The 230686-nt window shown below is 59.6% G+C and carries 162 protein-coding genes, 4 rRNA genes and 15 pseudogenes (2 of these 181 only partly in view); 84 read left to right on the forward strand and 97 right to left on the reverse strand.

Going from position 1 to position 230686, the window contains the following annotated elements; translation table 11 throughout:
• On the reverse strand, positions 1–486 hold the 5' portion of the coding sequence (locus QFW87_RS20030; protein WP_283188660.1) for a DUF1615 domain-containing protein. It extends 609 nt beyond the left edge of the window; 486 of the gene's 1095 nt are visible here — the first part of the coding sequence; the start codon lies at positions 484–486; its stop codon lies off the left edge, out of view.
• Positions 487–668: 182 nt separating this feature from the next.
• Here QFW87_RS20030 and QFW87_RS20035 point away from each other — a divergent pair, with 182 nt between their 5' ends.
• On the forward strand, positions 669–2204 hold the full coding sequence (locus QFW87_RS20035; RefSeq protein ID WP_283188661.1) for an FAD-dependent oxidoreductase: 1536 nt from the start codon (positions 669–671) through the stop codon (positions 2202–2204).
• 124 nt (positions 2205–2328) lie between these two features.
• Here the strand turns inward: QFW87_RS20035 and QFW87_RS20040 are convergent, their stop codons facing one another.
• From QFW87_RS20040 to QFW87_RS20055, 4 genes are all read right to left on the reverse strand, one after another.
• Entirely contained in the window at positions 2329–3258 is a 930-nt protein-coding gene (locus QFW87_RS20040; protein ID WP_283180508.1) for a transposase, read from the reverse strand.
• Between the two features lie 251 nt (positions 3259–3509).
• Positions 3510–4484, reverse strand: a complete 975-nt coding sequence (gene hemB, locus QFW87_RS20045) for a porphobilinogen synthase (protein WP_283188662.1) — start codon at positions 4482–4484, stop codon at positions 3510–3512.
• A 286-nt stretch (positions 4485–4770) separates the two neighbouring features.
• Complete coding sequence (locus QFW87_RS20050) at positions 4771–5613, reverse strand: PhzF family phenazine biosynthesis protein (RefSeq protein ID WP_283188663.1); 843 nt, start codon at positions 5611–5613, stop codon at positions 4771–4773.
• Between the two features lie 18 nt (positions 5614–5631).
• Positions 5632–6345, reverse strand: a complete 714-nt coding sequence (locus QFW87_RS20055; RefSeq protein ID WP_283188664.1) for a glutathione binding-like protein — start codon at positions 6343–6345, stop codon at positions 5632–5634.
• Between the two features lie 370 nt (positions 6346–6715).
• Between QFW87_RS20055 and QFW87_RS20060 the strand changes: the two genes are divergently transcribed.
• The gene (locus tag QFW87_RS20060) at positions 6716–7390 is read left to right on the forward strand and encodes a histidine phosphatase family protein (protein ID WP_283181016.1); all 675 of its coding nucleotides are present in this window, start codon (positions 6716–6718) and stop codon (positions 7388–7390) included.
• Positions 7391–7471: 81 nt separating this feature from the next.
• On the opposite strand, the gene mnmH is transcribed toward QFW87_RS20060, so the two are convergent.
• The gene (gene mnmH / locus QFW87_RS20065; RefSeq protein ID WP_283188665.1) at positions 7472–8575 is read right to left on the reverse strand and encodes a tRNA 2-selenouridine(34) synthase MnmH; all 1104 of its coding nucleotides are present in this window, start codon (positions 8573–8575) and stop codon (positions 7472–7474) included.
• Entirely contained in the window at positions 8575–9609 is a 1035-nt protein-coding gene (selD, locus tag QFW87_RS20070; protein ID WP_283181018.1) for a selenide, water dikinase SelD, read from the reverse strand. Before selD ends, mnmH begins: the two co-directional genes overlap by 1 nt.
• Positions 9610–9851: 242 nt before the next feature.
• Between selD and QFW87_RS20075 the strand changes: the two genes are divergently transcribed.
• From QFW87_RS20075 to QFW87_RS20090, 4 genes and pseudogenes are all read left to right on the forward strand, one after another.
• Positions 9852–10808, forward strand: coding sequence for a nucleoside-specific channel-forming protein Tsx (locus QFW87_RS20075; RefSeq protein WP_283188666.1), 957 nt, complete (start codon positions 9852–9854; stop codon positions 10806–10808).
• Between the two features lie 24 nt (positions 10809–10832).
• Positions 10833–11030 (forward strand): annotated as a pseudogene (locus tag QFW87_RS20080) (purine nucleoside permease); the annotation flags it as partial.
• A 294-nt stretch (positions 11031–11324) separates the two neighbouring features.
• A complete protein-coding gene (locus tag QFW87_RS20085; RefSeq protein ID WP_008152143.1) occupies positions 11325–11552 on the forward strand; it encodes a DUF6555 family protein in 228 nt (75 codons plus the stop codon).
• 38 nt (positions 11553–11590) lie between these two features.
• Positions 11591–11869, forward strand: a complete 279-nt coding sequence (locus QFW87_RS20090) for a hypothetical protein (protein ID WP_283188667.1) — start codon at positions 11591–11593, stop codon at positions 11867–11869.
• A 26-nt stretch (positions 11870–11895) separates the two neighbouring features.
• Here QFW87_RS20090 and QFW87_RS20095 read toward each other — a convergent pair whose 3' ends face one another.
• From QFW87_RS20095 to QFW87_RS20105, 3 genes are all read right to left on the reverse strand, one after another.
• A complete protein-coding gene (locus QFW87_RS20095; protein WP_140680239.1) occupies positions 11896–12060 on the reverse strand; it encodes a metallothionein in 165 nt (54 codons plus the stop codon).
• Between the two features lie 72 nt (positions 12061–12132).
• Positions 12133–12588: a DMT family transporter gene (locus QFW87_RS20100; RefSeq protein WP_282480914.1), complete on the reverse strand. Its 456-nt coding sequence runs from the start codon at positions 12586–12588 to the stop codon at positions 12133–12135.
• Positions 12588–13073 (reverse strand): DMT family transporter, encoded by a 486-nt coding sequence (locus tag QFW87_RS20105; protein WP_283188668.1) that lies wholly within the window; start codon positions 13071–13073, stop codon positions 12588–12590. Before QFW87_RS20105 ends, QFW87_RS20100 begins: the two co-directional genes overlap by 1 nt.
• 143 nt (positions 13074–13216) lie before the next feature.
• On the opposite strand from QFW87_RS20105, the gene QFW87_RS20110 reads away from it, so the two are divergent.
• The gene (locus tag QFW87_RS20110) at positions 13217–14152 is read left to right on the forward strand and encodes a LysR family transcriptional regulator (RefSeq protein WP_283188669.1); all 936 of its coding nucleotides are present in this window, start codon (positions 13217–13219) and stop codon (positions 14150–14152) included.
• A gap of 93 nt (positions 14153–14245) precedes the next feature.
• On the opposite strand, the gene QFW87_RS20115 is transcribed toward QFW87_RS20110, so the two are convergent.
• Positions 14246–15928, reverse strand: a complete 1683-nt coding sequence (locus QFW87_RS20115) for a methyl-accepting chemotaxis protein (RefSeq protein WP_283181023.1) — start codon at positions 15926–15928, stop codon at positions 14246–14248.
• A gap of 176 nt (positions 15929–16104) precedes the next feature.
• Complete coding sequence (locus QFW87_RS20120) at positions 16105–17421, reverse strand: Na+/H+ antiporter NhaC family protein (protein WP_283184606.1); 1317 nt, start codon at positions 17419–17421, stop codon at positions 16105–16107.
• A 370-nt stretch (positions 17422–17791) separates the two neighbouring features.
• Here QFW87_RS20120 and QFW87_RS20125 point away from each other — a divergent pair, with 370 nt between their 5' ends.
• Together QFW87_RS20125 and QFW87_RS20130 are read left to right on the forward strand one after the other, a co-directional pair.
• Entirely contained in the window at positions 17792–19939 is a 2148-nt protein-coding gene (locus tag QFW87_RS20125; RefSeq protein WP_283188670.1) for a methyl-accepting chemotaxis protein, read from the forward strand.
• Between the two features lie 257 nt (positions 19940–20196).
• Positions 20197–21315, forward strand: a complete 1119-nt coding sequence (locus QFW87_RS20130) for an IS481 family transposase (RefSeq protein WP_283182018.1) — start codon at positions 20197–20199, stop codon at positions 21313–21315.
• An 82-nt stretch (positions 21316–21397) separates the two neighbouring features.
• Here QFW87_RS20130 and QFW87_RS20135 read toward each other — a convergent pair whose 3' ends face one another.
• From QFW87_RS20135 to QFW87_RS20150, 4 genes are read right to left on the reverse strand one after another with little or no spacing between them, the layout of a single operon-like run.
• Positions 21398–22717 (reverse strand): sensor histidine kinase, encoded by a 1320-nt coding sequence (locus QFW87_RS20135; protein ID WP_283188671.1) that lies wholly within the window; start codon positions 22715–22717, stop codon positions 21398–21400.
• Entirely contained in the window at positions 22714–23382 is a 669-nt protein-coding gene (locus QFW87_RS20140) for a response regulator transcription factor (RefSeq protein ID WP_283188672.1), read from the reverse strand. Before QFW87_RS20140 ends, QFW87_RS20135 begins: the two co-directional genes overlap by 4 nt.
• Before the next feature lie 3 nt (positions 23383–23385).
• Positions 23386–23709 (reverse strand): PepSY domain-containing protein, encoded by a 324-nt coding sequence (locus tag QFW87_RS20145; RefSeq protein WP_223433639.1) that lies wholly within the window; start codon positions 23707–23709, stop codon positions 23386–23388.
• Complete coding sequence (locus QFW87_RS20150; RefSeq protein ID WP_283181027.1) at positions 23709–24017, reverse strand: PepSY domain-containing protein; 309 nt, start codon at positions 24015–24017, stop codon at positions 23709–23711. The genes QFW87_RS20145 and QFW87_RS20150 overlap by 1 nt, the downstream gene beginning before the upstream one ends.
• Positions 24018–24258: 241 nt before the next feature.
• On the opposite strand from QFW87_RS20150, the gene QFW87_RS20155 reads away from it, so the two are divergent.
• The 5 genes from QFW87_RS20155 (at position 24259) to codA (ending at position 29561) form a co-directional block, all read left to right on the forward strand.
• Positions 24259–25338 (forward strand): patatin-like phospholipase family protein, encoded by a 1080-nt coding sequence (locus tag QFW87_RS20155; RefSeq protein WP_283181029.1) that lies wholly within the window; start codon positions 24259–24261, stop codon positions 25336–25338.
• A 94-nt stretch (positions 25339–25432) separates the two neighbouring features.
• A complete protein-coding gene (queD, locus tag QFW87_RS20160; RefSeq protein ID WP_283181030.1) occupies positions 25433–25789 on the forward strand; it encodes a 6-carboxytetrahydropterin synthase QueD in 357 nt (118 codons plus the stop codon).
• 142 nt (positions 25790–25931) lie between these two features.
• Positions 25932–26762: an alpha/beta hydrolase gene (locus QFW87_RS20165; protein WP_283188673.1), complete on the forward strand. Its 831-nt coding sequence runs from the start codon at positions 25932–25934 to the stop codon at positions 26760–26762.
• 266 nt (positions 26763–27028) lie between these two features.
• Positions 27029–28300, forward strand: a complete 1272-nt coding sequence (gene codB / locus QFW87_RS20170; protein ID WP_283188674.1) for a cytosine permease — start codon at positions 27029–27031, stop codon at positions 28298–28300.
• Between the two features lie 13 nt (positions 28301–28313).
• Positions 28314–29561, forward strand: coding sequence for a cytosine deaminase (gene codA / locus QFW87_RS20175; RefSeq protein ID WP_123368400.1), 1248 nt, complete (start codon positions 28314–28316; stop codon positions 29559–29561).
• Between the two features lie 113 nt (positions 29562–29674).
• Here codA and QFW87_RS20180 read toward each other — a convergent pair whose 3' ends face one another.
• A complete protein-coding gene (locus QFW87_RS20180) occupies positions 29675–30667 on the reverse strand; it encodes a diaminopimelate epimerase (RefSeq protein WP_283188675.1) in 993 nt (330 codons plus the stop codon).
• A gap of 289 nt (positions 30668–30956) precedes the next feature.
• On the opposite strand from QFW87_RS20180, the pseudogene tssI reads away from it, so the two are divergent.
• The 5 genes and pseudogenes from tssI to QFW87_RS20205 all read left to right on the forward strand — a co-directional run bounded on the left by tssI (position 30957) and on the right by QFW87_RS20205 (position 37633).
• Positions 30957–33316: pseudogene (gene tssI, locus QFW87_RS20185) on the forward strand (type VI secretion system tip protein TssI/VgrG).
• 17 nt (positions 33317–33333) lie between these two features.
• On the forward strand, positions 33334–35523 hold the full coding sequence (locus QFW87_RS20190; protein ID WP_283188676.1) for a phospholipase D-like domain-containing protein: 2190 nt from the start codon (positions 33334–33336) through the stop codon (positions 35521–35523).
• Positions 35504–36415, forward strand: coding sequence for a sel1 repeat family protein (locus QFW87_RS20195; RefSeq protein WP_283188677.1), 912 nt, complete (start codon positions 35504–35506; stop codon positions 36413–36415). The genes QFW87_RS20190 and QFW87_RS20195 overlap by 20 nt, the downstream gene beginning before the upstream one ends.
• A 55-nt stretch (positions 36416–36470) precedes the next feature.
• Entirely contained in the window at positions 36471–37298 is an 828-nt protein-coding gene (locus tag QFW87_RS20200) for a tetratricopeptide repeat protein (protein ID WP_283188678.1), read from the forward strand.
• A gap of 119 nt (positions 37299–37417) precedes the next feature.
• Positions 37418–37633 (forward strand): hypothetical protein, encoded by a 216-nt coding sequence (locus tag QFW87_RS20205; protein WP_283188679.1) that lies wholly within the window; start codon positions 37418–37420, stop codon positions 37631–37633.
• Positions 37634–37636: 3 nt separating this feature from the next.
• Here QFW87_RS20205 and QFW87_RS20210 read toward each other — a convergent pair whose 3' ends face one another.
• Positions 37637–37762, reverse strand: a complete 126-nt coding sequence (locus QFW87_RS20210) for a helix-turn-helix domain-containing protein (protein WP_283188680.1) — start codon at positions 37760–37762, stop codon at positions 37637–37639.
• Positions 37763–37962: 200 nt separating this feature from the next.
• On the opposite strand from QFW87_RS20210, the gene QFW87_RS20215 reads away from it, so the two are divergent.
• Positions 37963–39114, forward strand: a complete 1152-nt coding sequence (locus QFW87_RS20215) for an MFS transporter (RefSeq protein ID WP_283188681.1) — start codon at positions 37963–37965, stop codon at positions 39112–39114.
• 100 nt (positions 39115–39214) lie between these two features.
• Here the strand turns inward: QFW87_RS20215 and QFW87_RS20220 are convergent, their stop codons facing one another.
• The 11 genes from QFW87_RS20220 to QFW87_RS20270 all read right to left on the reverse strand — a co-directional run bounded on the left by QFW87_RS20220 (position 39215) and on the right by QFW87_RS20270 (position 58937).
• Positions 39215–41638, reverse strand: a complete 2424-nt coding sequence (locus tag QFW87_RS20220; protein WP_283188682.1) for a TonB-dependent siderophore receptor — start codon at positions 41636–41638, stop codon at positions 39215–39217.
• Between the two features lie 97 nt (positions 41639–41735).
• The gene (locus QFW87_RS20225) at positions 41736–42719 is read right to left on the reverse strand and encodes a FecR family protein (protein WP_283188683.1); all 984 of its coding nucleotides are present in this window, start codon (positions 42717–42719) and stop codon (positions 41736–41738) included.
• A 40-nt stretch (positions 42720–42759) separates the two neighbouring features.
• Positions 42760–43260 carry a sigma-70 family RNA polymerase sigma factor gene (locus QFW87_RS20230; RefSeq protein WP_283188684.1) on the reverse strand — a complete coding sequence of 167 codons (501 nt, stop codon included), beginning with the start codon at positions 43258–43260 and terminating at the stop codon, positions 42760–42762.
• Positions 43261–43510: 250 nt separating this feature from the next.
• Entirely contained in the window at positions 43511–50044 is a 6534-nt protein-coding gene (locus QFW87_RS20235; RefSeq protein ID WP_283188685.1) for a S8 family serine peptidase, read from the reverse strand.
• A 34-nt stretch (positions 50045–50078) separates the two neighbouring features.
• Positions 50079–50585: a DUF5625 family protein gene (locus QFW87_RS20240; protein WP_283188686.1), complete on the reverse strand. Its 507-nt coding sequence runs from the start codon at positions 50583–50585 to the stop codon at positions 50079–50081.
• Between the two features lie 105 nt (positions 50586–50690).
• Positions 50691–52076 carry an IS4 family transposase gene (locus QFW87_RS20245; RefSeq protein WP_283181230.1) on the reverse strand — a complete coding sequence of 462 codons (1386 nt, stop codon included), beginning with the start codon at positions 52074–52076 and terminating at the stop codon, positions 50691–50693.
• 154 nt (positions 52077–52230) lie between these two features.
• Positions 52231–52845, reverse strand: a complete 615-nt coding sequence (locus QFW87_RS20250; protein ID WP_283188687.1) for a hypothetical protein — start codon at positions 52843–52845, stop codon at positions 52231–52233.
• A 160-nt stretch (positions 52846–53005) separates the two neighbouring features.
• The gene (locus tag QFW87_RS20255; RefSeq protein WP_283188688.1) at positions 53006–53608 is read right to left on the reverse strand and encodes a hypothetical protein; all 603 of its coding nucleotides are present in this window, start codon (positions 53606–53608) and stop codon (positions 53006–53008) included.
• 133 nt (positions 53609–53741) lie between these two features.
• Positions 53742–55157 carry an HlyD family type I secretion periplasmic adaptor subunit gene (locus tag QFW87_RS20260; RefSeq protein ID WP_283188689.1) on the reverse strand — a complete coding sequence of 472 codons (1416 nt, stop codon included), beginning with the start codon at positions 55155–55157 and terminating at the stop codon, positions 53742–53744.
• Positions 55158–55252: 95 nt separating this feature from the next.
• Positions 55253–57391: a type I secretion system permease/ATPase gene (locus tag QFW87_RS20265; RefSeq protein ID WP_283188690.1), complete on the reverse strand. Its 2139-nt coding sequence runs from the start codon at positions 57389–57391 to the stop codon at positions 55253–55255.
• A 133-nt stretch (positions 57392–57524) separates the two neighbouring features.
• On the reverse strand, positions 57525–58937 hold the full coding sequence (locus QFW87_RS20270) for a TolC family outer membrane protein (RefSeq protein WP_283188691.1): 1413 nt from the start codon (positions 58935–58937) through the stop codon (positions 57525–57527).
• A gap of 173 nt (positions 58938–59110) precedes the next feature.
• Between QFW87_RS20270 and QFW87_RS20275 the strand changes: the two are divergent.
• Positions 59111–59304, forward strand: a pseudogene (locus QFW87_RS20275) (NADP-dependent glyceraldehyde-3-phosphate dehydrogenase); the annotation flags it as partial.
• A gap of 347 nt (positions 59305–59651) precedes the next feature.
• On the opposite strand, the gene QFW87_RS20280 reads toward QFW87_RS20275, so the two are convergent.
• Positions 59652–59918: a hypothetical protein gene (locus QFW87_RS20280; RefSeq protein ID WP_283188692.1), complete on the reverse strand. Its 267-nt coding sequence runs from the start codon at positions 59916–59918 to the stop codon at positions 59652–59654.
• A 33-nt stretch (positions 59919–59951) separates the two neighbouring features.
• Complete coding sequence (locus QFW87_RS20285; RefSeq protein WP_283188693.1) at positions 59952–60338, reverse strand: DUF6124 family protein; 387 nt, start codon at positions 60336–60338, stop codon at positions 59952–59954.
• Between the two features lie 396 nt (positions 60339–60734).
• Between QFW87_RS20285 and QFW87_RS20290 the strand changes: the two genes are divergently transcribed.
• The gene (locus QFW87_RS20290; protein ID WP_283188694.1) at positions 60735–61331 is read left to right on the forward strand and encodes a helix-turn-helix transcriptional regulator; all 597 of its coding nucleotides are present in this window, start codon (positions 60735–60737) and stop codon (positions 61329–61331) included.
• Positions 61321–62199, forward strand: coding sequence for a queuosine precursor transporter (locus QFW87_RS20295; protein ID WP_283188695.1), 879 nt, complete (start codon positions 61321–61323; stop codon positions 62197–62199). Before QFW87_RS20290 ends, QFW87_RS20295 begins: the two co-directional genes overlap by 11 nt.
• A gap of 57 nt (positions 62200–62256) precedes the next feature.
• On the opposite strand, the gene queC is transcribed toward QFW87_RS20295, so the two are convergent.
• The 5 genes from queC to QFW87_RS20320 all read right to left on the reverse strand — a co-directional run bounded on the left by queC (position 62257) and on the right by QFW87_RS20320 (position 67185).
• Positions 62257–62946: a 7-cyano-7-deazaguanine synthase QueC gene (gene queC, locus QFW87_RS20300; protein ID WP_283188696.1), complete on the reverse strand. Its 690-nt coding sequence runs from the start codon at positions 62944–62946 to the stop codon at positions 62257–62259.
• 235 nt (positions 62947–63181) lie between these two features.
• Complete coding sequence (locus QFW87_RS20305; protein WP_283188697.1) at positions 63182–63850, reverse strand: GntR family transcriptional regulator; 669 nt, start codon at positions 63848–63850, stop codon at positions 63182–63184.
• 170 nt (positions 63851–64020) lie between these two features.
• Entirely contained in the window at positions 64021–65313 is a 1293-nt protein-coding gene (locus tag QFW87_RS20310) for an aspartate aminotransferase family protein (protein ID WP_283188698.1), read from the reverse strand.
• Entirely contained in the window at positions 65303–66301 is a 999-nt protein-coding gene (locus QFW87_RS20315) for a transketolase C-terminal domain-containing protein (protein ID WP_283188699.1), read from the reverse strand. The genes QFW87_RS20310 and QFW87_RS20315 overlap by 11 nt, the downstream gene beginning before the upstream one ends.
• Positions 66298–67185 carry a transketolase gene (locus QFW87_RS20320; protein WP_283188700.1) on the reverse strand — a complete coding sequence of 296 codons (888 nt, stop codon included), beginning with the start codon at positions 67183–67185 and terminating at the stop codon, positions 66298–66300. Before QFW87_RS20320 ends, QFW87_RS20315 begins: the two co-directional genes overlap by 4 nt.
• 184 nt (positions 67186–67369) lie before the next feature.
• Here QFW87_RS20320 and QFW87_RS20325 point away from each other — a divergent pair, with 184 nt between their 5' ends.
• The 8 genes and pseudogenes from QFW87_RS20325 to QFW87_RS20360 all read left to right on the forward strand — a co-directional run bounded on the left by QFW87_RS20325 (position 67370) and on the right by QFW87_RS20360 (position 76873).
• The gene (locus QFW87_RS20325) at positions 67370–68767 is read left to right on the forward strand and encodes an aminotransferase (RefSeq protein ID WP_283188701.1); all 1398 of its coding nucleotides are present in this window, start codon (positions 67370–67372) and stop codon (positions 68765–68767) included.
• Positions 68764–69870: an ABC transporter ATP-binding protein gene (locus tag QFW87_RS20330; protein WP_283188702.1), complete on the forward strand. Its 1107-nt coding sequence runs from the start codon at positions 68764–68766 to the stop codon at positions 69868–69870. Before QFW87_RS20325 ends, QFW87_RS20330 begins: the two co-directional genes overlap by 4 nt.
• Positions 69871–70020: 150 nt before the next feature.
• Positions 70021–71061, forward strand: a complete 1041-nt coding sequence (locus QFW87_RS20335; RefSeq protein ID WP_283188703.1) for an ABC transporter substrate-binding protein — start codon at positions 70021–70023, stop codon at positions 71059–71061.
• 72 nt (positions 71062–71133) lie between these two features.
• Positions 71134–72399, forward strand: coding sequence for an ABC transporter permease (locus QFW87_RS20340; RefSeq protein ID WP_283188704.1), 1266 nt, complete (start codon positions 71134–71136; stop codon positions 72397–72399).
• Between the two features lie 10 nt (positions 72400–72409).
• A complete protein-coding gene (locus tag QFW87_RS20345; RefSeq protein WP_283188705.1) occupies positions 72410–73231 on the forward strand; it encodes an ABC transporter permease in 822 nt (273 codons plus the stop codon).
• Between the two features lie 3 nt (positions 73232–73234).
• Positions 73235–73996 (forward strand): SDR family NAD(P)-dependent oxidoreductase, encoded by a 762-nt coding sequence (locus QFW87_RS20350; RefSeq protein ID WP_283188706.1) that lies wholly within the window; start codon positions 73235–73237, stop codon positions 73994–73996.
• A gap of 170 nt (positions 73997–74166) precedes the next feature.
• Positions 74167–75267: pseudogene (locus QFW87_RS20355) on the forward strand (HlyD family secretion protein); the annotation flags it as partial.
• A gap of 18 nt (positions 75268–75285) precedes the next feature.
• Positions 75286–76873: pseudogene (locus QFW87_RS20360) on the forward strand (DHA2 family efflux MFS transporter permease subunit).
• 23 nt (positions 76874–76896) lie between these two features.
• Here the strand turns inward: QFW87_RS20360 and QFW87_RS20365 are convergent.
• A complete protein-coding gene (locus QFW87_RS20365) occupies positions 76897–77337 on the reverse strand; it encodes a carboxymuconolactone decarboxylase family protein (protein ID WP_283188707.1) in 441 nt (146 codons plus the stop codon).
• Between the two features lie 206 nt (positions 77338–77543).
• Between QFW87_RS20365 and QFW87_RS20370 the strand changes: the two genes are divergently transcribed.
• On the forward strand, positions 77544–77969 hold the full coding sequence (locus QFW87_RS20370) for a hypothetical protein (protein ID WP_283188708.1): 426 nt from the start codon (positions 77544–77546) through the stop codon (positions 77967–77969).
• On the opposite strand, the gene QFW87_RS20375 is transcribed toward QFW87_RS20370, so the two are convergent.
• The 3 genes from QFW87_RS20375 to QFW87_RS20385 all read right to left on the reverse strand — a co-directional run bounded on the left by QFW87_RS20375 (position 77917) and on the right by QFW87_RS20385 (position 81101).
• Complete coding sequence (locus QFW87_RS20375; RefSeq protein ID WP_283188709.1) at positions 77917–79359, reverse strand: mechanosensitive ion channel family protein; 1443 nt, start codon at positions 79357–79359, stop codon at positions 77917–77919. The genes QFW87_RS20370 and QFW87_RS20375 overlap by 53 nt on opposite strands.
• Before the next feature lie 120 nt (positions 79360–79479).
• Positions 79480–80106: an isochorismate family cysteine hydrolase YcaC gene (gene ycaC, locus QFW87_RS20380; protein WP_283181041.1), complete on the reverse strand. Its 627-nt coding sequence runs from the start codon at positions 80104–80106 to the stop codon at positions 79480–79482.
• 128 nt (positions 80107–80234) lie between these two features.
• On the reverse strand, positions 80235–81101 hold the full coding sequence (locus QFW87_RS20385) for a pirin family protein (protein ID WP_283188710.1): 867 nt from the start codon (positions 81099–81101) through the stop codon (positions 80235–80237).
• Between the two features lie 104 nt (positions 81102–81205).
• On the opposite strand from QFW87_RS20385, the gene QFW87_RS20390 reads away from it, so the two are divergent.
• From QFW87_RS20390 to QFW87_RS20400, 3 genes and pseudogenes are all read left to right on the forward strand, one after another.
• Positions 81206–82114 carry a LysR substrate-binding domain-containing protein gene (locus QFW87_RS20390; RefSeq protein WP_129437126.1) on the forward strand — a complete coding sequence of 303 codons (909 nt, stop codon included), beginning with the start codon at positions 81206–81208 and terminating at the stop codon, positions 82112–82114.
• Positions 82115–82137: 23 nt separating this feature from the next.
• Positions 82138–82224 (forward strand): annotated as a pseudogene (locus tag QFW87_RS20395) (PaaI family thioesterase); the annotation flags it as partial.
• Between the two features lie 255 nt (positions 82225–82479).
• A complete protein-coding gene (locus QFW87_RS20400) occupies positions 82480–82764 on the forward strand; it encodes a YceK/YidQ family lipoprotein (protein WP_283188711.1) in 285 nt (94 codons plus the stop codon).
• A gap of 14 nt (positions 82765–82778) precedes the next feature.
• Here QFW87_RS20400 and QFW87_RS20405 read toward each other — a convergent pair whose 3' ends face one another.
• The 12 genes and pseudogenes from QFW87_RS20405 to QFW87_RS20460 form a co-directional block, all read right to left on the reverse strand.
• Complete coding sequence (locus tag QFW87_RS20405; RefSeq protein WP_283181044.1) at positions 82779–83066, reverse strand: hypothetical protein; 288 nt, start codon at positions 83064–83066, stop codon at positions 82779–82781.
• A 13-nt stretch (positions 83067–83079) separates the two neighbouring features.
• Positions 83080–84558 (reverse strand): PLP-dependent aminotransferase family protein, encoded by a 1479-nt coding sequence (locus tag QFW87_RS20410; protein ID WP_283181045.1) that lies wholly within the window; start codon positions 84556–84558, stop codon positions 83080–83082.
• Between the two features lie 27 nt (positions 84559–84585).
• Entirely contained in the window at positions 84586–86010 is a 1425-nt protein-coding gene (locus tag QFW87_RS20415) for an L-lactate permease (RefSeq protein WP_283181046.1), read from the reverse strand.
• 17 nt (positions 86011–86027) lie between these two features.
• Complete coding sequence (locus tag QFW87_RS20420; protein WP_129437132.1) at positions 86028–86642, reverse strand: glutathione S-transferase; 615 nt, start codon at positions 86640–86642, stop codon at positions 86028–86030.
• On the reverse strand, positions 86639–88420 hold the full coding sequence (locus tag QFW87_RS20425) for an FAD/NAD(P)-binding domain-containing protein (protein ID WP_283188712.1): 1782 nt from the start codon (positions 88418–88420) through the stop codon (positions 86639–86641). Before QFW87_RS20425 ends, QFW87_RS20420 begins: the two co-directional genes overlap by 4 nt.
• A pseudogene (gene sbnA / locus QFW87_RS20430) lies at positions 88414–90426 on the reverse strand (2,3-diaminopropionate biosynthesis protein SbnA). Before sbnA ends, QFW87_RS20425 begins: the two are co-directional and overlap by 7 nt.
• Positions 90427–90818: 392 nt before the next feature.
• Positions 90819–94037 (reverse strand): transporter substrate-binding domain-containing protein, encoded by a 3219-nt coding sequence (locus QFW87_RS20435; RefSeq protein WP_283188713.1) that lies wholly within the window; start codon positions 94035–94037, stop codon positions 90819–90821.
• Positions 94038–94049: 12 nt separating this feature from the next.
• The gene (locus QFW87_RS20440; protein ID WP_283188714.1) at positions 94050–94676 is read right to left on the reverse strand and encodes a response regulator transcription factor; all 627 of its coding nucleotides are present in this window, start codon (positions 94674–94676) and stop codon (positions 94050–94052) included.
• A gap of 115 nt (positions 94677–94791) precedes the next feature.
• Positions 94792–95205, reverse strand: a complete 414-nt coding sequence (locus QFW87_RS20445) for a response regulator (RefSeq protein ID WP_283188715.1) — start codon at positions 95203–95205, stop codon at positions 94792–94794.
• Positions 95206–95368: 163 nt separating this feature from the next.
• Positions 95369–95846, reverse strand: a pseudogene (locus QFW87_RS20450) (cation transporting ATPase C-terminal domain-containing protein); the annotation flags it as partial.
• Between the two features lie 42 nt (positions 95847–95888).
• A complete protein-coding gene (locus tag QFW87_RS20455) occupies positions 95889–97226 on the reverse strand; it encodes a SidA/IucD/PvdA family monooxygenase (protein ID WP_283188716.1) in 1338 nt (445 codons plus the stop codon).
• A gap of 122 nt (positions 97227–97348) precedes the next feature.
• The gene (locus tag QFW87_RS20460; protein WP_282378534.1) at positions 97349–97831 is read right to left on the reverse strand and encodes a sigma-70 family RNA polymerase sigma factor; all 483 of its coding nucleotides are present in this window, start codon (positions 97829–97831) and stop codon (positions 97349–97351) included.
• Between the two features lie 377 nt (positions 97832–98208).
• Between QFW87_RS20460 and QFW87_RS20465 the strand changes: the two genes are divergently transcribed.
• The 3 genes from QFW87_RS20465 to QFW87_RS20475 are packed head-to-tail and all read left to right on the forward strand — an operon-like array spanning position 98209 to position 102757.
• Positions 98209–99381 (forward strand): efflux RND transporter periplasmic adaptor subunit, encoded by a 1173-nt coding sequence (locus QFW87_RS20465; protein WP_283181053.1) that lies wholly within the window; start codon positions 98209–98211, stop codon positions 99379–99381.
• Positions 99382–101355 (forward strand): MacB family efflux pump subunit, encoded by a 1974-nt coding sequence (locus tag QFW87_RS20470; RefSeq protein ID WP_283188717.1) that lies wholly within the window; start codon positions 99382–99384, stop codon positions 101353–101355.
• Positions 101356–101362: 7 nt separating this feature from the next.
• Complete coding sequence (locus QFW87_RS20475) at positions 101363–102757, forward strand: efflux transporter outer membrane subunit (protein ID WP_283188718.1); 1395 nt, start codon at positions 101363–101365, stop codon at positions 102755–102757.
• Positions 102758–102874: 117 nt separating this feature from the next.
• On the opposite strand, the gene QFW87_RS20480 is transcribed toward QFW87_RS20475, so the two are convergent.
• Positions 102875–104494 carry a PvdJ/PvdD/PvdP-like protein gene (locus tag QFW87_RS20480; protein ID WP_283188719.1) on the reverse strand — a complete coding sequence of 540 codons (1620 nt, stop codon included), beginning with the start codon at positions 104492–104494 and terminating at the stop codon, positions 102875–102877.
• Positions 104495–104758: 264 nt separating this feature from the next.
• Here QFW87_RS20480 and pvdM point away from each other — a divergent pair, with 264 nt between their 5' ends.
• From pvdM to QFW87_RS20505, 5 genes are all read left to right on the forward strand, one after another.
• Positions 104759–106108, forward strand: coding sequence for a pyoverdine-tailoring dipeptidase-like protein PvdM (gene pvdM, locus QFW87_RS20485; RefSeq protein ID WP_283181057.1), 1350 nt, complete (start codon positions 104759–104761; stop codon positions 106106–106108).
• 30 nt (positions 106109–106138) lie between these two features.
• Positions 106139–107419: an aminotransferase class V-fold PLP-dependent enzyme gene (locus tag QFW87_RS20490; protein WP_283181058.1), complete on the forward strand. Its 1281-nt coding sequence runs from the start codon at positions 106139–106141 to the stop codon at positions 107417–107419.
• Positions 107420–107561: 142 nt separating this feature from the next.
• Positions 107562–108440: a formylglycine-generating enzyme family protein gene (locus tag QFW87_RS20495; RefSeq protein ID WP_283188720.1), complete on the forward strand. Its 879-nt coding sequence runs from the start codon at positions 107562–107564 to the stop codon at positions 108438–108440.
• Between the two features lie 190 nt (positions 108441–108630).
• Positions 108631–110280 carry a cyclic peptide export ABC transporter gene (locus QFW87_RS20500; RefSeq protein ID WP_283188721.1) on the forward strand — a complete coding sequence of 550 codons (1650 nt, stop codon included), beginning with the start codon at positions 108631–108633 and terminating at the stop codon, positions 110278–110280.
• A 337-nt stretch (positions 110281–110617) separates the two neighbouring features.
• Entirely contained in the window at positions 110618–113095 is a 2478-nt protein-coding gene (locus tag QFW87_RS20505; protein ID WP_283188722.1) for a TonB-dependent siderophore receptor, read from the forward strand.
• A 325-nt stretch (positions 113096–113420) separates the two neighbouring features.
• Here QFW87_RS20505 and QFW87_RS20510 read toward each other — a convergent pair whose 3' ends face one another.
• From QFW87_RS20510 to QFW87_RS20535, 6 genes and pseudogenes are all read right to left on the reverse strand, one after another.
• Positions 113421–114377 (reverse strand): alpha/beta hydrolase, encoded by a 957-nt coding sequence (locus tag QFW87_RS20510; protein WP_283188723.1) that lies wholly within the window; start codon positions 114375–114377, stop codon positions 113421–113423.
• Between the two features lie 163 nt (positions 114378–114540).
• Positions 114541–126306: a non-ribosomal peptide synthetase gene (locus tag QFW87_RS20515; protein ID WP_283188724.1), complete on the reverse strand. Its 11766-nt coding sequence runs from the start codon at positions 126304–126306 to the stop codon at positions 114541–114543.
• Complete coding sequence (locus tag QFW87_RS20520; RefSeq protein ID WP_283188725.1) at positions 126306–137279, reverse strand: non-ribosomal peptide synthetase; 10974 nt, start codon at positions 137277–137279, stop codon at positions 126306–126308. Before QFW87_RS20520 ends, QFW87_RS20515 begins: the two co-directional genes overlap by 1 nt.
• A gap of 150 nt (positions 137280–137429) precedes the next feature.
• A pseudogene (locus QFW87_RS20525) lies at positions 137430–138391 on the reverse strand (IS110 family transposase).
• Positions 138392–138715: 324 nt separating this feature from the next.
• Positions 138716–139450: an alpha/beta fold hydrolase gene (locus QFW87_RS20530; protein ID WP_283188727.1), complete on the reverse strand. Its 735-nt coding sequence runs from the start codon at positions 139448–139450 to the stop codon at positions 138716–138718.
• 66 nt (positions 139451–139516) lie between these two features.
• Positions 139517–140698: an MFS transporter gene (locus QFW87_RS20535; protein WP_283188728.1), complete on the reverse strand. Its 1182-nt coding sequence runs from the start codon at positions 140696–140698 to the stop codon at positions 139517–139519.
• A 200-nt stretch (positions 140699–140898) separates the two neighbouring features.
• Here QFW87_RS20535 and QFW87_RS20540 point away from each other — a divergent pair, with 200 nt between their 5' ends.
• The 5 genes from QFW87_RS20540 to QFW87_RS20560 all read left to right on the forward strand — a co-directional run bounded on the left by QFW87_RS20540 (position 140899) and on the right by QFW87_RS20560 (position 146677).
• Entirely contained in the window at positions 140899–142422 is a 1524-nt protein-coding gene (locus tag QFW87_RS20540; protein WP_283181068.1) for a family 2 encapsulin nanocompartment cargo protein terpene cyclase, read from the forward strand.
• Between the two features lie 137 nt (positions 142423–142559).
• Positions 142560–143360: a glucose 1-dehydrogenase gene (locus tag QFW87_RS20545; protein WP_283188729.1), complete on the forward strand. Its 801-nt coding sequence runs from the start codon at positions 142560–142562 to the stop codon at positions 143358–143360.
• Positions 143353–145179, forward strand: coding sequence for a glycoside hydrolase family 15 protein (locus QFW87_RS20550; protein ID WP_283188730.1), 1827 nt, complete (start codon positions 143353–143355; stop codon positions 145177–145179). The genes QFW87_RS20545 and QFW87_RS20550 overlap by 8 nt, the downstream gene beginning before the upstream one ends.
• Before the next feature lie 169 nt (positions 145180–145348).
• A complete protein-coding gene (locus QFW87_RS20555) occupies positions 145349–145738 on the forward strand; it encodes a hypothetical protein (protein ID WP_283181070.1) in 390 nt (129 codons plus the stop codon).
• A gap of 36 nt (positions 145739–145774) precedes the next feature.
• On the forward strand, positions 145775–146677 hold the full coding sequence (locus QFW87_RS20560; protein ID WP_283188731.1) for an alpha/beta hydrolase: 903 nt from the start codon (positions 145775–145777) through the stop codon (positions 146675–146677).
• Here the strand turns inward: QFW87_RS20560 and QFW87_RS20565 are convergent.
• Positions 146646–147629, reverse strand: a complete 984-nt coding sequence (locus QFW87_RS20565; RefSeq protein WP_283188732.1) for a GlxA family transcriptional regulator — start codon at positions 147627–147629, stop codon at positions 146646–146648. The genes QFW87_RS20560 and QFW87_RS20565 overlap by 32 nt on opposite strands.
• Before the next feature lie 90 nt (positions 147630–147719).
• Between QFW87_RS20565 and inhA the strand changes: the two genes are divergently transcribed.
• Positions 147720–148415, forward strand: a complete 696-nt coding sequence (gene inhA / locus QFW87_RS20570) for an isonitrile hydratase (RefSeq protein WP_283188733.1) — start codon at positions 147720–147722, stop codon at positions 148413–148415.
• Positions 148416–148927: 512 nt separating this feature from the next.
• On the opposite strand, the gene QFW87_RS20575 is transcribed toward inhA, so the two are convergent.
• On the reverse strand, positions 148928–149728 hold the full coding sequence (locus tag QFW87_RS20575) for an aminoglycoside phosphotransferase family protein (RefSeq protein WP_283188734.1): 801 nt from the start codon (positions 149726–149728) through the stop codon (positions 148928–148930).
• Between the two features lie 7 nt (positions 149729–149735).
• Entirely contained in the window at positions 149736–150224 is a 489-nt protein-coding gene (locus QFW87_RS20580) for an SRPBCC family protein (protein WP_283181075.1), read from the reverse strand.
• Between the two features lie 198 nt (positions 150225–150422).
• Here QFW87_RS20580 and QFW87_RS20585 point away from each other — a divergent pair, with 198 nt between their 5' ends.
• From QFW87_RS20585 to QFW87_RS20595, 3 genes are read left to right on the forward strand one after another with little or no spacing between them, the layout of a single operon-like run.
• Positions 150423–151334, forward strand: a complete 912-nt coding sequence (locus QFW87_RS20585; protein ID WP_283188735.1) for an ADP-ribosylglycohydrolase family protein — start codon at positions 150423–150425, stop codon at positions 151332–151334.
• 13 nt (positions 151335–151347) lie between these two features.
• A complete protein-coding gene (locus tag QFW87_RS20590; protein WP_283188736.1) occupies positions 151348–151746 on the forward strand; it encodes a GFA family protein in 399 nt (132 codons plus the stop codon).
• A 57-nt stretch (positions 151747–151803) separates the two neighbouring features.
• Positions 151804–152205 carry a lysozyme inhibitor LprI family protein gene (locus QFW87_RS20595; protein ID WP_283181078.1) on the forward strand — a complete coding sequence of 134 codons (402 nt, stop codon included), beginning with the start codon at positions 151804–151806 and terminating at the stop codon, positions 152203–152205.
• 140 nt (positions 152206–152345) lie between these two features.
• Here the strand turns inward: QFW87_RS20595 and peaD are convergent, their stop codons facing one another.
• From peaD to peaA, 4 genes are all read right to left on the reverse strand, one after another.
• Positions 152346–153464, reverse strand: coding sequence for a quinohemoprotein amine dehydrogenase subunit beta (gene peaD / locus QFW87_RS20600; protein WP_283188737.1), 1119 nt, complete (start codon positions 153462–153464; stop codon positions 152346–152348).
• A 24-nt stretch (positions 153465–153488) separates the two neighbouring features.
• The gene (gene qhpC / locus QFW87_RS20605; protein WP_008027961.1) at positions 153489–153812 is read right to left on the reverse strand and encodes a quinohemoprotein amine dehydrogenase subunit gamma; all 324 of its coding nucleotides are present in this window, start codon (positions 153810–153812) and stop codon (positions 153489–153491) included.
• Position 153813: 1 nt separating this feature from the next.
• Complete coding sequence (gene peaB, locus QFW87_RS20610; RefSeq protein ID WP_283188738.1) at positions 153814–155244, reverse strand: quinohemoprotein amine dehydrogenase maturation protein; 1431 nt, start codon at positions 155242–155244, stop codon at positions 153814–153816.
• Positions 155245–155325: 81 nt separating this feature from the next.
• The gene (gene peaA, locus QFW87_RS20615) at positions 155326–156906 is read right to left on the reverse strand and encodes a quinohemoprotein amine dehydrogenase subunit alpha (protein ID WP_283188739.1); all 1581 of its coding nucleotides are present in this window, start codon (positions 156904–156906) and stop codon (positions 155326–155328) included.
• Between the two features lie 343 nt (positions 156907–157249).
• Here peaA and QFW87_RS20620 point away from each other — a divergent pair.
• A pseudogene (locus tag QFW87_RS20620) lies at positions 157250–157606 on the forward strand (hypothetical protein).
• 50 nt (positions 157607–157656) lie between these two features.
• On the opposite strand, the gene QFW87_RS20625 reads toward QFW87_RS20620, so the two are convergent.
• Positions 157657–157911 carry a DUF1652 domain-containing protein gene (locus QFW87_RS20625; RefSeq protein ID WP_046048402.1) on the reverse strand — a complete coding sequence of 85 codons (255 nt, stop codon included), beginning with the start codon at positions 157909–157911 and terminating at the stop codon, positions 157657–157659.
• Positions 157912–158187: 276 nt separating this feature from the next.
• On the opposite strand from QFW87_RS20625, the gene QFW87_RS20630 reads away from it, so the two are divergent.
• Entirely contained in the window at positions 158188–159678 is a 1491-nt protein-coding gene (locus tag QFW87_RS20630; protein ID WP_283188740.1) for an aldehyde dehydrogenase family protein, read from the forward strand.
• A gap of 122 nt (positions 159679–159800) precedes the next feature.
• On the opposite strand, the gene QFW87_RS20635 is transcribed toward QFW87_RS20630, so the two are convergent.
• The 7 genes and pseudogenes from QFW87_RS20635 to QFW87_RS20665 all read right to left on the reverse strand — a co-directional run.
• Positions 159801–161090 (reverse strand): FAD-dependent monooxygenase, encoded by a 1290-nt coding sequence (locus tag QFW87_RS20635; RefSeq protein ID WP_283181082.1) that lies wholly within the window; start codon positions 161088–161090, stop codon positions 159801–159803.
• The gene (locus QFW87_RS20640; protein WP_283188741.1) at positions 161087–161764 is read right to left on the reverse strand and encodes a S8 family serine peptidase; all 678 of its coding nucleotides are present in this window, start codon (positions 161762–161764) and stop codon (positions 161087–161089) included. The genes QFW87_RS20635 and QFW87_RS20640 overlap by 4 nt, the downstream gene beginning before the upstream one ends.
• Complete coding sequence (locus QFW87_RS20645) at positions 161754–163472, reverse strand: ABC transporter ATP-binding protein (protein WP_283181084.1); 1719 nt, start codon at positions 163470–163472, stop codon at positions 161754–161756. The genes QFW87_RS20640 and QFW87_RS20645 overlap by 11 nt, the downstream gene beginning before the upstream one ends.
• Entirely contained in the window at positions 163472–165376 is a 1905-nt protein-coding gene (locus tag QFW87_RS20650) for a sigma-54-dependent Fis family transcriptional regulator (RefSeq protein ID WP_283181085.1), read from the reverse strand. The genes QFW87_RS20645 and QFW87_RS20650 overlap by 1 nt, the downstream gene beginning before the upstream one ends.
• A gap of 201 nt (positions 165377–165577) precedes the next feature.
• A pseudogene (locus QFW87_RS20655) lies at positions 165578–166092 on the reverse strand (hypothetical protein); the annotation flags it as partial.
• Between the two features lie 153 nt (positions 166093–166245).
• Positions 166246–167096, reverse strand: a pseudogene (locus QFW87_RS20660) (hydantoinase/carbamoylase family amidase); the annotation flags it as partial.
• Positions 167090–167433: pseudogene (locus QFW87_RS20665) on the reverse strand (MFS transporter); the annotation flags it as partial. The pseudogenes QFW87_RS20665 and QFW87_RS20660, both read right to left, overlap by 7 nt.
• Here QFW87_RS20665 and QFW87_RS20670 point away from each other — a divergent pair.
• Positions 167432–167577 (forward strand): annotated as a pseudogene (locus tag QFW87_RS20670) (LysR family transcriptional regulator); the annotation flags it as partial. The pseudogenes QFW87_RS20665 and QFW87_RS20670 sit on opposite strands and share 2 nt — an antisense overlap.
• Positions 167578–167589: 12 nt before the next feature.
• Here the strand turns inward: QFW87_RS20670 and mrdA are convergent.
• Positions 167590–169482, reverse strand: coding sequence for a penicillin-binding protein 2 (gene mrdA, locus QFW87_RS20675; protein ID WP_283188742.1), 1893 nt, complete (start codon positions 169480–169482; stop codon positions 167590–167592).
• 206 nt (positions 169483–169688) lie between these two features.
• Here mrdA and QFW87_RS20680 point away from each other — a divergent pair, with 206 nt between their 5' ends.
• The gene (locus QFW87_RS20680) at positions 169689–169895 is read left to right on the forward strand and encodes a hypothetical protein (RefSeq protein ID WP_349294116.1); all 207 of its coding nucleotides are present in this window, start codon (positions 169689–169691) and stop codon (positions 169893–169895) included.
• A gap of 164 nt (positions 169896–170059) precedes the next feature.
• Here QFW87_RS20680 and rrf (QFW87_RS20685) read toward each other — a convergent pair.
• The 4 genes from rrf (QFW87_RS20685) to QFW87_RS20700 all read right to left on the reverse strand — a co-directional run bounded on the left by rrf (QFW87_RS20685) (position 170060) and on the right by QFW87_RS20700 (position 175294).
• Positions 170060–170175: ribosomal RNA gene (gene rrf, locus QFW87_RS20685) — 5S ribosomal RNA — on the reverse strand.
• Between the two features lie 106 nt (positions 170176–170281).
• A 5S ribosomal RNA gene (gene rrf, locus QFW87_RS20690) occupies positions 170282–170397 on the reverse strand.
• A gap of 167 nt (positions 170398–170564) precedes the next feature.
• Positions 170565–173456, reverse strand: a 23S ribosomal RNA gene (locus QFW87_RS20695).
• Positions 173457–173755: 299 nt separating this feature from the next.
• Positions 173756–175294 (reverse strand): 16S ribosomal RNA (locus tag QFW87_RS20700).
• The 16S, 23S and 5S rRNA genes sit together here, the layout of an rRNA operon.
• 661 nt (positions 175295–175955) lie before the next feature.
• Here QFW87_RS20700 and rhtA point away from each other — a divergent pair.
• Positions 175956–176843 (forward strand): threonine/homoserine exporter RhtA, encoded by an 888-nt coding sequence (gene rhtA, locus QFW87_RS20705; protein WP_283188743.1) that lies wholly within the window; start codon positions 175956–175958, stop codon positions 176841–176843.
• Between the two features lie 168 nt (positions 176844–177011).
• On the forward strand, positions 177012–177293 hold the full coding sequence (locus QFW87_RS20710; protein WP_008156219.1) for a hypothetical protein: 282 nt from the start codon (positions 177012–177014) through the stop codon (positions 177291–177293).
• Positions 177294–177308: 15 nt separating this feature from the next.
• Here the strand turns inward: QFW87_RS20710 and QFW87_RS20715 are convergent, their stop codons facing one another.
• Positions 177309–177869 (reverse strand): TetR/AcrR family transcriptional regulator, encoded by a 561-nt coding sequence (locus QFW87_RS20715; protein WP_283188744.1) that lies wholly within the window; start codon positions 177867–177869, stop codon positions 177309–177311.
• A 92-nt stretch (positions 177870–177961) separates the two neighbouring features.
• Between QFW87_RS20715 and QFW87_RS20720 the strand changes: the two genes are divergently transcribed.
• Positions 177962–178690: an SDR family oxidoreductase gene (locus tag QFW87_RS20720; RefSeq protein ID WP_283181089.1), complete on the forward strand. Its 729-nt coding sequence runs from the start codon at positions 177962–177964 to the stop codon at positions 178688–178690.
• A gap of 36 nt (positions 178691–178726) precedes the next feature.
• Complete coding sequence (locus QFW87_RS20725; RefSeq protein ID WP_283188745.1) at positions 178727–179317, forward strand: 2-hydroxychromene-2-carboxylate isomerase; 591 nt, start codon at positions 178727–178729, stop codon at positions 179315–179317.
• A 54-nt stretch (positions 179318–179371) separates the two neighbouring features.
• Here the strand turns inward: QFW87_RS20725 and QFW87_RS20730 are convergent, their stop codons facing one another.
• From QFW87_RS20730 to QFW87_RS20745, 4 genes are all read right to left on the reverse strand, one after another.
• On the reverse strand, positions 179372–181180 hold the full coding sequence (locus QFW87_RS20730) for an aminopeptidase P family protein (RefSeq protein ID WP_283188746.1): 1809 nt from the start codon (positions 181178–181180) through the stop codon (positions 179372–179374).
• Between the two features lie 65 nt (positions 181181–181245).
• On the reverse strand, positions 181246–182403 hold the full coding sequence (locus QFW87_RS20735; protein WP_283188747.1) for an aminotransferase class V-fold PLP-dependent enzyme: 1158 nt from the start codon (positions 182401–182403) through the stop codon (positions 181246–181248).
• Between the two features lie 204 nt (positions 182404–182607).
• Entirely contained in the window at positions 182608–183222 is a 615-nt protein-coding gene (locus QFW87_RS20740; protein WP_283181093.1) for a LysE family translocator, read from the reverse strand.
• 101 nt (positions 183223–183323) lie between these two features.
• Positions 183324–183593, reverse strand: a complete 270-nt coding sequence (locus tag QFW87_RS20745) for a hypothetical protein (RefSeq protein ID WP_283181094.1) — start codon at positions 183591–183593, stop codon at positions 183324–183326.
• Between the two features lie 400 nt (positions 183594–183993).
• Between QFW87_RS20745 and msuE the strand changes: the two genes are divergently transcribed.
• Complete coding sequence (gene msuE, locus QFW87_RS20750; protein ID WP_283181095.1) at positions 183994–184557, forward strand: FMN reductase; 564 nt, start codon at positions 183994–183996, stop codon at positions 184555–184557.
• A 10-nt stretch (positions 184558–184567) separates the two neighbouring features.
• A complete protein-coding gene (ssuD, locus tag QFW87_RS20755; RefSeq protein ID WP_283188748.1) occupies positions 184568–185770 on the forward strand; it encodes an FMNH2-dependent alkanesulfonate monooxygenase in 1203 nt (400 codons plus the stop codon).
• A 62-nt stretch (positions 185771–185832) separates the two neighbouring features.
• Here ssuD and QFW87_RS20760 read toward each other — a convergent pair whose 3' ends face one another.
• On the reverse strand, positions 185833–186762 hold the full coding sequence (locus tag QFW87_RS20760) for a transposase (RefSeq protein WP_283180508.1): 930 nt from the start codon (positions 186760–186762) through the stop codon (positions 185833–185835).
• 330 nt (positions 186763–187092) lie between these two features.
• Here QFW87_RS20760 and QFW87_RS20765 point away from each other — a divergent pair, with 330 nt between their 5' ends.
• Both QFW87_RS20765 and QFW87_RS20770 read left to right on the forward strand, forming a co-directional pair.
• Positions 187093–188280, forward strand: a complete 1188-nt coding sequence (locus QFW87_RS20765) for an acyl-CoA dehydrogenase family protein (RefSeq protein WP_283188749.1) — start codon at positions 187093–187095, stop codon at positions 188278–188280.
• 23 nt (positions 188281–188303) lie between these two features.
• The gene (locus QFW87_RS20770) at positions 188304–189407 is read left to right on the forward strand and encodes a sigma-54 dependent transcriptional regulator (protein ID WP_283188750.1); all 1104 of its coding nucleotides are present in this window, start codon (positions 188304–188306) and stop codon (positions 189405–189407) included.
• Here QFW87_RS20770 and QFW87_RS20775 read toward each other — a convergent pair.
• A complete protein-coding gene (locus QFW87_RS20775; protein WP_283188751.1) occupies positions 189404–189769 on the reverse strand; it encodes an antibiotic biosynthesis monooxygenase in 366 nt (121 codons plus the stop codon). The genes QFW87_RS20770 and QFW87_RS20775 overlap by 4 nt on opposite strands.
• Before the next feature lie 95 nt (positions 189770–189864).
• Between QFW87_RS20775 and soxR the strand changes: the two genes are divergently transcribed.
• A complete protein-coding gene (gene soxR, locus QFW87_RS20780; protein WP_283188752.1) occupies positions 189865–190332 on the forward strand; it encodes a redox-sensitive transcriptional activator SoxR in 468 nt (155 codons plus the stop codon).
• 154 nt (positions 190333–190486) lie between these two features.
• On the opposite strand, the pseudogene QFW87_RS20785 reads toward soxR, so the two are convergent.
• Positions 190487–190576, reverse strand: a pseudogene (locus QFW87_RS20785) (methionine ABC transporter substrate-binding protein); the annotation flags it as partial.
• 367 nt (positions 190577–190943) lie between these two features.
• On the opposite strand from QFW87_RS20785, the gene QFW87_RS20790 reads away from it, so the two are divergent.
• From QFW87_RS20790 to QFW87_RS20830, 9 genes are all read left to right on the forward strand, one after another.
• Positions 190944–191402 (forward strand): VOC family protein, encoded by a 459-nt coding sequence (locus QFW87_RS20790; protein WP_283188753.1) that lies wholly within the window; start codon positions 190944–190946, stop codon positions 191400–191402.
• Between the two features lie 309 nt (positions 191403–191711).
• Entirely contained in the window at positions 191712–192911 is a 1200-nt protein-coding gene (locus QFW87_RS20795; protein WP_283181102.1) for a PepSY domain-containing protein, read from the forward strand.
• Positions 192908–193450 carry a thiamine pyrophosphate-binding protein gene (locus QFW87_RS20800; RefSeq protein WP_283181103.1) on the forward strand — a complete coding sequence of 181 codons (543 nt, stop codon included), beginning with the start codon at positions 192908–192910 and terminating at the stop codon, positions 193448–193450. The genes QFW87_RS20795 and QFW87_RS20800 overlap by 4 nt, the downstream gene beginning before the upstream one ends.
• On the forward strand, positions 193447–193776 hold the full coding sequence (locus QFW87_RS20805) for a hypothetical protein (protein ID WP_129437246.1): 330 nt from the start codon (positions 193447–193449) through the stop codon (positions 193774–193776). Before QFW87_RS20800 ends, QFW87_RS20805 begins: the two co-directional genes overlap by 4 nt.
• Positions 193773–194345 (forward strand): DUF6162 family protein, encoded by a 573-nt coding sequence (locus tag QFW87_RS20810; RefSeq protein ID WP_283181104.1) that lies wholly within the window; start codon positions 193773–193775, stop codon positions 194343–194345. The genes QFW87_RS20805 and QFW87_RS20810 overlap by 4 nt, the downstream gene beginning before the upstream one ends.
• A 35-nt stretch (positions 194346–194380) precedes the next feature.
• The gene (locus tag QFW87_RS20815) at positions 194381–195307 is read left to right on the forward strand and encodes a metal ABC transporter substrate-binding protein (protein ID WP_283188754.1); all 927 of its coding nucleotides are present in this window, start codon (positions 194381–194383) and stop codon (positions 195305–195307) included.
• On the forward strand, positions 195304–196155 hold the full coding sequence (locus tag QFW87_RS20820; RefSeq protein WP_283188755.1) for a metal ABC transporter ATP-binding protein: 852 nt from the start codon (positions 195304–195306) through the stop codon (positions 196153–196155). Before QFW87_RS20815 ends, QFW87_RS20820 begins: the two co-directional genes overlap by 4 nt.
• Complete coding sequence (locus tag QFW87_RS20825) at positions 196155–197054, forward strand: metal ABC transporter permease (protein ID WP_283188756.1); 900 nt, start codon at positions 196155–196157, stop codon at positions 197052–197054. The genes QFW87_RS20820 and QFW87_RS20825 overlap by 1 nt, the downstream gene beginning before the upstream one ends.
• Positions 197055–197960 (forward strand): zinc ABC transporter substrate-binding protein, encoded by a 906-nt coding sequence (locus QFW87_RS20830; RefSeq protein WP_283181108.1) that lies wholly within the window; start codon positions 197055–197057, stop codon positions 197958–197960.
• 188 nt (positions 197961–198148) lie between these two features.
• On the opposite strand, the gene QFW87_RS20835 is transcribed toward QFW87_RS20830, so the two are convergent.
• The 5 genes from QFW87_RS20835 to QFW87_RS20855 form a co-directional block, all read right to left on the reverse strand.
• The gene (locus tag QFW87_RS20835; protein ID WP_046049211.1) at positions 198149–198376 is read right to left on the reverse strand and encodes an MbtH family protein; all 228 of its coding nucleotides are present in this window, start codon (positions 198374–198376) and stop codon (positions 198149–198151) included.
• 81 nt (positions 198377–198457) lie between these two features.
• Positions 198458–199870 carry an aspartate aminotransferase family protein gene (locus QFW87_RS20840; protein WP_283188757.1) on the reverse strand — a complete coding sequence of 471 codons (1413 nt, stop codon included), beginning with the start codon at positions 199868–199870 and terminating at the stop codon, positions 198458–198460.
• Positions 199871–199947: 77 nt separating this feature from the next.
• Positions 199948–200433 (reverse strand): GNAT family N-acetyltransferase, encoded by a 486-nt coding sequence (locus tag QFW87_RS20845; RefSeq protein ID WP_283188758.1) that lies wholly within the window; start codon positions 200431–200433, stop codon positions 199948–199950.
• Positions 200434–200649: 216 nt separating this feature from the next.
• Complete coding sequence (locus tag QFW87_RS20850; RefSeq protein ID WP_283188759.1) at positions 200650–201975, reverse strand: ATP-binding protein; 1326 nt, start codon at positions 201973–201975, stop codon at positions 200650–200652.
• Positions 201972–202655 (reverse strand): response regulator, encoded by a 684-nt coding sequence (locus QFW87_RS20855; RefSeq protein WP_282481350.1) that lies wholly within the window; start codon positions 202653–202655, stop codon positions 201972–201974. Before QFW87_RS20855 ends, QFW87_RS20850 begins: the two co-directional genes overlap by 4 nt.
• Positions 202656–202808: 153 nt before the next feature.
• Between QFW87_RS20855 and dsbD the strand changes: the two genes are divergently transcribed.
• From dsbD to dsbG, 3 genes are read left to right on the forward strand one after another with little or no spacing between them, the layout of a single operon-like run.
• The gene (dsbD, locus tag QFW87_RS20860; protein WP_283188760.1) at positions 202809–204545 is read left to right on the forward strand and encodes a protein-disulfide reductase DsbD; all 1737 of its coding nucleotides are present in this window, start codon (positions 202809–202811) and stop codon (positions 204543–204545) included.
• Positions 204545–205411, forward strand: a complete 867-nt coding sequence (locus tag QFW87_RS20865) for a TlpA disulfide reductase family protein (RefSeq protein ID WP_283188761.1) — start codon at positions 204545–204547, stop codon at positions 205409–205411. The genes dsbD and QFW87_RS20865 overlap by 1 nt, the downstream gene beginning before the upstream one ends.
• Complete coding sequence (dsbG, locus tag QFW87_RS20870; RefSeq protein ID WP_283188762.1) at positions 205387–206157, forward strand: thiol:disulfide interchange protein DsbG; 771 nt, start codon at positions 205387–205389, stop codon at positions 206155–206157. The genes QFW87_RS20865 and dsbG overlap by 25 nt, the downstream gene beginning before the upstream one ends.
• Before the next feature lie 109 nt (positions 206158–206266).
• On the opposite strand, the gene QFW87_RS20875 is transcribed toward dsbG, so the two are convergent.
• Both QFW87_RS20875 and QFW87_RS20880 read right to left on the reverse strand, forming a co-directional pair.
• Positions 206267–207079, reverse strand: coding sequence for an alpha/beta fold hydrolase (locus QFW87_RS20875; RefSeq protein WP_283188763.1), 813 nt, complete (start codon positions 207077–207079; stop codon positions 206267–206269).
• 183 nt (positions 207080–207262) lie between these two features.
• Complete coding sequence (locus QFW87_RS20880; protein ID WP_283188764.1) at positions 207263–220246, reverse strand: non-ribosomal peptide synthetase; 12984 nt, start codon at positions 220244–220246, stop codon at positions 207263–207265.
• A gap of 397 nt (positions 220247–220643) precedes the next feature.
• On the opposite strand from QFW87_RS20880, the gene QFW87_RS20885 reads away from it, so the two are divergent.
• Positions 220644–221192: an RNA polymerase factor sigma-70 gene (locus QFW87_RS20885; protein WP_282380058.1), complete on the forward strand. Its 549-nt coding sequence runs from the start codon at positions 220644–220646 to the stop codon at positions 221190–221192.
• Between the two features lie 134 nt (positions 221193–221326).
• Here QFW87_RS20885 and QFW87_RS20890 read toward each other — a convergent pair whose 3' ends face one another.
• The 3 genes from QFW87_RS20890 to QFW87_RS20900 form a co-directional block, all read right to left on the reverse strand.
• Complete coding sequence (locus QFW87_RS20890; protein WP_283181117.1) at positions 221327–222340, reverse strand: GNAT family N-acetyltransferase; 1014 nt, start codon at positions 222338–222340, stop codon at positions 221327–221329.
• Positions 222341–222440: 100 nt separating this feature from the next.
• Positions 222441–223235: a transporter substrate-binding domain-containing protein gene (locus QFW87_RS20895; protein WP_283181118.1), complete on the reverse strand. Its 795-nt coding sequence runs from the start codon at positions 223233–223235 to the stop codon at positions 222441–222443.
• Between the two features lie 94 nt (positions 223236–223329).
• Positions 223330–223956: a TetR/AcrR family transcriptional regulator gene (locus QFW87_RS20900; RefSeq protein ID WP_008145910.1), complete on the reverse strand. Its 627-nt coding sequence runs from the start codon at positions 223954–223956 to the stop codon at positions 223330–223332.
• Between the two features lie 190 nt (positions 223957–224146).
• Between QFW87_RS20900 and QFW87_RS20905 the strand changes: the two genes are divergently transcribed.
• From QFW87_RS20905 to QFW87_RS20930, 6 genes are all read left to right on the forward strand, one after another.
• Positions 224147–225931: a DUF1446 domain-containing protein gene (locus QFW87_RS20905; protein WP_283188765.1), complete on the forward strand. Its 1785-nt coding sequence runs from the start codon at positions 224147–224149 to the stop codon at positions 225929–225931.
• Positions 225932–225943: 12 nt separating this feature from the next.
• Entirely contained in the window at positions 225944–226828 is an 885-nt protein-coding gene (locus tag QFW87_RS20910; RefSeq protein WP_283181120.1) for an SDR family oxidoreductase, read from the forward strand.
• Positions 226829–226831: 3 nt separating this feature from the next.
• On the forward strand, positions 226832–228448 hold the full coding sequence (atuC, locus tag QFW87_RS20915) for a geranyl-CoA carboxylase subunit beta (RefSeq protein ID WP_283181121.1): 1617 nt from the start codon (positions 226832–226834) through the stop codon (positions 228446–228448).
• Positions 228449–228471: 23 nt separating this feature from the next.
• Positions 228472–229629, forward strand: coding sequence for a citronellyl-CoA dehydrogenase (gene atuD, locus QFW87_RS20920; protein ID WP_283181122.1), 1158 nt, complete (start codon positions 228472–228474; stop codon positions 229627–229629).
• Positions 229626–230423 (forward strand): enoyl-CoA hydratase-related protein, encoded by a 798-nt coding sequence (locus tag QFW87_RS20925; RefSeq protein ID WP_283188766.1) that lies wholly within the window; start codon positions 229626–229628, stop codon positions 230421–230423. Before atuD ends, QFW87_RS20925 begins: the two co-directional genes overlap by 4 nt.
• 114 nt (positions 230424–230537) lie before the next feature.
• Positions 230538–230686: the beginning of an acetyl/propionyl/methylcrotonyl-CoA carboxylase subunit alpha gene (locus QFW87_RS20930; RefSeq protein WP_283188767.1), read on the forward strand. The gene runs 1813 nt beyond the window's last position; only the first 149 of its 1962 coding nucleotides appear in the window; the start codon lies at positions 230538–230540; its stop codon lies beyond the right edge, outside the window.

A 230686-nucleotide genomic window follows, 5' to 3' on the forward strand; every position in this document is an offset into this window, starting at 1 on the left:
GAACAGCGTCCGCCCCATGGGCACCATACCGATGAAGTCATCGAAGATCGCGCTGAGCTCTTTTTCGCTGCGCGCCGCATTGAGTCGGTCGCTGTAGCTTTTGCCGTTGGATGAACTCACCTGCAGCGCACCGCTCACCAGCAGTCCGGGAATGTGGGCTTTGTCGGCACGACGGTCGATCTCCTCGCGGGCGATTTTGCCCAGGCCCGGTACCGGTGGGTCCACCTGAAAAGTCGACTCCTGCTCGGTGACCGCCAGTACCGAGCACAGGTTTTGGGTGGATGGATAAATGTTCTGGGCAGCAAATGCTGCGTAAATGTCGGTAGCCCAGCCCTGGCGATCGGCGGTTTTGGCCGGCAGCAGGCGCACGATCTCGGCCTTGACCTCGGCAGGCTTGCGCGCAGGGAGCTCTTGCGTGCGCTGAGTACCGCAACCCGCCAGCACCAGCAGCGCGGCGACGCTCATCATCAATCGATTGGCTTGCATGTTGCTCCATCAAATCCGTTGAGCCGGGGTAACCATACGATCAATGGCATGGCGCAGGCTATGACTCTCGCCGCCCCCCACTGTTCCCCGTAGCAGCGCGGGGCCTTTTTCCGTTTGGCAGACAACCTGCCCGTCTGTCGCGGCTGAACCATACTTGAGCCACACACCGAGGAGGACAGCTCATGAACCGTAGCGACGTACTGATCATCGGCGCCGGCCCGACCGGGCTGGTGTTGGCGCTGTGGCTGAGCAAGCTTGGCGTGCAAGTGCGCATCATCGACAAGACGTCGGCACCCGGAACCACTTCGCGGGCGCTGGCCGTCCAGGCGCGGACGCTGGAGCTGTATCGCCAGCTCGACCTCAGCAATGCGGTGGTGCAGAACGGTCATCGAGTGGCCGCGGCGAACTTCTGGGTCAAGGGCGAACCCGTGGCCCGCTTGCCGCTGAGCCGCATCGGCGAAGGCCTGACGCCCTATGCGTTCCTCGAAATCTTTCCTCAGGACGAACACGAACGGCTGCTGATAGACCGCCTCGAAGCCTTTGGCATCAAGGTGGAGCGCAACACTGAACTTGAGAGTTTCATGGAAACCGGTGACGGCATCACCGCCTATCTGCGCTTGGCCGATGGTCAGGAGGAAACCTGCCAGGCTTGCTATCTGGCAGGTTGTGACGGTGCCCGGTCGATCGTGCGCAAGACTCTGGACACCGGATTTCCCGGCGGCACCTACCAGCAGATTTTCTACGTCGCCGACGTGCAGGCCAGCGGGCCGACGTTCAATGGCGAACTGCATGTGGATCTCGATGAAGCGGATTTTCTCGCGGTGTTTCCCTTGGCCGGTGAAGGCCGCGCCCGCCTGATCGGCACCGTACGCGACGAGCGCGCCGAGCAAGCCGAACCCCTGCAATTTGAAGACGTCAGCAGCCGGGCCATCGAGCATATGAAAGTAAAGATCGAGCAACTGAACTGGTTCTCAAGCTACCGCGTGCATCATCGGGTGGCGGATCATTTTCGCACCGGGCGCGCGTTTCTATTGGGTGACGCCGCCCACGTCCACAGCCCCGCCGGTGGCCAGGGCATGAACACCGGTATTGGCGATGCCATCAACCTCGCCTGGAAACTCGCGGCGGTGTTGAGCGGCGGCGCTGAGGCCAAGCTCCTCGACACTTACGAACCTGAACGCATCGCCTTTGCCCGAAAACTGGTCGCCACCACCGATCGGGTGTTCAGTTTCGTCACGGCCGAAGGGCGCATGGCCGATGTGCTGCGCACGCGTCTGGCGCCGTTCGTGATTCCAAAAATGGCATCGTTTGAGGCGTCCCGCGAGTTCCTGTTTCGCACAGTGTCGCAGATCACCCTGAATTATCGCGGGATGCCGTTGAGCACGGGCGTTGCCGGTCATGTTCACGGTGGCGACCGCCTGCCTTGGGCTCACGATGGTGAGGGGGACAATTTCGAATCGTTGAAGTGTCTGACCTGGCAGGTGCATGTATATGGCGACACCAGCGACGAAATGATCGCCTGGTGCCACGAACATCATTTGCCGTTGCATGTTTTTGACTGGCGGCCGGCGTTTGAAACGGCTGGCTTGGGGCGTAACGGGTTTTACCTGTTGCGGCCGGATACGTATGTGGCGATTGCCGACAACGCTGCCGATCCCAAGGTGATCGAGCGGTACTTTCGGGATCACGGGATCAGGCCGTTTTTCGGCGCGAACTGACTCAACACAGTCAAAATGTGGGAGCAACTGTCTTGATGACCTTTATTTTGAAAGCATATTGATAGACGGCTGAACTCCCACAGCTTTAGGCCATGCGATGCCCTACAGGAACACCGCGACCCGTTTAGGCCAAGGGTTCTTTCCACTCGGTTCGGTCTCGGATCATGGCGTTCAGCCGTATCAACAACACACGCATACAGGCGATGAGCGCTACTTTTGCGCATTTACCCTTATGACGCAGTGCGTCATACCGCGCTTTGAACTCAGGCTGTCGCTGAATCACCACCCAGCACGCCATGTACATTGCCCGACGCGCAGCAAACCTGCCGCCGCTAATGTGGCGGGGGCCTTCATGCTTGCCACTGTCGTCGTTGTAGGGGGCTATGCCTGCCAGCGCTGCAATCTCGTGCCGTCCAACCTCGCCCAGCTCGGGTAAGTAGGCCATCAAGCTGGCTGCCGTCACGAGCCCTATACCCTTGACCGAGCACAAACGGGCCGTTTTATCACTGTCCAGGTCTTTAGCAGTTTGACGGATCAGCTTTTCTATCGACTTTATGGCTTGGCATAAATAGTCGATATGACTTCGCAGACAGGGTTTTACCGTGTCAGCAGAGGCTGTTTTAAGGCGCCGTATATCGTCGCCTTGCTGCTGAACAAAATTTTCGCGCTGCTGTACCAGCGCACGCAAATTGTCCTGTTCAGGGCTGGTGATTCGGTTGCTTGGCGACTTTATGACTTCGGCAAACTGCGCGAGCAGCCGCGCATCTATCGGGTCGGTTTTAGCGCGCTGCCCCATGGCCTTGGCAAAATCCCTGGCTCGGCGAGGGTTGATCCGCAAGACTTCGAAGCCGGCAGCCTGAAGCGCTTTCATGACCTCTCGCTCATAGCCGCCGGTGGCTTCCAGCAATACGCGGCTGACCTGATAGCGCTTTAACCAGTCAATCAGCGCAAGGAAATCACTGGCGGTATTGAGGTGACTCGCGCCAACGTCTTGCGGGTTAATCCGAACTTCAAGGGTATCTTTGGAAACATCGATGCCTGCGCAGGAAAACATAGCCGATCCCTCTTACACTCAAAGGTGAGAGCGCTCTGGCTGGGCACCACGCTTGTAATGTTCGAGGTCGGCTCGTTCAACTGTTCGGGCTCAATAACCAGAGCGGAGAGGTGAATGGCAGCATGGGCTCCCACACGTGCTTTAAGCACTCCGGGCATTCAGCTTGCCACTCACCGCTCTCACCCTCAGTCTAATTCCTGCGCAAGACACAAGCGGGCTTGCTCGCTCCCACATTTAATCTGCAGTGATACTTAGATCCCGGCCAGTGCCAGGTCCATCGCGAAGTAAGTGAAGATCAGATCCGCTCCGGCCCGCTTGATCGCGCCAAGGCTCTCACGCACCACGCGAGCCTCATCGATCGCCCCGGCCTGCGCGGCGAATTTGATCATCGCGTACTCACCGCTCACCTGATACGCCGACAGCGGCAAACGCGAGGCTTCACGGATGTCGCGGATGATGTCCAGGTACGCGCCGGCCGGTTTGACCATCAGCGCGTCGGCGCCTTCCTGCTCGTCCATCAGTGACTCGCGCACGGCTTCGCGGCGGTTCATCGGGTTCATCTGATAGCTTTTGCGGTCGCCCTTGAGTGCGCTGCCGCCGGCTTCACGGAACGGACCGTAGAGCGCCGAGGCAAACTTGGTCGAATAGGCCATGATCGCGGTCTGGTTGAAACCCGCTTCGTCCAGCGCCCGGCGAATGGCCTGAACCTGCCCGTCCATGGCGGCCGAAGGAGCGATCACATCGGCGCCGGCACGGGCGGCGGCCACGGCTTGTTTGCCGAGGTTGATCAGGGTCTGGTCATTGTCAACTTCGTGGTTATGCAGCACACCGCAGTGGCCGTGGTCGGTGTATTCGCAGAAGCAGGTGTCGGACATCACAATCATGTCCGGTACCGCATCCTTGGCAATGCGCGACATCCGCGACACCAGCCCGTTTTCGCTCCAGGTGTCGCTGCCGTTGCCGTCCAAATGGTGCGACACGCCGAACGTCATCACCGACTTGATCCCGGCCCGGGCATAACGCTCGATCTCACCCGCCAATTTCGACTCTGGAATACGCATCACACCGGGCATGCTTTTGATCGGTACGAAGTCGTCGATCTCTTCCTCGACAAAAATCGGCAGCACCAGATCGTTCAAGCTGAACTCGGTTTCCTGGAACAGGCTGCGCAGGCTCGCATTGCGGCGCAGACGTCGTGGACGTGCTTCGGGGAACTGACTGGACATGAGGGGTTCCTGAAAAACGGAGGACGAGACGAAAGTTGTAGGGGGCGAAGCTTATGCCCTGGACCTTACAGGGCACAAACCTCAGGTGAGGAAAAACCCTTACCGGTTCGGCAATAATCACTGAGATACGAGCCTTGTAGCAGCTGTCGAGCCTGCGAGGCTGCGTTCGACTGCGAAGCGGTCGTAAAACCTGCAACCGTGTTCTTTCAGGCAGTTCGCGTTCACCGGACACGACCGCTTCGCAGTCGAACGCAGCCTCGCAGGCTCGGCAGCTGCTACATGCCTCCTACAGCGTCAAGGTTCCGCTGATGCAGGTCACCACCGCGCCGCCAATCCAGATCTCGTCGCCCACATGCTCGACCTGAATGCGTCCGGCGCGGCCCATGGTCAGGCCCTGGCTGACCACATAGGACGCCGGCGCCAGTCCTTCGCTGAGCAACCATTGGGCAACTCCGGCGTTCAGGCTGCCGGTGGCAGGGTCTTCCGGCATGCCGTCGCCGGAGATGAACGCCCGCACTTCGAACTGTGCGTCATCGCCATCGCGCTCGGGATGCCACGGCGCGATGACACCGACGGCCAGGCCAAGCATTTGCGAATGATCCGGTTGCAGGTCCAGCACCTGCTGGCGATCCTCGACCATCACGGCCAGCCATCCGGCACCGTTGTCGACCCACTGAGTGCGCACAATCGCTCCCGATTCCAGCCCGAGCCCCCGCCGCACCCGTTCCACCACATCCGCTTCCACCGGCCCGGTTTTGAGCAATGGCGGTGCGAGAAAGGCCAGCGCTGTCCCTTGTCGACGAACCCGCACCAGCCCCACGCCGCACTCCTGAATGATCTCTTCGCCCTTGGGCACGCCACCGGCCTCCAGCCACGCGTGGCAGGTGCCCAGTGTCGGATGGCCGGCGAACGGCAATTCGTTTCGGGTGGTGAAGATCCGCACGCGATAATCGGCGCGAGGATCACGCGGTTCGAGTATGAATGTGGTTTCGCTGAGGTTGGTCCAGCTGGCGAACGCCGCCATGCGCTCATCGCTGAGCTCATCGGCGCCGAACACCACCGCCAACGGATTGCCCTTGAGCGCAACACGGCTGAAGACATCTACTTGCTTGAAATCGAATGAGTGCATGGCCTGCCTTGGTCTTGATCAAATCGAAGCGTTTGACTTGGGAATTTCCAGCCCGCGCAACACCGCCGGCCGTGCCAGAAAGCGCTCCAGCACACGCGTGACGTTCGGGAAGTCCTCGATGCCCACCAGCTCGCCGGCCTCATAGAATCCGATCAGGTTGCGCACCCAGGGGAAGGTCGCGATGTCCGCGATGGTGTAGCGCTCGCCCATGATCCAGTCGCGCCCTTCCAGGCGGTTATCGAGGACATTGAGCAGGCGTTTGCTTTCATCGACGTAGCGGTCGCGGGGACGTTTGTCCTCGTAGTCCTTGCCGGCAAATCTATTGAAAAAACCGACCTGGCCGAACATCGGTCCGATGCCGCCCATCTGAAACATCAGCCACTGGATAGTCTCGTATCTCGCCGCCGATTCCTGGGCCAGCAGTTGCCCGCTCTTGTCGGCCAGGTAAATCAGAATCGCCCCGGACTCGAACAGCGCCAGGGGTTGATCCCCCGGACCGTGGGGGTCGAGGATTGCCGGGATCTTGTTGTTGGGGTTCAGCGAAAGAAATTCGGGGGACATCTGATCATGGGTGTCGAAGCCCACACGATGCGGTTCGTAGGGCAGTCCGATCTCTTCGAGCATGATCGACACCTTGACGCCGTTGGGGGTCGGCAAGGAGTAAAGCTGGATCCACTCGGGGTATTGAGCCGGCCATTTTTGGGTAATCGGGAACGCGGACAGATCGGTCATGGGAAGCATCCACACGGAAAAAGTAGCTGCTGATCATAATGTAGGGGCTGGCGAAGGCTGCGATTTTTTGGCGTATCAATGTTGCTGATAAGCAAGATCAATAGATCCCAGCCGGTCAGTGGCGCCAACACGTGTACTGTGTCCATAAATCCGCAACATCCTGTCGATAACCTCTGCTCTAACCCATCTCAGGTTGCCGCTACAGTGCTGCGCACTCGCTCGGATCGAACCAAATGGGCTTCAGAGGACTCTGAGCATTGCCCTTTCGGAAACGGACCGGCCCAACGACATGGAAAACACCCGACGCAGGGAGCTCGCGGTGTAAAGGTTTGTCAGCCTTAACCGAATGCGCTGAAGATCACCTATTCAAATGATGAACCTTTTTAATTTCGCCAAACGCTTCAAGCATCGCGCGTATGTCGTCCTGCCCTCCCTGTTGGCGGTCAGCGCGCTGTTCCTGTCCCTTGAGTCCAGCGAAAGCCGCGCCCAACCGGCGGACGGCACCCAGACGCTGGTGTTCCTGCGTCACGCGGAAAAACCCGCCGGCGGCCTCGGCCAACTCAACTGCCAGGGTCTGAACCGTGCCATCGACCTGGCCACCTTGCTGCCGGAAAAATTCGGCAAGGCCAACTACGTGTTTGCCGCCAACCCGACGCGCAATGTCGAAGAAGGCGAACTGGACAATTCCTACAGTTACATCCGTCCCCTGATGACCATCAGCCCCAGCGCGATCAAGCTTGGCTTGCCGGTGAACATCAACTTCTCGGCCAACGACACCAGCGACCTGGCCGATGAATTGCTCCACGACAAGTATCACAACTCGGTCATCTACACCGCCTGGTCCCACGGCTACCTGCCGGAGCTGATCAACAAGGTCGCGGGAGAAGCCGTCGGCAAGAAACAGAACATCACCGATGACTGGGAATCCAGCGACTACGACTCGCTGTACGTACTCACCCTGACCTGGCACAACGGCAAGGCCAGTGTGCAGAGCCACGCCTACAAGCAAGGTCTGGATAATGGACGGGAGACCTGTCCGACGTAAGGGGCGGCAGTGCTTTAAGTTTTATAGCGTCTGCAAGGGCCCCTTCGACTTGCTCGCGAAGGGGTCGACAAAACCAACACATTACTTACGATTGATGCGCCGCTCCCGAAGATACTCAAGAACCGCAGCCCGCTCCCCGGCGAATTCAATACGAGCCCCTTTCTTCTCCCGCTGAAACGCATACATCGGGTCGTAATACTCGCGGAGCAATCCTTCGATCCAGCCCCGGTGCAAGTCCACTGCCCCGCTGCTCGCCTGCTCCGCCAGCGCGTCTTCCATCAACATCAACATCCGCCGATGGCGCTCACCGCCCAGACGTTTCTGCACATTGTTCAGGCTCTCCAGCAAGCGCTCGGAAAACAGCGCGAAGCCTTCATCGCCATGCACGCCGATGAACTCGGCACACAAGTCCACCACGTAATCGCGCAGGATCCGTTCGACTCGCCCTTCAAGGCTGTCTTCCAGCCAAACCATCGGGAACTGTTGCATGCCCTGAAACAGCGGCAACGGCAGCGCACAACTGCCAATCGCACGGCTCTCGTCTTCCAGTACAAACTGCTCGATGCCGTGGGCGCGCTTCTTCAGCACGTCCACTGCCAGGCGGTTTTCAAAATCGATGTTGGAGGGTTGGCCGGTGGCGCGTTTACCGAAACTGGAACCGCGGTGATGGGCGTGACCTTCAAGGTCCAGGCCGTTGCGCAACTGCGTGAGCACTTCGGTTTTACCGGTGCCGGTCATGCCGCCGAGCAAGACGAAATCACACTGGGCAACCGCTTGATCGACGGTGTCGAGCAAGAAGCTGCGCATGGCCTTGTAGCCGCCACCCACTCGCGGATAGTCGATGCCCGCCTCGTCCTTGAGCCATTGCTGGACGATCTGCGAGCGCAAACCGCCGCGAAAACAATACAAATACCCATCTGGATGAGCCCGGGCAAAATCGGCCCAGGCCTGGATACGCTCGGCTTTTATCTCGCCGGACACCAACTGGTGCCCCAGCGTAATAGCCGCTTGCTGGCCGTGTTGCTTGTAACAGGTGCCGACCCGTTGCCGCTCATGGTCATTCATCAGCGGCAGGTTGATCACGCCGGGGAATGAGCCTTTGATAAATTCGACCGGAGCGCGGGCATCCATCATCGGTCGGTCGTTGAGGAAAATGTCGCGGTAATCGGTGAATTCGATGGACATCAAAACACCTCAACCGCGTTCGTCTGTCGCTCGATCAGTTCACCGATCGGCTCAAGGGTAAGGCCCAGCTCGGCGGCTACGTTGAGGAAGTGTTCGTTGCCTTCGGGCGTCACCGCAACCAGCAGGCCACCGCTGGTCTGCGGATCGCAGAGCACGCGTTTGTGCATTTCCTGAAGACGCCCAAGCTTGCTGGCGTAGCTGTCGAAGTTGCGCAACGTCCCGCCCGGCACGCAGCCTTGGTCGAGGTAATACTCGACACCCGGCAGACGCGGCACACGGTCGTACTCGATGCGAGCGGTCACGTTGCTGCCGTCGGCCATTTCCACCAAATGCCCCAGCAGACCAAAACCGGTGACGTCGGTCATCGCGGTGACGCACTCGAGTTTGCCGAAACGGCTGCCGGGTTTGTTCAGGGTGCACATCCAGTCGCGGGCCAGGCCGATATCGGCATGGCGCAATTTGCCCTGCTTCTCGGCCGTGGTGAGGATGCCGATGCCCAGCGGTTTGGTGAGGTAGAGCAGGCAACCGGCGGTGGCGGTGTCGTTGCGTTTCATGTGGCGCTTTTCCACCAGACCGGTCACGGCGAGGCCGAAGATCGGCTCGGGCGCGTCGATGGAGTGTCCACCGGCCAACGGAATTCCGGCTTCATCGCAGACCGAACGCCCGCCGCGAATCACTTCCCGGGCAATCTCCGGCGCCAGTACGTTGACCGGCCAGCCGAGGATCGCAATCGCCATCAACGGATCGCCGCCCATGGCGTAGATGTCGCTGATGGCATTGGTGGCGGCGATGCGGCCGAAATCGAACGGGTCGTCGACGATCGGCATAAAGAAGTCGGTGGTCGACACCACGCCGCGCTCTTCATCAATGGCGTACACCGCCGCATCATCGCGCGAGGCGTTGCCAACCCAGAGTTTCGGGTCAAGGTTCTGCGCCCCGCTGCCGGCCAGAATCACCTCCAGCACCTGGGGAGAAATCTTGCAGCCACACCCTGCGCCGTGGCTGTACTGGGTCAGACGAATCGGTTCGCTCATGGGGGGACACACCTCGTAAAATCAGTGCCGAAGAGTCTACATCAACGTCGTCTCCCCCGAGGCCCCACGAATCGTTGACCGAAGGGCAGTTAAACCACCAATTCCCTAACCTTTTCCATACCTTGAGCAAAACTGGTATGCCTTGTGCAAACGTTTGCGAGTCGTTGATACAAGCGTTTTCGCTACATAACCGCGCAAGCCCGCAGAACCGGGCCTTCGATTCGCACGAAAAGGGACTTTTAATGCTCCGCACGTCCAGCCGCGTGACTTGCTCGCGCACTTTTGCTGTTTCCTTGCTGCTGGCCAGCGTTACAGGACTACTCAGCAGCACTGTTTTGGCGCAACCCGCCCCCGCCGAAGAATCAGCCCAAGGCGAAACCCTCAGCCCCCAAGCGAGCCCACCGAAAAAAGGCGTGTACCTCTCGGACTGGTTCAACCAGGACCTGACCGTCATCGGCAGCAAAGACATCAGTTTCGGCCCGCAACCGGCCGACGATATCTACCTGGAATACGAGTACTTCGGGCGCAAGGGGCCGTTCGAGTTGTACGGCTACATCGATATCCCGAAGATCTTCGACATCGGCAACAGCCATGACAAAGGCGTGTGGGACCACGGTTCACCGGTGTTCATGGAGCACGAACCGCGGATTTCCATCGACTACCTCGCCGGCCGCAGCCTGGCCATCGGGCCGTTCAAGGAATGGTACGTCGCCTTCGACTGGGTCTACGACCACGGCAGCAACAGCGCCAACCGCGCCAATACGCTGTACAGCGGTTTGGGCACCGACATCGACACCCATTCGCGGGTCAACCTGTCGGCCAACTTCTATGGGCGCTACCAGTGGGAAAACTACGGCGCCAGCAACGAATATTCGTGGGACGGCTATCGCGCCCAACTCAAATACATCGTGCCGATCAGCAGCTTCAGCAACGGCGCGTCACTGACCTACATCGGGTTCACCAACTTCGACTTCGGCTCGGACTTGCACAAGGACAACCCGGCTCGCACCGCCAACGCCACCGTCGCCACCAACGTCTTGCTGTACTCGTTCACCCACTTGCGTTTCACCCTGGTCGGCCGGTATTTCCACAACGGCGGCAACTGGGAGGATGGCAGCGAGTTGAATTTCGGCGACGGTAATTTCCGCGCCCGTTCCGACGGTTGGGGTTACTACGCCGGCGTCGGTTATCAGTTTTAAGACTTGTTTGAATCAGGAGGTTTTATGCATGCAATGACGCGTCTTTCCCTGGCCTGTGCCGCCCTGCTCTCTTCAACGGCCTGGGCGACTGAAGCGCCGATCCAGCCGAAAGTGATGTTGATCACCATGTTCGCCCCCGAGGCGCAAAACTGGATTGGTCGGCAGGAACTCAAGCAGGAAGTGCGGGTGCCGGGGCTGTCCGCCGAGTACCCGACTGTGCAGGAGATTTTGAAGAACTGGTCGGCGTGGGAGAGAGGCGTTCCCGAGGCTTGACCGTGAACAGAGTATCTACAGGGATGGAATGACGGCCGGAGGAGATATTGCGCATCTGCATCGGTGTCACTCAGGTCTGGGGGCGCGGCAAGGGCCATGGGCAGCAATCATTGGGGGTTTCAGAGATTGCAGGGTAACGCGCCACCAGTCTCGTCGCTACTGGCGGCATCCATCTGACAATCCGAGTGAATTTTCCGTAACCCAAACGATCCTTGTATTACCACAGGGAGGAATACGGGCTCTATGAACAACGCAAAACTTTTCGTCATTGAATACACCCTTCATGGCGCGCCCAAGTCTTTCATCATCCGCCTGGATAAGATGGATAACGCGGAGGCTTGGCATTGGGCAAGTTGCGACGCGGGGGTCGGACGAATTCCTCGCTTCGGTCGAGAGAAGGTGCAAAAAACCAGCAAGCCGATGGCGGAAAAATTCGGCGTGGAAAACGTCAAGTGGCGGCCGGCGAATTAACAGATGGCGCGGCTTTGGACATTTGGAGGGATCGGCGCATGAAATCAACGCAACTCACCAGCACGGTACACCTCGACTACGGCCTCGATACGCTGTTCGGTCGAATCACCAAAAGCGCCGAGTGTCAGGTCGGTCTTGAACAAGTCGAGCATGACCCGACCCGCTTCGCACTACGCGTCCAGCCACCTATACCGCAAGATCTGGAACAGGCAAAAACGGTGTTGGTGAAGGTGGATGGACGACGACTCAATGGGATCATCCGCCATACCGAACGGCTGGAAGATCAAAGCCTGAAACTGGAAGTGGAGCCCGAATAGGCCCCACATTCTGTGCGTGGCTGATGTCAGCCTTTGGCGCACTTACAGCCCTTGCTTGCACATTCTTCGCCATGTTCGTGGTGCTTGGCACACGCCTCACAGCAATAGTGCTTGCCGTGGCGCGCGATCGGATGTTCGCCCAGTTTGCAGGAACATTTGGGGCAGTCGCATTTACTGTCACTGCTGATCATGTGTCTGACTCCATGGTTGTGGTCGTCCGGTATCCGCGAACGCGGCCCGTATAACCAGTGTAGGAGCTTGCGTCAGCCTTGCCGCGTACTGCTGCGATACATGAACAGCAACGCCAACGCGAGACACACCATCGCCAGTATCCGGCTGCTGGACAACTCGATCGCCGGGTTGCCCAGCCAGCCGAAGTTATCGATCAACATCCCCATCCCCAGTTGCCCGACGATCACCGCCACCGTAGCCACCGCCGTGCCGACCCGCGGCACCGCGCCGACCATCACCATCATGTAGACCACCCCGAACAACGCGCCGCTGAGCTGCCATTTCGGCACGTCCAGCAAACTCACGGCATGGGCCGGTTCGAAAAACAGGATCAGCAGCCCGGTGGTCACGGCACCGACCACGAAGGTCAACAAACTGCTGCGCAACACGCCAACCGTTTCACCCAGCCGCCCATTGATCGCCGCCTGAACACTCAACACCGCACCGGCCGCCACTACCACCGCCAACAAAATAATCAGATTCATCATCAACCCCGAGCGATCAGAACTAGTGCCGCGACAATCAGCAACAAGGCCAGCCAACGTTCACCGTTGACCTTTTTGCGGGTAGCGCCGAACCAGCCGAAGTGGTCGATCAACACGCTTTTTCCGACCTGCCCGGAGAGGATCGCGATCATCGTCATGGCAATGCCGATGTGCGGCGTGGCCAAGGTCAGCACGATCACGTACATCGGCCCCAGGAACCCGCCGATCAACTGCCAGCGAGGCAGCTCATTCAAGGCCGGCCCCTGTTGCGGACCGCTGAACAGCAACAGCAAAAACAGAATCGCCGAGCCGACACCGAAGATGCTCAAGGTCGCCCACAAGTGCCCGACCTGAACCCCAAGCGGCCCGAGCAAACCGGCCTCCACGGACAGGCCCATGCCGGCCAGAATCACCAGTGGCAGCAGCAACAGTCGTAGCCCCGGCTGGGTGGCGACAACGCCAACGTCGTCGATCGAAGAAGATTGCATAGAGAAGCACCTGCCAGTCATCAGATAAAACACGGACCCATGTAGGAGCGGGCTTGCTCCCACAATTATCGGCTGGCGATCCTTTGCGATAAATGGGAGCATCCTGACAACACTTTTGCGCAACTCGCACAGCAGGATTCGTCATGCATGGCCTCAACGAACTGGGTTTCAAGGCCCTTCGGCTGTTTGTAGCGGTGCTGGACCACGGCAGTTTTTCCGAAGTCGCCCGCCGCGAGGGCCTGGCACCCTCTTCGATTTCCCGGCAGATCCAATTGATGGAACAAGCCCTGAGCCAGCAATTGCTCTATCGCCACACCCGCGCCGTCTCGCCCACTGAAGCCGGGCGCATGCTCGGTCATCACGCGCGGTTGGTGCTGGTGCAACTCGAAGAGGCCGAACAGGCTCTGCAGGAACAGCAAAGCGAACCGAGCGGACTGGTGCGGATCAATGCGCCAGTGGTGTTCGGTCAGCGGCACCTGACGCCCTGGCTGGGACGGCTCTGCGAGCGCTACCCGAAACTGCAACTGGATATCCAGCAAACCGACAGCTACGTCGACCCGCTGCAGGAAGGTGCTGACCTGCTGTTCCGCATCGGGCCGCTGCACGATTCGAGCATGCAGGCGCGCATTCTGGCGCCCCATCGTTTTCAAGTCGCCGCAAGCCCAGCCTATTTAGAACGTCACGGCACGCCGCAACATCCCGAAGAACTGACCGCGCATCAGTGCCTGGCCTATAAGGGCGTGACTGGTCAGCAACGCTGGTTTTTCCGCAAGGATCAGCAGGAATGGACGCACTGGTCGGTAAAGGGGCCGATCACCGGCAACCACGCCGACACCCTGACGCAAGCCGCCGAACAAGGCTTGGGGCTGGTGATGTTTCCGTCGTGGCTGATTGGTGAGGCGGTGCGCAACGGCACGCTGGTGCCGGTGCTGGGGGCGTATCAGGTGTCCAACAGCCTTGAGCCGCAGCAGATTGCGGTGCTGTGGCCTGGGAGCCGGCGGTTGTCGGTGAAGGTTCGGACGGTGATTGATTTCTTCGTGGAATGCTTCGGCACGGTGCCCTACTGGGACAGGCCGTAACCACCCGCCCTTGTAGGAGCTGAGCTTGCTCGCGATAGCGTTCTCGAGATCGCCATCGCCGGCAAGCCGTGCTCCTACAGTTTTGGGGTGGTGTCAGATACGGAACTGACCCACCAGTTTGCCCAGGCGCTGACCGAGGTCGGCCAGGCTGCGGGAAGTCTGGGCGCCGAGTTGGGTTTCGTCGGCAACGCTGTCCACGGCCACGGCGATCTGATGCACGCTGCGGTTGATCTCTTCGGCCACGGCGGTCTGCTCTTCGGCAGCGCTGGCGATCTGCGCGTTCATCGAGTTGATGGTGCCGATCAGCTGAGCCATGGTATCGAGCGAAGCGCCGGCCTCGTTGGCCTGAGCCGACGTGCCGTCGCCGGCCTCGCTGGAACGGCGCATCGCTTCCACGGCCGATTGGGTGCCGGCCTGCAAGCGATCGATCATGCCCTGGATTTCCTGGGTGCTGATTTGCGTACGACTGGCCAGCGCTCGAACCTCGTCGGCCACTACGGCAAAACCACGCCCGGCCTCACCGGCACGGGCGGCTTCGATGGCGGCATTGAGCGCCAACAGGTTGGTCTGCTCGGCAATCGAACGGATCACCCCAAGCACACTGACAATCGACGACACGTCTTTTTGCAGACTGTCGAGGGACACGCCGCTGCTGCGAATATCGTCCACCAACGCATGAATCTTCACGATGCTGCCGGCCACCACACGCTTGGCAGCCTGGCCTTCTTCGTCGGTCTGCTGGGCGGCCACCGCGGCGTTTTGCGCGCTTTTCGCCACTTCCTGAGCGGCGGCGGACATTTGGTTGATCGCCGTGGCGACCTGATCGGTCTCGTGACGCTGACGCTCCATGGCCTGATCCGAACGCTGGGCCTGGTCGGAGACCTGATTCACCAGCCCGGTCAGTTGCGAGGTCATTTCGGTGATCTGGCGCACCAGGCCGTGAATCTTGTCGACGAAACGGTTGAACGAGCCGGCCAGTTCGCCTAGTTCATCCTGGCTGGTGATGGTCAGGCGACGCGTCAGGTCACCCTCGCCCGCCGCGATGTCATCGAGGTTGGCTTTCATCAGGTTCAGCGGACGCAGGATGGTGTTGGCCAGCAGCATCCCGGCGGCGGCAATCACCAACAGCACCACGGCGGCAATCCCGACGATGCTCAGCACCACGCCTTGCATGCGCTCCTGAACCTTGGCTTGAACCAGCGCGACTTGCGCTTCGATACCGTCGAGGTTGACCGACGTACCGACCGCCATGTCCCACTTCGGCAAGTATTCGGTGTAGCCGAGCTTGGGCACCAGCACTTGGGTGTTGCCGGGCAGCGTCGAGCTGTATTGCAGATAGTGGGTGCCGTCCTTGGCGACTTTCACCAGGTCGCGGTTGACGTAAACGCCGTTCGGATCGCGGTTGTCCTTGAAGCTTTGGCCCACGCCTTCAGGGCTGTTGGCCTTGAACAGACGCACGGTGTTGGAGTCGTAGCCGAAGAAGTAGCCGTCCTTGCCGTAGGTGATGCTCGACAGCAACTTGACCACTTGGGCCCGCGCCGCGTCATCACCGGGGGCGGCCGCATCGTAAAGAGGTTTGATCGTGGTCATGGCCACGGCGACGTAGCTTTGCAGCGTCGCCTTGGCATCGCTGAGCAGGCGCTGGCGAGTTTCCTCGACTTCCTTGCGGGCCTGCTCCTGCAGAATGAACAGCGTAGTCAAGCTGATGACCAGCGCAAAGAGCAACACCGGGAGGACGGCAAGGGACAGGACTTTAGCCTTCAGGCTCATGCGCATGACGGTTCACTCTTTTGATTTTATTGGCGTGGTTAAAGGCTTTAACGGCACGCCGGATCAAAAGTTGAGTGCGGCCCTTGTGGGAGCGAGCCTGCTCGCGAAAGCGGTTTGTCAGTCACCGAGGTGTTGAATGTGCCGCCTTCGCGAGCAGGCTCGCTCCCACAGGGGAAATGTGTTTAGAGGACCATCGCCGCCGCCCAGCCGAACGCCAGCAACGGGATGTTGTAGTGCAAGAAGGTCGGGACCACGGTGTCCCAGATGTGGTGATGCTGGCCGTCGATGTTCAGACCCGAGGTCGGGCCGAGGGTCGAGTCTGAGGCTGGCGAACCGGCGTCACCCAAGGCGCCAGCAGTGCCGACGATGCACACGATCGCGATCGGGCTGAAACCCAACTGTACGCACAACGGCACGAAAATCACCGCCAGAATCGGTACGGTGGAAAACGACGAGCCGATGCCCATGGTCACTAACAGGCCCACCAACAACATCAGCAACGCGCCAATGGCTTTGCTGTGGCCGATCCATGAAGCCGAGGTTTCGACCAGCGTTTGCACTTGCCCGGTGGCTTTAATCACTTCGCCAAACCCGGACGCGGCGATCATGATGAAGCCGATCATCGCCATCATTTTCATGCCTTCGGTGAACAGGTCATCGGTGTCGCGCCATTTCACAATGCCCGAGACCGAGAAGATCAGGAAACCCGCCAGCGCGCCGATGATCATCGAGTCCAGCAGCAGCTGAATGATGAACGCTGCTGCTATGGCCAGACCGGCGACCATCAGGCTCAGCGGGTTGTACTGCACCGCGACCTGTTCGACTTGCTCGATCTTTTCCAGATCGTAGACGCGCTTCTTGCGGTAGCTGACAAACGCTGCCGCGAGCCCGACGACCATGCCCAGTGCCGGAATCCCCATGGCATGGGTGACGTTGATGCCGCTGATGTCCACCCCGCTACGGGCGACGTTGGCCAGCAGGATTTCATTAAGGAAGATGTTGCCGAAGCCCACGGGCAGGAACATGTACGGCGTAATCAGGCCGAAGGTCATGACGCAGGCAATCAGTCGGCGATCCAGTTGCAGCTTGGTCAGCACATATAAAAGCGGCGGCACCAGCAGCGGAATGAAGGCGATATGTATCGGCAAGATGTTCTGGGACGCGATGGCCACCACCCACAGCAAACCGATCAACAGCCATTTGACCTGACGGCCGCCGCTGGCGTGCTGGCGATCGACCATCAGCAAGGCTTTGTCGGCCAGGGCGTGTGCCAGGCCGGACTTGGCAATGGCCACGGCGAAAGCGCCAAGCAATGCGTAGGACAACGCGACCGTCGCGCCGCCACCGAGACCACTGTTGAAGGCTTTGAGTGTCGCGTCGATGCCCAAGCCACCGGTCAAACCACCCACCAGGGCGCCCACGATCAGCGCGATTACGACGTGCACGCGGGACAGGCTGAGGATCAGCATGACGCCGACCGCGGCAATTACAGCATTAATCATCGGTACCTCAAGGCAAACGGAAAGAGTCCGGCCGGCAGTCTGCAAAGAGCCGCCAGCGGATTAAATGAGAGGGTTTTATTAGAGGGCGCGCACTGTGCCGCAGCATCCACGCCTTGTCAAAGCGAACACCGCCCCTGTAGCAGCTGGCGAAGCCCGCGTTCGGCTGCGCAGCAGTCGTAATCCAACTGGCGCGGTGTATCTGGATGAACGTGCAAGCAGGTTTTACGACTGCTGCGCAGCCGAACGCAGGCTGCGCAAGCTGCTACAGGTTTGTGTGCCTCGATATTCGTCGAGCGGCATAAAGAAAGCCGAATGGCGGCCGTTACAGTGCAAAGTCTCAGATATTTATCGAATAAAGGACGTCTCCATGTCGCTCAGACAACTTTCCATTCAATGGAAAATCACACTGCTGGCCGGGCTGTGCCTGGCCGGCATCGTGACCCTGCTGGTGGGTCTTTCGCTGTATCGCATGGAGCACAGTTCCGAGATGGTGAAAGCATCCAGCATGGAGATGCTCACCGAAGCTGCCCAGGCCCGGATCGAATCCCAGGGTGAAAACCAGGCGCTGGGGATTCGCCAGCAGTTCATGGACGCCTATCAATATGGCCATGGCTTTTCGCGTCAGGTGCTGTTCCTGCGCGACCAGGCCGAGAAACGCTTTCTCGATGCCTTTGACCTGCGTGAAGACCTGACGCGTCAGGTCAAGTCAGCCCTGCAAGCCAACCCGGAATTGCTCGGCCTCTCGCTGGTGTTCGAAGCCAACGCGCTGGACGGCAAGGACGATCTGTTCGCCGGCCAGGCCGAGCTGGGCAGCAACGACAAGGGCCGTTTCGCCCTGTACTGGTCGCAACCTGTGCCTGGCAAGGTGACGTCGATGGCGCTACCGGAAAGCGACATGGCCGACACCAGCACCGGCCCTAGCGGCGAACCGGCCAACGCCTGGTTCACCTGCCCGCGCACGACGCTCAAGCCCTGCGTGATCGAACCCTACTTCTATGTGATCGACGGCCAGAACGTGTTGATGACCAGCATCGTTTTCCCGCTGATGGTCAACGGCAAGGTCATCGCTTCGCTGTCGGTGGACATCAACCTCAATAGCCTGCAAGCCGTCAGCCAAGGCGCGAGCAAGAAACTCTATGACGGCCAGACCAACGTCAGCATCATCAGCCCGGTCGGTTTGCTGGCCGGTTACAGCCCGGACGCCAGCAAGCTCAGCCAGCGCCTGGATACCGTGGACAAGGCCAACGGTGCCGAGCTGATCCGCATGCTCGCCACCAGCAGCAAGACCGAAAGCCTGCACAACAATCAACAGCTCAAAGTGCTGTCGCCGTTCCAGCCGATTCCCGGTGGCAAGTCCTGGGGTGTGTTGCTTGAGGTGCCGGAGAAAGTCCTGGTCGGCCCCGCCGAAGCGTTGAAAAAACAACTCGATGAAAGCAACACCGCCGGCACCCTGGTCGAACTCGGCCTGGGTGTGCTGGCCGCGTTGATTGGCCTGTTGCTGGTGTGGCTGATGGCCCGCAGCGTGACCAGGCCGATCCTGGGTGTGGCGCACATGCTCGAAGACATTGCCAGCGGCGAAGGCGATCTGACCCGCCGCCTGGCCTACGACAAAAAGGACGAACTCGGCCAATTGGCCGGCTGGTTCAACCGCTTCCTCGACAAGCTGCAACCGATCATCGCCGAGGTCAAACGCTCGGTGCAGGACGCGCGCAGCACGGCGGATCAGTCGTCCGCCATCGCCACCCAGACCAGCGCTGGCATGGAACAGCAATTCCGTCAGGTGGATCAGGTCGCTACCGCTTCCCACGAAATGAGCGCCACCGCTCAAGACGTCGCTCGCAGTGCAGCGCAAGCGGCACAGGCAGCGCGGGATGCGGATCAGGCCACCCGTCGCGGTTTGACCGTGATCGACCGCACCACCGCCAGCATCGACAACCTCGCGGCCGACATGAGCGCGGCGATGGTTCAAGTCGAAGGCCTGGCGGCCAACAGCGAGAAGATCGGTTCGGTGCTGGAAGTCATTCGGGCCATCGCCGAACAGACCAATCTGCTGGCGCTCAACGCCGCCATCGAGGCCGCACGTGCCGGTGAAGCCGGACGCGGTTTTGCCGTCGTGGCCGATGAAGTGCGCAACCTGGCACGCCGGACCCAGGAGTCTGTCGAAGAAACCCGCCTGGTGATCGAGCAGCTGCAGAGCGGCACTCAGGACGTGGTCGGTTCGATGAACAACAGCCATCGTCAGGCTCAGGGCAGTGTCGAACAGGTGGGTCAGGCGGTGACGGCGCTGCGCCAGATTGGTGAGGCGGTGACGGTGATCAGCGACATGAACTTGCAGATTGCCAGTGCCGCTGAAGAGCAAAGCGCCGTGGCCGAGGAGATCAACAACAACGTGGCGACGATTCGAGATGTTACGGAGTCGCTGTCGGGGCAGGCCAATGAATCGGCGCGGGTGAGTCAGTCGCTCAATAGCCTGGCGAATCAGCAGCAGAGTTTGATGGATCAGTTTCGGGTCTGAGAAGCCCTCACCCTAACCCTCTCCCAAAGGTAGAGGGGACTGACCGAGTTGTTCTTAGAGCTACATCGACCTGAAATATAGAGTCGAACTCAGGATCTGAAAGCGCTGGAGATCGGCTCCCTTTCCCCCTCTCCCCTCTGGGGTGTTTGTACCGGACACATGGTGGACAGGTGTTCGGAGACATGGTGGACACTTTTAAATAGACACATTGCTCATCTGAAAGGAGATGGTTTGTGTCTTGGGAAGAGGTGTCCACCATGCAGCTTCGTTCCGAATTTGTACTGTTAGCTCGGCAAGAAGGGGCCAATATCCGACAACTCTGCCGACGCTTTCATATCAGCCCAAGCACCGGATACAAATGGCTTGGCCGGTTCGAAACCTCTGGTGCAGACGGCTTGCACGACCAGTCTCGGCGCCCAAAACATTCACCCAAACGCTGCGCTGATACGGTTGAAAAGCAGATTCTGGCCTTGGGGGTGGAGCACACGGCCTGGGGCGCCCGCAAGCTCAAACGCAATCTGGAGGATGAGGGGTATTTGATGCCCGCCGTCAGCACGGTGCATGCGATTTTGCAGCGTAATTCGCGAATCGACCCGCAGGCGGCAAATACCAAACCCTTTATCCGATTTGAGCATGAAGCCCCCAACGATCTTTGGCAGATGGACTTCAAGGGACATGTCGGCATGCGCCATGGTCGCTGCCATCCCTTGACGGTATTGGACGACCATTCGCGGTTCTCGCTGTGCATCGCGGCCTGTGGCAACGAGCAGCGTCAGACCGTGCAGGAGCAGCTTATCCACGTGTTTCGGCGCTACGGCTTGCCGATGCGCATGACCATGGATAACGGTGCACCGTGGGGCGATCAGAGCGGGGTTTATACCGCGTTAGAGGTCTGGCTGATGAGCCAGGGCATCCGAGTGGGCCACTCCAGGCCTTATCACCCGCAGACTCAGGGCAAGCTTGAGCGTTTTCACCGCAGCCTCAAGGCTGAAGTTTTGCAAGGTCAGTGCTTCATCGACCTGCTTGGGGCACAGAACGCCTTCGATATCTGGCGCGATATCTACAACCAGAAACGCCCCCATCAAGCATTGGAAATGGAGGTTCCAGCGACTCGCTACAGCTGTAGTCCTCGTGAATACCAGGAGCATCGGCAAGCACTGGAGTACGCCGAAGGGGATTTGATCAGAAAGGTTCAGGCCAATGGCGAGATGTACTGGAAAAGCCGCAAGTATGCGATTGGAAAGGCCTTCATCGGCGAGCACATAGCCATCAGAGAAACGACCGAGGATGGCATCTACGACATCTATTGGAGCAGACATCGCATTGCCAAAATTGACTTGAGCTTGCAGACCGTTGTATCAGGAAAGCGGCTTTGAAGACGTCCACCATGTCCCCGAACATGTGTCCACCATGTGTCCGGTACAAACATGGGGCGAGGGCTGGGGTGAGGGGTGGTTTTCAGCCTGAACGCTTGGGCAACTCAATCACCACCCGCAACCCGCCCCACTCACTCTCCTCCAGCCGCAACACCCCGCCCCACGTATCGACGATGTCCCGCACAATCCCCAAGCCCAACCCATGCCCATCCGTTTGTTCATCAAGCCGAGTACCCCGGCTGAACACCTGATCGCGCTGGTCTTCGGGAATCCCAGGCCCATCGTCTTCCACGCTTAACTCAAACCCTTCTACCGTCTCGACCACGCTCAACCGAACCTCGGCGTCCGCCCATTTGCAGGCGTTGTCCAGCAGGTTACCGAGCAGTTCGAGCAAATCCTCGCGATCCCAAGGCAGTTGCAAACCGGCCGGTGCGCGGTAACTGAGCTCAAGATGCTCACCATGAATCATGTTCAACGTCGCCAGTAACCCAGGCAATTCAGCATCGCAATCAAACAATGCCCCCGGCAACGAATCGCCGGATAACCGTGCGCGATTGAGTTCGCGATTGAGTCGCTGCTGGACCTGTTCCAGCTGCGCCCTAATGACCTTGCGCAGTTCCGGCTGCGCATCGAGCTTCTCGCTTGAAGCCAGGCTCAACAACACCGCCAGCGGGGTTTTCAAGGCGTGGCCGAGGTTGCCCAGCGCATTGCGCGAGCGCTTGAGGCTGTCTTCGGTGTGCGCCAGCAAATGGTTGATCTGCGCCACCAACGGTTCAAGCTCTACCGGCACCTGATCATCGAGTTGCGAGCGCTGGCCCTGCTGCAACTGGGCGATCTGCTCTCGCGCCTTCTCCAGCGGGCGCAAGGCGCGGCGCACGGTGATGCGTTGCAGCAGCAGAATCAGCAACAACCCCCCCAATCCCAGGCCGAGACCAACCTGTTGCATACGCAGGAAACTCTCGCGCACCGGCGTGTAATCCTGGGCCACGCTGATGGAAATCGATTGGCCGAGCCGTCGATAGTCTGAACGCAGCACCAGTAATTGCTGCCCTTCCGGCCCCAATTGCAGGTTGCTGTGCAGGCCGGCATGGTCGAGGCGCGGCATGTCCTGATCCCACAGCGAACGGGAGCGCCAATGGCTGTCGGCAAAGTCGATGCGAAAGTAATGCCCGGAAAACGGTCGCTGATAGGCCGGCGACAGGTGCCGCTCATCCAGCTGCAAACCCTGCGGCCCACGAACCAGCGCCACCAGCAGGTTTTCGCTGTCGTTGCGCAGCCCGGCTTCGAGGTAGCGCTGCAAACCCATTTCGAACAGCCACAGGCTGGTCTGCGCCAGCACCAGGCCGACGATCACCATCACGCTGATCAAACCCAGGCTCAAGCGGCGCTGGATCGACCTCACTGGGCTTGCCCGCCGAACAGGTAACCCTGGCCGCGACGGGTTTCGATGACGCTGCGCCCGAGTTTGCGCCGCAGGTGGTTGACGTGGACTTCGAGCACGTTGGAATCGCGCTCGGTTTCACCGTCGTAGAGGTGTTCGGCGAGGTGGCTTTTGGAAAGAATCTGCTCGGGGTGCAGCATGAAATAACGCAGCAGGCGGAATTCAGCGGCGGTGAGCTGGATGTCGGCGCCGTCGCGGGTCACGCATTGGCGGCCTTCGTCCAGGTGCAGTCCGGCAGCCTTGAGCGTCGGCTGGTTGGCATGGCCATGGGAACGGCGCAACAGTGCCTGGACTCGCAAGTGCAGCTCTTCGGGGTGGAAGGGTTTGGTCAGGTAATCGTCGGCGCCGGCCTTGAGACCTTCGATCCGTTCCGCCCAGGAATCACGGGCGGTGAGAATCAGCACTGGCGTGGCCAGGCCACCGGCCCGCCATTGCGTCAGCACGTCGAGCCCTGGCAAACCCGGCAGGCCGAGGTCGAGAATGATCAGGTCATAAGGCTCGCTGCTGCCCTGATACACCGCGTCGCGACCGTCGGCCAGCCAGTCCACGGCGTAACCCTGACGGTTGAGGCCGGCCATCAGTTCGTCGGCCAGCGGCACATGGTCTTCCACCAGAAGCAAACGCATCGATCAATCTTCCTTGTCTTTCAGTAACTGGCCGGTGGTGGCGTCGAGGTCAAGTTCGCGGACCACGCCTTCGGCGGTCAGCAACTCGACTTCATAAACGTAGACGTCGTGTTTCTCTTCGAGCTCGGCTTCCAGCAGTTTGGCCCCGGGGTAGCGGTCCAGCGCTTGCTGCAACAGCTGCTCCAGCGGCAGGATCACCCCCTGTTGTCGCAGGCGCAGGGCTTCGTCCTGATCCAGGTCGCGGGCCATGACCACCGAGCAAAAAGCCAGAAGCGCCAGAGCCATTCGACCTCTCGTGCACCGCTGTGAAAAAGAAAACACCTTCATTACGTATCCTGATGATCCTTGAGAATCTGCCCGCTGACAGCGTCCAATTCCAGGTCCCACTCAATGCCCTGAGGGTCGCGCAACTCCACCTGATAGATGTACTTGCCGTACTCTTCTTCCAGCTCGGTTTCGGTGATGGTGGCACCCGGGTGTTTGGTCAGAGCAGTAGCGTTGAGCTTCTCGAAAGACACAATGGTACCAGCGTCGCGCAGTCTCAGGGCTTCGTCGGGACCGAGGTCGCGAGCGTGGGCGATGCTGGCGGTCATGCCGATGATGGACGCGGTGAACAGGGCAGTCAGGGTTCTCATGGGGTGTCTCCGTATTTTTTTATGTGTTGCCTACGGGAGCCACCTTAGCGATCCGAACTTAACTGAAACTGAATTGCCATCATCGAGATGGCAACACGACATCACAGACATACACAAAACCTGTGGGAGCGAGCCTGCTCGCGAAGGGGCGGCACATCCAATATTGATGTGACAGACAGACCGCTTTCGCGAGCAAGCCCGCTCCCACATAATCCCCCGCTTGCCTGCATTCGAGACCGGTATGACCGCTATCCACATCAAGTTCCCCTCGCTGACGCTCAAGGCCGGCCCTCGCGCCTTGGCGCGCATCCGTGAAAACGGTTTGAGCGCCGCCGATGTCGGCACACTGCCGGGTGCTGCCGGTGGTCCCAAGGCGTTGGGGATTCAAGGTCTGGACCTGGCGTTGTTCGGTGAATGGCTGCCAGCGGCACCACGGGAGCGCTCGTTGATCGGAGCGTCGGTGGGTTCCTGGCGCTTCGCCAGCGCGTGTCTGCCGGATGCCGCCGAAGGTATCCGCCGTCTCGGTCACCTCTACACCGAGCAGAACTTCGCCAAGGGCGTGACCATGGCGCAGATCAGCCAGAGCTCCCGGCGCATGCTCGATGACCTGCTCGACGGCCGCGATGCCTCGATTCTGGACAACGCTCATTACCGACTGAACATCATGGTGGTCAAAAGCCACGGCCTGCTGGCGGACGATCATCGCGGCCGACTGGGGCTGGGCCTGTCATCGGTGATCGCCGACAACCTGCGCGGTCGCGCGCGGCTGTCGCGGCATTTCGAGCGGCTGATCATTCACGATCCGCGCCTGGCACCGCCGGTCAATGCACTCAACGATTTCCCCTCGCGCTTCGTTGCGCTGAATGCCGGTAACCTGCGCCAGGCCTTGCTCGCGTCAGGCTCGATCCCGATGGTGATGGAAGGCGTGCGTGATCTGCCGGGTGCCGGTGCCGGGACTTTTCGCGATGGCGGTCTGCTGGACTATCACCTCGACCTGCCCTACAGCGGCAACGACATCGTGCTCTATCCGCACTTCACCGACCGGGTCATTCCCGGCTGGTTCGACAAGACCCTGCCGTGGCGCCGCGCGTGTCCTGCGCGTTTGCAGGATGTCCTGTTGCTGGCGCCATCGAAGGATTACCTGGCGCGTCTGCCCTACGGCAAACTCCCGGACCGCAACGACTTCAAACGCTTCATGGGCGATGCCCCGAGCCGGCAGAAATACTGGCGCACGACGATGGATGAAAGCCGTCGTATGGGCGATGAGTTCCTCGAACTGGCTGCCAGCGGTCGCCTCGGGGAGCGCTTGCTGACCCTTTAGTCAGTGTTTTCCCGCAACGCCAAACGCAAACTGTTAAACTCGCCGCCTGCCCACATCGCCGCGGCGATCGCCACCTGACAGAGCTCAAACAACTGTGGAAATCTTCAAAGAATTTACCTTCGAATCCGCCCACCGCCTGCCCCACGTACCGGAAGGCCACAAGTGCGGCCGCCTGCACGGTCACTCGTTCAAAGTGGCGGTCCACCTGAGCGGCGACCTCGATCCGCACACTGGCTGGATCCGCGATTTCTCGGAAATCAAGGCGATCTTCAAGCCGCTCTATGAGCGCCTGGACCATAACTACCTGAACGACATTCCCGGTCTGGAAAACCCGACCAGTGAAGTCCTGGCCAAATTCATCTGGAAGGAATTGAAGCCTCTGCTGCCGGAACTCAGCGCGATCCGCATTCACGAGACGTGCACCAGCGGCTGCATCTATCGCGGCGAGTAAACCGATCTAAAGACAACGAAAATCCCTTGTGGGAGATTCCCACAGAGAACTGCGTTTCGTCAGTGAATACAAAAACAGCCTTCAATGGCTGTTTTTTTATGCCTATGCTTTTTGGCCCCCCCACGCCAAGAGGACACCCCCAATGACGGACTGGCCGCTGCCTCAGACCTATCGCTTCAACGGGCACTCCGTTCGCTACGCCGTACGGGGCGACGGTCCGCCGTTGGTGTTCGTGCATGGCACGCCCTTCTCTTCTTACGTTTGGCACCGGATTGCGCCGCACTTCATCACCACGCATCGGGTGCATTACTTTGACCTGCTGGGTTATGGGCTATCAGAGAAAATCGAGGGCGATGTGTCACTGGGTGTGCAGAACGACCTGTTGGCTCACTTGCTGGATCACTGGGGTCTGGAGCGACCAGACGTGGTTGCTCACGACTTCGGCGGCGCCACCGCTCTGCGTGCTCACCTGCTGAACGGCAAGGACTACCGCAGCCTGACGCTGATTGATCCAGTGGCGCTGACGCCCTGGGGTTCGCCGTTTGTGCAGCACGTGCGTCAGCATGAGGCGGCATTCAGTGGCCTGCCCGATTACATTCAACAAGCAATCGTGCCGACCTATATTCGCGGGGCGATCAAGCGCGAAATTCCGGACGACGAACTCGCGCCTTACGTGCAGCCGTGGCTCGGCGATCCGGGGCAAGCGGCGTTCTACCGGCAGATTGCGCAGATGGACGAGCGTTATACCCGCGAGGCCGAAGGGCTGTACCCGACGATTCGTTGTCCGGTGCAGATTCTGTGGGGGGAAGACGATCAGTGGATTCCCATTGAGCGCGGGCAGGCGTTGCATCAGATGATTCCGGGGTCGCGGTTTCAGGCGATTCCGAATGCCGGGCATCTGGTTCAGGAGGATGCGCCGGAAGCGATTGTCGCAGCGTTGCTGAAGTTTTTGCCGCAACACAAATCCTCATGACGAAACCAAATCCACTGTGGGAGCGAGCTTGCTCGCGATGACTGAGTCACATCCGACATTGATGTCGACTGACCCACCGCTATCGTCGGAACGCCGCCCGGAGCCGGCTCGCTCCCACATCGGTTCTGTGTTCCTTCAGGTGCACCTCTTTCGTGCCCCTCCCCGGGCCAAATCTCCGTGCTCGGCTATAAATAACTACACCACCCCACGCTTGGCACGACCACTGCAACACGCTCCCGCGTCACTCATTCAGCAAGGAACGCCCCATGACGCAGAACGATCCCGGTAACGATTACCCCCTCAGCGAAGTCCCGATGCATGCCCGCAAAGGCCTGGCCTCAACGGCCATGGTGCTGCTGGGTTTCACCTTTTTTACCGCGACCATGTTTGCCGGCGGCAAGCTCGGTGTGGCGTTCAGTTTCGGCGAGATGATGGCGGTGACTATCGTCGGCAATCTGCTGCTGGGGATCTACGCCGCAGGCCTTGGCTACATCGCCTTCAAGAGCGGACTCAACTCGGTATTGATGGGACGCTTTTGCTTCGGTGAAGTGGGCAGCAAGCTCAGCGACCTGATCCTCGGTTTTACCCAGATCGGCTGGTACGCCTGGGGCACGGCCACTGCCGCCGTGGTGCTGGGCAAGTATTTCGAATTGAGCGAGGGCACCGTTCTCGGGCTGATGGTGTTGTTCGGCCTGCTGTTTTGCGCGACCGCGTATGTCGGCTATCGCGGCCTGGAGATTCTGTCGTACATCGCCGTACCGGCGATGATGTTGCTGCTGATGCTGTCGATGTGGGTGGCCACGGTGAAGGTCGGCGGGCTCGAGGGTTTGCTCGCGGTAGTCCCGACGGGAACACTGGACTGGTCGACAGCGATTACCCTGGTGTTCGGCACCTTCGTCAGTGGTGCGACCCAGGCAACCAACTGGACGCGTTTCTCCCGTTCAGCACGCGTCGCGGTGCTGGCGAGCCTGATCGGTTTCTTCATCGGCAACGGCCTGATGGTGTTGATCGGTGCTTACGGTGCAATCGTTTACCAGCAACCGGACGTGGTCGAAGTGTTGCTGCTGCAAGGCTTCGCCATGGCGGCAATGGCGATGCTGCTGCTCAATATCTGGAGCACCCAGGACAACACCATCTACAACTTCGCCGTCGCCGGTTGCAACCTGCTGCGCACCGGCCGTCGCAAAACCGTAACCCTGGCTGGCGCAGTGATCGGCACGTTGCTGGCGCTACTCGGCATGTACGACATGCTGGTGCCCTACCTGATTCTGCTGGGCACTGTGATTCCGCCGATTGGCGGCGTGATCATGGCGGACTTCTTCTACCGCTATCGTGGTCAATATCCACGTCTGGCCGATGCCCGGTTGCCAGCGTTCAACTGGTCCGGTTTGGCCGCCTACGCAGTCGGCACTGTCGCTGCGTTCAGTTCACCGTGGGTCGCGCCGCTGGTAGGGATTGCCGCTGCCGCGCTAACGTATGTGTTACTGACCGGCGTGCTGGGTGCCCGTACTGCCAACGCACCATTACAAGATCTATAAAAGGATTCGCCTGATGCACATCATCAACGCCCGCCTGCGCAACCAAGATGGCCTGCATGAGTTGCACCTGGAAAACGGCCTGATCAGCAACATCGCCCGACAGACCGAAGCGCCAACCCTGGGCCCCGATGATCTGGACGCCGGCGGCAACCTGGTGGTGCCACCCTTCGTCGAGCCGCACATTCACCTCGACGCCACGCTCACCGCCGGCGAGCCGCGCTGGAACATGAGCGGCACGCTGTTCGAAGGCATCGAGTGCTGGGGCGAGCGCAAGGTGACGATCACCGAAGAAGACACCAAAACACGCGCCAAGAAAACCATCCAGACCCTCGCCGCCCACGGCATCCAGCACGTGCGCACCCACGTCGACGTCACCGACCCGCAGCTCACCGCGCTCAAGGCGATGCTCGAAGTGCGCGAAGAAAGCCGTCACCTGATCGACATGCAGATCGTTGCGTTCCCGCAGGAAGGCATCGAGTCGTACCGCAACGGTCGCGAGCTGATGGAAGAAGCGATCCGCATGGGGGCCGATGTGGTCGGCGGCATTCCGCATTTCGAGTACACCCGCGATCAAGGCGTGAGTTCAGTGAAATTCCTGATGGACCTGGCCGAGCGCACCGGTTGCCTGGTGGACGTGCATTGCGATGAAACCGACGACCCGCACTCACGCTTTCTGGAGGTGCTGGCCGAAGAAGCCCGCAGTCGCGACATGGGCTCGCGGGTGACCGCCAGCCACACCACGGCCATGGGCTCTTACGACAACGCTTACTGCGCCAAACTGTTTCGCTTGCTCGGGCATTCGGGGATCAGTTTTGTCTCCTGCCCCACCGAAAGCATTCACCTGCAAGGGCGCTTCGACAACTTTCCGAAACGTCGTGGCGTGACCCGTGTCAACGAGCTACTCGAAGCCGGGATGAACGTGTGTTTCGGCCAGGATTCGATCGTCGACCCGTGGTATCCGCTGGGCAACGGCAATATCTTGCGGGTGCTCGAAGCCGGCCTGCACATCTGCCACATGCTCGGTTACCGCAACCTGCAAAGCGCGCTGGACCTGGTCACCGACAACAGCGCCAAGGCCATGAATTTGGGGGATCGATATGGACTGGAACGCGGGCGGCCGGCGAATTTGCTGATTCTGTCGGCGGACAGCGATTACGAGGTGATCCGCAGCCAGGGCCTGCCGCTGTATTCGGTGCGCGATGGCAAAGTGTTGATGAAGCGGCAGATGCCGGTGGTGGAGTTCTTCGGCGATCAGAGCTGAGATTTGCGTTGATTGGGCTGACGCCTTCGCGAGCAGGCTCGCTCCCACATTGGATCTGTGTCGTTCACAAATTCCCTGTGGGAGCGAGCCTGCTCGCGAAGGCAATCGAATGATCAATCCATTAACCGAGCCGTACCAAACAGACTGACCCGACTCAACTCCCCCGACTCTTCCTCCAGCAAAATCGGCGCCGTCCCCCCGGGCATGACCACTTTGACCTCCCCGGCACTGACCCAACCCACCCGCCACGCCGCGCAAGCCACCGCACTGGCGCTGGTGCCCGACGACGCCGTCGGCCCTTCTCCACGCTCAAACACCCGCGCAACCACTCGCCCCTCGGATTCAAGCATCGCCCATTGCAGATTCACGCCAGCAGCACACGGCTCCCCAGCCCCGGTCGGCATGGCGTAAGCGATACGCGTAAGCCCTTCGGACAGCCGCGGTTCGCGCATCTGCTCATTGCCCGGCAATGCATCGGCGTTCTCTAAAAGCGTCACACAATGTGGATTGCCGATGCGCACGAACTGGCTTCGAGACCAGGCAGGATCAAGCGCCGACAACGACTGTACATGACTGACATCGCGACCGTTCAACAACACACCTTCAACCCCTTTAGCCCCCACCGCGTCCGGCCCGAACGAGGATTTGCCCAAATCCAGCCAGAACCCTTTCACACCCTCGACCTCTGCCGGTTTCACCGAAGTGTCCACCGGTGAAACCGCATCAGCCTTGTCGTGATGAACCCTGAGCAAACAAACCTCGTCCCTCGCCAGCAGCCCTTGCTCACTCAGGGCCTGAGAGAAAATCGTCAACCCGTTGCCACTGCGCTCGGCCAGGGTGCCATCGGTATTGACGATCAGCAGGTCAAACGGTGGCGAGTCTTGAAACGGCCCGATCAGCAAGCCATCGCAGCGATGCGACTTGGCATTGGGCGGACGCGAATGCGACGGCCATTCGCAGAATGCATCCACCGCTTGCCGGCTCCAGGCTGCCCGGGACGATGCGGCGTGGCCAGCCGTTGTCGGTAAGTCGACACCGGCGCGACGCACCGCTGCGGGGGATACCACGCCATAAATATTGCCGCGTGCATCGTAGAACTGCGCCATGTACCGGTCCTTTTTTATCTCTTGGGGCGGTGCCCACTCTAATGCTTCAGCAGGCCTGCAATCACGCTTCAAACCTGAAAAAGCACCCTTCTCAGGGAGAAAGTGATAGCACTTCGCCAAGAAACATCTTGCATCAAAATCAGTATGAGCAGGCAGGCCGGTCCTCTCAGCCCATGTGCGCAACTTTTTGCGCAACTTTTAACCTTTATGATCCCGCACGGTTCTGGTTCACGCCTTCGCGTGGACGCAGTACTTCATGGAACGTCAGCAACACCTCAAGGAGTCCGAGATGTTCAGCCCTGCCAACCAGACCCATTTCAGCCTGACCGTCGAAGACTATGTAGACGACCTGCAAGTGCTGTCGTTCACCGGCACCGAAGGCATCAGCCAGCCGTATCGCTTCGACCTGGAACTGGTCAGCGAAAACCCCGACCTCGACCTGGAAACCCTGCTGCACAAACAGGCGTTTCTCGCGATGGACGATAAAGGCAGCGGCATCCACGGCCAGATCTACCGCATAGCCCAAGGCGATGCCGGCAAACGCCTGACCCGCTACAAAATCTCCCTGGTGCCGCAACTGCAATACCTGCACCACCGCACCAACCAGCGCATCTACCAGCAGATGTCCGCGCCAAAAATCATCGCGCTGATCCTCGATGAACACGGCATCAAAGGCAACGCCTACAACTTCCAGCTCAGCCAACCGTGCCCGGACCGCAACTACTGCGTGCAATACGACGAAACCGACCTGCATTTCGTCCAGCGCCTGTGCGAAGAAGAAGGCATTCACTACCACTTCCAGCACAGTTCCAAAGGTCATCTTTTGGTATTCGGCGATGACCAGACCGTGTTCCCGAAACTCGGCCAGCCAACGGCGTATGTGCAAGGCAGCGGCATGGTCGCCGACGAGCCGGTGATCAAAGGCTTCAAGCTGCGCCTGGAAACCCGCACCGGCCGCGTCACCCGTCGCGACTACGACTTCGAAAAACCACGCCTGCAACTCGAATCCGCCTACAAACCCGAGGCGCAAAGCGACGCGCCGGACCTCGAAAACTACGACTACCCCGGCCACTTCATCGACCGCGCGCGCGGCAAATTCCTCAGCCAGCGCGCCCTCGAACGCCACCGCGCCGACTACCGTCAGGCCGAAGGCCACGGCGACCAAACCCGACTGATCAGCGGCCACTTCCTGGAAATGTCCGACCACCCGCGAACCGAGTGGAACGACCTCTGGCTGCTCACCGAAATCTTCCACGAAGGCAAACAACCGCAAGTGCTGGAAGAGTCGGTGACCAGCGACACCACCGACCACAAGGACGACTTCCACCAGGGCTACCGCAACCGCTTCCTCGCCACGCCGTGGGACGTGTTCTACCGCCCGGCGCTGCAACACCCGAAACCCCGCGTGCTCGGCAGCCAGACCGCCATGGTCACCGGCCCCAAAGGTGAAGAAATTCACTGCGACCAATACGGCCGCATCAAGGTGCAATTCCACTGGGACCGCGAAGGTTTGGCTGATGACAAAACCAGTTGCTGGATGCGCGTCTCATCGAGTTGGGCCGGCGACCGCTACGGCGCCATCGCCATCCCGCGCATCGGCATGGAAGTGTTGGTGACCTTCCTTGAAGGCGATCCTGACCAGCCCGTGGTCACCGGCTGCCTGTACCACAAGGAAAACCAGGTTCCCTACGACCTGCCGGCGAACAAGACTCGCAGCGTGTTCAAAACCCTCAGCTCACCGGGTGGCGGGGGTTTAATGAACTGCGGATTGAGGACAAGAAAGGGGCCGAGCAGATCTTCATCCATGCCCAGCGGGATTGGGATGAAAACGTTGAGCATGATCAGAAGATTCGGGTTGGCAATGAACGCCACGATACCGTGGAGAAGAACACCTACACCGAGCTGAAGGCGGAAGAGCATCGGACCACGATTGCTGATCGTAAGGTTGAGGTCAAAGCGAGCGATCACTTGGTGATTGGCCAAAACCAGCACATCAAATTGGGTACCGCGCAATTGATGAAGGCCGGTAATGAAACCCATCTCAAGGCTGGGCAAAAGATGGTCATCGAAGCGGGCATGGAACTCACCGTGAAAGCCGGAGGGAGTTTCATCAAGCTGGATGCGGGTGGCATAACCGTGGTGGGGCCAGTCATCAAACTGAATGCCGGCGGAGCACCTGGTGTAGGAACTGGCAATGCCGCGCTCCTGCCATTGGTGCCGTTGCCGGCCGCCTCTGACAAGGCTGGTGAAGTACCCGAACGTGGCGAGTCGCAACCGGCGCCAGAAGTCATTCACAAACTCAGCGCAGTGATCAGCGCGGTTCCTGGTCATCCTGGCTACGAGGACGAACCCTATACGCTATTTGCCGATGGCGCAGTGATTCAGGAAGGCCTTACCGGCGAAGACGGCATGATCAAGTTTGATCACGTCCCCGGCACTCAGGCCTACGCGGTGGAACTGGTGAACGGTCATCGCTTCGAGATCGAACCCAAGGAAGAAAGCAGCGAAGCAGCCTCACAGAACCAGCAATTGGCGCGCCAGGGCTATCGCGATTACCACGCGCAAACGGATCAACTTGAACCCTTGGGCTCAACGGATGACTACCGTTCCGCTGCCTTGAACCCGGCAAACAAGCCGAAGAGCCTTTGAGTGCAGGAAGCAATCGAATGACGACTGATTACAGCAAAGAAGTGATCCAGCTGACGCCTAAAGAGCACAACTCCACCGCCTTGACCATGGACTGGTTCGCGACCAAAGCGATGTACCCACCGCGAGCCGGCATCAAGGTCACCCCGTTGATCAACGGTGAAAAGGCGTTCGGTGCTGTTTACGATGCTATTCAGTCAGCACAGAAGAGTGTCGAAATCATCAGCTGGGGATTCGACCCGGCGATGCGTTTCAAGCCCGGTGGCGACCGCATCGGTGAGCTGCTGGATGTTCGAGGTCGCAGCGGCGTAAAAACCCGCGTGCTGATCTGGAAAAACCCGCGGGCCAACTTTGTGGAAAACACCATCATTGGCGATGGCCTGGCAGGCTCCGGTGGCACTGCCATGGGCTCCGGCCTGGCCAAGGGAAGCGCCGGCTCCAAGCGGACACTCGAAGATCGCCAGCGCCTGGAGTATCGCCGCACGATTCACCAACATGAATTGACCAAACTTCGCGCCGGTGAGATCCCCGCCTACGGCACCAGTGGTTATCGCTACGAGCAGCGCGAAAAGGAACTGCAGGCCATTCTGCTCGATACGGAAAACCAACTGAACGGGCAAGGTGGTTACAACAAACTCAGAGGCTCCGGAGCCCCAGGGTATTCACCTGAAGATGAGGAATACACCCAGGAATGGTTCAGCCGCCTCCACGGTGGACGTATGCAGAACGTCGAGTTTCGTACCCGTGACTTCTCCACCGAAATACCACTGAATGCCGCCATTCGTGGTCCGCAGATGGCCAAGGAAAAAGGACGCCTGGCGACCCTATATCGCCTGATGCAAGGCGAAGCGCCAGACACTAACTTCGCGCACATGCTGGCGTTGACCCTATTCGCCAGTCACCACCAGAAGATGGTGTTGGTGGACTATGAAGATACCGCGGCCGCAGTTGGCTTCGTCATGGGCCACAACATGCATCGCAACTACTGGGACACCAGTGCGCACTTGTACAACGACAAGGCCGCACAGCGCAGTCCGGGTTTCGGGCCGTGGCAGGACTTGTCCACCAAGGTACAAGGCCCGGCCCTGCATGACTTGAACCACAACTTCACGACCGCCTGGGATCGTGAAACCTCCTGGGTCAAAAAATGGTTTGACGATGGTATGCAGGCGCAGCGCCAAGCCATTAAACCGGACAACTTCAAAGCCGCCGGAACGAGCATGGCGCAGATTTGCCGGACACAACCGCAAGAAGGGGCTGAGACTTCGATTCTGGAGCTTTACCACAAGGCGTTGGGCAACGTGCGTGACTACGTCTACTTTGAAAACCAGTACTTCCGCTACCCGCCGTTCTCCCGACAGTTGCGCGAACTGGCAGCGGCTTACATTGCCAAAGGCCGGGACAAAGACTTGTACGTGTTCGTGGTGACCAACAACCCGAACTCCAAAGACTTTTCCAGCACCACCTATGCGAGCCTGCAGGAACTGGGACAGGAACAACTGATGCCCCAAGCCCAGCGAAGCCTGGCGGAAGCCATGCTGCGTAAATGCAGCCAGTTGGCCTGGCTCGAAACCCACCCACACAACGACGCCTACGTGCAACGGGCTCAGCTCAATCGCGCCGAAGTGCTGAAACGCGAGATCACCGAGCTCGAAAAAAAGGGCGTCACCCCTGAAGTCGAAGAACGCATGGGCGGCCTCAAACAAAAAGACATCCCCGAACTCAGCAAACCGAAATCGGACGATGGGGATGATGCAAAACCCTATACCCTCAAGGATTTACCAGGCCTTAAAGTCGCCATCGCAACCCTCACTGCCTGCACGCCAGAGCCTGGGGGTACGCTAGCCAAAGGCGATCAGGCCTATTTTCGGGACATCTACGTGCACTCAAAACTGCTGGTGGTGGACGATGTTTTCAGCTTGCTGAGCTCAGCGAATATCAACACGCGAAGTCTGCATACCGACTCGGAGCTGGGGGTTGCTATGCCGGATCCTGAGTTGGCGAAGCATTGGCGGGAGGAGTTGTGGAAATTGCATGCGGGTCAGTCAGTTAATGATGCTAAGGGGCGATGTGATGCGGCAGCCAACTTTAATAAATGGAATGAAATCATGGACAAGAACTGGGAAAACAAAGGCAGAAACAAACCTTTAACTGCTCATTTAACTCGCTTTTGGGATGTGGAGACGCCTTATGCCAAAGCCGTTGACTAAAGCCATTTCTTTTTGTGCCCTCATTCTTTCTATTTTGTTGAGCGGAGCTCCAGCCATGGCTTATCCAACCTTTACCTGTGCCTATGAAAAAGACCACAACCCTCCACTGGATGCAGAAGCCGAGCGCTGGTTTCAACAAGCTCGTGTTTTAGAGAAAGTACGGGGCGTCAAAGACTGGGGAGCGATCGTTGCTCTATATGATAAAGCCATCGCCAAAGACCATTGGAAGGCCATGCACAACATGGCGGCGCTATATCGTACTGGGTGGCCTGGTCAGCCAGGTGTAGAACAAGACACTAACAAGATGCTAGATCTCTACGAACGTATGGTAAAGCTCAAGGTGCCACTGGGTTATTACAACTGGGCCGTAGTTGTTGAGAACGGACGAGGCGTTATGAAGTCGGACAGGATGGCCAGTTCCTATATGTATCAGGCGGCACAACTAGGTAATCCAATGGCACAGGTACAGCTGGGTCAGTACTTTGCTTTTGGGCTCCCTAGAGACAAGCAGGACGACGACATGGCTGAGCGTTACTATCGATGCGCAGGCGCTCAGGACAATCCCGACGCCATAGAAAAAACAGCGAGCTTTTATGATACAGCGAAGGAAAACAAACCACGCGCTCTATTCTATTATCAACGGGCCGCGGAACTAGGCAGCACGATCGGAGCAAATAACCTACAAGGCGTATTTAAGGAAAACCCTCAGCCAATATATAACTACGGCTACCAGCCAGATGAGAAACTCTACAAGTTTTACTCCGATCTACGGGAGCAACTTAATGCCAACCCTCAACTACGCTTCCCTAACCTCATGAAAGAGCACCCACTTCCCGCGCACCCCAAACAAGGTTTTGACGCAGAGCATCCAGACCGTAGACCGGAAATATGACTTGCTTGTCATTCAGCACCCTTAATTCTTGACACATCGACACTGGAAGGGACCTGTGGCTACCGCAAAATCTGCTGCTTTATGCATCGCTCTTTATAGCTTGCTGAGCGGAACGCCAGCCATGGCCTATCCAACCTTTACCTGCGCCTATGAAAAAGACCACAACCCACCGCTGGATGCAGATGCCGAGCGGTGGTTTCAACAGGCACGCGTTTTGGAGAAAGTACGAGGAGTCAAAGACTGGGGCGCAATTGTTGGTCTTTACGACAAAGCCATCGCTAAAAACCACTGGAAGGCGATGCACAATATGGCGGCGCTCTATCGCACCGGCTGGCCAGGGCAACCGGGCGTTGAACAAGACACCAGAAAAATGCTTGACCTCTACGAGCGCATGGTAAAGCTCAAAGTGCCATTGGGTTATTTCAATTGGGCAGTGGTGGTCGAGAACGGAAGAGGTGTTTTTAAGTCGGATCGTATGGCGAGTTCCTATATGTTCCAAGCGGCACAATTGGGCAGTCCTTTAGCACAGGTTCAAATCGGTCAATACTTCGCTTTTGGACTCCCAAGGGATAAGCAGGATGATGATATGGCTGAACGTTACTACCGATGCGCAGGCGCTCAGGACAATCCTGACGCCGTAGCGAAAACCGCAAGTTTTTATGAGATCGCCAAAAAAAACAAACCTCGCGCACTGTTCTACTATCAACGAGCAGCTTCATTGGGCAGTTCTACTGCCTTGAGCAATCTGAAAGGAGCATTCGAGGATCAACCTGAGCCAATGTATAACTTCGGATACCAACCAGATGAAAAGCTCTACAACTTTTACTCCGATCTATGGCAGCAACTTGATGTAAACCCTCAGCTACGTTTCCAAACCTCATGAAAGACCACCCACTACCCGCCCACCCCAAACAAGGCTTCGACGCCGAACACTCGGATCAGCGCCCAGCGCTATAACCCGAATCCCCCCCATGGAAGACCCATCAATTAAGGAGTTACATCATGCGTAAAACACTCGGAATACTCGCCGCCATATTGCTGGCCATGTCACTTTTCAGCGCCCTGATAGGACTGGGCGGTATCGCTGGCGCAGCCTCCAGCGGTGGAAGGGTCTCCGGTGACGTGGATGTCGCGTTCATGGCGGCCAAAGTGCTCTTTTTCTTGAGCTTGGCCGGTGGCGTGGTTGCGATTTGCTGGCCCAAAGATAACGCCGAATAACCTTCAAGACTCAGAAAAATTCCGCCCCGGCGTCACCCCGAACGTGCGTCGAAACATCGCAATAAACACGCTGACGTTTTCATAACCCAATTCCAGCGCAATGGTCGTCACCGCCTCCCCTGGCGCCATTGGCTGAAGGTGAAGCCGGTTTCGCTGACGAACACCTGCGTGGATTGTGCGAAGGGCACTGACAGCCGCGCTCGCGATGGAGGGTCAGGCTGTGCAAGGATGTCACCCTGCCTGACCGCGAACCTGGGCGGACGCTGATCGAACCCTCACCGGTGAGTCACTGTCCCTTGGGTACGCGACGTTTTTTGCCAAGGATTTATATGACCAACCTCAACACTCAAACCGCATTTGTTCCCGGACGCCTGGAACAGATGTCCACGCGCATCGCCTTTTTCATTGCCGGCTTCGGTATCGCTGCGTGGGCGCCGCTGGTGCCCTACGCCAAGGCTCGGGCCGGGCTGGATGAAGGGACGCTCGGTTTGCTGCTGTTGTGCCTGGGGGTAGGGTCGATTCTGGCGATGCCGATGGCGGGGCTTCTGGCCACGCGTTTCGGCTGTCGCCGGGTGGTGAGCGCCGGGGTGCTGCTGATCTGTGCGGCCCTGCCGCTGTTGGCGACGGTGACGTCGATTCCGGCGTTGATTGCTGCGTTGTTCATGTTCGGCGCGGGCCTTGGAACGGTGGATTCGACGGTGAACCTGCAAGCAGTGATCGTCGAACGGGCCAGCGGCAAAACCATGATGTCGGGTTTCCATGGGCTGTTCAGCCTGGGCGGGATTGTCGGTGCGGCGGGTGTCAGCGCCCTGCTCGGCTTCGGGGTTTCACCACTGGGGGCAACGCTGGTGGTGATCGTGATGCTGCTGATCGCCCTGGCCAAGGCCGCGCCACACCTATTGCCCTACGGCAGCGAAAGTTCGGGGCCGGCGTTTGCTGTTCCCCATGGCATCGTGCTGTTCATCGGCGGGATGTGTTTCATCGTGTTCCTCGCCGAAGGCGCGGCACTCGACTGGAGCGCGGTGTTCCTGGCGCAGGAGCGCGGAATCGACACCGCTTATGCGGGACTGGGTTACGCGGCGTTTGCGTTGACCATGACCGTCGGACGATTGACCGGTGATTCGATCGTGCGTCGTCTCGGCTCTACCCGGGTGATTGTGTTCGGTGGGTTGACGGCCGCAGCGGGCCTGTTTGTGGCGACCTTCGCCCCAAGTTGGGAAGCGGCACTGGTGGGTTATGCATTGTTGGGGGCGGGTTGTTCGAACATTGTGCCGGTGTTGTACACCGCAGTGGGTAAACAGACGGTGATGCCCGAAAGCGTCGCCGTGCCGGCCATTACCACACTGGGTTACGCGGGCATTCTTGCGGGGCCTGCGTTGATCGGGTTTATCGCCCATGGCAGCAGTTTGAGTTTTGCCTTCGGGTTGATGGCGGTGTTGCTGGTGGCGGTGGCCATTGGCGGCAAGGTGTTGAAGGTTTAGAAGCTTCGTCGGAACGCCGCCCGGAGCAGGCTCGCTCCCACAAGATTTCGTGTGATCCCTGTGGGAGCGAGCCTGCTCGCGAAGAAGCCACCTCGGTCTATCAGAACCCGACGCTGGCCTGCACAAAGAACGTGCGCGGTGCACCGACGTACATCCCCGAGTTGTTGTCGCTGGAGCGGGTGAAGTACTGCTTGTCGAAAATGTTCTTCACCCCGGCGCCGACTTTCAGGTTCGAAAGCGTCGCACCGAAGTCATAACCGCCGCGCACGTTCCAGGTGACGTAGCCCGGGATGTCGCCGTACTGGCCGTCCGCGGTGCCTTCGGTGATGTAGTTGTTGGTGAAGCTGCCGTTGGCGTTCACGGCAACGCCCGGCGAACGCTGCTTGGACTGAGCAAAGGCATCGAGGTTGTAGGTCCAGCGGTTGATGTCGTAACGCAAACCGGCAGTCGCCACCTGACGCGAATAAAACGGCAGGTCACGGCCCTTGAAGCCCGGGATCTCGCCTTCATAAACGGCGCGCGTGTAGGTGAAACCAGCGTTGGCGGTCAGGCCGTCGAGCCGTGGGTCCAGCGCCGCCATGTCGTAGTGCACCGAGGCTTCGAGGCCCTGGTGCATGGTCGCGCCAAGGTTGGTCCAGCCCGCATCGTTGCTGATGTATTGCAGCTCTTTATCGAAGTCGATGTAGAACAGCGTCACTTCACCGCCCCACACATCATTGTTGTAGCGCGTGCCGACCTCGTAGGTCTTGGCCTTTTCCGGTTCCAGGCCATTGGCCGGTTCGTCACCCGCGCCACCCTGGCCGAGCTGGAAATACTGCAGGCTGCCGAACGAGGTTTCGTAGTTGGCGAACAGTTTCCACTCCTCCGACACGTGATACATCACGCTCAGGGCCGGCAGCGGCTCGTTGCTTTCGATGCTGCGGTTCTTTTCCAGCACCGGTTTGCCGGCGGTGTCGAGCACCGGGCGGTCGTGCCAATCGGTGCTGATGTGTTCAAAGCGGATGCCGGGGGTGATGGTCCAGTTGCCGACGTCGATTTTGTTATCGACGTACACCGAGTTGGCTTCAGTGCCACCGGTGCGGTCCTGATAGACATGGCCGTCGGAGCTCTTGGTCGCGACCGGCTCGTTGTTGACCAGCGCTAGGCGGCTCGCCTCTTCGTGCATGCCTTCCTTGAGGTAGCGATAACCGACACTGACTTCCTGGGTGGTCGGGCCGACATCAAACACACGGGACACACGCGGTTCAATCCCGAAGGTGTAGTAAGTACGCGGGAACGAGCCGAGGGTTTTCTGATCGCGAGCGGCGATGTTGCTGCCACGGAAGCTGTCGGAATAGTAGGTCAGCACTTCGGCCTGGGTGCGGTCGTCGATCTGCCGTGCCCACTTGAACGAGACGTCCTTGCGGCGGCCGCTGAAGTTGTCGTTGTTGCGGTCGGACTGGAACGGATCGGCGTCGTACTGCGCCTGGGTCAGGCCCCCGGGCATGTCGGCGCTGGCGTCGTAGTAGTGAAAGTTGAGGCTGAAATCGTCCACATCGGTGGGTGCCCAGTGGGTCTTGAGGATCACGTCGTCGATGTCGTTGCCGTTGTTGCGTTCACGGTAACCGTTGCCGTTCACGCCGGAATACAACAACGCCATGCCGATGCCGTTGTCCGCGGTGCCGCCGAGAAACGCCGTGTCGATGTGCTTCCAGCCACCGTGCTGGGAGGTTTCCAGGGTCGAGCCGATTTCACCCGTGGCTTTTTCCGGAATCGCGCGAGTGACGAAGTTGATCACGCCACCGACGTTCTGCGGCCCGTAACGCACGGAGCCGGCGCCACGAACCACGTCGATGCTGTCTAGGTTGCCGGAGGAAATCGGTGCCATGGACAATTGCGGTTGGCCGTACGGGGCGAACGCTGCCGGCACGCCGTCAATCAGCACAGTGGAGCGTGGCGACAGGCGCGAAGTCAGGCCGCGCACGCCGACGTTCAGGGAGATGTCGCTGCCGCCGGTGCCGTTGGCGTCCTGCACTTGCACACCGGGCACGCGCTTCAGCACGTCGCCGACGTTCATTGCGCCCTGCTCGACCATCGCCTCACGGCGAATCACCGTACGCGCGCCGGGGTGGTTCTGCACCACGGCGGCATCGGCGTCACCGAGCCAGTTACCAACCACTTTGATGTCGGTCACGCCCAGCTCCAGCGGGCCGTTGGCAGCAGACGCCGGTGCAGGCATCAACGTGACCGAACCTTCATCGATCTGGTATTGCAGACCGCTGCCTTGCAGCAATTGGCGCAGCGCGTCTTCTGGCGAAAGGTTGCCGTCCACCGCCGGGGCCTGTTTGCCGGCGACCAGCTCAGGGCTGAAGAACACCTGCAGCGAGGTTTGCTGGCCCAGTTCACTCAGGGCCTGACCCAGGGGTTGCGCCGAAATATGAATCGCGTCGGCGGCAAAAGCCTGGGGCAGCGCCGCGGTGACAGCCAGGGCGAGAGCGAGGCGCAACCAAGGTGATTTGTTGTTTTTAGCGGTGGATTTTTTCACGTCGAACGTAGTCCTGTGGATCGCAAGAGTGTGCGCTTGTTAATGCAAACCAGTTGCAGTTGGACAGGAAGACGATCAAGTCGAAAAAAACCTGAATTTATTTTGAAATTATTTCCTGACTGCCGTCATCGAGGGTGCGTACGGCCACCGGCAGAATGCTCGGCAAGGCCTTGAGCAGCGCGTCGGTGTTGTCGGATTTGAACACGCTGGTCAGGCGCAAATTGCCCACTTTGTCGTTGTCGACGGTGAGCGGTTTCGCCCGATAGCGCGAGACTTCCTCGGCGACGTCGCTGAGTCTGGCGTTGTTGAACACCAGTTTGCCGCTGCGCCAGACGGTCAGCTCGGCAGGGTTGACCGCGTAAGCAGCGGCCACTTTGCCTTGGCCATCGATGTGCGTACCGAGGCCGGCGGTGAGGCTGATGAAATCGCTGTCCGCTGCCGTGTGGCCCTGAACCTTAACGGTGCCCTGCACCACCACGACCCGGGTTTGGGCGGCGTCGCGGCGCACATCAAAACGGGTGCCGGTGACCGTGACCTTGCCGCTGCCCGCCTCGACCACAAAGGGCCGACGGGTATCGTGCTCGACGCTGAACATCGCTTCGCCCTGCGTCAGCTCGATGCTGCGGCGGTCGTTTTCATAACGCACCTGAACGCGGCTGCGGCTGTTCAGGTCGATCACCGAACCGTCCGGCAACGCCACATGACGTCGCTCACCCAAGGTCGTAGAAAATTCGGCGGTGTAGATTGCCGAGTGATTCAAACCGCTGAACAACCCCAAACCGAGCGCGACGGCCAACACACTGGCGGCCACTGCATAACGCACCAGCGGGCGGCGCTTGCTGCGTACTGGCGGGGTTTCACACAAGGCTTGCAGACGCGCCGCCGGCAGCAAATCCGCCGCCGACCACAAGCCCTGGAGCAACTGGAATTCATCACGATGCTGAGGGTGTTCGTCCAGCCAGGCTTCGAAGTGCCGATACTCTTCGACATTCACCGCAGGTTCCTGCAAACGCACAAACCACCGCGCCGCCTCGTCGCGAACCGTTGTTTGCCCGCACGCACAATCACGAGTATCCATCATGGAAATTCCTGTTTGGCTGGGGATGAGAAGGCACCGCAGATCATGGCTGCAATCCGTCAAGGCGGTCGCGCAGATGCCGCAGCGTGCGGATCATATACTTTTCCACCATGTTCTTGGACAGTCCCAGGCGTTCGGCGATTTCGGCCTGGGTCAGGCCTTCGATCTTCTGCCAGACAAACACTTTGCGGCAGTTGACCGGCAACTCGGTGAGCGCCCGTTCGATGGAGTCAGCCAACTGGATCGCACGCATAAAATGCTCCGGGTCGCCGGACGACGACACACTGTGATCAACCGCCTCCGACTCCATGGCGCCCCGCCGATCCTCCCGCCGATAACCATCCACCGCAATGTTGCGCGCGGTCTGGTGCAAATACGCCCGTGGTTGCTCCACCGTCGCCGAATCGGACTCAAGCACCCTCACGAAGGTGTCGTGGGCCAGGTCCTCGGCCTGCTGACGATTTCTCAGGCGACGGGTCCAGGTCCCGACCAACTCTTCGTAATGCTCGAAAAAGCCGTGTCTGCGGGGCAGCTTGGGGGTCATTGCGGTGTGCTGTGAAGACGGGGCGTGAATAGTAATGCTTCCTATTAACCGGAAGCAATGGATTCCAGATCGGCGCCACTGTCGTCCTTCAGAAGAAATGACGAATCCTGCAAATAGATGATTCACCGGGTCTGGCATTGAGGGCTCCGGGGCCACAAAGGGGGACTCATGAGGCCATGACCGGTCTCGAACGAGACGGTCGAAGGCCCGCGATAACCATCGCGGGCCGTGTTACCGGGTTAACGTGAAGCTACGTCCAGTTGGCCGCCAGCACAGGCTGCAATACCTGTTGTGCGGCAGCACCGAAAGTCATGGTTGCAGGTGCCGCCGGCGCGAACGACGCCATGGCCTGGACCAGGTGCTCGACATCACTGACCAACAACCGATGGCGATCTCCAGTCATGATGTCGCGTGGACGTTCTGGGGTATCGGCATACCAGTTATGCAGCGTGACCTCCTGCTTGCTGCCAATGACCGAGATCTGCAGGTCCCGCCCTTCGTGCTGGAACCACAGACGATCGGGGCTGATGTCCTTACCGAACACCAACTGCCCCATCCCCCCGCTGAACTCAAGGTCGTTGACCCCGTGCCCGACTTCCACCGTCGGCATGTTGCCGCTCACCAGGACCTTGTTATTGCCATCCCCCAGTTTCACCGCCGTGAAGGACCCGGTGTTGGTAATGGTGTTGTTGCCATCGCCGACCGTGAGTTTGCTGACGTCGCCTGCAATCACGTTGTTGCCATTACCCAGCGTGATCTCAGCCCGACCGCCCGTCACATTCACCTTATTGTCACCGTTGCCGGCAACCACCTTGGCACTGGACGCCTCCACGTTGATGGTCTTGCTCTCGTCCCCCACGGTGACATTGGCGAAGAATCCTTTGACCGTCATGACGTTGGGGTCGGTGGCGACCGGCAGAGGGTCCGCTGTCGAAGGTGTTGAACCGCCACGGATTCTGTCCCGGATTGACGCAAACGTGGTGTCCGCCGTTTGCCCGGCGCCCCAGATGTCATCGATCTTCAGGCGCGGATCTTGCAAACTCACGAGGTCTGGAACGGTGACTGGTCGACGCGTCGGGATATCAAGGTCGCGATGAGCGATATCGATCGTCGGGATATCCGGAATGACTATCGGCCGTGGTCTCGGAATATCAACCGGCTCACGCCCGCCCACATCCCGCCCGACCGGACCGATGTCCGGCAGCTTCGACGGCACCAGCGAACCGACACCGCGCTCGGCGAGAATCTGCTCGATGGTTTTGCGTTCCGGGACGGGGACCGTGGTCGCTCCGCGATTCGCATCACGTTCGGCAAGGATCTGCTCGATGGTTTTATGCTCCGGCACTGTCGGGTTCAGGTTGACACCGCGCTCTGCCAGGATCTGCTCAATCGTCTTGGTTTCCGGAAGCTTGAAATCCGGAATCGTGACCGAAGGTCGCAGCACCGGATCAATGGTCGGGACGCTGATGGTCGGGTGCAGGTCAATGGGAGGCAGCGGCGCGACTACCGAAGGTTTGTCGACGCCAGGGCGCTCGACAATCGGCGTCAGCGTTCCTGGTACGGTGACCGTCGGCTGCTCGATCACCGGTGGCACTGGTCCGACCGTTGGCACCACAGCCGGTGCAGGGTCGGCAAAGAGGAAATCCGTCGCACTGATCTGCGCCACATCCAGCGCATCCAGATACAGCAGGTTGGTATTCGAATCGCTGCCCTGGGCACCGATGCGCGTCACATACACCCCGTGAATCTGCGTCAGGCCATTGAAGGTCGCGCGGTTCTTGTGCTCGATGATCAACTGACTGAAATCGGTGACGCCGGTCTGGCGCAAGTCGATCTTGTCGATGCCGTGACGGAACCCGCGCAAGGCGTTGTTGTAATCCTTGACGCCAGACTGGGCCGCCACCACGAACACATCCGAAGTCGCGCTGTCATGGCTGTAGATCGTACCGTTGAGCGAAGCCAACGGTTTGCCCTGGGCATCGCTGCTGTACATCACGCCTTTGCTGCCACCGTTAAGCACCACGGTGCCCAGCCCCTCTTGCGGCTTGACCGCCGAAGCGTCGCTGTTGACGTAAGCTGTCGGCGCGACAAAGGTGTCCTGGAACTTGAAGTTCGCTGCACTGAGGCCGGCAAGCGCCTGGTTCTTCAGGATGAGGCTCTGGCCCTTGCCCAGGTCCACCTTGACGTCCGCGCCCTGCTGCGTCAGCACCAGATCCGCGGACGTCTTCCCTGCAAAGCCCACCAGATCGACGATTTCACCGCGAGCGGCCTCGAAGTTGCCGAGGGTATCGCTGCCCGCCTCACGGCGATGGACCACAAAGAAGTCCTTGCCCGCACCGCCCGTCAGCGTGTTGTTGCCACGCCCGCCGTCGAGCAAGGCATCGGAATTGCCGGCCACCAGTGTGTCGTTGCCATCGCCAGTGACGATGTTCTGAATGCCCGACGGATTTTTCACCGTCAACGCCGCGCCGCCGATGCTGGCGACACCGGTCAGCAAGTTGACCGAGGTATCCCCCGAAACAGCCGCCGCATTGAGGGTATTGCGCCCGCCCGCCAGACCATTGACCGCGTCATCCAGCACCGCGCGATCAGCCTGCCCGACCACCGACTTGAGGTATTCATCGGTGTAGAAATAGGTGTCGTCCGCCGTGGTTTTGCGGCCGTACAAACGCAGCGACCAGGCGTTGAGCGTCACCGGCAGACCGGATGCCGAATCGGTTACTTGCAGCGTCCAGTTACCCGCCGAACGCTCACCGAAGTCATGGGTCGACATGAAGGTGTACTTGAACGACCCGGACTGCGTGCTGCCGACGTCGGAGGCACTGGCGCCCGGCATGCCATCCGGGACTTTGCCCTGACGATTGAGCAACACGCTTTGGGTTCCATCGGGGGAGATCAGCTTGAGCGTCAGATCGCCCAGACGCCCGACCTGGGCATCAAAGTCGATTTCGACGTGCTCGACATTCAAACCGGCCTGCATCGCGATGGACGATGTCAGCGTCGCGCCCGCGGCCAACGGCTTGCCGAGCGCACCGCTGGAGGCACTGTAGACGAACTCGTTGGCGCTGGTGCTCTGGGTCATCCAGGCTTCGGACAAGCGCACGGCGGCCCGTGCATCGACTTCACCAAAACCGTAGTCGTTGCTGGTGTGCATGCCGCCACCGTTCCAGCCGTGGGCAGCGTTATCGCTCCATTGGGTGGACGGGTCGTTGATCTTGCGCGCCGACAACGCGAGGATCTGCTGCACATCGCGATAACCCAGGTTCGGGTTGGCTTCGAGCATCAACGCAACAATGCCGGAGACAATCGGCGCGGCAAAACTGGTGCCTTGCATGCTGGAGTAATCGTTGCCGAACGTGGAGCCGCGTTCGGTTTCCAGCATGTGGCTGGTGGACACGACATTGCTGCCCGGTGCCGACACCAGAAGGCTCGCACCCGGGTTGGAAAATGGCGAGGAGCCAATCTGCAAGGTCGACAGATCGCCCTGTGCGTTGATCGCCCCCACTTCTACCGAGAAGCGATTGTTGTTGGTCAGCGAACCCTGGGCATTGCCACCGGTAGCACGGCTGTTGCCGCCCGCTGCAACGATGATCGTACCCAGGCCGCCACGACCGTTACTCGCCGCGTACTGCGCATTCATGCTCAGCGCAGTGGCGGTGGTGAAGTGGCCGTCCTGATAACTGCTGAGGGCGAAGTCATTGCTGAAGCCCCAGCTGTTGTTGGCAATGTCGAAGCTGACCATGTGCCCCAGACCCGCCAGGTCGTCGCCCTTGCCGGCCAGGTAATAACCACCGAGTTTCGCGTCGTAGGCCACGCCCACGCCGCCGACGCCGTTCTTCGCCCCGACCATCACGCCCGCCACCATCGTGGCGTGGTTGGACACCAGCCCCGGCAAGGTGCCGTTGGTCTTTTGCGTTTGCAGCCAGGCCTGATCGATATTCGGTGCCAGGTCAGGGTGCGCGACATCAAAGATTTCCGGCGCGGTGGCGAACTGGCCACCCGGCTCGAATTGACCGATGCGCACGCCTTTGCCGGTGTAGTCCTTCCAGACCGGCAGCACATGGGTGTCGCTCAAGTACCATTGCTGAGCCGCCAAAGGATCAAGCGGCACCTCTGGCGTCAGCAGGGTCACACCGGCACGCATCGGCGCCGTCTGGCCGCTGCCGAGGTCCACCACCGACGCCGACAGATTACCCGCCGCATCGGCCACACCGTACTTGAAGCTGATCAGACCGGTGTAACGCGCGTCCGGGGTGAACAACACATCGCCCTGGGCGGTGAGGCTGACCGTGCCGCCGACCGCGTCACCGACGTTGGCAATATGCAGCGCGCCCTGACTGTTAAGGCGCTGATCGTTGGCCAACAGGCTTTCAGCACTGATCAGATGCGCCTGCGTGCGATCGAACGCCTTGCCGGCCTTGTCGAGCGTGAGCACATCCGCCACTGGCATCGCGTTGGGGGTCAGCAGGTCAACGGCGGAAATGTCCGAGAAGTTGAGCTTCTGGATGTTGCTCAGCGTCACCGTGCCGTCACGCCCGGCGACCTTGTCGGCCACTTCATAACCGGTCGCGGTGCGGGTGATACGGTAGTCGCCATGGGTACCGTGCAGCGTGACCAGGTTGATCCCGCCATCACCGTCGATGGTCGCGTTACCGTGACCGACTTCGATGATGTCGTTGCCGACGCCGCCGTAAATTTTATCGGCGCCGCCACCGGCATGGATGATGCTGCCGGCTTCGGAGGCGTAAATGGTGTCGCCCTGAGGGCCGGCATAAATCACCGCCTTGCCGCTGCCGCCAATGATCGTGTTATGCCCGGTGCCGCCGACCAATACGTCGTTGCCTGCCCCACCCACCAGCGTCGAATTGCCCGAACCACCCTTGATGAAGGCGCTGCCGGTGCCGCCGCTCATGATCGTATCATTGCCGCCACCACCCTCGGCGATGGTCAGACCGGCGCGGGCCATGTTCAGCAACACGCCTTTGTCACCGACGATAATCGCCGTGTCGTGACCGCCATTGCCATGGATGTTGGTCGGGTTGTCCGAGGCGCTGATGACAAACACGTCATCGCCCACGCCGCCGTTGTAGGTGTTGCTGCCCGCCCCGCCCACCAGCCAACCGCCGGCTGGTGCCGCGATCAACGTGTCGTCGCCGCTGCCGCCATACAGGTTGTTCACGCCCAGTTGCGCCGCATCCAGGGTTTCACCGGTGGTGCTCTGGCTGGCATAAGCGCTGGTGGTGCGACTGTTGCTGCCGCTGGTGGTCGAGGTCACCCGCGTACCGGTGCCTTGGCTGGTCACGACATTGCTGACCGGATCCCCCAGAAAATCCACCGCCAACGCTTCCTGGCTTTTGCCATTCATCGTGAACGAACCGGTGGCGAGCACCTTGTTACCGTCGCGCATCTCAGCTTGAGGAGATGCCACTGCACGGACGTTGATCTGGGTGATTCCCAGTTCGGCCAGCGTCTTGAGTTCACCGCCATCGACTTTGGCGTCATGCGTGCCGTCAACCCAGACGCGCAACTTGCTCCAGATCGGATCGCGCTGATCGATCACGCCATCCTTGTTCGCGTCTTCACTGGCCAATGCCGCGAAACCGTCCTTGAACTTCGCCTCGCCCGCGGCGCCGTTGACGCCGACCTTGCCGCCGTAATACTCGGAGAACATCTGACTAACGTCTTTGACCTGGCCACTGCCATCGTCAATCACCAGCATGCCCGTGGTGCGATCCGCCCAGCCGCTGCGCTTGAGCGTGCCACTGTGGTCGGTATCAAACAGCACACCGTCGCGAATATCGGTCATGTGCACGCCATTGCCGGTCAGGTCCAGCAGCAGCGGGTCGACGTAGGTGTTGAACGTCGACATTGCCGACAAACCGTTCAGGGTGACCGCACTGCGCAGGCTGAAATCCGGCTTGGTCGCGCTCGGGGTCGGGTAGAACTGCGACAGGTAAGTGTTGGGGCGAGCGTTGGGGTCCAGCTGCATCTCACCTGGGCGGACACCGCCAGAGGCAAGACTGGCCATCTGGGTGGAGGTGAAATCGGTTTTATTGAGCATGCCGCCGACAGCGAAGATGTTGTGCGTCGCCGAGTTCTGAATGAAGCCGTTGGCGACGTCTTGCTGGGCTTTGCTTTCGCCCTGGATGTGTTGTTGGGGCTGGGGGGATGGGTTGATGTCGATGTTGATTAGGTTGGATGTCTGAGTGGCCGTAGTAATGTCACCCACGCCAAGCCACAAGCATTGTTGGCCATCTTTTGCTTCATAGTATTCACCGTGCCGTGTTAAATCGTCACGGATGATTTGACCGCCATAAGTATGCAATAAATCATTGACATGACTGACATTATCAGCTGGAAACAAAGCACCTTCGAATCCTTTGTCGTTATACCCGATAGATTTCAAAGACGCGTATACAAAGTCCACACAGCTATTGGTAAGTAGTCGGTAGCGAGTATTATCAAACCCGCCTGACGCTGGATCCTGGGAGAAATTTTTTAGTTTTTCGTATTGCTCCTTAGTCAATACAACACTAACTTCATATACAGTCTCCTTGTAGCCGGCGTTGTCATGACTTCCTACTTGCCCTGGCCCCCGCATTTCGTTAAACTTTGATTCAAATCCATAACTGACACTGCCCTCCCCGTCACTCAAGGCATACCACATATGCCCTCCGGACGAAGAGTGGCTATCACCAGCCTTGTGATCACCCTTATCTTGCTGATATACGTATTCCGCGCCCGCCTTTGCAACCTTATAAGTCACACTGTATTTCTTTTCCAACTTTCAGCTCCTTCGAAAACTTACAAAAAACGCTTCAATGCTTTGGACTGTAATAAGAAAACTCTACAAAACTTTCTATCTCTTGGAACGCCTCCACCTCCTCGAACGTGCTGACTTCTACCGAGTAACTTCCAGGCAGCAACTCCAAAGTCCTGATCAACCGCACCGCCGTATTCAAACGCCGCCCTTCATAATCAAAACCCTGCCCCCATTGAACCTTGGTGGTTACTAACTTCTCATCAAAAAAGATAGTTCCGTTCTTCACAACTCGAAGATGTATTGGAATAGCGACACCATCATTATTAGGATCACCCCACACATCAATCTGCTTCAGTATCTCCTCAAGCCCTTGCCTCTTGACAAACAACAAGGCAAATCTATAGTCACCGGTTTTTCTGACCACGAACTGCGCACTGGCGGACTGGTTAGCTCGGGAGACGTCCAATGGTTTAACGATTGTTATAGGTACCGTACAGGCTGCTAACAAAACAAACATGCCACCTACAACCCAATTGCGCAGAACACTTATCACACCATGCATAACCAAATCCTTTTCTCGCACACTAAAGGGGACCACACAAAAGGGGGCAGATTTATTCTCTAGAACCAGCACCATTCTGAAAAATAAATCTGTCCCGAATGGCACTTACTTAACATGTTTTGCGTGCCCATTTTTCCTGACATCTGCCCTTGCTGACCGACGCGGTTTGGTCAGTAAGGGGTAGGCTTGAGGTCTTCGTTTTATGGCTCGCGGCTCGATACGACCAGGCCGATTCCCGACGCGCCTCTGAGCAATCAACATCAATAAATTCGACAGGCCATCCTCGTCTTCGGGGCTGCCATATTGTCGCAAAGCCAGCCATAGCTGAAGGCTGTGTTTGAAGCTCAGTTCGCGAGGCAAGCAATCCGCTAACAGAGCCGATTGCGCCATGAGCATTCGGATCAGATTGTGTGCCAACAGATAGACCCATAACTCCTTGACTGCCATGCCTGGGGTTTTGCAGCTTAACTTTCCAAGTCCTAGCGTAGCTTTGAGATTGCGCAGATCCAACTCGACATGCCATCGACCCTTGTACAGCGATTTGAGAGCTGTTTTGGGTGTCTGCTTCGGGCAATGCAACGTGGTGACCAAAGTCTTTCCACCCGCCTTCAGCTCTCGCACTGTCAGTCTTTCAGGCGCCTGTTCGTAATGCGTTTGACTCATCCACGGCGGTCTTCTTGCAGGCTTTTTCAATTCGATCAGGTGATCTTCCGAACCCAGACTTTGCCCTAGGCGAAAGTCCGTGCTGCGCCGTCGAGCACCGTATTGTTCGAACACGCCATCGACACCTCTTCGTTGCAACTCACACAGCAAGAAGTAGGTAGCGTAGTAAGCGTCGCCCAATAAAATGTCGCCTGTTTTCAGCGTGTCGAGCATTGATCTGAGCAGCGTTTGCTCATCGCCGCCTTTGCCTCGGAAGCGCCCAAGGGCGGCATCCAAGACGGCGCCGCTGGAAAGGCAAACGATGCCAACCACGCGACACAGGGGAAAACCAAGACCGACTTTCTGGCCGCGTGACTGCGGATAGGCACCCTGATTGGCCGCAGTGTCGGGCATGCTGACCGTCGTGCCGTCCACCAACCGTACAGGCCGTCCCATCCAGCGCCACGACGAGGGTGCGTTATCACTTATCGAAGCACCGGTGTGCCTGACCAGCGTAGAAACCATTTCCACAGGTAGGCGTTTTCTGGCTTTGCAGTAGGCGCCCGTGCGAGTGCTACTGGGCTTCATGCCGCCACATGACCGTTTAATCGACAAGTCGTTGACGGCGTTCTGGCAGGAACGGTCGGCACTCATTGCTTGAGCCAGAAACATGGACAGCGTTTCAGTCGGCGGAAACAGACGCTCCCGATATTCCGGCAGTGCAGACTCGACGCGCTGTAAGAGCTCGGGAGACGTGAGGAGATTGAAAAACGCATAGGCATCACAGTCCGAAGCGTGTCGATGAAAACGTTGCTGTTGATGCTGGAGAATTTCACGTCTACGATTCATTTGGGGCTGTGTCCTTGGTTCGTCGGGGTGTGTTCGCAACTATCACCGTAGACCAAGACCAGCCCTTCTTCATTTTTTGCTTTCAGCTCAAGTGGTTAGCAGCTAAGTAAGTGCCATTCAAATCTGTCCCCTTTTCTTTGCTCAAGCAATCTCCTTATTCGACCACTATCTTACCGAGGACATTAAGAGCGAAGCTATCCACCGCCTCAACATCCGTAAGTTCCTTTGGATACTGATAAAAAACCCACAATCCCGACCTGTACAATCGATTTGCCCGAACCGTATTCACATAGTCCGAAACATATACCGAAACACCATCTTTTCCAGTAAATTTTCTTTCTTTAAAACCGCCAAATTCATAAGTCTCAATCCCGTCCTCCACCAAAACTGGTCTTTTCCCCCTCAAATGCCTATCTGCATCGAAATTATCACTGGAAACATGTTCCATATAAAAATAAACAGGAAATTTATTTCCATCCCCACCATCACGGACAACCTTCAGATATGGATAATCGATAGAAAATTGAACACTGCTTCTGCCTTTATAAATTACAAACCGGCACTCTTCAGGAGTGAGATCAAACCGAAATTTCACTCCTGATCGTTTGTCACCTGAGAATTCACAACCTGAAAAATCATCGCCATCCAACAACGAATAAATCTTCATATATGGATTATCCCTCGGCTTCGGAATCAAGAAAAACAGGAATAATAAAAAAGCCATTCCAGCGCCTAGCCAATACAAAAATCTCCTCATCGGGCTGCTCATAACTCATCCTTCACTAAATTCATAATAAAAAAATAAATGCGGGCAGATTTATTTTCTAAACCGACCCTAAAGAGACCACTAAAGGGGACAGATTTATTTTCTGGAGCTAAATCTGGCCCTGAAAATAAATCTGTCCTCTTTCCCATTCATCCATGAACCCTTAGTTAACTATTACCTGCTTAAGAAAGCTCATAACAAACCTATCCATCGACCTTATGCCTTCATACTTACGCGCATACTGATAAGACACCCGTAAATCTTTAAACAAACGCTTTGCCAGCCAGAAACGCTTATGATGTGTAGCGAATACAGTTTCGCCTTCACCTCCGTCAAAAGTTCGAGTAGTAAGCCCCCCATAGTCGTAAAACTTGACACCTTCAATTATTTTCGAAGGTATCTCGCCTTCTAAAAATGCACCTTCTTGAAAAGAAGAACGTAAAATAGGAAACATTCGAATCGTGACAACCGAGTTATCCACCCGCGGCTTTACCACTTTCATGCTGGGATACTCAATGGAAATGGTAAAAACATCACCACCATAATCAATCAACCGACAATCTTCAGGAGTCATATAAAATCGAAATACTCTTCCTAACTTTTCGCTATCTGAAAACCCACAACCGGAAAAATCATCGCCATTCGATGCCGAATAGATTTCCATATATGGATTGTCTTTAGGCTCCGGTATCAAGCAATACAAAAACAGCACGCTAGCTGCTCCAACCCCCAACCAAAACAGCAATCGCTTTACATAACCATTCATTATTGACCCTTAACAAATTTAACTTCAAAGAAACTTCAAAGGGGACAGATTTATTTTTCTGGAGTTGATCCAGACTTAAAATACATCTATCCCTTTTAGCTTCTCCCTTTTTTGCGTATCGGAGATCCCCCAATTACCGTTCCCTCAAACTCTCATCCATATGCTGTTGCAACGGACTCAAAAAGTACTCGATCACCCGTCGCTGATCGGTCTTCACTTCCGCCGTCACCGACATCCCCGGCGACAGCGCAACGCGTTGGCCGTTGATCATCAAATGGTCAGTTTTCAGACGAATGCGGCTGCTGTAGATCGGCCCGCGTTTTTCATCTTCGATGGCGTCGTTCGAGACGCTGAGCACTTCGCCGGCGACGGTGCCGTATTTGGTGAAGGTGAAGGTTTCCACTTTGACCGTGACCGGTTGGCCGGCTCGGACGAAACCGACGTCCTTGTTTTCCAGCATTGCTTCCACTTCGACCGGCTGATCAAGCGGGACGATGACCATCAACGGCTGGGCCGGTGTGACCACGCCGCCGACGGTGTGGATGGCCAATTGCTGGACGGTGCCGTCCACCGGGGCTTTGAGGCTGGTCAGGGTTTCCTGGTAGCGGGCCTTGGCCAGTTCCTGAACCAGGCTCGCGGCTTTTTGGTTGGCCTCTTGTTGCAGGTCGAGCATGGCACGGCGATTCTGCGCGACGACCCCCTCGCGCCGACGCCTCGCCTCGCCCTGGGCAGCGGTGGATTGCAACACGCTGGCTTGCTGCACACTCAACTGACGTTGCAGGTCCAGTCGGGCCTGTTCCTTTTCCAGGTATTCATGACGCGCCACGTACTGTTGCGCCAATAGCCGCTGGTAGTCCTCGGCCAGTTGCGTGGCGATCGGCACGGTTTGTCGCAGACTGGCCACCTGGGCCTGGGCAGACTGGATTTCGGCGCTGCGCTGAAGGATTTCCGCGTCTACCAACTCCAGATTGCTGCGGTACTCCTGATACTGACCTTGCAACCAGCGTTGAGCGCTGAGCACCTGCTCCGGGTTGGCGTTGGCAATAGCTCCGATCAGCGATGCCGGTGGTTTTTGCTGATTGATCGCGTCGAGCATTGCTGCACTACGGGCGCTGTCGATGCGTGCAGCCAGCAGGTCACTCTGAATCCGTCTGACGTCGGCGTCCGCTGCCGTCGGGTCGAGCTCGACCAGCAACTCGCCGACTTTCACCGCTTGACCGTCACTGACATGGATCGCTCTGACCACCGCCGTTTCGCTGGATTGAATCAGCTTGGTTTTGCCATTCGGAACGATCTTGCCCGGCGCGACCGCCACCACTTCGATCTTGCCGATGCAAGCCCACAGCAGCGCCAACACGGCGAACCCCATGATGCTCCAGACAAAAATTCTCGGTGCCGGATGCACGGGGGTGTCCTGCAACTCCAGCGCGGCGGGAAGAAACTGCGCTTCATGTGGCAGGCGCTGCACGCTGTCCATCTGTTTGCGCTGGCGCCAGGAGTCTCGCCAGGCGTGGCGGTAGCGCTGCAATAACGAAGGCGTTGCGCTCATGGGAAATCGGTCCTTGAATCCGGAATACAGTGAGTGCCGCCACGCCCGATATCAGGCGCGGTCAACAAACCAATGACGAGTGAGTGAAGGGCTGCTCAGCCCTGTTGCATACGGTGCAGACGCGAATAGTGGCCGGCCTGGTGCGCCAGCAATTCGGCATGGCTGCCCTGCTCGACGATTTGCCCGCGATCGACCACCAGAATGCGATTGGCATCGCGAACCGCCGACAATCGGTGGGCGATGATGATCACCGTGCGGCCGGCGCAGATGCTTTGCATGTTCTGCTGGATAATCCGCTCGGACTCGTAGTCCAGGGCGCTGGTGGCCTCATCGAAGATGAGAATCCGCGGGTTGCCGATCAAGGCGCGAGCGATGGCGACCCGTTGCCGCTGACCGCCGGAGAGCGAGGTGCCGTGCTCGCCGACCATGGTGTCGTAGCCCTCGGGCAGCTCCAGAATGAATTCATGAGCGCCAGCCATGGTGGCGGCATGCATCACCGCTTCGAGCGGTGCGCCCGGATCGCTCAGGGCGATGTTTTCGCGGATGCTGCGGTTGAACAGCATGTTGTCCTGCAACACCACGCCGATCTGCCGGCGCAGGGAGGAAACGTCGGCCAGTGCCAGGTCCATGCCATCGACCAGCACCCGTCCGCGCTCGGGCACGTACAGGCGCTGAAGCAGTCGCGTCAGAGTGCTTTTGCCGGAGCCGGAACGCCCCACGACACCAATGACCTCACCGGCCGCGATCTGCAGACTGACCCCGCGCAAGACTTCCGAGCCGTCGGCACGATAACGGAAATGCACCTGGTCGAACTCGATCTGCCCCCTCAGTGGCGGCAACGCACTACGAGTGGCCTGGGACAGCTCGGTGCGGGTGTTGAGAATGTCGCCCAGACGCTGCACCGAAACCCCGGTTTGCTGGAAGCTGGTCCACAACTGCGCCAGGCGCATGATCGGGCCGCTGACGCGACCGGCGAGCATGTTGAAGGCAATCAGCTCGCCCACCGACAGCTGACCGTCAATCACCAATCGAGCCCCCAGCCAGAGGGTCGCTACCGTGACCAGTTTGCCGATCAACGACACACTTTCGTTGGCGATGGTGGACAAGGTCTGGGTCTTGAAACCGGCAGCGACATAAGCCGCCATCTGGTTATCCCACTTACGGATTGCCTGGGGCTCGACAGCCATGGATTTCACCGTGTCGATGCCATTCACGGTCTCTACCAGAAACGCCTGGTTCTCGGCGCCACGGGTGAAACTGTCCTGCAACCGGGCACGCAACAGTGGCGTGATGAGCAACGAGACCAACACGTACAACGGCAACGACAGCAGCACGATCAGAGTCAGCCAACCGCTGTAGTAAAACATCACCAGGACGAACACCACGGAGAACAGTACGTCCAGCAACAAGGTGATGGCGTTGCCGGTCAGGAAGCTGCGAATGTTCTCCAGTTCGCGCACTCGGGCGACCGAATCACCGACCCGCCGCGCCTGAAAGTACGCCAGTGGCAGGTTGATCAGATGTCGGAACAATCGCGACCCCAGCTCCACGTCGATACGGCTCGCGGTATGGGAAAACACATAGCTGCGCAGACCGCTTAAAGCGGACTCGAACACCATGATGCCCAACAACCCTGCTGCAATGACATCGAGGGTGGTCAGCCCGTGATGCACCAGCACTTTGTCCATGACCACCTGGAAAAACAATGGCGTGACCAACGCAAACAGCTGCAAGGCGAAGGACACCAGCAGCACTTCGCCCAGCAACTTGCGGTATTTGACGATGGCAGGAATGAACCAGGTGAAGTCGAACCGCGAGGTTTCACCCGGCAACCCGGCCTCGGACCGCACCAGCAGCAGTTCACCGGTCCAGCGTGCCGCCAGGGCTTCGAAGGTGATGACTTCAGGACGCTCCGATCGCGGGTCCTGAATCAGCGCCTTCCCTTGGTCCAGCTTGGCAATGATGAAAAACGTGCCGTCGACATTCGCCGCAATCGCCGGTAACGGCGTACGGTCCAGACGGGGGATGGTGGTGTTGACCGATTTGGCCTTGAGTCCCAGCTTGCGTGCGGCGAGCAGCAGTTCACGTTGTGTGAACGGCTGATTCGCCGGAGCGAATTCGTGAGCCAGTTGCTCGGCGGATGCCACCACCGAATGAAACCGGGCCAGCATCACCAGACACACGAGACCGGTGTCTGCCGTGGGCGACTCGGCGCCCCTTCCTTGATCACTCATAAGCTTCCATGCGTGCCGCATAGCGGCAATAAATTCACAAATCTTTCAAGAGGTTATATCAAACCCGAAACAATTAGTATCAATACGACATCATCGTCTGAGATTTATTTCACTCAGGCGTATGAATCGATGATCAGAGTGCCTTGCGCTCCTGAGGCGGCAGAAAATCCCGATCCGCGTCGTAGTCCTTTGTCAGGTACATCGCCAAATCGGTCAGGTCTGTTGGACTCAACGTCCCCGCCGCTTGCTTGAGTTTGAGCGTATCGATGATGTAGTCGTAACGAGCGTTGTTGTATTCACGTACAGCGCTATACAGTTGGCGCTGGGCATTGAGCACATCAGCGGTATTACGCGAGCCCAGATCACGACCCACCTGATTGGCCTTGACCGAAGCCTCGCCGGAGCGAATCGTCTGTCGGCGGGCAATCACCTGCTCGATATCGGAATTGACGGCGCGGTAGAAATTGCGGGTGTTCTGCACCACTTCGCGGCGCCGGTCTTCGCGCTCGTCTTCGCTCTGGGCCAAACGTTCGGTCGCTTCGCGCACTTGCGAGCGAGTCATGCCACCGGCGTACAACGGAATGTTCAGCTCCAGGCCGATGCTGCCTTGCGCGACATTTCCTCGATAGCCGTTGCGCCCGAAGTCGGTGGGGTTGCTGTAACCGAAGCTGTCGTTTTCGCCCTTGCGCCAGGACGCCACCGCATCGACGGTCGGTGCATAGCCGGCCTTGCGCTGGCGATTGGTTTGCTCGGCAGCAATCACCGCGTAGCTGCTGGCCTGCAACGCAAGGTTCTGACGTACCGCGCGGCTAACCCATTCGTTGGCATCGTTGGGGACCGGAAGCTCCACGGGCAGTTGATGTTGAATGCCCTCGATTGCCGAATACTGCTGGCGCGTCAAACGAGACAGCGCCTCAAACGCATCATCGACCTTGCGCTCGGCGAGCTTTCGATTGGCGCCGGCATTGTCATAAGCGGCCTGGGCGTCGAGCACATCGGTGATGCTCGATGCCCCATTCTCCAGACGCGCCTGGGCCTGTTGCTGTTGGCGCTTGAGCGCCGCTTCCTCGGCTTTGGAGGCTGCCAATAAATCCAGTGCACGCAAGGTTTCGAAGTAGGCCTGGGCCGTTGTCAGCACCAGCCCCTGTTCTTTGGCACTCAATTCAAGTTCGGCCTGTGCGGTACTGGCATGAGCGGCTTCGAGCTGAAACCAGCGATCAGCACGAAACAGTGGCTGGTTGAGATTGGCCTGAAATACCGTGGTGCTGCGGGTGCGGGTCAGTCCGGGCTCATCACGTTGCAGGCGCACCGACTCCACCGTGCTCCCCGCATTGAGCGTGGGCAGTAACCCGGCCCGGGCTTGCGGAACACTTTCGCGTTGAGCCTGGTAATCATGGCGCGCCGCAGAAAGCTGAGCATCGTGCTCGACCGCCTGACGGTAAACCCCCAACAAATCGGCGCGATCGGGACTTGCATCGGCAATAACCGGGATCGTCACTATCGTAAGAATGAGCAGCGGTGTAAAAAAGCGGGTGGGGTGAGTCATAACAATCCATGTCGCGTTCTGGTAAAACGATTCAGCCATGCTGATCAGGGCGAGCATCCTACGCCGAGCCCAAGGCAGCAACAAGACCGAACTGTAGCCAATAGCCATCATCTCGAAAAAGCCCTGCTCGCACGCCTTGACCTCACGGCAGTGGCGATAACACCCTTATCCGCATCACCCAAAACATCCTTGGCAACCTGTTCTCTCACGCTCGCGACATCCCGGAAAAATACCGCTTCGACGGGGAGACCGAGCAACGCGAATACCTCGTCGACGGTGAACTGAAAACCTGGAACGGCCCCCTCGCCGTGGTCCGCAGCCCGGTCTACATGGCCGGCAAAAATGGGACGAACAAGTGATTCTCGGGATGGAAACAGACCCGGCCCGAGCGGTTCATTTATTTCGAAAGTTCCATATGTTTTTATCAGTAAATCTGAAAATCTACGGTGCTGATCCTTCAATAAAAATGCGTAACACATTGATTTTATTAATAACAAATAATCATCTTTTTTGAAGCCCTATAAGGAGCCAACCCGTTAAGGAACAACACGGACCGTAGCAGCTGGCGAAGCCTGCGTTCGGCTGCACAGCAGTCGTGAAATCAGGCGACGCGGTTTTCAGGAAGACCTCGCGCTCCGGTTTCACGACTGCTGTGCAGCCGAACGCAGGCTTCGCCAGCTGCTACAGATCGTTTTACGGCTTAACCTATCGGCACTACCTGTTTTCCTGCACTGAAACCTGCCCCTGCAATCGTCGTCCGACCACATCCATCAAATCACAGCCATCGCGCAGTGACGTCACCAACACCCGCGCCAGCTCACTGTGGACACCCTCCCCAAACGCAATGCTCTCCAGCAGTTGCGTTGCGGTACGAATGCGGTAGGCCGCGGTTTCATGCAACACGTCCAGTGGTGCTTCGGTGTCGATCAGCAATGATGGGATGTTGCAGTCGATGCCAGTGATAGGCATGTATCGATCCATGATGAAAAACCTCCATTGGGTAAAGGCACACGATTATTCAGCGTTGGCAGTTGGACGACCTTCAGACGATCCCCGGGGCGGCTCCAGGTTGTCCAGCGCTCGATTGACCAGCAATTCGCCCAGCGCGGACAGTTGCTGAATACCCACAATGACATGGCGTCGAGGGCCTTCCAGTTCACGGGCGAGATCGGTGGCCATGACACTGAGGGAGGCGAGGGTTTCAGAGGCGTGACAGAGCAGGGATTCCGTGTCGACATCCGGAACGACGGCGAAGAAATAGTTGGCGGATTTGGGAAGTGTGTGATTGCGCAGGGGCACGCTGACGAGTTGTTCGGTGACTTTGGCGGGACTGGATGAATCGACGGTGTCGTCGGCCGGAAGGCCTGACGGTTCGATTGCGATTGAGGTGATCTTTTTCATGCCGGAGCTCCTTGCAAGGGTAAGAAAGCGCCCGTCTCTTGCCCTCAACCAGGATTGGGTGACGGCTATACACGGCGGACCGGTAGATTTATTACCAGAAAATTCCATTTAATTAATCAAATAAATGAACATCTGTGTAATTAAATGATTCTCGCCAGATTAATATTTTCTGGCTCTTCCTAGTTACTGTAAGAAACTTCTACATCCTAAGTAGGCAGCGTCTTACATGCAATGTCAGAACTCACTCGCAGCAATAGAAAATATTCCACAGCTGTTTAACCCGCGTGAAAAATTATCTTTTTTGTCCAAGGACTAGGCGTGTAGGATGCTGCACTCCAAGCGAATCACCTTCCTACGTGTGATCTATTGCTACGACAAGCAAATGGTAAATATTTAATGCACAAGAAAGACAGAACGGAAAAGTTAAAAAACAACATCAAGTATCTGATAAAGAGCCGTGGAGAAACTCGGCTTTCCTTGTGCAATGCTAGCGGATTGACCAGAACGACCATCTATAACATTTTGGAAGGAAGGGTTGTCCATGTACAACAATCTACGATTCGAAAAATATCGGATTTTTTTGGTGTGTCTTATAAAGAGATAGAGACACTAGATTTTGAAGAGAAAGAAACAATAGAGAGTAGTGTCTCACCACAAGGGAATATGAATCCTGCTGCAGTCCCGGTCATTAGAGAGTGCTTGTTGATTGAGAGCCTGGACAAAAGAATTGGCGAGTTGGCCATCACGCATCCGCTGACATATTACTTCGGCACGGCCTGCAACTTAATAGGCGTGCTTCTGGAGAATGAAATTAGTGGAATGAATGAACCTGGAGATATTTTGATAGTCAAGAAGGGTCCGTCAAGTGGCGATGGAGAAAAATTGGCGTACGATAAAACAACAAAAAAACTGCGTATTACCATTGACGGTTTTGACACTGACACTAGCTACATTATTGGAGAAGTGATCGAGGAAAGATTTAATGGTAATTAACAATGAGGCGGAAAATAGCAAATACAAATTATTGGGTTTTGAGAAAAATAAAAACCTGGTCGTCATTATGGTGATCTCCACAGGAAAAGTTATAAAAATAAAGATAGGCGAGGTATTAAAAAGCGAAATAATAGACAACCTAAGCAAGCTGGAAATCAAGGACATATACCGCAAATATTACTCTGGCGGAACCGCGCCAACCACCTACGAAATGAATGACCGCAATGAACGGTCGTGGATGACTTACGTTGCCCTCAACCTGCTTCTTTTCGCACTTTACATCTTCACAAATGTTGCCTCGACGAAACTGATATACATAAAACTATTTGACATTGTTGTTACCCCGGGTGTTTTTCTATACCCACTAACCTTTTTAGTTGTTGACATTCTGAATGAATCTTACGGACTCAGACTCGCGAGACGGGCCATATTATTCGCTTTTGCAAGCAATGCATTTATTATCATTTTGCTGAGCACCACCAGCTATCTTCCAGGCTTAACTGGTTGGAAACTCGACGAACCCTACAGAGAGGTGATTACACATGTAACATCTGCATTAGCAGCATCCTGCATTTCGTTCCTTTTTTCTGAATACGTCAACTCTTATCTTCTATGCAAAATAAAAAAACTTACAAACTCAAGATTTTTATTCTTGCGAGTATTGTTCAGCACTTTTTTTGCCGTAATAATAGACAGCTTCATCTTTTGCTTTATTGCGTTTTATGGAACCATGCAAAACAGCGACATCCTTAATATAGTTTATGTACAAATAGCCATAAAAATGTGCTTCGCTGTTTTTAATATTCTGCCGGCCTATGGGGCAAGATCATTATTTAAAAGATACATATCTGAAGCCAAAACCGCATAAGACCTAGGGGAGTGTGAGTTATCTGCTAATCGACCCTCCCCCGTCGTGCATTGCTCCCTATAGTTCTAATTTAATTTTTAGACTATGAATAACCTCTGCTCTATTTTCCAAAAACTCACTCAGTCCTTTTGCACGAAGAGCACACGCATCACAGTCGCCGCACCCGCTTCCCATTATCCCGTTGTAGCAAGTCAATGTATGGTAACGAATCAAATCCAGCTGCTTATGGTAATCAGCCAAGGCCCAAGTCTCTGCCTTATTCAGCCGCATAAGCGGCGTCTCGAGTCGTATCTTATAGTCCATGCCCAAGTGGATGGCGCTGTTCAACACCTTAACAAACTCATCGCCACAATCCGGGTAGCCAGAGCTCTCTGTTTCACACACACCTGTGATGACAGCCTCAGCCCCCACTTGATAGGCATAAATAGAAGCCAACGTTAAAAACAGAATATTCCTGCCAGGCACGAACGTATCAGGCACGCCGTTCCCCGTACTCCTTGCAATTGGAATGTGGTCGCGCGTCAAGCTGCTAATGGCCAGTTCGCTCAACAATGAAGTGTCTAATACTTTGTGCACCTTCACGCCAAGCTGTTTCGAAAGCTGTTGCGCCACTTCGATTTCCGCACGATGACGCTGGCCATAATCAAACGTGATGCAATGAATTTCATCGTACATCGGCAATGCATGGATCAAGCAGGTGGTTGAGTCTTGTCCGCCGCTGAAAACGATAACGGCCTTTCTGGTCATGGTTCGTTCTTCCTTGGGGTGTCTCGGCAGGGTGCCGGGGCCGTTGACCCTACCGGGAAGCTCAAACTCTGGGTGTGGGAGGTTTCCGAAATGACCGTCTCCGATTTCCGTTTGTGTCATTTCTATGCTGGATTCCCGAGGGATTTTCCAACCAGTCATCACTGACCGGCGGCCCCCTGAAAGGAATGGCTTCGGTCCCGCCGAACACTCGGCGGGCACCGCTTGATGGAAAAGACTACTTGCCTTCGCTTTCGGTAATGAAGCCGATGATGCTGACGCCCCCTCGCATGATGTCTTCGGCGATGGCCTTGCGCGCCTTGGCCGGTTTTTTCTCGCGCAGGGCTTCGATCAGCACCAAATGCTCGTCGGCACCGATGTAGGTGTTGTGCCCCTTGGTGTAGAACAGATTGAGGATCGGCCCCATGGACACCCAAAGTCCTTCGATTTGCGCAGTCAGCATGTCCATGGCTGCCAACCGGTAGACCGTGAAGTGGAATTCGCGGTTGAAGTGCATCGCTTGTGGGCCATCATTGGCCTGGTCGGCTTGTTGAAAACTGGCATGCAGCTCTTCCAGCCGCGTCAGGTCCTCGGGCGTCACGTTGCGCGTGGCGAGTTCCGCAGCCAGGCCTTCCAGTGCGATACGGATGGTGCGCACTTCCAGATAACGGCTCATGGTCAGTTCCGGGACCATGGCAAAACGGCCTGAACGCAACTCAAGGCCACGTTCGCTGACCAGCCTCAGGCAGGCTTCGCGGACAGGGGTGACGCTGGTGCCGAGCTTGTCGGCCAGGTCTTGCATGACCAGCCGCTCGCCGGGCTTGAAGTTGCCGGCGATCAACCCTTCGCGGATGGCGTAGTAGGCGCGGGCGGACAGGTTGCCTTGTTCCAGCGGTTGAATCTGCACGGTCGAACTCCTGGGTAATGCTCTTTATTGCGCAACCTGTCGGGGTTGCGCCAAGAATCTGAAATACATTGTCTTATATCCTATAAGTAACACTCAACCTTGCATTACAGCGGTTCGGGAATCAGTTGCAGAAAGAGCGGCACTGCGCGTGCCGCTCTCTATTGGCCTGCCTAGCGAATCAACACCTTGAGGGTGTGTTCGATGACGTCGAGGCTTTCATCGAGAATCTTCGTGGTATGCAAGGTCGACAAGTACAGGCGCTTGAGGGGCAATGGCTGAAAAATCATCCGCTGCTCGATCAAGCGCTTGCGAAACGCCAGGTCCAGTGCATCGTCGTTGCGCAACAAATCGCGGTACTGACTGTAGGGTCCCTCGAAGAAGTACATCAGCCAGACCGACCCATATCCGGCACTTTGAGCGGGAATGCCCAGCCGCTGAATGATGCCGTCGAGCTGCCCGCGCAAGTAATCGCCCATGGCAAACAGACGCTCGTAGACCCCTTCACGAGAAAGCCCCTCGATGGTCGCCAGCACCGCGGCCAGCGTCGACGGCGTACCATTGAACGTTCCGCCCATGAACACACCACGGTCACCCGACTGCCCTACCCGCTCCAACAGATCCCGGCGACCGGCGACCAGGCCCACGGGATAACCCGATGAAGCTGCCTTGCCGAAAGTCGCCAGGTCCGGTGTCACGCCGACGATGGACTGGTAGCCACCCAGCGCATGACGAAACCCGGTGATGACCTCGTCGAAAATCAGAATCACGCCGTGCTCGAGGGTCAATTGCCGAAGCGCCCGCAGAAATTCCGTCGATGCCGCCACCGAGCCCATGTTGTGGGCAATCGGCTCGACGATGATTGCCGCGACCAGCCCCGGATTGGCTTTGAGGTAACGTTCCACCGCCTCGGCATCGTTATACGGCAGGATGATCGTGTACTGCGCCGCATCCAGCAGGATACCGTCGGACATCGGGTCGAAGCTGTCCATGCGCTCACGGGATGTCTGGCCGTTCATCGCCACATAGTCGTGCCAGCCGTGATATCCGCCCTGGAACTTGATGATCCGTTTGGCGCCGGTAACGGCCCGTGCCAGGCGCAAGGCGTGGTAAGTCGCTTCAGAGCCACTGTTGCAAAACGCGACCTGCTCGGCACAGGGAATGCACTCGACCAGGGCTTCCGCCGTCTCGACTTCCAGATCGGTAATGCCGGCACCGATCAGATCAAGGCGTTCGCTGACCTGCGCCACGCGTTGACGAATCGCCTGGTTGCCGTGCCCGAGTACATGCGCCCCGAAACCGCAGTGGAAATCGGTATGACGCTCGCCATTGGCGTCGTACAGATACGGGCCTTCTGCGCGGACAAACGCGTAAGGCTGCCCGAGCTTGCGGCTCGGACTCAGATGGCCCCCCGGCAATACCTGCCGGGCCCGTTCATGCAAGGATTGATTGGCATCAAGCAGCATGATCGACTCCTTGGGCAAGCGCCTCGCGGGCAACGGTTTCGATCCCGACGGCGTCCAGGCGGTAATGGCGATAGAGATGGGTTGGCGGTGCTATCAGGCTGTATTCATCTTCGATCCCGTGACGCCGCAGACGCGTCCCCTGCCCCGTATCGGCCAGCACTTCCGCTACCGCACCGCCCAGGCCTCCCAGCACGTTGTGTTCTTCAACGGTCATCAACAACCCGCTTTCACCCGCCGCACGTAATACCGCATCACGATCCAGCGGCTTGATAGTGTGCATATCGATCACACCCACCGATAAACCGCTGGCGCGCAAGGCCTGTGCGGCTTCCAGCGTGGGGTGAAGCATGCTGCCGGTCGCGATCAGCGTCAGGTCGCTGCCCCGCTCATGAACGATGGCTTTGCCAAATTCGAACACCACGTCATCGGGGTAAACGTTGGGTTCCTGGCCGCGGCCGATACGGAAATAAATCGGTTGTGGATGATCGATCGAGGCACGGATCGCCGCCGCCAGCTGTGGGCCATCGGCCGGCGCAACGACAGTCAGATCGGCGATGCTGCGGGTGATTGCCAGGTCTTCGGTGGCGTGATGCGAGGTGCCATAGAAGCCAAGGCTGATACCCGAATGGTGCCCGATCAACCGCACCGGCAGCGCGCTATAGGCCACGTCCATGCGAATTTGCTCACAGCAGAGCAAGGCCAGGAATGAAGCGAATGTCGCCACAAACGGCATGCTCCCGGTGGTGGCAATGCCCGCCGCCGCGGTGACCATGTTTTGCTCGGAGATACCGAACTGGATAAACAGTTCGGGGTAGCGCTGAGCGAAGCGACTCAAGCCATTGGAGTACTGCAGGTCGGCGGTGCCGACGGCGATCTTGTGACCGGCCTCGACCAGGTCGATCAACGCATCGGACAAGTAGCTCAGGCCCGGGGCGCGAGCGTTGATTTGCCGGTATTGCCAGGTATCGGCGCTGACGGGCGAGCTCATCGCACACCTCCTTTGGATTTGATTTCTTCGATAGCGAGCAATTCGTCTTCCTCGGCCAACCAGCCAAGGTGCCAGCCGGGCTCGGTTTCCATGTACTCGACGCCCTTGCCCTTGACGGTCAAGGCGATCACGCAGACTGGTTTTTCGCGTTGCGTATCGGCTTTTAGCTGGCGCAGCAGGCGCGCCACCGCCGCAACGTCATGACCGTCGACTTCATGCACGTCCCAGCCGAAAGCGCGCCATTTGTCGCCCAGTGGCTCGATGCCAATGATGTCGTCGACCTTGCCGTCGAGCTGGTAACCGTTTCGATCGATGATCGCGATCAGGTTCGAGGTCTTGTAATGCGCGGCTGCCATTGCCGCTTCCCACACCTGGCCTTCATGCATTTCGCCGTCGCCCAGCAGCACATACACATCGAACGGGTTGTTCTGCAGACGTCCGCCCAGTGCCATGCCCAGGCCGCCGGACAACGCATGACCAATGGAACCGGAACTGAAATCCACTCCCGCGACCTTGCGCATGTCCGGGTGATCGCCCAATGGATTACCCAGGCGGGTGTAACCGTCGAGCAGCGCCTTGTCGAAAAAGCCCCAGTCCGCCAGTAACGGATACAGCCCGACTGCAGCATGTCCCTTGCCCATCAAGAAGCGATCACGACCTGGCCATTTTGGCTCTCCGTGGCGCAAGCGCATGACGTCGTAATACAGCGCCGAGAAAATTTCCGCGCACGAAAATACGGAGGTGTAGTGCCCCACCTTGGCGATGGAAATCAGGCGCACGGTTTCCAGACGAACAAACAAGGCGCGCTCTTTGAGGTGGGCGATGTGCTCGGCACTCAGGTCCTCGACCAGAACGGGAATGGGGGGTGGGGCGGCAATCGACATGGCTGCATTTCCTGAATGATTGTTAGAGAGGCGACCGCTCTCGCGGCCTCCTTCTTACAACTTATAAGATATATATTGCAACGACAAGCCATTGGCGTTATTTTTTCCAACAGGCAGAAATGACCCGGCCAGACTAGGCCAAATTTTCTGATCTTATAAGTTATATGGATTTCAGCTCTCGGAGATGCCACTCGTGTCGCACGAAAACACCCCCGCAGCCAGCGTTCTGGCCCAGGCAGATCAGCGCTTTCACCTGCACTCGCAGACCAATCTGCGGCGCCATCAACAACAGGGCCCGATGGTCATCGAACGCGGAGATGGCATCCACGTCATCGACGAACACGGACAGAGATACATTGAAGGAATGTCTGGCCTGTGGTGCGCCAGCCTGGGATTTTCCAATCGTCGACTGGCCGAAGCCGCACAACGCCAGTTCGATGTCCTGCCCTACTACCACACCTTCAATCATCGGGTTCCATCGGTGACGGTACGCCTGGCCGAACGCATCGCAGCCCTAGCGCCCCTACCGGATGCGAAAGTGTTTTTTGCCTGCTCGGGCTCGGAAGCCAACGACTCGATGATCAAAATGTCCTGGGCCTGGCACCGGGCTCGAGGCAATACACACAAGCGCAAAATCATCGCCCACCAGAAAGGTTTTCATGGCTCCACGGTCATGGGGGCGACGCTGTCCGGATTGCCCAACATGCATGCCGCGTTCGGCTTGCCACTGGACCAAGTGATTCATGTCGAGTGCCCTCATTACTACCGAAATGGCTTGCCCGGCGAGACGGAGGCCGCCTTCTGCGAACGCCTGGTCGCCGACTTGCAACAGCGCATTGAGGCTGAAGGGGCAGACACCATCGCCGCCTTCATCAGTGAACCGATCATGGGTGCCGGCGGCGTGATCGTCCCGCCGCCCGGCTACTTTTCCGCGGTACAGGCGCTGCTGGCGCGGCACGACATTCTGATGCTGGCCGACGAGATCATTTGTGGTTTTGGGCGCACCGGTCAGTGGTTCGGCCATCAGACGATGGGCTTTGCACCCGACATGATGGCGTGTGCCAAAAGCCTTTCAGCGGGCTATCAGCCGATTTCCTGCACCGTGGTCAGCGGGACGGTTTACCAGGTGCTCGAAGAACAGAGCCAGCAACTGAACGGCTTCGGGCATGGCTTCACCTACTCTGGGCACCCGGTGGCCGCCGCCGTCGCCCTCGAAACGCTTTCCATCTACCAGGAACTGGACATCCCGGCCCGTACCCGCCAGTTGGGCGAGGTTCTGCACAGTGAACTTGCGTCTCTGCTCGACCATCCCCTGGTCGGTGAAATCCGCGGTATCGGTCTGGTTGCGGGGCTGGAACTGGTGGCCGACAAGGCGTCGCGACGCTCATTTACCGCGCCGGTGGCGATTGGGGCGCAGGTCGAACTGGCCGCCCGCAAGCACGGCCTGATCGTGCGCAACATGGGCGATTCGATCGCCCTGGCGCCGCCTTTCATCATTGAACCGGAGCAAATCCACGAAATGGTCGGCCGCCTGACGGACGCGCTGAACGACGTCAATCTCGCCACGGGACACTGCTCATGAATAGCCTCGCCCATTCCCACGACGCCTCCGGCGCCTTGATCGACCTCACTCATGTGCAAAAGAGTTACGACGGCAAGACGCTGATCATCAAGGATTTGAACCTCTCCATCGCGCAAGGCGAATTCCTGACCCTACTCGGTGCGTCCGGGTCGGGCAAGACCACCACGCTGATGATGCTCGCCGGCTTCGAAACCCCGACCCGTGGCGAAATCCGCATGGCGGGCAAACCGATTCAGAACGTCCCGGCGCACCGACGCGGCATGGGCATGGTGTTCCAGAACTACGCGCTGTTTCCGCACATGACCGTGGCCGAGAACCTGGCCTACCCGTTGAAGATGCGCGGGCTCAATCGCCTCGATGTGCAGCACAAGGTCAAGCGCGCCATCGAGATGGTCCAGTTGCATGACATGCAGCAGCGGCGCCCCACGGAGTTGTCCGGTGGCCAGCAGCAACGCGTCGCCCTTGCCCGCGCCATGGTGTTCGAACCGCAGGTCATCCTGATGGACGAGCCACTTGGCGCCCTCGACAAGAACCTGCGCGAGCACATGCAGTACGAGATCAAGCAGTTGCATCGAAGACTGGGTGTCACGGTGGTGTACGTGACCCACGATCAGGGCGAAGCCTTGACCATGTCCGACCGGGTGGCCGTGTTTCATCAAGGTGATATCGCCCAGATCGGTGATCCGGTTTCACTGTACGAACACCCTGAAAACGCTTACGTGGCCACGTTTATCGGCGAAAACAATGTGCTGCGCGGCCATCTCGTTGCTCGCCACGGGCATGAACTGGAGGTGGCGCTGGAGGCTGGCTTCGGGGCCCGTGGCATGGGCGTTACGGTGCCAATCGGCGCCTCGAAAAAAGTCGAGTTGCTGATCCGTCCGGAAAACATCCGGCTGTGCCCAATCAATCAGAACAGCTATCAGGCCACCCTCGCCGACCGCGTCTACCTGGGCGACCACCTGCGCATTCACTTGAAACTGGGTAACGGCGACACGCTGATTGTGAAAACCGCCAACGACGAGGCCATCAAGGGCCTCAACAACGGTCAGCACATCGGCTTTACCTGGCGACCCGAAGACGCGCGGGTTTTCCCGCTGGGTTGAGACCCGCCCCTGTAACCACCGAAACACCCACACCCACAACAATAAGAAGGTCATCACCATGCAAAGCTTCGATCACTCGACCTGAGTCGCTTTCCTGCCGCTACACCCGCCAATCCTTATTCGCTATTCCCTCAGCAGGAGAGATGCACCATGCACTCACATTCAACACGCTTGGCCCTTGTACTCGCGCTCGCGCTGACCGGCCCCCTCGCCCAGGCCCGCGACCTGACGGTGGTCGGTTTCGGTGGCGCCACGCAGGAAGCCTTCGACAAGGCCTGGTTCAAACCGTTTGCCGCCCAAAGCGCCAAACCAATCGTTCAAGACAGCTACGGCGGCGGTCTGGCCAAACAGAAAGCGATGGTCGAGTCGGGCAATCCGACATGGGACCTGGTGCAGATGGACCAGAACGAAATGGAGCTGGCCTGCGAACAGGGCCTGCTCGAAGACCTCGACCACAAACAATTGAAGAATGCGGCCGAGGTCAATCCCGAGGCCTTTTCCGAGTGTGGTGTGGGCGCCTTCGTCTGGTCCGAAGTGATGACCTACGACCCGAAAAAATTCGGTGCCGACGGCCCGAAAAGCTGGGCTGATTTCTGGAACGTGCAGAAATGGCCAGGTAAACGCGGCTTGCGCAAACAAGCCCGCATGACCCTGGAAATTGCCCTGATGGCCGACGGCGTCGCACCGGCCGATGTCTACAAATTACTGGCGACCCCGGCAGGACAGAACCGTGCATTTGCCAAACTGGACGAAATCAAACCCTACATCCAATGGTGGGAAACCGGCGCTCAGCCGCTGGAATGGCTGGCCGCCGGCAATATCGCCGTAAGTGCCGCCTACAACGGCCGGATCGCCATCGCCAATCAACAGGGCAACCATTTCCCGCTGATCTGGCAGCAACAGCTGTACAGCATGGACTACTGGACCATCATCAAGAACACGCCCAACAAAGCGGCCAGTTATCAGCTCCTCGACTACATCCTCGGTGCCAAGGCCCAAAGTGATTTCGCCCACGCGATTCCCTACGGCATCGTCAACAGCAAGGCCATCGCGGCCATGGATGAGAAGACAGCCAGCGCATTGCCCAACGCGCCGGCCAACATGAAAGATGCCCTGCTGCTCGATACGCCGTTCTGGGTCAACTACGAGGAAGACCTGATGAACCGGTTTACCCGCTGGGTCGCCCAGTAAACAGGCCTCAAGACCGCGTCGCCGATGACGACGGCGCGGTTCGAGTATGTTTTTTTCAAGGTGGGTTTGACTATGTCCGTTTCCTCGATAGATGCACCGGCTCGCGTCGACACGCTAGCCATCGCTCATCATCAATCCAGTCGCCGCAAGCGCTGGGTTTCGATCCTGCTGCTCTTGCCGCTGCTGGCTTACACCTGTGTTTTTTTCGCTCTGCCGATCGGCATGATGTTCTATCGGGCCGTCAGCAACCCCGAACTGTTGCAAGCCTTCCCCCAGGCCATCTCCGCGATGGCCGACGAGCAGGCAAACGATTCAACCGCGCTGCCGGGCGACCGGGTGTTCGATTCGCTCGAGCAAGACTTCATCAACGCCCCGAGCAACGCGGTCATGGGTGAGGCGGCACGACGTCTCAACTATGAAAACAGCGGTTATCGCTTCCTGGTCATGAACACCGCCCGCACCTACAGAAAACCGCTGGGGACCCCGGGCAGCCAGAGCGCCCGCGAGCGTTTGGCCGCCATTGATGAACGTTGGATTTCACCCCAGTTATGGGAGGACTTTCGCCGCGCTTCCCCGGCCTACACACCGTATTACCTGCTGGCCGCCCTGGACTTGAAGCAAACGGATCAAGGCATCGCGCCGGTCGAAGAAAGCCAGCGGGTGTACCTGGACCTGACCTTCAAGACCCTGAAAATCGCCCTGATCGTCTCACTGTTGTGTCTCTTGCTGGGCTTTCCGTTTGCCGCGTTGATGGTCAAGGCTTCACCGGCCCTGCAAGTCCTGCTGTTCCTGGCGGTCATGCTGCCGTTCTGGACCTCGTTGCTGGCACGAACCACGGCCTGGATCGTGGTCCTGCAGGACAAAGGCATCGTCAACACGTTACTGCTGCGCCTGGGCCTGATCGATAACCCGCTGCCGATGATTTTCAATCTGCCCGGCGTGTACATCGTGATGGTGCACATCCTTCTGCCGTTCAGCGTGCTGCCCCTGTACAACGTGATGAAAAACATCCCGCCACATTTCATGCGCGCCTCGGCCTCGCTCGGCGCTCATCCTGTACGCGGGTTCATTCGTGTTTACTTGCCCATGACCTTGACGGGAATCGGTTCCGGCACCCTGCTCACGTTCATCGTCGCAGCGGGTTACTACGTGACACCGACCCTCGTGGGCAGTGCACGCGAACAGATGCTCGGCTATTTCATTGCGTTCTATACCAATACCACGGTGAATTGGGGCATGGCCTCGGCACTGGGGCTGGTGCTGATTTCCTGCGTGATGGTCATTTACCTGCTGGCCGCGCGCCTGGTAGGTATTCGCCAGATTGCCGGCCTGCGCTGAAGGAGCTCTCATGAACCATTTCATACAGGCTTACCTCGCCCGCAAGGCTCACCTATTGTTCGGCCTATTGATGAGCATTTTCATGATCGCGCCCTTGTTGGCGGTGGTCCCGATTTCATTCAGCAGTGGCACGTTCCTCTCCTATCCGCTGCCAGGACTGTCGCTGCAATGGTATGAACGGGTATTCACCAGCGGCCCCTGGATGCAGGCGCTGAGCAACAGCCTGTGGGTCGGCATCGCCTCGACGCTGTTGGCGACGCTGCTGGGCACGCTGGCCGCGCTTGCCTTTGCACGACACAACCTGCCGGCCGCCAGCGGAATGCTCGGTCTGCTGATTTCACCGATGATTTTCCCTCCGGTGATCTCCGGGCTGGGCATGTATTTCCTCTTCGGCAAACTGGGCCTGACCGGAACCCTGTTCGGTCTGATTCTGGCCCACACGGTACTGGCCACGCCTTTCGTCCTGATCAGCGTAGCCGCCAGCCTTCAGGGTTTCGACATGACCCTGCTCAAGGCCGCCGCCATGTCCGGCGCCTCGCCGGCGCGGGCCTTCACAGGCATCGCTTTGCCAATCATCGCGCCCGGCGTGATATCGGGCGCACTCTTCGCCTTCATGACATCGTTCGATGAAATCGTCGTGGTGCTGTTCATCGGAGGCCCCAGCCAAAGGACCTTGCCTCGCCAAATGTTCGATGGCATACGCGACACCATCGACCCCTCGATTCTCGCCATGTCGACATTGTTGTTACTGGTGGGCATCGTCGGGCTTATGACCACTACCTGGCTGACCTTGCGTGCACAACGCACCGCTCGCCAACTCAAGGAGCAATAACGGATGAGCATGTATATCGTGACCGGCGGCACCCAGGGCATCGGCGCCGCCACCGTGGAGCAGTTGATCGGCCAAGGCTTGTCGGTTGTGTTCACTGGACGAGATGTCGATGCGGGGGAACGGCTCGTCCAACGCCTGCCGGGCAGCACGTTCGTGGCGGGTGATGTGCGGCAAGAGGCCGATTGTCAGCGAGTGGTCGATCGTGCACTGGAACTGGGCAACGGCTTGTTGCAAGGTCTGGTCAACAACGCCGGCATGGCCGGACGCAAGGCGCTCACGCAGACCTCGCAGCTGGAATGGGACACCATGTTTGAGGTCAACACCCGCTCGGCATTTTTCTTTATCAAGCATGCCTTGCCCGGCTTGCAGGCAGGTAATGGAGCGGTGGTGAATGTGTCGTCGATCGCTGGCAAGGCCGGCGAAGAGGGACTGGCGACTTACTGCGCCAGCAAGGCCGCATTGATCGGCCTGACTCAGGCACTGGCTCTCGAATATGGCGCAAGCGTGCGTTTTAACGCGGTTTGTCCCGGCCAGATTGCCACCCGCATGATGGGCGCGATTATGCAGGACGCACCTCGTCTTGCCGCCCTGACTGCACGGATCCCCGCCGGTCGTCTGGCCGCGCCCGAAGAGGTGGCCCAGGCGATTTGCTGGTTACTGTCGTCGGCGTCCAGCTATGTCAACGGTACGGTGTTGACGGTGGACGGTGGCGAGACAGCAGGGCTGAGAACCCCGCCGAGTCACACCGCGCAAGCTTCCCGCTAATACACGTCGTCATTCTTCGCGAGCAACGCGGGAGCGAAACTGCCCGCGATTGCTGTGCGTCAGGCTGCATCTTTATCGAACAACCACCTGACGGCCGGGAGCAAAAATCAATCGCCACCAAATATTGCCTGCGCCATATTGCGTGCGTAATAAAGACCCGTTTCCCACAGATAGTCTCCATACCCAGCCTTGAACCCGACCTTGCTGTCCCGGTGAGCACACCCAAGCCTCCCCTTCTCAAACGGTTGATCTTGCTGACGGCGGTCATTGCTGCCCTGGTGTTCGCCGGGCTGTACGCGACTAACTGGTGGACCGCCGGCCGTTTCATCGAAGAAACCGACGACGCCTATATCGGCGGCGATGTGACGGTGATCGGGCCGAAGGTGGCGGGTTACATCGAAGAGGTGCTGGTGACCGACAACCAGAAGCTCAAGGCCGGCGATGTGTTGATTCGTCTCGACTCCCGCGATTACCGCGCCAACCTGGCCAAGGCCGAAGGCGCAGTGGCTGCCGAAGAAGCGCTGCTCGCCAATCTCGATGCCACCGAACAATTGCAACACGCGGTGATCGGCCAGGCCCGCGCCGGGATCGATGCCGCCGGCGCCGAAACCGCCCGTTCCCGGGATGATGATGCTCGCTACAAAAAACTGGTCGGCAGCAATGCCGTCTCGGTGGAAAGCGCCCAACGCGCCAACGCCACCTTCAAGACCGCCCAGGCCCTCAGCGCCCGGGCCCAGGCTGAATTGCTCGCCGCGCAACGTCAGCTGAACGTGATCGCAACCCAGAAACAACAAGCCCGCGCCGCGCTGATGCAGGCTCTTGCCGAACGTGATCTGGCACAGTTGGACGTGGGTTACACCGAACTGAAGGCCCCGGTGGACGGCGTGATCGGCAATCGCCGGGCGCGGGTCGGCGCTTATGCACAGACCGGTTCGCAACTGCTGTCGGTGGTACCGGCCAGTGGGCTGTCGGTCGATGCCAACTTCAAGGAAGATCAGCTATCGCGAATGACACCGGGGCAACGGGTAATCATTCATGCCGACGTGCTCTCGGGGCAGGAATTTCACGGTCATCTGGACAGCCTCGCGCCGGCCAGTGGTTCGCAGTTCAGCGTGCTGCCGCCGGAAAACGCCACTGGCAACTTCACCAAAATCGTTCAGCGGGTGCCGGTGCGCATCGTGCTTGATCCAGCCGATGGCGTGCTCGGCCATCTGCGTCCGGGCCTGTCGGTCACCGCTGAAGTGGACACTCGCAAGGAACCTGCAACCCCCGGCCGTGGCCAGCGCGCCATGAGCCGCGCTCTCGCCGCCCCCGCACAGCCGTTCAATGCCGCCGACATGGCAACGGCGACCAAGGTTTTCGCCTTTGCCACCCTGTGCATCGGCATGTTCATTGCGCTGCTGGACATTCAGATCGTCTCGGCCTCGCTGCGTGATATTGGCGGCGGGCTCTCGGCCGGTACCGACGAAACGGCGTGGGTGCAAACCAGTTACCTGACCGAAATCATCGTGATCCCGCTGTCCGGGTGGCTGTCCCGAGTGTTCTCGACGCGTTGGCTGTTCTGCGCTTCAGCGGTGGGTTTCACCCTGGCCAGCCTGCTCTGCGGAGCGGCCTGGAACATTCAGAGCATGATCGCCTTTCGCGCCCTGCAAGGGTTTCTCGGCGGTTCGATGATCCCGCTGGTGTTCACCACCGCGTTCTTTTTCTTCACTGGCAAGCAACGGGTGATCGCGGCTGCAACCATTGGCGCGGAGGCCTCATTGGCTCCGACCCTGGGCCGGTAATCGGCGGCTGAATTACCGACATTTCATCCTGGCACTGGCTGTTCTATATCAATCTGGTGCCGGGGATTTTCGTCGCGGGGGCGGTGCCGATGCTGGTGAAAATCGACCAGCCGGAATTGTCGCTGCTCAAAGGTGCCGACTACGTGAGCATGGTGTTCATGGCGCTGTTTCTCGGTTGCCTGGAATACACCCTCGAAGAAGGCCCGCGCTGGAACTGGTTCAGCGACAGCACGATTCTGACCACGGCATGGATCAGCGGACTGGCCGGCCTGGCGTTCATCGGTAGAACCCTGCACGTCGCCAACCCGATCGTCGATTTACGCGCCTTGAAAGACCGTAACTTCGCCCTTGGCTGCTTCTTTTCGTTTGTCACCGGGATCGGCCTGTTCGCCACCATTTACCTGACGCCGCTGTTTCTCGGCCGGGTGCGTGGCTATGGCGCACTGGACATTGGTCTGGCGGTTTTCTCCACCGGGGTGTTCCAGATCATGGCGATTCCGCTGTACGTCTTTCTGGCCAACCGCATCGATCTGCGCTGGATCATGATGATCGGCCTTGGGTTGTTCGCGTTGTCGATGTGGGATTTCAGCCCGATCACCCATGACTGGGGGGCCAAGGAATTGATGTTGCCGCAAGCGCTACGCGGGATTGCCCAGCAACTGGCGGTGCCGCCGGCGGTGACGTTGACCTTGGGTGGTCTGGCACCGGCGCGGCTCAAACACGCGTCGGGATTGTTCAACTTGATGCGAAACCTTGGGGGTGCCATCGGCATTGCCGCGTGCGCGACCATTCTCAATGACCGCACCAACCTGCACTTCACCCGGTTGGCGGAAAACCTCAACAGCACCAATGAAGCACTGAATCAGTGGCTGTCCCAAGTCGGTAACAACTTCGCCGCCCTCGGCCAAAGCGGTGACGCGGGCGTCAGCGCCAGCCTGCATCAGCTTTGGCTGCTGACCTACCGCGAAGCGCAGACACAAACCTACGGCGACGCATTCCTGATGATCATGGTCTGCTTCATCCTTGCCACGGCGAAGGTGCCTTTAATGCGCAAGGTGCAACCACCGGCCGCCCGAGTGCGGATGCTCATTGAGTCTTGGGCTGCTCCCAAAAAAATCAGGCCTGAGGCATTTTGCGGAAGCCTACCGCCAGACGGTTCCAGCTGTTGATGGTGGAAATCGCCATGGTCAGGTCGACCATTTCCTTGGGCGTGAACTGCGCAGTGGCCAGTTCGTAATCTTCGTCAGGGGCATGGGTCTGGCTCAGCAGCGTCAAGGATTCGGTCCAGGCCAGCGCAGCACGTTCGCGCGGTGTGAAGAACGGCGTTTCACGCCAGACCGACACCCCATACAGCCGACGCTCGGTTTCGCCACCCTTGCGGGCATCGGCGGTGTGCATGTCGACGCAGAAGGCGCAGCCATTGATCTGGGAAGCACGCAGCTTGACCAGTTCAATCAACGATTTTTCCAGTGGCAGCTTCGAGACAGCGGTTTCCAGCGCAATCATGGCTTTGAGTGCTTCTGGGGAAGCAGTGTAGAAATCAATACGCGGTTGCATGGGGGGTTCCAGTCAAAAGGGTGGGGAGCTACGTTAATCCCGCACTGACCTGCAGCAAATAGCCAATTATTGGGAAGATGAGGATGCCAATGGGCGGGCTTGAAAATAATCTATAGGGGTAATTGCCATCACCGCACTGACACCACTAGAATGCGATTCATTCTTGATAGCGCGGCCAGGATGCCGGAAACGAGTGCCTCCTGCCCATGTCGTCCTCATCCGAAATGCCTGTGCCAGCGGCTACTTCGCCGAATTCCGAATCGCGTTGGCACCTGGAAACCTTATTGTGGGAAATGCCGGAACAGGCACGCGAAGCCTTTTTGCTCGCCCAGATTCATGGACATGGCCGCGCCCGGATCGCAGCACGGCAGTCGGCGCATAAAAAACCGATAACCCGTCGACAAACCCTGGCTTATCTAGCCTTGCTGTTGATCGCCGGCCCCGTCGGCATGATTTGGCAACATGCGCCGTTCGAGTACTGGAACAGTCATGACCGTACCCTGGTCGGCACACAACTTGTTGGCCAGGCGCCGGCTGCCGACTCACTCGATTGCACCCACGCCCATGACCTTCAAGCCCCTACGCTCGATTGCGCAGCCACTGCAAAAATCCCTTCTTCTGCACAACCCTAGGCGCTTCCTGAGTCAACGTCTGAGCCTTGTTCAAGCGGAAATCCAGCAACGCCTTCATCGCTTCGCCGATGTCATGTCGCGCATCCAGACACGGTTTGAGGTACTCCTTCTCGATCCGGTACAAGCTGCAGAACGTCTTGGCGCTGAAGTCCGCCGGTAGCGCCGTATCGGACAAAATCCCGCCCTCGCCGATCACCTCACCCGGCCCCATGCGCCCGGACTCGAACTTGACCCCACCACGGCTCAGCTCCACCGACACGACGCCGGATTCGATGATGAACAAATGATCGCTGACCTCCCCCGCCGGCAGGATCATTTCACCGGCGCGGAAGTTTTGCAGGGTCATGTTCTGGCTGAAGGTTTCTTTCTCTTCCTGACGCAGGGTCGAGAAAATGTTCGAGGCGTCCAGCAATGCCCGTGGCCGTGACAGGTTGGCAGGTGCATTGGGTTCTACGTTCGACAACAGGCTGACGCCGCTGGCCTGCAAGTGCCGGAATGCCAGGTCGAACAGTTGATTACGGACCATGCGCTTCTGGTCCATGGAGACCACGAAACCACTGATTTCGTATTCCACGCCGGTGGCGCTGGAGCCTTTCAACGCTACACACGGCGCCGGTTTGTTCAATAGATAACGGCACCCCTCCATCGCCCGCTCCAGCGCTTCAATGACGGTTTGCGGACGCGCGTGCGGGCTCAATTGCAAGCCGATGGAGACGCCAAAAATGTCACTGGGCCGGCTGAAATTAATGATCTTGGCCTTGGCCGCCAGGGAGTTGGGGATCACCGCCATGCTGCCCTGGGCCGTTTGCAGGCGCGTCGCGCGCCAGTCGATATCGGTGACCCGACCTTCGGTTCCGTCGATCGAGATCCAGTCATCCAGTTGATAGGGTTTGGTGGTGTTCAGGACGATCCCGGAGAACACGTCGCTGAGGGTACTTTGCAAGGCCAGGCCGACGATGATCGCCAACGCGCCGGAGGTCGCCAGAACGCCCTTGACCGGCAGATCGAGTACGTACGCCAAAGCCGCGATAATCGCGATCAGGAAAATCACCGCGCCGAGCAAATCCTGCAGCAAGCGCCCGGTGTGCCCGACCCGTTGCATCATCACCGCGCCGATCAGCACCGTCAGGGTGCGCGCGCCGAACAGCCACCAGCCGATCTGCAATCCGGTGGCCGCCAGGTGCAGAGGGACGTTGTCGGCCCAGGGCGCCGGTTCCATGGGGTTCAAACCTTCGTTGAACAACAGGACACTGAACAACAAAAAAATCACCAGCCGCACCACCAGTTTCCAGTTGCTGCCATTGGCACTGAGCAGGCGCCATAGCCCAAGATCTATAAGGATCAAAATCATCGCGCAGATCAACGGGTGATCGGTAAGCAGTGACAGCATCAAGCAACTCCAGCGAAGGCCAATGAACGGAAGATCGCACACATTTCCCTTGTGGAGTTATAGCTTTGAAAAACAAAAAAGGGCCTCGAATGAGACCCTTTTCTATTCATCGATCCAACATTACTTGCTGTTGGTCAGCGCGTTGTAGCTGGTAAACAGGTTGCGGTAGTCCGGGATGTGGTTGGAGAACAAGGTGCCCAAGCCTTCCACGTCGTTGCGCCAGTCGCGATGCAGCTCACAGGCCAGGCCGAACCAGGTCATCAACTGTGCGCCGGAGGCCGACATGCGGTCCCAGGCCGATTGACGGGTCAGTTCGTTGAAGGTGCCTGAAGCGTCAGTCACCACGAACACCTCGAAGCCTTCAGCCAGTGCCGACAGCGCCGGGAACGCCACGCACACTTCGGTCACCACGCCGGCGATGATCAGTTGTTTCTTGCCGGTCGCCTTGATCGCCTTGACGAAGTCTTCGTTGTCCCAGGCATTGATCTGGCCAGGACGGGCGATGTACGGCGCGTCCGGGAACAGCGCCTTGAGCTCGGGCACCAGCGGGCCATTGGGGCCGGTTTCGAAACTGGTGGTGAGAATGGTCGGCAACTTGAAGTACTTGGCCAGGTCAGCCAGGGCCAACACGTTGTTCTTGAAACGGTCCGGGTCGATGTCGCGCACCAGTGAAAGCAGACCCGCCTGGTGATCAACCAACAGAACGACGGCGTTATCCTTGTCGAGACGTTTGTAAGAGGTCGTCATGGGAGTAATCCTCGCTTTTTATCGATGCCGAATGGGCCGGCGTGAGAGAAACCTGATAGTTCGTTAAAACGCGGCCAAGCAAGGGTAGTCACCCTCGCCCGGCACGCCACAGCGTTACAACTATGAGTTCAACCGCTCATCCGACCGAACCGGCCTGACTGGAAGTCAGCAAAGGCCTGGTGGATTTCCTGCTCGCTGTTCATCACGAACGGGCCATGGCCGACGATCGGCTCGTCGATCGGCTCGCCACTGAGCAGCAACACGACGGCATCGTTATTGGCTTCCAGGCTGAGCTGCTGGCCATTGCGTTCGAACAACGCCAACTGCCCTTCGCGCACCAGTTCCACACCGTTGACCTGAACCGTGCCACGCAACACGACCAGTGCCGTGTTACGACCTTCGTGCAGGTCCAGGGTCAGCAACTTGCCGCCGTTGAGGCGCAGGTCCCATACGTCAATCGGGGTATACGTGTGCGCGGGGCCGGTGTGGCCATCGAACTCACCGGCGATCAAGCGCAGGCTGCCGGCCTGGTCCTTGAGCGGGATGCTCGGGATGTCGCCATCGAGAATCGTCTGGTAACCGGCGTCGGCCATTTTGTCCTTGGCCGGCAGGTTGACCCACAGCTGAACCATTTCCAGGGTACCGCCGGTTTTGGCGAAACCTTCTGAGTGGAACTCTTCGTGGAGAATCCCGGAGGCTGCGGTCATCCATTGCACGTCGCCTGGGCCGATCTTGCCGCCGCTGCCGGTGGAGTCGCGGTGTTCCAGTTCGCCCTTGTAAACGATAGTCACGGTTTCGAAACCGCGGTGTGGATGCTGGCCAACGCCACGACGCTCGGTGGTCGGGGTGAATTCAGCGGGACCGGCATGATCGAGCAGCAAAAACGGGCTGATGTGCTTGCCCAGGTTGTCGTAGGAAAACAGCGTGCGAACCGGAAAACCGTCGCCGACCCAATGGGTCCGTGGGCTGGTGTAGATACCGATGATGTTTTTCATTCCGCCTCCGAATCTGGTGTGTGACGCGATGGACAAAGCTTAAAACTGAACCCTTTGATGCACTAGACTGCAAAAATCAGCCTTAGCGTTCTATATGGAGAACGATGGTGGAAGACCTCAACACCCTCTACTACTTCACCCAAGTGGTGGAGCACCACGGTTTCGCCCCGGCCGGTCGGGCGCTGGACATGCCCAAGTCGAAGCTGAGCCGGCGCATTGCCGAGCTCGAAGAGCGCCTCGGTGTGCGCCTGCTGCACCGCACCAGCCGGCATTGTTCACTGACGGAAATCGGTCAGGCCTATTACCAGCGTTGCCTGGCGATGCGCGTGGAGGCCGAAAGCGCTGCCGAACTGATCGAACGCAACCGCTCCGAACCCCAGGGCCTGGTGCGCATCAGTTGCCCGACTGCGCTGCTCAACTCCTGGGTCGGGCCGATGTTGACCCGCTACATGCTCAAGTACCCGCTGGTGGAGTTGTTCATCGAGAGCACCAACCGCCGGGTCGACCTGATCCACGAGGGGTTCGACATCGCCCTGCGGGTGCGCTTTCCGCCGCTGGAAAATACCGACATGGTGATGAAGGTGCTGGGCAACAGCACCCAGTGCCTGGTGGGCAGTCCGGCCTTTGTGTCGCGCCTGTCTTCACCGGCCTCCCCAGCTGACCTCAGTGGGTTGCCGAGCCTGCACTGGGGCGCGGCGCAGCGTGAATATCAGTGGGAATTGTTTGGGGCCGATGGCGCCAGTGCGGTGATTCGGCATGCGCCACGAATGGTCACCGATGACCTGTTGGCGTTGCGTCACGCCGTGGTGGCCGGGATCGGTATCGCTCACCTGCCCAGCGTGGTGGTGCGCGATGACATTGCCGCGGGCCGTCTGGTGGAACTGGTGCCGGGCTGGGCACCCAAATGCGGGATCGTGCACGCCATCTTCCCTTCACGCCGTGGGCTGCTGCCGTCGGTGCGTGCATTGATCGACTTTCTGGGCGAGGAATTCAGCCACAGCGATATTGCTTAGAAGCCCGTACACACTCCATGTAGCTGGCCGAGGGGCGGATTTATGACGTGGATGGGCGGTTGTACGCGACGGGGTCGACCACCTGCATGATTCTTGAGGCGCGGGGGTAAGGCTTTAAACCGAGTCGCGGCCTTCGCGAGCAACCTCGCTCCCACATTGGATTTGCGTACACCACAGATCCCCTGTGTGCGAGCTTGCTCCGGGCGGCGTTCCGACGAAGGCGCCAGATCAAACACCACAAAGCCTTCTGCCACCCCGATTCATGACTTGCGGTAAACATTGCTTTGCCGATCCAGCGGTTTTTCTCATGGGATGGCGCGGGTACAATCCCACGCCTCATAGTGAGTGGCAAAGGAAGTGCGGGTTTGAAAGGGATTTTGCGTGTTGGCTGTCTGGCGGGCCTTGTCGTCATGATGGCCGGTTGTGGAACCATGATCGGGCGCGTCAGCAATGGCATGTCGGACGTGGCTTACTACAAAGGCGTCGACGGCGGTTTGCAGCTCCTCGGCGTGACAGGAAAGGAAAGCAAACCCGCGGCGATCATCTGTTACATCATGATTGTCTGTCCGCTGATCACCGTCGTGTCCCTGCCGGTAGACGCCGCACTCGACACCGTTCTGCTGCCAGTCGACTACGTCAACACCCTCTGAAGTCGGCCCTCCGTTTATCGTCGAGGGCGTTTGGCCTTCGGTTTCTGCGCGGGCTCCTGCACTTTGCGATAAACCCACACCCCGAACACGCCAATAAGCAAAATAAACACGGTTCCTATGCATTGCGACACGAACTCGACCCAGAACCGTCGTGGATGCAAGGCCAGCGCATAGGTGTCGCGCGGGCCGCGGTTGTTGGTGGTGATGGAGCCGCTGATCCAGCTGTCGATCAGCATGTAGATCGAGGCACCGATGGCGAAGGCAATCAGCACGCCAACCAGCACGGTCAGCCAAAACGTCACGCGGCTTTGGCGTTCAGGAGAGCGCCGGTTCTTCCTGTTGCTCAATCAGTGGTTGTCGCACATTCGACGGTCGCCCGGCGAGGTGCGCACACTCGGCAATCACCTTCAGAATCTCGATCACGCCAGGGGTCAGCGCTGTGCCAAGGCAGATGCGCACGCCTGTGGTTGCATGGCCATCGGCGAAAAAGATCCCGCTGCCGGCCACGTGGCATCCGCGTTCGGTGGCCAACTGTTGCAGTGCGGGCATGTCGGTGTGCCCAGGCATTTCGATCCAGTGGATGAAGCCTCCGCGCGGTGGCACGTACACGGTTCCCGAAGGGAAATCTGTGCGCACCAGCGCTTCGACAAAGCTCGCCAGCGATGACAGTTGCGACCTGAGCCTGGCGCAGTGTTCTTCCATGTAGCCGCGCCCGATAAATTCGTTGAGAACATTTTGCGCAAGGCTGGAAACCGCCAGGTTGCGCGAAAACATTTGCGCAAGAATGGCATTGCGGTACTTGCCGGCCAGGCACCAACCGACGCGATAACCGGGTGCGATGGTTTTGGAGAATGACGAACAGTAAATCGTCTGCCCGCTGGTGTCGTAGCTCTTGATGGCGCGCGGGCGCTCTGTTTCCGGCACCAGGTCGAAGAAAATGTCGTCCTCGATAATCGGCACGTCCGCTTCGCGCGCGATCTGTGAAAGTCGTGCGCGCGTTTCATCGGGCATGATGAAACCACGGGGATTCTGCAGGGTTGGGTTGAGAAAGATCACCGCGACCTTTTTCAGTTTCAACGCTTCTTCGAGGTGATCGACGTCCAGGCCCAGTTTGCCGTGAGTGCGGATCGGCAGGGCGCGCATGCCCAAGCGTTCGATGGTCTGCAAGATGCCGTAATAGGTCGGCGTTTCGATGGCGACCGTAGCGCCTCTTGGCGCGACGGCTTCGAGGGCCAGTTCCAGGGCAATGGTGTCACCCGAGGTCACGAGGATATCGTCCGGCCCGCAGACCACGCCGCGAGTCAGCATCAGCCCGGCGATGCGCCGTCGCAGCGCCGGCAGGCCCGGCGGCGCGACCAGTCCGGTCAGCGAGTTGTCAGCCTTGCCGGCCAGCACTGAAAGGCATTTGTTGAGGAGCACATTCGGTGTGAGGTCGCTGTGCAGGACGGCCGAGTTCAACGACGCGGTGGTCCGCGAGGCCGCTTGGGAGAGCATTGCGACCACCGCATGATTGATGTTGACCGTGACACTGGAGAAATCAAACCCGCTGGCGGGTTTGGCCTGCCCGGAGGCCGAGACGAAATAGCCTACACGGGGGACGGTCGACACATAGGCATCGGCTTCTAGATCAGCCAAGGCACGCTGAACGGTAGTGATGCTGGTTTCAAACATTCGCGCCAGGGTGCGGATCGAGGGCAGTTTTGTTTCGGCTGCCCAATCACCACTTTCGATCTGACGAATAATCCAGTCCTTGACTATCCGCCAGCGTTTGTCCGGTAAATCAAACCTGTCCATAAGTTCTCTGTTATTTCTCGAAACAATTCAGAGAAAGTAGAGCAAAACGACTCCCGTTGCAGCAACTATGACGATGTTGAGGGCGACCAGTCCGAAGGCGAATCGAATCAGGTTGTTTTCTTCATGCCGATTGGCGCCCGCCAGCCCGGTGATCAGCGACAGAATCGACAGCGACCCCAGTGCACCATGCCCGGCGGCACTGTTGACCATCGCGGCCAGCCACGCCCCGTGTTCGCTGGTCAGCGCGGCGATGGACGGCATGACGAGGGTGTTGCCGCCGACGTTGGAACCGGTGACGTAACCGGCGATACCCGCCAGCAAGGCGATCGTCGGCGCCAGGGAAATCCCCGACAACGATTGCAGTGTGCGCTGTGCCTCGACGAGGAAACCGGCGTTGACCATCACCTGAGAAAGCAGCAGGAACAGGAAAATCGTCGTGACCGGAAACTTCGCCCGATTGAACAGCGCGCGCCATGGGAAACCCGCTGCGGCGCTTTGTTTGATCGCCATCAGCAGGGTAACAATCAGCAGCGCCAGGCCTGGGGATGCCAATGGCTTCCACGAAACGTGCTCGCCCTTGACGATCCACAGCGCATCCCAGCCCGACATAACAAACAACCCGCGCGACGCCACGATCACCCCCAGCAAGGCCAGATAAGGCCATGCCGCGCTCGGCCAACGCACCAGTTTCTTGCGTTGCGCATACGAGATGCCCAGACCTACGCAGGCCACGGCAAGACCGGCCAGCACACCGGAGACTTCCGGGCCCATCCACAGGTTGATGGAAAACAGCACGGCGACGAACAGCGCCGTCACCACAATCAGCCCGAGCCACGGCGAGACGGTGCGGATGCCGCCCTGCCACATGGCGATGGCGGCCAGGCAGAGGAACACCGGCGCACTGATCAGCGCTGAATGGCTGCCAAGGGTTTCCGCCGGCAAGTGCGCTAGCAACGCGCCGATCACCGTGGCCAGACCCAAGGTGCCCCATGGCATGATGACCATGCCGGCCAGGGCAATTTTCATCCCCGACTGACGCGTGAACAGGCCCATGAGCAAGGGCACGGTAGCGATCAGCGAGACACCGAAACCGGTCATCGCTTCCAGCAGCGGCGCCAGGCCCAGCACGATGAAGATGACTTGTGCCGGTGGTGTCCAGCCGAGCTCCTTGACCCAGGCGCCGATGGCCTGCGGCGCACCACCGCGCTCGACCAGGATGACGAAGGCCAGCCCCGGTACGATCACGCACGCGGTGCTGAGAAACAGGATCGTGGTGTCCTGAAAGATCGCCGCGGTGATCGTCGTGGACACAGGCCCGGCCGCGCCCAATGCCCACAGCACGAGCACCAGCACCACACCCGCCAGCGCGGCTTGTACCGGTGGCCGACGGACGATCAGGATCAATGCGATCACCAGAGCGATCGGCGACATTTGCAACAAGAGAGAGCTCATACACAGTTTTCCTTAACTTAATCGTGAGTCTGCCCGCTGTACTCGGTCGCCCGCATGGACGCGCGCTCACAAAAAGTCTGATACCACTCGGTCAGGCGTGCTTGAGCGGAAAAGTCCGATAGTTGGCGAAAGGCAATCCAGTCGAGCGCAGTCGCCAGGGCAATGTGGCCGATGGTGATCGGGCCGTTGAGGTCGACGTGTTCTTCGATGAAGCGGTAAGCCTCTTTGAGTTTGAAGGCTTGACCGTCGGCGTAGGCCGGATAGCGCAAGGCCTCCGGGCGACGCTCGACTTCCCAACGCAGCTTGATGCCGACATCGCACATGCCCTGCGCCAAGGCCTGAAGGCGCAGCGCCTTATAGCGCTCGGGGCCGCTTGCCGGGATGAGTTTCGGCCCGTCGCTCAGGTCGTCGAGGTATTCACAAATCACGATGGAGTCGAACAGCGCCGTGTCGTCGGGCAGCATCAGCACCGGTACTTTGCCCAACGGGTTGGCCTTGTAGATGACCTCATTAGGCGACGTCGGGCTGGTCTCGTGGTGGATGACTTCCAGGTTAGAAGCAATCCCGAGTTCGTGAGCCAGCACCAGTACTTTGCGGGCGTAGGGCGAATGCGTCTGGTAGAAAAGTTTCATGCTGGAGTACCTGCCTGGAGGATTGCAGTGGCCGCGCGATGGGCGTCCATGAACAGACGCGAGGGCGCACCCGCCGAGGTGACGTAGTGGTTGTAGTAGCAAGAGCCTTCGGCGAGCGGGCCGAGTACCCAGATGTTGCGTACCGGTTCGCCCGAAATCGACTTGGGATGACACGCCGCATCGACATCGATGCCGTCGATACCCGGCTCGTTGCTCCTCGGACGGATCAGGCCCAGTCGCGCGAGATCGCGCACCGGCGCGCTGTCGCTGTTGGTCACGCCACTGCCCTGGACATAGCCGGCAACACGCCGGAAGTTGTCTATCGCAGGTCGTGAGCCGGGCTTGAGGAACGTCAGCAGGCCCGCGTCACACAGGGCGAGCAGGTCGGCGTGGCGCTCTTTCTGCGGGCCGGCGACGAGGCGGTTGATCGCCTTGTGCCAACGGCCGTAGAACTGGCGATGCGAGGCGTCGGTCAGCCCGTCGAAATCCACGGCTTCGCGCAGTCGGTCACGCAGATCGCGCCAGACCTCGATGGCCGCTTTGATCGCTGATTCCCCACGCCCAAGCCGCGATTCGTACAGGTCAGCTTCGATCGTGTCGTAGATCCAGGCGTGATAGTTGTAAGGCGTCACGTCGTCGGGCAGTGCGTGCCAGATCAGCGCCTGCGGATTGATCGAGCCGCAGGTAGCTTCGTAATCGCGCAGCAACGCTTCGCAAGCGACAACCCCGGGACTGCCCGCAACACTGACGGCCCTGAGTTGTGCCAGCACCTGCTCCGGCCCTGATTGGCCGTGCAGGACGGCGACGGCTGCAGCCCGCATCTCCAGCAGCATGAGCGGCAGGATGTCCTGCTCGAAATCCAGTTGTCGGTTTTGTGCATTCGCGCGCAAGGCTTCGATGCGCGCACTCGTCAGCAGCACGGCTTGGTGGCGGGGATTTTCTATCAGGCCATTGGGATGGGTTCGAAACGGCAGCCCGTCCCGCGACTGAATAAAGATCACCGGCTCGCGACCTGACGGTTCATAGGCGTGACTGGCGTCGGCCATCCGCTTGTAGTGTCCGCCCCGTCCAGAGGTGAGCGCCGCCAAGGTGTCCATCGCTCCCAGTCCCAGACCTTCGATCAGCACGGTTTCGCCGGGCTCAATGGCATCGAGGCTGCGAGGCAGCGGATAGATGTTCTCGACGCGTTTGTGATCAGCAGTTTGCAGGCGACCGGTGTGGCCGACCGTCAGGATCAGCTGATCCACCGTCACCGCAGCCCCTGAAGCGCTTTTCAGAAGGTACTGATGATCCTCGTTGCGCTCGACAGCCGTGACGGCTTGTTGATGCAGATTCACGCTCACCCACTGAGGGGCCGTGGCGAAGAATTGCGCAAAGGCGTCAGCCAGGTAAGCACCAAGCAAATGACGCGGCAGGAAGTCCTGCGGCTCGACATCGCGTCCATTGGCGGCGAGCAAGCCGCTGTCCGGATCGACCTTGAGCCGCTGCGCGCGGCACCACGTCAGGAAATCCGGCCCCGATCGTTCCCGCGCATCCGCAAGGTTCCCGAATGCTGCCGCATCCGGGAATACCCCGAGCTGGCCGGCAACGGTGTTGAGCAGCAGGTAGTCCGGTTGGTCCGGCCAATGCGCGCCGCTACCGAGCACATTGGGATCGAAAATGTCGATGACGACGGGTTGCTCCGGGCGCTCTTCAGCAAGGCTCAACAGGCGTTCGAAAATCGACAGCCCGCGCGATCCGCAGCCGACCAGGCCGATGTGCAGAGGCGCCTTCACCATCTGCGCTCCTCCCCGAAGAAGGATGGAATGGCGACAGCCGAACCGTCCTTGACCGCGATGTCGTGGATCATTCGGCCAATCGCCAGATCGAGAATGCCCATGCCGAACGGCGAATAGATCAGCGGTTTGTCCGTGGCGACTTGCAGATCGCCGCGAATCAGCTGCGCCACGGTGCCGGTGACGAACTTGCGATGACCATACTTCTGCTCGGCCAGGTGCGGCGAGGTATTGGCTTTCAGGCAATGGGTGACGTCGTCGAAGTAGTTGTAACTTTCCTCGATGATTTCTGCGCCGATATCACGCAGCGAGATGTTCAGCACGATCTGCCCCGGGCGGAATGTCCCTCTGCCTTTGACATAAGGCTCGCCGGCACTGGTCGCGAACACCACGATGTCGGCGGTCAGTGCGTCTGCAAGCGACAACAGCCGCACATCCGGCAGGCCGAGTTGTTCGCCGAATGTGGCCAGTGCTTGAGCGGATTCGAGGTTGAGGTCATGAATGCCGACACTGTCGAAAGACCAATCGTCGGCGATGAACGTCTCAAGGATGTTACGGGAAATCACCCCGCCACCAATGATCGACAGCCTTGGCGCGCTGCGGCGTTGGCCATTGAGCCACCAGGCGCCGAGCACCGCCGACGCCGCCGTGCGCACCGCGCTGATCAGCGCGCCTTCCAGAAGGGCATAGGGATAGCCAGTGTCCGGTTCGTTGAGGATCAGCACCGCCGACGCGCGCGGAATGCCCGACTTGATGTTATCGGGATAACTGGCAATCCACTTGATCCCGGAGACCGATTGATCGCCCTCGCTGTCGACGATCGCCGCCGGCAAGGCAATGATCCGGTTCGCCGGTTCCGCCGGAAAACGCAGAAAGTAACTGTCGGGATTAACGGTTTCGCCGCGTTCATGGGTCAGGTAAGTCTGCGCGACGATCTCGATGGCTTCCTGACGAAGTCCGTTGAGTATGTCCTTGACGACTGCGCCGGGAATGACGTGGAACGGTTGAATCGAAGTCTGAGTGGTCATTGGGAATTACGCCGAAAGTGCCAGAGCGATTTCTGGGAAAAGTGGATGCAGCGCTGCTGCGCCGATGCGCTGGGAAACCCAGTCGTCGGAATAGATGGTTTCGAGGTAGCGCTCACCCATGTCCGGGGAGATCGCCACAACGACATCGTCGGGACGAATGTTCGGCGCCCATTGCTGGATACCCGCGAGGACAGTGCCGGTGGAGCCGCCGAAGAGCAGACCGTAGCGTTGCGCCAGCCAGCGGCAGACCTTGATCGTCTGTTCCTCGGGAATCGACAGGAAGTCGTGAATACCGGACGGCTCGAATATCTCCGGCAGGCGGCTGGTGCCGAGCCCCGGAATATGGCGCGTACCCCCCGGTAGACCAAACGTGACCGAGCCGACGGTATCGACGGCGATGACTTTGGTGTGCGGATGATGTTCGGCGAAGTAGTTCTTGCAGCCCATCAGCGTGCCGGTCGTACCAGCGCCGACAAACAAGTAATCCACGTGTGGAAACTTATGGGCAATGGACCTGGACGTCGCTTGATAGTGGGCGAAGGGGTTGGTCGGATTCTTGTATTGATTGAGCCAGATGTAGTCCGGGTTTTGCGCGACCATTTGCTCGATCAAACGAATGCGCGAATTAAGGTAGCCGCCGTTCTCGTCACGCTGATCAACCATGATCATCTCGGCACCCAGTGCCTGCATGAGCTTTCTGTTCGGCGCAGAAATATTGGGGTCGATCACACAGACAAACTTGTAACCCTTGGCGGCGCAGACCATGGCCAGCGCGACCCCCAGATTCCCCGACGAAGATTCGACCAGCCGAGTTTTATGGGTAATCCGGCCCTGGTTTTCCAGATCCGTAACGAGGGCGTGGGCGGTTTTGAGTTTTATTGATCCGGCAGGATTCAGTCCTTCGATTTTCAGTTGGATCGTTGCGCTGCAAAGATCCCCAATCTGCACATAACTATCTTCATTGATAAGTTGCTTGATCATACGTCGTCCGTTTCGTCTCTTATGCCGGGCGCACGGGGGCGCCAGCATTCATCCTGGAATGTTTGAAAAGCAGTAAATGCAGTTCGCCTGCTGGGTTTGTTTTTAGATTTTTTAGCTGGACAGGAAGTGACCTTGCGGTGGACGCCGATCTATTCAAAAAATCAGGTATTACGCTCTGCCGACTGTAAGCGTCGAGAGTGTTGCGGGGCGCAAAGTAGAGCCATTCATCGGCTCGCCAAGGCTTGTAGAAATACTGGCGAATTTTCCTACGCGGGGAGAGATACAGATTTCGGGTTTTTTCCAGTACAGCTAAGGTTGGGGTGTATCCCCCAGTGCAGCCGGGGATACTCGTGTCCATTCCCAAAGGCATCGCGCCCCACTGGGATTAAGCGTCAGTCTCGCTTGAGGCTCTGATCCAGGCGTGCCATGGCGTGTTGCAATTGATCGACGGCCTCGTCGATCAACGTCGCGCGCCCTTCGGCGCAGGCACGTTCCAGATGTTCGCAGCACTCGATCAAACGTTTTGCACGAACCATCCGCGCACCGCCTTTGATGCGGTGCGCCAGGTCTTGCAGGCGGTGACGATTGCCACTGACGTGCGCTGAAAGCAGATCATCGCGATCGTAGAGGTTGGTTGCGGCCAGTTCGCGCAACAACTGATTGATCAGCGTCCGGTCTTCACCGACGTAGAGCTCCAGGCCGGTCAAGTCGATCTCGGACGTTGCTTGCTCTTCAACCGGCGCTGGCGGCTCATTCACAAATCGGGACGCCAGCCAGGCACTCAAATCGGCCAGCCGGATCGGTTTGAACAGGCAGTCGTCCATGCCGGCTTCAAGGCAACGGATCTTTTCCTCCGGCTGCGCATTGGCGCTAAACCCAAGAATCAGCGTGGGTGGCAAGCCATTAGCGCGCTCTTCATCGCGTATCGCACCCGCCAGTTCATAACCATTGACCACCGGCATGTTGCAATCGGTGATGACCAAATCGAGCTCATGCTCGCGCCACGTCACAAGACCACGCTCGCCATCCTCAACCTCCAGCACTTGATGCCCCAGGTAGCTCAACTGCCGTGAGAGCAACAATCGATTGGCCGGGTAGTCGTCGACCACCAGAATCCTCAGCAGCCGAGTGGCCACCTGCAATCCGCTATCGGCCCGCTCGCAGCAGGCCAACGGTTGCAACGCAATCAGATCAAGGCTGATGTCGACCTGCGTACCCAGCCCAAGGACGCTGTCGAGCTGCAATCGGCCGCCCATCATTTCGCACAGAGTGCGGCTGATCACCAGTCCCAGGCCGGAGCCATTGTGGCCTGACTGCTGGCCGTTACCGGCCTGCACGAACGGGCTGAACAGTCGTTGCTGATCGACCACACTGACACCGATGCCGCTGTCCTCAATACGCACACTGACTGCCAGATGCCCCGACACCCCGGGCTCTACTCGCAGTGTCAGACTCACCTCACCTTCACGGGTGAACTTGATCGCGTTGCTCAGCAGATTGGACAGCACCTGCTTGAAGCGCGTGGGGTCGACTAACACGTCACGATCGCTGTGTTCGGCCAATTCGACCCGCCACTGCAAGTTCTTCTGCCGTGCCAGGCCTTCGAATACCCGGCACACCGACTCCACCAGCGTGCGTAGATTGGCCCGCTCAGGGGTCAGCGACAAATGCCCGGACTCGATGCGGGCGATGTCCAGGATGTCGCCGATCAACGCCAGCAATTGCTGCGCGGCATTGGATGCCACTTCGATGGCGGAGCGATCAGTGAAGCCCTCTTCCGCTCGCTTCAGCGCCAGTTCGAGCATGCCGATCAGGGCATTCATCGGTGTGCGGATTTCATGACTCATGGTCGCCAGAAAGGTGGTTTTGGCGCGGTTGGCATCGTCGGCGGCGTTCTTGGCATCCTGCAATTGCCCGAGCAGTTGTTGGCGTTGAGTGATCTGCCGACGCTGCCAGGCAATCCAGGCCAGTGCGAGCAACAGCAAAGCGCCCGCAGCGGCAAACGCCTGAAGAATGCCTTGGCGATGACGCAGCCAGTAGCTGTCATCGATCACCACATCATTGCTCCAGCGGGCTAACAGCTCATCCATCTCCTGGGGCGAAATGCTCAGCAGTGCCTTGTTCAGAATCGAGTGCAACTCCAGCGCACCTCGGTTGGTGGCCAGAGCGATACGCGCCGGTTCATCACCCACGGTGCTGCTGATCCGCAGACGCTCGCGGTATTGCCGGGTGATCAGATACCGAGCCACGATCAATGAGCTGACTGCCCCGTCGGCCTGGCCCTTGATCACCCATTCCATACCCTGCGCCGGACTCTGCACTTCGACCAGACGTACATTGGGCGCCCGAGCGCGGATGAACCCGAGCAACGGATGACCGCGATAAATCGCCAGGCGTTTACCAGCCATGTCATCGAGGGTCCTTGGGCTTCCCGGGGGGGTCGCACTGACCAGTACAAACGGATTGTTCAAGTAGGCCCGAGTGAAACGCAGTTCGACTTCGCGTTCGATACTGGGCGTGACCACAGGTAACACGTCGATCTTGCCGTCCTTGAGTTGCTGGATCTGCTGATCGAGGGAGTTACCCCGCTGCACCTTGAAGGTCAAGCCGCTGCGCTGGCTGATCAGCGTCAGCAATTGCGCAGTCAACCCGCTGAGTTGTCCCTGGGCATCGTAAAAAGTCAGCGGTGCAAAATTCTCGATGGCACCGACTTCCACCGTCGGATGTTGATCCAGCCAACGTTGTTCACTGGCGCTCAAACGTACTCGCTCTTGACCCGCCATGTTGGCTCTGCCGGCACTCCAGCGCTGTTCGATGTCCGTGCGCTGATCCATGGGAATCGTCGCCAGAGCCTTATCGACAATGCTTTTCAGACGTGGGTTACCCCGGCTGAAGGCAAAGCCGAACGGATTGGCGTCCAGGCCGGAAGGTCCCACCAGGCGTACGTTACTGAGGTAGTTGTTATTGATGAGGTAATTGGCGCTGATGAAGTCCCCGAGGTACACATCATCGAGCCCGAACGCCACCGCCCCGATCGCGTCGAGTGCCGAGGGGTAGCGTTGCAAGCTCGCATCGGGATAGAAGGCTTCGACAGTCTGCGCCTGCAGATAGTCATCGACCATGGCGATGCGTTTGCCCGCGAGGTCGACGGGCATCCAGTCGTCCAGGCGGGTAACCAGCATCGGCTGATCTTCGGCATAGGCACTGGATCGGGTCAGCTCGGGGTCAGCCACCTCGAAGTTGTTGGACGTGCCGAGCAGATCCAGATCATCGCGTTTGAGCGCATCCATGGCCGCCTCGCGCGTGCGATAACGAAGCACGTCGATTTTTACGTGCAACAGCTGCCCCAACAGTGCGGCATAGTCTGCGGTGATGCCTTCCAGCTCATCAACGTTACGCGTGATCTCGAACGGCGGGTAGTCCGGCCCCGACACCCCGAGGCGCAAGACTCGTTTGCCACGCAACCACTGCCAGTCTTTTTCATCCAGCTGGACCTGATACCCCTCCACCGCGGAACGCCCCAGCACATGCAAAAGCGTTGGCTCATCGGCCGCCGTCACCGGGGCCCCCAGTCCACAGAACAGCAACAGAGCCCACAAATAATCGCGCATGATCGGGCTCACTCAGATCAGGTGATTACGCTTGGCAAAATCCCTCAGATACACCGCCGATTCCACGTTGAGTTTTCCAACCAGACGGGTCTTGTAGGTGCTGACGGTCTTGTGACTCAAGTGCATGATTTCAGCGATCGCCTTGTTACTGATGCCCCGGGCCAGATGCTGAAAGATCGTCAGTTCCCGGTCGGAGAGTTTATCGATCAACTGTTTTTCACTCAGTTGTATCGAGTTCAGCGACACCGACGCCGAGGGTAGCTGGGCGAAATAGGTGTAACCGGCCATCACGGCTTGCACGGCTTTGTGCAAATGCTGCAAATCATTGGTCTTGGCGACATAGGAAGCTGCGCCGGCGTGTATGCAACGATCCTGATAAAACATAGGTTCCTGGGACGTGAAGACCAGTACTCGGCAGGGCACCCCACTGGTCTTGATCCGCGCCAGTACATCCAGCCCGTCGAGCGAGGGCATCAGCAGATCCAGTACCACCAGATCAGGCTTGTGTTCGCGGATCTTCGGCAAGACCTCATTACCACTCGCCGCTTCGTATATCTGCTTGAAACCCTCCTGCACCAGTATGATTTTGACTGCGGCGCGAACCACCGGATGATCGTCCACAATCAGCACTGACTTCATGGCAACTCCCTGTGCAACAAAAACGACGATTGAGCAACCAATGCCCATAAGCTCGGCCCGGCCCGGTTGAACGTACTGGCTGCGCAAAGACCTTTGCATGGAAACCCGGGCGCAACTACCTGACAGAAATGACAGTGCCGACAAACGGTAGACTAGGATCGATGATCGCCATCAGCCGCTGAATGGATGCCAGATCAGGCAGCATTGCGTGGCTCACCTCAACCATCTGTTGAACGCAGGCAGGAATGGGAGGCAGTTGCGCCTGCTGAACGTCATAGATCAAGGCGTGATGAACCTGTTGGTTATCAAGAAAAAAATCGAACAGGTTTAACGCCCCGCTTGCCAGCGAGGCATTCATGACCACCAGATCAAATGGCTCGCAACCGTATTCGACCAGGGTCAACAGCTCTTCAAGGCTGTGTACCGGTGCTATCCGGTAGTAGTCGAGTTGATTGAACAGTCGCTCGACCTTCATGCGGTGAAAATGCAACTCGTCGGCGATCAGGATACGTAAGGCTTTGTTCGACAACGTGGGCCCCCAGGAGAGTGTCAGATTCGTGAGGGCGCAAGGCTACGGAAGACCCGTCGAGCTTTCTGTAGGACTTTTCCTAAAAACCGCGCTCTTGTCCGGTAACTTGGGAAGTTAAAGTCCAAAAACCGTCCGAACACAGTTCTTCTTACATTTGGCAGCATTACTGCCAGCCAAACCGGCAAATAAAAAATCCTTTCACCGCCTGCGTCAGGCCCATGTACGCCAGCAAAATCACCGGCAGGAACACGAAGTACAGCGACGGCAGCGCCTGTAATTTGAAGTAGTGCGCAAGCGCTCCCATCGGCAGGTAGATGCCAACGACCATGATGATTCCAGTCATCACCATCAGTGGCATCGCTGCGCGACTTTGCAGGAACGGGATTTTCGGTGTGCGGATCATGTGCACGATCAGCGTCTGGGTCAGCAGCCCGACCACGAACCAGCCGGACTGGAACAGGGTTTGATCGTCCGGGGTATTGGCGTCGAAGACGTACCACATCAAGGCAAACGTGGTGATGTCGAAGTTCGAGCTGGCGGTCATTTTGATGTACTTGAGCATGTTGGCGGATGCCGTCGCCCATGAAACCGACCACATGACCGTTGCCCTTGAACAAACGCACGATGCGTTCCTTGTGGGAGCGAGCCTGCTCGCGAAGGCGCCATTACAGGCGCCGAAAATCTTAGCTGGCAGTCGCCAACAGTAAATCCATCACCGACCGGCCATGCCCACGTGCCTTGCCATGGTCATACAACGAACCGGCAATCTCATCGGCGCGAATCGGCAGGATCGACAGCAAGGTGTCGCTCAAACCGTGGCTGGCCTGACAGAAGCCCTGCATATAAATGCCAGCCTTGCAGCGCTCGTCAGTGATCAGTTTGTAGTTGCGATCGACTTCGAAATCCCCCAGGTATTGCTCCAGCGGCGCCAGCAGTTTGCGGTGCATCTGGCGCTCATAACCGGTGGCAAGCACCACGGCGTCGTAATGACGGGCCGTGACTTCGCCGGTGGCGTTGTTGCGCACGGCCAACTCGATTCCGCGCTCGGTGGCGGTGGCTTTTTCGATGGTGGTCAGGGTACGGAACGCATGGCGCGCGATGCCCGAGACTTTCTGGCGATAGAAGATGCCGTAGATGCGTTCGATCAGGTCGATGTCCACCACCGAATAGTTGGTGTTGTGGTACTCGTTGACCAGACGCTCGCGCTCGCTGCTCGCCTGCTGGAACACCAGATCAGTGAACTCTGGCGAGAACACTTCGTTGACAAACGGGCTATCGTCCGCCGGCTTCAGGGCCGAGCCACGCAGGATCATGTCCACCTGCACCGACGGGAAGCTGTCGTTCAGATCGATGAACGCTTCCGCCGCGCTCTGCCCGCCGCCGATGATCGCAATGCTCATCGGCTGGTTGTTCACGCACGGCTGCTTGGCCATCTGCACCAGGTACTGGGAGTGGTGGAACACCCGGCTGTCACCCTTGAGCGCCTTGAAGGCTTCGGGAATGCGCGGTGTTCCGCCGGCACTGACCACCACCGAACGGGCGGTGCGAACGTGCTGCTGACCTTGGGTATCGCGCGAGATCACCCGCAGTGCTTCGACCTGCTGGTTGTGCAGCACCGGCTCGATGGTCAGCACTTCTTCGCCGTAGCGGCTCTGCGCTTCAAATTGCCCGGCGACCCAGCGCAGGTAATCGTTGTACTCCATGCGGCACGGATAAAAGGTGCCCAGGTTGATGAAGTCCACCAGACGGCCGTGGTGCTTGAGGTAATTGACGAACGAGTACGGGCTGGTCGGGTTGCGCAGGGTCACCAGGTCCTTGAGGAAGGAGATCTGCAACTCGCTCTGGGTCACCAGGGTGTTGCCGTGCCAGCGGTAGTCGGCCTGCTTGTCGAGAAACAGCACATCCAGCTCGCCCTGGCTCGGCCCGCGCTCTTGCAGAGCGATGGCCAGCGCCAGGTTCGAAGGGCCGAAACCGACGCCGATCAGGTCGTGAACGATGGGCGATGCAATTGCCTGTGTCATTTCCAGTGTCCTCTGGATGAACCCCTCAACAAGGGGAATAAGCCTAAGTGACCTGATGCAGGACAGCAGGTCGTCTGTTGAGTAGGAACGAGGACAATGAAAAAAAATTTAGCGAGGAGGGATCAATGGGCGTCCCACTGGCGCATCCGCACCCGGCAATGCTTCATCGCATTGACGATGTGTTTCTCCACCAGAGCCCGGGAAATGCCCAGGTGTTGGGCGATCTCCGGGTGCGACAGGCCATCGATCTTGCGCAGCAGGAAACTCTCGCGGCACAACCGTGGCAATTCCGCCAATGCACGCTGGAGCATCTCCAGGCGTTGACCGTGATCGAGGCTGTGATGAGGGGATGGGGTGAAGTAGCGCTCTTCGTTGTCGAGCACTTCCAGCGATTCGACCTGACGCAGGGCATTGCGCCGATGGTCGTCGATCACCAGGTTGAGCGCGGTGCGATACAGAAACGCCCGAGGCTGCTCGATCGGCGTGTCGCTGGACCGCTCCAATACCCGCAGATAAGCGTCATGCACCACATCTTCGGCCACCTGACGGTTGCCCAGCTTGGCGTTCAAAAAGCACACCAGCTCGCGATAGTAGTTTTCCAACATGACTCCCGGCCGCAGGGGTGCGGTTTCTATCCTTGAGCCAGATCGTCGACCGCCGAAATGGGCAGTGGCACGATAGTGGCAGTTCGAGGTGCGTAATTTATAGTAATTCTCATATAGATTTAAAGTATTGCTTCACCTTGCCCGACAAATAGTCTTGAACCTGTGGGAGCGGGCTTGCTCGCGAAAGCGGTGTGCCATTCAACTTTTATGTCGACTGACACGCCCTCTTCGCGAGCAAGCCCGCTCCCACAGTTTGATTGTGTCGACAGCTAAATTCCCCGGTACCTTCCTCGTTTACAAGACAGCTCCCCGTCTCTGTCGCCCGTTTTTGCGCACAGATTGAACGACGGGCCGATATTCATTGGCCGGAACCCTGCATGAAACGTCCCCGACAGACCCGACGCGCCCTGCTTGTAGCACTTTGTCTGATCCCCGTTATCGCCGTCGCCGCCTGGCAGATCATCCCGCCCGGTCGAGACCAGTTCGCCACCGTTCAGGTCACCCGCGCCGACATCGAAAGCAGCGTCACGGCCTTGGGCACCCTGCAACCTCGACGTTATGTCGACGTCGGTGCCCAGGCGTCCGGGCAGATCCACAAGATCCACGTGGAAGTCGGCGATGTGGTGAAGGAAGGCCAGTTGCTGGTTGAAATCGATCCGTCCACGCAACAGGCCAAACTCGACGCCGGGCGTTTCTCCATCGAAAACCTCAAGGCGCAGCTGCAGGAACAACGGGCGCAGCACGACCTCGCCCGGCAGAAATTCCAGCGTCAGCAGAACCTCAAGGCCGGTGGCGCCACCCGCGAAGAAGACGTGCAGACCGCCGAGGCCGAACTGCGCGCCACCCAGGCCCGCATCGACATGTTCCAGGCGCAGATCCGCCAAGCCCAGGCCAGCCTGCGCAGTGATCAGGCGGAACTCGGCTACACGCGAATCTATGCACCCATGAGCGGAACCGTCGTCGCGCTCGACGCTCGTGAAGGCCAGACCCTCAATGCTCAGCAACAAACACCGTTGATTCTGCGCATTGCCAAATTGTCGCCGATGACCGTCTGGGCCGAGGTGTCGGAAGCCGATATCGGTCACGTCAAACCCGGTATGACGGCCTGGTTCACCACCCTCAGCGGCGGCAACCGTCGCTGGAACAGCACCGTGCGGCAAATTCTGCCGGTGCCGCCCAAGCCGCTGGACCAGACCAGCCAGGGCGGCGGCAACCCGTCCAGTTCGAGCAAAAGTGGCAGCGCTCGCGTGGTGCTCTACACCGTATTGCTCGACGTCGACAACGCCGACAACGCGCTGATGGCGGAAATGACCACGCAAGTCTTCTTCGTCGCCGAGCAGGCAAAAAACGTCCTCACCGCGCCCATCGCGGCCCTGCAAGCCGGCACTGGAGCGGACAACCAGACGGCACAAGTCGTCGCCAAAAACGGCCGCATCGAGCAGCGCGACGTGCGCACCGGCATCAGCGATCGCCTGCGGGTGCAGATCCTCGACGGCTTGCAGGAAGGTGATCACCTGCTGATCGGTCCGGCCGACGGGAGTGGCGGCTGAATGCTGACGCCCCTGATCGACCTGCACGACATCCGCAAAGCCTACGGCGGCGGCGATTCACCGGAAGTTCACGTACTGCGCGGCATCGACCTGTCGATCCATGCCGGGGAATTCGTGGCGATCGTCGGTGCCTCCGGCTCCGGCAAGTCGACGCTGATGAACATCCTCGGCTGCCTCGACCGCCCGACCTCGGGTGAATATCGCTTCGCCGGGGAAAACGTCGCCGCACTCGACAGCGACGAACTGGCCTGGTTGCGCCGCGAAGCCTTCGGCTTTGTGTTCCAGGGTTATCACCTGATCCCGTCCGGCTCGGCCCAGGAAAACGTCGAGATGCCGGCCATCTACGCAGGCTTGCCGGCCGCCGAACGCCACGCCCGCGCAGCCGCCCTGCTCGACCGCCTCGGCCTGGCCTCGCGCACCGGTAACCGTCCGCACCAACTCTCCGGCGGCCAGCAACAACGGGTGTCCATCGCCCGCGCCTTGATGAACGGCGGCCACATCATCCTCGCCGACGAACCCACCGGTGCCCTCGATAGCCACAGCGGCGCCGAGGTCATGACCCTGCTCGACGAACTGGCGAGCCAGGGTCACGTGGTGATCCTCATTACCCACGACCGCGAAGTCGCGGCCCGGGCCAAACGCATCATCGAAATTCGCGACGGGCTGATCATCAGCGACAGCGCCCGGGACAACCCCGAAGCACAAACCTCAGCCAGCCATGGCGCGCTGCAAGCGGTGGACTTACGCAAGCGCCTGACCGAAGGCGCCGAAGCCACTGGCGCCTGGAAAGGTGAACTGGTCGATGCGGTGCAAGCTGCGTGGCGGGTGATGTGGATCAACCGCTTTCGCACCGCACTGACCTTGCTCGGGATCATCATCGGCGTGGCGTCGGTGGTGGTCATGCTGGCCGTCGGTGAAGGCAGCAAGCGTCAGGTGATGGCGCAAATGGGCGCGTTCGGCTCCAACATCATTTACCTCAGTGGCTCGTCACCGAACCCGCGAACGCCGCTGGGCATCGTCACCCTGGATGACGTCGCGGCGGTGGGAAGCCTGCCGCAAGTGACACGGATCATGCCGGTCAACGGCCAGGAGGCCGGGGTGCGTTTTGGCAACCTCGACCACTTGAGCTACGTCGGCGGCAACGACACCAATTTCCCGGCGATCTTCAACTGGCCGGTGGTGGAAGGTAGCTACTTCACCCAGGACGATGAACGCAACGCGGCGGCCGTCGCAGTCATCGGCCACAAGGTGCGGACCAAGTTGCTCAAGGACGTCGCCAACCCGATCGGCCAGTACATCCTGATTGAGAACGTGCCATTCCAGGTGGTCGGGGTGCTCGCGGAAAAAGGCGCCAGCTCCGGTGACTCCGACAGCGACGACCGCATCGCCATCCCCTACTCCGCCGCCAGTGTCCGACTGTTCGGCACTCACAACCCCGAATACGTGGCCATCGCCGCCGCCGATGCGCGCAAGGTCAAAGAGACGGAAAAAGCCATCGAGCAGTTGATGCTGCGCCTGCACAACGGCAAAAAGGATTTCGAACTGACCAACAACGCGGCGATGATTCAGGCCGAGGCACGCACGCAAAATACGCTGTCGCTGATGCTCGGCTCGATTGCCGCGATTTCGTTGCTGGTGGGCGGCATCGGTGTGATGAACATCATGCTCATGACCGTGCGCGAGCGTACCCGTGAGATCGGCATCCGCATGGCCACCGGCGCCCGCCAACGCGACATCCTGCGCCAGTTCCTCACCGAAGCGGTGATGCTCTCGGTAGTTGGCGGGCTCGCCGGGATCGCCCTGGCGCTGATCGTTGGCGGCGTACTGATCCTCAGCGAAGTCGCCGTGGCGTTCTCCTTGATAGCGGTGCTCGGCGCCTTCGGCTGCGCCCTGGTCACCGGTGTTGTCTTCGGCTTCATGCCGGCCCGCAAAGCTGCCCGACTCGACCCGGTCACGGCCCTTACCAGTGAATGATCTCTCCATGAAGCCGACACTCAGCCTGCTGACCCTCTGCCTGTTGCTCGGCGCCTGCGGCAGTCCCCCCCAACGCCCGGACAGTGGGCTCCAGCCGCCCGCCGCCTGGCAATCGCCACACACTCAAAGCGCTACTCGCAGCCACCTGCAATGGTGGACGCAGTTCGGCAGCCCGGAGCTTGATCGCCTGATCGAACAGGCGCGGGTCGGCAGTTACGACCTGGCCGCCGCCATCGCCCGGGTGCGTCAGGCGCAGGCTGAAACGGTCGTTGCTGGTGGTTCGCTGCTACCCGAGGTCAAGGGTGCCCTGAACGCCAATCGGCAAAAACTATTGCGGGGCAACGGCTACAGCCAGCTCGATGCCGACAGCGACAACAAGGCCGTCGATTACTTCAACGCCAGCCTCAGCGCCAGTTACGAAATCGATTTCTGGGGCGGTCAAAGCGCTTCCCGTGAAAGCGCGCAATTCGGTTTGCAGGCGAGTGAGTTCGATCAGGCGACCGTGGAATTGACGCTGCTCAGTGGTGTCGCCAGTACCTACGCGCAGACCTTGTCGCTGCGTGAGCAAAGTCGCATCGCCGAGTTGAATCTGGCGAACGCGCAAACTGTATTGAAGCTGGCGCAGACGCGTTTTGACTCAGGCTCGGCAACCGCGCTGGAACTGGCGCAGCAGAAGAGCCTGGTCGCCGCGCAACAACGACAATTGCCGCTGGTGCAGCAACAGGCTCAGGACGCACAGATCAGCCTTGCCGCCCTGCTCGGCCGGCCGGTGCAGGAGTTGTCTTTGGGTCAGGAACGCTTTGATCAACTGTCATGGCCAACCATTGGCGCTGGGCTGCCCAGCGAGCTGCTCAGCCGTCGCCCGGACATTGCCCGCGCCGAAGCGCAATTAGCCGCCGCACAAGCCGACATCACCGTCGCCCGCGCCGCCATGTTGCCGGCTGTGACCCTGAGTGCAGAAATCGGCTCCGGTGCCGACCGCGCCGCCGACATCCTGCGCAACCCCTTCTACAACCTCACCACCGGACTGCTCGCACCGGTCTTCAACAATGGTCGCCTGAGCGCCGAGCGCGACAAGGCCACAGCCCGTCAGGAAGAACTGCTGGAGACGTACCGCGGGGCGATCATCAATGGTTTTGCCGATGTGGAAAAAGCCCTCAACAGCATTCGCGGTCTGGACGAGCAGCGGCAGTGGCAAGGTGAAGAACTGAACCAGGCGCAGACCGCGTTCAACATTGCGCAAAGCCGCTATCAGGCCGGTGCCGAGGATTTGCTGACGGTGCTGGAGACACAGCGCACGCTGTATGCGGCGCAGGACTTGAATGTGCAACTGCGGTTGTCGAGATTGCAGGCGAGTATTGCGTTGTACAAAGCGCTGGGTGGCGGGTGGCAGGCGTTGTAATTTCTGTGTCTATTCGGCCGCCTTCGCGAGCAAGCTCGCTCCCACACTGGACCTTTGTTCGCAGGACTAATGTGGGAGCGAGCCTGCTCGCGAAGAACGATAACGCGGTCTTATTGATTAACTGGTAATCGGCTTGGCCTTCAAATGCCGTGCATACCAAGGCCGTTGCGGCACCTTGCGGAATAAGTCCGCCAATTTCTTCTCGTCATCACCAAAGGTAATCCGCAACGCCAGCTTCATGGTTTCCGGGTCCATCTCCACCGACTTGTCGGTCTGCAACCCCGGCGTAGTACTGCAACCATGGGTGCTCGGGCCGAGCCACGGGTCGTCGATCTCGACCCAACGCCCAGGCGCAAACCACGCCACGCCATTGACCTCGAGCCGACTGACCTCCCCCGGATGAAAGCGCTCGTGCGCACGGAACCAGTCTTCCAGTCGATCATCGATCCAGCCATGGAAATGCCAGAACACCGGGTTCACGTGGGACGAAAACGGATCGCCGAGAAAGTCGTTTTCCGGCGCATACCAGCGCGCGGAAAAGTCCGACGGATCCCGGGCAAACGGCACGGGTTGACCGTTGGACAGATCACGCGGCACCGAGGCCCAACGCATATGCAGCCAGTCGTGCAGCCCCAACTCCACCTCCGAACCGAACTGACCCAAGGTCAATTTCGACAGGTAACGCGGATCGCGGTACTGCGATTCCCAGACCTGGAAATTGCTGTGGTAGGTCTCGGCGGTCTTGATGTCGCTGACCCATTGCGAGTACTCGGCATCGTCGTCGGCCAGCCAGGTCGGCGGCAGCGCAGTACCGTCGTGGTTGTCGAAATAACGGGCGAACCCAACGCGATCACGCGCCAGTTCCGGCTGCGGCAGCGGGAAGTGCGACCAGGACGGCAAGTCTTGCAGGGAGCGCGCCTTGCCGAGCATGTGCCGGTGCATGAAAAAGAAATCCACACCCGAGCCGTTACGATCCTTGCGCGCGCCACGGGCATCACGCTCCTTGTCTCGCGGGCCAGGCTGCCAGCCAATGCCGCGCAGGGCGCCGCGCTTGTCTTCGGACAGGGTGTGCCATTTGTCCCGGGAGGCATGCCAGAGCTGGTGAAACAGCCGATGCTCCGGGGACACCAGCCAGGCCAGCAGCGTCGGGTTGAGACCGGTGCGCTCGCGGGCTTCGGGGAACACGCGTTTGACGGCAATGAAGCGATTGTCCTGGGCCGTCAACATTAACGGACGATCCAGATTCAACACGCGACCACTGAGAGTGCCGCTGCCAGCGTTGCCGAAACCGGCCCAGACTTCGTCCAGCAACAGGCTGAATTCATAATCCGCTGCGCCGCTGGCGCTGAGCAGTCGCCAGCTCAATTGCGCCGGTTTGGTGCCGGCCAGATCGCCGAGTACCCGGTAACGCGGCATTTCGTTCGAGCGCAAACGCTCGGCGGTGTCGAGGAACCCGCTCAAGCCGCGACCTTTGTGGCCGATGTCGAGAAACACCTCCAGCCCGTCCCTTGGCAGGCCTTCGATACCGGCGTCATGACCTTCGAAACGGATCTGCCAAACACCGCGCAAGGTGTTCGCCAAGTGCTGGCCAGCGACATCCGCGACATCGAACGAAGCTTCGCCGGGGGTGATCGTCGGATCCGCCTTCGTCCATTCACGATGCCCATAAAAGGCCGCAGGCACGGCGGCGCCGGTCAGCGCCAGGCCTGCCATGAACCATCGTCGAGAAATCGTCATTGCCCTACCTGTGTCAGCCATGAAGCAGGCTTTATCCAAGCTAGAACGTTTGTTGCCTCCAAAAATTTAAAAGCTTCGTCGGAACGCCGCCCGGAGCAAGCCTGCTCCCACATTGGACCGAGGCGTACACAGATCAACTGTGGGAGCGAGCCTGCTCGCGAAGAGGCCGGCACAAACACTAAATTCCTTGGCCAGCCACTCGTTCTTCCCAGATAGCAAAGGCCCCTGCGCCTGCACCCAACGGCGAACCTGACTGAGACGGCAATGACAAAACCACGTTCGAAAAAGGCTCTTTACATCGGCCTGCCGCTGGCCCTGGCGATCAGCGCCAGTGCAGGCTTTGCGGCCTGGGATTACGGGTTCAAGGACAATCCCGGCTACCCGGTCAAGGTGATGAAACAGGCGGATGAGCTGCACGAGCGAATCCTCTCCTTTGACAGCCACGTCACCGTCCCGCTGGACTTCGGCACCGCCGGCAATGAAGCGGACAAGGACGGCACCGGGCAGTTCGACCTGGTCAAGACCGGGCGCGGACGCCTGTCCGGTGCAGCCCTGACGATTTTCGGCTGGCCGGAAATCTGGAACGGCGCCAACGCCCCGCACCGCCCAACCGCCGGTTTCGTCGACGAAGCACGGTTCGAGCAGGAAACCCGCTACAAAATCATCAGCACACTGGTTCGCGACTTCCCCAATCAGGTTGCCATCGCCTACACCCCCGACGACTTCCGACGCCTGCATGGCGAAGGCAAGTTCGCGATCTTCATGAGCATGCTCAACGCCTATCCGCTGGGCAACGACCTGAACGCCCTGGACAAGTGGGCTGCCCGCGGCATGCGCATGTTCGGTTTCAGTTACGTGGGCAACAACGCCTGGGCTGACTCATCCCGGCCGTTGCCGTTTTTCAACGATTCCCGCGACGCCCTCGGCGGCCTCTCGGAGATCGGCAAGCAGGCCGTGCACCGCCTCAACGACCTCGGCGTGATCATCGACGTTTCACAGATGTCGACCAAGGCGTTGGAGCAAGTTGCCCAGCTGAGCCGTGCGCCAATGGTCGCTTCCCACTCGGCACCGCGAGGGTTGGTAGACATCCCACGCAACCTCAGTGATCAGGAAATGCAGCTGATCAAGAACAGCGGCGGCGTGGTGCAGATTGTCGGTTTCCCGACTTACATCCGCCCGCTCAGCCAGGCCACCCAGGACAAACTCAACGCCCTGCGCGCACGCTTCGACCTGCAACCGTTGCAAGGCCTGGAGATGGCGCTGATGCCGGGGGACCCGGTGATCACAGTCTGGTCCGAGCAACGTTTCGGCGAGTACGCCAGTCAGCTCTACGCCATCGTCGACGAGGAGCCCAAGGCCACGCTCAAGGACTACGGCGACGCGATCGACTACGCGGTGAAGAAAATCGGCATCGACCACGTCGGCATCAGTTCCGACTTCAACGATGGCGGCGGTCTGAACGGCTGGAAAGACGTCAGCGAGGCACGCAACGTGACGGCCGAGCTGATCAGTCGCGGCTACGGCGAAGCCGATATCGCCAAGCTCTGGGGCGGCAACTTCCTGAGGGTCTGGGACCAGGTGCAGAAGTCTTCCAAGCCTGTGGCGAAAAATTGACCCCCTCTTTTGCAAAAGCGAACCGAGCACATGACCAACCGTCGTTCATTCCTCAAGCAGGCCGGTATTCTCGCGGCCGGCCTGCCCCTGGGCGCTGCCGTGAACCTACCAGCGCTGGCCGCCAATCCGGCGCCGCTGCCGAAGGATAAATGGGCGCAACTACGCCAGATGTTCAATCAGGACCCGGACTACCTGCACTTCGCCAACTTTCTGGTGACCTCACACCCAAGACCGGTGCGTGAAGCGATCGACATGCACCGCGCCAACCTCGACCGCAACCCCGGCCGGGCCATGGACTGGGACCTGGGGGAAACTGAAAAGCGCGAGCAGGAAGTGCGCGTCTGGGCCGGTCGTTACCTCAAGGCCAAGCCTGAGCAGATCGCCCTCACCGGCAGCACCACCGAAGGCCTTTCACTGATCTACGGCGGCATTCATGTGCGCCCCGACCAGGAAATCCTCACCAGCGAACACGAACATTACGCAACGAACTATGCGCTGGGGTATCGCCAGCAAAAGGACGGGGTCAAGGTTCGCAAGCTCAAACTGTTCGAGAACAGTTACGGCATTTCCGTGGATGAGGTGCTGGGCTCGATTGCTAAAGGCATTCGCCCCGAAACCCGAGTGCTCGGCATGACGTGGGTGCAATCGGGCAGCGGCGTGAAACTGCCGATCGGCGAGATCGGCAAACTGGTGGAGGACCAGAACCGCCACCGCGAAGAAAAGGACCGCATCCTGTATGTGGTCGACGGCGTCCATGGCTTCGGCGTCGAGGACCTCGACTTCCCCGACATGCACTGCGATTTCTTCATCGCCGGCACGCACAAATGGATGTTCGGCCCGCGCGGTACCGGGATCATCTGCGCCCGTTCGAGCGAGCTCAAGGACGTGACGCCGACCATCCCGACGTTCTCCGAAGCCACCACCTTCTCGACCATCATGACCCCCGGCGGCTATCACAGCTTTGAGCATCGCTGGGCCCTGAACGAAGCCTTCAAGTTGCACCTGGACCTGGGCAAGGCCGAGGTGCAGGCGCGCATCCACGCGCTCAATACCTATGCGAAAAACCGCTTGCTGGAGCACCCGCAGATCGAACTGGTGACGCCAAAAAGCGTGGACCTGTCGGCCGGTTTTACCTTCTTCCGGATCAAGGATCGCGACTGCGAAAAAGTCGCCCTCCAGCTGATGGAAAACCGCGTGGTCTGCGACTCGGTGGACCGCGACGTCGGCCCGGTGATCCGCATCGCCCCCGGCCTGCTCAACACCGAAAACGATATCGACCGTTTCATGGCCCTGCTGAACAAAACCGCCTAATGCAGAACCCTGTGGGAGCGAGCCTGCTCGCGATAGCGGTGGATCAGTCACCATCAATGTTGAATTTGATGGCCCAATCGCGAGCAGGCTCACTCCCACATTGGGCCTGGCGTGACACCCGTTTTTTATATCGAGATGATTCATGAACCGAGATCAATTGACCTTGTCACTCAAGGCCCTGGCCCTGACCGCACTCATGGTCGGACTTTTGCCGACCACCGCCCAAGCGGCCGCCACCCCGCAACCGGGCAAAGTGTTCAAGGACTGCCGGGACTGCCCGGAAATGGTCGTGCTGCCCGCCGGCACCTTCGCCATGGGCACCCCCGATGACGAAGTCGGTCGCGAACCCGATGAAGGTCCGATGCATGACGTGACCTTCGCCAAACCGTTCGCCATGAGCCGGTTCCAGGTCACCGCTGGTGAATGGGACAGCTACGTGCGCGAGAGTGGCGTGACCATCGCCAACGGCGACAGCCGGCCGGGTCGCGAGTGCGTCGCCAGCAAGCCGCGCTATCCGCAAAACCCGCGCCAGCCAGCGGTGTGCATGAACTTCGACGACGTGAAAAACTACGTCGCCTGGCTGTCGAAAAAAACCGGGCAGACGTACCGCATGGTCAGCGAAGCCCAACGCGAATATGCCGCGCGTGGCGGCAGCAAAGGGCCGTTCCCCTTCCCGTTCGATGAGGGCAAGGAATACAGCATCGCCAAGCACGCCAACACCTATGGCCCGGCTGACGGTTACAGCTTCAGCTCGCCAGTAGGCAGCTACCCGCCGAACGCCTTCGGCATGTACGACATGCATGGCAACGTTTACGAATGGGTCGAAGACTGCGAACACCCGGACTACGTCGGTGCGCCCACCGATGGCAGCGCCTGGGTCGAGCCCAAATGCGAAGCCGTACGGATTCGCGGCAACGACTGGGGTGAAGCACCGGTGTTCTCGCGCTCCGGTAACCGCAACAGCCAGTACCCGCAAGAGCGCGGCGACTGGATGGGGTTCCGCATCGTGCGCGACCTCTAAGCCCACCGCCCCTCTGTAGGAGCCAGGCTTGCCGGCGAAGGCGATCTCAAGGACGCCTTCGCCGGCAAGCCTGGCTCCTACGGGACTGTGTAGTGACAGCAAGCCCCGCCAGTCGGCGCCCTTCTAAATTAAGCCTTCCACCAGACGTTCTACTGGGTATCTGCCTTCACGACCCAAGGAACTGTCTTCCATGACCCAGCCTACCCGTGGCGCCATCGGCGAATTGTTCGCCCTGTTGAAACCCTTTCGGCTCATCGTCGCCGCGTCCATCTTCCTGGGCATGGTCGGCGGCCTGAGCGTCACGGTATTGCTGGCAACCATCAACAACGCCCTGCATTCGGACACCGGCCTGACCCAGGGTGTGGTCGCCCTGTTCGCCGGCCTGTGCCTGCTGGCGCTGGCCAGTTCGATCTGCTCGGACATCGGCACCAACTATGTCGGCCAGCACATCATCGCCAAGCTGCGCAAACAGTTGGGTGAAAAGGTCCTGTCGGCACCGATCGAACAGATCGAACGCTATCGCAGCCACCGATTGATCCCGGTGCTGACCCACGACGTCGACACCATCAGCGACTTCGCCTTCGCCTTCGCACCACTGGCCATTTCCGTCACCGTGACCCTGGGTTGCATGGGCTACCTGGCCATTCTGTCGTGGCCGATGTTCCTGATCATGGTCGCCGCGATCCTGATCGGCACGGCGATTCAGGCCTACGCCCAGAGCAAAGGTGTTCAGGGTTTCATGGCCGCCCGAGAGGCCGAAGATGAACTGCAAAAGCACTACAACGCGATTGCCGAAGGCGCCAAGGAACTGCGCATTCATCGCCCACGCCGCCAACGCATGTTCGTCTCGGGCATCAAGGCTACGGCCGAATTCATCTGCAACACCCAGGTGCGTTCGATCAATACATTCGTCATTGCCAAGACCTTCGGCTCGATGCTGTTTTTCGTGGTCATCGGCCTGGCCCTCGCACTGCAAACCTTTTGGCCGAGTGCCGATAAAACCGCGATGAGCGGCTTCGTGCTGGTGCTGCTTTATATGAAAGGTCCGCTGGAGCATTTGATCAGCACCTTGCCGATCGTCAGCCGCGCGCAGATCGCCTTCCGCCGCATCGCCGAATTGTCGGAGCAGTTTTCCACCCCGGAACCTCATCTGCTGCTCAGCGACAAAGGCAACGTCAAGCAAGCGGTGCACGAACTGAAACTGGCCGATGTACGTTTCAGCTTCCCGGCGGCCGAAGGTGCTTCACCTTTCCAGCTAGGGCCGGTCAACCTGACGATCAAGCAAGGCGACATCACCTTTATTGTCGGCGAGAACGGTTGCGGCAAGACCACGCTGATCAAACTGCTGCTGGGCCTGTACACGCCGCAGCAGGGTGCAATCCACGTCAATGGCGAAGTGATCGACGCCGCCAACCGCGATGACTATCGCCAGTTGTTCACCACCATTTTTGCCGACTATTACCTGTTCGATGATGTGGTCCAGGGCGATACGCACATCCCCGAAGACGCCAACAAATACCTGCAACGGCTGGAGATCGCGCACAAGGTCAGCGTCAAGGACGGCAACTTCACCACCACCGACCTCTCCACCGGCCAGCGCAAACGCCTGGCCCTGGTCAATGCCTGGCTGGAGGAGCGTCCGGTGCTGGTGTTCGATGAATGGGCTGCAGATCAGGACCCGACCTTCCGGCGGATTTTTTACACCGAGCTGCTACCGGACCTCAAACGTCTGGGCAAGACCATCATCGTGATCTCCCACGATGACCGTTATTTCGACGTGGCGGACCAACTGGTGCGCATGCAAAGCGGACGGGTTGTCACCGAGCTGGCCACCGCCTGAAAGGTAATGCCAGCCAAGTTAGGCAACTTCGAGAGGAACGCGGTCTTCGTAGCAGCTGGCGAAGCCTGCGTTCGGCTGCGCAGCAGTCGTGAAATCAGAACTCACGGTGCATCAGGTAGACCTCGCGAGCCGAGTTGACGACTGCTGCGCAGCCGAACGCAGGCTTCGCCAGCAGCAGACCGAGTTGCAGCTTAACTGGCCGGCATTTTTCTCCGATTCCGCCCCTTGTAAATTTTTTTTCCCGGTTTCTTTCCGGTTTTACGCTCGTGCTGCGTCTAATAATCATTCCTATTAACAAAAACTCTGCACAACACTTTTTCAGGAGCTCAGGTAAGTAATGCGACCTCAAACACGCCGCACACCTCTCGCGCTGGCCGTACAGCGCCCGACTTTGCATCGCACCCTGTTCACAAGCGTACTGCTGACCGCCACCTTGCTGGGGAGCTCGATGGCCAATGCTGCACCTGTAAAAGTGAACATTGCAGGTCAATCGCTTTCCAACGCGCTGACCGAACTGGGCATGCAGACCAATCTGCAAATCCTCTACAGCCCGGATCAGGTTGCAGGGATCAAGTCTCGCGCGGTGTCCGGTTCACTGGAACCGTCCGACGCCCTTGCCGCCCTGCTGAAAGGCACCGGCATCTCGTTCCAGATTAACGGCAACAGCGTCACCCTGGTGTCCGGCGGCGGCTCGAGCCTGCAACTGGGCGCGACCACCATTTCCGGCCGGGCCCTGGGCCTGACCACAGAAGACACCGGTTCCTACACCACCGGCGCCACCACCACCGCGACCAAGCTGCCGCTGTCCATTCGCGAAACCCCGCAATCAGTCACCGTGGTCACCCGTCAGCAGATGGACGATCGCGGTGTCACCAGCGTCGCCGACGCATTGCGCAACACCCCTGGCGTCACGTCGCAGAAGTACGACAGTGACCGTACTGAGTTTTCTGCTCGTGGTTTTGCCATCACCAACTTCCAGTACGATGGCGTCAACATTCCTTACGACGGCGTTTACGGTGAGAACCCGAACAACAGCGACGACGCCGCCAGCCTCGACCACATCGAAGTCACCAAGGGTGCTACCGGCCTGATGACCGGCTCGGGTGACCCGTCCGCCACGGTCAACCTGATCCGCAAGAAGCCGACCAAGGATTTCAAGGCCTCGGTCAGCGCTACCGCAGGTTCCTGGGACAACTACCGCACCGAAGGCGACATCTCCGGTTCGCTGACCGACTCGGGCAACGTGCGCGGTCGCTTCGTTGGCGCCTACCAGGACAAAGGTTCGTACATCGACCACTACAGCCAGAAAAAAGACATCTACTACGGCATCCTTGAAGCCGACCTGACGGACGACACCCTGCTGACCCTGGGCGTCGACAAGTCCAGTGCCACCCCGCGCGGCAGCTCCTGGACCGGTAACTCGCCGTACTTCAGCGACGGCGGCCGTACCGACTTTTCTCGCAGTTTCAACCCCGGTGCAGACTGGAGCCGTCGTGATTTCGACAGCGTCACCTACTTCTCGTCGCTGGAACAAGCACTGGCCAATGACTGGAAATTCAAGGCCAGCTTCGACCAGAAAACCACCGATCACGATACCCAATTGGCCTCGGCCAGCGGTGGTTACGCGGACCGCGCCACGGGCGAAGGCAATTTCCTTTACTGGGGTCGCTGGGAAGGTCATCGCGTGCAGAACACGGCTGACGTAAACGTCTCCGGACCGTTCACCCTGGGCGGTCGCGAGCACGAACTGGTGGCCGGTTTCATGGCGTCCCACTCGCGCCAGACCGGGGCAACGTACGACACCAGCGCCTTCGCACTGGTGCCGGGCAGCATCTATGACTGGAACGGTAGCCTGGCGAAACAGGACTTCCCGAAAAACGGCAAGTACGAACGCACCCAGAGCCAGAACGGCCTTTACCTGGCCACGCGCCTGCGCCCGACCGACGACCTGTCGTTCATCCTCGGCAGCCGTCTGAGCACCTTCAAGTACAACGAAGATTACTCCTACACTCCGGGCGGCACCCTCACCGACACTCACGCCAGCTACAAGGAACATGGCGTCGTCACGCCTTACGCCGGTGTGGTCTATGACCTGAACGATACGTACTCGGTCTACGCCAGCTACACCAAGATCTACCAGCCACAAATCTACAAGGACGTGACCGGTTCGACCCTCAAGCCAGTTGAAGGCGACAGCTACGAAACCGGCATCAAAGCGGCTTATTTCGAAGGCAAGCTGAATGCCAGCTTCGCCTTGTTCCAGATCGAGCAGGACAACGTCGCGCAATACGTCACCACCGACGTCGGCACCGGCCAAGACGTTTACAAAGCCATCTCCGGCGCCACCACCAAGGGTGTGGAACTGGAACTGGCCGGCGAACTGGCGCAGGACTGGAACGTAACTGCCGGCTACACCTATGCCCGTACCCGTGACGACGACGAACAACGCATCTTCGGTTTCCCGCTGGCCTCCAGCAAACCGGAACACGTAGTGCGTACGTTCACCACTTACCGTCTGCCTGGTGCGCTGAACCAGTTCACCGTCGGTGGTGGTATCAGCTGGCAGAGCGCTTTCTACGGCCAGAGCTACAGCCCGAACGTGGGTAACGGCGAAGGCGGCAGCACCATGCTCAAACAAGGCGGCTACACCCTTGTGGACCTGATGACCCGTTATCAGTACGACGAACACCTGAGCTTCACCGCCAATGCCTACAACGTCTTCGACAAGAAGTACATGTCGGGTCTGGGCAACTTCGGCACCACGTTCTACGGCGAGCCGCGTAACCTGCAGATCACCGCAAAGTATGATTTCTGAGTGGCAGAGCTGAAATGAAAAATGCCCGTATCGCGAGATACGGGCATTTTTTATGGCTGATGGATGTGTGGTGACTGTGATGCCGTCTTAGCGAGCAGACTCGCTCCCACAGGGGATCTTCAGTGGCCACAGAATTTTTGTTCACATCGGTTAACTGTGGGAGCGAGCCTGCTCGCGAAAGCGGTGTGCCAGGCAACGGCGATGTCGACTGACACTCCCTCTTCGCGAGCAGGCTCGCTCCCACATTTCGTTCCCACGCGGTGGACTGACCCCAAAAAGTTGGACACAACTGCTGGGGTGCAGACCACAGAGTGGGAACGATCATTCAAAGCCGCGAACGCACCCACCCCGCCACTTCCGAGTGAATCCCCTCAACCTCCCCCAACAACCCCGCCATGCGCAAAAAGTCATGGGTCATCCCAGGCTGTTCCAGCAACGTCACCTCATTCCCGGCAGCTCGCAGCCGATCCGCATACGCCAGCCCTTCGTCATGCAACGGATCATGCCCGGCCAAATACACCAGCGCCGGCGCCACGCCCGACAGATCCTCCGCCAGCAACGGCGAGCAGCGCCAATCTGCCAGGTCTTCCGGCGTACGCCCGTAATGCGCATAGAACCAATCCAGCGTCGGCGTCTCCAGCAAATAACCCTCGGCGAAATCCCGATGCGACGCGCGCTTGGTCGTCGCATCCGTCACCGGGTACACCAACAATTGCGCCTTGGGTTTCAACGCCAGTTCCTCAGGTTCACGCACCGCCATGATCGACAACACCGTCGCCAGCGTCGCGCCTACGCTGTCACCGGCCACGGCCACCCGCGTTGCGTCCAGGCCATGTGCCGCGCCTTCACGCACCAGCCAGTTCCCCGCATCGCAGGCATCTTGTACCGGCGTCGGGAATCGCCATTCCGGCGCCAGGCGATAATCCACCGTCAACAAGGCAAAACCACCTTGGGAGGCCAGCCGCCGGCACAGCGCATCATGGGAATCGAGACTGCCGACCACGTAGCCGCCACCATGGAAATACACCACCACCGGCTGCAACCCGTCGACCGATTGTCCGTCGCGATACACCCTTGCCGACAGGCTGTGCCCATCTCGCGCGGCGATGGTGAAGTCCTCGCAGGCAACGCTGTCCAGCGGCACATCGAGAAACCCCGACGACGCTTCGAAATCGATCCGCGCCTGTTGCGGCGACTGCTCATGCATCGCGCTACTTTTGCCGGTCATCCGGCCGAACTCGGCGAGTTCTAGAAATGCTTCAAGTTCTGGCAACACAGCCATGGGACGAATCCTTCACACAAATAGGTCAATAACCGGACGGTACAAAAAATCCGAATCAAGCAAGGATCCTGTGGGAGCGAGCCTGCTCGCGAAGGCGGCGTGTCAGTAACATGAATGCCGTCTGACACTCCCTCTTCGCGAGCAGGCTCGCTCCCACAGGGGGTTATGCGATAGCCGGCCTGCGTTCCAACAGGTCTTCAAGCTCGTCGAGCAACTCTTCACCGCGCAGCAACTCGTAGTGCCCGCCCGCCAACAAGCGATCAACGCCGTGGCTGCCGACTTGGGCCTCGAACACCCGACGTTCATCGTCGCGTTCGGCCACCCACCAGCGATGCGCCATAATCTGAATCGCCGGCAGTTGCCGATGCGCCAACGCCAGTTGCTTGAGGCGTGAGCCGGTGGCGAAGATCTGCGTGAGTTCCCCCGCGCCCAACGCGGCTTGCTCATTGGAGCCGTGCATGGCCGCCTCGATCACTGCCGTGGAACCCTCGCGCTCATTCAAGTCAGCGGCTTTCAGCGCAATCAGCGCTTGAGCCTCATCGGCCGGCAGACCGAGCACAAACTTCAGGAAGTCGCCCAGGTCCTGGCGCCAGTCCCCCGCTTCTGCGGTGCCCGCCACGTAGCTGTCGACCAGCCCGGCAAACGCGACCGTCTCACCTTGGCTTTCCAGTTCGTGAGCAACCAGTTGCGTCAACGCTCCGCCCAACGACCAACCCAGCAAGTAATACGGCCCCTTGGCCTGCTGACTGCGAATCCGTTGCGCATAGGCTTGAGCCATGGCGAGCAGCGACTCGTCCTGCCACAGCGGATCAAGCAGCATCCGGCATTGCACGCCGTACACCGTGCGCCGGCCTTCCAGTCGACGGGCCAGCGGTTCGTAGTCGAACACCGTGCCGAAACCAGCGTGCAGGCAGAACAGCGCCGGCACGTTCGGGATCCGCGCATTCAGCGCCAACAACGGATCCGGCGCCGCTGCAACTGGCTCGGCCGCCTGATAGCCACTAAGTTCGGCGATGCACGGCTTCTGCATCAAGTCTCGCAGTTTCAATTCGAAGCCCAGTTGCGGCTGACTGCGCACCCGCGAAATGACTTTGAGCACCTGCAACGAGTCGCCGCCGAGTTCGAAGAAGTTGTCGTCGATGCCCACTTGCGGCACGCCCAGCACCTCTTGCCAGATCGCGGTCAGCGCCGTTTCCAGTGCGTTGCGCGGCGCGCGATAACCGCCGAGCGCCCATTCAGGCGTAGGCAGTGCGCGACGGTCGAGCTTGCCGTTGGCCGACAGCGGGAAGCGCTCCAGCACCAGGATTCGCGCCGGCACCATGTAGTCCGGCAGTTGCGCTTGCAGTTCAGACTTCAAGCGACGATCCAGCCCAACAGCACCGGCCGCCACCACATAACCCACCAATTGCTTGCCGGTCGGCGTGTCGTGCACCACCACGGCGGCATCCTGCACCCCGGCGCAATCACGCAGGCGGGCTGCGATTTCGCCCAGTTCAATACGGAAACCACGGATCTTCACTTGCTGGTCGAGACGCCCCAGGTAGTCGATCAACCCGCACTCGCGCTGGCGCACCAGGTCGCCGGTGCGGTACATGCGGCCACCGGCCTCGAACGGGTCCGGAATGAAACGTTCGGCACTCATGCCGGGACGCTGGTGATAACCGCGCGCCAGGCATTCGCCGCCCAGGTACAACTCGCCGCTGACACCGACCGGCAACGGATTGAGGTCGACGTCGAGCACGTACAAACCACGCCCGGCCACACCACGGCCAATCGGCGCATACGCCGCGTCGCAGGTTTCGCTGACCTCGGCACGCCACAACAGCGGCGTGACCACGGTTTCGGTCGGGCCGTAACCGTTGACCAGACGCTGCGGACGCAGAGCCCGTTTGACCTGCTCGAAACTGGCCTCCGGCACCGCGTCACCACCAAAGCAATACACCTCGACCGCCGGTGGATTGCCCAAACGTTCAGCCACCTCGGCCATCTGTTGCAGGTACGCCGGCGGGAAGCAGGCAACCGTGACGCCATGACGCTGCAGCACTTCCAGGGTTTGCTCCGGCGTCCACACACTGTCATCGCGGATCACCAGACTGCCGCCGGCCAACAGCACACTCAGCCAACGCTCCTGAGCACCGTCGAAAGCGAACGACATGAAATGCAGTTCGCGGCTGCGCGGGGCCAGTTCGTAGAGTTCGATGATGCCGCGGCAATGCCGGGCAATCGGACCCCGCGCTACCGCCACACCTTTCGGCTGGCCGGTGGAACCGGAGGTGTAAATCAGGTACGCGAGGTGTCCCGGCAGCGGTCGGGAAACCGGGCACTCGGCGTTGTCGGCAACGCTCAGCTGATCGAGCAACAGCCGTGGCGGGCTATCAGCCAGCGTCAACCGTTCACCCAAATCGCTGTCGCAGAGCAACAGGCTGGCCGCCGAATCGCTGAGCATGTAAGCCAGTCGCTCGGCCGGGTACGCCAAGTCCAGCGGCAGATAAGCCGCCCCTGCTTTAAGTACTGCGAGGAACGCAACGATGGTGCGCTCGGAACGAGGCAGCGCCACCGCCACCAGACTTTCCGGCCCGATGCCGCGACCGATCAGTTGCTGCGCCAACCCATTAGCCTGCGCCTCAAGCTGTGCATAACTGACTTCCCGATCTTCGCAGATCAAGGCGATTTTCTGTGGTTGAGTGCGCACGTGCTGATTGAACGCGTGCAGCAAATCCGCGTTGTCGTCAGAAACTTGCGGCAGGCTGATCAGCGCTTCAGGCAAACCAATGTTGCCAAGCAGACACGTGGCATCCTCCGGCAACGCACGCAGCAAACCTTCAAACTGCGCACGAATCCGCTCAACTTCCACTTCACTGAAGCGATCACGCAGGAACAGGTATTCGACTTCCAGACCTTCTTCGTTGGCGCTGACCATCAAGTCCATCGGGAAGTTAGTGACACCGCCGCTGCCGACTTCGGCAAAGCGCAATTCACCTTCCTCGCCCCCTTTCAAGGCGCGGTCCACCGGGTGGTTTTCGAACACGATGATGCTGTCGAACAAGCCCTGACCACCCTGCCCGGCCCAGCGCTGAATGTCGGACAACGGCGTGTGCTCGTAGTCGCGCACCATCAGGTTGTAATCCTGCAAGGCACACAACCACTCGCCCAACGGCTGTTGCGGATCGAGGGTCTGGATCACCGGCAAGGTGTTGATGAACAGGCCGAGCATGTCCTGCGCGCCGGCCAACCCGGTCGGACGCCCCGCCACCGTGGCGCCGAACGCGACGCTGCGCTGGCCGCTGTGGCGTTGCAACAGCAACAGCCACGCGCCTTGCACCAGCGTGTTCAACGTCACGCGCTGACGCTTGGCGAAGCTGTGCAGTTTGCGCGTCGCTTCAGCGTCGAGGTTGCTGTACATCACGCCGTGGCCGGAACCTGCGGCACCGGAAGCCTTGGCCAGAATGGTCGGTTCTTCGAGCAACGCCAGTCGTTCGCGCCAGAAGCCTTCCGCCTGCGCACCGTCCTGGCGTTGCAGCCAGGCGATGTAGTCGGCGTAGCGACCGGTCAGGGCCGGCAGACTGTCGTTGTGGTACAGGCGCAACATGTCGCCCAGCAGACGTGAGGCGCTCCAGCCGTCCAGCAACAGGTGATGGTAGATCCAGATCATCTGGTAACGGTCATCACCCAGGCGAACCAGGATGAAACGCATCAATGGCGGGCAACTCAGGTCGAAGCCTTTGGCCTGTTCCGCAGCCGCCAGTTCACTCAGCGCCTGCTCGGTGTCGGTAAGCTCGCGCCAGTCGAGTTCTTCGATCGGCAACTCGACGTCGGTAAACACCGCTTGCAACGGATCGGCCAAGCCATCGCGCCAGCGGAACGCCGCGCGCAGCACTTCATGACGTTCCACCAGGGTTTGCCAGGCGGCGCGGAAACGCGGCACCTGCAAACCGTCCACCGCTACGCTCAACTGGTTGACGTAGGGGTTCAGCTCCGGTGAATCGAGGCAATGGAAGAGCATGCCTTGCTGCATCGGCGACAGCGGATACAAGTCTTGAAGCCCTTCACGGGCGGCGATGTCGATGTGCGGCACCAACGCAAAAGCAGGGACTTTCGACGCTTCAACCAACGCCGCTTCACGACGGGTCGCCACCGCAGCGAGTGCACGAATGGTTTGCTGTTCGAACAGTTGCTTCGGACTGAACACCAACCCGCGTTGCGCGGCACGACTCACCGCTTGCAGCGAGATGATCGAGTCACCGCCCAGCTCGAAGAAGTTCTCGGTGACGCCCACCGACTCGAGCCCCAGCAGTTCCTGCCAGATCTCCACCAGCAACGCTTCGGCCGGCGACACGGCGGCGACTTGACCGTGGTTCTGACGTGACGCTTCGGGCGCTGGCAGGCCTTGGCGATCAAGCTTGCCGTTCGGCGTCAGCGGCAACGCGGCCAGGCACATCAAATGCGCCGGCAGCATGTGCGCCGGCAGACGGCTGCGCAGGTGCAGGGTCAGCGCTTCACGCAAATCGTGCTCGTCGGCGAGTGGATCGCGCGGCACTACGTAGCCAACCAACTGGCGGCTCACCGGGCCTTCGCGATCGATCACGAACGCTTCACGCACGCTCTCGTGTTCAACCAGGCAGGCTTCGATTTCGCCGAGTTCGATACGGAACCCGCGAATCTTCACTTGCTGGTCAATGCGGCCGAGATACTCGACGACACCGTCAGCACGGAACCGCGCGAGGTCGCCGCTGCGATACAAACGCGCGCCCGGCACGAACGGATCCGGCACGAAGCGTTCAGCCGTGAGGTCCGGACGTTGATGGTAACCACGCGCAACGCCCTCGCCGCCCAGGTACAACTCGCCCGCCACGCCAACCGGCAACGGCTGCAAGCCGCCGTCCAGGATATAGGCGCTGCGGTTGCCGACCGGCCGACCAATCGGCATGAACGCCGAGTCGAATTCGGTATCCGGATACGCCAGCCAGATCAGCGGCGTGATCACCGTTTCGGTCGGGCCGTAGCCGTTGATCAGGCGCTTCGGTTGCAGCACCTGCTGGACTTCATCGAACGCATGTTTGGCCATGCCTTCACCGCACGGGGTGTAGGAGCGGATCGGCAAATCGCGCCCCGCTTCGCCCATGAATTCGGCGATCTGCCCCAGATAGGTCGGGGTGAAGCAGGCGATGGTGATGCCGTGCTTTTCGATCTCGGCGCAGGTGCGCTCCACGCTCCACAACTCGTCGTCGCGCGGCATCACCGCCGAACCGAACACCAGCGGCGTCAGCCAGCGCTCGTGGGCGCCGTCGAAGCTGATCGAGGCGAATTGCAGTTCGCGATCATCCGGGGTCATGCCGTACAACTCGCCGATCGACAGGCAATGCATGGCCAGCGGACCGTGGGCCACGCTCACGCCTTTGGGCCGGCCGGTGGAGCCTGATGTGTAAATCAGGTAGGCGAGGTTTTCACCGCAGGTCAGGTTGACCGGGTTGGTTTCCGGCATTTGCTCCAGCGGCTCGCGGTCGATCTCCAGGACCGACAGGCCTTCCGGCAAGGGCAGTTTTTCCCGCAGCCACGATTGGCTGATCAGCAGCGAAATGCCGCTGTCTTCCATCAGATAGCGCAGGCGTTCGGCCGGGTACGCCGGGTCCAGCGGCACGTACGCGCCGCCGGCCTTGAGGATCGCCAGCAGGCCAATGATCATCTCCGGCGACCGCTGCATCGCGAGGCCGACCCGCACTTCCGGGCCGATGCCCAGTGCGCGCAGGCGATGGGCCAATTGGTTGGCGCGGCGGTTGAGTTGGTCGAAGCTCAATTCCAGTTCGTTGAAGATCAACGCCGTTGCGTCCGGTCGGGCGACGGCCTGGGCCTCGATCAATTGATGCACGCAGAGCGGGTTTTCCGTTGCGGTGAATGCGGGATTCCACTCGACCAATTGTTGCTCGCGTTCCGGCGCACTCAGCAGGTCCAGTTCACTCAAGGCAGCCTGTGGCGCGGCGACCATCGCCGCCAGCAACGCGGCCAGATGCTCGCTCATGCGGGCAATCGCCTCGCCGCTGAAGTGGGCGCACTGGTAGCTCCAGTTCAGGCTGAGCTGGCTTTCGGCAGTGGCCGCCAGCGTCAGCGGGAAGTTGGTGCGCTCATGGTTCTGTGGAATCGAGAAGCTCAGACCGGCCGGCGCGCCCTGTTGCAGCGCCTCGGCGACCGGGAAGTTTTCGAACACCAGCAGGCTGTCGAACAGCGGTTCACCGGCACGGCCGGCCCAACGCTGAATGTCACCCAACGCCGTGAATTCATGCTCACGCAATTCCAGGTTCTGCGCCTGCAAGCGGGTCAGCCACTGGCCGACGCTTTCAACCGCGTCCGGGCTGCTGATCACCGGCAAGGTGTTGATGAACAGGCCGAGCTGACTTTCAGCACCCGGCAAGTCCACCGGCCGCCCCGCCACCGTGGCGCCAAACGCGACGCTGCGTTGACCGCTATAGCGTTGCAGCAAGAGTGCCCAGGCACCTTGGACCAAGGTGTTGAGGGTGACCTTTTGCTGACGGGCAAACTCGCTGAAGCGTTTGCTGGTGGCGACGTCGAAGGTCTGACGATGGTCGGCAAATTCCGCCGTCGACAGGTTTTTACTGTCGCCATGGGCCAGGCTCTGCGCCAGCAAGGTGGGGTTGTCCAAGGTCGCCAGTTGCTCGCGCCAGAACAGTTCGTCAGCCTGCGCATCCTGACGTTGCAGCCAGCCAATGTAATCGGCAAAACGCCCAATCGGCGCCTGCACGTCTTGCCCGGCATAACGCTGCAGGACTTCGCTCAACAGCAGCGAGTTACTCCAGCCATCGAGCAACAAGTGATGGTGCGTGTAGATCAGTTGCTGACGCTCATCGTCGAGTCGCACCAGGGTCAAACGCATCAACGGCGCCCGAGTCGAATCGAGTTGCAAGCGTTCGATGTCGATCAACTGCCCCAGCGCTTCGGCCTGATCATTGCGGCCGCGCCAGTCGAGGCAGGCCATCGGCAATTGCAGATGACGATGCACCAACTGCACCGGCGCTTCGAAACCGTCGGGGAAGTGGAAACTGCTGCGCAGGATCGGATGAGTGTCGAGCACCGCTTGCCACGCGCGGCCCAGCCGTTCGGCATCGAGCCCACGGGCTTCGACACTGAGCTGGTTCACGTAGGCGCCGGAATCGGATTCGTACAAGCTGTGGAACAACAAACCGGCCTGCATCGGCGACAGCGGATACAGGTCCTCGATCTGCGCCGGAGGTACTGGCAGGCCGTCGAGTTGCGCCTGGGTCAGACGCGTCAACGGGAAGTCCGCCGGGGTCACGCCGCCTGCGCCATCGCTCAGGCAATGAGCGATCAGCGCCAGCAACTCAGCGCGAAAATCCGCCGCCAGCGCTTCGATCTCGCGCTGGTCGAAACATTCGCGGCTGAAGGTCCAGTCGAGTTTCAGTTCGCCGCCATACACCTGGCCATCCACCGACAACCAGTTCGGCAACGGTGCGTCCGCCGATTGCGCGGCACCGCTGGATTCGCGAGCCGGGGTGAACAGTGCGTCGTCGGCAAAGCTCTGGTCGAACTGGCCGAGGTAGTTGAACGTCACGCGTGCTTGCGGCAACGCGGCCAGCGCCGCTTGGGCCGCGGCATCGCCCATGTAGCGCAACAGGCCGTAGCCCATGCCTTTGCCGGGGATTTCGCGCAGTTGCTGCTTGATCGCCTTGATCGAACCCGAGAGGTCGGCGGTCGGCGTCAGGCGTACCGGGAACAGGCTGGAGAACCAGCCGACGGTGCGGGTCAGGTCGATGTCGTCGAACAGCTCTTCGCGGCCATGGCCTTCGAGCTGAATCAGCGCCGATGCATCGCCGGTCCAGCGGCTGAGGGTGCGGGCCAGTGCGGTCAGCAGCAGGTCGTTGACTTGAGTGCGGTAGATCGCTGGCGCCTGTTGCAGCAACTGGCGGGTCTGTTCGCAGTCCAGGCCGATGCTGACGCCTTGGCGCAGATGCCCGGCCTGACTGGCTTGGGCGTTGGCGGCTGGCAACGAATCATTGGCGACGCTCAGTTGCGCCTGCCACCAGTTCAGTTCGCCGGCAGCGGTTTCGGAACGTGCGTACGCGTCAAGCTTGTCGGCCCAGGCCTGGAAGGCGCTGGTCTTCGGTGGCAGCTCTTGCCCTTGATAGGCGGCCTGCAAATCTTCCAGCAACACCCGCCAGGACACACCGTCCACCGCCAAATGGTGGATGACCAACAGCAACCGCTGGGAACCATCAGCCTGGGCGATCAACGCTACGCGCAGCAGCGGACCGTCTTGCAGACTGAGGCTGCGCTGGGCTTCGTCGCACACCGATTCGAGCGAGGCATCGCTGGCCACGCGAGCGGTCCAGAGCATGTCGATCACATCGGCGCTGTCGGCCCCGACATAACGCGCCGACCATTGGCCATCGACCTGACTGAAGCGTAAACGCAGGGCATCGTGCTGTTTGAGCAGACGTTGCAGCGCCGCTTGCAGACGCGGCAATTCGAGGGTTTCGCGCGGCACCAGCAGCACGGCCTGGTTCCAGTGCGCACGTTGCGGGATCGGCTCTTCGAAGAACCAGCGCTGGATCGGCGTGAGTGTTTGCACACCGTCCACCGGCCCTTGTTGCGCCAGCGGTGCAGCCTGCTCTTTGACCACGGCGGCCAGCGCTTGCAACGTCTGTTGCCGGAACAGATCGCGCGGTTGCAGGCTCAGGCCTGCACGACGGGCACGGCTGACCACTTGAATCGAAATGATCGAGTCGCCGCCCAGTTCAAAGAAGTTGTCCTGACGCCCGACCTGCTCCACGCCCAACACGTCTTGCCAGATCTGCGCCAGCACCTGTTCGTGTTCGCTGCGCGGCGCTTCAAAGGCGCGCTGGCTGACCTGTGCGGTCGGCGCCGGCAGGCGTTTACGGTCGAGCTTGCCGTTGGGGCTCAGGGGCATTTGTTCGATCAGCACGGTCTGCGCCGGCACCATGTAATCCGGCAGGCTCGCCAGCAGATGGCTTTTCAGGGTTTCACGCCACGCGCCTTGCTGCTCGGCATCGGAGCTGACCAAGGCGCGAGCTTGCGGCACGATGTAAGCGACCAATTGCTTGCCGCTCGGGCCATCGAGGGCCAGCACCACGGCTTCCTGCACGTCCGCATGTTCTTGCAGGCGCGCTTCGATTTCGCCCAGCTCGATGCGCAAACCGCGAATCTTCACTTGATGGTCGATACGGCCGCAGTAGTCGATGGCGCCGTCGGCGCGGTAGCGCGCCAGGTCACCGGTGCGGTACAGGCGCTCGCCACTGCCGAACGGGTCAACCACGAAACGTTCCGCAGTCAGCGCGCCACGGCGGTGATAACCGCGAGCCAGACCGACGCCGCCCAGGTACAACTCGCCCACCGCGCCCAGCGGCAACGGTTGCAGTTCGCTGTCGAGGATGCAGGTGCGCAGGTTGGCGATTGGCCGGCCGATCGGCACGCTGTCGCGGCCCTCTTCCACGCAGGTCCAGTGGGTCACGTCGATGGCCGCTTCGGTCGGGCCATAGAGGTTGTAGAGATTGGCTTGCGGCAGACGGCGCAGCGTATGGCGTTGCAGTTCCATCGGCAGCGCTTCACCGCTGCAAATGATCCGTTGCAACGACGTGCAGGCCAGCGCCTCGTCGGCACCGATGAATGCGGAGAGCATCGACGGCACGAAGTGCAGCGTGGTGATCTCCTGCTCGACGATCAACGCAGCAAGGCGTTGCGGGTCGCGGTGCTCGCCGGGGGCGGCGATGACCAACGTGGCGCCCTTCATCAGCGGCCAGAAAAACTCCCACACCGACACGTCAAAACTGAACGGCGTTTTTTGCAGCACGCGGTCGCTCGGCAACAGGTTGTAGGCTTGCTGCATCCACTCCAGACGGTTATGCAATGCCACATGGCGGTTGCCCGCGCCCTTGGGTTTGCCGGTGGAACCGGAGGTGTAAATCACATAGGCGAGGTTTTCGGCGATTGCCAGGTTGGGTAAATCGGTACCCGGCAAGTCGCTCAGCCAATCGGCCTCGGCGTGCAGGCACAAGGTGCGCACGTTGTCCGGGGTCGGGAGTTGCGCCAGCAGATGTTCCTGAGTCAGCAACAGCGAAATACCGCTGTCTTCGATCATGTAGCTCAGGCGATCAATCGGGTATTCCGGGTCCAGCGGCACATACGCGCCACCGGCCTTGAGAATCGCCAACAGGCCAACGACCATTTCAAACGAGCGGTCGCAGGCAATCCCCACCAGCACTTCCGGGCCGACACCCTGGGCGCGCAAGTGATGGGCCAGACGGTTGGTGCGCAGGTTCAGTTCGGCGTAACTCAGGGACTGGCCCTGGAACACCAGCGCTGTCGCCTCGCCGTTTTCAGCCACGCGTGCTTCGAAATGCCGCTGCACGCAGACTTCGCCCGGATAGGCCTGAGCGGTGTCGTTGAGGTCGTCAAGGATGCGCAGACGCTCGTCGGCATCCAGCAATGGCAACTCGGCGAGCGGGCATTGCGGGTTCGCCAGCACACCGGCCAACAAATTGCGCCAGTGACGCGCTAAATGCTCGATGCGCTCGGCGTCGAACAGATCGGTGGCATACGTCAGGCTGGCGAACAGCTTGTCACCCTCCTCCTGCGTGTCCAGTTGCAAATCGAATTGCGTGGTGTGCGCCGTGGCGTTCAGCGCTTCGACGCGCAGTCCCGCGAGCAAGCCGCTGACTGCCGCCGGTTTGGCTTGCTGGTGGTTGAATATCACTTGGAACAGCGGGCTGTGGCTGAGGCTGCGTTCACCTTGCAGCGCCTGCACCAGACGCTCGAACGGCAAGTCCTGATAATCCTGAGCATCCAGCGAAGCAGCGCGGGTCTGGTCGAGCAATTGGCTGAATGGCAGACGTCCGTCCAGTTCAGCACGCATCACTTGGGTGTTAACGAAGAAGCCGATCAGACCACGGGTTTCCGCGCGATTACGGTGGGCAATCGGCACGCCAACGCGCAGGTCGGACTGACCGCTGTAGCGATAGAGCAAGGCCTGGAAGCTCGCCAGCAACAGCATGAACGGCGTAACGCCGCGCTGTTTGGCCAAGGTCATCAGGCCGCTGGCCAGGGTCGCGTCGAGGGCGAAATCCAGACGCGCACCGCGCTGGCTCGGTTGCGCCGGACGTGGGCGGTCGGTGGGCAATTCCAGCAGCGGTTGTTCGCTGCCCAGTGTTTTGCGCCACCAGTTGAGTTGACGCTCCAGCTCGCCCGCTTCCATCCAGCGGCGTTGCCACATTGCGTAGTCGGAATACTGAATCGGCAGTGGTTCCAGCGCTGAATTCTGCCCTTGGCAATGCGCGGCGTAGAGCCGGGAAAACTCCTCCACCAACACACCCATCGACCAGCCATCGGTGACGATGTGGTGCAGGGTCAGCAACAGCACATGGTCTTCGGCGTCGAGCTGCAACAGGCTGACCCGCAGCAGCGGACCGTGCTGCAGATCGAACGGCCGGGCGATGTCCTGCTCGACCGCTTTCATGGCCAGATCGAGACGCTGTTCCTGAGGTTCGGCGCGCAGGTCGATCTGTTCGATCGGCAGCGAGGTGAACCCGGCCAGTGTCTGCACCACCTGACCGTCATCCTCGACGAATCGGCTGCGCAAACTCTGATGACGCTCCAGCAGCACGTCGAAACTCTGCTGCAACGCCGCGACATTCAGCGGCCCGTGCAAACGCAAGGCGGCCGGAATGTTGTACGCCGAGCTTTGCGGATCAAGCTGCCAGAGGAACCATTGGCGCTGCTGCGCATACGACAGTTCGAACGTCGTTAGCGGCTCGGCAGCGGGCGGAATCGGCAGTTGACCAAAGCTCACGCCCTGCTCTTGCATGCGTTGCAGAAACTCGCGGCGCTTGTCAGCCGGCAGGCCGGCGAAGCGAGTGGCGATACGCTGGGCAGTGGTGTGTTCCATCAGTTGATCTCCATCTCGTCGAGTAGCGACTCAAGCGCATCAAGACGTGCATCGTTGTCAGCCGGGGCGTGTTGCCCGGCCATGGCGGCATAAGCCTGAAGGTCGGTGGATTCGAACAGCGCACGCAGCGGCAGCTCGATGCCCAGCTCCAGTTCCACACGGGCACTGGCCTGGGCGGCGAGCAACGAATGCCCGCCCAGTTCAAAGAAGTTGTCGCGCCGACCGATCTGCGCCACGCCCAGCACGCCGGCCCAGATCGCGGCCAGGTGCTGTTCAAGCTCGCCTTCGGGGGTTTCGAACGGGCGCTGCCATTCCTGCGCATCGGGCACCGGCAAGGCCTTGCGGTCGAGCTTGCCGTTGCCGGTCAGCGGCAGGGCGTCGAGCAGCAACCAGTGGCTCGGCACCATGTAGTCCGGCAGATCAACCTTGAGCGCGGCGCGCAGGTTGTCGCGCCAGGCGATCGGGTCATGCGGGGTGTGCTCGGCTACCACGTAGGCGCACAATTGCGGGCCGCTGTCGCCGGTATGCACGCTCAACACCGCTTGGCGCACGCCCGGTTGGGCCAGCAGCGCGGCTTCGATTTCACCCAGTTCGATGCGGAAGCCACGGATCTTCACTTGCTGGTCGATCCGGCCGAGGTAATCGATGCTGCCGTCAGCGCGCTGACGCGCCAGGTCGCCACTGCGATAGAGACGCTGGGATGCGTCGAACGGACTCGGTACGAAACGCTCGGCGGTGAGGCCGAAACGCCCGTGATAACCACGCGCCAGACCAGCGCCGGCAATGTACAACTCACCCGCCACGCCAACGGGCACCGGTTGCAACTGGCTGTCGAGCAGGTACCAGCGCAGGTCGCGGATCGGCAGGCCAATCGGGCTCTGGGCCTTGCCGTCGAGGTCGGCCAGGCGGATGGCGCGGTAGGTCACGTGCACCGTGGTTTCGGTGATGCCGTACATGTTGACCAGGGTGGGTTGCTGATCGCCGAAGCGCTCGAACCATGGGCGCAGGCTCGCGACTTCCAGGGCTTCTCCGCCGAAAATCACCTGGCGCAGGGCCATGCTCCGCGAGCTGGCGCAGGCAATCGGCAGCAATTGGCGGAACGCGGTCGGAGTCTGGTTCAACACCGTCACGCCTTCATCACACAGCAAACGGTGAAACTCCTGCGGCTCGCGGCTGATGTAATACGGCACGATCACCAGACGCCCACCGGTGCACAGCGAGCCAAACAGCTCCCACACCGAGAAATCGAACGCGTAGGAATGGAACAGTGTCCAGACATCGTCCGGGCTGAAGTTGAACTCGTCAGCGGTGGCTGTGAGCAAACGCCCGACGTTGCCATGGCTGAGCAATGCGCCCTTCGGCCGGCCGGTGGAACCGGAGGTGTAGATCACGTAGGCGAGGTTGTCCGGGGTCGCCAGCGCTGGCAGGTTGTCGTCGCTGAAGGCATCCAGTTGCAACGACTCCAGGCTCAGCACTTGCACGTCGTCGCGGGCCGGCAAACCGTCGATCAGGTGGTGTTGGGTCAGCAACAGCGTGATGCCGCTGTCTTCGATCATGTAGCTCGAACGCTCGGCCGGGTATTGCGGGTCGAGTGGCACATAGGCGCCGCCGGCCTTGAGAATCGCCAGCAAGCCGACCACCAGCGGCATTGCCCGTTCGGTGGCGATGCCGACGCGCACCTCTGGGCCGACGCCCTGTTCACGCAGTTTGCGCGCGAGTCGATTGGCCTGAGCGTTGAGCGCGGCGTAGGTCAGTTGCTCGCCTTCGTAGACCAGCGCGATTGCGTTCGGCCGTTCGGCCACCTGGGCTTCGAACAAGTGGTGCAAGGTTGGCGACGGCGGTTGCGCCTGGAACGTCGGGTTCCAGTGCTGGATCAGCGCATCGAATTGCGGCGCTTGCAGCAACGGCAGTTCGGCGACCCGTTGCTGTGGGTCTTTGACCACCGCTCGCAGCAGGTTCAGCCACTGCTCGGCGAGGCGGTTCATCGACGCCTCGTCGTACAAATCAGTGGCGTAGGTCAGGCTGGCATCCAGCGCTTCGCCCTGTTCCTGAGTGTCGAGCACCAGATCGAATTGCGTGGTGTGTTGCTGCCAGTGCAAACGCTCGACCTGCAAGTCGGCGACGCTGCGCTCAACGCTCGCGCCCAGTTGTTGCTGGTGGTTGTAGAGCACCTGGAACAATGGGCTGTGATTGAGGCTGCGGTCCGGCTGCAAGACGTCGACCAACTGCTCGAACGGCAAGTCCTGATTGGCTTGAGCGCCCAAGGCAACCTGTTTGACCTGTTGCAGCAAGGAGCTGAAGGACTGCTGCCCGTCGATCTCGGCACGCAGCACCTGGGTGTTGATGAAGAAGCCGATCAGGCCTTCGGTTTCCAGGCGCGAACGCCCGGCACTCGGCACGCCGACGCTGATGCTCGACTGCCCGCTCTGGCGATGCAGCAAGGTCTGGAAACTCGCCAGCAACAGCATGAACAACGTCACCTGCTGTTCCTGGGCGCGTTGACGCAAACCGGCCAGCAACCCGCGATCAACGTTCAATACCAGACTGGCGCCGCGCTCGGTACGACGGGCCGGACGGGTCAGTTCGCTCGGCAATTCAAGCGGTGCCTGGCTGCCATCCAGTTGCTCGCGCCACCACGCCAGTTGGCGTGCGCCCTCCCCGGCCTCCAGCCAGTCGCGCTGCCAACGGGCGTAGTCGCTGTAGTTCACCGGCAGGCTCGACAGGTTCGCAGCTTTGCCTTCGACGGCCGCCTGATACAGCGCGCTGAACTCATCGACCATGACCTGCATCGACCAGCCATCGGCAGCGATGTGATGCACGGTGAGCACCAACACGTGTTCGTCGGTGTTCACTTGCAGCAGCAACACGCGCCATAGCGGGCCGTTGCGCAGGTCGAACGGACGGGAGATTTCTTCGGCTACGGCATTGTCGATCGACGACTGATCGAGCGTGCGTTCATCCAGTTGCAGCGCCAGATTGTCGTGCAGCACCGGACGCGCCTGTTGACCGTCCTGCTCAAAGGTCGTGCGCAGGGTTTGGTGACGGGCCTGCAAGTGGGCGAAAGCTTCGCGCAGGGCTTCGCGGTTCAGCGATCCCTTGAGGCGCAGCGCGGCGGGAATGTTGTAGGCCGAGCTTTGTGGGTCAAGTTGCCAGAGAATCCACTGGCGCTGTTGGGCGTAGGACAGAATTTGTGGCTGATCGACCGTTGCACGTAGCAGAACAGGTTGGCCGCTGATGTTCGCCAGCGCGGCACGCTCGGCAAATTCCGCCAGGTTGGCGGCGGAGAACAGGCTGCTCACCGACAGTTCGAGCTGCAATTGCTGACGCACGCGAGAGATCACCTGAAGCACCAGCAACGAGTGTCCGCCCAACTCGAAGAAGTTGTCGTCGCGGCCCACGCGTTCGACCTGCAACACTTCCTGCCAGATCAGCGCGAGTTGCGTTTCAAGCCCTTCGGTCGGGGCCACGAAGTCACGTTGTGCATCGCCAGCTTCAGCGCGCGGTAGTGCTTTGCGGTCGAGTTTGCCATTGTTGTTGAGCGGCAGTTTGGCCAGCAGGATCAGGTGATTCGGCACCATGTATTCCGGCAACGACTGACGCAAGACGACTTTGAGGCCTTCCAGATATTCCGTCTCTGAAACCACCGCGCCGTTGGCCACGACATACGCCACCAATTGCGTACCGTCCTGAGCGATGACCGCCGCTTCGCGCACGTCCTCACGGGCTTGCAGACAGGCTTCGATCTCGCCCATTTCAATGCGGAAACCGCGAATCTTCACTTGATGGTCGATGCGGCCGACGTATTCCAGATTCCCGTCAGCGTTGTAGCGCGCCAGATCGCCGCTGCGGTACAGCCGCGCGCCCGGTTCACGGGCGAACGGGTCCGGCAGGAAGCGCTCGGCGGTCAGCGCCGGGCGGTCAAAGTAGCTTTGAGCCAGGCTGGCCGGGGCGCCGATGCACAGTTCACCGACGCCACCGTTTGGCAACAATTGACCGGCAGCGTCCAGCACATACAGTGCTCGACCGGCGATAGCTCGACCAATCGGGATGCCGAACGCATCGCTGGCATCCTCGAGATGGCATTCATGAACACTGGACACCACAGTCGCCTCGGTCGGGCCGTAGGTGTTGAGCAAACGCACGTGGCTCAAACAGGCCTGATGCCACAAACGCAGACCTTCAACCGACATCGCTTCGCCGCCGACGTGAACCTGGCGCAACTCACCGAGATTGCGCACCACACCGCTCGCGCACTCACGGGCCAGCAAGTACCAATAAGCCGCCGGCAAGTCCGCCACGGTCACGCCCTGCTGGACGATTTCGGCGGCGAGGCGGTCGGCGTCCCACAGGTCGTCACCGCGCATGATCAACGTCGCGCCGACGCACAGCGCCGGGAAGCATTGCTCGACGAAGCCATCGAAACTGAAAGTCGCAAACTGCAACACACGGTCCGACGCTGACAGCAGCGAATAGTCGGCGGCGGTCTGGCAGAACTCGCGCAGCGCGGCATGGGCGATGGCCACGCCTTTGGGTTGGCCGGTGGAACCGGAGGTGTAGATGATGTAGGCCAGATTGTCGGCGAGCGCGTGGTTTTGCGGATCGCTGTCGGGATAGTCGGCGCTGTCGTCAAGGCCGAGACGTCGCACGCCTGGCACATTTTCCAGCAGACCGGACTCGCACAGCAGCACGTCGAGGCGGCTGTCGTCGATCATGTAGGCCAGGCGTTCAGCCGGGTATTTCGGGTCCAGCGGCACATAGGCCGCGCCGGTTTTGAGCACCGCCAGCAGGCTGACGATCAGTTGCGGACCACGGTTCAGCGCCAGACCGACACGCGAGCCTGGACCGACGCCGTTGTCGATCAGGCGATGGGCCAGTCGGTTGGCTTGAGTGTTCAACTGGGAGTAGCTCAAGGATTGACCGTCGACCTGCAACGCCATCGCGTCTGGGGTGGTGGCGGCCTGATCGGCGATTTGTTCGTGGACCAAAAGCGTTGTGGATAACTGAACCGTGGCCGGTTGGCTGACAGCGAGCACAACGGCTTTGCCATCGACATCGAGCAATTCCAGCGCGCCGAGTGCCGCGTCCGGCAGCGCAACCAATTGCGTCAGCAGATGCTGCAGATTGGCCGACAACTCAACGACCTGCGCCGCACTGAACCTCGCCGCGTCGTAGCTGAAGTCCAGGCTAAGGCCTTCGCCCAGTTCGATGCCCAGCGTCAGCGGATAGTGCGTGCGCTCGTGGTTGTGCAGGTTGCCGAACGACAGCCCGGCCGGCGCGCCCTGTTTCAACGCCTCGGCCACCGGGAAGTTTTCGAACACCAGCAGGCTGTCGAACAGCGCCGAACCCTGCTGCCCCGCCCAACCCTGAATGTCGTAAAGCGGCACATGCTCGAAATCGCGCATGGCCAGGTTCAGCCCTTGCAGCTCGCCCAGCCATTGGCTGACGGTTTGATCCGGCTTGATCGCACAGACCAGCGGCAGCGTGTTGATGAACAGGCCGAGCTGCTCTTCGATCCCCGGCAGCGGCGCGGATCGGCCGGCTACCGTGGCACCGAAGACCACGCAATCCTGGCCGGTGTAACGCTGCAGCAAAAGACTCCACGCTGCTTGCAGCAAGGTGTTGAGGGTGACCTTCTGCTGACGGGCGAACTCGGCCAGACGCTGGGTCGCGCGGCTGTCGAGGGCGACGCGGTATTCCTCACTTCCCTCAGTACCCACCGGAGGTCGCAAGGCTTCGGCCAGTAACGTCGGCGCCTCCAGCGGCGCCAATACCGCTTTCCAGAACTGCTCGCCCGCGGCAGCCGATTGCTGCTGCAACCAGCCCAGATAATCGCGGTATTGCCCAGTTGGTGCCGGCAACAATTGCCCGGCGGCGTAGTGCTGAATCACTTCGGCCAGCAACTGCGCGTTGCTCCAGCCGTCCATCAAAATGTGGTGGCTGGTATAGATCAGATGCCAGTCATTGGCGCCCGTGCGGACCAGTTTCAAACGGAACAGCGGCGCGCTGCCCAGTTCGAAACCCTGGGCACGTTCAGCGTCGGCCAGCGCATCGGTGTCGGTCGTTTCAAGCACTTCAAGCGGCAACGCGACGTGGCGGACAATCGCCTGGTGCGCGGTGTCGAGGCCTTGCCAGTGAAAGCTGCTGCGCAGGATGTCGTGACGCTCCAGCGCGGTTTGCCAGGCCTGAGCGAATCGCTGCGGATCGAGGCCCTGAATGTCCAGGCGCAACTGACTGATGTAGGCGCCGACTTCGGGTTCGTACAGGGTGTGGAACAGCATGCCCTGCTGCATCGGCGACAGTGGATAAAGGTCTTCAAGGGTCGAAACAGCAACCGGCAGTGCATCGAGTTGCACCTGACTGATGCGCGCCAACGGGAAGTCCGACGGTGTGGCTTGCGGCGCTTCAACGGCACAGCAGTGATCGATCAACGCGTTGAGTTCCAGCGCGTAATCGTCGGCCAAACGCTGGATGGTCGCGGCGTCGAACATCTCGCGGCTGAAACCCCAGCTCAGCGACAACTCACCGCCGTAGACCTGGCCTTCGACCGTCAGCCAGTTGCCCAATGGGGCCGATGGATCCTGCGCCACGCCGTTGCCTTCGGTGGACGGGACAAACATCGCGGCATCGTCGAACTGACGGTCGAACTGCCCCAGATAGTTGAAGGTAATGCGCGGTTGCGGCAACGCCGCCAATTCGGCGCGAATCGCCGGGGTGCCGAGGTAACGCAGTGCGCCGTAGCCGAGGCCTTTGTCCGGCACGGCGCGCAGCTGTTCTTTAATGGTTTTGATCGAAGCCGAGAGATCGGCGCACGGCATCAGATTGACCGGGAACAGGCTGGTGAACCAGCCGACAGTGCGGGTCAGGTCGATGTCATCAAACAGATCTTCGCGACCATGGCCTTCGAGCTGAATCAGCGTGCTGCCCTGCCCGCTCCAGCGGCAAACCGCCCGCGCCAGCGCGGTCAGCAGCAGGTCGTTGACCTGGGTGCGATACGCCGCCGGGGCCTGTTGCAGCAGTTTGCGGGTTTGTTCGGTGTCGAGTTTGAGTTCGAGTTTGTGTTCGAAGCGGTTTTCCAGCGCACCGTTCGGACGGTCGCACGGCAGATCACTCGGTGCGTCGCGCAGTTGGGTTTGCCAGTGACCGAGGCTGTTTTCAAAGACTGGCAGATGATCCTGCAAGCGAGCGACCCAGCGCTGAAAGGTGCTGGTTTTCGCCAGCGACACATTACCGCCGCTATAGAACTGCTGAAGGTCTTCGAGCAACACGCGCCAGGAAACACCGTCCACCGCCAGGTGATGAATCACCAGCAGTAAACGCTCGGTACCGTCGGCCATCGCAACCAGCAGCGCGCGCATCAGCGGGCCATTTTGCAAATCGAGACTGCGTTGGGCTTCGTCGCACAAGGCGTTGAGTTCCGCGACCGATTGCGTCTGACGCTGCCACAACACCGACTCCGTAGTCGGCGCGGCATAGGTTTGTTGCCAACCTTCGGCGGTCTGTTGGTAGCGCAGGCGCAAGCTGTCGTGATGGGTCAGCAATTGCTCAAACGCGCGATCCAGCGTCTCGACGTTCAACGCTTCACGCGGCACCAGCAGCAGCGACTGGTTCCAGTGCTGACGCTCAGGGATCGCTTGTTCGAAGAACCACTGTTGCACCGGCGCCAGCGCCACCGCACCAACCGCCAGGCCTTGATCGATCAACGGTTGCTCACCGTTGCGGGCGGCCTGGGCCAGGCTACGGACGGTCTGGTGCTGGAACAGGTCTTTGGGGCTCAACACGATGCCGGCCTGACGTGCACGGCTGACCACTTGCATGGAAACGATGGAGTCGCCGCCGAGTTCGAAGAAGTTGTCTTCAAGACCCACATTTTCGATGGCCAACACATCCTGCCAAATCGCGGCGAGGGATTTTTCCATCGCCGTCTGCGGCGCGACGTGTTCGCGTTGTTGCTCAGTGCCGTCGATGGCCGGCAAGGCCTTGCGGTCGAGCTTGCCGTTGGGGGTCAGTGGCAGCTGTTCAAGGAACAGCAGAAACGCCGGGACCATGTAGTCCGGCAGGTGCTGGCGCAGCGCGGCTTTCAAGGTTTCACGCTGGGTCGCTTGAGCGTCGATGTCGTCCAGTAACGCTGGATCGGCCGGCACGATATAGGCGACCAGTTGTTGACCGTTGATGCCGTCCTGCGCCAGCACCGCCAATTCACGCACGGCGTCCTGCTGCAATAGTCGCGCTTCGATTTCACCGAGTTCGATGCGGAAACCGCGGACCTTGACCTGATGGTCGATGCGACCGACGTATTGCAGCGTACCGTCGGCCTGATATCGGGCCAGGTCGCCGGTGCGGTACAGGCGTTCGCCGTTGCTGGCGAACGGGTTCGGCACGTATTTTTCGGCGGTCATGCCTGGACGTGCCAGGTAACCGCGGGTGATGCCGGCGCCGGCCAGGAACAGCTCGGCGGACACGCCTTGCGGCACCGGTTGCAGATCGGCGTCCAGCAAATAGCTCGCGGTGTGTTTGAGCGGTCGGCCGATGTTCGCGCGGCCACCCGCCTCGCGACGGGTCCAGGTCGAATAGGTGGTGTCTTCGGACGGACCGTACAAATCGTAGACATGCTCGACGGTCGACTGCTGATACAACGCGTCCACCAGGCTCTGCTTCAACGGCTCACCGGCGAGGTTGATGATGCGCACGCTCGGCGGGATCTGCCCGTCGCGCTGCAACGCATTGATCGCCGACGGCACGGTGTTGATCAGGCGCACCTGATCAGGGGCCGGCAGATTCGGCAATTCCAGGGCATTGCGGGCGATGATCACCGAGCCACCGTTGGCCAGCGTGACAAACAGCTCCCACACCGACAGGTCGAAGCACACCGATGTCGAGGCCAACACGCCTTGGATGTCTTCGCGGCTGTAGACCGATTTCGACCAGTCGATCAGCGCCAGTACGTTGCGATGGGCGATGGCCACGCCTTTGGGTTTGCCGGTGGAGCCGGAGGTGTAGATCACGTAGGCGAGGTTGTCCGGCGTGACGCGAGTCATCGGCGCACTACTTGGGTAAGCGGCCCACTCCGTATCGTCCATCAGCAACACTTGCGTTTCAGCTGTCACGGTCAATGTCGCAGCGACAAATTGCTCGGTCAGCAGCACTAGCGCGCAGCTGTCTTGGAGCATGTAGGCAACGCGTTCGGACGGGTAATCCGGGTCCAGCGGCACGTAAGCGCCACCGGCCTTGAGTACCGCCAGCAGCGCTACCAGCAGGTTGTCGGAACGTTGCATCGCCACGCCAACCCGGACTTCCGGGCCAACACCCAGCTCGATCAGCTTGTTAGCCAGGCGATTGGCCTGATTGTCGAGCTCGGCATATGTCAGCTGCTTCGTGGCAAAGGTCACCGCCAATGCCGTCGGGTTCGCGGCGACTTGCTGACCGATCAGCTCATGAATGCACAGGTCCAGCGGGAAGCTTTCGTCTGCGCGATTCCAGTCATGCACTATGCGTTGATATTCGGCGTTCTCCAGCAGCGGCAAATCACTGATGCGCTGCTGCGAATCACTGACCATGCCCTGCAACAAATGCGTCCAGTGCTGCGCCATGCGCGCGATGGTCGCAGCGTCGAACAGGTCGTTGGCATAGGTCAGCGCGGCGTGCAGCTTGCCGCCCTTTTCATAGGTGTCGAGGGTCAGATCAAACTGGGTGGTGCGCCCTTCCCACTCGATCACGCCCAGCGCCAGACCGGATGCGGTGCTGACCGTAGAAATGTCCGCGACCTGCGGCTGGTGGTTGTACATCACCTGGAACAGCGGCGTGTGGCTGAGGCTGCGTTCCAGTTTCAGCGCCTCGACCAGACGCTCGAACGGCAAGTCCTGATGGGCCTGGGCACCGAGGGCGGTTTCCTTGATGGCACGTAGCAAATCGTCGACGCGGGTCTGGCCGTCGAGCTGGGTCCGGAGCACCTGGGTGTTGACGAAGAAGCCGATCAGGCCTTCGATTTCGGCGCGGTTACGGTTGGCGATCGGCACGCCGACGCGGATGTCGGTTTGCCCGGTGTAGCGATGCAGCAGCGCGTTGAAGGCGCCAAGCAACAGCATGAACAGAGTGATGTTGTGTTTCTGCGCCGTGGCCCGCAACTGCTCGGCCAACTGACCGTCGACGGCGAACTCGTAACGGGTGCCGCGATAGCTCGGCATCGCCGGGCGCGGATGATCGGTGGGCAGTTCCAGCACCGGGTGCTCGTCGCCCAGTTGCGCCTGCCAATAGTCGAGTTGACGCGCCTGTTCGCCCGCCTCCAGCCAGCGGCGTTGCCACAACGCGTAGTCGCTGTACTGGATCGGCAATGGCGCGAGTTGCGGTTGTGCGCCCGCTTCGAAGGCGTCGTAGCAGCGGATGAATTCGTCGATCAGCACGTTCATCGACCAGCCGTCGGAAACGATGTGGTGCAGGGTCAGCAGCAGGACGTGTTCCTGCTCGGCGAGTTTGAGCAAGGTGACGCGCAGTAATGGGCCGGTTGCCAGATCAAACGGCAGCACGGATTGCTGCTCGGCCGCTTGGGCAACGGACCTTTCGCGCTCCATGGCCGGTAATGCGCTGAAATCCACCTGATCGATCACAAGCGGCCCGCTGGCCGGCACTTGCAGCAGGTCGCCGTCGGCCTGGCGCTGGAACACGGTGCGCAGGGTTTCATGACGTTCAACGAGGCTGGCGAAGGCTTGCTCCAGCGCGGGCAGGTTCAACTGTCCGGTCAGGCGCACCGCGCCCGGCAGGTTGTACGCGCCGCTTTGCGGGTCCAGCTGCCAGAGAAACCACATGCGTTGCTGGGCGTACGACAACGCCTGGCGATCTTCGGCTTCGACGCCGGCAGGAATCGGAAACCGGGCGAAATCAACGCCTTCCTTTTGCAAGGCCGCGAGGAACATCTGGCGCTTTTCCAGGGGCAACCCGATAAACCGGCGAGCAAGTTTCAAGGAGTCTTCAGCATTCATTTCTTAGCATCCGGATCAGTGGCGGGAAGCACAAAGGCACGTCGTCCCTATAAAACGAATGCAGACCGGAAAAATTAGCGAATGAGAACAAGTATCAGGAAGGAGGTAGAACGCGGAGTGTCAGGGTGTCAAAAGTCATTGTGGGAGATTCTATGTTGCAGGGCAACCCCGCAACCTCAGGCCGGGTGGTATTCGCTCTGATTTTTCATCAGGGCAAATGCCACCCGGCAGAGTTTCCGGGCAAGGGCCACCAAGGCCTGGGTTTTCGAGAAGCCTCTTGCCAAATACGACTCGTAAAACGGTTTCCATTTAGCTGAGCGACAGGCTGCCATTGCGGCGTTGTAAGCCAACCGGCGGACTTCCGGATCCCCTTTTTTTGTCAGGTGCCGGGGGCCGTTCTTCTTCCCGGAGTCATCGACCGTAAGGTCCATCCCTAGAAACGCGATGAACGCATCACTATTGGCAAAATCACCGCGCATAAAGGTCGTCGCCAACCCGGTTGCAGTCAGTTCGCCAACCCCTTCGATGGCTTTGCAGCGGTCGATATTCTCTTCAATACCCGCCTCTTTGCTGACCTTGCGCAGCAGTTTCTGAATGGCCTGATCCGCTTGCTTGAAGGCCTTTTGCTGGGCGCTCTGTACTTTCTTCAACAAGGGTTCATTGGCCCAGCTCAGCATCAGACCGGCATGGTTCTGGATCAGCGTTGCACGTCTGTGGAGCAGGCTTTTCAGCGAGGTGTAGGCCTTGGGTGGTGGGCTCCAGATCCGCAGTCCGTCTTGTTCGTTCGTCAAATAACGCGCCAGCAGACGGGCATCGCAGGGATCGTTCTTGGCTCGTTGGCCGATGCCGCGGCGATAGTTGCTCACCCGATAAGCATCCACGACATAGACCTGGTGCCCCATCGCATGGGCCAGCTCGACGGTGTCCAGGTGGTAGATGTTGGTGGCTTCAACGGCGATAGCGCTTTGGGCGGGCAATGTTTTAAGCCAGCGTTTGAGGGCTGTTCGATCGTTCTTGATGGTGTCAGTGGTTAGCCGGTCGGAGCGATAGACAACTATTTCGGCCTTGGCGATATCGACGCCAACCACCGTCTGCGAAGTAAGGATTGTCATGACGAATCCTCGGAGCTAGGGTTTAAGAGCTTGTCGGGGTCTACCGTTGCGCTGGCTTGCCTCTATCGTCGGTTTTACCGATGAATTCCTTATCGGCGCTTTGGGTAGAAGGGGCGGGATGAGAAGTCTCCCACGGTCTGTACTGGTCAGAGTCAGAATCGAGCTTTTAGTCCCGCCCACCCCTTCAAGTCTAAACATACAAGCGAGCTTGCTCGCGAAGGCGATGTATCAGCCACCCTTGATGTCGACTGATACTCCGCCTTCGTCGGAACGCCGCCCGGAGCCGGCTCGCTCCCACAGGATTGAGGTGATGTTGAGATTGGGTCAGGCGCTGACTGCCATGGCATGCCGCCGATGGTGAACCTCCAGCTGATCCTTGATCACCCGCAACACCTTGGCTTCGTGCTCGTGGATAAAGAAGTGACCGCCAGCGAGCATGTCCACCGAGAAACTGCCGTGGGTTTCCTTGCTCCAGCCGATCAACTGTTCGGTGGTAGCGCGATCAGCCTTGCCGCCGAGCACATGAATCGGGCACTTGAGCAACGCACGCTGTTGCGGCTCGAAACGTCCGCACAATAGAAAGTCCGCGCGCAACACTGGCAGCGTCAGGCTCATCAGCTCTTCGTTGGCCAACACTTCCTCGCTAGTGCCGTTGAGGGTGCGCAATTGCTCGATCAGTTCGGCATCGGTTTTAGGCTCGGCGAAACCGCGATCGTAGTCGGCACGCAGGGTCGGTGCGGCGGTGCCCGAGGCGAACAGCGCCACCGGTTCCGCGCAGCCAAGCGAGCGAAACGCATGGGCCATCTCACAGGCCAGCATCGCGCCAAGGCTATGACCGAACAGCGCATACGGCGCCTTGAGCGTGGCTTTTTGTTCCTGCGCGAGTTGCAGCGCCAAGCGCCGCATGTCGGTGTGCAAGGGTTCGCCAAACCGGGCGCCACGCCCCGGTAATTCCACGGGTTGCAGCTTGAGCCACTCCGGCAGTTTGCGTCGCCAGCGGCTGTAGACCATGGCACTCGCGCCCGAATAAGGCAGGCAGAGCAATGTCAGCTGGGTCACCGGGTTTACCTCGAAAAGTTGTCTGTTAAGAGAACGGATGAGCCAGTACCTGAATTAGTCGAAGATCTATTTCAAGTGGCGGAAGCTTTGCACTGCGGAACCGAGGACCACGGCGCCAGCGGCGACGGCGGCGACGGCGACCCAGAATCCGCTCCGGGCTCCAAATGCATCGATAAGCCAACCCGAACTGGCCGCGCCAATCGCCACGCCAATGCTCAACCCGGTCACCAGCCAGGTCAGGCCTTCAGTGAGTTTGGCCGGCGGCACGATGCGCTCCACCAACGCCATCGCAACAATCAGGGTCGGCGCAAAAAACAGCCCGGCGACAAACACCGCCAGCGACAGCCCGAGAATGTTCGTAGCCAGCAGCAACGGCAACGTGGTCACCGCTGTCGCCACCCCGCCGTACAGAAACAGTTGCGGCAACGGCAGTTTCGAGCGCAACGCCCCGAACGCCAGCCCGGCCAGGCACGAGCCGATGGCGTACACCGACAACACAATGCTCGCCGCCGCTGGCTGGCCCTGCTGCTGGGCGAAGGCCACGCTGACCACATCCACCACACCGACGATGGTGCCCATGGCGACCATCAACAGCATCAGCAACTGAATCTCGCTGGAACGAATGATCGAGGCCTGATGATGGTCTTCATGAGGATGAATCGCCGGCTCGGTGTCACGTTGCAGCACAAACGCCGTCACCCCGATCGCCAGCATCAGCAACGCCGCCAACGGCCCCGCCTCGGGGAACGCCACAACGCACAACCCCACCGACAGTGGCGGACCGACAATAAAACAGACCTCGTCCAGCACCGACTCCAGCGCATAAGCAGTGTGCAGTTCAGGCTGGCCGCGATACACCTCGGTCCAGCGCGCCCGCACCATCGCCGACATGCTTGGCATGCAACCGGCCAGCGCGGCGAACACAAACAACGTCCACTGCGGCGCCTGCAAACGAGTGCAAAGCAACACCAGCAACAACGCCCCGCCCCCGATCAACGCCGACACCGGCAAGATCCGACGCTGCCCGAAGCGGTCCACCAACCGCGAAACCTGCGGTGCACAAAATGCCGTGGCCAAGGCAAACGTGGCCGCCACTGCGCCAGCCAATCCATACCCGCCCTGCAGTTGCGAGAGCATGGTGATCAGGCCGATGCCGGTCATGGAAATCGGCATGCGCGCGATCATGCCGGCCAGTACAAAAGCTCGAGCGCCTGGGGCGTTGAATAGTTCGCGGTAGGGGTTTGCCATGGGATCCTCTCATCCTTTGCGGATGCACGGTGCCACAAACCCGACTGGCAGTAAAAAGTACCCGGGCGTAAAAGTCTGCAACGCCTTGCGGCGCTATCGGAACTGAACTAGATTTTCTATTCCCGAAAACTAGTCTGAAGTTCACTACGAAGTCTGGTCCGAAGTAATGTCCAGTAGCGAAGGCACGCAGGAGTCTTGCTATGGAAGAGTTACTGATTCTGGTCAGCCCGAAAGATCGCCAGACCGGCTTCGCCCCCAAGTTGCAGGTCCATCAACAAGGCCTGCGACACCGCGCATTTTCCATTTTCGTTTTCGATCGTAACGGTCACCTGCTGCTGCAACAACGCGCACTTGGCAAATACCATTCGGCGGGGCTGTGGACCAATACCTGTTGTGGTCATCCTCGCTTGGGTGAGCGAACGCTCGCCGCGGCGCAACGGCGGTTGCGCGAAGAAATGGGCATTACCTGCAAATTGTTCAAAGTCACGACACTTCTCTATCACGAGCCCGTCTCGAACCAACTTATCGAGCACGAATACGATCATGTATTTGCTGGCGTCTGCGATATCGATCCCATTGCCAACGCCGAAGAGGCCGAAAACTGGCAATGGCTGGATCTCTCGAAAATCCCTGCCGCCATCGATGCGGCACCACAGGCGTTCACCGCATGGTTTCGCAAGATATTCGAACAATTCGGCCTGAACGGCATACGTCAATGGCATGAGCTCGCACGGAGCGGCGCACCGCGCAGCCAGGCAGTCTCGAACTGGCAGGTACCGCCACTGCATTGCGTGGCGCCTTTGCGAATCAATGAAACACTCGCGTCAGAAGTCGATGACCGGCTCATGCACTGGATTGAAAAAACCGGCATTTTCGCTGGTCAACAGCAAAAAATTCGTGCATCGGGATTTGGCCGGTTCGCCATGTTGTGCCACACGGATACCGACAATCCTGATCGCCTGCTTTTATCCGCTCAATGCATCGCCGCGTTATTCGCCGTGGACGACTACTACTGCGACGATGAACGTACCGGATCCATACCGGCACTGGTCGGCCCTCGCCTGTCCGTCGCGCTCGCCGCGCTGGAACCTGTGCATTTGACCGAGGACTATCGCCTGAAACTTGAAACTGCCCTGGAAAGCGACCCAGTGCTGGTAGGCCTGCGCGCGTACATGGCACGCGTCGCCGAGTTCGCCACGTTCACCCAGATCGCCAGGGTCCGTCATGAAATCATCGCCATGTTCGTTACCATGACCGCCGAAGCGGCCTGGCGCTTCAGTGGCGTCACACCTGCCCTCTGGGAATATCTGGCCCAGCGCCAGACCAATAGTTTTCTGCCCTGCATGTCGCTGATTGACGTCATCGGCGGCTATGAGCTGCCGGCCCATGTCTATTCCTCTCCCGCGGTGCGCCGCGTCACTACATTGGCGGCCAGTGCGACAATCATCGCCAACGACCTGTATTCGGCGCCCAAGGAAAACCTTGCCCAAGTCGGTGACTTCAATCTGCCGTTGCTGCTGGCGAATGAGAGGCAATGCTCTATCGAACAAGCCATGAAGCTGAGCGCGACCATTCATGACGACGTCATGCGCCTGTATGAAGCCGCCGAAAAGGAGCTGCTCGTGGATGCTTCACCCTTGCTCAAGCGTTTTCTGGCAGGCGTAAAAAGTTGGGTGGCAGGAAGTCTGGAGTGGCATCGCCACAGTGGCCGCTACCGGACCTAAGCTATGAATACATGACTGTCTGCCCTAGGGGATATGGCCTGTGGTCGCAGATGAAGATCTTTTCATGTCAGGATCTGAACTCTCGCCACCGCGTGCCAGTCAGCTAGTTAAGCCCTCTATTCAAGGCTTCATCCTTCATGCAGATTTCTCTCGACCAACAGGTGGCACTGGTCACCGGTGCCAGTTCCGGCATCGGCGCCGGTGCTGCCAAGGCCCTGGCCGCCGCCGGTGCCGCCGTGGTGATCAACTACAACTCCCAGGCCGCTCCCGCTGAGGAACTGGCCCGGCAGATCAATGCTGAAGGCGGTCGGGCCATCGCCATCGGTGCCGACGTTTCGAAAGAAGCAGACGTTGAACGGTTGTTTGCGCAAACCCTCGAAGCCTTCGGTTTCCTGGACATTCTGGTCGCCAATTCCGGCCTGCAAAAAGACGCGCCAGCCGTGGACATGAGCCTCGATGACTGGAACCAGGTGATCGGCGTCAACCTCACCGGCCAGTTCCTCTGCGCCCGCGCCGCCCTGCGGATTTTCAACCAGCAAGGTGTTCGCGAAGGCGTGTCCCGGGCCGCCGGCAAAATCATCCACATGAGTTCGGTGCACCAGCGCATTCCCTGGGCCGGTCACGTCAATTACGCCGCGTCCAAGGGCGGCGTGGACATGCTGATGCAAACCCTCGCCCAGGAAGTCAGTCACCAGCGGATCCGCATCAACGGCATCGCACCGGGCGCCATTCGCACGCCGATCAATAGCGCCGCCACCGACGGCGATCACGAGCAGGAACTGCTCAAACTCATTCCTTACGGCCGGGTCGGCGATGTCGAGGACATCGCCAACGCGGTGGTCTTCCTCGCCTCCGATGCGTCCGACTACATCGTTGGCACCACCCTGTTCATCGACGGCGGCATGAGCCTTTATCCGGAGTTTCGCGGCAATGGCTGATCATCATCCCGAACGACAAAGCGCCATCGACGCCCACGGCATCATCGGCGATATGCGCAGTGCGGCACTGGTCAATGACAAAGGCAGCGTGGACTTTTTCTGCTGGCCGGAATTCGACAGCCCGTCGATCTTCTGTTCGCTGCTGGACACCCCTGAGGCCGGGATTTTCCAACTGTCCCCGGATCTACCCGACGCTCGCCGCGAACAGATTTACCTGCCCGACACCAATGTGCTGCAAACCCGTTGGCTCAGCGACCGCGCAGTCGTCGAAGTCACCGACCTGCTGCCCATCGGCGACAGCGAAGATGACACGTCGGTGCTGATGCGCCGGGTTCGTGTGGTCAGCGGCCAGGCGACGTTTCATATGCGTTGCGCCGTGCGCCATGACTACGCTCGCGCCAAGACCCGCGCACGCATGGATGAAGAGGACGTGACCTTCGAGGCAGCCAATCAGCCGTCCATGCGCCTGTCTTCGGATCAGGTTTTGCATATAGACGGCCATGCGGCAGTCGCCGAATTCACCCTCGAACAGGACCAGAGCGCCGAATTCATGCTAGGCGGTATCGACGACCCGCGGTTCAAGGAAGGCGCCGCCGCGATCTGCTTGGAACGGACCCTGAAGTTCTGGCGCGACTGGATCGGCCAATCCAACTACCGCGGCCGCTGGCGGGAGATGGTCAATCGCTCGGCCCTGGCGCTGAAGCTGCTGACCTCACGCAGGCATGGCGCAATCCTCGCCGCAGCGACCTTCGGCCTGCCGGAAACACCTGGCGGCGAGCGCAACTGGGACTACCGCTACACCTGGATCCGCGACGCCTCGTTCACCGTCTACGCGTTCATGCGCCTGGGCTTCGTTCAGGAAGCCAATGATTACATGCGCTGGCTGCGCGGGCGGGTCAGTGATTGCCACGGCAAACCGATGAAACTCAACATCCTCTATGCCATCGATGGCCGCCAGGAACTGCCGGAAACCGAACTCTCGCACCTCTCCGGTCATGGCGGCGCAACACCGGTACGGATCGGCAATCAGGCTTACGACCAGGTCCAGCTCGACATCTTCGGCGAGCTGATGGACGCGGTGTACCTGGTCAACAAATACGGCGACGCCATCTCCCATGAAGGCTGGAAACACGCGGTGGAAGTGGTCGATCAGGTCTGCGAAACCTGGGAGCAAAAGGACGTCGGCATCTGGGAAATGCGCGGCGAACAGCATCACTTTCTGCACTCGCGGCTGATGTGCTGGGTGGCACTGGATCGAGCCATTCGCCTCGCCTCAAAACGCTCCCTGCCCGCCCCGTTCGCCCGCTGGGACCAGACCCGACAGGCGATCCACGCTGACATCTGGGAAAACTTCTGGAACGAAGAGCGCGGGCACTTCGTCCAGCACATCGGCGGCACCGCGCTTGATGGCTCGATGCTGCTGATGCCACTGGTGCGCTTCGTCAGCGCCAAAGACCCGCGCTGGCTTGCGACCCTCGATGCCATCGAAAAGAATCTGGTGCGCGATGGAATGGTTTACCGCTATCGCAATGAAGACACCCGAATCGACGGCCTCGGCGGCACCGAAGGCGCATTCGCCGCGTGCTCATTCTGGTACGTCGAATGCCTGGCCCGCGCCGGCCGCGTGGAAAAGGCGCATCTGGAATTTGAACAGTTGCTGAGGTATGCGAACCCGTTGGGGTTGTACGCCGAAGAGTTCGACAGCCATGCGCGGCATCTGGGCAATACGCCGCAAGCGCTGACGCATTTGGCACTGATCAGTGCGGCGTGTTTTCTGGATCGGAAATTGAGTGGCGAGAAGAGTTTCTGGCAGCCTTGAGATTACCCTCGCCACAGGTTTGTGTAGTCCGAAGTCCTGCATTGCTTAAACAAAACCCGCGTTCACTATCAGAAAATCCTTTGTTGCCAGCCGTTACATCCCCACCTACCATCCACCGTCAACGGGTACAGCGGAGCTGTCCAACAAAACCCGAATTCAAGGAACCAGAATGACCCAGCGCATCCACCGCAGCATCGACGCCCCACTCCGGTCAGGCCTGAACCGGGATGAATTGTGGGAATGCCACGACAAGGGCCTGATCAAATGCTGGGAAATCGGCCGCCAACGCGCCGCCCGTTTCCCTGAACTCGTCCAACGCTGCCTTGCCGGCGAACTGCCGGTGCTGGGCTGGAAAGGTGGCGTCAGCCGCAGCCTGAAAAAACTCGAAAAATACGGATCCCTCAAGTACCTCGCTCAGTGGCAAGGGTTACGCGGGGAAGATCTGGATATTGATTTGGGTGAAGAACGGGCGTTGACCTGTTCGCGGACCAACATGGTGGTGACGTTTACGCCGGATCGGTCGAAATACTTCAATCAAGTGGCGGAAATCGAAGCCTAGGAAACAGGCTAAAAACAACCCTTTCTGGAGTGTCGAATGAACAATGAAGCGCTGATCCACTTCACCAAAACTCCAAGTCTGTCGCTCGCCTACGAAGAACAAGGCCCCACCACCGGCGACCCGATCATCCTCCTCCACGGCTTCCCCTACTCCCCCCGCGCTTACGACGAAATCGCCCCGCCCCTTGCCGCCAAGGGCTACCGCGTCATCGTCCCGTACCTGCGCGGTTACGGCCCGACCCGTTTCAACCACCCCGACACCCTGCGCTCCGGACAACAAGCCGCCCTCGCTCAGGATTTGCTGGATCTGATGGATGCGTTGGCCATTAAACAAGCCGCCCTGTGCGGCTACGACTGGGGCGGTCGGGCGGCGTGCATCGTGGCGGCGCTATGGCCCGAGCGGGTTCGTTGCCTGGTGACCGGCGACGGTTACAACCTTCAGGACATTCCCCATTCCACTGAACCGTTGGACCCGGAAACCGAGCACCGCCTCTGGTATCAGTACTACTTCCACACGCCACGCGGCGTCGAAGGCCTGACGAAAAATCGCCGGGTTTTGTGCGAATTGCTCTGGATGTTGTGGTCACCGACCTGGACCAAGGGCCCTGAACTGTATCCCCTTAGCGCACCGGCCTTCGATAATCCGGATTTCGTCGAGGTGGTGATTCACTCCTACCGCCACCGGTTCATGTACGCGCCCGGCGACCCAGCGCTGGAGTGGATCGAAGAAGCGCTGACCCGACAGCCGCCAATCAGCGTACCGACGATTTCCCTTTGCGGGGCCGACGATGGCGTCGGACCAGCACCGGAGACAGACGAAGACATCGCCCATTTCACCGGGTGTTATGAGCGGCGGGTGCTGGCGGGCGTCGGGCATAACATTCCCGAAGAAGCGCCCGAGGCAACGCTCAGAGCGTTACTGGATCTGCTGGAGGGCTGACGCTGAAACGCTCGCGATAGGCCTGCGGGGTCACGCCCATGGCCCGCAGAAAACTGCGTCGAAGCGTCTCTTCGCTGCCGAAACCGCATTGCACCGCCACACGTTTGATTGGCACGCCGGTATCGCTGAGCACACGTCGGGCGGTCTCGACCCGAATCAGTTCGATGGCCCGGGCCGGCGTCTGGCCGGTGTCGACGCGGTAGTGGCGCACGAAACTGCGTTCGCTCATGCCGGCCTGCAAGGCCAGGGTCGGGATGCCCAAATCCTTGGTGAGGTTTTCACTGATCCAGGCATGAAGTTCGTCGAAACGGTTGCCTTCCTTTTGCAAAGAGAGGGTCACGCTGAACTGCGACTGGCCGCCGGGGCGTTTCAGGAACACCACCAGTTGCCGGGCGACTTCCAGGGCCATCGTGCGGCCAAGATCTTCTTCGACCATGGCCAGCGCAAGGTCGATGCCAGCGGTGACCCCGGCCGAGGTCCAGACCGGACCGTCATTGATGAAAATCGGATTGGGTTCTACCTGAAGCCGCGGATGCTGCTGCGCCAACTGCTCGCAACGGGTCCAGTGAGTGACCACCCGCCGGCCATCGAGCCAGCCGCTGGCCGCCAGCAAAAATGCCCCGGTGCACACCGACGATACCCGCCGACATCCCGTCGCGTGTTCACGTACCCACGCCACCAGCGGTTCGTCTTGCGCCGCGTCGTAAACGCCCCAGCCACCGGCAATGATCAATGTGTCACTACCCTCTTCAGGCAACGGCTCGGCCAACAGCGCCAGCCCCGCCGACGACATCACCGCCCCGCCGCCGCAGGCAATCACCGCCGGCGCGTAAGGCGCCGGCAAGCCTTGCTGGCGGGAAATATCGTTGGCCGAGGCGAACACCTGCAACGGCCCGGTGACGTCAAGCAGTTGCACATTGGCAAAGGCGAGCACGTGAATGGTTTTCGGCATGATTGGCGTAATTCGTGGGGTTATTGGCGTATACGCCAAATCCTACGAGCCTAAAGTGAAGTCGTCCACCCACTTCATGAGAAAAATGCCATGACGTTGCAGATCGGTTTTCTGTTGTTTCCACAGGTTCAGCAACTGGACCTCACCGGCCCTTACGACGTACTGGCCTCGCTGCCGGACGTGAAGGTGCATTTGATCTGGAAGGATCTGGTGCCGGTCACCGCGAGCACAGGCCTGGTGCTGAAACCGACCACCACGTTCGACGATTGCCCGCAGCTGGATGTCATCTGCATTCCCGGCGGCAGTGGCGTCGGGCCGCTGATGGAAGATGAAGAGGCACTGGCCTTCATCAAGGCGCAGGCCGCCACCGCGCGTTACGTCACGTCGGTGTGTACCGGCGCGCTGGTGCTCGGTGCGGCGGGTCTGCTGAAGGGCAAACGCGCCACCACTCACTGGGCCTATCACGAATTGCTGGCGCCTTGGGGGGCGATCCCGGTGAAGGATCGGGTGGTGCGCGATGGCAATCTGCTGACCGGTGGCGGGATCACGGCGGGCATCGATTTTGCCCTGACCCTGGCCGCGGAGCTGTTCGATAAGGACACGGCAGAGTTGGTGCAGTTGCAGCTGGAATATGCCCCGGCACCGCCGTTTGCGTCGGGCAGTCCTGAGACGGCTCCGGTCAGCGTGCTGGAGGAGGCCCGCAAACGTGCTGCCGGGTCATTGAAACTGCGCTCGGAAATCACTGAACGTGTTGCAGCGAAACTCGATCAGTTATCAGCACGCTGATCCATCCCGACCGGCAGCCAGTGCCAGGCTGCCGTTTCCCCGGCCAAAATGATGCGCCGAGGATTTTCCATCGCCCACAAAAAAACCCGCCTAAGCGGGTTTCTCAAGACCATTTCGACATCCTGTCGGCAGCCATCCTGGCCAATGGTCGATCATCCGTGATCCTGAGCGCTTCCTGCGACTCAGTTGATAGATCCAGATTAAACACATCGGTGAAGCATCAAAAGACGACATACCCGTTAGCGGGTGTAAGCCTTTGACCATTCGACCCTTGAAGCAGATTTCAACAGACCAAAAAAAACCCGCCGAAGCGGGTTTTTCCCAAGACCATTACGACTCCCTGTCGGCAGCGATTCCTTGCTTATGGTCGATCATCCGTGATCCCGAGCACTTCCTGTGCTTCGGTTGATGAAGCTAGATTACGCTTCGGATCCAATGTGCAATAGACGACATAGCTACCATTGCGTGTAGGACATTCGCTATAGCCACCCTTCCGAAAACCCTTAGACGGCTCAGGTATCGAGCATTGAAGCCGCGAGTTTAGCGGCCTGTAGCTGACCTTCGGCCGCCAGGGCGTCGTCATCTTCGAGAAACCAGGCTGCCGACAATCCGGCAAACGCCAACACCCATTGCAGTAACCGTCGACGCTCGAGAGCGGCGGCGTCCGCCACCACCGCTATCTGCCTGTGGAAACGCTGCGGATCAGTCGCCGTCGGCAAGTCGGGATTACAGATCAGGTTGGCGTAGTCGAATCCGCGCTCACCGATCACCCGCTTGGGATCGATGGCCAGCCAACCCCGCGGGCCGAAGTCCAGAACATTGTCGTGATGCATGTCGCCGTGCAGCACCACGACGTCCTGCGGTTCGGCCAACAAGGCTTCGGCAGTGGCGAGACAGAGGGAATAAGGGCCGCCAAACCGTTCAGCCGCCAAACGAAGCGACTTGAACCATGGCGCCAATGGAACCAGGAGCGGTGGTGGCGACGGCCGCGGCGCGTGCAGCCGCGCCAATGTCGCACACAGTATCTGGCTGGCTTCGTCGTCCTGACCGTTGAGCGCCATGTGCATCAGCGATCGCTGGCCCACGGCACGCTCGATCAACAACCCGTCTCCGTCATGGGCATAGACGCGGGCAGCGCCCTCGCCGCCCCACCAGGTCATCAACAGATTGCCGAACTTTTCTTCGGCATCGACAGCGATCTTCAACATCGCCGGCACATCACCCATGCGCACCGGCAACAAACGACTGCCGGGCGTGGTGATCGGTTCACCGTCCGGCACCAGCGCCCAGCGTTTCAGCCAAGGTTCGAACATGCCGCCATCACTCTTCCTGACGCTCGCGCGCCTTGGCACTGACTTTGAGAAACTCTTCGATGTTGTTCATTTGTTCATCCCAACCGCGGCTGTCCATGCGGAACGCCTTGAGTCGACGCGTCTGAGGGATGTGATCGAAACCGGACTCGGTGACCTTGAGTAACGTGCCTTCATCCATGTCTTCGAGCTCGAACTTCACCAGCGTGGTGGGTTCCTGGGAGTAATCGAGATCAGGCTCCACGGCATACGGGTGCCAGCGAAACGAAAACACCCGTTCCGGCTCGACCCGCTCCACCAGTACGTTCCACAGCAAGTGCTCATAACCCGGGTACGTAATCTGCCCCTGGGTCCATTCACCGGCGACAAAACGCTTGCCCTCCAGCGCCACGCCAAACCACTGTCCGAAGGCTTCGGCATTGGCCAGCACGCGCCAGACCTGCGAGCGCGGCGTTTTGAGCAGGATCTTCCTTTCGATGCGATCTGATGCTGGATTCATAAGTCACCTCCTGTACTGAACAGTAGGCCTGTAAGACCACAAGACCAACCCTAAAGTTGTATCAATAGGGTATCGCAATCAACCCTGTACGAAATATTCAGCTGCATTTCCAAGTGTAACTGCTGGTTTGAAAACAAAACGAGTAGACCGAAACTGCTAACGTTAAAAAAGCGAAATTGACTCAGACAAGGACGATTCATGCAGCTTTCACTTACGGAACGTTATCGCGGAGCCCTGCTGGGCCTGGCTTGCGGTGATGCGGTTGGCACCAGCGTCGAGTTCCAGCCACGCGGCTCGTTCAAGCCCCTGACCGACATGGTGGGTGGCGGCCCTTTCAATCTGAAAGCCGGGCAATGGACCGATTACACCTCGATGGCGCTGTGCCTGGCAGAAAGCCTGCTGAGCAAAAACGGCTTCGAGGCGACCGACCAGATGGGTCGTTACTTGAATTGGTGGCAATGGGGTTATCTGAGTTCAACGGGTGAATGTTTCGACATTGGCATGACCGTACGCGACGCCCTGTCGCGTTTTCAGAAAACCGGGGAACCGTTCGCCGGCTCCACCGATCCCCGCACGGCAGGCAACGGCTCGCTGATGCGCCTGGTGCCGGTGGTGTTGTATTACTTTCCCGATCGCGACCGGATCCTGGCGTTTTCCGCCAACAGCTCGCGAACCACCCACGCCGCACCGGAAGCGGTTGAATGCTGTCAGTTGTTCGCCGAGCTGATCCACCGAGCGTTACAAGGCGCGTCCAAGGCAGAAGTGCTCGGCGTGTCAGAAACGACATGCCTGGAACCCAAAGTTACCGCCATCGCACGAGGCGATTATCTGGGTAAACCTGAACGCGAAATCCATGGCAGCGGCTACTGCGTTGCTTCACTGGAAGCGGCCCTGTGGTGCTTTCATCAGACTGACAGCTTTGAAGCCGCCATCCTGAAAGCCGCCAACCTGGGCGACGACGCCGATACCACTGCCGCCATCGTTGGCCAGTTGGCCGGGGCTCATTACGGTGTGCAGGGCATTCCCGACCGTTGGCTGGAAAAGTTACATTGGCGTGAAGACATCGAAGCCACGGCTGACGCTTTGCTGGTGGCAGCCACCCTCACGTAATCAGGAGCACGCGATGAATAGCCTGCATGGCAGCTGCTTGTGCAAAGCCGTCGAGTACCAAGTCGATAGCCTCGACATGCCCATCAGTCATTGCCACTGCCAAACCTGTCGCAAAGCACACGCGGCGGCATTCGCCTCGACAGCCGGGGTCATGCGCGAACATTTTCGCTGGACCAAAGGTCAGGACCGCCTGAGCAGCTACGAATCGTCACCGGGCAAGCTTCGGCATTTCTGTTCGGCCTGCGGTTCACATTTGATGGCTGAGCGCTTGGCCCAACCCCACGTTATCGTTCGTGTGGCGACACTGGATGATGACCCGAGAATGACGCCTCAGGCGCATAAATGGACGTCACATGACGTGCCGTGGCTTGGCTATGAATCGATTAAAAAATGCCTTGAATGGCAAACATAAAGGGTCGAATACGGCACTAAACTGCATCCCAACTTTCCTGTCACAGCGAGAATCCCAATGCACCCACGCTTTCTCCTGGCGCTGACGCCTCTGCTGTTCACTACTGCCGCTTATGCGGTGGACTGCGACAACGCCACCGATCAGGCGACGATGAATCAGTGCGCGGCGCAGCAGCACAAGGCGGCGGATAAGGAGTTGAATGCGCTTTACCAGCAGATCAACGAGCGTTTGCAGAGCAACCCCGACAGCAAAAAGCTGCTGATCGGGGCGCAGCGTTCGTGGATTGCGTTTCGGGATGCCGAGTGCAAGTTCTCGAGCGCCGGGGTGGAAGGCGGGAGTGTGTATCCGCTGATCTACAGCAACTGTGTGACTGAATTGACCAAGGCGCGGGTTGAGACTTTCAAGAATTATTTGAAGTGTCAGGAGGGGGATTTGAGTTGCCCGGTGCCTGGGGCTTGATACTTGGGTGCCTGTGAGGGCCTCTTCGCGAGCAGGCTCGCTCCCACATTTGGATTTTCGGTGAACACATATTTTGTGTACAACCGAAAACCACTGTGGGAGCGAGCCTGCTCGCGAAAGCGTCAGTTCGGTCGCCGCAATTACCGGACAAATATCTGCGCAGTCGTGATCGCCATATCCCCACCCGGCAACTTGATGCTGCCGATCTGCTTCATGCTCTCGGGATCAAAGATCGCCACGTCATTAAACGTCCCCGCCAGGTAGATCTTGCTGCCGTCCTTGTTGAACGAAATGCAGTAGTAGGAATGATCCAGCGTTGCGGCCTGGAGCATTTTCTTTTCCTTGATGTCGTACTTCGCCAGACGATTGAGCACGCCGAACATCAGGTTCGGATCCTTCGGCGAGCGCATGCCGCTGAAATAGATTTCCGTCAGAGGACCGAAGTCGGTGGTTTCGGTCTTGCCGGTTTTCAGGTCGATGCTGAACAGCCCGTAAAGGTACTCGGCGGTCGCGGGATCCTGCTTCTTGTCCTTGAATTTCGCCGCGGTGTAGAGCAGCGAAAAGTCATGGCGATAAGTCTGCTGGTTCCACACGTAAAGCACGTCCGGCGCGCTGTAGTTCGGGCGCTTCCAGTGGCGACTGGGGATCAGCACGTCGAACTTGCCGGTTTTCACATCGACCTTGTAGACGTCCGCCCCCGCCACATACAGCGTGCCGTCGTCACCACTCTGCATGATGGTCAACTGCCGTGGCGCCGGGAAACTGCGCACGGGTTTGGCGTCCATGCCGGCGTCGGTGGCGTACACATCAAGCCGCGGTTGCTGCACTTCGTAGCGGTCGTTTAGCATCAACGTCGGGTTGGCAATGGTGAACAGTTCCTTGCCGTCGTGGCTGAGGGTGAAGGCGAACATCGACTTCGCTTTCTCCCCCGGTTTCTGGGTGATGCTGGCGTGGAACACCTGCTTGCAGCTGTCGAGTTCAACGCCGTAGACATCCGCGTAGTGGTTGTTCAACACGTAAGCGGTCTTGCGATCCGGCGACAACTGAACGGTGCCGGGACCGAAGGCATCCGGCATCTTGCAGGTCTTGAACAGGGTATCGGTGGCCAGGTCGATGAGGTGCAGGTTGTTCGGGTAATTGGTGGTCACCATGTACTCGTGACCATCTTGTAGTGCGGTGTTTTCATCGGCCAGAACAGTGAGCGAACAGGCGCTCAGGACGGCGAATGCGGCCAGGCCGCAGGCTTTGATGCTAGGCATGCTGGAATCCTTATATCTGACCGATTACTTGTCTTTTGGAAAGACAGTGCCAAGGTTGCGCCAGTTGTCGTTGGACGCCTGGGCGTCCTTGTTCCAGTCCGGGTAGGTGCTCATCATGTCGGGCACCTGGGCCGGCCACCAGCAAGGGTCGGAGCAGCCGTAAAGGTCGGCTTCCATCGGCTGGCACAGCGACGACACACCGCCAAAGGCGTCGATTTCCCAACCCGGGTCGGTGGTCGAGGCGCAGCCGGCGACGGAACTCATCGCCACCACTTCTTCGATGCGGTTTTCTGCCGCAGCCTCATCCAGTTTCAGCGCTTTATTATTGATTGCCTTGAGATGTTTCATATCAGTGAGCCTTGCGCGGAGTGATGTAGCTGCTGATAAACGCAGGGTTGTGGGCCATGATCCGGGTGTAGACCTCGATGCCGAAGTCGACCCAGTCACGCATCAGTTCGCAGTAGTGATAGGTCGGGTGGGTCGGATCGCCGTAACGTGCATAGCTCTCGTGGTAGCAGCCGCCGGAACAGAGGTTGCGGATCTGGCAGTCCTCACAACCGGTGTTGGTACGGTCGAGGCGCTGGGACAGGAAGTCGTTCAACTCCACTTGCTTCACACCGCTGTGGACGTTGCCGAAAGTCGGCAACGATGAGCCGGTAAAGCGGTGGCACAGGTTCAATTCGCCCTTGTGATCCACCGCCAGCATCTTCAGGCCCGCGCCACAGGGCAGGGCTTTTTTGTGGCCTTCGTGGATGTCGGTAATCAACTGGTGCAGGTTGGAGAACCCGATGTTGCGGTGCTCCAGCGCCGCTTCCAGATAACGCCGACCGAGCTTCTTCATGTTGGCGAAGACTTCGATCAGCTCGTCGCTGGACAGGTTAAAGGTGCTGATGTCGCCGGAGGTCACCGGGGCAAACCCGACTTCGGCAAAACCCAGTTCGTTGAACAGGTGATCCCAGATGGTTTCGACGTCGGTGACGCCGGTGGTCAGCGTCACCCGCGCGCCCACCGGACGACTGTTGTAGCGCGACAGCAGCATTTCAGCCTTGCGCCGCACCACGTCGTACGTGCCCTGCCCGCCCACGGTGATGCGGTTGCGGTCGTGCACGGTTTTCGGTCCGTCGATACTGACTGACAGGCCGAAACGGTGGGCGTTGAGGTAGTCGACGGTTTCTTCGGTGAGCAGCGTCGCGTTGGTGGTCATGACGAACTCGACGAACTTGCCCGCCTCGCGGAAACGCTTCTCGCAATAATCGACCATGTACTCGATCAGCTTGCGATTGCTCAGTGGCTCACCACCGAAAAACACCACGGTGAAACGCTCTTCGTCCGGCGATTCACGCAGCAGCATTTCCACTGAAGCGACCGCCGTTTCGACGTCCATTTTCTTGCCGGCCGACGGCTTGTCCAGGTCTTCCTTGTAGCAGTAGGTGCAGCTCAGATTGCAGCCGGTGTTGACGTTGAGCACCACGGTATTGATCGCCGTGCGCTCGACCCGTTTGGTGCCGATGTCCGGGGTCAACGGCGAACCGTCGCTGACCAACTCCAAGGACATCAACTCACGCAAGGTCTCGGTGATTTCTTCGCCGTTGAAGCGTGAAGACAAGCGCTGGATCAGGTCGTCCGATGAACAGCCGGGACCGCGCAAGGTATCGATAATGGTGCCCGTCAGCTCATCGCTGGCGAACAGCGAACTGCTGGGGATGTGAAACAGCATGCGGTCGGCATCGACGTGTACTTCGTGCAGGTTCCGCTCGACCAGATTCAAAACAGCGCCCATTGCAACCTCCTGTGCAAACCCCGTTTTACGAGGCCTGCGGTCATTCCGAAAAAGTGTCTGAATCTTTTGGGATCAGCTAACTCATGGAATGGGTGGATTGTTCCAGCGTTGCACGGTGACGATCATGTGGCCTTCGCCGGTCAGGGATTTTCCTGCGTCGTCGACGGCAGCGATCACCTTGAGGTTGCCGGCATTGTTGGTGGACATTTTGCGCTGCGGGTTCGGCCCGGCATCGCCCGGTGTGAACACGCCGCTGTGAGCCTGCATGGTGCCGGCGAACTTGACGTCCTCGTCTTCCTTGGCGCGGTCGTCGAAGGCTTCGACCGACCACTGCGCCGGGAATACGCCGATGCGATACGGCTTGCCATCGGCGCCCTTGCCCCAGGCTTCGGCATCAAAACGGCCCTGGACTTTCGGTGTTGAACCACCGCCTTCGCCGATCCGCGCCACCGAGAACTCGGGCACGACTTTGACTTCGGCGATCTTGCTGTAGACCGACAGGGTCGGGCCTTTCAGCGTGCCGACGGTGACGGTGCGCAGACCCGGTTGGGCATTGGCGGCGGCCTTGAGTTTGACCTTGATCCGACCCGGGCTCTGCTCGATGACTTCGACCACTTCCACGCCTTTGCCGAAGTTCGGTTTGCCGGTGAGACCGCTGCCGACAAGGGTCACTTCAGTTTCGGCGCCAGCCTTCAGGTAACCCGGCTGCACCGCCAGCAAACGGCTGCTGCCCTGCTTGGCGGCGACGAAGTCCAGGCCTCGCTCATCGTGCTCCGCCTCGAACATCCGCCCCTGCATCGCGTTGCCTTGGGCGGCGAACACCTGGCGCATGGTCACGCCGTCGATGGTCACGTTGCCGCGCCATTCGTAACCGGTGTAAAGAATCGCGCTGCCATCGCCGTTGAACGGACTGCCGTCGGCGTATTGGCCTTTGACGCTGACCTTGAACGTGTCGCTGCCATCGGCCGTGACGCTCATCACGCCGGCCAGTTCACCCTTGCCCGGCAAGTGGCCGCTGAAGCTCCAGTCGCCCACCAACGCTTCGGCTTTTGGCGCGGTGCTCTGCCATTTTTTCCAGGCCGGGTTGTCCAGCGGATAACGCTTGGCCAACAGCGGCACCATGTCTTTGCGGGCCAGGTCGAACCAATCACGGTCGCGAGACAGAGCCTGGTACTCCAGCGACGGCCATTGGCCGAGGTGGAAGTTCACCAGACGCTCCCATTCCAGAGCCGGACGCCGTTGCAGGGCGACCCGCGCACCGGAATGGCAGCGGCCGCACATCTGGCTGGTCTGGTCGTCGAATTTCTCGACGGTATTGAGTCGACGCTCCAGCGCATAACGTACGCCGTCGGTCTCGCTTGGGGCCAGGCCTTGGGTGTCGGCCAGGTATTTGACCAGGGTTCGGCGGTCGTCATCGCTGATCTGCAAACCGTGCATGATTTGCATGCGGGCGATGCTCATCAGCCAGCCTTCAGGGGTTTTGCGCTGGTGACTGATGCGGCTCAGGGCATTATCGGCTTCGGGGGTATGACAGCCCTGACAGGTTTCCTTGAGGATGGTCTGGGCGTCGCGGGCTGCCAGGCTGTAAGGCGAATGCAGCGCCACACAAGCGGCCACGGCCAGCAGACTGGCACTCAGGCCTGATCGGAGTTTTCTCTTCATCAACGTCGAACCTCGCACGGTGCTTTCTTATTTTTGTGGCATATCGTTTTTATGGTTTCTGCCGTCGGCGGCGCACCGCTGACGGAGGCAAGAGAAACGTCTGCAATGAGCAATACACGGAGCGTGCCAGCTTGGCGATTACCTTTTAAATCAAGACATTGTGTGAAGATGACAGCTTCTCGCCATCGCTGAACGAGATCGCCTGCGTCTAATATCGCGACAGTTGTTGCAGTCTGAGACAGCATAGATGGCCTGACCGGAACAGCTCATCGGCCGGCGATTGACGCCGATCCCCTGCAAGCGCGAACTGGTTGTTCACCGATTGCCACCAGGGGATAAAAAAATGGCAAGCATCACTGTCCTGGCGGGGGACTTTCTGCAGGGTGATGGAGAGTACTGAGACGGCGTTTTCACCCTCAGAACGTCGCTTCATCCATGGCCTGGCATTACCCTCCCGCTCTCATCGTTCAAGTGCGTGGAAGTGGCCAACGAGGATTCGATCAACAACATCAAGGATGCCATCGGCTTTGGCGTGGCCGGAGCCATGCTGTTGGGGCCCATCGGCGCAATCGCCGGGTTCATGCTGGCCGGCAAGGAAACCGAAGTGACGTTTCTGGCGACGCTCAAGGACGACAGGAAGCTGCTGGCTGCCGTGGATGGCAACACGTTCGAAGAAATTTCCCGAACGTTTGCAGCCTGAAAAATCGACGCGGGCCGCACCGCTTTCCCACGGTGCGGCGTGACGCCGGTTCAGATGTCATAGGTGGGGGGAACGCTTTTGTGTACGTCGATCTCGTGCTGCATGTCCGCCACCAGCGACGCGATCGCATGGGGACTGTCCAGTGTCCACAGGGGAACGTGGGTGGCCACAATATCCACTTTGCCGGTCATGCAGTCGCAGACCCGAATCGTCAGGGACTGGTCCGCCGCCATGGTGCAGGTGCACACGGACGGCAGAAAACTGTGCTCAATGATGTTTTGAATTTCCAGGGTTGAAAGGAACATCGTTACCTCCCTCACGCCAGATGTATTGCCGGATGAGCGGTCCGTCACTTCACCCACCGATCCTGAAAATTCTAGTCCTCAATAATGAGTACCTCAAGGTCGCAACCCGGTTGCTCGTCGTCTCATAGCTGTCGCAATTTGCAACAATCTCACAGCGCCCGCGATTCCCGTGAGTACCCCAAAACCCCGCCGGCCAAGGGCGGTTCTGCCTTTTCGGGCACTTGGCACAGCCATTGCGAAAGCCTTGTTCTCACGAACAACAAGAGGTCTCGACAAATGCCCCTCCCTTATTTGCTTCCCGCCACCTCGGCGTTCATCCAGCGCGCGCCGCGCATGCTCATCGGCGGCGACTGGATCGAGGCCGCCGATGGCCAGACCATGCCCCTGCACAACCCGGCCACCGGCGAAGTGCTGTGCGTAGTGCCACGGGCTACGCCTGAGGATGTCGACCGCGCCGTGCTCGCTGCGCGTCAGGCCTTCGATGATTCCGCCTGGACCCGCACCCGACCTCGGGAACGGCAGAACCTGTTGTGGAAACTTGCCGACCTGATGGAGCGCGACGCAGAACTGCTGGCGCAACTGGAATGCCTGAACAACGGCAAAAGTGCGGCGGTGGCCCAGGTGATGGATGTGCAACTGTCCATCGACTTCCTGCGCTACATGGCCGGTTGGGCGACCAAGATCGAAGGCTCCAGCGTTGAAGTGTCGTTGCCGTTGATGCCCAACGATCAATTCCACAGTTTCATCCGCCGCGAAGCGGTGGGCGTGGTCGGTGCCATCGTCGCCTGGAACTTCCCGCTGCTGCTGGCCTGCTGGAAACTCGGACCGGCTCTGGCCACCGGTTGCACCGTGGTGCTCAAACCCGCCGACGAAACCCCGCTGACCGCGCTGAAACTCGCCGAGTTGGTGCTGGAAGCCGGTTACCCCGAAGGCGTGTTCAACGTGGTCACAGGCACCGGCATCACCGCAGGTTCCGCCCTGACCCACAATCCGCTGGTGGACAAGCTGACCTTCACCGGCTCCACCGCCGTGGGCAAACAGATCGGCAAGATCGCCATGGATTCCATGACCCGGGTGACCCTGGAACTGGGTGGTAAATCGCCGACCATCGTCATGGCCGACGCCGACCTGAAGAGCGCCGCAGCCGGCGCCGCCAGCGCGATTTTCTTTAATCAGGGCCAGGTGTGCTGCGCAGGCTCCAGGCTGTATGTGCAGCGTAAGCATTTCGACAATGTGGTGGCCGACATCGCCGACATCGCCAATGCCATGAAGCTGGGCAATGGCCTGGACCCAAGTGTGGAAATGGGGCCGCTGATCTCGGCGCGTCAGCAGGAGCGGGTTTACGGGTACATCGAAAAGGGTCGGGAAAGCGGCGCGACCATCGCTTGCGGTGGCGAGCAGTTCGGGCCGGGGTTCTTCGTTAAACCGACAGTGATTGTGGATGTCGATCAGAAGCACTCATTGGTGCAGGAAGAGATTTTCGGGCCGGTGCTGGTGGCGATTCCGTTCGATGATGAAGCCGATGCATTGCGCATGGCCAATGACAGTCCTTATGGGCTTGGGGCGAGTATCTGGTCGAACGATCTGGCGGCGGTGCACCGGATGATTCCGCGGATCAAGTCAGGTTCGGTGTGGGTCAACTGCCACAGCGCCCTGGACCCGGCGTTGCCGTTTGGTGGGTATAAGATGTCGGGGGTTGGGCGGGAGATGGGGTATGCGGCGATTGAGCATTACACGGAGTTGAAGTCGGTGTTGATCAAGCTCTGATCTGTGGTGCCCTCACGGGCGCCTTCGCGAGCAGGCTCGCTCCCACAGGGGGATTTGTAATCGACGCACAACTACTGTGGGAGCGAGCCTGCTCGCGAAGAGGCCAGACCGGTCACTACAAATCAGGGTTTGAACCCCTGAGCCAACAACCAACTCCTGATCACCCGTCCCTGCTCCACCGTCAACCCCGCCAAAACCTGATCCGCAGGCTCACTGCCCAACCGCCGCACCAACGGCGCCAACTCAACCCCTTGCACATGCCAGATCCCCAGCGGCTGATCCGCCGTGATCACCACCTCGGCCTCATCCACAAAACCCTCTTTCAACACCGGCGCGCGCTCGATTCTCAACGAGGAAAAATCCGCCTCGGCATGCGCCACTTCAGCATCCGGCCACTGCCGCCGCGTCTGCCAAAAAGGTTGATCCAACCAACGCTGCTCATCGGCATAAAAATCCCGCCCGATCCGCGCAAAACGCAAAAACAACTGCTCCACCCGTTGCTGATGAAAGCGCTGAGTCAGCGCCGCTCGCTCGGGTTTACGCAACAACGTGTTGATCACCGTCGGCGCCTGTAACGCCGAGGACAAGGACTGAAAGATCCCGTTGCCCGACAGCGGATCCACCGCCATCGCCGCATCGCCGACCCGAATCCAGTGATCGCCACACACCTGCGGGCACAAAATCGCGGTGCTGCTGCGGGCATGCAGCTGTAGGTCGATCTCAGGCTCGATACCGAAAAACGCCCGCGCCAACGCCGAACCCTGACGTCGCTCACGACAGTAGTCGAGCAACATCGCCTTGCCCGGCAATTCAGCACTGGCCACGTCCACCGTCCATTGCCAGTAACACTGACCGTCGGCTCGCCGGGCCATCCAGGCCCAGCCGTCCTCAAGGCTTTCCACGGCGCTGGCGGTGTTGCCTGGCGTGCCTTGCCAGCGGTTGAGCAGGCTGACCGTCTCCGGCCCGCGCAGGCCTTTGCCCAGTGCCGGTGCCTGACGCCCACGCGCCTCAACCAGAAAATCCGCCAGCAGCGCCTCGCGCCCTTCGACCTCGATCCTATGCCCCGAAACCGATGACTGCACCGTCAGCACTCGGCCTTCGATCAGCTCAACGCCAGCCAGGCGCAGATCTTCGCGCAAGCCTCGATCAAAGCTCGGGCGATCCAGTAAAAATTCGATGTTCTGCGCATGTTGCTGACCGTTCCATGACACCTGTCTTTGCGACGGCAGCGCTGCATGCGCCAGTGCCTGATGAAGCCCCGCGCCACGCAAGGCCTCCAGCACCCGAATGGAAACGCCTTCCAACGCCGCAAACCGCCGCCATTCGCTAACCAGCGTCACGGGATAACCGAGCCGACGCAAACCCAAGGCAACCGCCGCGCCCGCTGGCCCTGCGCCAAGAATCAAAATCATGGTCCGAAGCGCCGTTCAGGGCCGCGATAACGGGCATTCTCCCGCAGCCACTCAATGACGTGTTCGTTGCTCGCCTCGGGATGTGCAACCAAAAAACCCGCAATGTGCCCGCTCAACGCTGCACAGCCGAGACTGGCGCCAGACTGCCCCGGATAGGTTCCATGCACACACGCGGCGAAGTCCGCCTGAGCACTGTTGAGCCACGACCATTCCTGTTCGGCGCAACGTGCATCGCCAGTGACTCGCAGCACCTGTGGATAATTCGCCGGAAACACGCCCTCGCCCTGCGCCGGGCTGGACGCACAGAGCAAAACACCTCGCGCCACCGCCGCGGCACAGGCTTCACGCAACAGGCTGCGATCCTGACGCAGACCAAGGCTCAAATTGATCAGCCGAACGTCCTGCGCCACCAGCCAGTCAATCGCCGTGGCGATCTGCAAGGCGCTGGTGACCCCACGCTGGTCGAACACCTGAGCTATGCAAAATACCGCCGAAGGCGCCCGCCGACCGATGGCCTCGACCACCGCACTGCCGTGGCCCAGAGGATCGTCGCGCAAGTCGCTTTCGGCCAATCCATCCGCCAGCAACGAGAAGCGCCGCCCGGCGACCACTTGCACCCGCTGCGCCGCCGAGTGACCGCTGTCCACCACGCCAATCCGCAGCTCAGGCTTCATGCAGCACCGTTTTTGAAGTGAGTACGCCGTCGAGCAATTCAAAGCGCAAATCGGCATCGGCCAAGGTTGAAGGACGGTGGCTGATGAGGATCCGCGTACGCCCGGCAAACAGTCGATCGATGGCTTCAATGACTTCACGTTCGGTGGCTTCATCCACCGCCGAAGTCGCTTCGTCCAGCACCAGAATCAACGGATCCTGCAACAGCGCCCGGGCGATGGCGATGCGCTGTTTCTGCCCGCCGGACAACTGCTGACCGCGTTCGCCCAACGGGCTGTCGAGGCCTTCGGGCAACGACTCGATCAGGCTGTCGAGTTGCGCCAGCCGTGCGACTTCGGCAATCGCTTCACGGCTGGCGTCCGGCACCGCGTAGGCGAGGTTGTCGGCGAGGCTGCCGCGAAACAGCACGATGTCCTGACTGACCACCGCAATCCGCCGACGCAGCTGGAACAGGTCCAGTTCGCGCAGATCGACCTCCCCCAGCAACACCCGACCCGACTGCGGATCGTGGTGCCGTTGCAGCAGGTCGATCAGGGTCGATTTGCCGACCCCGGAGCCGCCGCTCAGGGCGACTTTCAAACCGTAGGGAATTTGCGCTTGGATGCCGCGCAGGGTCGTCGGGCGACCGGGATGGCTGAAGTGCACGTTGTCGAAACGCAGTTCGCCGGAAGTCGGCATCGGCTGCGGCGTGACGGGTGTGAGAACGGTCGGCTCTTCGCCGCGCAATTCCATCACGCGCCCGAGGCTGACGGTCATTCGTTGGACCGCGACATAGAGCCCGAGCAGGCTCTGTACCGGTCCGACGGCCATGCCCAGGTAGGTGGAAAACGCGATCAGCGCGCCCAGTTGCCAGGTCCCCTGCACCACCCAATATCCGCCGATCAGGAACGCGCAAGCACGGGACAGAGAAGTCAGTGTGCCCGGCACCGCCTGAGTGAAAAACTCGGTGACTTGCAGGCGCAGCAACTGGCTCATATAGCCTTGACCCAACGTCTCCAGACGCCGCGATTCACGCTGTTGCTGTCCGGCAGACTGGATGAACTTCATCACCGGCAAGGTCTCGACCATGAACGAGGACATGTCCGCCGAGCGCTCGCGCAATTGCCGCACATCCCGTTCGACCTTGCGTCGCATCCAGCGCAACCAGAGCACGTCGAGGGGTATCAGCACCAGCGCCAGCAACGAGAGTTTCCACGACAGGGTCAGCAGCATCGCCACGGCGCAGACCAGACCGATCACACTCGACACCGCGGAGAACAAGGAGTCCACGGCAAAGCGCTGGATCTCTGCGACGTCGCCATCGAGGCGTGACATCAAGTCACCGATTCGGCGCTGTCCGTAAAAACTCGGCGAGAGTGTTTGCAAATGCCGATAAAGGTCATCGCGCAGGGCGAACAGAATCCGCCCGGACAGCCGCGTGTGCAGGTAACGGTTTAATCCCGACAACCCCGTTCCGAGCAGCCCGGCCACGATCATCAGCCCGGCGATCAGCACCAGCATCGGAAAGTTGCGCGCCAGCAGGCCATCGTCGATCAGCAGCTTGGTCAGCCAAGGCTGCACCAACACCAGCAACGAGGCGCAGACCGATAACCCGAGCAGCCCGGCAATCGCCAGACGATGGGGTCGCACGAAGCTGTAGAGCCAGCGCAACGCCGCTTGCAGGGCTTCGGGGTTCTGGCTGTCGATCAGCCGAACGATCAAGCGCTGCATCACGAGCGCAACTGTTTGAGCTTGCGATACAGGGTCGCGCGGCTGATGCCCAAGGCGTCGGCGGCGGCCGAGACGTTGCCCTGGTGAGTGTCCAGGGACTGGCGAATCAGCTCCAGTTCATTCTCGCGAATGCTGCCGGCCTGAGGACGTTCGCTGGCGCTCAACTCGTCGAGCATGCTGTCGGGCAAGTGGTCGAGGGTGAGTACGGTGTCCCCCGGCTCGCGCATGGCCAGCGCCGTGCGTAAAACCATTTCCAGTTGGCGGATGTTGCCCGGCCAGTGATAGCCGCTGAGCAAGCGGTTCAAATCGTCATGCAGGACCATCTTCGGCGCATCCAGTTTGGCCAGCAGGCGAGCGACCAGACCGCTGAAATCCTCACGCTCGCGCAACGCCGGGAGCATCACGCTGATACCGTTGACGCGGTAGAACAGGTCCTCGCGGAAGTGTTTTTCTTCGACCAGTCGCTTGAGGTCGCGGTGCGTGGCGCAGATCAATGCAACGTCGATGTCTTGCTCTTCACCGGCGCCCAACGGTGCCACTTTACGGTCCTGCAACACCCGCAACAGACGGGCCTGCAAGGCCAGCGGCATATCGCCGATTTCATCGAGAAACAAGGTGCCGCCATGGGCCTGTTGCAGACGACCGATCATGCCACCGCGGCGGGAGCCGGTGAACGCGCCTTCGCGGTAACCGAACAATTCCGACTCGATCAAGCCTTCGGGGATTGCCGCGCAGTTCACCGCGACGAAGGGTTTATCGCAGCGGGTGCCTGCCATGTGCAGGGCGCGGGCGATGACTTCCTTACCGGTGCCGGTTTCGCCCAGCAGCAACACCGGCAGCTCATTGGCCAGGCCTTGACGGGCCATACGCAAGGCTCGGGCATAACGGACATTGCTGCCGGCCAGGGATTCGAGATCCGGTTGTGCTTTGGCGGTTTTCGCTGTGCTGCGCGGCGGCGTGCTGACATTGATTGAACGCTGCGGCGCACGCAGGGTTTTGTAGAAGAACTCGCCTTTAGCCGTTTGCAAACTGCCGACTCCGCCCTGATGCAGACGCGACAGAAGTTTCAGGCCATCGACGCCCAGAAACTCTTCACAGCGTCGACCGACCAGCGCCGAGCGTTCGGCGTGGAGCAACTGACAGGCCTGGGCGCTAACCGCGAGAATCTGCCCGCCAAGGCTCACCGCCAACAGGCCTTGCCAAGGGGATTCGAGGTACTGCCGACGGCTGTGGAAGGCCAGGACGATCTCGTCCGGATAACTGGCGTTGAACACCCGGCTTTCGATCTGGCTGACAGCCATGGCCAGCAACGCGGTGCTGTCGTGAACGCGGCCCAGCGGGCCTTCGCGCGTCAGGTCGAGTACGCCAAGGATGTCGCCCTGCGGGCAATAGATCGGCACCGAGGTGCAAGAGAAATCGGTCAGGCGATCGAGGTAATGTTCGCCGCAATCGATCATCGTCGGCCGGGCTTCCACCAGTGCGGTGCCCAGCGCGTTGGTGCCGCGAGCGGCTTCGCTCCAGCAGGCGCCGAGGGTGATGTCTTGCAGGCCGCTGCCCTTGAGGCGATCGGCGCGTCCTTCGACAGCGAGGATGGTGGCGTCGGAATTGGCGAGGATGATCAGTCCTTCCTTGCCCTGACGTTCAGCCAGGTAATCGATGGCCGGCAACGCCGCGTCGATCAGCAGCCGATTGCTCGCCAACAGCACGTCAAGGCTCGCGCTCGATTCCAGCGCCAGCTCGTGCTTGGCATTGAAATGCACGCCATGGCTGAGGCTACGCCGCCACGACGCATCGATTTCCGCCCGCAACACGCCATCCGGGACTTCGCCCTCGAGATGGAGTTTTTCCCGGGCCAGCCGGGCTTCACGGTGAAGTTTGGGAGGAGTTGTTTTTATTAGCGTCATCAAGCGCTCCGGATCGGTCCGCCCTGCGCTTTTTTAAGATCAGCGCCCTGCCGCAATCTTTACGTTAACGTCAGGGCGATGGCAAGTCCTGTGGCGAGGGGGCTTGCCCCCGTTCGGCTGCGCAGCAGTCGTAAACCGACAAACGTAGTGCTTCTGAAGACATGCGGTCGCTGATTTTAGGGTTGCTTCGAAGCCCGACGGGGCCACTTTGCTCTGCGGATCCAGCTCGAAAATATCGAACCCCAGGGACAGCACCAGCACCTCGGCGCCGAAGTCTTTCACCGCCGCCAATGCCATGACGGCACAAGGCGTAAGCCGCCGGCTCGCCGTCGAGCAAGGCTTGGGCGCCAGCGATCGCGCTTTGCGCCGACCAATAGGCCAACCAGATAGCGGGCGGCCTGGGCGAGAATCCCGCGCAAGGCATTGGGCTAGCGGACGAAGATGTTCGACATCACCTCGTCGCCCCAATCCTCGGGGATCTCCTTCCAGCGCTGATGCGCTTCCTGCAGAAACGTCAGGTACGGCGCGCCGTGGACCGCCAGCAGCGGATCGAGCCCGGCATCGACCGGTTGCTCGACTTAAAAGCCCAGCGAGTGCGACGCCTGGACCAACCGCTGAGCGCGCTCGGGTACTTCCTGCGGTGTGCGCATCTGCCCACGGGAGTAACAACTGCGTGGGTGGTGAAGCAATTGTTCGGGGTGGAAAAAACTGCGCATGGGATGAATACCTGTCAGTTAACCTAGATCTTGAAACCGGGTACGTCCTTCTGTAGAAGCGAGGCTTGCCCGCGAAGGCGGTGTGTCAGTCAACATCGATGTTGAATGTGCTGACGCCTTCGCGGGCAAGCCTCGCTCCTACAGGGATTGCGTTTATGCAGCTCTTCGGGCACGGGCCAGCACAGCGTTGAGCAGCACATCAGTGCCCTGACGCACGTCTTCGGGCAACACGTCTTCGGCTTCGTTATGGCTCAAGCCGCCGACGCAAGGAATGAACACCAAGGCCGTCGGGCAGTACCGCGCCAGATGAATTGCATCATGCCCGGCACCGCTGACAATCGATTGCTGAGCGTAGCCCAGCGCGTCCACCGCCTGCTGCACGGCCGCCACGCAATCGGCATCGAACGGTGTTGCCGGGCTGATCCAGTGAGGCGAAATCGTCAAGTTCAAGCCTCGGCTATCGGCAATCGCCTGAAGCCGCTCGCGGACTTGCTGCTCCATGGCCTCAATCGCTTCGTCGCGGTGATGACGCAGGTCGACGGTGAAATTCACCAGCCCCGGAATGGTGTTGCGCGAGGACTTGTTGATGCTCAACTCACCGACAGTGGTCAGCCCTTCCGGCGCGAAATCGGTGGCCAGACTTTCGATGGCCTGGATCATCCGCGCCACGCCATACAGGGCGTCTTTGCGCAGCGGCATCGGCGTAGTACCGGCGTGGGCAGCCATGCCTTCGACCCGCACGTCGAGCCAGCTAATCGCCTGGCCACCGCTGACCACGCCGATGCATTTGGCGTTGTCTTCGAGGATCGGACCTTGTTCGATGTGCGCTTCAAAGTACGCATCCACCGCGCCGCCAAACGGGCGGTCGCCGGCGTAACCGGTGCGTCCAGTTGTATGATCCCGGTGAACACCGCCGAGCCGAACATCGCCGGGGTGAAGCGTGCCCCTTCTTCGTTGGTCCAGACCGCCACTTCCAGTGGTTTGCGGGTCTGGATGCCGAGGTCCGCGCGATGCCCTGGTACTGGGTGACGTAGGTGATCATGAAGGTGTTGGTAAAGAAGAACCCGGCCGAACCGATGGTCACCGCGGCGGCGGCAAACAGGATCTGCCGCCAGCAGGTGCGGATCACGTCCTTCACCGGGTACTTGGACGTCTCGTTGTTGTCCCGGGCTTGGCGAACTCCGGCGACTCGTGGACACCGGAACGGATCATCAGACCGACCATCATCAACACACCACTGGCGAGAAACGGTAGACGCCAGCCCCAGGCGAGGAAGTCCTCTGGCTCAAGGGAGGTGACCAGACGAAAGGCGATCAACGCGAGCAGCAAACCAGCGGGGCTCGTCGCTTCATCGACGAGTTTCGAAGAGATTTATCGCTTGATCTGTTCAGGCTGTGGAATCGCGAGCAGAAGATGAGTCAGGCCGAAACCGTGTTCCTCGAAAGCTTCCAGCACATGCTCAGTATTCGTGAGCCTGTGCTGTGAAGCCTTGATCGCTTAGACGTGAGGATCACCCGGTGCTTTGCTAGGTGTGGCGTATTGCGGCTTCAAGTGACCGTCCTGATCGAGTAGCCAGGCGTCCATGATCTGCCGCACCACAGGACCTGCGACTCGACCGCCGGCCTCGCCGTTTTCGATCATCACCGAGATGACAATTTTCGGATGTTCGGCCGGGGCAAAACCGACGAACAAGGCGTTGTCGCGGTTACGCTCCAGGGTTTTCGCCCGGTTGTAACGTTCGCCCTGCTTGATCGCCACCACTTGCGCGGTACCACTCTTGCCCGCGATACGGTACTGAGCGCCCGCCGCTGCCGCCCGTGCAATCCCGCGAGCGTCGTGCATGACCATTTGCATGCCGTGGTTGACCTGCTCCCAGTCACGCGGGTCTTTCAACAGGATGTTTGGCATTGGATGCTCATCCACTGGCGCAACACCGTCTATGGTCTTGGCCAGGTGCGGCCGATTCCAGACACCTTTGTTGGCGATCAGTGCAGTGGCCTGGGCCAGCTGCAGAGGCGTGACCTGCATGGAACCCTGGCCGATGCCGAGGATCACGGTCTCACCCGGGAACCATGCCTGACGGCGCGAGGCACGCTTCCAGGCTTGCGATGGCATCAAACCGGCAGACTCTTCGAACATGTCCAGCGAGACTTTCTCGCCGAGGCCGAACATGGCCATGTAGTCATGCAGTCGGTCGATGCCCAGCTTGTGGGCCAGGTCGTAGAAATAGGTGTCGTTGGAGCGCATGATCGCCGCGTCCATGTCCACCCAGCCATCGCCGCTGTGGTTCCAGTTACGGTATTTGTGATCGAAGTCCGGGAGTTGGTAATAACCGGGGTCGAAGACGCGGGTCTGCGGGGTAACGACTCCGGCGTCGAGGCCGGCAATGGCCACTTCCGGCTTGATGGTCGAACCCGGTGCGTACAGGCCGCGCAGTACGCGGTTGAACAGAGGTCGGTCGATAGAGTCGTGTAGTGCCGCGTATTCCTTGAAGCTGATTCCGGTGACGAACAGGTTCGGGTCGAAACTCGGCTTGCTGACCATCGCGAGTACTTCGCCGGTCGATGGATCGAGAGCAACCACCGAACCGCGACGATCGCCCAAGGCTTCCTCGGCGGCTTCCTGAAGTTTGACGTCGAGGCTCAGTACGATGTTTTTGCCTGGAATTGGATCGGTGTGCTTGAGCACTCGCAGGACCCGGCCCTGAGCGTTGGTTTCGACTTCTTCGTAACCCACTTGGCCATGCAACTGCGACTCGTAGAATTTTTCGATGCCGGTCTTGCCGATAGATTGAGTGCCACGGTATTCCACCGTGTCCAGAGCTTTGGACTCTTTCTCGTTGATGCGGCCGACGTAGCCGATCGAATGCGCAAAGTGCGCACCCATCGGGTAGTGACGAACGAATTGTGGCTCTACGTCGATCCCAGGCAGACGGAACTCGTTGACCGCCAACACGGCGATCTGTTCTTCGCTGAGCTCGTAGAACAAGGTGACCGGCACGAATGGATGGCGCGCCTGCTTCATCGCCTTGTCAAACAACGAGCGGTCTTCGGTCGGCAAGTGCAGGAGGCTGACCACCTCATCCAGTTCCTCTTTGACATCGGAGGCGCGTTCGCGGGTGATGGTCAGGTTAAAGCTGGGCCGGTTATCCGCCAGAACTACGCCGTTGCGGTCATAGATCAATCCGCGGGTGGGGGTGATCGGCAGGACGTGGACGCGGTTGTTTTCGGAGATCGTCGAGTGATAGTCAAATTCGACCACCTGCAGGACATACATGCGCACGACCAGCGCACAGGTAATGGCGACAACGAACAGGGCGCATGCCATCAGTCTTTTGTTGACCAGGCGTGTCTCTTTTTCGTGGTCCTTGATCGGTATCGGTTGGGGCATTTCTGCAGCAGCTCTTTGACTGTAAAAGGGGCGCCAATCCGTAGGCTTGAAATCAGTCCGTTAAAAAACGAGCTGCACCATACCAAAAACCGTGCGGTCACTTTTGTGCGATTTCCTCTAACGGTTGTCCTTAAAGACTAAATCGACGGTCGGTTTTTTTATGGCTCGTGCATTTTTCTCAAGATTGATATTGATTTTCCATTGGGTTGGAACTGCCGCTGGATAACGATTGGTCCAGCGATGGGCAGCGGCTGCGGATTGCCGAAGACCGGCCTTCGGTTGAAGGGCTGGATGTTCGCCTGAATGCGAACAACCTGACGAATGAGTCCTACGTGGCCTCCTGTGCCAGCCTGAACTTCTGCTACTTGGGCGAAGAACGGAATGTCGCCGCGACAGTGAGCTACCAGTTCTAATCACTCGTCATGCCAACAAAGCCGACGCCTGAATTCGGGGGCTGGCTTTGTCGTTTCTGTGGGAACACTGTAGTGGTTTGGCGATGGCGTTTTTCTGAGCGTTTAGCGAGCCCAGAACGACAAAACCCCTGTCTGCGTGAGCAGACAGGGGTTTCGGAATTCAATCTTGACGATGACCTACTCTCACATGGGGAAACCCCACACTACCATCGGCGATGCATCGTTTCACTACTGAGTTCGGGATGGGATCAGGTGGTTCCAATGCTCTATGGTCGTCAAGAAATTCTGTGACCAGCCCGTTACAGCGCAACGTGCCAGCAAAATGGGTGACTTCTACTAAAACAAAACCCCTACCTGCATACGCAGATAGGGGTTTCGGAATTCAATCTTGACGATGACCTACTCTCACATGGGGAAACCCCACACTACCATCGGCGATGCATCGTTTCACTACTGAGTTCGGGATGGGATCAGGTGGTTCCAATGCTCTATGGTCGTCAAGAAATTCGGTAGCCAGGTCGTTCTCCTTGCGGATCACGCTCCAGCGAATGGGCAGGTGATAGATTTGTGTGTTGCGTTGCGAATTTTCGACTTGTGTCGTCTTCACACACCGCAATCTGGTGCTCTTTCGCTTTTTAGCTCGAAGCCTGCAAATTGCTTGGGTGTTATATGGTCAAGCCTCACGGGCAATTAGTATTGGTTAGCTCAACGCCTCACAGCGCTTACACACCCAACCTATCAACGTCGTAGTCTTCGACGGCCCTTCAGGGGACTCAAGGTCCCAGTGAGATCTCATCTTGAGGCTAGTTTCCCGCTTAGATGCTTTCAGCGGTTATCTATTCCGAACATAGCTACCCGGCAATGCCACTGGCGTGACAACCGGAACACCAGAGGTTCGTCCACTCCGGTCCTCTCGTACTAGGAGCAGCCCCTCTCAAATCTCAAACGTCCACGGCAGATAGGGACCGAACTGTCTCACGACGTTCTAAACCCAGCTCGCGTACCACTTTAAATGGCGAACAGCCATACCCTTGGGACCGGCTTCAGCCCCAGGATGTGATGAGCCGACATCGAGGTGCCAAACACCGCCGTCGATATGAACTCTTGGGCGGTATCAGCCTGTTATCCCCGGAGTACCTTTTATCCGTTGAGCGATGGCCCTTCCATACAGAACCACCGGATCACTAAGACCTACTTTCGTACCTGCTCGACGTGTCTGTCTCGCAGTCAAGCGCGCTTTTGCCTTTATACTCTACGACCGATTTCCGACCGGTCTGAGCGCACCTTCGTACTCCTCCGTTACTCTTTAGGAGGAGACCGCCCCAGTCAAACTACCCACCATACACTGTCCTCGATCCGGATAACGGACCTGAGTTAGAACCTCAAAGTTGCCAGGGTGGTATTTCAAGGTTGGCTCCACGCGAACTGGCGTCCACGCTTCAAAGCCTCCCACCTATCCTACACAAGCAAATTCAAAGTCCAGTGCAAAGCTATAGTAAAGGTTCACGGGGTCTTTCCGTCTAGCCGCGGATACACTGCATCTTCACAGCGATTTCAATTTCACTGAGTCTCGGGTGGAGACAGCGCCGCCATCGTTACGCCATTCGTGCAGGTCGGAACTTACCCGACAAGGAATTTCGCTACCTTAGGACCGTTATAGTTACGGCCGCCGTTTACCGGGGCTTCGATCAAGAGCTTCGCGTTAGCTAACCCCATCAATTAACCTTCCGGCACCGGGCAGGCGTCACACCCTATACGTCCACTTTCGTGTTTGCAGAGTGCTGTGTTTTTAATAAACAGTCGCAGCGGCCTGGTATCTTCGACCGGCATGGGCTTACGCAGTAAATGCTTCACCCTCACCGGCGCACCTTCTCCCGAAGTTACGGTGCCATTTTGCCTAGTTCCTTCACCCGAGTTCTCTCAAGCGCCTTGGTATTCTCTACCCAACCACCTGTGTCGGTTTGGGGTACGGTTCCTGGTTACCTGAAGCTTAGAAGCTTTTCTTGGAAGCATGGCATCAACCACTTCGTCACCCAAAGGGTAACTCGTCATCAGCTCTCGGCCTTAGAATCCCGGATTTACCTAAGATTCCAGCCTACCACCTTAAACTTGGACAACCAACGCCAAGCTGGCCTAGCCTTCTCCGTCCCTCCATCGCAATAACCAGAAGTACAGGAATATTAACCTGTTTTCCATCGACTACGCTTTTCAGCCTCGCCTTAGGGACCGACTAACCCTGCGTCGATTAACGTTGCGCAGGAAACCTTGGTCTTTCGGCGTGGGTGTTTTTCACACCCATTGTCGTTACTCATGTCAGCATTCGCACTTCTGATACCTCCAGCAAGCTTCTCAACTCACCTTCACAGGCTTACAGAACGCTCCTCTACCGCATCACCTAAGTGATACCCGTAGCTTCGGTGTATGGTTTGAGCCCCGTTACATCTTCCGCGCAGGCCGACTCGACTAGTGAGCTATTACGCTTTCTTTAAAGGGTGGCTGCTTCTAAGCCAACCTCCTAGCTGTCTAAGCCTTCCCACATCGTTTCCCACTTAACCATAACTTTGGGACCTTAGCTGACGGTCTGGGTTGTTTCCCTTTTCACGACGGACGTTAGCACCCGCCGTGTGTCTCCCATGCTCGGCACTTGTAGGTATTCGGAGTTTGCATCGGTTTGGTAAGTCGGGATGACCCCCTAGCCGAAACAGTGCTCTACCCCCTACAGTGATACATGAGGCGCTACCTAAATAGCTTTCGAGGAGAACCAGCTATCTCCGAGCTTGATTAGCCTTTCACTCCGATCCACAGGTCATCCGCTAACTTTTCAACGGTAGTCGGTTCGGTCCTCCAGTTAGTGTTACCCAACCTTCAACCTGCCCATGGATAGATCGCCCGGTTTCGGGTCTATTCCCAGCGACTAGACGCCCTATTAAGACTCGCTTTCGCTACGCCTCCCCTATTCGGTTAAGCTCGCCACTGAAAATAAGTCGCTGACCCATTATACAAAAGGTACGCAGTCACCCAACAAAGTGGGCTCCCACTGCTTGTACGCATACGGTTTCAGGATCTATTTCACTCCCCTCTCCGGGGTTCTTTTCGCCTTTCCCTCACGGTACTAGTTCACTATCGGTCAGTCAGTAGTATTTAGCCTTGGAGGATGGTCCCCCCATATTCAGACAAAGTTTCTCGTGCTCCGTCCTACTCGATTTCATGGCCAAGAGATTTTCGCGTACAGGGCTATCACCCACTATGGCCGCACTTTCCAGAGCGTTCCGCTAATCTCAAAGCCACTTAAGGGCTAGTCCCCGTTCGCTCGCCACTACTAAGGGAATCTCGGTTGATTTCTTTTCCTCAGGGTACTTAGATGTTTCAGTTCCCCTGGTTCGCCTCTTAAGCCTATGTATTCAGCTTAAGATAACCATCTTATGATGGCTGGGTTCCCCCATTCAGACATCTCCGGATCAAAGTCTGTTTGCCGACTCCCCGAAGCTTTTCGCAGGCTACCACGTCTTTCATCGCCTCTGACTGCCAAGGCATCCACCGTATGCGCTTCTTCACTTGACCATATAACCCCAAGCAATCTGGTTATACTGTGAAGACGACATTCGCCGAAAATTCGCAATTTAACTCACAAATTTTACCTTAGCCTGAGCCGTTACCAGTGAAAGTAACGTTCAGTCTATCTTTCTATCACATACCCAAATTTTTAAAGAACGATCTAATCAAAGATTAGAAATCAATATTCACAATGGAATATTCATTTTTAAACTCTAACGAAAAAGACAACCTTATGGATGTCTATCGCCTCTACAGTGAATCAAGCAATTCGTGTGGGAACTTATGGAGCAGCTGATGTCGTCGATTAAGGAGGTGATCCAGCCGCAGGTTCCCCTACGGCTACCTTGTTACGACTTCACCCCAGTCATGAATCACACCGTGGTAACCGTCCTCCCGAAGGTTAGACTAGCTACTTCTGGTGCAACCCACTCCCATGGTGTGACGGGCGGTGTGTACAAGGCCCGGGAACGTATTCACCGCGACATTCTGATTCGCGATTACTAGCGATTCCGACTTCACGCAGTCGAGTTGCAGACTGCGATCCGGACTACGATCGGTTTTCTGGGATTAGCTCCACCTCGCGGCTTGGCAACCCTCTGTACCGACCATTGTAGCACGTGTGTAGCCCAGGCCGTAAGGGCCATGATGACTTGACGTCATCCCCACCTTCCTCCGGTTTGTCACCGGCAGTCTCCTTAGAGTGCCCACCATTACGTGCTGGTAACTAAGGACAAGGGTTGCGCTCGTTACGGGACTTAACCCAACATCTCACGACACGAGCTGACGACAGCCATGCAGCACCTGTCTCAATGTTCCCGAAGGCACCCATCCATCTCTGGAAAGTTCATTGGATGTCAAGGCCTGGTAAGGTTCTTCGCGTTGCTTCGAATTAAACCACATGCTCCACCGCTTGTGCGGGCCCCCGTCAATTCATTTGAGTTTTAACCTTGCGGCCGTACTCCCCAGGCGGTCAACTTAATGCGTTAGCTGCGCCACTAAGAGCTCAAGGCTCCCAACGGCTAGTTGACATCGTTTACGGCGTGGACTACCAGGGTATCTAATCCTGTTTGCTCCCCACGCTTTCGCACCTCAGTGTCAGTATCAGTCCAGGTGGTCGCCTTCGCCACTGGTGTTCCTTCCTATATCTACGCATTTCACCGCTACACAGGAAATTCCACCACCCTCTACCATACTCTAGCTTGTCAGTTTTGAATGCAGTTCCCAGGTTGAGCCCGGGGATTTCACATCCAACTTAACAAACCACCTACGCGCGCTTTACGCCCAGTAATTCCGATTAACGCTTGCACCCTCTGTATTACCGCGGCTGCTGGCACAGAGTTAGCCGGTGCTTATTCTGTCGGTAACGTCAAAACACTTACGTATTAGGTAAATGCCCTTCCTCCCAACTTAAAGTGCTTTACAATCCGAAGACCTTCTTCACACACGCGGCATGGCTGGATCAGGCTTTCGCCCATTGTCCAATATTCCCCACTGCTGCCTCCCGTAGGAGTCTGGACCGTGTCTCAGTTCCAGTGTGACTGATCATCCTCTCAGACCAGTTACGGATCGTCGCCTTGGTGAGCCATTACCTCACCAACTAGCTAATCCGACCTAGGCTCATCTGATAGCGCAAGGCCCGAAGGTCCCCTGCTTTCTCCCGTAGGACGTATGCGGTATTAGCGTCCGTTTCCGAGCGTTATCCCCCACTACCAGGCAGATTCCTAGGCATTACTCACCCGTCCGCCGCTCGCCACCAGGTACAAGTACCCGTGCTGCCGCTCGACTTGCATGTGTTAGGCCTGCCGCCAGCGTTCAATCTGAGCCATGATCAAACTCTTCAGTTCAAACATCTTTGGGTTTTTAAGAAACCCTAAACTTGGCTCAGCAATCGTTGGTTACATCTTTGATTTCTCGCGGAGTAACTTGTGATGCTGATAATCTTGTTGACTATCAGTCTGACTCCACAAGCACCCACACGAATTGCTTGATTCAGTTGTTAAAGAGCGGTTGGTTAAGATCTTTCGTCTCAACCGAGGCGCGCATTCTACAGCAGCCTCTGTTGCTGTCAAGCGGTTATTTTTCGAAGCTTTCAAAGTTTCCTTTGCAACTTCAACCACTTGCGCTTGCGATCTCTCGTTAGCGGGAGGCGAATTCTACAGCGTTACTCGCTGCTGTCAACACCTCTTTTACACCGCTTTCGACCGAGAAGATCGAACCGTTAAAAGAGCCAAACAACACCACTCTTTCAACTCCTTCTGGGCTTCGATGACCTGAAGCAACTCGCTGTCGAAAACTGCGTAACTCATTGTTTACCAAGGAGTTTTCCGTTTCGACTGCGCCGGAAGTGGGGCGAATTATAGACTTCCAGAATCTGCCGTCAACCCTTAATTATGCTTTTCTATAAGGATGCTCAAAATCGCTGCTTATATATAGACGCGCCCGCCATGAATGCGCAGTATATTGCCCAATAACAATCTCGCTTCCTACTTCGGACGATGCCACGCCATGAATGACCAGCCTCGCAGCCTTGCCTCGACCCTGTTCTCGGTTGGCCTGCTATTGATAGCCATGGCATCAATCCAGTCGGGAGCCTCCCTGGCTAAAAGCATGTTCCCCATTATCGGCGCGCAAGGGACCACCACCCTGCGGCTGATCTTCGCCAGTGTGATCATGATGTTGATACTGCGTCCCTGGCGAGCGAAGCTCACCGCAAAATCCCTGCGCACCGTCATCGTCTACGGAATGGCGTTGGGCGGCATGAACTTCCTCTTCTATATGTCCTTGCAAACCGTCCCCCTCGGTATCGCGGTTGCGCTGGAATTCACCGGCCCACTGACAGTAGCCATCTACGCCTCGCGTCGCGCGATCGACTTTTTGTGGATCGCCCTGGCAGCCGTCGGCTTGCTGCTGTTAATACCTATGGGCGAAACGACCGCTGGAATCGATCTGGTAGGCGCTGGTTATGCATTGGGCGCAGGTGTCTGCTGGGCGCTGTACATTCTGTTCGGCCAAAAGGCCGGCGCCGACAACGGCGTGCAGACCGCGGCACTGGGGGTGATGATTGCGGCACTTTTTGTAGCCCCTATCGGCATCGTCCATGCTGGCGCCGCGCTGCTCACTCCCTCACTGATCCCCGTGGCCATCGCTGTCGCCATTCTGTCCACCGCCGTGCCCTACACGCTGGAGATGGTCGCCCTCACCCGAATCCCGACCCGGACCTTCGGCACGTTGATGAGCATTGAACCTGCGATCGGCGCACTGTCAGGTCTGTTGTTTCTCCATGAATACCTCTCACTGTCACAATGGATAGCCATCATGTGCATCATTCTGGCTTCCATAGGCGCGACCATGACGATGGGGAGTGCGGCCAAGCCTGCTGTCGCTGCAGATTGAGACAGGATTTGACGAGGGTCTGGTATTTGCCGCGCAATTAGGCCATGTTTAGACCCGTAACCCAGTGTCAGACATGGATTTTTCAGATAGGGATATCAGAACGCTTCAAGCGAAAGCGAATGCAGCCAGACCCGGGCGCAAAGATTCGGGGACGCTATAAGGACAGTAATGAAACGAATTTTGATACTGATCGCCGTACTTGCGGTTGCGGGCTGCGCGGCGACATCGAAAACCCAGGTAAAACACGGCAAGAGAGGGCTGCATATCAACTGTTCCGGGCTGTCGTCATCCTGGGACAAGTGCTACACCAGCGCTGCCAACTCGTGCGCTCCCAAAGGTTACAAGGTCATCGCCAAGTCAGGGGACGCTGTGGAAGAACCAGGCGATTACCCGTTCGGCCTCAACCCTGCCGGCTATACCAGCCGCAGCATGATCGTCATCTGCAAATAGGTTGATGCTGCCTTGTCAGGTTCGTGGACCTGCGATCTGGCGGCCAATCTCATCGTAACTGGACTTCAATACCGCGCACTGGATGTCTGGCGTGGCCAGCATTCGCGCAATGACCAACGCACCGATACATTGCGACAGAATCGCCCATGCCAGGCTGTCGCTTTCCAGAACTTGCGCCCAACTCTTCTGAAGCCGACAAATCCAGTTCTCTGCCTTCTGGCGAATCATCACGTCTGAACGTGCAATCTCAGCCCCCAATGCCGGCAAAGCACATCCGGATTCCGGGTGCTCGACATGAGCCATGCTCAGATAGTGTTTCAGGCAGCGCTTGAGCCTGTCACGATTCTGGTCCGCCCCTAAACGCTCCAGGCTTTGAGACAGCTCACGCTCGACGATTGAAGCGAACAGCTCATCCTTCGATGAAAAATGACTGTAGAAAGCCCCGCCACTCAAGCCGATTGCCTTCATCAAACCGTCGACACCAACTGTTGAAAAACCAGACTTCTTGGCCGACACCGCACTGCTTTCAAGTAGCTTCTCTTTGGTTTCCAGTTTGTGATTGACCGAGTAACGCATTGCCTTGCCCTCAGGATTGATCGCCTTGACGCTTGCCGAATCGTAGCATAACGTTCGTTTAGTTAACGATCGTTTAGCAAAGGAGACTACCCATGAATAACAAGAAGGTCGTACTGGTTGTAGGTGCAGGGGATGCCACCGGCGGCGCAATTGCGAAACGCTTTGCGCGGGAAGGATTTGTGGCTTGTGTCACCCGCCGCAGCGCGGACAAACTCCAGCCATTGGTGGACGCCATCAAGGCCGACGGCGGTGAAGCCCACGGGTTTGCCTGCGATGCGCGCAAGGAAGAGGACGTGATTGCGTTAGTTGAGCAGATCGAAAGCCAGATTGGCCCAATCGAAGCGTTCGTCTTCAACATCGGCGCCAATGTGCCTTGCAGCATTCTCGAAGAAACCGCGCGCAAATATTTCAAGATCTGGGAAATGGCCTGCTTCTCAGGATTTCTCAACGCTCGTGAAGTGGCCAAGCGCATGGCCAAGCGTCAACGCGGGACTATTTTGTTTACCGGTGCTACCGCCGGCCTGCGTGGAGCCTCAGGATTTGCGGCGTTCGCCGGCGCCAAGCACGGGATTCGTGCCCTGGCGCAAAGCATGGCGCGTGAACTGGGGCCGATGAACATTCACGTCGCCCATGTTGTAGTCGACGGTGCCATCGATACCGATTTTATCCGCGAGAGTTTCCCCGAAAAGTACGCGACCAAAGACCAGGACGGCATTCTCAATCCAGAGCACATTGCCGAGAACTATTGGTACCTCCACAGCCAGCCACGTGACGCATGGACCTTCGAGCTGGACCTTCGCCCCTGGAGCGAACGCTGGTAAGCCCTCCCCCACAACAATAAACAGAGCGCATCGACCATGAGCAAAACCGTAGAGTTCTATTTCGACCTCGGCAGCCCCGCCACCTACCTGGCTTACACCCAACTGCCGAAGATCTGCGAGCAGACCGACAGCCAGCTGATCTACAAGCCGATGTTGCTGGGCGGGGTCTTCAAAGCCACCGGCAACGCTTCACCGGCAACCATCCCGGCCAAGGGCCGTTACATGTTTCAGGACCTGGACCGCTATGCGAAACGCTACGGCGTGCCGTTGAAGTTCAATCCGCACTTTCCTATCAACACCTTGATGCTGATGCGCGCCATCACCGGCATGCAGTTGCGCCATCCCGAACGCTTTCAGGCGTTCATCGATTGCCTGTTTCACGCCCTTTGGGTTGAAGGCCGCGACCTTGTTGATCCGGCTACTGTCGCGGCAGTTCTGACACAGAACGGTTTCGATCCAAATGAGGTGCTGGCCCTGACTGCCGATGAGGAAGTCAAAGCCACTCTCAAGGACAACACAGAGACAGCCGTGCAACGAGGCGTATTTGGTGCCCCGAGCATGTTTGTCGATAATCAGCTGTTCTTCGGTCAGGATCGCCTGGACTTCGTCCTTGAAGCCCTGAGTTAAATCTCGACGACCACATGAGCCAGGCGCTCGAAGAAGCGCCTGAACTCCAACCGATCAAATAGCCGCAGTCCGGGTGTTCAACCACTCAAGGGCTGCGCCGTCGAGCAACGGGCTCAAGCGCTCGCGCACCTCGGCATGATAGGCGTTGAACCACTGTTTTTCGTCATCGGTCAGCAGCGACGGTTCCAGGCATCGAGTGTCGATCGGGCACAAGGTCAGGGTTTCGAACTTCAGGAACTCTCCGAATTCGCTTTTGCCCGCCTCACGGTTCAACACCAGGTTCTCGATCCGCACACCCCAGCGGCCCGGACGGTAAGTGCCCGGTTCGATGGACGTGATCATGCCCGGCTGCATCGCGGTTTGCGGTGCTGCGGCGGCCTGATAGGCGATGACCTGCGGGCCTTCGTGCACATTGAGGAAGTAGCCAACGCCATGACCGGTGCCGTGACCGTAATCAACGCTTTCAGCCCAGATCGGCGCGCGGGCAATCGAATCGAGCAACGGCGAGAGAATGCCACGAGGGAATTGCGCACGGGACAACGCAATCACGCCTTTGAGCACCCGCGTGCAATCGCGCTTCTGCTCATCGGTCGGCGTACCGACCGGCACCATCCGAGTGATATCGGTGGTGCCGCCCAGGTACTGGCCGCCGGAGTCGATCAACAACAGACCGTCGCCTTCGATCACCGCGTGTTCTTCTTCGGTGGCGTGGTAGTGCGGCATCGCGCCATTGGCGTTGAACGCGGCAATGGTGTTGAAGCTCAGCGACACATAACCCGGGCGTCTGATACGCGCGGCCGTCAGGTGTTCGTCGATGGTCAGTTCGGTGATGCGCTCACGACCCAACGCAGTGTCCAGCCAGGTGAAGAATTCGCACAGCGCTGCGCCGTCCTGCTCCATGGCCTGACGAATGTGCTCGGCATCGGCCAGGCTTTTCTGCGACTTGGCTAACGTGGTCGGGTTCAGGCCTTCGATCAGCTTCACACCGCTATCCAGGTTACCCAGCAGGCCGGCGGTGACGCGCGTCGGATCGACTTGCAGACTCGCCCCGCTCGGTACGGCGCGCAAGGCGGCGGCCACTTCGCTGTAGTCGCGCAGGGTTACGCCGTCCTGTTCGAGGACTGCGCGCAGTTCGGCATTGACCTTACTCAGGGCTACGAACAGGGTTGCCTGCTCTTGACTGATCAACGCGAAGGAAACGAACACTGGGTTGAACGACACGTCACCGCCGCGCAAGTTGAACAGCCAGGCGATGTCATCGAGGGTGGCGATGAAGTGCCAGTCAGCACCGCGATCTTTCAAAACCTCACGCAGCTTGGCCAGTTTCTCGCTGCGACTGACCGTCGCCTGAGGCGGCAGGTGTTGATAGATCGGTTCATTTGGCAGCGTCGGACGGTCGCTCCAGACTTCGCTCAACACATCGAAGTCAGTGCGCAGACGAGCGCCGCGTTCTTCGAGCTTGCCACCCAACGTACGCGCCGAAGCCACGGCCATTACCGCACCATCTACCGCGACGACGCCACCTTCAGGGGTTTGCTCGGCCAGCCAGTCCAGCGGGCCGGGCTGACCCGGTTGCAGCTTGACCAGTTCGATGCCGCTGCCCTTGAGTTCCTTGGTCGCCTGTTCCCAGTAACGGCTGTCGGCCCAGACGCCGGCAAAGTCCGGCGTAACGATCAGCGTGCCGACCGAGCCATGGAAGCCCGACAACCATTGCCGCCCTTGCCAATAACCCGGCAGGTATTCCGACAGGTGCGGGTCGGCCGACGGCACCAGCAGAGCATGGATGCCCTCCCGGCTCATCAGTTCGCGGGTTTGCGCCAGGCGTTGAGGCACCGATCCATTGATCGAAGGCTGCGTACTCATCATGTCTCCTGCTAATCACTTCATCATTATTGTTGAGTGCCGATCAACGCCGGCACTTTCAGCTCTTATTGCCAAAATGCCGGAGCACTGGCGCAGGCCGCTTTAATCAGGTGTACCGCTTGGTCGATGTCTTGCTCTTTGGTGAACCGGCCGAGACTCAAGCGAATGGTGCGACTCGCCGAGCGGGCGTCATGCCCCAGGGCCAGCAGCACATGGGAGGGCGCATTGCTGGCGGAGTTGCAGGCCGAGGTCGCGGAAAACGCGATCGAGGTGCTCAACGCCGCGGAATTGAACTCGCCTTCGCTAAAGGTCAGGCTCAAGGTATGAGGGATGCGCTGGGTCGGACTGCCATTGAGGCGAACGCCGGGAATACTCAGCAGCTGTTCGAGCAAGCGCTCGCGCAACCGGACGATCGTGGCTTTCTCTTCATCGAACGAAGAGGCCGCCAACGCGAACGCCACCCCCATGGCAGCGATTTGGTGAGTCGCCAGGGTGCCGGAACGCAAACCGCCCTCGTGACCACCGCCGTGAATCTGCGCCTGCAAACGCTGCTGCGCGCGCGGCCCGACGTACAGCGCGCCAATGCCTTTTGGGCCGTAAATCTTGTGGGCGGAAAATGACATCAGATCCACTGGCAACCGGGCCAGATCGATCACCACTTTGCCTGCACCTTGAGCCGCGTCGACATGGAACAACGCGTCGCGAGCACGCACGACTTCACCGATGGCCGAGATGTCGTTGACGGTGCCCAGCTCGTTGTTGACCAGCATCAGCGACACCAGAAAGGTGTCTTCGCGCATTGCTTCGCTGACCGCCTGCGGGGTAATCAGACCCTCGGCGTCAGGCACCAGATAGGTCACCGCAACACCGGCGTCCTGCAACTGCTTTGCCGTGTCGAGAATCGCTTTGTGTTCGATCTGGCTGGTGATGATGTGGCCGCCAGAAACACCGCGAGCCTGGGCCACGCCCTTGAGGGCAAGGTTGTTCGATTCGGTGGCGCCGGAGGTCCAGACGATCTGCTCCGCCTGGGCGCCGACCAGTTCGGCGACCTGACGCCGCGCCTGCTCGACCGATTGCCGGGCCTGTTGACCGAACGCATGGGAGCTGGACGCCGGGTTGCCGAAGTTGCCGGTAAAACCCAGACACTCGACCATGACCTTGATGACTCGCTCATCCACCGGCGTGGTGGCGGCGTAGTCGAAATACAGAGGACGTTTATTCATAGAAGACTCGCAGAGCATGTTCCGGGATCAGGAGGCTCGTCACTGAAACGTCAAAGCGCAGCCTCGTGAGCAGCGCCGATCGTTCAGAGCGTTAGAAATACCTGATCGGAGGCCGTTAAAGAAGAACAACTTCATTTAAAAGTGCGTAGGAACGCTCCTGAAGTCGAGCTTAACAGGCATCGGGCAACCGGTTGAAGCAATGCGTCAGCTAAAGCTTTCGAGCAACAACGGATACAGCGAAGCCACCAGCAGCAAGGCCATGCCCCAGTTGAACAGCCGCAACCAGCGGCGATCTTTCAGCACGTTGCGCAACAACGTGCCGCAGCCTGCCCAGACACTGACGCTCGGCAGGTTGATCAAGGCAAACACCGCCGCAATCACGATCACGTTGGTGAAATAACCCTGCATTGGCGTGTAGGTGCTGATGGCTCCGATGGCCATGATCCACGCCTTGGGATTGACCCACTGAAACGCTGCGGCGCCCAAATAGCTGATCGGCTTGCTCTCGCCCTTTTCACTCTCGGAAACCGGTCCTGAATGGGCGATTTTCCACGCCAGATACAACAAATACGCCGCGCCGACGTAACGCAGCACGCTGTAGAGCAAAGGATAGGTTTGAAACACTGCGCCCAAGCCGAAACCTACCGCCACCACCAGCACGAAGAAGCCGCAGGTGATGCCAAGCATGTGGGGGATGGTGCGGTTAAAACCGAAGTTCACGCCAGATGCCAGCAACATCGTGTTGTTGGGGCCGGGAGTAATCGAGGTGACAAGCGCAAACAGGGCAAAGCCCAGTAGCAAATCGAGCGAGAGCGTCATGGGTTGCAGTCCATTGGGGTCAGTCAGGTGTTGACCCTATCGCAGGCCTTCAGGGAAACCCATGGACAGTTGCGTGAAACTTCAAGCGGTACAGTTTCCCCTCAGCTAGGACGACCGTGAAGCTGTACAGCACGTTCGGCGTTCATCTCGCCTTGTTTGTCGAAACTGAACGATTTTTGCGGTTGGCCGAGCAATTCGGCTTTTTTCGCGTGGTATTCGTCGAAGGACAAACCTCGACGATTCAACTCCTCAAGTGCCAATTCTCTGGTTTCTTCCGCGGTGTACGGCCGTAATTCCGGGGAAACATGGCTGGCACATCCGGCGAGCACGGAGACCGCAAGCAGCAAGAAAGTAGCGATTAGAGGTTTCATGGTGAGCGTCCTGACAACTGGGTTCGAGCAATGAACACAAGCTACGCCAGGCATCCGATCAGCAGAAATCAACGCTCTCGATAGTGGCTATCGACTTTGCCTAATGCCGCTCAGGTAGACCGCCTTATATCTCCAAAAGATCTATAAATATTTATTTAAGGTCTTTTACGGAATAACACCGAGCCTTTATAACAACTGTCATCGCTTCAAGCACTGTTGCCCAAGCAACTGTTAGCCAGGCAACAGTCATTCAACAAACAGCTCTGCCATTCGAACAGTGTCTACCGGTCAACACGCTGAAAACCCCGTTAATAGGGGCTCCGATGGATTGGTACAGCTCTTGCTCACTGTCAGTGACTACTCACTGCTCCCTGAGCAACTGTTTAAAAAGGAACTGATCATGTCGCGTCCATTGAAAGTCGTTGCGCTCTCCGGCGGTACTTGGCGTCCGTCCCGCACGTTGGTGCTGACCCAGGCGCTGTTGGCGCAACTGGCCGAGCAATTGCCGATTGAAAGCAAACTGATTGAACTGGGTGACATCGCCCGACCGTTAGGTGCCGCGCTGTCCCGTCAGGAGTTGAGCGCCGAGATCGAAGCCGAGCTGCAAGCGATCGAGAATGCCGACCTGCTGATCGTCGCCGCGCCGGTTTATCGCGGTTCCTACCCTGGACTGCTCAAGCATCTGTTCGACCTGATCGACCTCAATGCATTGATCGACACGCCGGTATTGCTGGCCGCCACCGGTGGCAGCGAACGCCATGCGCTGGTGCTCGATCACCAGTTGCGGCCGCTGTTCAGTTTCTTCCAGGCATTGACCTTGCCGATTGGCGTCTATGCCACCGAAGCCGATTTCTCCAATTACCAAATAACCAGTGAACTTCTCAAGGCCCGCATACAACTGGCTGCAGAACGCGCCGCACCGTTGTTTGGCGTGCACCCCAAAAATCTGCTGAAAATCGCTTAAGGATTTCTTCATGGATGTTTTCTGGTTTCTGCCGACTCACGGCGACGGCCATTACCTGGGCACCACTCAGGGCGCTCGCCCGGTGACACTCAACTACCTGAAACAAGTGGCTCAGGCGGCCGACAGCCTCGGCTACCACGGTGTACTGATTCCCACCGGGCGCTCCTGCGAGGATTCGTGGGTGATTGCTTCCGCGCTGGTGCCGCTGACCGAACGCCTGCGTTATCTGGTGGCGATTCGGCCGGGGATCATCTCACCGACGGTCTCGGCGCGCATGGCCGCGACACTGGATCGACTGTCCAATGGCCGCTTACTGATCAACGTGGTCACGGGCGGTGACCCGGATGAAAACCGTGGCGACGGCATCTTCCTCGATCACAGCGAACGCTACGAAGTGACCGATGAATTCCTGAAAATCTGGCGCCGGGTGCTGCAAGGCGAGTCGGTGGATTTCGAAGGCAAACACCTGCAAGTACAGAACGCCAAGGCGCTGTATCCGCCGGTGCAGAAACCCTATCCGCCGCTGTACTTCGGCGGCTCTTCCGAGGCAGCGCATGAACTGGCCGCCGAGCAGGTTGATGTCTACCTGACCTGGGGCGAACCACCCGCCGCCGTGGCGGAAAAACTGGCCGATGTGCGTGAGCGTGCCGCGCGAAACGGTCGCACGGTGAAGTTCGGGATTCGCTTGCACGTGATCGTCCGCGAGACCGCCGATGAGGCTTGGAAAGCTGCGGATAAACTTATCGAGCAGATCAGCGACGAGACCATCGCGGCCGCGCAGAAGTCGTTCTCGCGTTTCGATTCCGAAGGTCAGCGGCGCATGGCCGCATTGCATGACGGGCGTCGTGACAACCTGGAAATATCCCCCAACCTCTGGGCCGGTGTCGGTCTGGTGCGTGGCGGTGCCGGGACGGCGTTGGTGGGCGATCCGCAGCAAGTGGCGGCGCGAATCAAGGAGTACGCGGACCTGGGGATCGAGAGTTTCATCTTCTCTGGCTATCCGCACCTCGAAGAGGCTTATCGCTTTGCCGAGCTGGTGTTCCCGTTGTTGCCTGAGCCGTACGCCAGCCTGGCCGGGCGCGGCGTTACTAACCTCACCGGGCCGTTTGGCGAAATGATCGCCAATGATGTGCTGCCGCCAACGCCAAAGCCTGACCAGGCAATCCCTGTGGGAGCAACTGTCTTGATGACCTTTATTTTGAAAGCATATTGATAGACAGCTGAACTCCCACAGCTTTAGGCCATGCGATGCCCTACAGGAACACCGCGACCCGTTTAGGCCAAGGGTTCTTTCCACTCGGTTCGGTCTCGGATCATGGCGTTCAGCCGTATCAACAACACACGCATACAGGCGATGAGCGCTACTTTTGCGCATTTACCCTTATGACGCAGTGCGTCATACCGCGCTTTGAACTCAGGCTGTCGCTGAATCACCACCCAGCACGCCATGTACATTGCCCGACGCGCAGCAAACCTGCCGCCGCTAATGTGGCGGGGGCCTTCATGCTTGCCACTGTCGTCGTTGTAGGGGGCTATGCCTGCCAGCGCTGCAATCTCGTGCCGTCCAACCTCGCCCAGCTCGGGTAAGTAGGCCATCAAGCTGGCTGCCGTCACGAGCCCTATACCCTTGACCGAGCACAAACGGGCCGTTTTATCACTGTCCAGGTCTTTAGCAGTTTGACGGATCAGCTTTTCTATCGACTTTATGGCTTGGCATAAATAGTCGATATGACTTCGCAGACAGGGTTTTACCGTGTCAGCAGAGGCTGTTTTAAGGCGCCGTATATCGTCGCCTTGCTGCTGAACAAAATTTTCGCGCTGCTGTACCAGCGCACGCAAATTGTCCTGTTCAGGGCTGGTGATTCGGTTGCTTGGCGACTTTATGACTTCGGCAAACTGCGCGAGCAGCCGCGCATCTATCGGGTCGGTTTTAGCGCGCTGCCCCATGGCCTTGGCAAAATCCCTGGCTCGGCGAGGGTTGATCCGCAAGACTTCGAAGCCGGCAGCCTGAAGCGCTTTCATGACCTCTCGCTCATAGCCGCCGGTGGCTTCCAGCAATACGCGGCTGACCTGATAGCGCTTTAACCAGTCAATCAGCGCAAGGAAATCACTGGCGGTATTGAGGTGACTCGCGCCAACGTCTTGCGGGTTAATCCGAACTTCAAGGGTATCTTTGGAAACATCGATGCCTGCGCAGGAAAACATAGCCGATCCCTCTTACACTCAAAGGTGAGAGCACTCTGGCTGGGCACCACGCTTGTAATGTTCGAGGTCGGCTCGTTCAACTGTTCGGGCTCAATAACCAGAGCGGAGAGGTGAATGGCAGCATGGGCTCCCACACGTGCTTTAAGCACTCCGGGCATTCAGCTTGCCACTCACCGCTCTCACCCTCAGTCTAATTCCTGCCCAAGACACAAGCGGGCTTGCTCGCGAAGAGGCCATAACATTCAACATCAATGTTGACGGTTCGGACGCCTTCGCGAGCAAGCCCGCTCCCACAGGGGATCTGTGTCGATTTTAATAAGGATTATCTGCGTGACGGCCAAACCACAAAGCGCCCTGTTGTCCCCCTTGCAGACCGCCCGCCGATTGGCCGCCGAGTTTGCCCTGACCGCTGTCGAGCGCGATGAACGTGGCGGTACGCCCAAAGCCGAACGTGATGCCTTGCGCCACAGCGGTCTGCTCGCGTTAAGCATTCCCACCCAGTACGGCGGCCACGGCGCCAGCTGGAGTGAAACCCTGACCATCGTGCGCGAGTTCGCCAAGGTCGACAGTTCGATTGCCCATGTCTTCGGCTTCCATCACCTGATGCTCGCCACCGTGCGCCTGTTCGCCCGGCCCGAGCAGTGGCAGCCATGGTACGAACAGACCGCGCGCAAAAACTGGTTCTGGGGCAACGCCCTGAACCCGCTGGACACCCGCACCGTGGTGAAAAACCTCGGTGGCTGGCGTGAGTTTTCCGGCAAGAAAAGCTTCTGCTCCGGCGCCAGCGATTCGCAAATGCTGATCGCCTCGGCGGTGGACGAAAGCGCTGGCGGCAAGCTGTTGATCGCCGCGATTCCCAGCGGTCGCAGCGGCATCACCTTGCACAACGACTGGAACAACATGGGCCAGCGCCAGACCGACAGCGGCAGCGCTACGTTCGAACGGGTACGGGTCGAGGAGTCGGAATTGCTGCTCGATCCGGGTCCGCTGAGTACACCATTCGCCTGCCTGCGGCCGTTGATTGCCCAGCTGACCTTCACCCACATGTTTCTCGGCATCGCCGAAGGTGCCTTCGAAGAGGCGCGGCAATACACCCTCACCGAGACCCGTCCGTGGCACAAATCCAGTGCTCAGGATGTGCGTCAGGATCCTTATGTACTCGGCCACTACGGCGAATTCTGGGTCGCCCTCGAAAGTGTTCGACTGCTGGTGGAGCGCGCTGCCGGGCTGCTCGACAAGGCCTGGGCCAAAGGCCCGAACCTCAGCGCCGAAGAGCGTGGACACCTCGCTAACGCCATCGCCACGGCCAAGGTCGCGGCCACCCGCAACGGTCTGGAACTCTGTAGTCGATTGTTCGAAGTGACCGGCGCCCGTTCAACTCATGCCTCACTGCGACTGGACCGCCATTGGCGCAACCTGCGCACGCAAACCCTGCACGACCCGGTGGATTACAAACTCCATGAACTGGGTGACTGGGCGCTCAACCAGTCCCTGCCGATTCCGACTTTCTATTCATAGCCTTCTATTCATGGAGCCTGCCCATGCAACTGCTGACCTTACCGCCTTCGCCCGCTCTGGCCACCTCGATCCGCGCCACGGCGCAGGTGTTCGAAGACCCGAAATCCCAGGCCTTGCTCGCCCACATTCAACAAGTCGCACCGAGTGAAGCCAGCGTGCTGATCATCGGTGAAACCGGCACCGGAAAGGAACTGGTGGCGCGGCATATCCACAACCTCAGCGCCCGGCGCAACCGACCATTTGTGGCGGTGAACTGCGGCGCGTTCTCCGAATCCCTGGTGGAGGCCGAGTTGTTCGGCCATGAAAAAGGTGCCTTCACCGGTGCGTTGAGCGCCAAGGCCGGCTGGTTCGAGGAGGCCGATGGCGGCACGTTATTCCTCGATGAAATCGGCGATTTGCCGATGGCGATTCAGGTCAAGTTGTTGCGGGTGTTGCAGGAGCGCGAAGTGGTGCGACTGGGTTCGCGCAAGAGCATTCCCATCAATGTGCGCGTGCTGGCGGCGACCAACGTGCAATTGGAGAAAGCCATCAACGCCGGGCATTTCCGCGAGGATTTGTACTACCGCCTCGACGTGGTCAGCCTAGAACTGAGCCCGCTGCGCGACCGCCCCGGCGACATCCTGCCGCTGACACGACACTTCGTCGAAGCCTACAGCCAGCGCCTCGGCTACGGCACCATCACCATCAGCAAAGAGGCCGAGCTGAAACTGCGCAGCTACAGCTGGCCGGGCAACATCCGCGAACTGGAAAACGTCATTCACCACACCCTGCTGATCTGCCGTAACGACGTGATCGAACGCGACGACCTGCGGCTGTCGAACATGCGCATCGAGCGACAGGACGATTACCACAGCACCGTCGACGATTCACCCGAAGCCCTGCTCGATCGGGCCTTTCAAAAGCTCTTCGAAGAACAGGCCGGGGCGCTGCACGAGAAAGTCGAAGACGCGTTGCTGCGAGCCGCCTATCGTTTCAGTCATTACAACCAAGTGCACACTGCAGCCTTACTGGGGCTGAGCCGCAACGTAACCCGCACGCGACTGATCAAGATCGGCGAACTGGCGGTAAACAAACGCCGGCCCACGGAAAACCTTCAAGGCGAGCGCATCATGCAGCTGTCGATTTAACTCACCAAATTGCAGTGCAGCGCGTTGTCGTGGCTACGTTCCAGGCTATGCAGCACCTGGAACGAGCCGAAGGTCACGGTTTTCGCCTGATGGGCGCGGATCAGTTGCCAGAAATCCTGCTCGCCGCTTTCAAAGCTTCGAAACGCGGCTTCTCCCGCCTCGCGTGTTTGCCATTGCAGGTAGTTGAGCACCCGCCGGCCATCGTCGCTGGCCTGAATGCTGGCACTCAGAAAACCTGTGAAGTCCTGGGCCAGGCGTTCGGTCTGCTTCGACAGCGCCGACACCAGTGCGGGCTGTTGATGGGGTTCGATCTCGAATTCGATCAATTGGGTGAAGCTGCGATTTTTCTCTGACAGTTGCATGAAGAGTCCCCACTGACTTGTAAGCCGGATCTTGCGATCCGAAGGCCTGCAGGGTAAAACCTCGAGTTAACTTGAGGTCAAGGGGCATTTTTTAAATGATCACCTCGGAGAATCTGCATAAGGAACTCACCGTCGGCCAAGTGGCTGCGCGCAGCGGCGTCGCGGTCACGGCGCTGCACTTTTACGAATCCAAGGGTTTGATCAAAAGTAATCGCAACCAGGGCAACCAGCGGCGTTATCCCCGGGAAGTGTTGCGGCGGGTGGCGTTGATCAAAGTGGCGCAGCGATTGGGTATTCCGTTGGCGGAGATTGGCGAGGCATTGAAATCGCTGCCAAACAATCGGGCGCCGACGGCAGCGGACTGGAAGGTGTTGTCGGCGCAGTGGAGTCGGGATCTGGATGAGCGGATCAATCAGCTGACCTTGCTGCGGGACCGGCTCAATGGCTGCATTGGCTGTGGGTGTCTGTCGATGGAGGCGTGCCCGTTGCGCAACTCTGGCGATGTGCTTGGGGAGCGAGGGCCGGGGGCGCAGCTGTTGGAATCCGGGAATGATCCTAAATAGCGGCGCGGCCATCGTCGGAACGCCGCCCGGAGCAAGCTCGCTCCCACAGGGATCTCTATTGGCTGCAAAACTTGCATCCGACTCCGATCAAATGTGGGAGCGAGCTTGCTCCGGGCGGCGTTCCGACGATGGCGTCCTAATGGTCAGCGAAGATCTAGAACCCCGGTGCAATCTGTCCCTTGTAGCGGGTCAAAATGAACTGCCGAACCTCATCGGAATTCAGCGCCTTGGCCAGTTTCTGCAGCAGGATCGCGGCGACCTGTTCGGCGACGCTCAAGGCTTCGGCTTCGTTGGCGATCCGATGGGCGGCCGGTGGGTTGATCGGATAAGCGGCAGATTCAGGCATACAAGTCTCTCGGCACCAATGTTTACCAGAGGGCATTGCAGCTTCTGTGCCTGACCGTCCGAGCCAATGTTTACGGGGAGTTCAGCGGTATTTTCGCGATATCAAGATAACGAGCAAGAGCAATCTGCTGCTTCGCTGTTGATGGCTGAACAGAGGTGCTGCTCGTCGGACACTCAGTTGCAGAAAAGAGGCTGACCTATAGTTATCCGGCCGGAAAACGGCACAGGATCTTTCTCGACTGACAACAAAAACAGGGAGAACAGCCATGAGCGTCAAACCCATACCAGAGGGTTATCACAGCATCACCCCGTATCTGGGCATTCAAAAAGCGGCGGAAGCCATCGAGTTCTACAAGAAAGCCTTTGGCGCCACCGAAGTCATGCGCCTGTCCATGCCCGATGGCGGCATCGGCCACGCTGAGCTGCGCATCGGCGATTGCCCGATCATGCTTGGCACGCCGTGCGATCAGGGGCCATTGAGCAATCCGGACACGTCGCCGTCCGTGGGGTTGCATCTGTATGTGAACGATGTGGACAAGTCTTATAAACAGGCGATTGCCGCTGGCGGCACAGTGGTGTCCGAGGTCAAGGATCAGTTTTATGGCGACCGCTCGGGGACCCTGAAGGATCCCTATGGACATCTGTGGTTTCTGGCCACGCGCAAGGAAGATCTGACTCAGGAGCAGATTGAGCAGCGGGCGAAGGAGATGTTCAGCCAGAGTTGACACAATGATCCCGCGAAGTGAATGAACATCCCTTGTGGGAGCGAGCCTGCTCGCGAAAGCGGTGTGTCAGTCAACGTTGAAATTGACTGATATGACGCCTTCGCGAGCAGGCTCGCTCCCACAAAGGGCAGGCTTCATTGCAATACGAAACATTTTCTTTCATATCCCCCTTCGGGATTTTCGATGCTCATCCGTCTTATTTAGATGCAGTCGGCCCGCGTAGGCAAAAGCCACGGCCTGGCCTTTCATGGACCTCATTGCTGGGAAGCCCGCAGCAGAGGCCCTCTCATCGAAACAAGACCTTTAATCATGTCGAAGAAATCCCGTTCAAAACTCTGGTTTCTGGTCCATAGCTGGCTGGCATTGCCGATCTGGTTTTTCGTACTGATCGTCTGCGTGACCGGCACTCTGGCGGTGGTCAGCCAGGAAATCGTCTGGCTGGCCAACCCGCAAATGCGCGCCAGCCAACCTTCGGACGATGCGCCGCTGCTCAGTTATGACCAGATCATCGCCGCGATCAAAAAAGCGGAGCCGAACACACTGGTCGAAGGCATCAGTCGGCCCGATGAATCGCACTTCGCCCTCGACGTGGACGTCAGCTATCCCGACGGTCGCTCGGTGACGGTTTACGTCAATCCCTACAGCGGCGTGATTCAGGGCACTGCCCCACAATTCAATTTCAAGGCGTTTACCCGCGCACTGCATGGCTGGTGGCTGGTGCCGTTCACCAACGGTTACAGCTGGGGCTGGTACCTGGTGTCATTCCTGAGCTTGCCGCTGCTGGCGTCGTTGGTCACCGGGCTGGTGGTCTACAAGCGTTTCTGGAAAGGTTTCTTGCGCCCGACGTTGCGCATTCGTCACGGTGCGCGAATTTTCTGGGGCGACTTTCACCGCCTCAGCGGCATCTGGTCGATCTGGTTTATCGCGGTGATCTCCATCACCAGCACCTGGTTTCTGATTCAAGCGTTCATGTTCGATAACCAGATTTCGATTTCCACCGCGCCGGTCGCTGCCGTGGTCCCGCGTGAAAGTGTCCCGTTGACTGCCGACGGTTCGCCAGCGCCGATGATCAGCCTGGAGACGGCGATCAGCGAAGCCAAGGAACGTATTCCCGGCCTGGACGACAGCTTTGTCAGTATGCCCGCCAACGCCTACAGCTACCTTTCGGTGGGCGGGCGCAGTTGGTATCCGCTGATGTTCCAGACCGCCGACATCAACCCATATACCGGCGACATCGCCGCCACCCGCCTGTTGTCGGACCGTTCCGGCCTGGAGCTGGTGACCGAGTCCATGCGTCCTCTGCACACCGGGGATTTTGGCGGCATCTGGATCAAGCTGATCTGGTTCTTCTTCGGCCTGATCCTCAGCATGATGGTTCTCAGCGGCCTGTTGATCTGGACCAAACGCACTGCCTTGGCCACGGCCAATGCCCTCAAGCGCAGCCATAAACGCCCGCGCAGTCAGACCGTTCCGGCCAACAGCCGTGAAACCACGGAGGTCAGCCAATGAGCCTGTTCGCTGCGGAAAAACCGACTTCGAAACTGAGCCGTTTCTGGCACAAATGGCGCTTCCACATCAACGTTCTGCTGTTGCTGGTGCCGCTGGGGTTCATGCCCAAGTACTTCGCCGACGCCGCGCTGTTTCGCGGTGACACCGGTCTGGGTGAGCGGGAAATCGGAGAGGTTCAGGTGGGCCCCTGGAGCCTGCGCCTGGCCGAGTTGCGCAACGAAGCACCGACCCTCGATGGTCCGGCCGGCTACATGAAGAGCTTCAACGCGGCGCTGTGCGACAGCTGCCGGGATCAGGTCAAGGCGACGTACCTGCGTATTGGCAAACCGCGCAGCCTGCGCGCTGCCGGGGTGATTTTCTTCGGCACGCCGTACCGCATGGGCGCGATGTTGCCGATTCCCGAAAAGACCAAAGCCGACGCCGAGCTGTGGATCACCATGGAAGGCTGGGATGGCGCCATGCATCAGGCCTCCGTCCCCCTGAGCCAGGCATCCCCGGCCACCCTCGCCTGGCTGAACCAACAAGGAGGCAAACCATGATCAACGTAATACGTCCTCTAAGCGCCACGCTGCTGGTGCTGTGCGCCGGTTTCAGCGCCAGCGCCCTGGCCCACAACCCGATGTGCGAATGCAAAGCCATCGACGCCGAGCAGATCAAATGCACCGGCGGTTTCTCCGACGGCAGCGGCGCGCCGGGGGTGACCCTGGACGTGATCGGCTATGACGAAACCATCCTGGTGCCGGGCAAGCTCGGTGCCGATTCGACCCTGACTTTCAAGAAGCCCGGCGCCGAGTTCTACGTACTGTTCGATGCCGGCCCCGGCCACGTCGTCGAGATCGACCAAGCGGACATCGAAGCCCCATGAGTACGCCAACCACGCAAGTCGTCCGCCCGGCCGGTGCCGGCCATGAAACCCTCTATGTGCTGTTGTTGTGCCTGATGATCCTCGCGGTTGCCGGCTCGGTAGTCGCCTGGCGCGGCGAGTCTCAGGAAGTCAGCAGCGTTGCCAGCCATCAACTGGATGCCCGTCGTGACTTGAGCGCCTCCGAGCAAGGCATCTACGCCGACCTGCGGGTGACGCTCGACGAAATTCATCTGCTGCGTCAGGAGCAACAAGCGCTACCCGCCCCCGCAGCCCTCGCCGATGAAGGTTTTGCGCCGTTCGCCCAGGACGCCAGTTCCGTCAGCCGCGGCGGCCATGCCTGGCAATTACTCGACGCCAAGGCTTACTTCGGCCAGAGCCAGACGCCCACCGTGGCGGGTTCGTTTCTGATGCGCTTGGCCGCTGACGACGATGCACCGGACGTCTGGCTCAACCGCGGCAACGCCCTCGCTGCCCCGACCGACCTCACCGACGCTGCGCTGGAGAGCGCCGGCTGGCAGCAGATCGTCGCGCAATTCGATGCCGGCGTGACCCGCCAGCACCGGCACTGAACCCTCGCCTTCACCCGAGAGAAGACCGCTTTCCCATGCCTATTTCATCTCAACGTTCTTTCTTGCGCCTGATGTTGGTCGGCTTACTGGCTTGTCTGCTGACCCCGCTGGCCAGTGCCGACGAGGCCAAGCGCCTGCGCATCGGCATCACCCTGCACCCTTATTACAGCTACGTGGCGAACATCGTCGGTGACAAGGCCGAGGTGGTGCCGCTGATTCCGGCCGGTTTCAACCCGCATGCCTACGAGCCGCGCGCCGAAGACATCAAGCGCATCAGCGGTCTGGACGTGGTCGTGCTGAACGGAGTCGGCCATGACGACTTTGCCGACCGCATGATCGCCGCCTGCGAAACGCCGAACGTCCCGGTGATCGAAGCCAACGAAAACGTGCCGTTGCTGGCCGCCACCGGCGTTGCCGCTCGCGGCGCCGGCAAGGTCGTAAACCCGCACACCTTCCTGTCGATCAGTGCCTCGATTGCCCAGGTCAACAACATCGCCCGGGAACTGAGTAAGCTCGACCCGGCCAACGCCAAAACCTACACCCAGAACGCCCGCGCCTACGGCAAACGCCTGCGGCAGATGCGCGCCGACGCCCTGGCGAAACTGACCCAGGCGCCGAACGCCGAACTGCGAGTGGCCACGGTTCATGCGGCTTACGACTATTTGCTGCGCGAATTCGGCCTGGAAGTGACCGCCGTGGTCGAACCAGCCCACGGCATCGAGCCGAGCCCGAGCCAGTTGAAAAAAACCATCGATCAACTGCGTGAACTGGACGTGAAAGTGATCTTCTCGGAGATGGATTTTCCGTCCACCTACGTCGACACCATCCAGCGTGAGTCCGGCGTGAAGCTGTACCCGCTGTCGCACATTTCCTATGGCGAATACACCGCCGACAAGTATGAAAAGGAAATGACCGGCAACCTCAACACCGTGGTCCGGGCGATTCAGGAGTCCGGTAAATGACTGCGAAAGAAACCATCAGCGAATCCCCTGTGGGAGCGAGCCTGCTCGCGAAGGCGTCCAGTCAGTCAACATCATCGTTAAATGACACACCGCATTCGCGAGCAGGTCGAATCGTCGCACCGTCACTCCCACAGGTTTCGGGGCCGACCTTGGATTTCGCGGAAGTCAGCCTGACGCTGGGCCGCACGACGATCCTCGACAACGTCACTTTTCAGGTCCAGCCCGGCAGCGTGCATGCGCTGGTCGGCCCCAACGGCGGCGGCAAGAGTTCGCTGATCAAGACCCTGCTCGGGCAGATGCCGCATCAGGGTCGCTTGAGCCTGCAATGGCCCGGCACACCTGGAACCATCGGCTACGTGCCTCAAGCCCTGGAATTCGATCGGGGTTTGCCGATGACCGTCGACGATTTCATGGCCGCGATGTGCCAGCGGCGTCCGGCGTTTCTCGGGTTGAGCAAGCATTACGCCGCCGCGATTGGCGAAGCCCTGGAAAGGGTCGGCATGCAGGACAAACGCAAGCGGCGCATGGGTGCGTTGTCCGGCGGCGAGCGCCAGCGGGTGTTGCTGGCTCAGGGACTGATTCCAGTGCCGCAGTTGCTGGTGCTCGACGAACCGATGTCGGCGCTTGATGAGGCCGGTATTCAGGTGTTCGAACGCCTGCTCGGTGACTGGCGCCAGAGCGGGATCACCGTGCTATGGATCGAGCATGATCTGGAAGCAGTTGGACGGCTGGCGGACCGGGTCACCGGGCTTAATCGCCGGGTGCTGTTCGATTCCACGCCGAAACAGGCACTCACTCCGGAACGATTGCTGACCCTGTTCTCGACCCATCCACGGAGCGCTGCCTGATGAGTTACGAAACCTTTCGTTTGATGGTCCAGGGTTGGGCCTCGTCGGGTTATCTGCCCGAGGCGCTGGCCTATGGATTTGTGGTCAACGCGCTGCTCGCCGGCTTGCTGATCGGCCCGGTGCTGGGCGGTTTGGGGACATTGGTGGTGGTCAAGCGTTTCGCTTTTTTCTCTGAAGCGGTGGGCCACGCGGCGCTGACCGGCGTGGCCATCGGCATTCTGCTGGGCGAACCGTACACCGGGCCTTACGGCAGTCTGTTCGGCTACTGCTTGTTGTTTGGCATATTGCTGAACTACCTGCGCAATCGCACGGGTCTGGCGCCGGATACGTTGATCGGCGTGTTTCTGTCGGTGTCGCTGGCGCTGGGTGCCAGTCTGCTGCTGATTCTGGCGGGCAAGATCAACGTGCACATCCTCGAAAACGTGTTGTTCGGTTCGGTGCTGACCGTCAACGGCAATGACCTGTTGGTATTGGCCATCGTCGGTTCGCTGGTCATGGCCCTGGCCTTGCCGCTGTACAACCGCATCATGCTGGCCAGTTTCAATCCGCAACTGGCGGCGGTCCGTGGCGTGGCAGTGAAGACGCTGGATTATCTGTTTGTGATTCTGGTGACCCTGATCACCGTGGCGGCGGTGAAAGTCATCGGCGCGATTCTGGTCGGCGCTCTGCTGGTGATTCCAGCAGCGGCGGCGCGATTGCTGAGTCAGTCGCTGAAAGGCTTCTTCTGGTGTTCAGTGCTGATCGCCACGGTCAGCACGCTGTGCGGGATCCTTGCGCCGATTGTCTTCGACCTGCCTATCCCGTCCGGCGCCGCGATCATTCTAGTAGCCGGTATCGCCTTCGCTCTCGCCGCCATTGCGCGTGGCGTTGTCCCCAGTCTGAAAGGGAATCTCGGATAAATGTCTTTTTCTCTGCGTCAATTGACCCTGGCTGTGGCCCTGTGCGGGCTGGTCAATACCCCGTTGTTCGCGGCCGACAGCGTCAAACCGCTGCGCGTGCTAGCGTCCTTGCCGATCACTTATGGTCTGGGCGAAGTCTTGCTCAAAGGCACCGACGTCAACCTTGAACGTGCCGCGCCGGCGAACCTGCCCGGTAGCCGTCAGACCGCGTACTTCACAGGTCGTGGCGCTCCGGCGCTGGCCAAACTGGCGACCGACGCCGATGCAGTGATTGGTCTGCGTTCGCTGTGGGCGGATGATCCGCTTTACCCGATCTCCCGGCGTAGCAACATCCGCATCGTCGAGGTCGACGCCGCGCGCCCGGTGGACGGCGCCCTGCCCGGCATCGCCGTGCAGCCTGCCAACAAAGTTGATGGGTTGAACAGTCAGCCGTGGTTTTCCAGCAACAATATGGGGCGGATGGCGGACGTCATGGCGGCGGACCTGGTGCGTCTGGCGCCCGAGGCCAAGCCGAAGATCGAGGCGAACCTGGCGGCGCTCAAACAGCGCTTGCTCAAGTTCAGCGCCGACAGCGAAGCGCGGCTGGCCAGTGCCGACAACCTCAGCTTGATGAGCCTGAGTGATCACTTTGGCTATCTGATTGGTGGCCTTAACCTGGAGCTGATCGGCCTCGATGCACGCCCCGATGCCGAGTGGACACCTGAAGCGCTCAAGCAATTGGGTGCGACGCTCAAGGACAATGAGGTGGCGGTGGTGTTGCATCATCGACAACCGTCGGAGGCGGTGAAAGCGAAGATTGCTGAGGCTGGGAGTCGGTTGGTGGTGTTGAGTGTGGATGCGGCGGATCCGGTGGCCGAGCTGGAAGGGAATGTGGATTTGCTGATCAAGGGGTTGAGCGGGGCTTAAACGTCAGTTGGTCCGCGTTATCGTTCTTCGCGAGCAAGCCCCACATTTGACCGCATCCGCCCGGACAACTCGGTCAAGTGTGGGAGCGGGCTTGCTCGCGAAAGCGGCCCGACAAACGACACAAGGACCAGATCTGAAAAAGCCCGCTGACCGTTACCGGTTCAGCGGGCTTTTTCATGAACGGTGACTTAATTCGCCACAGCCGCCTGTTCTTCCATCTTCTGACGCAGGCTCAGCGGACGCATGTCAGTCCAGGTTTCTTCGATGTAAGCCAGGCATTCCTTCTTCAAGCCGCTCTTGCCCACGGTGCGCCAGCCTGCAGGCACGGCTTTGTAGTCGGGCCAGATCGAGTACTGCTCTTCGTGGTTGACCACGACCTGAAAGAGGATGTCCTCGCGGTCGAATACTGAAGTCATGGTGTTTCTCCATCGCTGTAGGGTGGGCTGCACTGCGTGCGCAGCCGTTATGTAGAAGGAACGTGTCAGAGGCTGAAAAATTTAGAGGCTGGCGGTGGCAGCAGCCATGGCCCTGCCGAAAATCTCGGCTACCCGATCGATTTCCGCGGCAGTGATCACCAGCGGCGGCAGGAAACGCACCACAGCGCCATGACGCCCGCCCAGTTCGAGAATCAAACCGCGCTTGAGGCATTCACGCTGCACCAGCGGCGCCAGACGACCGAAGATCGGTGGATGACCCAAGGCATCCGGCGCGCCCGTCGGATCGACCAATTCGACGCCAAGCATCAAGCCGCGACCGCGAATATCGCCCAGTTGCGGGAAGTCCCGTTGCAGGATGCGCAGGTGTTCGCTCAAGCGTTCGCCCATGGCGGCAGCGTGCTCGCAGACCTTGTGTTCGGCCAGGTAACGCATCACCGCAGAACCTGCGGCCATGGCCATCTGATTGCCGCGGAAGGTTCCGGCATGGGCGCCCGGCAGCCAGGTGTCGAGCCAGTCGCGATAGACCACCACCGCCAGCGGCAAACTGCCGCCGATGGCTTTGGACATGACCACCACGTCCGGGATGATCCCGGCGTGTTCGAAGGCGAACATCTTCCCGGTGCGGGCAAAACCGCTCTGAATCTCGTCGACGATCAGCGCGACACCGGCCTTTTCGGTTATCCGCCGCAGGCCTCGCAGCCAGTCGAGATCGGCCGGGATCACCCCGCCCTCGCCCTGCACCACTTCGACGATCACCGCTGCGGGTAATTGCACGCCGGCTTCTGGATCATTGAGCAGGTTTTCCAGGTAGTTGAGATTGACCTTCACACCTTGCGCGCCACCGAGCCCGAACGGGCAGCGATAATCATAGGGATACGGCATGAACTGCACGCCGCTGCTGAGTAAGGCGCCCAAAGGTTTTTTCGGCCCCAGACTGCCCATCAGGCTCAGCGCGCCCTGGCTCATGCCGTGATAACCCCCCTGGAAGGACAGCACGGTGCTGCGTCCGGTGGCGGTGCGCACCAGTTTCAGCGCGGCTTCCACCGCGTCGGTGCCGGTCGGGCCACAGAACTGGATCTTGGCTTCAGCGGCCAAAGCCGGCGGCAGCAGACCGAACAGGTCCTGGACAAATTGATCCTTGACCGGGGTGGTCAGGTCGAGGGTGTGCAGCGGCAGTTCATCGGTCAGCACTTGCTGGATCGCTTCGATCACCACCGGATGGTTGTGCCCAAGGGCCAACGTCCCGGCACCGGCCAGGCAGTCGATGAAACGGCGGCCTTCGACGTCTTCGACATAAATGCCCTTGGCACGTTTGAGGGCCAGGGGAATGCGTCGCGGATAGCTGCGGGCATTCGATTCCTGCTGATTTTGACGGGCCAGCAGCGGCGATTCGTTGAACTGATAAAGCGTCTCGGTCGGTGCCGGAGTGATCCGGGCCGACTGATCTTCCATAAGGCTGGTAGCGACTGACATCTCTCGACCCCTCAATAAGGTTTTCCTGTTCTGGAAACGCATCAGGGCGCCGAGGATTTAGACCCTCGATCAGCTTTCTATGAAGGTGGTGGCAGCACTTTGTGCATGGGAATCACGTGGAGCCCGGCTACGGCGAAGGTTTCGGCGCAAGGCTGGTAACCCAGATGACGGTAAAACGCTTCACTGGTGCGGGTGCTGTTGAGTCGTGCCTGGCGCAAACCCTGATCGGTCAACCAGCCTTCAAGGTCGTGCACCAGCGCTTGCCCGGCCCCGCGACGAAACCATTCCGGTTGCACGTAACAGAACGCGACCTTGCCGCTGATCGCAGCCATCGCGACGCCGACCGGTTTGTCCTGCAACAGGGCGATGTTCAAGTAAAACCGCGGGTCGGTCAGCCAGGGCTGCACGTGTTCGATGGTTTTGTTGTGGGTCCAGGTGGCGACGGTTAGCGGATCGTTGCGATGGTCGAGCGCGCAACCGACGCGGATGGATCGCTCGACGATCCGGCTGATGATGCCGGCGTCGGCGGGGGTTGCCTTGCAAATGTGTAGGGGTGCATCCATGGCGCTGTTACCTCAATCCATTGAGAAAAAGCTGCCAGGGACGATAGCGCTGGTGGTGGCTCGAATGCCAATGGAGAGAAGTTACATTTGATGTGCGACACAGAACCAATGTGGGAGCGAGCCTGCTCGCGAAGGCGGCAGCACATCCAGCATTGATGTGACTGACAGATCGCTTTCGCGAGCAGGCTCGCTCCCACAGGAGATTTGTGGTGTTTGTCAGATGGGTTGCAAAGGCATGGTCAACTCAACCCGCAACCCATCCGGCCGACTGTCGAAATGCAACGTACAGCCGCAGCGCTGGACGATTGCCTGAACAATCGCCAGACCCAGGCCGCAGCCAGTGCTCTGGCCGTTGCGCCAGAAGCGTTGGGTCAGGTGTTGCAGATCGTCTTCGGCAATGCCGGGCCCATGGTCGCGTACCACAAACTGCACGCGGTTGCCGGTGGTTTGCAGGCTCAGCTCCACCGCGCCGTCGCCCGGGGTGTGGCGCAGCGCGTTGTCCAGCAGGTTGCGCAGCGCGGCAATCGACAGCACGGCGGGCATTTGCACCGGGGCGTGAGAGATCTTCGGCGGCATCTGAAATTTGATCCGCTGACGATCACCGCTGGCGGCGTCCTGAATCGCCAGTTTCGCCACTTGCTCGGCGCTGCATTGCACGCCGTCATCGAACGACAGGCTGCCCTCGACCCGCGCCAGCAACAGCAATTGTTCAAGGGTCCGGTGCAGGCGATCGGCGCCCTCTTCGGCCCGGGCCAGGGATTGATCCCGAGCCGCGCCGTCGGTCATGCGCGCCACTTGCAGGTGGGTCTTGATCGCCGTCAGCGGGCTGCGCAATTCATGGGCGGCATCACCGGTCAGGCGGCGTTCCCGTTCGATGGTCTTGCCGATCCGTTGGAACAGCTGATTCTGGGTGTCCAGCAACGGTTGCAGTTCGCTGGGCAGCGGCTGGATTTGCAAGGGTTCGAGAGAATCGGCGCTGCGGCGCATCAAGGCATCGCGCATGCGGTTGAGCGGCGCCAGCCCCTGACCGATCCCCAGCCATAGCAGGCACAGGCAACCGAGCAAGGCCACGCCCACCGGCACCGAAGCCGCCAGCAGGATCGACATGTTCAAGGCCTCACGCTCGATCTGCCGGTCGGCGGTGGTGATGCGCACGTCACCGCGTGCCAGGGTGAAACTGCGCCACGGTGCACCGTCGATCATCTGGTCGTGGAAGCCCATTTTTTCGGCCTCCAGGGTTTGTTGCGGATCGGTGTGACTGCGGGCGAGGATTTCGCCGCGCAATGAACTGACCTGGCAGGCCATGCCGCCGGGGAGGTTCAGTTGTTCAGCGCTGAAATGGGTGCCCTCGCCCTTGCTCGGCAATGGCGGCAACTGCTCCATCAGGCCAGCGACCATCCGTGCCGACGCCACCAGGCGCTGGTCGAGGGAAAACATCATCTGATTGCGCAGGTCGCTGAGCATCCAGGCCGCCGCCAAGGCCCAGATCAGGGTAAAAGCGGCGCCGAGTGTCAGGCTCAGGCGCAAACGCAGGCTCATCACTTTTTCAATTCCTCTGCGCCATCGGCCGGCCCCAGGCGATAGCCCAGGCCGCGCACCGTCTCGACAATGCCATTGCCGAGTTTGCGCCGCAGGTGATGGATATGCACATTGAGAGCGTTGCTTTCCAGCTCATCGTTAAAACCATAAACGCTGTCTTTCAGTTGCTCGGTCGACAGCACCCGGCCCCGGTTATGCAGCAAGGCCTGCAACAGCGACTGCTCACGACGGGAAAGGTCCACCGGCTGGCCGCCGAGCATGGTTTCGCGGCTGCTCGGGTCGTAGGTCAGGCGACCGTGCTCGATCAGGTTGACGCTGCGCCCCGCCACTCGTCGTAGCAGCGTGTGCAGACGCGCGGCAAGTTCGCGCAGGTCGAAAGGCTTGAGCAGGTAATCGTCGGCGCCGGCCTGCAAGCCATCAACGCGGTCGGTGACTGAATCCCGGGCGGTGAGGATCAACACCGGGATTTCCAGACCGTTGTGTCTTAACTGCTGCAGCAGCTTCAAACCGTCTTCATCGGGCAGACCGAGGTCGAGCACCATCACATCGAACTCGGCGACCTTGAGCATCGCCCGGGCAGACGATGCGGTGGCGACATGCTCTACCGTCAGGCCCTGAGCGGTGAGGCCGGCGACAATGCCGCTGGCGATCAACTCGTCGTCTTCGCAAACCAGTACGTGCATGGTGAGACCTGTTGAAAAAAGGTGATTAGGCCGGTGGCCGATTAAGCGGACATTATGCCGCAAGCGCCATTGCCACAAGGCCACTGTGGTTAATCATCGGTTAATCGCCGCCTCCCATTCTGCACCTCACTTGTACAGGGATAAGGCTTACCCATGCGTCGACTGTTTCTATTTTTGGTTCTCTTGATCTCGGGTGCGGCCCAGGCAGGAACTGATCCGTTCGCGACAAAACCCGACTTTCTTCCCGTCGGCAAGGCGTTCATCTTCACCTCCGAACGTCTTGAGTCCGGTGAAACCCAGCTCTATTGGCAGATCGCTGACGGTTATTACCTTTATCAGAAACGCCTGAAATTCGATGGCTTGCCCGCTGAGCACCATCCCGCTTTACCTGAAGGCGAAGCGCACAGCGATGAGTTCTTCGGCGAACAACAGGTCTATCGTCAAGGTCTGGAACTGAAGATCCCGGCAGGTGCCACGGGTCAAATCAAAGTGGGTTTCCAGGGCTGTGCCGATGCCGGTTTGTGTTATCCGCCGCAAACTCAGGTGGTGGATCTGGGCGGCAAATCGACTACCGCGGCGATAAACGAAGCGCCGGACCAAGCCTTGGCCAGCGACCTGCAACAGCGGGCGCTGGGTTGGAGCTTGCTGGTGTTCTTCGGTCTGGGGCTGTTGCTGGCCTTCACGCCTTGCTCACTGCCGATGCTGCCGATTCTGGCCGGTTTGATCGTCGGCAGTGGCGCCACGCCCAAGCGCGGTTTCGCCTTGGCCACTAGTTACGTCGTGAGCATGGCGCTGGTGTATGCGGCGATGGGCGTTCTGGCCGCGCTGCTCGGGGCGAATCTCCAGGCGTTGTTGCAGAACCCTTGGTTGCTGAGCAGCTTCGCGGCTGTGTTTGTGTTGCTGGCGTTGCCGATGTTCGGCTTCTTCGAGTTGCAACTGCCGGTGGCCGTGCGTGATCGATTGGAAAATGTTTCGCGTAATCAACGCGGCGGCAGCCTGTTCGGTGCCGGTGTGTTGGGAGCCTTGTCCGGTTTGCTGGTGGGTCCGTGCATGACCGCCCCGCTGGCGGGCGCCTTGCTCTACATCGCGCAAAGCGGCAATGCGCTGCATGGCGGATTGATTCTGTTCGCCATGGGCATCGGCATCGGTGTGCCGCTGCTGTTGTTGGTCACCGTCGGCAATCGCTTCATGCCCAAACCCGGCGCGTGGATGAACCTGCTCAAAGGTGTGTTCGGCTTCCTGTTCCTCGCCACCGCGTTGCTGATGCTGCGTCCGGTGCTGGATGAATCACTGTGGATTGGTTTGTGCGGTGCGTTGCTGCTGATTGCCGCGTACAGCGCCTGGAAGCAGTCGGAAGGTTTCGGTCGCGTCGCCCCTGTGTTCGGCGCCAGCTCACTCTTGCTGGGTGTGTGGGGCAGCCTGCTGATGATCGGTGCCGCCGGCGGCGGCGACGACTTGTTGAAGCCATTGCAGGTCTACAGCGCTTCAAACTCGAGCAGCACCGCAAACCCGGTCGGCCACGACGCATTCACCACGATCAAGGACCCGGCAGCTCTGCAACGGGAACTCGACGCGGCACAGGCTCAAGGCCAGTGGGTGCTGCTGGACTACTACGCCGACTGGTGCGTGTCGTGCAAGGTCATGGAAAAACAGGTGTTCGGCAAACCTCACGTACTGCAAGCCTTGAGCGATGTGCGCTTGCTACGGCTGGACGTCACCGCCGACAATGCCGCCAGCCGTGAACTGCTCGGCCGTTATAAAGTGCCGGGGCCACCGAGCCTGCTGTGGATCGGCACCGACGGCATCGAGCGTCGCAGCCAGCGCATCACCGGTCAGGTCGATGCCGACACCTTCCTGCAACGCTGGACCACCACCCGAGACGCCCGTTAATGCTGACCTTTACCCTCGGCACTTTTGCCATCGCGCTTAATCACCTGCTGCTGATCAGTGCCCTGGCGCTGGCAACCTTCATCGGCTGGCGGGTGGCCAAGCGTGGCGGCGAGAACCCGGAGTCGGTGCTGTTCAGCCTGTTCCTGCTGGGCATGCTGGCCGCCCGGGTCGGTTTTGTGGCCGTTTACTGGGCCCATTATCGCGATGACCTTTGGCAGATCATCGACCTGCGCGACGGCGGTTTCCTCGCCTGGCCTGGTGTGATCGTGCTGCTGCTTGCCGCGCTGTATCGAGGTTGGCGTCGTCCGGGCTTGCGCCGGCCGTTGGGCTTTGGCGTGGCCAGCGGCCTGGCGTTCTGGCTGCTGGCGACCTTCTCCCTGACTATTTACGAACAAGGCACACGCCTGCCGGAAATTACCCTGCGCAATGCCGCCGGTGAAACCGTGCAACTGGCGGACTACAAGGGCGGCCCGTTGGTGATCAATCTCTGGGCCACCTGGTGTCCGCCGTGCCGTCGAGAAATGCCGGTGCTGGAAAACGCCCAGCAACACCGCCCGGACCTGACGTTCCTGTTCGTCAATCAGGCTGAAAGCATGCAAAGCGTCAGTACTTTTCTGGAAACCCAGGGCCTGAGCCTGTCCAACGTGCTGTTCGACGGCAGTGGCCGATTGGGCCAGGCCGTCGGCTCCATGGCGTTGCCGACTACGCTGTTCTATAGTCCCGACGGTCGCCTGCTGGGCAGCCATCTGGGTGAGCTGTCGGAAGCCAGCCTGGCCCGCGCCCTGGAAAACTTCGACACCCCGAATCCTGCCGTACCGGCCACCTCTTCAAGGAAATTGCCATGCCCCGCCTCCGCCACCTGCTGACGTTGACCTTGGGCGCCGCCCTGCTGCATCTACCGTCGGTGCAGGCCGCCGAAGAATTGCCCGAAGCGATCAAGAAAATCGAAGCCAAGGGCGCGAAAATCGTCGGCCAATTCGACGCACCCGACGGCTTGCGCGGTTATGCGGCGCAGTACCAGAACCGTGGCATGGCGCTGTACCTGACCCCGGATGGCAAGCATGTACTGCTCGGCAATCTGTACGACGCCGACGGCAACGACCTGACCAGCGCGCCGTTGCAGAAGCTGGTTTACGCACCGATGTCCAAGGAAGTCTGGGGCAAGATGGAAGCCAGCAACTGGATCGGCGACGGGAAGAAAGATGCGCCGCGGATCGTGTACCTGTTCAGCGATCCGAACTGCCCTTATTGCAACATGTTCTGGGAACAGGCGCGGCCATGGGTCAAGGCGGGCAAGGTGCAGCTGCGGCACATCATGGTCGGCATCATTCGCGAAGACAGTCCGGGGAAATCGGCTGCGCTGCTGGCCGCCAAGGATCCGCAGAAAGCGCTGGAAGACCATGAGAAGTCAGGCAAGAAAAGCTCGCTAAAAGCCCTGAAAAACGTGCCCCCGGCGATTCAGGCGAAGCTGGCGGCCAACATGCAGTTGATGGAAGACCTGGAGCTGCAGGCCACCCCGGCGATTTTCTACATGGACGACAAGGGCGAGCTGCAACAACAGCAAGGCGCGCCGTCGCCGGACAAGCTGGTGCAAATTCTCGGGCCGAAGTGAATTCACCGGCCCCTTCGCGAGCAGGCTCGCTCCCACAGGGAAATGCATTCCAATGTGGGAGCGACGGTGCGACGATTCGACCTGCTCGCGAAGGCGTCAGCAGAACCGACTAAGCTCTCTCAGCCAAAAACTTCAGCAAAGCCGTTGTCACGAACTGCGGATTCTCCAGATTGGAGATATGCCCCGCCTCCGGCACCAGCACAGATGGGCAGCCGATCAGCTCGGCCATCTCTCTTGTCTCCGACGGCGGCCGCGGTTTGTCCTGATCGCCACACATCAGCAGCGTGGTGTCAGGATTCAACTCGCCCAGGCGCGGCAACAGATCATCACGCCCAAACGTAATCTGCCCCATCGGCACGATGCTCTCACGCAGACGCTCCGGCGGCAGCGCGGCCAGTTTGGCGCGGAAGTCCTGATACAACGCCGACTGCGGATCGATGCCCGGACGGAAGAAGATCGGCACAACGATATCGAGCAGCGGCGGCGCAATCACGCCGGTCTCTTCGATCTGTTTGAACAGCGAGAAATAGTACTGGCGGGTCGATTCCGGCTCGACACCGACGTAGGTGTCCATCAGCACCAGACCATTGATCCGCTGCGGCGCTGATAGCGCCAGACGCACGCCCCACATGCCGCCGACCGAGAGACCGACCAGCGTGACACGGTCGATGTCCAGATGATCGAGCAGCGCCAGTGCCTGGCGCGCAATGTCATCCAGCGAGTGTGTGGACTCGGGCATCCGCCCGGATTCACCATGGCCCCACAGGTCCAGAGCAATTACCCGGTAGTGTTGCGACAGAGCGGCAATCTGCGGCGCCCACATGGCCTGGTCCCACAGATAACTGCCGGCCAGCAGAACGGCAGGGCCGGCGCCTTGATCAATGTAGTGAAGGGGTTGTCCATCAACCGTAACGAAGGGCATTGACTGTCTCCTCTCGCAAAAAATGGAGCAGGCAGACTGTGCCGGTGTCGTTCCACAGTCAACCTTGTAGTTGTCTGCACTGGCTTCATCGCGAGCAGGCTCGCTCCCACATTAGTCCTGCGTACACAGGTTCATTGTGGGAGCGAGCCTGCTCGCGATGGTGCCATGACAGACGCTAGAGAATCAAAGCCCCTCCAGCTCCGCCATCAGATCATTAAGACGATCCACCTTCTCCTCGGTGATGTCGCTCGCCGCCAATCCGTCGATGTATTCGGCCAATTCCGCCACCGTGCTGCATTCGAACATCGCCCGCAGCGGCACATCACGTTGCAGGGCTTTCTGCACCCGCGAAGCGATCTGCGTCGCCAGCAATGAATGCCCGCCCAGCTCGAAGAAGTTGTCGCGAACACCGACCTTCTCGACCTTCAGCACCTCGGCCCAGATATCCGCCAGCGTCTGCTCCAGTTCATTGCGCGGCGCCTGATAGTCCTGACTCTGCAACTGGCCGATTTCCAGCGCCGGCAAAGCCTTGCGATCAAGCTTGCCGTTGGCGTTGAGCGGCATGCGATCCAGCCATAGCCAGTGCAGCGGAACCATGTATTCCGGCAGTTCAGCGCGCAGGCGTTGCTTGATGCGTTCCAGTCGCTCGGTTGGATTGATCAAGGAATCAGCCGCTACCAAATAGCCGACCAGGTGCTTACCGTTGACGCCTTCCTGTACACCGACCGCCGCTTCGCGCACTTGCGGTTGCTCATGCAGACGCGCTTCGATTTCACCCAGTTCGATGCGGTAGCCGCGGATCTTCACTTGATAGTCGATCCGCCCGACGTATTCCAGCACGCCGTCACTGCGACGACGGGCCAGATCGCCGGTGCGATACAGACGATCCCCCGGTTCACCAAACGGGTTCGGGACAAACACTTGAGCGGTGCGCAACGGATCACTGACGTAGCCACGGCCGACACCGGTACCCGCGACGCATAACTCGCCCACCGCACCCAGCGGCACCAGTTCCAGCGCGCCATCGAGCAGGTACAAGCGGTTGTTGTCGGTCGGCGTACCGATCGGCAAATAGCTGCCACGCGTCGACGCCATGTCGACGCGAAAGAACGCCACGTCATCCGAGCATTCCGCCGGACCATAAGCATTCACCAACCCGATCTCCGGATAACGCAGCAGCCATTGATGGGCGAGTTCCGGCGGCATTGCCTCACCGGTCGGCAGCATCCAGCGCAGACCGTCGAGGCTCATGCGTTCCTGAGCGAGCATGCCCTGAATCAACGACGGCACGCTTTCCAGCACGGTAATGCCCTGGGTCGACACATGCGCCAGCAACCCTTGCGGATCATGGGCGATGGTGTTTGGCACGATGTCCACCCGAGCACCGAACAGCGGTGCGGCGAGGAACTGCCAGACCGAAATATCGAAACTTTGCGAGGCGGTCTGGGCGATCACATCGGCATCGCTCAAGTTCAGGTAAGGCACCTTGCTCAACTGGTTGTTGAGCATGCCGCGCTGTTCGACCATCACGCCTTTCGGCAGGCCGGTCGAACCCGAGGTGTAGATCACGTAGGCGAGGTTGTCCGGGCCGCTGTAGATGCCCGGATTCGCAACCGAAACATCGCTCGCTTGCACCTCTTCCCAGACCAACAACGTGGGCCGGCTGGCGCAACCGAACTCATCCAGCAGCGCCAGCGCTTGCTCGCGGCAGGCCTGAGAACACACCAGCAACGGCGTGCGGCTCAGGTCGATAATCCGACTCAGACGCTGACTCGGCAGCCCCGGATCCAGCGGCAAATAACCCGCGCCAGCCTTGAAGCTGCCGATGATCATGCCCAGCAGATCGAGGTTACGTTCAGCCAGCAACGCCACCGGTTGATCCAGCCTCACGCCAGCGGCGATCAAGGCGTGACCGAGACGGTTACTGCGCTCATTCAGCTCAAGGTAGCTGTGCTGCTGATCGAGGCAGCTGGCGGCAATGCGCTGTGGATGCTTGGCAACCTGCGCTTCAAACAATGAGACATAACTCTGCTCCAGCGGGTAATCGTGCTCGCTCTGGTTGCAGCCGTGGAGCAGGAAGTCTTGCTCATCAAAGCCCAGCAGCGGCAGATCGGCCATGTCGCCGTGGAAACCTTCGACCAGCGCCAGCAGTAACCGCTTGAACTCGCCGAGCATGCGCTCGATGGTCGAGTCATCGAAATAGCGCTGGTCGTAAGACAGGTGCAGGCCCAGGTCATCGCCCGGATAGCAGACCGCCGTCAGCGGAAAGTTGGTGTGGGTGCGGCCCGAATCCGAGGTCGCGTTGAGGCTCTGCGCACGGTCCAGCACCGAGACTTCCACCGGGGCGTTTTCGAACACGAACAGGCTGTCGAACAACGGCTGGCCCTTGGGCAGTTCGCTGTTTTCCTGAATGCTCACCAGCGGCAGGTATTCGTACTCGCGCAGTTGCATGTTGCTGTCGAGCAAACCGCTGAGCCATTGACGAACACTGCAACGCTGATCGTCTTCCGGCATTTTCACTCGCAGCGCGATGCTGTTGATGAACAGCCCGACGGTGCGCTGCATCTCCGGCATGTCCACCGGACGCCCGGCCACCGTGACACCAAACAGCACGTCGCGATCGCCGCTCAAACGGCGCAGCACCAACGCCCACGCCGCTTGGACAAAGGTGTTGATGGTCAGTTGATGGGCCTGAGCCAGTTCGCGCAGTTGCGCACCGTCACGAGAATCGAGCCGTGTGTAGCGGTCGCCGACGATCATGCCGCCGCTTTCGCCGGCATGTTCACGCAGGAATGGCCGGTCGCTCGGGATCGGCGTGGTCCGCTCGAAGCCTTGCAGGTTGGTTTTCCACCATTGCCGCGCCTCGGCCAGGCTCTGGCGTTGCAGCCAGCCGATGTAGTCGCGATAACGCGACACAAGCCCAAGCTGCGCGTCCCGGCCTTCGCCGAGGGCGGTGTAGATTTCGAAGAAATCGTTCATCAGCAGCGAACGGCACCAGGCATCGATGAGGATGTGGTGGTTGCTCATCATGAACCAGTAGCGCGCCGCGCCCACCCGGATCAGGCGCAGGTGGAACGGTGCCTGATTGAGCAGATCGAACCCGGCCTCGCGCTCGCTTTTGAGCAACGCCTGCAACTTCGGCTCCTGTTCGGCTTCGGCGATTGCCGTCCAGTCCAGATACTCGATTGGCGTGCTGCCCGGCTTGTGGATAACTTGCAGCATGTCTTCGCCGACGTTCCAGCAGAACGACGCGCGCAGGGCTTCGTGACGGGCGATCACCGCTTGCCAGGCCTGGGCGAAGCGCTGCGGGTCGAGCTCGCTGTTGATGCGGTAGCGATCCTGCATGTAGTAGAGGCCGGTGCCCGGTTCCAGCAAAGTGTGCAGCAGCATGCCTTCCTGCATCGGGGTCAGCGGGTAGACGTCTTCGATGGCAGCGGCCGGGATGGGCAACGCGTCGAGTTGTGGCTGGGTCAGTTTCGCCAACGGAAAGTCCGACGGCATCAGGCCTCCCGCATCGTCGCTCAGGCAATGCTCGATCAGGCTCTGCAATTCGCCGAGATAGGCGTCCGCCAGGTCGGTGATGGTCTGCGAGTCGTGACGTTCGGCGCTGAAGGTCCAACGCAGCACCAACTCACCGCCATAGACCTGACTGTCAACGCTCAGCTCGTTGGGCAGCGGCGCGCGAGGATCATGGGCCGCGCCGACCGCTTCATCGAGAGGACGGAACAAGGCGTCCGCGCCGAAGCTCTGGTCGAATTGACCGAGGTAGTTGAAGGTGATTGGCGCCACCGGCAAGGCAGCCATGGTCTGCCGGGTCGAGTCATCGGCGAGATAACGCAGCACGCCATAACCCAGACCTTTGTGCGGCACCGCGCGCAGTTGTTCCTTGATCGCCTTGATCGAGGCGCCCTGCCCATCCGCTGGCATCAGCCGCAGCGGATACGCGCTGGTGAACCAGCCGACGGTTCTGGTCAGGTCGATCTCGTCGAACAGCGTTTCACGGCCGTGGCCTTCGAGTTGAATCAGCGCCGATTCGCGACCGCTCCAGCGGCACAGCACGCGGGCCAATGCGGTCAGCAGCAAGTCGTTGACCTGGGTGCGATAGGCGCTCGGTGCCTGTTGCAGCAGTTGGCGAGTGCGCTCGATATCAAGGCGCACGCTGACAGTTTGCGCATGACGATTCTGCCGGCCACCCTCGGGGCGATCACACGGCAATTCGGCGCTTTCACCGGCCAGTTGCGACTGCCACCAACTCAGTTCTTCACGCAGGGATTCGCTGCCGGCATACGCTTGCAAATGTGCCGCCCAGTCCTTGAAAGCACTGGTTTTTGCCGGCAGTTTTGCCGACTGCCCCGCGTCCAGTTGGCGATACACCGTTTGCAAATCGTCCAGCAGCACCCGCCACGAAACGCCGTCCACCACCAGGTGGTGAATGGCGATGAACAGCCGCTGTTGGCCCTCGGGACCGTCGACCAGCAGCGCCCGCATCAACGGCCCCGCTTCGAGGTCGAGGCTGCGCTGGGCATCGGCGAACAGTGCCGCACATTTGTCCATGGACGAAACGCGCACTTGCCACAATACCGGCGCGTCGGAAACCGCTTGGTGCTCGGCCTGCCATTGACCAGCGACTTCGGTGAAACGCAAACGCAAGGCGTCGTGCTGTTCGATCACTGCCAGCAGCGCTTGCTCCAGACGATGAGGTTCCAGCGCCACGGTCGGTTCCAGCAGCAACGCCTGGTTCCAGTGTTGGCGCTGGGGGATGTCGGTGTCGAAGAACCAGTGCTGGATCGGCGTCAGACGCGATTCGCCGGTCAGCAAACCTTGTTCGGCGGTGACCTGCTCGGTGCGGGTCGCCACGGCAGCCAGGGTCTGCACGGTCTGGTGCTGGAACAGATCACGGGGGCTAAAGTGAATGCCCTGTTGGCGCGCACGGCTGACCACCTGAATCGACAGAATAGAATCGCCGCCCAGTTCAAAGAAGTTGTCGTTGAGGCCGACTTGCAGAACGTTCAGCACTTCGCACCAGATGCCGGCCAGCGTCAGTTCAAGCTCGTTGCTCGGCGCCACGTACTGCTGACGGTTCAGCTCTGGATCCGGCGCCGGCAATGCGCGGCGGTCGAGTTTGCCGTTGGCGGTCAGCGGCATGCTGGCCAGCAGGATCAAATGCGTTGGCACCATGTAATCCGGCAGCTGGGATTTGAGATGCGCCTTCAACGCTTCACGCAGAGTGTGTTGTTGCGCTTCATCCTGCTCGGCGACTTCAGTCACCAGATAGCCGACCAGTTGTTTACCGCTCGGGGCATCCAGCGCCAGCACCACGGCTTCACGGATCGATTCATGTTCCAGCAGACGGGTTTCGATTTCGCCCAACTCGATGCGGAAACCACGAATCTTCACCTGATGGTCAATACGTCCGAGGTATTCCACCAGACCGTCGGCGCGCTGGCGCACCAGATCGCCGGTGCGGTACAGACGCCCACCGTTGGGCGCAAAAGGATCGGCGACAAACCGCTCGGCCGTCATACCCGGACGCTGGTGATAACCCTGCGCCAGACCGGCGCCGCCGACGTACAACTCGCCGGTCGCGCCTTGCGGCACCAACGCCAGATCAGCGTCGAGGATGTAGGCAACGCGCGCGCCAATCACACTGCCGATCGGCACGCTGCCCAAGCCTTCTTCCAATTGCTCGGGCGCCAGACTGGCAAGCGGCATGACCACGGTTTCGGTCGGGCCGTAGGCGTTGAAAAACAGGCTCGGCTTGAACGCCGCACGAATTCGCGCCAGGTGTTCGCCGGTCAGTGCTTCACCACCGGTAATGCACATGCGCACCGGCAAGATTTCTCCCTGAGTCGCCAGCCACTGCGCCAATTGGCTGCCGTAGCTCGGGGTGAAGCCAAGGATGTTGATGTTGTGACGGCGAATCAGTCCGCAGATTTCTTCCGCGTCCCACTGGCCCTGTGCTCGCAACACAACCTGAGCACCACTCAACAGAGGCACCAGCAAACGCTCGGTGGCCGCATCGAAGTTGATGGAGTAAAAATGCAGTTCGCAATCGTCCGGGCGCATGCCGAAACGCTCAATGACCGCTTGGCAATGCATGGCGATTTCACCGTGGGACACCACCACGCCTTTCGGTTTTCCGGTAGAGCCCGAGGTGTAAATCAGGTACGCCTGATGCTGCGGCAGGCTGATAAACGGCAGCTCGGTGGCCGGGTAATTGGCCAGTTCTACTGCGTCCTCCTCCAGGCACCAACGAGCGACAGTTGCCGGCAGTTCGCCGAGCGCGTCGAACGTTGCCGCATCGCTGAGCAGCAGACCGATGCCGCTGTCTTCGATCATGTAGTGCAAACGATCCAGCGGGTATTCCGGGTCCAGCGGCACGTAGGCGCCGCCGGCCTTGAGGATCGCCAACAGGCCGACGACCATGTCCAGCGAACGCTCCAGTGCCAGACCCACCCGAACCTGCGGCCCAACGCCACGTTCACGAAGCATCCAGGCCAGGCGATTGGCGCGGCTGTCGAGCTCGGCGTAGCTCAGGGTTTGCCCGGCGAAGGTCAATGCTGGCGCATCTTTGCGCGCCAGCGCCTGCTCGCTGAACAGGTGATGAATGCACTGGTCGAGGCGATGTTCGCCCGGCTCGACGCCGAGGCTGTCGAGCAGCTTTTGCTGTTCGGTGGCTTCCAGCAGCGGCAGCTCACTGAGGCGCTGCTTCGGATTGGCCAGCAGAGCTTCCAGCAGGTTGCGCCAATGTCCAGCCATCCGTGCAATGCGCGGTTCATCGAACAGATCGGTGCTGTAGGTCAGGCAGCAACCCAGGCGATGGTCGAGGTCGGTGACTTCCAGGTTGAGGTCGAACTTGGTCGCTCGCGCATCGTTGGCCAGGTATTCGACGGTCATGCCGGCGAGCGTGCGGCTCTGCTGGAATTCCCAGCGCTGCACGTTGCACATCACCTGGAACAACGGGTTGTAAGCCGCGCTGCGCGGTGGCTGCAAGGCTTCCACCAAGTGATCGAACGGCAGGTCCTGATGGGACTGGCCTTCAATCACGGTATGGCGAACCTGCTCGAACAACTCACCCACGGACATTTGCCCGTCGAGCTGGCAACGCAGCACTTGGGTGTTGAGGAACGCACCGATCAGCCCTTCACTTTCCGGACGAATCCGGTTGGCCACGGGCGCGCCGATGCGCAGGTCGGTCTGGCCGCTGTAGCGGTAAAGCAGCACCGCAAGCGCAGCAGTCATGGTCATGAACAGGGTCAGACCGTTTTGTGCATTGAAGGAACGAACGCGCGCGGCAAGCTCATCGCTCAGGTCGAAACGGAACAATTCGCCCTGATGGCTTTGCACGGGAGGGCGCGGACGGTCGCCCGGCAGTTCCAGCAATGGATGTTCGCGACCCAGTTGCGCGGTCCAGTAGTCGAGTTGGCGCTGACGTTCGCCGGATTCCAGCCACTGTCGCTGCCAGACGCTGTAATCCAGGTATTGCACCGGCAGCGGTTGCAGCGGCGATTCACGGTCATCGACAAAGGCTTCGTAAAGCGCGCTCAGCTCTCGGGCGAAGATGTCCATCGCCCAACCTTCGGTGACGATGTGGTGCAGGGTCAGCACCAGGTAGTGTTCGTGCTCGGCGGTCTTGACCATGCAGGCGCGCAGCAGGGGTCCGGTTTCCAGATCGAACGATGTATGGGCTTCGTCGTCGGCCAGTTGCTGCACCGCCCACTCGCGGCCATCGGCATCCAGCGCGGTGAAATCCCTCCAGTCCATGCGCATCCCGGTTTGCGGGTGAACCTGCTGCCGGGCCACGCCATCGATACTCGGGAACGTGGTGCGCAGGGTTTCATGACGCATGATCAGTGCTTGCAATGCGGCTTCGAAGCGCCCGACATCGAGCACCCCGCGCAACCGCGCCATGCCGCCAACGTTGTAGGCCGGGCTGTCCGGCTCCATCTGCCAGAGGAACCACATGCGCTGCTGGGAATAGGACAGCGGCACCGGTTGGCTGCGGTCGACTTTCTCGATCGACGGTTGCCGGTTGGTTTTGCCGCTGGCCTGGATCAGTTGAACCTGTTCGGCAAACGCGCCCAGTTCACTGTTTTCGAACAGCGCGCGCAGCGGCAGCTCGACGTCGCAGGCCTGACGGGTACGGGAAATGATTTGCGTGGCCAGCAAGGAATGGCCGCCGAGGGCGAAGAAGTCGTCGCGCATGCCGATCTTTGTCTGGCCCAGCACTTCGCGCCAGATGCCGGCGATTTGTTGCTCGAGGGCAGTGACCGGTTCGACGTGCTCGCGGACTTGCCTCTGGGGTTCCGGCAAGGCGCGACGATCGAGTTTGCCACTGGGACTCAGGGGCATTTCGTCCAGACGCATGAGTTGCGCTGGAACCATGTATTCCGGCAACTCGGCGGCCAGCGCAGCTTTCAGGCGAGCGGTTTGAGCATCAACATCTTCTGTGGAATCGGTTGCGGTGTAGTAACCGATCAACTGCCCACCGGCCGCCGTTTCGCGCACCAGCACCACGGCTTGAGCGACGCCCTCCTGAGCCAGCAGACGCGCTTCGATTTCTTCCGGCTCGACACGGAAGCCACGCAGTTTGACCTGCTGATCGAGACGGCCGAGGTATTCGATCACGCCGTTGGCTGTCCAGCGCGCGCGGTCGCCGGTACGGTACAGACGTGCGCCCTGCTCGCCCAATGGATCGACGACAAAACGTTCGGCGGTCAGACCCGGACGACCCAAATAGCCACGGGCCAGACCGATACCGCTGATGCACAGTTCACCCGGCACACCGGCCGGAACGGGATTGAGTGCCTCATCGAGCACGCGGCACAGCACATTGCCCAACGGACGACCAATCGGCGAGCGTTCGCCATCGGCCGTTGTGCAGTGCCAATGAGTGACGTTGATCGCGGTTTCGGTCGGGCCGTAGCGGTTGTGCAGTTGCACGGCCGGCAGGTGTTCCAGCACGCGGTTGCGCAGTTCGGCGGGCAAGGCTTCGCCGCCGGAGAATACGCGGCGCAGGCTGGTGCATTCGGTGGTCAGTGGTTCGTCGATGAACAGCGCCAGCAACGGCGGCACAAAGTGCAGCGTGGTCACGCCGAATTGCTGAACCCGTTGCGCGATGCGGTGCGGATCGCGGTGTTCGCCGGGGCCGACAATCAGCAAACGCGCACCTGTAATCAGCGGCCAGAAGCACTCCCACACCGACACGTCGAAACTGATCGGCGCCTTTTGCATCAGCACGTCGGTGTCGTTCAAACGATAGGTGTTCTGCATCCATTGCAGGCGCTCGGCGAGGGCTGCGTGGGTGTTGCCGACACCCTTCGGCTGGCCGGTGGAACCAGAGGTGTAAATCACGTACGCCAGGTTGTCGCCGTGCAAATGCAGGCCCGGTGTGTGGCTCGGCCAGCTCTCCAGATGCAAGGCGTCCATGGCGATCACGCTGACGCCATCGGTGGCCGGCAAGCCGTCGAGCAATTGGGTTTGGGTCAGCAGCAGTTCGACGCCGCTGTCGCTGAGCATGTAGGCCAGGCGTTCGGCCGGGTAATCCGGGTCCAGCGGCACGTAGGCGCCACCGGCCTTGATGATCGCCAGCAGGCCGATCAGTAACTGCGGCGAACGCTCGGCGGCGATGGCCACGCAGACGTCCGGGCCGACGCCTTTGTCCCGCAGGTAATGGGCCAGGCGGTTGGCTTGGGTGTGCAGTTCAGCAAAATCCATGGCGCCACCGTCCCACATCAGCGCAGTGCGCTCAGGGGTCAGGCGAGCCTGTTCGTTTAGCAGTTCCGGCAGCCAAACGCTGGCCGACGTACACGGTGCGGCGCTCCACGATGTTTGCTGATCGTGCTCACTCGGGGTCAGCAGTGGAAGGTCGCCGATCGCAGTTTTCGGTTGCTCGCAAACGGCTCGCAGCAGGTTGCTGAAATGCTCGGCCAGACGCTCGATGGTCGCCACGTCGAACAGTTCGCTGGCGTAGTCGAAGGACAGACTGAGGCGACCCTTTTGGTCTTCCTCGCTGTGCAATTGCAGGTCGAACTTGGCTTCGCGGCTGTGCCATGGCAGCTCTTCGGCCAGCAACCCAGGCAGGCGACGCAGTGCGCTCAAATCCCGTTGCTGGTGGTTGAACATGACCTGGAACAAACCTTGTTCGCGGGCTTGCGGGAAGGCTTCGAGCAATTGTTCGAACGGCAGATCCTGATGCGCTTGTGCGTCCAACGCTGCCCGACGGGTTTGTACCAGCAGCTCAGCGAATGGCAGCTGCGAATCCAACTCGGCGCGCAGCACCTGGGTGTTGATGAAGAAGCCGATCAGCCCTTGGGTTTCCAGACGTGGACGGTTGGCGTTAGGTACGCCGATGCGGATGTCGCGTTGGCCGCTGTAGCGGTGCAGCAGGCTCTGGAACGCGGCGAGCAACAGCATGAACGAAGTGGATTCATGGGCCTGGGCGGTCTGGCGAATGGCATCGCTCAGGGTCGCGCCCAGCTTCACAGAATGGCGGGCAGCCGTGTGAATGGGGTGCGCCGAACGCGGATGGTCGGTCGCCAGGCTCAGGGTTGGATGCTCATCGCCCAATTGCGCTTTCCAGTAAGCCAGCTGACGCTCGCCCTCCCCTTGCGCCAGCCATTGACGCTGCCAGCTGCCGTAATCGGCGTATTGCGTGGGCAATGCCGCGAGCGTTGCTTGTTGCCCTTGGGACGCAGCGGCGTACAGACGCGAGAACTCGTCGATCAGCACGTTCAGCGACCAACCGTCGGCGATGATGTGGTGCATCGTCACCAACAGTTGATGGTCCTCTTCATCGAGGCGCACCAGAGTCACCCACAGCAGTGGGCCTTTCTCCAGATCGAATTGAGTACGGGCTTCGTCTTCTCGGATTTGTTGCGCACGGACTTCACGCTCGGCAACCGGCAGGTCACTGATATCGATGAGTTGCAGGTTAAATTCGCTCGCTGCATCGACCTGTTGCAGCGCCACACCATCACGTTCGAAGAACCGCGTACGCAGGGATTCGTGACGCTCGATCAGCTGTTGGAAACTGGCGCGCAAGGCGTCTTCATCCAGTTCGCCGCGCAGGCGCAAGGCGCCGGGAATGTTGTAGGCGCTGCTTTGCAGGGCGAGTTGCCAGGTGATCCACAGACGGTTTTGCGCCAGCGATTGCGGTATGGCTTCGGTGCGCGACAGCGGGATGATCGCGCCTTGGGCGAGTCCGCCGTCCTGCTGTTGCTGAGCCACCGCGACAGCAAACGCGCCAAGGGTCGGCGCTTCAAACAGCAGGCGCAGGTTCAGCTCCAGACCGAGTGCTTCGCGCAGACGCGCGACCACCTGAGTGGCGGCGATGGAGTTGCCGCCCAGCAGGAAGAAGTGATCGTCGGCGCTGACCTGTTTGACGCTCAGCTGCTCGCACCAGATTTGGCCGATCAGGGTTTGCAGTTCGGAACCTGATTCAGTCGCGGATTTACTTTCGATGTCTGCCGACGGGAACAGCGCATAGCTGTCGAGGCTGCCGTCCGCCAGACGATTGCGGCATGCCGAGCGTTGCAATTTGCCGCTGGAGGTCTTGGGCAACGCGCCCGGATTGAGCAGCACCACTACGTTTGGCGCTTCCTGATACGCCTCGGCCACAGCTTGGCGGATGGCTTTGATCAGGGCGTCGGGCGGGAGGATCTTTTGCACGCTGCGGCTGATTTCCGCCGCAATGCCGATGCCTTCCTGACCCTCGATGTTCACGGCAAAAGCGGCGACACGACCTTTGCGCACCACCTCCACTTCGCGTTCGATGGTTTGCTCAATGTCCTGTGGATAAAGGTTGTGACCACGGACGATCAACATGTCTTTCAGGCGACCGGTGATGAACAGTTCACCGCCGCGCATAAAACCCAGGTCGCCGGTACGCAGCCAGGTACGGCCAGCGTGCTGAACGAAGGTTTTGGCGCTGGCCTCGGGGTTGCGCCAATAGCCGTGGGCGATGCTCGGCCCGGCGGCCCAGACTTCGCCGACCGTGTTGTCAGTCAACTCGTTAAGAGCTGTTGGATCGACAATCAGCGCCGCGTGATCCGGCTGACTGATACCGCAACTCATGATCGCGCTGCCCTCGCCTGGCTCCGCACGGTTTTGTGCCAGGGCTTGATCGTCCACGCGCAGGTTGCCAATGCCCTGGCCGCGAGGGCTGCCGGCCACGAACAGTGTCGCTTCGGCCAACCCGTAGGACGCCATGAAACTGTCTTGGGTGAAACCGCAGGCCGCGAACTTCTCGGCGAAGCGTTCCAGCGTATCGAGGCGAATCGGTTCGGAACCGGAATACGCCACGCGCCAGCCACTCAGGTCGAGGCGCTCCAGGGCCGATTCACTGACCCGCTCACTGCACAACCGATAGGCAAAGTCCGGCCCGCCGCTGATGGTGCCGCCGTACTCGCTGATCGCTTCCAGCCAGCGCAACGGCCGGCCGAGGAAATACGCCGGCGACATCAACACGCACGGCACACCGCTGAAAATCGGCTGCAACAGACCGCCAATCAGGCCCATGTCGTGGTAAAGCGGCAGCCAACTGACGATCACGTCGTCAGGATTCAGATCGATGCCGAAGCCGTGGCGAATCAGCAGTTCGTTAGCCACCAGGTTGCCGTGGCTGACTTGCACCCCTTTCGGCAACGCGGTGGAGCCGGAGGTGTATTGCAGGAACGCGATGTGGTCGTCTGCAAGGTTCGGCGTCACCCAACGTTCAGCCAGGGCGCTGTCGAGCGTGTCAACACACAGCAACGGTGGCGCGCCCTCTATTTGCTGCAACGCATCGCGCAGACCGGCGCTGCTCAGCAGCAGACGCGGTTCGGCATCGCTGATGATCGACAGCAAACGCTCCTGATGATGACGACGCGCCGACTCCGGCGGATAGGCCGGCACCGCGATCACTCCGGCGTACAGGCAGCCGAAGAACGCCGCGACGTAATCCGGGCCGCTGGGAAACAGCAGCACCGCGCGATCGCCAAACGCAGCCTCGGCCTGCAACGCGCCAGCAATGGTCCGCGCCCGCTGATCCAGCTCGCGATAACTGAGCACCACAGCCTGATCCTGGGTTTCGGCGAGAAAACGCAAGGCCACCCGGTCCGGCGTCAGGGCCGCTCGGCGCTGAAGGGCTTGGACCAGTGTGCTGGGGAGTTCGAACGCGTCGGTCATGAGGTTTCCTGCCTGAATTCGGCTTGCAAGTGAAATCGGTTTTCTGACGTCACGCCCCTTCGAGGGCGTGCAGGACGCGGTCTTCGCCGACCGCGCAAGGCTTGGGAATGCTGTTTTGGCCGCAGCCGCTACCCGGAACCATTCACCAATGAGAACGGTTGACGTCTTGAAATAATTAGTCGGAAGGCCAGATCGCCAATGGGGCTGCGGTGCCGCAAGCGGGCGCCGCAAGCGGGCGCGTCAGCGTGTCGCAGTTCTCACTCTGCACCTTTGCCTAGCATTAGTTCTATTTCTCATTTGACAATCATTATCATTAAGAATAATTTGTCGCTCGATGTGTAGGACAGCTCAGCCCCGCTTGCCGTCCCACTAACCTATTTGCAGCAAGGTGATTTCCATGACGGAACAAATGTCCACAGGCAGGTGCGATTCACCGCTACTTCAGGCATTCGTCGACAATCGACTGATTCTGGTCAAGATCGCAGCCCGCATTACCGGCTGCCGGTCGCGTGCTGAAGACGTGGTCCAGGATGCGTTCTTCCGGCTGCAATCAGCGCCGCAGATCACGTCCTCATTCAAGGCTCAGCTCAGCTACCTGTTCCAGATCGTGCGCAACCTGGCGATCGATCACTACCGCAAACAGGCGCTGGAGCAGAAGTATTCGGGCCCTGAAGAGGAAGGCCTGAATGTGGTGATTCAAGGTGCTTCGCCGGAAACCTCGCACATCAACTTCTCGACGCTGGAAAACATTGCCGACGCGCTGACCGAGCTGCCTAGCCGCACCCGCTACGCTTTCGAGATGTATCGCCTGCACGGCGTGCCGCAAAAGGACATCGCCAAGGAGCTTGGCGTCTCGCCGACCCTGGTGAACTTCATGATTCGCGATGCGCTGGTGCACTGCCGCAAGGTGTCGGGCAGTCGTGTGGATACCTTTGCCCGTCGCTAAGATCTGAAATCTGCGTCGCCCCCTTCGCGAGCAGGCTCGCTCCCACATTGGTCCTGTGAACACAGATCAAATGTGGGAGCGAGCCTGCTCGCGAAGGCTGACTCAAGACCGAAACAGACCTTGAGCCGTATGCATCAAGCCAACGCACACCGATCAAAAAACCGCTCACGCCCCAGCACCATCAGCGCCGCGCGCTTGTGCGGGAAGTCGAACGCTTTTTCGCAGTGGAAACCCTGGCTCTGCATATGCCCGATCATCTTCGCGTTGTCGGCGCGAGGTTCGGCAACCACTCGCTGAGTGCGTGGATCGTCGAGAAACAGGTAATGCGTCAACGCCGATAACCAGCTCGCCACCTTGTGCGGGCCACGGTGATTTTCCTCACCCACCAACATGTGAATACCGCGGTCGTAATCGCCGGCGTCATAGAACGGCGCGATGCGATCTTCCTTGGCCCAATAGGCTTCAAAGTAGGCGAACGGCTGATCATCGAAACAACCGATCAGCGTCAGGGTATGGGGATCGGCTTCAAGCTTGCTCAGGTACTCGTGATGCTGCTCGAGGCTGCCCTCCTCCTGCCAGAAACTCGCCACGCGCGGGCTGTTCTGCCAACGATTGAAACGCGCCAGGTCCAGGTCGATGTCCACCGTGCGCAGGGAAATCCAGGCACCGAGGCGCGCATCAAAACGCCGATAGACTTCACCACGCGGTTTCACCGGGCGCAGCGGATGACGCTTGCCGCCACTGATGACCATTTGCTGCGGATAACTCGATGTCAGTGACGCACCCAGCCAAGGCTGAGGCAACTGCCAGAACAGCGTGCGTTCGCAACGATACTGGCCGCCGATTTCGTCAGGGATCAGCAACCCGCTGAGCAATGCTTCGGTGGGGGCTTCATCGAGATGCCAGGTCAGGCGCTGGCAGGCCGGGTCACGGGCAAACAACCAATAACAGGCTGCACGGATGGACTGATCATCGGCGTGATCGAAGCGCTCCTCTACCTGCACCAGCAATTCCGGCTCGCGCTTCAGGCGCAGCGTGATCAGTGGCTGCGTTTCCAGGCTGAGACTCAGACGGCTTTCGGTTTCATCAGCTACAAGACGGCTGCGCGTCGGCAAGGCCAGGGCAGTCAGGACATTCAGATTGGGCATGGGTCGGGCTCACGATAATCGTCGACAGTTCAACGATGGGACGTGAGCCGAGGCGGGAAATTTAAGAGAAGTCAGTCGATACGCGACCTGCGGTGCAATCTCAGTTGCGCGCAACCGGCACGATCGCAATCTTGTACGGTTCGAAAATCTTCAGCATCTGCCCGTTGTCCCGCAACCCTTGTAGCAACTTGGCGAATGCCTCGCCGCTGATAGGGGCGGTCGGCCGGAGAATGGCGTAATGGTGATAGACCTGATCGATGCGTTCGGAGACCAGCAATTGACTGGCGACTTTCTCGTTGCGCAAAAAGTAGTCGCTCAGGTAAGAGCGCGTGACCAGCGCGATGTCGGCGCGGTCACGCAGCACCATCAGCAAGTTGCTGTCATGGGAATAGGTCAACGTGGCGTTGTATTCCTTGGCGAGGTATGCGGGCTCGGCGTTGAAGTTGGCGAATTCGTAGTGGTAGCCACTGTACAGCGCCAGACGCTTGCCGGTGAGGTCGGTAAAGTAGCTTTGCTGCCGCCCTGCCTGGCGTTGTGCGACAAAAATCTCGGCGTCTTCCAGCCCCATGTCGACAGTGGTGTGCGGGATGTCCTTCCAGCCCCAGTCGGGGTTTTCGAAGATCGCCATATCCACCCGATTTTGCTTGAAGTCACCGAAGCGCCGGGGAATGGAAGTGGGCACCAACTCAAACTGATAGTCGCTTTGCAAGGCGTTGAGTGCCTCGGCCAGTTGCGGCAGCAAGCCCGTGTCGGCACCGGATTCCGGACGCACGGTATAAGGCGGAAAGTGTGCGGCACCGATCCGCACCAATTGCGCAGCCTGGGACGGCAATACCCATAATGCCGCGAGCGATGCCAGCAAAAGCCGCGAGGCCATCCTGATTGGCGAAGACATCAAAACTACCCACTCCCCAAAAAAATACGCATCAATGCATTCAAGCTAGGCGGTTTCGGCCACTTAGCCAGTTTCCTTCTGATTCAAAACAAAACTACTGCTTTTCTTCCAGCACGAGAATCAATGCCTCATCGGCCAATTGATCGAGGCTCATGCTGCCGCCGGCGCGAAACCAGGTGGTGGTCCAGGACAACGCACCGGTCAGGAAACGACGTGTAATGAACACATCCCCGCGAATAAAACCGGCCTCCTTGGCCTCGCCCAGCACCTGAAGCCAGAGCTCTTCATAAATATCGCGCAGCGCCAGCACCTGCGCCTGCCCGTCTGCGGACAGCGAGCGCCATTCATACACCAACACCGCCATGGCCTCGCCGCTGCCGCCCATGATCGACTGCAACTCACAACGAATCAGTGCCAGTACCCGCTCGCGCACACTGCCGGCTTCTGCCAGGGCTGCACGCATCAACGCGGTGTTGTAGCGAATGGTTTCTTCCATCACCGCCCGCAGGATCTCGTCCTTGCTTTTGAAGTGATGAAAAATGCTGCCTGACTGAATCCCCACGGCGCCGGCCAGATCGCGCACGGTGGTGCGTTCGTAACCTTTGTTGCGGAACAGGTGAGCCGCCACTTGCAGCAGTTTGCCGCGGGCGCTGTCCGGGTCGGTCAATTGGCCGCTGTCGACCAATTCGCGCATCACCCTCAGGGCTTTTTGCTCGTCCACCCGTTCTCTCCTACAGTCGATCAATCAAATACGCCGCTCGCCGCTAAAACTGCGGGGTTGCGCGGGCAATTTAAGCTGGCCGGAGCGACCAAGCAAGCGCTCGGGCAGAAGATATTTATGCCGTTTACAAACCAAGCGCTTGCTTGGTAGTCTCGATGCACTTCTATCGGAGGTGGCTATGGAGTTGACTGTGCCAAAAACAATCCGCATCGGTTGCGCCAGTGCCTTCTGGGGCGACACCTCGACCGCCGCCGCGCAACTGGTGGAAGGTGGGCGTCTGGACTATCTGGTCTTCGATTATCTGGCCGAGATTACGATGTCGATCATGGCCGGCGCGCGGATGAAAGATCCCCAGGCCGGTTACGCCAGCGACTTCATCGAAGTCCTCAGCCCGCTGTTGGTTCAACTCGCCGAACAGAATATCCGCGTCATCAGCAACGCCGGCGGGGTCAACCCGCAAGCTTGCGCCGCCGCCCTGCAAGCGGCCTGCGACAAGGCCGGGGTAACACTGAAAATCGCCGTGCTGCTGGGCGATGACCTGCAGCCGCAACTCAAACAGCTGAGCGGTATCCATGAAATGTTCAGCGGCGCGCCCTTGCCGCCGATGTGTGTCTCGACCAACGCCTACCTCGGCGCACCGGGCATCGTCGAAGCCCTGCGTCTGGGCGCCGACATCGTCATCACCGGACGCGTGGTCGACAGCGCCGTGGTCAGTGCCGCGCTGGTGCATGAGTTCGGCTGGTCGTGGCACGACTACGACAAACTCGCCCAGGCCGCATTGGCCGGGCACATCATCGAATGCGGCGCCCAATGCACCGGCGGCAACTTCACCGATTGGCGCGAGGTGCCCGACTACGAACACATCGGCTTCCCCATCGTCGAAGTCAGCGCCGACAGCCAGTTCATTGTCAGTAAACCCGAAGGCTCCGGCGGGCTGGTCACATCGCTGACGGTCGGCGAGCAGATGCTGTATGAAATCGGTAACCCGCAGGCGTATCTGCTGCCGGACGTGGTCTGCGACTTCACTGAAGTCAAACTCGTGCAACAAGGCAAAAACGCGGTTCGGGTGCACGGCGCAAAAGGCTTGCCGCCGACCGATCAGTACAAGGTCAGCGCGACGTACCCGGACGGTTTCCGCTGCACCGCCAGTTGCCTGATCGCCGGGATCGATGCGGTCGACAAGGCGCGTCGAGTCAGCGAAGCCATCATCAACAAGACCTCGGAAATCTTCAGTCAGCACGGTTGGCCACCCTACAGCGAAGTGAACATCGAACTGCTCGGCAGCGAGGCCACTTACGGCCCCCACGGTCAGCGTCAGGACAGCCGCGAAGTGGTGATCAAACTCGCGGTGCGCCATCCCGGTAAACAGGCATTGATTGTGTTCTCCCGGGAAATCGCCCAGGCCGCCACCGGCATGGCGCCGGGACTGACCGGGATTGTCGGTGGACGGCCGACGGTGTATCCGCTGATCCGGCTGTTCTCGTTCCTTATCGACAAAACCGCCTGCACGCTGGAAATTGATCTCAAGGGCCAGCGCCACCCCTGCGCCCTGCCCGCCGTTGATGTGCTCGACACCGCCGACTTGCCTGTGGCATGCGCCCCACCGAAACCCTCAGGCCGGGCCGATGCCAGCGTGACCCTGGTCAAACTTGCGGTGGCGCGCTCCGGTGACAAGGGCAATCACAGCAACATCGGCGTCATGGCTCGCGAGCCGGAGTACCTGCCGTGGATTGCCGAAGCCTTGACGCCGGAAGTGATCGTCGACTGGATGAGTCACGTCCTCGACCCGATCCACGGACGTGTCGAACGCTGGTACCTGCCGGGCACCCACAGCCTTAATTTTCTGCTGGAGAACGCCCTGGGAGGCGGTGGCGTGGCCAGCCTGCGGATCGATCCGCAAGGCAAAGCCTTCGCCCAGCAACTGCTGGAAATCCAGATACCGGTGCCTCAGCGCATCGCCGACCAGGTCAACTAGAGGACTGTCGCCATGGCTTACGATTCGATTTTCAAAGCCGATTTGTTTGCAGGCCAAAACATCATCGTCACCGGTGGCGGCAGCGGCATCGGCCGTTGCACCGCTCACGAACTGGCGGCCCTCGGCGCCCATGTCCTGCTGCTCGGGCGCACGGCAGACAAGCTGAAAAACGTCGCCGCCGAGATTGCCGAGGATGGCGGCAAGGCGGATTGGATGGTCTGCGATATTCGTGAGGAAGAAGCGGTCAAGCATGTGGTCAGCGAGTTGATCCGCAAGCACGGACCGATTCACGGTCTGGTCAACAACGCCGGCGGGCAGTACCCGTCGCCGCTGGCGTCGATCAATCAAAAAGGCTTCGACACGGTGTTGCGCACCAATCTGATGGGCGGCTTCCTGATGGCCCGTGAAGTGTTCAACCAGTCCATGAGCACGCACGGCGGCGCCATCGTCAACATGCTCGCCGACATGTGGGGCGGCATGCCCGGCATGGGCCACTCGGGCGCGGCGCGTTCAGGCATGGACAACCTCACCAAGACCGCCGCGTTCGAATGGGGTTATGCCGGGGTGCGGGTCAACGCCGTGGCGCCGGGCTGGATCGCGTCCAGTGGCATGGACACCTACGAAGGCGCGTTCAAAGCGGTGATCCCGACGTTGCGCGAGCACGTACCGCTGAAACGCATTGGCACCGAATCGGAAGTCAGCGCGGCGATCGTTTTCCTGCTCAGCCCGGCCGCGGCATTTGTCAGTGGCAGCACCTTGCGCATCGACGGCGCTGCCAGCCTGGGCGGGCGCGCCTGGCCGATACACAAGGCGCAGATCAGTACGTCGTATAACGGTTTTCACCGCGCGTACTTACCAGACGTGCTCAGTCCAGACGTCCTCAAGGATAAGGAATAAGCCATGCCGGTGATTCAGTCGCAAGTGGACCCGTTCAGCGAACAGTTCGCCCGCAATCGCGCAGCGATGCTGGTCGGCATCGAGCACGTCCGCCAGCTCGAACAGAACTTGCTGAACAAGGCGGCCGAAGCCAAACCCAGGTTCGACAAGCGCGGCCAATTGTTGCCCCGCGAACGCCTCAATCTGCTGCTGGACCCTGGCGCCCCGTTCCTCGAACTGGCCAGCCTGGCCGGCTACAAATTGCATGACGACAAGGATGGCAGCTCCGCAGGCGGCGGATTGATCGCCGGGATCGGTTATGTGTCCGGCGTGCGGATGCTGGTGGTGGCAAACAACAGTGCGATCAAGGGCGGGACCATTTCCCCCAGCGGTTTGAAAAAATCCCTGCGCCTGCAACAGATCGCCATGGAGAACAAACTGCCGGTCATTACCCTGGCCGAAAGCGGTGGCGCCAACCTCAATTACGCGGCGGAGATTTTCGTCGAAGGCGCCCGCAGTTTTGCCAATCAGGCGCGGATGTCGGCCATGGGCCTGCCGCAAATCACCGTGGTCCATGGCTCGGCCACGGCGGGCGGCGCCTATCAGCCAGGGTTGTCGGATTACGTGGTGGTGGTGCGTGGCAAGGCCAAATTGTTTCTGGCCGGCCCGCCGCTGCTCAAGGCTGCCACCGGCGAAGTCGCCACCGATGAAGCACTGGGCGGCGCCGAGATGCATGCGCAAATCGCCGGCACTGCTGAATACCTGGCCGAGAACGATGCCGATGGCGTGCGGCAGGTGCGCGAGATTGTCAGCCTGTTACCGTGGAATGATCAGCTGCCATGGGTACCCGAACGTCGGTGGGAAGAGCCGCTCTACCCCATCGACGAGTTGCTCGGGCTGATTCCTGACGACGCGAAAAAACCTTACGACGTGCACGAAATCATCGCGCGGATTGCCGACGGCTCGAACTTTCTCGAATTCAAGGGCGAGTTCGATCAGCAAACCGTCTGCGGCCATTTGCAGATTCAAGGCCGTGCCTGCGGGTTCATTGGCAACAATGGGCCGATCACGCCGAAGGGTGCGAGCAAGGCTGCGCAGTTCATTCAGCTCTGTGACCAGAGCCAGACGCCGCTGCTGTTTTTTCACAACACCACCGGGTTCATGGTCGGCACCGAGTCGGAGCAGCAAGGCGTGATCAAACACGGCGCGAAAATGATTCAAGCAGTGGCCAACGCCCGGGTGCCTAAACTGACCATTGTCGTCGGTGGCTCCTACGGCGCCGGCAACTACGCGATGTGCGGCCGCGGCCTCGACCCGCGCTTCATTTTCGCCTGGCCCAACAGCCGCACGGCGGTAATGGGCGGCGCCCAGGCCGGCAAAGTGCTGCGGATCGTCACCGAGGCCAAACAGGCCAAGGACGGTCTGGTGCCCGACCCGAAAATGCTCGACATGCTGGAACAGGTCACCGCGCAGAAACTCGACAGCCAGTCCACCGCGCTCTATGGCAGCGCCAGTTTGTGGGACGACGGGTTGATTGATCCGCGGGATACCCGGACCTTGCTCGGGTACTTGCTGGATATCTGTCATGAGGCTGAAGTGCGGCCGCTGCAAACCAACAGTTTTGGCGTAGCCCGTTTCTAAGGGCGCTAAGGAGAACAATAAAAATGATCTTCACCCAGGAACACGAAGCACTGCGCCGCACCGTCCGCCAATTCGTCGATCACGAGATCAATCCTCACGTCGAGGCATGGGAAAAGGCTGGACGCTTTCCGATCCACGAGATCTTCCGCAAGGCCGGCGCCCTCGGCTTGCTGGGGATTTCCAAACCGGAAAAGTTTGGCGGGATGGGGCTCGATTACAGCTATTCGATCGTCGCGGCTGAAGAGTTCGGCACCATCCACTGCGGCGGGATTCCGATGTCCATCGGTGTGCAGACCGACATGTGCACCCCGGCGTTGGCGCGTTTCGGCTCCGATGAACTGCGTGAAGAATTCCTGCGACCGGCGATCACTGGCGAGCAGGTCGGCTGCATCGGTGTTTCCGAAGTCGGTGCCGGTTCCGACGTGGCCGGCTTGAAAACCACCGCCCGCAAGGACGGCGACGACTACGTGATCAACGGCAGCAAGATGTGGATCACCAACTCGCCGAGCGCCGATTTCATCTGCCTGCTGGCCAACACCTCGGACGACAAACCGCACATCAACAAGTCGCTGATCATGGTGCCGATGAACACGCCAGGCATCAGCCTCAGCTCGCACCTGGACAAGCTCGGCATGCGCAGCTCGGAAACCGCTCAGGTGTTTTTCGACAACGTGCGCGTGCCGCAACGCAACCGCATCGGCCATGAAGGCGCGGGGTTCATGATGCAGATGCTGCAGTTCCAGGAGGAACGACTGTTCGGCGCGGCGAACATGATCAAGGGCCTGGAGTACTGCGTCGACAGCACCATCGAGTACTGCAAGGAGCGCAAAACCTTCGGCAGTGCGCTGATCGATAACCAGGTCATCCACTTCCGCCTGGCCGAACTGCAAACCGAAATCGAATGCCTGCGGGCACTGGTCTATCAGGCTACCGAGCAATACATCAAAGGCCAGGACGTCACGCGTCTGGCGTCGATGGCCAAACTCAAGGCCGGGCGTCTGGGCCGGGAAGTCAGCGACAGCTGCCTGCAATATTGGGGAGGCATGGGCTTCATGTGGGACAATCCGGTGGCCCGCGCTTACCGTGACGTGCGGCTGGTGTCGATCGGCGGCGGCGCCGACGAAATCATGCTGGGGATCATCTGCAAACTCATGGGCATCCTGCCGGGGAAAAAGAAATGAGCACCGTACCGGTTTGCCAGACCTTGCTGCTCGAACCGCATAACGGTGTCCTGCACATAACCCTCAACCGCCCCGAAAGCCGCAACGCCATGAGCTTGCAGATGGTCGCCGAACTGCGTGCGGTACTGGCGGCGGTGCGTGACGACCGAGCCATTCGCGCGCTGGTGATCGGGGGTGCGGGCGGGCATTTTTGCGCCGGAGGCGACATCAAGGACATGGCCAACGCACGCGCTCAAGGCCCGGGTGCCTATCGCGACTTGAATCGCGCGTTCGGTGCGCTGCTGCAAGAGGTGCAACACGCACCACAAGTGGTGATCACTGTGCTGCAAGGCGCGGTGCTCGGCGGTGGTTTTGGTCTGGCCTGCGTCAGCGACGTCGCCTTGGCCGATCACCAGGCGCAATTTGGTCTGCCGGAAACCAGCCTCGGTCTGCTACCAGCGCAAATCGCGCCGTTCGTGGTGCAGCGCATCGGCCTGACCCAGACTCGCCGACTGGCGCTGACCGCGGCACGTTTCGACGGCACGCAGGCACGGCGTATGGGGTTGGTGCATTTTGTCGAGCATGACGCGCAAGCGTTGGCCGAGCGTCTCGATGAAATTCTGGCCCATGTGTTGTGCTGCGCGCCGGAGGCGAATGCGACGACCAAAAGACTCTTGCTCGCGAGTGCCGGCCAGCCATCGAGTGCGTTGCTGGATGAAGCGGCCGACTGGTTCAGCGAGGCGGTGACCGGGGCTGAAGGTATTGAGGGGACCATGGCCTTCGTGCAGAAACGCAAACCGGGTTGGGCCTCTTAAAAGCTTCGCGGGCAAGCCTCGCTCCTACAGGTTTGATGGACGCTGAACCTGTAGGAGCGAGGCTTGCCCGCGAAGAGGCCGTCACATTCACCGCAAAAACCAAGGGAAGAAACAATGCCCGCCTTCAGCAAAATCCTGATCGCCAACCGCGGTGAAATCGCCTGCCGCATCCAGCGCACCGCCCAGGCCCTGGGCTATCGCACGGTCGCAGTGTTCAGTGATGCCGACGCCGATGCGCTGCATGTGCAGATGGCCGACGAAGC

The sequence above is a fragment of the Pseudomonas sp. PMCC200344 genome (genome assembly GCF_030053095.1).
Classification (GTDB): domain Bacteria; phylum Pseudomonadota; class Gammaproteobacteria; order Pseudomonadales; family Pseudomonadaceae; genus Aquipseudomonas; species Aquipseudomonas svalbardensis.

Coding starts and splice junctions, on each gene's coding strand:
- QFW87_RS20345 (WP_283188705.1), top strand. CDS start 72,410: ATGAACCATTTCATACAGGCTTACCTCGCCCGCAAGGCTCACCTATTG.
- QFW87_RS20435 (WP_283188713.1), bottom strand. CDS start 94,037: ATGCGCGATTATTTGTGGGCTCTGTTGCTGTTCTGTGGACTGGGGGCC.
- QFW87_RS20650 (WP_283181085.1), bottom strand. CDS start 165,376: ATGACGCTAATAAAAACAACTCCTCCCAAACTTCACCGTGAAGCCCGG.
- QFW87_RS20520 (WP_283188725.1), bottom strand. CDS start 137,279: ATGAATGCTGAAGACTCCTTGAAACTTGCTCGCCGGTTTATCGGGTTG.
- mnmH (WP_283188665.1), bottom strand. CDS start 8,575: ATGTCCATCGAATTCACCGATTACCGCGACATTTTCCTCAACGACCGA.
- QFW87_RS20205 (WP_283188679.1), top strand. CDS start 37,418: ATGCGTAAAACACTCGGAATACTCGCCGCCATATTGCTGGCCATGTCA.
- QFW87_RS20365 (WP_283188707.1), bottom strand. CDS start 77,337: ATGCAACCGCGTATTGATTTCTACACTGCTTCCCCAGAAGCACTCAAA.
- QFW87_RS20255 (WP_283188688.1), bottom strand. CDS start 53,608: ATGAATGGTTATGTAAAGCGATTGCTGTTTTGGTTGGGGGTTGGAGCA.
- QFW87_RS20125 (WP_283188670.1), top strand. CDS start 17,792: ATGTCGCTCAGACAACTTTCCATTCAATGGAAAATCACACTGCTGGCC.
- QFW87_RS20830 (WP_283181108.1), top strand. CDS start 197,055: ATGTCTTTTTCTCTGCGTCAATTGACCCTGGCTGTGGCCCTGTGCGGG.
- atuD (WP_283181122.1), top strand. CDS start 228,472: ATGATCTTCACCCAGGAACACGAAGCACTGCGCCGCACCGTCCGCCAA.
- QFW87_RS20285 (WP_283188693.1), bottom strand. CDS start 60,338: ATGAAAAAGATCACCTCAATCGCAATCGAACCGTCAGGCCTTCCGGCC.
- QFW87_RS20095 (WP_140680239.1), bottom strand. CDS start 12,060: ATGATCAGCAGTGACAGTAAATGCGACTGCCCCAAATGTTCCTGCAAA.
- QFW87_RS20350 (WP_283188706.1), top strand. CDS start 73,235: ATGAGCATGTATATCGTGACCGGCGGCACCCAGGGCATCGGCGCCGCC.
- QFW87_RS20480 (WP_283188719.1), bottom strand. CDS start 104,494: ATGACGATTTCTCGACGATGGTTCATGGCAGGCCTGGCGCTGACCGGC.
- dsbG (WP_283188762.1), top strand. CDS start 205,387: ATGCCCCGCCTCCGCCACCTGCTGACGTTGACCTTGGGCGCCGCCCTG.
- QFW87_RS20040 (WP_283180508.1), bottom strand. CDS start 3,258: ATGTTTTCCTGCGCAGGCATCGATGTTTCCAAAGATACCCTTGAAGTT.
- QFW87_RS20165 (WP_283188673.1), top strand. CDS start 25,932: ATGACGGACTGGCCGCTGCCTCAGACCTATCGCTTCAACGGGCACTCC.
- QFW87_RS20215 (WP_283188681.1), top strand. CDS start 37,963: ATGACCAACCTCAACACTCAAACCGCATTTGTTCCCGGACGCCTGGAA.
- QFW87_RS20635 (WP_283181082.1), bottom strand. CDS start 161,090: ATGATTTTGATTCTTGGCGCAGGGCCAGCGGGCGCGGCGGTTGCCTTG.
- QFW87_RS20500 (WP_283188721.1), top strand. CDS start 108,631: ATGACCCAGCCTACCCGTGGCGCCATCGGCGAATTGTTCGCCCTGTTG.
- QFW87_RS20745 (WP_283181094.1), bottom strand. CDS start 183,593: ATGAAACCTCTAATCGCTACTTTCTTGCTGCTTGCGGTCTCCGTGCTC.
- QFW87_RS20150 (WP_283181027.1), bottom strand. CDS start 24,017: ATGAGAACCCTGACTGCCCTGTTCACCGCGTCCATCATCGGCATGACC.
- QFW87_RS20715 (WP_283188744.1), bottom strand. CDS start 177,869: ATGCGTTACTCGGTCAATCACAAACTGGAAACCAAAGAGAAGCTACTT.
- QFW87_RS20190 (WP_283188676.1), top strand. CDS start 33,334: ATGACGACTGATTACAGCAAAGAAGTGATCCAGCTGACGCCTAAAGAG.
- QFW87_RS20055 (WP_283188664.1), bottom strand. CDS start 6,345: ATGACCGATCTGTCCGCGTTCCCGATTACCCAAAAATGGCCGGCTCAA.
- QFW87_RS20475 (WP_283188718.1), top strand. CDS start 101,363: ATGAAGCCGACACTCAGCCTGCTGACCCTCTGCCTGTTGCTCGGCGCC.
- ycaC (WP_283181041.1), bottom strand. CDS start 80,106: ATGACGACCTCTTACAAACGTCTCGACAAGGATAACGCCGTCGTTCTG.
- QFW87_RS20375 (WP_283188709.1), bottom strand. CDS start 79,359: ATGCTGTCACTGCTTACCGATCACCCGTTGATCTGCGCGATGATTTTG.
- QFW87_RS20050 (WP_283188663.1), bottom strand. CDS start 5,613: ATGCACTCATTCGATTTCAAGCAAGTAGATGTCTTCAGCCGTGTTGCG.
- QFW87_RS20740 (WP_283181093.1), bottom strand. CDS start 183,222: ATGACGCTCTCGCTCGATTTGCTACTGGGCTTTGCCCTGTTTGCGCTT.
- QFW87_RS20640 (WP_283188741.1), bottom strand. CDS start 161,764: ATGAAGCCTGAGCTGCGGATTGGCGTGGTGGACAGCGGTCACTCGGCG.
- QFW87_RS20835 (WP_046049211.1), bottom strand. CDS start 198,376: ATGACTTCAGTATTCGACCGCGAGGACATCCTCTTTCAGGTCGTGGTC.
- QFW87_RS20875 (WP_283188763.1), bottom strand. CDS start 207,079: ATGCCCTTCGTTACGGTTGATGGACAACCCCTTCACTACATTGATCAA.
- QFW87_RS20815 (WP_283188754.1), top strand. CDS start 194,381: ATGCCTATTTCATCTCAACGTTCTTTCTTGCGCCTGATGTTGGTCGGC.
- QFW87_RS20545 (WP_283188729.1), top strand. CDS start 142,560: ATGCAGATTTCTCTCGACCAACAGGTGGCACTGGTCACCGGTGCCAGT.
- QFW87_RS20490 (WP_283181058.1), top strand. CDS start 106,139: ATGACCAACCGTCGTTCATTCCTCAAGCAGGCCGGTATTCTCGCGGCC.
- QFW87_RS20325 (WP_283188701.1), top strand. CDS start 67,370: ATGCCACTCGTGTCGCACGAAAACACCCCCGCAGCCAGCGTTCTGGCC.
- codB (WP_283188674.1), top strand. CDS start 27,029: ATGACGCAGAACGATCCCGGTAACGATTACCCCCTCAGCGAAGTCCCG.
- QFW87_RS20925 (WP_283188766.1), top strand. CDS start 229,626: ATGAGCACCGTACCGGTTTGCCAGACCTTGCTGCTCGAACCGCATAAC.
- QFW87_RS20565 (WP_283188732.1), bottom strand. CDS start 147,629: ATGCCGAAAACCATTCACGTGCTCGCCTTTGCCAATGTGCAACTGCTT.
- QFW87_RS20100 (WP_282480914.1), bottom strand. CDS start 12,588: ATGATGAATCTGATTATTTTGTTGGCGGTGGTAGTGGCGGCCGGTGCG.
- QFW87_RS20415 (WP_283181046.1), bottom strand. CDS start 86,010: ATGAGCTCTCTCTTGTTGCAAATGTCGCCGATCGCTCTGGTGATCGCA.
- QFW87_RS20340 (WP_283188704.1), top strand. CDS start 71,134: ATGTCCGTTTCCTCGATAGATGCACCGGCTCGCGTCGACACGCTAGCC.
- QFW87_RS20795 (WP_283181102.1), top strand. CDS start 191,712: ATGTCGAAGAAATCCCGTTCAAAACTCTGGTTTCTGGTCCATAGCTGG.
- QFW87_RS20550 (WP_283188730.1), top strand. CDS start 143,353: ATGGCTGATCATCATCCCGAACGACAAAGCGCCATCGACGCCCACGGC.
- QFW87_RS20240 (WP_283188686.1), bottom strand. CDS start 50,585: ATGCATGGTGTGATAAGTGTTCTGCGCAATTGGGTTGTAGGTGGCATG.
- QFW87_RS20245 (WP_283181230.1), bottom strand. CDS start 52,076: ATGAATCGTAGACGTGAAATTCTCCAGCATCAACAGCAACGTTTTCAT.
- QFW87_RS20800 (WP_283181103.1), top strand. CDS start 192,908: ATGAGCCTGTTCGCTGCGGAAAAACCGACTTCGAAACTGAGCCGTTTC.
- QFW87_RS20145 (WP_223433639.1), bottom strand. CDS start 23,709: ATGAAGGTGTTTTCTTTTTCACAGCGGTGCACGAGAGGTCGAATGGCT.
- QFW87_RS20645 (WP_283181084.1), bottom strand. CDS start 163,472: ATGCAGCGCTTGATCGTTCGGCTGATCGACAGCCAGAACCCCGAAGCC.
- QFW87_RS20730 (WP_283188746.1), bottom strand. CDS start 181,180: ATGAGTACGCAGCCTTCGATCAATGGATCGGTGCCTCAACGCCTGGCG.
- rhtA (WP_283188743.1), top strand. CDS start 175,956: ATGAATGACCAGCCTCGCAGCCTTGCCTCGACCCTGTTCTCGGTTGGC.
- QFW87_RS20760 (WP_283180508.1), bottom strand. CDS start 186,762: ATGTTTTCCTGCGCAGGCATCGATGTTTCCAAAGATACCCTTGAAGTT.
- QFW87_RS20370 (WP_283188708.1), top strand. CDS start 77,544: ATGTCGTCCTCATCCGAAATGCCTGTGCCAGCGGCTACTTCGCCGAAT.
- QFW87_RS20890 (WP_283181117.1), bottom strand. CDS start 222,340: ATGCCCAATCTGAATGTCCTGACTGCCCTGGCCTTGCCGACGCGCAGC.
- QFW87_RS20540 (WP_283181068.1), top strand. CDS start 140,899: ATGGAAGAGTTACTGATTCTGGTCAGCCCGAAAGATCGCCAGACCGGC.
- QFW87_RS20035 (WP_283188661.1), top strand. CDS start 669: ATGAACCGTAGCGACGTACTGATCATCGGCGCCGGCCCGACCGGGCTG.
- QFW87_RS20470 (WP_283188717.1), top strand. CDS start 99,382: ATGCTGACGCCCCTGATCGACCTGCACGACATCCGCAAAGCCTACGGC.
- qhpC (WP_008027961.1), bottom strand. CDS start 153,812: ATGAAACATCTCAAGGCAATCAATAATAAAGCGCTGAAACTGGATGAG.
- QFW87_RS20770 (WP_283188750.1), top strand. CDS start 188,304: ATGCAACTGCTGACCTTACCGCCTTCGCCCGCTCTGGCCACCTCGATC.
- QFW87_RS20790 (WP_283188753.1), top strand. CDS start 190,944: ATGAGCGTCAAACCCATACCAGAGGGTTATCACAGCATCACCCCGTAT.
- QFW87_RS20385 (WP_283188710.1), bottom strand. CDS start 81,101: ATGAAAAACATCATCGGTATCTACACCAGCCCACGGACCCATTGGGTC.
- QFW87_RS20825 (WP_283188756.1), top strand. CDS start 196,155: ATGAGTTACGAAACCTTTCGTTTGATGGTCCAGGGTTGGGCCTCGTCG.
- QFW87_RS20330 (WP_283188702.1), top strand. CDS start 68,764: ATGAATAGCCTCGCCCATTCCCACGACGCCTCCGGCGCCTTGATCGAC.
- QFW87_RS20855 (WP_282481350.1), bottom strand. CDS start 202,655: ATGCACGTACTGGTTTGCGAAGACGACGAGTTGATCGCCAGCGGCATT.
- QFW87_RS20390 (WP_129437126.1), top strand. CDS start 81,206: ATGGTGGAAGACCTCAACACCCTCTACTACTTCACCCAAGTGGTGGAG.
- queC (WP_283188696.1), bottom strand. CDS start 62,946: ATGACCAGAAAGGCCGTTATCGTTTTCAGCGGCGGACAAGACTCAACC.
- peaA (WP_283188739.1), bottom strand. CDS start 156,906: ATGAAGAGAAAACTCCGATCAGGCCTGAGTGCCAGTCTGCTGGCCGTG.
- QFW87_RS20315 (WP_283188699.1), bottom strand. CDS start 66,301: ATGAGCTCGCCCGTCAGCGCCGATACCTGGCAATACCGGCAAATCAAC.
- QFW87_RS20260 (WP_283188689.1), bottom strand. CDS start 55,157: ATGAGCGCAACGCCTTCGTTATTGCAGCGCTACCGCCACGCCTGGCGA.
- codA (WP_123368400.1), top strand. CDS start 28,314: ATGCACATCATCAACGCCCGCCTGCGCAACCAAGATGGCCTGCATGAG.
- atuC (WP_283181121.1), top strand. CDS start 226,832: ATGCCGGTGATTCAGTCGCAAGTGGACCCGTTCAGCGAACAGTTCGCC.
- QFW87_RS20495 (WP_283188720.1), top strand. CDS start 107,562: ATGAACCGAGATCAATTGACCTTGTCACTCAAGGCCCTGGCCCTGACC.
- QFW87_RS20270 (WP_283188691.1), bottom strand. CDS start 58,937: ATGACTCACCCCACCCGCTTTTTTACACCGCTGCTCATTCTTACGATA.
- soxR (WP_283188752.1), top strand. CDS start 189,865: ATGATCACCTCGGAGAATCTGCATAAGGAACTCACCGTCGGCCAAGTG.
- hemB (WP_283188662.1), bottom strand. CDS start 4,484: ATGTCCAGTCAGTTCCCCGAAGCACGTCCACGACGTCTGCGCCGCAAT.
- QFW87_RS20085 (WP_008152143.1), top strand. CDS start 11,325: ATGAACAACGCAAAACTTTTCGTCATTGAATACACCCTTCATGGCGCG.
- dsbD (WP_283188760.1), top strand. CDS start 202,809: ATGCGTCGACTGTTTCTATTTTTGGTTCTCTTGATCTCGGGTGCGGCC.
- QFW87_RS20295 (WP_283188695.1), top strand. CDS start 61,321: ATGGTAATTAACAATGAGGCGGAAAATAGCAAATACAAATTATTGGGT.
- QFW87_RS20140 (WP_283188672.1), bottom strand. CDS start 23,382: ATGCGTTTGCTTCTGGTGGAAGACCATGTGCCGCTGGCCGACGAACTG.
- QFW87_RS20585 (WP_283188735.1), top strand. CDS start 150,423: ATGCAGCTTTCACTTACGGAACGTTATCGCGGAGCCCTGCTGGGCCTG.
- msuE (WP_283181095.1), top strand. CDS start 183,994: ATGTCGCGTCCATTGAAAGTCGTTGCGCTCTCCGGCGGTACTTGGCGT.
- selD (WP_283181018.1), bottom strand. CDS start 9,609: ATGAGCGAACCGATTCGTCTGACCCAGTACAGCCACGGCGCAGGGTGT.
- QFW87_RS20410 (WP_283181045.1), bottom strand. CDS start 84,558: ATGGACAGGTTTGATTTACCGGACAAACGCTGGCGGATAGTCAAGGAC.
- QFW87_RS20560 (WP_283188731.1), top strand. CDS start 145,775: ATGAACAATGAAGCGCTGATCCACTTCACCAAAACTCCAAGTCTGTCG.
- QFW87_RS20535 (WP_283188728.1), bottom strand. CDS start 140,698: ATGGCAAACCCCTACCGCGAACTATTCAACGCCCCAGGCGCTCGAGCT.
- QFW87_RS20155 (WP_283181029.1), top strand. CDS start 24,259: ATGACCGCTATCCACATCAAGTTCCCCTCGCTGACGCTCAAGGCCGGC.
- QFW87_RS20090 (WP_283188667.1), top strand. CDS start 11,591: ATGAAATCAACGCAACTCACCAGCACGGTACACCTCGACTACGGCCTC.
- QFW87_RS20290 (WP_283188694.1), top strand. CDS start 60,735: ATGCACAAGAAAGACAGAACGGAAAAGTTAAAAAACAACATCAAGTAT.
- QFW87_RS20555 (WP_283181070.1), top strand. CDS start 145,349: ATGACCCAGCGCATCCACCGCAGCATCGACGCCCCACTCCGGTCAGGC.
- QFW87_RS20595 (WP_283181078.1), top strand. CDS start 151,804: ATGCACCCACGCTTTCTCCTGGCGCTGACGCCTCTGCTGTTCACTACT.
- QFW87_RS20515 (WP_283188724.1), bottom strand. CDS start 126,306: ATGGAACACACCACTGCCCAGCGTATCGCCACTCGCTTCGCCGGCCTG.
- QFW87_RS20710 (WP_008156219.1), top strand. CDS start 177,012: ATGAAACGAATTTTGATACTGATCGCCGTACTTGCGGTTGCGGGCTGC.
- QFW87_RS20910 (WP_283181120.1), top strand. CDS start 225,944: ATGGCTTACGATTCGATTTTCAAAGCCGATTTGTTTGCAGGCCAAAAC.
- QFW87_RS20885 (WP_282380058.1), top strand. CDS start 220,644: ATGACGGAACAAATGTCCACAGGCAGGTGCGATTCACCGCTACTTCAG.
- mrdA (WP_283188742.1), bottom strand. CDS start 169,482: ATGCCCCAACCGATACCGATCAAGGACCACGAAAAAGAGACACGCCTG.
- QFW87_RS20575 (WP_283188734.1), bottom strand. CDS start 149,728: ATGTTCGAACCTTGGCTGAAACGCTGGGCGCTGGTGCCGGACGGTGAA.
- QFW87_RS20840 (WP_283188757.1), bottom strand. CDS start 199,870: ATGTCAGTCGCTACCAGCCTTATGGAAGATCAGTCGGCCCGGATCACT.
- peaB (WP_283188738.1), bottom strand. CDS start 155,244: ATGGGCGCTGTTTTGAATCTGGTCGAGCGGAACCTGCACGAAGTACAC.
- QFW87_RS20460 (WP_282378534.1), bottom strand. CDS start 97,831: ATGTTGGAAAACTACTATCGCGAGCTGGTGTGCTTTTTGAACGCCAAG.
- QFW87_RS20725 (WP_283188745.1), top strand. CDS start 178,727: ATGAGCAAAACCGTAGAGTTCTATTTCGACCTCGGCAGCCCCGCCACC.
- peaD (WP_283188737.1), bottom strand. CDS start 153,464: ATGCCTAGCATCAAAGCCTGCGGCCTGGCCGCATTCGCCGTCCTGAGC.
- QFW87_RS20210 (WP_283188680.1), bottom strand. CDS start 37,762: ATGGCGCCAGGGGAGGCGGTGACGACCATTGCGCTGGAATTGGGTTAT.
- QFW87_RS20880 (WP_283188764.1), bottom strand. CDS start 220,246: ATGACCGACGCGTTCGAACTCCCCAGCACACTGGTCCAAGCCCTTCAG.
- QFW87_RS20060 (WP_283181016.1), top strand. CDS start 6,716: ATGATGAACCTTTTTAATTTCGCCAAACGCTTCAAGCATCGCGCGTAT.
- QFW87_RS20075 (WP_283188666.1), top strand. CDS start 9,852: ATGCTCCGCACGTCCAGCCGCGTGACTTGCTCGCGCACTTTTGCTGTT.
- QFW87_RS20335 (WP_283188703.1), top strand. CDS start 70,021: ATGCACTCACATTCAACACGCTTGGCCCTTGTACTCGCGCTCGCGCTG.
- QFW87_RS20505 (WP_283188722.1), top strand. CDS start 110,618: ATGCGACCTCAAACACGCCGCACACCTCTCGCGCTGGCCGTACAGCGC.
- QFW87_RS20115 (WP_283181023.1), bottom strand. CDS start 15,928: ATGCGCATGAGCCTGAAGGCTAAAGTCCTGTCCCTTGCCGTCCTCCCG.
- QFW87_RS20625 (WP_046048402.1), bottom strand. CDS start 157,911: ATGTTCCTTTCAACCCTGGAAATTCAAAACATCATTGAGCACAGTTTT.
- QFW87_RS20105 (WP_283188668.1), bottom strand. CDS start 13,073: ATGCAATCTTCTTCGATCGACGACGTTGGCGTTGTCGCCACCCAGCCG.
- QFW87_RS20455 (WP_283188716.1), bottom strand. CDS start 97,226: ATGACACAGGCAATTGCATCGCCCATCGTTCACGACCTGATCGGCGTC.
- QFW87_RS20895 (WP_283181118.1), bottom strand. CDS start 223,235: ATGTCTTCGCCAATCAGGATGGCCTCGCGGCTTTTGCTGGCATCGCTC.
- QFW87_RS20465 (WP_283181053.1), top strand. CDS start 98,209: ATGAAACGTCCCCGACAGACCCGACGCGCCCTGCTTGTAGCACTTTGT.
- pvdM (WP_283181057.1), top strand. CDS start 104,759: ATGACAAAACCACGTTCGAAAAAGGCTCTTTACATCGGCCTGCCGCTG.
- QFW87_RS20180 (WP_283188675.1), bottom strand. CDS start 30,667: ATGGCGCAGTTCTACGATGCACGCGGCAATATTTATGGCGTGGTATCC.
- QFW87_RS20440 (WP_283188714.1), bottom strand. CDS start 94,676: ATGAAGTCAGTGCTGATTGTGGACGATCATCCGGTGGTTCGCGCCGCA.
- QFW87_RS20425 (WP_283188712.1), bottom strand. CDS start 88,420: ATGGTGAAGGCGCCTCTGCACATCGGCCTGGTCGGCTGCGGATCGCGC.
- QFW87_RS20735 (WP_283188747.1), bottom strand. CDS start 182,403: ATGAATAAACGTCCTCTGTATTTCGACTACGCCGCCACCACGCCGGTG.
- QFW87_RS20810 (WP_283181104.1), top strand. CDS start 193,773: ATGAGTACGCCAACCACGCAAGTCGTCCGCCCGGCCGGTGCCGGCCAT.
- QFW87_RS20805 (WP_129437246.1), top strand. CDS start 193,447: ATGATCAACGTAATACGTCCTCTAAGCGCCACGCTGCTGGTGCTGTGC.
- QFW87_RS20510 (WP_283188723.1), bottom strand. CDS start 114,377: ATGGCTGTGTTGCCAGAACTTGAAGCATTTCTAGAACTCGCCGAGTTC.
- QFW87_RS20820 (WP_283188755.1), top strand. CDS start 195,304: ATGACTGCGAAAGAAACCATCAGCGAATCCCCTGTGGGAGCGAGCCTG.
- QFW87_RS20320 (WP_283188700.1), bottom strand. CDS start 67,185: ATGTCGATTGCCGCCCCACCCCCCATTCCCGTTCTGGTCGAGGACCTG.
- QFW87_RS20230 (WP_283188684.1), bottom strand. CDS start 43,260: ATGACCCCCAAGCTGCCCCGCAGACACGGCTTTTTCGAGCATTACGAA.
- QFW87_RS20225 (WP_283188683.1), bottom strand. CDS start 42,719: ATGATGGATACTCGTGATTGTGCGTGCGGGCAAACAACGGTTCGCGAC.
- QFW87_RS20265 (WP_283188690.1), bottom strand. CDS start 57,391: ATGAGTGATCAAGGAAGGGGCGCCGAGTCGCCCACGGCAGACACCGGT.
- QFW87_RS20280 (WP_283188692.1), bottom strand. CDS start 59,918: ATGGATCGATACATGCCTATCACTGGCATCGACTGCAACATCCCATCA.
- QFW87_RS20310 (WP_283188698.1), bottom strand. CDS start 65,313: ATGCTGCTTGATGCCAATCAATCCTTGCATGAACGGGCCCGGCAGGTA.
- QFW87_RS20580 (WP_283181075.1), bottom strand. CDS start 150,224: ATGAATCCAGCATCAGATCGCATCGAAAGGAAGATCCTGCTCAAAACG.
- QFW87_RS20195 (WP_283188677.1), top strand. CDS start 35,504: ATGCCAAAGCCGTTGACTAAAGCCATTTCTTTTTGTGCCCTCATTCTT.
- QFW87_RS20630 (WP_283188740.1), top strand. CDS start 158,188: ATGCCCCTCCCTTATTTGCTTCCCGCCACCTCGGCGTTCATCCAGCGC.
- QFW87_RS20845 (WP_283188758.1), bottom strand. CDS start 200,433: ATGGATGCACCCCTACACATTTGCAAGGCAACCCCCGCCGACGCCGGC.
- ssuD (WP_283188748.1), top strand. CDS start 184,568: ATGGATGTTTTCTGGTTTCTGCCGACTCACGGCGACGGCCATTACCTG.
- QFW87_RS20250 (WP_283188687.1), bottom strand. CDS start 52,845: ATGAGCAGCCCGATGAGGAGATTTTTGTATTGGCTAGGCGCTGGAATG.
- QFW87_RS20720 (WP_283181089.1), top strand. CDS start 177,962: ATGAATAACAAGAAGGTCGTACTGGTTGTAGGTGCAGGGGATGCCACC.
- QFW87_RS20775 (WP_283188751.1), bottom strand. CDS start 189,769: ATGCAACTGTCAGAGAAAAATCGCAGCTTCACCCAATTGATCGAATTC.
- QFW87_RS20865 (WP_283188761.1), top strand. CDS start 204,545: ATGCTGACCTTTACCCTCGGCACTTTTGCCATCGCGCTTAATCACCTG.
- QFW87_RS20130 (WP_283182018.1), top strand. CDS start 20,197: ATGCAGCTTCGTTCCGAATTTGTACTGTTAGCTCGGCAAGAAGGGGCC.
- QFW87_RS20110 (WP_283188669.1), top strand. CDS start 13,217: ATGCATGGCCTCAACGAACTGGGTTTCAAGGCCCTTCGGCTGTTTGTA.
- inhA (WP_283188733.1), top strand. CDS start 147,720: ATGACGTTGCAGATCGGTTTTCTGTTGTTTCCACAGGTTCAGCAACTG.
- QFW87_RS20420 (WP_129437132.1), bottom strand. CDS start 86,642: ATGAAACTTTTCTACCAGACGCATTCGCCCTACGCCCGCAAAGTACTG.
- QFW87_RS20590 (WP_283188736.1), top strand. CDS start 151,348: ATGAATAGCCTGCATGGCAGCTGCTTGTGCAAAGCCGTCGAGTACCAA.